General features: G+C 71.1%; 220 protein-coding genes, 3 tRNA genes and 3 pseudogenes (1 of these 226 only partly in view). 122 read left to right on the forward strand and 104 right to left on the reverse strand.

The window, feature by feature from the left end; all coding sequences use genetic code 11:
* The 9 genes from dnaA to AVL59_RS00045 form a co-directional block, all read left to right on the forward strand.
* The coding region (gene dnaA / locus AVL59_RS00005) for a chromosomal replication initiator protein DnaA (RefSeq protein WP_269466058.1) at positions 1-1,998 on the forward strand (1,998 nt) is incomplete at its 5' end.
* Positions 1,999-2,993: 995 nt separating this feature from the next.
* Positions 2,994-4,124: a DNA polymerase III subunit beta gene (gene dnaN / locus AVL59_RS00010; protein WP_067299148.1), complete on the forward strand. Its 1,131-nt coding sequence runs from the start codon at positions 2,994-2,996 to the stop codon at positions 4,122-4,124.
* 288 nt (positions 4,125-4,412) lie between these two features.
* Positions 4,413-5,288 (forward strand): phosphogluconate dehydrogenase (NAD(+)-dependent, decarboxylating), encoded by an 876-nt coding sequence (gene gnd / locus AVL59_RS00015; RefSeq protein ID WP_067299149.1) that lies wholly within the window; start codon positions 4,413-4,415, stop codon positions 5,286-5,288.
* A gap of 53 nt (positions 5,289-5,341) precedes the next feature.
* A complete protein-coding gene (gene recF, locus AVL59_RS00020) occupies positions 5,342-6,463 on the forward strand; it encodes a DNA replication/repair protein RecF (RefSeq protein WP_067299150.1) in 1,122 nt (373 codons plus the stop codon).
* A complete protein-coding gene (locus AVL59_RS00025; RefSeq protein WP_067299151.1) occupies positions 6,460-7,041 on the forward strand; it encodes a DciA family protein in 582 nt (193 codons plus the stop codon). Before recF ends, AVL59_RS00025 begins: the two co-directional genes overlap by 4 nt.
* Before the next feature lie 361 nt (positions 7,042-7,402).
* Positions 7,403-9,484 carry a DNA topoisomerase (ATP-hydrolyzing) subunit B gene (gyrB, locus tag AVL59_RS00030; RefSeq protein ID WP_067299152.1) on the forward strand — a complete coding sequence of 694 codons (2,082 nt, stop codon included), beginning with the start codon at positions 7,403-7,405 and terminating at the stop codon, positions 9,482-9,484.
* Between the two features lie 42 nt (positions 9,485-9,526).
* On the forward strand, positions 9,527-12,124 hold the full coding sequence (gene gyrA / locus AVL59_RS00035) for a DNA gyrase subunit A (protein ID WP_067299153.1): 2,598 nt from the start codon (positions 9,527-9,529) through the stop codon (positions 12,122-12,124).
* Between the two features lie 18 nt (positions 12,125-12,142).
* On the forward strand, positions 12,143-12,871 hold the full coding sequence (locus tag AVL59_RS00040) for a DUF3566 domain-containing protein (protein ID WP_079146446.1): 729 nt from the start codon (positions 12,143-12,145) through the stop codon (positions 12,869-12,871).
* A 112-nt stretch (positions 12,872-12,983) separates the two neighbouring features.
* A tRNA-Ile gene (locus AVL59_RS00045) sits at positions 12,984-13,057 on the forward strand.
* Positions 13,058-13,290: 233 nt separating this feature from the next.
* On the opposite strand, the gene AVL59_RS00050 is transcribed toward AVL59_RS00045, so the two are convergent.
* The gene (locus AVL59_RS00050; RefSeq protein WP_067299155.1) at positions 13,291-17,406 is read right to left on the reverse strand and encodes an nSTAND1 domain-containing NTPase; all 4,116 of its coding nucleotides are present in this window, start codon (positions 17,404-17,406) and stop codon (positions 13,291-13,293) included.
* A gap of 460 nt (positions 17,407-17,866) precedes the next feature.
* Positions 17,867-18,412: a hypothetical protein gene (locus AVL59_RS51145; protein ID WP_067299156.1), complete on the reverse strand. Its 546-nt coding sequence runs from the start codon at positions 18,410-18,412 to the stop codon at positions 17,867-17,869.
* Between the two features lie 143 nt (positions 18,413-18,555).
* On the opposite strand from AVL59_RS51145, the gene AVL59_RS53820 reads away from it, so the two are divergent.
* Both AVL59_RS53820 and AVL59_RS00065 read left to right on the forward strand, forming a co-directional pair.
* On the forward strand, positions 18,556-19,053 hold the full coding sequence (locus AVL59_RS53820; protein WP_067299157.1) for a hypothetical protein: 498 nt from the start codon (positions 18,556-18,558) through the stop codon (positions 19,051-19,053).
* A gap of 72 nt (positions 19,054-19,125) precedes the next feature.
* Positions 19,126-19,314, forward strand: coding sequence for a ferredoxin (locus tag AVL59_RS00065; RefSeq protein WP_067299158.1), 189 nt, complete (start codon positions 19,126-19,128; stop codon positions 19,312-19,314).
* 27 nt (positions 19,315-19,341) lie between these two features.
* Here the strand turns inward: AVL59_RS00065 and AVL59_RS00070 are convergent, their stop codons facing one another.
* On the reverse strand, positions 19,342-19,989 hold the full coding sequence (locus AVL59_RS00070; protein ID WP_067299159.1) for a UTRA domain-containing protein: 648 nt from the start codon (positions 19,987-19,989) through the stop codon (positions 19,342-19,344).
* Positions 19,990-20,167: 178 nt separating this feature from the next.
* The gene (locus tag AVL59_RS00075; protein ID WP_067299160.1) at positions 20,168-20,506 is read right to left on the reverse strand and encodes a DUF6344 domain-containing protein; all 339 of its coding nucleotides are present in this window, start codon (positions 20,504-20,506) and stop codon (positions 20,168-20,170) included.
* Between the two features lie 348 nt (positions 20,507-20,854).
* On the opposite strand from AVL59_RS00075, the gene AVL59_RS53430 reads away from it, so the two are divergent.
* Together AVL59_RS53430 and AVL59_RS00080 are read left to right on the forward strand one after the other, a co-directional pair.
* The gene (locus AVL59_RS53430) at positions 20,855-20,983 is read left to right on the forward strand and encodes a DLW-39 family protein (RefSeq protein ID WP_003999697.1); all 129 of its coding nucleotides are present in this window, start codon (positions 20,855-20,857) and stop codon (positions 20,981-20,983) included.
* A 219-nt stretch (positions 20,984-21,202) separates the two neighbouring features.
* A complete protein-coding gene (locus AVL59_RS00080; RefSeq protein WP_245383423.1) occupies positions 21,203-22,603 on the forward strand; it encodes a hypothetical protein in 1,401 nt (466 codons plus the stop codon).
* On the opposite strand, the gene AVL59_RS00085 is transcribed toward AVL59_RS00080, so the two are convergent.
* Positions 22,567-24,078 carry a serine/threonine-protein kinase gene (locus AVL59_RS00085; protein WP_067299161.1) on the reverse strand — a complete coding sequence of 504 codons (1,512 nt, stop codon included), beginning with the start codon at positions 24,076-24,078 and terminating at the stop codon, positions 22,567-22,569. The genes AVL59_RS00080 and AVL59_RS00085 overlap by 37 nt on opposite strands.
* A 212-nt stretch (positions 24,079-24,290) precedes the next feature.
* Positions 24,291-24,839: a helix-turn-helix domain-containing protein gene (locus tag AVL59_RS00090; protein WP_067299162.1), complete on the reverse strand. Its 549-nt coding sequence runs from the start codon at positions 24,837-24,839 to the stop codon at positions 24,291-24,293.
* A 184-nt stretch (positions 24,840-25,023) separates the two neighbouring features.
* Here AVL59_RS00090 and AVL59_RS00095 point away from each other — a divergent pair.
* Positions 25,024-25,096: transfer RNA gene (locus AVL59_RS00095), tRNA-Ala, on the forward strand.
* A 512-nt stretch (positions 25,097-25,608) separates the two neighbouring features.
* Here AVL59_RS00095 and AVL59_RS00100 read toward each other — a convergent pair.
* Complete coding sequence (locus AVL59_RS00100; protein WP_067299163.1) at positions 25,609-26,466, reverse strand: LysR family transcriptional regulator; 858 nt, start codon at positions 26,464-26,466, stop codon at positions 25,609-25,611.
* Between the two features lie 565 nt (positions 26,467-27,031).
* Between AVL59_RS00100 and AVL59_RS00105 the strand changes: the two genes are divergently transcribed.
* The 10 genes from AVL59_RS00105 (at position 27,032) to AVL59_RS00150 (ending at position 35,802) form a co-directional block, all read left to right on the forward strand.
* A complete protein-coding gene (locus tag AVL59_RS00105; protein WP_067299164.1) occupies positions 27,032-27,814 on the forward strand; it encodes an alpha/beta fold hydrolase in 783 nt (260 codons plus the stop codon).
* Positions 27,811-29,385: an amino acid adenylation domain-containing protein gene (locus AVL59_RS00110; RefSeq protein ID WP_067299165.1), complete on the forward strand. Its 1,575-nt coding sequence runs from the start codon at positions 27,811-27,813 to the stop codon at positions 29,383-29,385. The genes AVL59_RS00105 and AVL59_RS00110 overlap by 4 nt, the downstream gene beginning before the upstream one ends.
* The gene (locus tag AVL59_RS00115) at positions 29,382-29,645 is read left to right on the forward strand and encodes an acyl carrier protein (RefSeq protein ID WP_067299166.1); all 264 of its coding nucleotides are present in this window, start codon (positions 29,382-29,384) and stop codon (positions 29,643-29,645) included. Before AVL59_RS00110 ends, AVL59_RS00115 begins: the two co-directional genes overlap by 4 nt.
* The gene (locus AVL59_RS00120; RefSeq protein WP_067299167.1) at positions 29,642-30,802 is read left to right on the forward strand and encodes an acyl-CoA dehydrogenase family protein; all 1,161 of its coding nucleotides are present in this window, start codon (positions 29,642-29,644) and stop codon (positions 30,800-30,802) included. Before AVL59_RS00115 ends, AVL59_RS00120 begins: the two co-directional genes overlap by 4 nt.
* A 44-nt stretch (positions 30,803-30,846) precedes the next feature.
* Complete coding sequence (locus AVL59_RS00125; protein ID WP_067299168.1) at positions 30,847-32,037, forward strand: acyl-CoA dehydrogenase family protein; 1,191 nt, start codon at positions 30,847-30,849, stop codon at positions 32,035-32,037.
* Positions 32,031-32,549 (forward strand): flavin reductase family protein, encoded by a 519-nt coding sequence (locus tag AVL59_RS00130; protein ID WP_067299169.1) that lies wholly within the window; start codon positions 32,031-32,033, stop codon positions 32,547-32,549. Before AVL59_RS00125 ends, AVL59_RS00130 begins: the two co-directional genes overlap by 7 nt.
* An 80-nt stretch (positions 32,550-32,629) precedes the next feature.
* Positions 32,630-33,046: an aspartate 1-decarboxylase gene (gene panD, locus AVL59_RS00135; protein WP_067299170.1), complete on the forward strand. Its 417-nt coding sequence runs from the start codon at positions 32,630-32,632 to the stop codon at positions 33,044-33,046.
* A gap of 31 nt (positions 33,047-33,077) precedes the next feature.
* Positions 33,078-33,812, forward strand: a complete 735-nt coding sequence (locus AVL59_RS00140) for an SDR family NAD(P)-dependent oxidoreductase (protein WP_067299171.1) — start codon at positions 33,078-33,080, stop codon at positions 33,810-33,812.
* Positions 33,813-33,886: 74 nt separating this feature from the next.
* Positions 33,887-34,699, forward strand: coding sequence for a phytanoyl-CoA dioxygenase family protein (locus AVL59_RS00145; protein WP_067299172.1), 813 nt, complete (start codon positions 33,887-33,889; stop codon positions 34,697-34,699).
* Positions 34,696-35,802, forward strand: coding sequence for a zinc-binding dehydrogenase (locus tag AVL59_RS00150; protein ID WP_067299173.1), 1,107 nt, complete (start codon positions 34,696-34,698; stop codon positions 35,800-35,802). Before AVL59_RS00145 ends, AVL59_RS00150 begins: the two co-directional genes overlap by 4 nt.
* Positions 35,803-35,955: 153 nt before the next feature.
* Here AVL59_RS00150 and AVL59_RS00155 read toward each other — a convergent pair whose 3' ends face one another.
* A complete protein-coding gene (locus AVL59_RS00155; RefSeq protein WP_067299174.1) occupies positions 35,956-36,777 on the reverse strand; it encodes a helix-turn-helix domain-containing protein in 822 nt (273 codons plus the stop codon).
* Between the two features lie 159 nt (positions 36,778-36,936).
* Here AVL59_RS00155 and AVL59_RS00160 point away from each other — a divergent pair, with 159 nt between their 5' ends.
* Together AVL59_RS00160 and AVL59_RS00165 are read left to right on the forward strand one after the other, a co-directional pair.
* Positions 36,937-38,151 (forward strand): MFS transporter, encoded by a 1,215-nt coding sequence (locus tag AVL59_RS00160; protein ID WP_067299175.1) that lies wholly within the window; start codon positions 36,937-36,939, stop codon positions 38,149-38,151.
* A gap of 370 nt (positions 38,152-38,521) precedes the next feature.
* Complete coding sequence (locus tag AVL59_RS00165; RefSeq protein WP_257785118.1) at positions 38,522-39,292, forward strand: helix-turn-helix transcriptional regulator; 771 nt, start codon at positions 38,522-38,524, stop codon at positions 39,290-39,292.
* Positions 39,293-39,364: 72 nt separating this feature from the next.
* Here AVL59_RS00165 and nudC read toward each other — a convergent pair whose 3' ends face one another.
* The 5 genes from nudC to fabG (AVL59_RS00190) all read right to left on the reverse strand — a co-directional run bounded on the left by nudC (position 39,365) and on the right by fabG (AVL59_RS00190) (position 43,635).
* Entirely contained in the window at positions 39,365-40,297 is a 933-nt protein-coding gene (gene nudC, locus AVL59_RS00170) for an NAD(+) diphosphatase (RefSeq protein ID WP_237281402.1), read from the reverse strand.
* The gene (locus AVL59_RS00175; RefSeq protein WP_067299177.1) at positions 40,297-41,013 is read right to left on the reverse strand and encodes a type 1 glutamine amidotransferase domain-containing protein; all 717 of its coding nucleotides are present in this window, start codon (positions 41,011-41,013) and stop codon (positions 40,297-40,299) included. Before AVL59_RS00175 ends, nudC begins: the two co-directional genes overlap by 1 nt.
* A 21-nt stretch (positions 41,014-41,034) precedes the next feature.
* The gene (locus AVL59_RS50230) at positions 41,035-41,649 is read right to left on the reverse strand and encodes a methylglyoxal synthase (RefSeq protein WP_067299178.1); all 615 of its coding nucleotides are present in this window, start codon (positions 41,647-41,649) and stop codon (positions 41,035-41,037) included.
* Positions 41,650-41,768: 119 nt separating this feature from the next.
* On the reverse strand, positions 41,769-42,863 hold the full coding sequence (locus tag AVL59_RS00185; RefSeq protein WP_067299179.1) for an NADH:flavin oxidoreductase/NADH oxidase: 1,095 nt from the start codon (positions 42,861-42,863) through the stop codon (positions 41,769-41,771).
* A gap of 67 nt (positions 42,864-42,930) precedes the next feature.
* Entirely contained in the window at positions 42,931-43,635 is a 705-nt protein-coding gene (gene fabG, locus AVL59_RS00190; RefSeq protein ID WP_067299180.1) for a 3-oxoacyl-ACP reductase FabG, read from the reverse strand.
* A 264-nt stretch (positions 43,636-43,899) separates the two neighbouring features.
* Here fabG (AVL59_RS00190) and galE point away from each other — a divergent pair, with 264 nt between their 5' ends.
* Complete coding sequence (galE, locus tag AVL59_RS00195) at positions 43,900-44,886, forward strand: UDP-glucose 4-epimerase GalE (RefSeq protein WP_067299181.1); 987 nt, start codon at positions 43,900-43,902, stop codon at positions 44,884-44,886.
* Between the two features lie 247 nt (positions 44,887-45,133).
* On the opposite strand, the gene AVL59_RS00200 is transcribed toward galE, so the two are convergent.
* A complete protein-coding gene (locus tag AVL59_RS00200) occupies positions 45,134-45,832 on the reverse strand; it encodes a DUF5324 family protein (protein WP_067299182.1) in 699 nt (232 codons plus the stop codon).
* 240 nt (positions 45,833-46,072) lie between these two features.
* Between AVL59_RS00200 and AVL59_RS00205 the strand changes: the two genes are divergently transcribed.
* The gene (locus AVL59_RS00205) at positions 46,073-46,606 is read left to right on the forward strand and encodes a peptidylprolyl isomerase (RefSeq protein WP_067299183.1); all 534 of its coding nucleotides are present in this window, start codon (positions 46,073-46,075) and stop codon (positions 46,604-46,606) included.
* 113 nt (positions 46,607-46,719) lie between these two features.
* The gene (locus tag AVL59_RS00210; RefSeq protein WP_067299184.1) at positions 46,720-47,607 is read left to right on the forward strand and encodes a rhomboid family intramembrane serine protease; all 888 of its coding nucleotides are present in this window, start codon (positions 46,720-46,722) and stop codon (positions 47,605-47,607) included.
* Positions 47,608-47,868: 261 nt separating this feature from the next.
* Here the strand turns inward: AVL59_RS00210 and crgA are convergent, their stop codons facing one another.
* Positions 47,869-48,123 (reverse strand): cell division protein CrgA, encoded by a 255-nt coding sequence (gene crgA, locus AVL59_RS00215; protein ID WP_067299185.1) that lies wholly within the window; start codon positions 48,121-48,123, stop codon positions 47,869-47,871.
* Between the two features lie 140 nt (positions 48,124-48,263).
* Here crgA and AVL59_RS00220 point away from each other — a divergent pair, with 140 nt between their 5' ends.
* Genes AVL59_RS00220 through AVL59_RS00240 form a run of 6 tightly spaced genes read left to right on the forward strand, consistent with a single transcriptional unit; the run spans position 48,264 to position 52,490 of the window.
* A complete protein-coding gene (locus AVL59_RS00220; RefSeq protein ID WP_067299186.1) occupies positions 48,264-49,052 on the forward strand; it encodes a DUF881 domain-containing protein in 789 nt (262 codons plus the stop codon).
* A 21-nt stretch (positions 49,053-49,073) separates the two neighbouring features.
* A complete protein-coding gene (locus tag AVL59_RS00225) occupies positions 49,074-49,763 on the forward strand; it encodes a class E sortase (protein ID WP_067299187.1) in 690 nt (229 codons plus the stop codon).
* 52 nt (positions 49,764-49,815) lie between these two features.
* Positions 49,816-49,977 carry a hypothetical protein gene (locus tag AVL59_RS47275; protein ID WP_208870278.1) on the forward strand — a complete coding sequence of 54 codons (162 nt, stop codon included), beginning with the start codon at positions 49,816-49,818 and terminating at the stop codon, positions 49,975-49,977.
* Complete coding sequence (locus AVL59_RS00230) at positions 49,974-50,612, forward strand: aminodeoxychorismate/anthranilate synthase component II (protein ID WP_067299188.1); 639 nt, start codon at positions 49,974-49,976, stop codon at positions 50,610-50,612. Before AVL59_RS47275 ends, AVL59_RS00230 begins: the two co-directional genes overlap by 4 nt.
* Positions 50,609-51,724 (forward strand): class E sortase, encoded by a 1,116-nt coding sequence (locus AVL59_RS00235; RefSeq protein ID WP_067299189.1) that lies wholly within the window; start codon positions 50,609-50,611, stop codon positions 51,722-51,724. The genes AVL59_RS00230 and AVL59_RS00235 overlap by 4 nt, the downstream gene beginning before the upstream one ends.
* Positions 51,725-51,737: 13 nt before the next feature.
* Positions 51,738-52,490, forward strand: coding sequence for a class E sortase (locus tag AVL59_RS00240; RefSeq protein WP_067299190.1), 753 nt, complete (start codon positions 51,738-51,740; stop codon positions 52,488-52,490).
* A gap of 72 nt (positions 52,491-52,562) precedes the next feature.
* On the opposite strand, the gene pknB is transcribed toward AVL59_RS00240, so the two are convergent.
* From pknB to AVL59_RS00270, 6 genes are all read right to left on the reverse strand, one after another.
* Positions 52,563-54,554 (reverse strand): Stk1 family PASTA domain-containing Ser/Thr kinase, encoded by a 1,992-nt coding sequence (gene pknB / locus AVL59_RS00245; protein ID WP_067299191.1) that lies wholly within the window; start codon positions 54,552-54,554, stop codon positions 52,563-52,565.
* A 169-nt stretch (positions 54,555-54,723) separates the two neighbouring features.
* Complete coding sequence (locus tag AVL59_RS00250; protein WP_067299192.1) at positions 54,724-56,205, reverse strand: penicillin-binding transpeptidase domain-containing protein; 1,482 nt, start codon at positions 56,203-56,205, stop codon at positions 54,724-54,726.
* Positions 56,202-57,650 carry an FtsW/RodA/SpoVE family cell cycle protein gene (locus AVL59_RS00255; protein WP_067299193.1) on the reverse strand — a complete coding sequence of 483 codons (1,449 nt, stop codon included), beginning with the start codon at positions 57,648-57,650 and terminating at the stop codon, positions 56,202-56,204. The genes AVL59_RS00250 and AVL59_RS00255 overlap by 4 nt, the downstream gene beginning before the upstream one ends.
* A 27-nt stretch (positions 57,651-57,677) precedes the next feature.
* Positions 57,678-59,216: a Stp1/IreP family PP2C-type Ser/Thr phosphatase gene (locus AVL59_RS00260; protein WP_208870279.1), complete on the reverse strand. Its 1,539-nt coding sequence runs from the start codon at positions 59,214-59,216 to the stop codon at positions 57,678-57,680.
* A 132-nt stretch (positions 59,217-59,348) separates the two neighbouring features.
* Positions 59,349-59,864: an FHA domain-containing protein FhaB/FipA gene (locus AVL59_RS00265; RefSeq protein WP_067299194.1), complete on the reverse strand. Its 516-nt coding sequence runs from the start codon at positions 59,862-59,864 to the stop codon at positions 59,349-59,351.
* A gap of 10 nt (positions 59,865-59,874) precedes the next feature.
* Positions 59,875-60,732 carry an FhaA domain-containing protein gene (locus AVL59_RS00270; protein ID WP_067299195.1) on the reverse strand — a complete coding sequence of 286 codons (858 nt, stop codon included), beginning with the start codon at positions 60,730-60,732 and terminating at the stop codon, positions 59,875-59,877.
* A gap of 388 nt (positions 60,733-61,120) precedes the next feature.
* On the opposite strand from AVL59_RS00270, the gene AVL59_RS00275 reads away from it, so the two are divergent.
* Positions 61,121-61,204, forward strand: a tRNA-Leu gene (locus AVL59_RS00275).
* Between the two features lie 132 nt (positions 61,205-61,336).
* On the opposite strand, the gene AVL59_RS51930 is transcribed toward AVL59_RS00275, so the two are convergent.
* Positions 61,337-61,939 carry a hypothetical protein gene (locus AVL59_RS51930; protein ID WP_159399837.1) on the reverse strand — a complete coding sequence of 201 codons (603 nt, stop codon included), beginning with the start codon at positions 61,937-61,939 and terminating at the stop codon, positions 61,337-61,339.
* Between the two features lie 386 nt (positions 61,940-62,325).
* Here AVL59_RS51930 and AVL59_RS00285 point away from each other — a divergent pair, with 386 nt between their 5' ends.
* From AVL59_RS00285 to AVL59_RS00320, 8 genes are all read left to right on the forward strand, one after another.
* Positions 62,326-62,994, forward strand: a complete 669-nt coding sequence (locus tag AVL59_RS00285) for a response regulator (RefSeq protein ID WP_067299197.1) — start codon at positions 62,326-62,328, stop codon at positions 62,992-62,994.
* Positions 62,991-64,103, forward strand: a complete 1,113-nt coding sequence (locus AVL59_RS00290) for a sensor histidine kinase (RefSeq protein WP_067299198.1) — start codon at positions 62,991-62,993, stop codon at positions 64,101-64,103. Before AVL59_RS00285 ends, AVL59_RS00290 begins: the two co-directional genes overlap by 4 nt.
* A gap of 226 nt (positions 64,104-64,329) precedes the next feature.
* Complete coding sequence (locus AVL59_RS00295; RefSeq protein WP_067299199.1) at positions 64,330-65,031, forward strand: histidine phosphatase family protein; 702 nt, start codon at positions 64,330-64,332, stop codon at positions 65,029-65,031.
* Between the two features lie 434 nt (positions 65,032-65,465).
* Positions 65,466-66,515, forward strand: a complete 1,050-nt coding sequence (locus AVL59_RS53435) for an LAETG motif-containing sortase-dependent surface protein (protein ID WP_208870280.1) — start codon at positions 65,466-65,468, stop codon at positions 66,513-66,515.
* Between the two features lie 227 nt (positions 66,516-66,742).
* Positions 66,743-68,167: a DUF2252 domain-containing protein gene (locus tag AVL59_RS00305; protein ID WP_067299200.1), complete on the forward strand. Its 1,425-nt coding sequence runs from the start codon at positions 66,743-66,745 to the stop codon at positions 68,165-68,167.
* Positions 68,168-68,207: 40 nt separating this feature from the next.
* On the forward strand, positions 68,208-68,684 hold the full coding sequence (locus AVL59_RS00310) for a hypothetical protein (protein ID WP_067299201.1): 477 nt from the start codon (positions 68,208-68,210) through the stop codon (positions 68,682-68,684).
* A 49-nt stretch (positions 68,685-68,733) separates the two neighbouring features.
* Positions 68,734-69,546, forward strand: a complete 813-nt coding sequence (locus tag AVL59_RS00315) for a hypothetical protein (RefSeq protein WP_067316722.1) — start codon at positions 68,734-68,736, stop codon at positions 69,544-69,546.
* Positions 69,547-69,595: 49 nt separating this feature from the next.
* The gene (locus AVL59_RS00320) at positions 69,596-69,925 is read left to right on the forward strand and encodes a rhodanese-like domain-containing protein (RefSeq protein ID WP_067299202.1); all 330 of its coding nucleotides are present in this window, start codon (positions 69,596-69,598) and stop codon (positions 69,923-69,925) included.
* Between the two features lie 17 nt (positions 69,926-69,942).
* Here AVL59_RS00320 and AVL59_RS00325 read toward each other — a convergent pair whose 3' ends face one another.
* From AVL59_RS00325 to paaA, 7 genes are all read right to left on the reverse strand, one after another.
* On the reverse strand, positions 69,943-71,076 hold the full coding sequence (locus tag AVL59_RS00325; protein WP_067299203.1) for an acyl-CoA dehydrogenase family protein: 1,134 nt from the start codon (positions 71,074-71,076) through the stop codon (positions 69,943-69,945).
* Between the two features lie 224 nt (positions 71,077-71,300).
* Positions 71,301-71,789, reverse strand: a complete 489-nt coding sequence (locus tag AVL59_RS00330; RefSeq protein WP_067299204.1) for a hypothetical protein — start codon at positions 71,787-71,789, stop codon at positions 71,301-71,303.
* A gap of 106 nt (positions 71,790-71,895) precedes the next feature.
* Positions 71,896-72,960 (reverse strand): 2Fe-2S iron-sulfur cluster-binding protein, encoded by a 1,065-nt coding sequence (locus AVL59_RS00335; RefSeq protein ID WP_067299205.1) that lies wholly within the window; start codon positions 72,958-72,960, stop codon positions 71,896-71,898.
* Positions 72,960-73,487, reverse strand: coding sequence for a 1,2-phenylacetyl-CoA epoxidase subunit PaaD (gene paaD / locus AVL59_RS00340; RefSeq protein ID WP_067299206.1), 528 nt, complete (start codon positions 73,485-73,487; stop codon positions 72,960-72,962). The genes AVL59_RS00335 and paaD overlap by 1 nt, the downstream gene beginning before the upstream one ends.
* The gene (gene paaC / locus AVL59_RS00345) at positions 73,481-74,200 is read right to left on the reverse strand and encodes a 1,2-phenylacetyl-CoA epoxidase subunit PaaC (RefSeq protein ID WP_067299207.1); all 720 of its coding nucleotides are present in this window, start codon (positions 74,198-74,200) and stop codon (positions 73,481-73,483) included. The genes paaD and paaC overlap by 7 nt, the downstream gene beginning before the upstream one ends.
* The gene (paaB, locus tag AVL59_RS00350) at positions 74,197-74,484 is read right to left on the reverse strand and encodes a 1,2-phenylacetyl-CoA epoxidase subunit PaaB (RefSeq protein WP_067299208.1); all 288 of its coding nucleotides are present in this window, start codon (positions 74,482-74,484) and stop codon (positions 74,197-74,199) included. Before paaB ends, paaC begins: the two co-directional genes overlap by 4 nt.
* A complete protein-coding gene (gene paaA / locus AVL59_RS00355; protein WP_067299209.1) occupies positions 74,481-75,500 on the reverse strand; it encodes a 1,2-phenylacetyl-CoA epoxidase subunit PaaA in 1,020 nt (339 codons plus the stop codon). Before paaA ends, paaB begins: the two co-directional genes overlap by 4 nt.
* Positions 75,501-76,340: 840 nt before the next feature.
* Here paaA and AVL59_RS56250 point away from each other — a divergent pair.
* From AVL59_RS56250 to AVL59_RS00370, 3 genes are read left to right on the forward strand one after another with little or no spacing between them, the layout of a single operon-like run.
* Positions 76,341-76,895 (forward strand): DUF5819 family protein, encoded by a 555-nt coding sequence (locus AVL59_RS56250; protein WP_372450373.1) that lies wholly within the window; start codon positions 76,341-76,343, stop codon positions 76,893-76,895.
* Positions 76,892-78,109, forward strand: a complete 1,218-nt coding sequence (locus AVL59_RS00365; RefSeq protein WP_067299211.1) for an HTTM domain-containing protein — start codon at positions 76,892-76,894, stop codon at positions 78,107-78,109. Before AVL59_RS56250 ends, AVL59_RS00365 begins: the two co-directional genes overlap by 4 nt.
* The gene (locus AVL59_RS00370) at positions 78,106-78,846 is read left to right on the forward strand and encodes a TrmH family RNA methyltransferase (RefSeq protein ID WP_067299212.1); all 741 of its coding nucleotides are present in this window, start codon (positions 78,106-78,108) and stop codon (positions 78,844-78,846) included. The genes AVL59_RS00365 and AVL59_RS00370 overlap by 4 nt, the downstream gene beginning before the upstream one ends.
* A 123-nt stretch (positions 78,847-78,969) precedes the next feature.
* Here the strand turns inward: AVL59_RS00370 and paaN are convergent, their stop codons facing one another.
* A complete protein-coding gene (gene paaN / locus AVL59_RS00375) occupies positions 78,970-80,679 on the reverse strand; it encodes a phenylacetic acid degradation protein PaaN (protein ID WP_067299213.1) in 1,710 nt (569 codons plus the stop codon).
* A 158-nt stretch (positions 80,680-80,837) separates the two neighbouring features.
* Between paaN and AVL59_RS00380 the strand changes: the two genes are divergently transcribed.
* Both AVL59_RS00380 and AVL59_RS00385 read left to right on the forward strand, forming a co-directional pair.
* Positions 80,838-82,352 carry a 3-hydroxyacyl-CoA dehydrogenase gene (locus AVL59_RS00380; protein WP_067299214.1) on the forward strand — a complete coding sequence of 505 codons (1,515 nt, stop codon included), beginning with the start codon at positions 80,838-80,840 and terminating at the stop codon, positions 82,350-82,352.
* Positions 82,349-82,936, forward strand: coding sequence for a TetR/AcrR family transcriptional regulator (locus AVL59_RS00385; RefSeq protein WP_067299215.1), 588 nt, complete (start codon positions 82,349-82,351; stop codon positions 82,934-82,936). Before AVL59_RS00380 ends, AVL59_RS00385 begins: the two co-directional genes overlap by 4 nt.
* A 14-nt stretch (positions 82,937-82,950) precedes the next feature.
* On the opposite strand, the gene AVL59_RS00390 is transcribed toward AVL59_RS00385, so the two are convergent.
* Positions 82,951-83,451 (reverse strand): Lrp/AsnC family transcriptional regulator, encoded by a 501-nt coding sequence (locus tag AVL59_RS00390; protein WP_372450372.1) that lies wholly within the window; start codon positions 83,449-83,451, stop codon positions 82,951-82,953.
* A gap of 175 nt (positions 83,452-83,626) precedes the next feature.
* On the opposite strand from AVL59_RS00390, the gene pdhA (AVL59_RS00395) reads away from it, so the two are divergent.
* From pdhA (AVL59_RS00395) to AVL59_RS00425, 7 genes are read left to right on the forward strand one after another with little or no spacing between them, the layout of a single operon-like run.
* Entirely contained in the window at positions 83,627-84,772 is a 1,146-nt protein-coding gene (gene pdhA, locus AVL59_RS00395; protein ID WP_067299217.1) for a pyruvate dehydrogenase (acetyl-transferring) E1 component subunit alpha, read from the forward strand.
* On the forward strand, positions 84,769-85,773 hold the full coding sequence (locus tag AVL59_RS00400) for an alpha-ketoacid dehydrogenase subunit beta (RefSeq protein WP_067299218.1): 1,005 nt from the start codon (positions 84,769-84,771) through the stop codon (positions 85,771-85,773). Before pdhA (AVL59_RS00395) ends, AVL59_RS00400 begins: the two co-directional genes overlap by 4 nt.
* Positions 85,773-87,119 carry a dihydrolipoamide acetyltransferase family protein gene (locus AVL59_RS00405; RefSeq protein ID WP_067299219.1) on the forward strand — a complete coding sequence of 449 codons (1,347 nt, stop codon included), beginning with the start codon at positions 85,773-85,775 and terminating at the stop codon, positions 87,117-87,119. The genes AVL59_RS00400 and AVL59_RS00405 overlap by 1 nt, the downstream gene beginning before the upstream one ends.
* 46 nt (positions 87,120-87,165) lie before the next feature.
* Positions 87,166-88,050: an NTP transferase domain-containing protein gene (locus AVL59_RS00410; RefSeq protein ID WP_067299220.1), complete on the forward strand. Its 885-nt coding sequence runs from the start codon at positions 87,166-87,168 to the stop codon at positions 88,048-88,050.
* Positions 88,047-89,390, forward strand: coding sequence for a molybdopterin molybdotransferase MoeA (locus AVL59_RS00415; protein ID WP_067299221.1), 1,344 nt, complete (start codon positions 88,047-88,049; stop codon positions 89,388-89,390). Before AVL59_RS00410 ends, AVL59_RS00415 begins: the two co-directional genes overlap by 4 nt.
* Positions 89,387-90,484 carry a potassium channel family protein gene (locus tag AVL59_RS00420; RefSeq protein WP_237281403.1) on the forward strand — a complete coding sequence of 366 codons (1,098 nt, stop codon included), beginning with the start codon at positions 89,387-89,389 and terminating at the stop codon, positions 90,482-90,484. Before AVL59_RS00415 ends, AVL59_RS00420 begins: the two co-directional genes overlap by 4 nt.
* A gap of 47 nt (positions 90,485-90,531) precedes the next feature.
* Entirely contained in the window at positions 90,532-91,512 is a 981-nt protein-coding gene (locus AVL59_RS00425; RefSeq protein WP_067299223.1) for an NAD(P)H-quinone oxidoreductase, read from the forward strand.
* 23 nt (positions 91,513-91,535) lie between these two features.
* Here the strand turns inward: AVL59_RS00425 and AVL59_RS00430 are convergent, their stop codons facing one another.
* Positions 91,536-92,150: a hypothetical protein gene (locus AVL59_RS00430; protein WP_067299224.1), complete on the reverse strand. Its 615-nt coding sequence runs from the start codon at positions 92,148-92,150 to the stop codon at positions 91,536-91,538.
* A 176-nt stretch (positions 92,151-92,326) separates the two neighbouring features.
* Here AVL59_RS00430 and AVL59_RS00435 point away from each other — a divergent pair, with 176 nt between their 5' ends.
* The gene (locus tag AVL59_RS00435) at positions 92,327-92,872 is read left to right on the forward strand and encodes a bacterial proteasome activator family protein (protein WP_067299225.1); all 546 of its coding nucleotides are present in this window, start codon (positions 92,327-92,329) and stop codon (positions 92,870-92,872) included.
* A 112-nt stretch (positions 92,873-92,984) separates the two neighbouring features.
* Here the strand turns inward: AVL59_RS00435 and AVL59_RS00440 are convergent, their stop codons facing one another.
* Positions 92,985-94,634, reverse strand: a complete 1,650-nt coding sequence (locus tag AVL59_RS00440) for a protein kinase domain-containing protein (protein WP_067299226.1) — start codon at positions 94,632-94,634, stop codon at positions 92,985-92,987.
* Between the two features lie 343 nt (positions 94,635-94,977).
* Between AVL59_RS00440 and AVL59_RS00445 the strand changes: the two genes are divergently transcribed.
* Entirely contained in the window at positions 94,978-96,570 is a 1,593-nt protein-coding gene (locus AVL59_RS00445; RefSeq protein WP_079146454.1) for a protein kinase domain-containing protein, read from the forward strand.
* Between the two features lie 74 nt (positions 96,571-96,644).
* Here AVL59_RS00445 and AVL59_RS00450 read toward each other — a convergent pair whose 3' ends face one another.
* A complete protein-coding gene (locus AVL59_RS00450) occupies positions 96,645-97,661 on the reverse strand; it encodes a phosphotransferase (RefSeq protein ID WP_208870567.1) in 1,017 nt (338 codons plus the stop codon).
* 689 nt (positions 97,662-98,350) lie between these two features.
* Here AVL59_RS00450 and pdhA (AVL59_RS00455) point away from each other — a divergent pair.
* The 3 genes from pdhA (AVL59_RS00455) to AVL59_RS00465 are packed head-to-tail and all read left to right on the forward strand — an operon-like array spanning position 98,351 to position 101,969.
* Positions 98,351-99,553, forward strand: a complete 1,203-nt coding sequence (gene pdhA / locus AVL59_RS00455) for a pyruvate dehydrogenase (acetyl-transferring) E1 component subunit alpha (RefSeq protein ID WP_067299227.1) — start codon at positions 98,351-98,353, stop codon at positions 99,551-99,553.
* Between the two features lie 2 nt (positions 99,554-99,555).
* The gene (locus AVL59_RS00460) at positions 99,556-100,542 is read left to right on the forward strand and encodes an alpha-ketoacid dehydrogenase subunit beta (RefSeq protein WP_067299228.1); all 987 of its coding nucleotides are present in this window, start codon (positions 99,556-99,558) and stop codon (positions 100,540-100,542) included.
* An 11-nt stretch (positions 100,543-100,553) separates the two neighbouring features.
* Complete coding sequence (locus AVL59_RS00465; RefSeq protein ID WP_067299229.1) at positions 100,554-101,969, forward strand: dihydrolipoamide acetyltransferase family protein; 1,416 nt, start codon at positions 100,554-100,556, stop codon at positions 101,967-101,969.
* 86 nt (positions 101,970-102,055) lie between these two features.
* On the opposite strand, the gene AVL59_RS00470 is transcribed toward AVL59_RS00465, so the two are convergent.
* Positions 102,056-103,012, reverse strand: coding sequence for a BRO-N domain-containing protein (locus AVL59_RS00470; protein WP_067299230.1), 957 nt, complete (start codon positions 103,010-103,012; stop codon positions 102,056-102,058).
* A gap of 375 nt (positions 103,013-103,387) precedes the next feature.
* On the opposite strand from AVL59_RS00470, the gene AVL59_RS00475 reads away from it, so the two are divergent.
* Positions 103,388-104,278 carry an alpha/beta fold hydrolase gene (locus tag AVL59_RS00475; protein WP_159399838.1) on the forward strand — a complete coding sequence of 297 codons (891 nt, stop codon included), beginning with the start codon at positions 103,388-103,390 and terminating at the stop codon, positions 104,276-104,278.
* On the opposite strand, the gene AVL59_RS00480 is transcribed toward AVL59_RS00475, so the two are convergent.
* The 12 genes and pseudogenes from AVL59_RS00480 to AVL59_RS00535 all read right to left on the reverse strand — a co-directional run bounded on the left by AVL59_RS00480 (position 104,275) and on the right by AVL59_RS00535 (position 111,789).
* On the reverse strand, positions 104,275-104,727 hold the full coding sequence (locus AVL59_RS00480) for a hypothetical protein (RefSeq protein ID WP_159399839.1): 453 nt from the start codon (positions 104,725-104,727) through the stop codon (positions 104,275-104,277). The genes AVL59_RS00475 and AVL59_RS00480 overlap by 4 nt on opposite strands.
* Positions 104,724-105,266: an RNA polymerase sigma factor gene (locus AVL59_RS00485; RefSeq protein WP_067299232.1), complete on the reverse strand. Its 543-nt coding sequence runs from the start codon at positions 105,264-105,266 to the stop codon at positions 104,724-104,726. Before AVL59_RS00485 ends, AVL59_RS00480 begins: the two co-directional genes overlap by 4 nt.
* 106 nt (positions 105,267-105,372) lie before the next feature.
* A complete protein-coding gene (locus tag AVL59_RS00490; protein ID WP_159399840.1) occupies positions 105,373-105,846 on the reverse strand; it encodes a hypothetical protein in 474 nt (157 codons plus the stop codon).
* A gap of 43 nt (positions 105,847-105,889) precedes the next feature.
* A complete protein-coding gene (locus tag AVL59_RS00495) occupies positions 105,890-106,570 on the reverse strand; it encodes a contact-dependent growth inhibition system immunity protein (protein WP_067299234.1) in 681 nt (226 codons plus the stop codon).
* 22 nt (positions 106,571-106,592) lie between these two features.
* Positions 106,593-106,892 (reverse strand): RNase A-like domain-containing protein, encoded by a 300-nt coding sequence (locus AVL59_RS00500; RefSeq protein ID WP_067299235.1) that lies wholly within the window; start codon positions 106,890-106,892, stop codon positions 106,593-106,595.
* A 1-nt stretch (position 106,893) separates the two neighbouring features.
* Positions 106,894-107,352, reverse strand: a complete 459-nt coding sequence (locus tag AVL59_RS00505) for a hypothetical protein (RefSeq protein WP_067299236.1) — start codon at positions 107,350-107,352, stop codon at positions 106,894-106,896.
* A 434-nt stretch (positions 107,353-107,786) separates the two neighbouring features.
* A pseudogene (locus AVL59_RS00510) lies at positions 107,787-108,182 on the reverse strand (contact-dependent growth inhibition system immunity protein); the annotation flags it as partial.
* Between the two features lie 22 nt (positions 108,183-108,204).
* Entirely contained in the window at positions 108,205-108,504 is a 300-nt protein-coding gene (locus tag AVL59_RS00515) for an RNase A-like domain-containing protein (protein ID WP_067299237.1), read from the reverse strand.
* A gap of 46 nt (positions 108,505-108,550) precedes the next feature.
* Complete coding sequence (locus AVL59_RS00520) at positions 108,551-109,270, reverse strand: hypothetical protein (RefSeq protein WP_067299238.1); 720 nt, start codon at positions 109,268-109,270, stop codon at positions 108,551-108,553.
* Between the two features lie 17 nt (positions 109,271-109,287).
* A complete protein-coding gene (locus AVL59_RS00525; RefSeq protein ID WP_067299239.1) occupies positions 109,288-110,994 on the reverse strand; it encodes an RNase A-like domain-containing protein in 1,707 nt (568 codons plus the stop codon).
* Positions 110,994-111,305, reverse strand: coding sequence for a WXG100 family type VII secretion target (locus tag AVL59_RS00530; RefSeq protein WP_067299240.1), 312 nt, complete (start codon positions 111,303-111,305; stop codon positions 110,994-110,996). The genes AVL59_RS00525 and AVL59_RS00530 overlap by 1 nt, the downstream gene beginning before the upstream one ends.
* A gap of 58 nt (positions 111,306-111,363) precedes the next feature.
* The gene (locus tag AVL59_RS00535) at positions 111,364-111,789 is read right to left on the reverse strand and encodes a WXG100 family type VII secretion target (RefSeq protein WP_067299241.1); all 426 of its coding nucleotides are present in this window, start codon (positions 111,787-111,789) and stop codon (positions 111,364-111,366) included.
* Positions 111,790-112,118: 329 nt separating this feature from the next.
* Between AVL59_RS00535 and AVL59_RS00540 the strand changes: the two are divergent.
* Positions 112,119-112,628 (forward strand): annotated as a pseudogene (locus AVL59_RS00540) (DUF5753 domain-containing protein); the annotation flags it as partial.
* 5 nt (positions 112,629-112,633) lie between these two features.
* Entirely contained in the window at positions 112,634-112,819 is a 186-nt protein-coding gene (locus tag AVL59_RS00545) for a DUF397 domain-containing protein (protein ID WP_067299242.1), read from the forward strand.
* Here the strand turns inward: AVL59_RS00545 and AVL59_RS00550 are convergent.
* The 3 genes from AVL59_RS00550 to AVL59_RS00560 form a co-directional block, all read right to left on the reverse strand.
* Positions 112,794-113,792: a DUF1648 domain-containing protein gene (locus AVL59_RS00550; protein ID WP_067299243.1), complete on the reverse strand. Its 999-nt coding sequence runs from the start codon at positions 113,790-113,792 to the stop codon at positions 112,794-112,796. The two genes, AVL59_RS00545 and AVL59_RS00550, sit on opposite strands and share 26 nt — an antisense overlap.
* Complete coding sequence (locus AVL59_RS00555; RefSeq protein ID WP_067299244.1) at positions 113,789-114,136, reverse strand: GntR family transcriptional regulator; 348 nt, start codon at positions 114,134-114,136, stop codon at positions 113,789-113,791. Before AVL59_RS00555 ends, AVL59_RS00550 begins: the two co-directional genes overlap by 4 nt.
* Positions 114,137-114,257: 121 nt before the next feature.
* Entirely contained in the window at positions 114,258-115,163 is a 906-nt protein-coding gene (locus AVL59_RS00560) for a D-alanyl-D-alanine carboxypeptidase family protein (protein WP_067299245.1), read from the reverse strand.
* Positions 115,164-115,350: 187 nt separating this feature from the next.
* Between AVL59_RS00560 and AVL59_RS00565 the strand changes: the two genes are divergently transcribed.
* Both AVL59_RS00565 and AVL59_RS00570 read left to right on the forward strand, forming a co-directional pair.
* The gene (locus AVL59_RS00565; RefSeq protein WP_067316729.1) at positions 115,351-116,001 is read left to right on the forward strand and encodes a GntR family transcriptional regulator; all 651 of its coding nucleotides are present in this window, start codon (positions 115,351-115,353) and stop codon (positions 115,999-116,001) included.
* The gene (locus AVL59_RS00570; protein ID WP_067299246.1) at positions 115,998-117,296 is read left to right on the forward strand and encodes an MFS transporter; all 1,299 of its coding nucleotides are present in this window, start codon (positions 115,998-116,000) and stop codon (positions 117,294-117,296) included. The genes AVL59_RS00565 and AVL59_RS00570 overlap by 4 nt, the downstream gene beginning before the upstream one ends.
* Before the next feature lie 317 nt (positions 117,297-117,613).
* On the opposite strand, the gene AVL59_RS00575 is transcribed toward AVL59_RS00570, so the two are convergent.
* Positions 117,614-118,438, reverse strand: a complete 825-nt coding sequence (locus AVL59_RS00575; protein WP_067299247.1) for a maleylpyruvate isomerase family mycothiol-dependent enzyme — start codon at positions 118,436-118,438, stop codon at positions 117,614-117,616.
* A gap of 181 nt (positions 118,439-118,619) precedes the next feature.
* Between AVL59_RS00575 and AVL59_RS00580 the strand changes: the two genes are divergently transcribed.
* Positions 118,620-119,438, forward strand: coding sequence for a carbon-nitrogen family hydrolase (locus AVL59_RS00580; RefSeq protein WP_067299248.1), 819 nt, complete (start codon positions 118,620-118,622; stop codon positions 119,436-119,438).
* 69 nt (positions 119,439-119,507) lie between these two features.
* On the opposite strand, the gene AVL59_RS00585 is transcribed toward AVL59_RS00580, so the two are convergent.
* Together AVL59_RS00585 and AVL59_RS00590 are read right to left on the reverse strand one after the other, a co-directional pair.
* On the reverse strand, positions 119,508-120,002 hold the full coding sequence (locus tag AVL59_RS00585; RefSeq protein WP_067299249.1) for an LURP-one-related/scramblase family protein: 495 nt from the start codon (positions 120,000-120,002) through the stop codon (positions 119,508-119,510).
* Entirely contained in the window at positions 119,999-121,054 is a 1,056-nt protein-coding gene (locus AVL59_RS00590; RefSeq protein ID WP_067299250.1) for a GlxA family transcriptional regulator, read from the reverse strand. Before AVL59_RS00590 ends, AVL59_RS00585 begins: the two co-directional genes overlap by 4 nt.
* Positions 121,055-121,106: 52 nt before the next feature.
* Between AVL59_RS00590 and AVL59_RS00595 the strand changes: the two genes are divergently transcribed.
* The 3 genes from AVL59_RS00595 to AVL59_RS00605 all read left to right on the forward strand — a co-directional run bounded on the left by AVL59_RS00595 (position 121,107) and on the right by AVL59_RS00605 (position 124,406).
* Positions 121,107-121,493, forward strand: coding sequence for a cupin domain-containing protein (locus AVL59_RS00595; protein WP_067299251.1), 387 nt, complete (start codon positions 121,107-121,109; stop codon positions 121,491-121,493).
* Between the two features lie 146 nt (positions 121,494-121,639).
* Positions 121,640-122,500, forward strand: a complete 861-nt coding sequence (locus tag AVL59_RS00600) for a calcium-binding protein (RefSeq protein ID WP_067299252.1) — start codon at positions 121,640-121,642, stop codon at positions 122,498-122,500.
* 82 nt (positions 122,501-122,582) lie between these two features.
* Positions 122,583-124,406: a thioredoxin-like domain-containing protein gene (locus AVL59_RS00605; protein WP_067299253.1), complete on the forward strand. Its 1,824-nt coding sequence runs from the start codon at positions 122,583-122,585 to the stop codon at positions 124,404-124,406.
* 66 nt (positions 124,407-124,472) lie between these two features.
* Here AVL59_RS00605 and AVL59_RS00610 read toward each other — a convergent pair whose 3' ends face one another.
* Positions 124,473-125,771: a M18 family aminopeptidase gene (locus AVL59_RS00610; protein WP_067299254.1), complete on the reverse strand. Its 1,299-nt coding sequence runs from the start codon at positions 125,769-125,771 to the stop codon at positions 124,473-124,475.
* A 94-nt stretch (positions 125,772-125,865) separates the two neighbouring features.
* A complete protein-coding gene (locus AVL59_RS00615) occupies positions 125,866-127,692 on the reverse strand; it encodes an acyl-CoA dehydrogenase (protein WP_067299255.1) in 1,827 nt (608 codons plus the stop codon).
* Positions 127,693-128,138: 446 nt separating this feature from the next.
* Between AVL59_RS00615 and AVL59_RS00620 the strand changes: the two genes are divergently transcribed.
* The 9 genes from AVL59_RS00620 to AVL59_RS00660 all read left to right on the forward strand — a co-directional run bounded on the left by AVL59_RS00620 (position 128,139) and on the right by AVL59_RS00660 (position 135,913).
* On the forward strand, positions 128,139-128,621 hold the full coding sequence (locus tag AVL59_RS00620; protein ID WP_067299256.1) for an SseB family protein: 483 nt from the start codon (positions 128,139-128,141) through the stop codon (positions 128,619-128,621).
* Between the two features lie 154 nt (positions 128,622-128,775).
* The gene (locus tag AVL59_RS00625) at positions 128,776-129,747 is read left to right on the forward strand and encodes a pirin family protein (RefSeq protein ID WP_067299257.1); all 972 of its coding nucleotides are present in this window, start codon (positions 128,776-128,778) and stop codon (positions 129,745-129,747) included.
* A 334-nt stretch (positions 129,748-130,081) separates the two neighbouring features.
* Positions 130,082-130,360 carry a hypothetical protein gene (locus tag AVL59_RS00630; protein WP_067299258.1) on the forward strand — a complete coding sequence of 93 codons (279 nt, stop codon included), beginning with the start codon at positions 130,082-130,084 and terminating at the stop codon, positions 130,358-130,360.
* Positions 130,361-130,627: 267 nt separating this feature from the next.
* Complete coding sequence (locus AVL59_RS00635) at positions 130,628-131,233, forward strand: MerR family transcriptional regulator (RefSeq protein ID WP_067299259.1); 606 nt, start codon at positions 130,628-130,630, stop codon at positions 131,231-131,233.
* 208 nt (positions 131,234-131,441) lie between these two features.
* Positions 131,442-132,560, forward strand: coding sequence for a sensor histidine kinase (locus AVL59_RS00640; protein ID WP_067299260.1), 1,119 nt, complete (start codon positions 131,442-131,444; stop codon positions 132,558-132,560).
* Entirely contained in the window at positions 132,544-133,212 is a 669-nt protein-coding gene (locus AVL59_RS00645) for a response regulator (RefSeq protein WP_067299261.1), read from the forward strand. Before AVL59_RS00640 ends, AVL59_RS00645 begins: the two co-directional genes overlap by 17 nt.
* Before the next feature lie 313 nt (positions 133,213-133,525).
* Complete coding sequence (locus AVL59_RS00650; RefSeq protein ID WP_159399841.1) at positions 133,526-134,341, forward strand: UbiA family prenyltransferase; 816 nt, start codon at positions 133,526-133,528, stop codon at positions 134,339-134,341.
* Positions 134,342-134,357: 16 nt separating this feature from the next.
* Positions 134,358-135,185 carry an AfsR/SARP family transcriptional regulator gene (locus tag AVL59_RS00655; protein ID WP_079146458.1) on the forward strand — a complete coding sequence of 276 codons (828 nt, stop codon included), beginning with the start codon at positions 134,358-134,360 and terminating at the stop codon, positions 135,183-135,185.
* Entirely contained in the window at positions 135,182-135,913 is a 732-nt protein-coding gene (locus AVL59_RS00660) for a 4'-phosphopantetheinyl transferase family protein (RefSeq protein WP_067299263.1), read from the forward strand. The genes AVL59_RS00655 and AVL59_RS00660 overlap by 4 nt, the downstream gene beginning before the upstream one ends.
* A gap of 84 nt (positions 135,914-135,997) precedes the next feature.
* Here AVL59_RS00660 and AVL59_RS00665 read toward each other — a convergent pair whose 3' ends face one another.
* The 4 genes from AVL59_RS00665 to AVL59_RS00680 all read right to left on the reverse strand — a co-directional run bounded on the left by AVL59_RS00665 (position 135,998) and on the right by AVL59_RS00680 (position 141,217).
* Positions 135,998-137,242: a lactonase family protein gene (locus tag AVL59_RS00665; RefSeq protein WP_079146459.1), complete on the reverse strand. Its 1,245-nt coding sequence runs from the start codon at positions 137,240-137,242 to the stop codon at positions 135,998-136,000.
* Positions 137,239-138,072 carry a hypothetical protein gene (locus AVL59_RS51935; protein WP_159399842.1) on the reverse strand — a complete coding sequence of 278 codons (834 nt, stop codon included), beginning with the start codon at positions 138,070-138,072 and terminating at the stop codon, positions 137,239-137,241. Before AVL59_RS51935 ends, AVL59_RS00665 begins: the two co-directional genes overlap by 4 nt.
* A gap of 197 nt (positions 138,073-138,269) precedes the next feature.
* Positions 138,270-140,462, reverse strand: coding sequence for an MMPL family transporter (locus AVL59_RS00675; RefSeq protein ID WP_067299265.1), 2,193 nt, complete (start codon positions 140,460-140,462; stop codon positions 138,270-138,272).
* Between the two features lie 119 nt (positions 140,463-140,581).
* Entirely contained in the window at positions 140,582-141,217 is a 636-nt protein-coding gene (locus AVL59_RS00680; protein ID WP_067299266.1) for a DedA family protein, read from the reverse strand.
* A gap of 209 nt (positions 141,218-141,426) precedes the next feature.
* Here AVL59_RS00680 and AVL59_RS00685 point away from each other — a divergent pair, with 209 nt between their 5' ends.
* A complete protein-coding gene (locus AVL59_RS00685; RefSeq protein WP_067299267.1) occupies positions 141,427-142,059 on the forward strand; it encodes a class I SAM-dependent methyltransferase in 633 nt (210 codons plus the stop codon).
* Between the two features lie 38 nt (positions 142,060-142,097).
* On the opposite strand, the gene AVL59_RS00690 is transcribed toward AVL59_RS00685, so the two are convergent.
* Entirely contained in the window at positions 142,098-142,742 is a 645-nt protein-coding gene (locus tag AVL59_RS00690) for a MerR family transcriptional regulator (RefSeq protein WP_067299268.1), read from the reverse strand.
* Positions 142,743-142,961: 219 nt separating this feature from the next.
* On the opposite strand from AVL59_RS00690, the gene AVL59_RS00695 reads away from it, so the two are divergent.
* From AVL59_RS00695 to AVL59_RS00715, 6 genes are all read left to right on the forward strand, one after another.
* The gene (locus tag AVL59_RS00695; protein ID WP_067299269.1) at positions 142,962-143,939 is read left to right on the forward strand and encodes an AfsA-related hotdog domain-containing protein; all 978 of its coding nucleotides are present in this window, start codon (positions 142,962-142,964) and stop codon (positions 143,937-143,939) included.
* Positions 143,936-144,598 carry an HAD-IA family hydrolase gene (locus AVL59_RS00700; protein WP_067299270.1) on the forward strand — a complete coding sequence of 221 codons (663 nt, stop codon included), beginning with the start codon at positions 143,936-143,938 and terminating at the stop codon, positions 144,596-144,598. Before AVL59_RS00695 ends, AVL59_RS00700 begins: the two co-directional genes overlap by 4 nt.
* A gap of 4 nt (positions 144,599-144,602) precedes the next feature.
* On the forward strand, positions 144,603-144,767 hold the full coding sequence (locus AVL59_RS51940) for a hypothetical protein (RefSeq protein WP_159399843.1): 165 nt from the start codon (positions 144,603-144,605) through the stop codon (positions 144,765-144,767).
* Positions 144,768-144,770: 3 nt separating this feature from the next.
* The gene (fabG, locus tag AVL59_RS00705) at positions 144,771-145,475 is read left to right on the forward strand and encodes a 3-oxoacyl-ACP reductase FabG (protein WP_067299271.1); all 705 of its coding nucleotides are present in this window, start codon (positions 144,771-144,773) and stop codon (positions 145,473-145,475) included.
* Between the two features lie 31 nt (positions 145,476-145,506).
* Positions 145,507-145,950, forward strand: coding sequence for an ester cyclase (locus tag AVL59_RS00710; RefSeq protein WP_067299272.1), 444 nt, complete (start codon positions 145,507-145,509; stop codon positions 145,948-145,950).
* 90 nt (positions 145,951-146,040) lie between these two features.
* Positions 146,041-147,441, forward strand: a complete 1,401-nt coding sequence (locus AVL59_RS00715; RefSeq protein WP_067299273.1) for an MFS transporter — start codon at positions 146,041-146,043, stop codon at positions 147,439-147,441.
* On the opposite strand, the gene AVL59_RS47290 is transcribed toward AVL59_RS00715, so the two are convergent.
* From AVL59_RS47290 to AVL59_RS00740, 5 genes are all read right to left on the reverse strand, one after another.
* The gene (locus tag AVL59_RS47290; protein ID WP_208870281.1) at positions 147,344-147,751 is read right to left on the reverse strand and encodes a MaoC family dehydratase; all 408 of its coding nucleotides are present in this window, start codon (positions 147,749-147,751) and stop codon (positions 147,344-147,346) included. The two genes, AVL59_RS00715 and AVL59_RS47290, sit on opposite strands and share 98 nt — an antisense overlap.
* Positions 147,748-148,179, reverse strand: coding sequence for an FAS1-like dehydratase domain-containing protein (locus tag AVL59_RS00725; protein ID WP_067299275.1), 432 nt, complete (start codon positions 148,177-148,179; stop codon positions 147,748-147,750). The genes AVL59_RS47290 and AVL59_RS00725 overlap by 4 nt, the downstream gene beginning before the upstream one ends.
* A gap of 107 nt (positions 148,180-148,286) precedes the next feature.
* Entirely contained in the window at positions 148,287-149,387 is a 1,101-nt protein-coding gene (locus AVL59_RS00730) for a beta-ketoacyl synthase N-terminal-like domain-containing protein (protein WP_067299276.1), read from the reverse strand.
* On the reverse strand, positions 149,384-150,607 hold the full coding sequence (locus AVL59_RS00735) for a beta-ketoacyl-[acyl-carrier-protein] synthase family protein (RefSeq protein WP_208870282.1): 1,224 nt from the start codon (positions 150,605-150,607) through the stop codon (positions 149,384-149,386). The genes AVL59_RS00730 and AVL59_RS00735 overlap by 4 nt, the downstream gene beginning before the upstream one ends.
* On the reverse strand, positions 150,600-150,869 hold the full coding sequence (locus tag AVL59_RS00740) for an acyl carrier protein (protein ID WP_067299278.1): 270 nt from the start codon (positions 150,867-150,869) through the stop codon (positions 150,600-150,602). Before AVL59_RS00740 ends, AVL59_RS00735 begins: the two co-directional genes overlap by 8 nt.
* 187 nt (positions 150,870-151,056) lie before the next feature.
* Here AVL59_RS00740 and AVL59_RS00745 point away from each other — a divergent pair, with 187 nt between their 5' ends.
* From AVL59_RS00745 to AVL59_RS00760, 4 genes are all read left to right on the forward strand, one after another.
* The gene (locus AVL59_RS00745) at positions 151,057-152,013 is read left to right on the forward strand and encodes an ACP S-malonyltransferase (RefSeq protein WP_067299279.1); all 957 of its coding nucleotides are present in this window, start codon (positions 151,057-151,059) and stop codon (positions 152,011-152,013) included.
* Positions 152,010-153,683, forward strand: coding sequence for a phytoene desaturase family protein (locus tag AVL59_RS00750; RefSeq protein WP_067299280.1), 1,674 nt, complete (start codon positions 152,010-152,012; stop codon positions 153,681-153,683). The genes AVL59_RS00745 and AVL59_RS00750 overlap by 4 nt, the downstream gene beginning before the upstream one ends.
* Positions 153,674-154,159 carry a TetR/AcrR family transcriptional regulator gene (locus AVL59_RS53115; RefSeq protein WP_067299281.1) on the forward strand — a complete coding sequence of 162 codons (486 nt, stop codon included), beginning with the start codon at positions 153,674-153,676 and terminating at the stop codon, positions 154,157-154,159. The genes AVL59_RS00750 and AVL59_RS53115 overlap by 10 nt, the downstream gene beginning before the upstream one ends.
* A 64-nt stretch (positions 154,160-154,223) precedes the next feature.
* Entirely contained in the window at positions 154,224-155,270 is a 1,047-nt protein-coding gene (locus AVL59_RS00760) for an AI-2E family transporter (RefSeq protein ID WP_067299282.1), read from the forward strand.
* Positions 155,271-155,351: 81 nt separating this feature from the next.
* Here the strand turns inward: AVL59_RS00760 and AVL59_RS00765 are convergent, their stop codons facing one another.
* A complete protein-coding gene (locus AVL59_RS00765) occupies positions 155,352-157,532 on the reverse strand; it encodes a SpoIIE family protein phosphatase (protein ID WP_067299283.1) in 2,181 nt (726 codons plus the stop codon).
* 220 nt (positions 157,533-157,752) lie between these two features.
* On the opposite strand from AVL59_RS00765, the gene aspS reads away from it, so the two are divergent.
* Positions 157,753-159,516, forward strand: a complete 1,764-nt coding sequence (aspS, locus tag AVL59_RS00770; RefSeq protein WP_067299284.1) for an aspartate--tRNA ligase — start codon at positions 157,753-157,755, stop codon at positions 159,514-159,516.
* 144 nt (positions 159,517-159,660) lie between these two features.
* Here the strand turns inward: aspS and AVL59_RS00775 are convergent, their stop codons facing one another.
* Entirely contained in the window at positions 159,661-160,356 is a 696-nt protein-coding gene (locus AVL59_RS00775) for a hypothetical protein (protein ID WP_067299285.1), read from the reverse strand.
* Between the two features lie 94 nt (positions 160,357-160,450).
* On the opposite strand from AVL59_RS00775, the gene AVL59_RS00780 reads away from it, so the two are divergent.
* A complete protein-coding gene (locus AVL59_RS00780; protein ID WP_067299286.1) occupies positions 160,451-160,798 on the forward strand; it encodes a DoxX family protein in 348 nt (115 codons plus the stop codon).
* Positions 160,799-160,927: 129 nt separating this feature from the next.
* Here AVL59_RS00780 and AVL59_RS55485 read toward each other — a convergent pair whose 3' ends face one another.
* The gene (locus AVL59_RS55485; protein WP_257785073.1) at positions 160,928-161,062 is read right to left on the reverse strand and encodes a hypothetical protein; all 135 of its coding nucleotides are present in this window, start codon (positions 161,060-161,062) and stop codon (positions 160,928-160,930) included.
* 434 nt (positions 161,063-161,496) lie between these two features.
* Between AVL59_RS55485 and AVL59_RS00790 the strand changes: the two genes are divergently transcribed.
* Both AVL59_RS00790 and AVL59_RS51945 read left to right on the forward strand, forming a co-directional pair.
* The gene (locus AVL59_RS00790; RefSeq protein WP_067299288.1) at positions 161,497-162,132 is read left to right on the forward strand and encodes an RNA polymerase sigma factor; all 636 of its coding nucleotides are present in this window, start codon (positions 161,497-161,499) and stop codon (positions 162,130-162,132) included.
* Positions 162,125-162,481 carry a hypothetical protein gene (locus AVL59_RS51945; protein WP_159399844.1) on the forward strand — a complete coding sequence of 119 codons (357 nt, stop codon included), beginning with the start codon at positions 162,125-162,127 and terminating at the stop codon, positions 162,479-162,481. Before AVL59_RS00790 ends, AVL59_RS51945 begins: the two co-directional genes overlap by 8 nt.
* A gap of 84 nt (positions 162,482-162,565) precedes the next feature.
* Here the strand turns inward: AVL59_RS51945 and metG (AVL59_RS00795) are convergent, their stop codons facing one another.
* The 5 genes from metG (AVL59_RS00795) to AVL59_RS00815 form a co-directional block, all read right to left on the reverse strand.
* The gene (gene metG, locus AVL59_RS00795) at positions 162,566-164,158 is read right to left on the reverse strand and encodes a methionine--tRNA ligase (RefSeq protein ID WP_067299289.1); all 1,593 of its coding nucleotides are present in this window, start codon (positions 164,156-164,158) and stop codon (positions 162,566-162,568) included.
* 4 nt (positions 164,159-164,162) lie between these two features.
* Positions 164,163-165,878: a methionine--tRNA ligase gene (metG, locus tag AVL59_RS00800; protein WP_067299290.1), complete on the reverse strand. Its 1,716-nt coding sequence runs from the start codon at positions 165,876-165,878 to the stop codon at positions 164,163-164,165.
* Positions 165,879-166,033: 155 nt separating this feature from the next.
* Positions 166,034-167,872 (reverse strand): VWA domain-containing protein, encoded by a 1,839-nt coding sequence (locus AVL59_RS00805; protein ID WP_079146461.1) that lies wholly within the window; start codon positions 167,870-167,872, stop codon positions 166,034-166,036.
* Positions 167,873-167,973: 101 nt separating this feature from the next.
* Positions 167,974-169,914 (reverse strand): FUSC family protein, encoded by a 1,941-nt coding sequence (locus tag AVL59_RS00810; RefSeq protein ID WP_067299291.1) that lies wholly within the window; start codon positions 169,912-169,914, stop codon positions 167,974-167,976.
* A gap of 142 nt (positions 169,915-170,056) precedes the next feature.
* Complete coding sequence (locus tag AVL59_RS00815) at positions 170,057-170,857, reverse strand: alpha/beta fold hydrolase (RefSeq protein WP_067299292.1); 801 nt, start codon at positions 170,855-170,857, stop codon at positions 170,057-170,059.
* Positions 170,858-170,948: 91 nt separating this feature from the next.
* Here AVL59_RS00815 and AVL59_RS00820 point away from each other — a divergent pair, with 91 nt between their 5' ends.
* Entirely contained in the window at positions 170,949-172,295 is a 1,347-nt protein-coding gene (locus tag AVL59_RS00820) for an aminotransferase-like domain-containing protein (protein WP_067299293.1), read from the forward strand.
* Here the strand turns inward: AVL59_RS00820 and AVL59_RS00825 are convergent.
* Together AVL59_RS00825 and AVL59_RS00830 are read right to left on the reverse strand one after the other, a co-directional pair.
* On the reverse strand, positions 172,195-173,133 hold the full coding sequence (locus AVL59_RS00825) for a hypothetical protein (protein ID WP_067299294.1): 939 nt from the start codon (positions 173,131-173,133) through the stop codon (positions 172,195-172,197). The two genes, AVL59_RS00820 and AVL59_RS00825, sit on opposite strands and share 101 nt — an antisense overlap.
* A gap of 222 nt (positions 173,134-173,355) precedes the next feature.
* Positions 173,356-173,802 carry a hypothetical protein gene (locus AVL59_RS00830; RefSeq protein WP_067299295.1) on the reverse strand — a complete coding sequence of 149 codons (447 nt, stop codon included), beginning with the start codon at positions 173,800-173,802 and terminating at the stop codon, positions 173,356-173,358.
* Positions 173,803-173,928: 126 nt separating this feature from the next.
* Between AVL59_RS00830 and AVL59_RS00835 the strand changes: the two genes are divergently transcribed.
* Together AVL59_RS00835 and AVL59_RS00840 are read left to right on the forward strand one after the other, a co-directional pair.
* On the forward strand, positions 173,929-175,104 hold the full coding sequence (locus AVL59_RS00835) for a PP2C family protein-serine/threonine phosphatase (RefSeq protein ID WP_067299296.1): 1,176 nt from the start codon (positions 173,929-173,931) through the stop codon (positions 175,102-175,104).
* 65 nt (positions 175,105-175,169) lie between these two features.
* The gene (locus AVL59_RS00840) at positions 175,170-176,456 is read left to right on the forward strand and encodes a hypothetical protein (protein ID WP_067299297.1); all 1,287 of its coding nucleotides are present in this window, start codon (positions 175,170-175,172) and stop codon (positions 176,454-176,456) included.
* 291 nt (positions 176,457-176,747) lie between these two features.
* Here AVL59_RS00840 and AVL59_RS00845 read toward each other — a convergent pair whose 3' ends face one another.
* On the reverse strand, positions 176,748-177,305 hold the full coding sequence (locus tag AVL59_RS00845) for a TetR/AcrR family transcriptional regulator (protein WP_067299298.1): 558 nt from the start codon (positions 177,303-177,305) through the stop codon (positions 176,748-176,750).
* 95 nt (positions 177,306-177,400) lie between these two features.
* Between AVL59_RS00845 and AVL59_RS00850 the strand changes: the two genes are divergently transcribed.
* Positions 177,401-178,009: a DUF2867 domain-containing protein gene (locus AVL59_RS00850; RefSeq protein ID WP_067299299.1), complete on the forward strand. Its 609-nt coding sequence runs from the start codon at positions 177,401-177,403 to the stop codon at positions 178,007-178,009.
* A gap of 274 nt (positions 178,010-178,283) precedes the next feature.
* The gene (locus AVL59_RS00855; protein ID WP_067299300.1) at positions 178,284-179,627 is read left to right on the forward strand and encodes a helix-turn-helix domain-containing protein; all 1,344 of its coding nucleotides are present in this window, start codon (positions 178,284-178,286) and stop codon (positions 179,625-179,627) included.
* 23 nt (positions 179,628-179,650) lie between these two features.
* On the opposite strand, the gene AVL59_RS00860 is transcribed toward AVL59_RS00855, so the two are convergent.
* The 3 genes from AVL59_RS00860 to AVL59_RS00870 are packed head-to-tail and all read right to left on the reverse strand — an operon-like array spanning position 179,651 to position 182,357.
* Positions 179,651-181,240, reverse strand: a complete 1,590-nt coding sequence (locus AVL59_RS00860; RefSeq protein ID WP_067299301.1) for a transglycosylase domain-containing protein — start codon at positions 181,238-181,240, stop codon at positions 179,651-179,653.
* The gene (locus AVL59_RS00865; RefSeq protein ID WP_067299302.1) at positions 181,237-181,911 is read right to left on the reverse strand and encodes a hypothetical protein; all 675 of its coding nucleotides are present in this window, start codon (positions 181,909-181,911) and stop codon (positions 181,237-181,239) included. Before AVL59_RS00865 ends, AVL59_RS00860 begins: the two co-directional genes overlap by 4 nt.
* Positions 181,908-182,357 carry a sigma factor-like helix-turn-helix DNA-binding protein gene (locus tag AVL59_RS00870; RefSeq protein ID WP_067299303.1) on the reverse strand — a complete coding sequence of 150 codons (450 nt, stop codon included), beginning with the start codon at positions 182,355-182,357 and terminating at the stop codon, positions 181,908-181,910. Before AVL59_RS00870 ends, AVL59_RS00865 begins: the two co-directional genes overlap by 4 nt.
* Positions 182,358-182,558: 201 nt before the next feature.
* Between AVL59_RS00870 and AVL59_RS00875 the strand changes: the two genes are divergently transcribed.
* Positions 182,559-183,062 (forward strand): SigE family RNA polymerase sigma factor, encoded by a 504-nt coding sequence (locus AVL59_RS00875; RefSeq protein ID WP_067299304.1) that lies wholly within the window; start codon positions 182,559-182,561, stop codon positions 183,060-183,062.
* Positions 183,052-183,825 carry a L,D-transpeptidase gene (locus AVL59_RS00880; RefSeq protein WP_067299305.1) on the forward strand — a complete coding sequence of 258 codons (774 nt, stop codon included), beginning with the start codon at positions 183,052-183,054 and terminating at the stop codon, positions 183,823-183,825. Before AVL59_RS00875 ends, AVL59_RS00880 begins: the two co-directional genes overlap by 11 nt.
* 17 nt (positions 183,826-183,842) lie before the next feature.
* On the opposite strand, the gene AVL59_RS00885 is transcribed toward AVL59_RS00880, so the two are convergent.
* Complete coding sequence (locus AVL59_RS00885; protein ID WP_067299306.1) at positions 183,843-184,625, reverse strand: hypothetical protein; 783 nt, start codon at positions 184,623-184,625, stop codon at positions 183,843-183,845.
* Positions 184,626-184,930: 305 nt separating this feature from the next.
* On the opposite strand from AVL59_RS00885, the gene thrS reads away from it, so the two are divergent.
* Positions 184,931-186,169 carry a threonine--tRNA ligase gene (thrS, locus tag AVL59_RS00890; RefSeq protein WP_308281828.1) on the forward strand — a complete coding sequence of 413 codons (1,239 nt, stop codon included), beginning with the start codon at positions 184,931-184,933 and terminating at the stop codon, positions 186,167-186,169.
* A 32-nt stretch (positions 186,170-186,201) separates the two neighbouring features.
* Positions 186,202-187,167 (forward strand): nucleoside hydrolase, encoded by a 966-nt coding sequence (locus AVL59_RS00895; RefSeq protein WP_067299307.1) that lies wholly within the window; start codon positions 186,202-186,204, stop codon positions 187,165-187,167.
* Here the strand turns inward: AVL59_RS00895 and AVL59_RS00900 are convergent.
* Positions 187,164-187,445: a hypothetical protein gene (locus AVL59_RS00900; RefSeq protein ID WP_237281404.1), complete on the reverse strand. Its 282-nt coding sequence runs from the start codon at positions 187,443-187,445 to the stop codon at positions 187,164-187,166. The genes AVL59_RS00895 and AVL59_RS00900 overlap by 4 nt on opposite strands.
* 105 nt (positions 187,446-187,550) lie before the next feature.
* Between AVL59_RS00900 and AVL59_RS00905 the strand changes: the two genes are divergently transcribed.
* Positions 187,551-189,197 carry a glycoside hydrolase family 13 protein gene (locus AVL59_RS00905; protein ID WP_067299308.1) on the forward strand — a complete coding sequence of 549 codons (1,647 nt, stop codon included), beginning with the start codon at positions 187,551-187,553 and terminating at the stop codon, positions 189,195-189,197.
* Here AVL59_RS00905 and AVL59_RS00910 read toward each other — a convergent pair.
* Positions 189,194-189,946, reverse strand: a complete 753-nt coding sequence (locus AVL59_RS00910; RefSeq protein WP_067299309.1) for a DUF4142 domain-containing protein — start codon at positions 189,944-189,946, stop codon at positions 189,194-189,196. The genes AVL59_RS00905 and AVL59_RS00910 overlap by 4 nt on opposite strands.
* Before the next feature lie 262 nt (positions 189,947-190,208).
* On the opposite strand from AVL59_RS00910, the gene AVL59_RS00915 reads away from it, so the two are divergent.
* Positions 190,209-190,895, forward strand: a complete 687-nt coding sequence (locus AVL59_RS00915) for a DUF6445 family protein (protein WP_067299310.1) — start codon at positions 190,209-190,211, stop codon at positions 190,893-190,895.
* Between the two features lie 4 nt (positions 190,896-190,899).
* On the opposite strand, the gene AVL59_RS00920 is transcribed toward AVL59_RS00915, so the two are convergent.
* Complete coding sequence (locus tag AVL59_RS00920; RefSeq protein WP_067299311.1) at positions 190,900-191,316, reverse strand: DUF2871 domain-containing protein; 417 nt, start codon at positions 191,314-191,316, stop codon at positions 190,900-190,902.
* A 124-nt stretch (positions 191,317-191,440) separates the two neighbouring features.
* Here AVL59_RS00920 and AVL59_RS00925 point away from each other — a divergent pair, with 124 nt between their 5' ends.
* On the forward strand, positions 191,441-192,376 hold the full coding sequence (locus AVL59_RS00925; protein WP_067299312.1) for a LysR family transcriptional regulator: 936 nt from the start codon (positions 191,441-191,443) through the stop codon (positions 192,374-192,376).
* 13 nt (positions 192,377-192,389) lie between these two features.
* Here the strand turns inward: AVL59_RS00925 and AVL59_RS00930 are convergent, their stop codons facing one another.
* Positions 192,390-193,154 (reverse strand): hypothetical protein, encoded by a 765-nt coding sequence (locus AVL59_RS00930; protein WP_067299313.1) that lies wholly within the window; start codon positions 193,152-193,154, stop codon positions 192,390-192,392.
* A 319-nt stretch (positions 193,155-193,473) separates the two neighbouring features.
* Here AVL59_RS00930 and AVL59_RS00935 point away from each other — a divergent pair, with 319 nt between their 5' ends.
* From AVL59_RS00935 to AVL59_RS00945, 3 genes are all read left to right on the forward strand, one after another.
* Positions 193,474-194,190 (forward strand): DUF4328 domain-containing protein, encoded by a 717-nt coding sequence (locus AVL59_RS00935; RefSeq protein ID WP_067299314.1) that lies wholly within the window; start codon positions 193,474-193,476, stop codon positions 194,188-194,190.
* 61 nt (positions 194,191-194,251) lie between these two features.
* A complete protein-coding gene (locus tag AVL59_RS00940; protein ID WP_067299315.1) occupies positions 194,252-194,917 on the forward strand; it encodes an SDR family NAD(P)-dependent oxidoreductase in 666 nt (221 codons plus the stop codon).
* 94 nt (positions 194,918-195,011) lie between these two features.
* On the forward strand, positions 195,012-195,950 hold the full coding sequence (locus AVL59_RS00945) for an MIP/aquaporin family protein (protein WP_067299316.1): 939 nt from the start codon (positions 195,012-195,014) through the stop codon (positions 195,948-195,950).
* A gap of 7 nt (positions 195,951-195,957) precedes the next feature.
* On the opposite strand, the gene AVL59_RS00950 is transcribed toward AVL59_RS00945, so the two are convergent.
* The 6 genes from AVL59_RS00950 to AVL59_RS00975 all read right to left on the reverse strand — a co-directional run bounded on the left by AVL59_RS00950 (position 195,958) and on the right by AVL59_RS00975 (position 200,691).
* The gene (locus AVL59_RS00950; protein ID WP_067299317.1) at positions 195,958-196,290 is read right to left on the reverse strand and encodes a winged helix-turn-helix domain-containing protein; all 333 of its coding nucleotides are present in this window, start codon (positions 196,288-196,290) and stop codon (positions 195,958-195,960) included.
* Entirely contained in the window at positions 196,287-196,811 is a 525-nt protein-coding gene (locus tag AVL59_RS00955) for a hypothetical protein (RefSeq protein ID WP_067299318.1), read from the reverse strand. The genes AVL59_RS00950 and AVL59_RS00955 overlap by 4 nt, the downstream gene beginning before the upstream one ends.
* Positions 196,812-196,847: 36 nt before the next feature.
* Positions 196,848-198,194 (reverse strand): hypothetical protein, encoded by a 1,347-nt coding sequence (locus AVL59_RS00960; RefSeq protein ID WP_067316736.1) that lies wholly within the window; start codon positions 198,192-198,194, stop codon positions 196,848-196,850.
* Positions 198,195-198,465: 271 nt separating this feature from the next.
* The gene (locus AVL59_RS00965; RefSeq protein ID WP_079146463.1) at positions 198,466-199,218 is read right to left on the reverse strand and encodes a class I SAM-dependent methyltransferase; all 753 of its coding nucleotides are present in this window, start codon (positions 199,216-199,218) and stop codon (positions 198,466-198,468) included.
* An 8-nt stretch (positions 199,219-199,226) separates the two neighbouring features.
* Positions 199,227-199,838: a TIGR04282 family arsenosugar biosynthesis glycosyltransferase gene (locus AVL59_RS00970; RefSeq protein ID WP_067299320.1), complete on the reverse strand. Its 612-nt coding sequence runs from the start codon at positions 199,836-199,838 to the stop codon at positions 199,227-199,229.
* Between the two features lie 133 nt (positions 199,839-199,971).
* The gene (locus AVL59_RS00975) at positions 199,972-200,691 is read right to left on the reverse strand and encodes a glycosyltransferase family 2 protein (protein WP_067299321.1); all 720 of its coding nucleotides are present in this window, start codon (positions 200,689-200,691) and stop codon (positions 199,972-199,974) included.
* 105 nt (positions 200,692-200,796) lie between these two features.
* Between AVL59_RS00975 and AVL59_RS00980 the strand changes: the two genes are divergently transcribed.
* Both AVL59_RS00980 and AVL59_RS00985 read left to right on the forward strand, forming a co-directional pair.
* Positions 200,797-201,555 carry a response regulator transcription factor gene (locus AVL59_RS00980; protein ID WP_079146464.1) on the forward strand — a complete coding sequence of 253 codons (759 nt, stop codon included), beginning with the start codon at positions 200,797-200,799 and terminating at the stop codon, positions 201,553-201,555.
* Position 201,556: 1 nt separating this feature from the next.
* Positions 201,557-202,669 carry a sensor histidine kinase gene (locus AVL59_RS00985; protein WP_067299322.1) on the forward strand — a complete coding sequence of 371 codons (1,113 nt, stop codon included), beginning with the start codon at positions 201,557-201,559 and terminating at the stop codon, positions 202,667-202,669.
* Positions 202,670-202,695: 26 nt separating this feature from the next.
* Here the strand turns inward: AVL59_RS00985 and AVL59_RS00990 are convergent, their stop codons facing one another.
* Positions 202,696-202,995 carry a hypothetical protein gene (locus tag AVL59_RS00990; RefSeq protein WP_067299323.1) on the reverse strand — a complete coding sequence of 100 codons (300 nt, stop codon included), beginning with the start codon at positions 202,993-202,995 and terminating at the stop codon, positions 202,696-202,698.
* Positions 202,996-203,141: 146 nt separating this feature from the next.
* Positions 203,142-203,924 carry an aminotransferase class IV family protein gene (locus AVL59_RS00995; RefSeq protein WP_067316739.1) on the reverse strand — a complete coding sequence of 261 codons (783 nt, stop codon included), beginning with the start codon at positions 203,922-203,924 and terminating at the stop codon, positions 203,142-203,144.
* Positions 203,925-204,286: 362 nt separating this feature from the next.
* Between AVL59_RS00995 and AVL59_RS50235 the strand changes: the two genes are divergently transcribed.
* The 3 genes from AVL59_RS50235 (at position 204,287) to AVL59_RS01010 (ending at position 206,557) form a co-directional block, all read left to right on the forward strand.
* On the forward strand, positions 204,287-204,703 hold the full coding sequence (locus AVL59_RS50235) for a hypothetical protein (protein ID WP_067299324.1): 417 nt from the start codon (positions 204,287-204,289) through the stop codon (positions 204,701-204,703).
* Between the two features lie 343 nt (positions 204,704-205,046).
* Positions 205,047-205,988, forward strand: a complete 942-nt coding sequence (locus AVL59_RS01005; RefSeq protein ID WP_067299325.1) for a tetratricopeptide repeat protein — start codon at positions 205,047-205,049, stop codon at positions 205,986-205,988.
* Entirely contained in the window at positions 205,985-206,557 is a 573-nt protein-coding gene (locus AVL59_RS01010) for a hypothetical protein (RefSeq protein ID WP_067299326.1), read from the forward strand. Before AVL59_RS01005 ends, AVL59_RS01010 begins: the two co-directional genes overlap by 4 nt.
* Before the next feature lies 1 nt (position 206,558).
* On the opposite strand, the pseudogene AVL59_RS56255 reads toward AVL59_RS01010, so the two are convergent.
* From AVL59_RS56255 to AVL59_RS01025, 3 genes and pseudogenes are all read right to left on the reverse strand, one after another.
* Positions 206,559-206,768 (reverse strand): annotated as a pseudogene (locus AVL59_RS56255) (AAA family ATPase); the annotation flags it as partial.
* A 99-nt stretch (positions 206,769-206,867) separates the two neighbouring features.
* Positions 206,868-207,938 carry a helix-turn-helix domain-containing protein gene (locus tag AVL59_RS53440; protein ID WP_208870283.1) on the reverse strand — a complete coding sequence of 357 codons (1,071 nt, stop codon included), beginning with the start codon at positions 207,936-207,938 and terminating at the stop codon, positions 206,868-206,870.
* Positions 207,939-208,070: 132 nt separating this feature from the next.
* Positions 208,071-208,547: an NUDIX hydrolase gene (locus AVL59_RS01025; RefSeq protein WP_067299328.1), complete on the reverse strand. Its 477-nt coding sequence runs from the start codon at positions 208,545-208,547 to the stop codon at positions 208,071-208,073.
* A gap of 168 nt (positions 208,548-208,715) precedes the next feature.
* Between AVL59_RS01025 and AVL59_RS01030 the strand changes: the two genes are divergently transcribed.
* Together AVL59_RS01030 and AVL59_RS01035 are read left to right on the forward strand one after the other, a co-directional pair.
* Complete coding sequence (locus tag AVL59_RS01030; RefSeq protein ID WP_067299329.1) at positions 208,716-209,516, forward strand: TauD/TfdA family dioxygenase; 801 nt, start codon at positions 208,716-208,718, stop codon at positions 209,514-209,516.
* Between the two features lie 318 nt (positions 209,517-209,834).
* A complete protein-coding gene (locus AVL59_RS01035) occupies positions 209,835-210,935 on the forward strand; it encodes a methyltransferase domain-containing protein (protein ID WP_067299330.1) in 1,101 nt (366 codons plus the stop codon).
* Positions 210,936-210,939: 4 nt separating this feature from the next.
* On the opposite strand, the gene AVL59_RS01040 is transcribed toward AVL59_RS01035, so the two are convergent.
* Positions 210,940-211,188 (reverse strand): GntR family transcriptional regulator, encoded by a 249-nt coding sequence (locus tag AVL59_RS01040; RefSeq protein ID WP_245384528.1) that lies wholly within the window; start codon positions 211,186-211,188, stop codon positions 210,940-210,942.
* Between the two features lie 170 nt (positions 211,189-211,358).
* Here AVL59_RS01040 and AVL59_RS01045 point away from each other — a divergent pair, with 170 nt between their 5' ends.
* The 3 genes from AVL59_RS01045 to AVL59_RS01055 all read left to right on the forward strand — a co-directional run bounded on the left by AVL59_RS01045 (position 211,359) and on the right by AVL59_RS01055 (position 214,458).
* Positions 211,359-211,637: a hypothetical protein gene (locus AVL59_RS01045; protein WP_067299331.1), complete on the forward strand. Its 279-nt coding sequence runs from the start codon at positions 211,359-211,361 to the stop codon at positions 211,635-211,637.
* 745 nt (positions 211,638-212,382) lie between these two features.
* The gene (locus AVL59_RS01050) at positions 212,383-214,002 is read left to right on the forward strand and encodes a restriction endonuclease fold toxin-2 domain-containing protein (RefSeq protein ID WP_067316743.1); all 1,620 of its coding nucleotides are present in this window, start codon (positions 212,383-212,385) and stop codon (positions 214,000-214,002) included.
* A gap of 18 nt (positions 214,003-214,020) precedes the next feature.
* The gene (locus AVL59_RS01055; protein ID WP_067299332.1) at positions 214,021-214,458 is read left to right on the forward strand and encodes a hypothetical protein; all 438 of its coding nucleotides are present in this window, start codon (positions 214,021-214,023) and stop codon (positions 214,456-214,458) included.
* Positions 214,459-214,745: 287 nt separating this feature from the next.
* Here AVL59_RS01055 and AVL59_RS01060 read toward each other — a convergent pair whose 3' ends face one another.
* A complete protein-coding gene (locus tag AVL59_RS01060; protein ID WP_067299333.1) occupies positions 214,746-215,222 on the reverse strand; it encodes an NUDIX hydrolase in 477 nt (158 codons plus the stop codon).
* Between the two features lie 263 nt (positions 215,223-215,485).
* The gene (locus AVL59_RS53835; RefSeq protein ID WP_167549289.1) at positions 215,486-216,160 is read right to left on the reverse strand and encodes a helix-turn-helix domain-containing protein; all 675 of its coding nucleotides are present in this window, start codon (positions 216,158-216,160) and stop codon (positions 215,486-215,488) included.
* Positions 216,161-216,245: 85 nt separating this feature from the next.
* On the opposite strand from AVL59_RS53835, the gene AVL59_RS01070 reads away from it, so the two are divergent.
* The gene (locus AVL59_RS01070) at positions 216,246-216,617 is read left to right on the forward strand and encodes a DoxX family protein (RefSeq protein ID WP_067299334.1); all 372 of its coding nucleotides are present in this window, start codon (positions 216,246-216,248) and stop codon (positions 216,615-216,617) included.
* Between the two features lie 83 nt (positions 216,618-216,700).
* On the opposite strand, the gene AVL59_RS01075 is transcribed toward AVL59_RS01070, so the two are convergent.
* A complete protein-coding gene (locus AVL59_RS01075; protein WP_067299335.1) occupies positions 216,701-217,075 on the reverse strand; it encodes a hypothetical protein in 375 nt (124 codons plus the stop codon).
* A gap of 100 nt (positions 217,076-217,175) precedes the next feature.
* Here AVL59_RS01075 and sigJ point away from each other — a divergent pair, with 100 nt between their 5' ends.
* A complete protein-coding gene (sigJ, locus tag AVL59_RS01080) occupies positions 217,176-218,093 on the forward strand; it encodes an RNA polymerase sigma factor SigJ (RefSeq protein WP_067299336.1) in 918 nt (305 codons plus the stop codon).
* A 10-nt stretch (positions 218,094-218,103) separates the two neighbouring features.
* Here sigJ and AVL59_RS51955 read toward each other — a convergent pair whose 3' ends face one another.
* The 3 genes from AVL59_RS51955 to AVL59_RS01085 all read right to left on the reverse strand — a co-directional run bounded on the left by AVL59_RS51955 (position 218,104) and on the right by AVL59_RS01085 (position 219,221).
* On the reverse strand, positions 218,104-218,265 hold the full coding sequence (locus tag AVL59_RS51955; protein ID WP_159399846.1) for a hypothetical protein: 162 nt from the start codon (positions 218,263-218,265) through the stop codon (positions 218,104-218,106).
* Entirely contained in the window at positions 218,262-218,414 is a 153-nt protein-coding gene (locus AVL59_RS51960) for a hypothetical protein (RefSeq protein WP_159399847.1), read from the reverse strand. Before AVL59_RS51960 ends, AVL59_RS51955 begins: the two co-directional genes overlap by 4 nt.
* 99 nt (positions 218,415-218,513) lie before the next feature.
* Positions 218,514-219,221 carry an SDR family oxidoreductase gene (locus tag AVL59_RS01085; protein WP_067316747.1) on the reverse strand — a complete coding sequence of 236 codons (708 nt, stop codon included), beginning with the start codon at positions 219,219-219,221 and terminating at the stop codon, positions 218,514-218,516.
* Between the two features lie 103 nt (positions 219,222-219,324).
* Here AVL59_RS01085 and AVL59_RS01090 point away from each other — a divergent pair, with 103 nt between their 5' ends.
* Positions 219,325-220,221: a helix-turn-helix transcriptional regulator gene (locus AVL59_RS01090; RefSeq protein WP_067299337.1), complete on the forward strand. Its 897-nt coding sequence runs from the start codon at positions 219,325-219,327 to the stop codon at positions 220,219-220,221.
* A 228-nt stretch (positions 220,222-220,449) separates the two neighbouring features.
* Here AVL59_RS01090 and AVL59_RS55490 read toward each other — a convergent pair whose 3' ends face one another.
* Both AVL59_RS55490 and AVL59_RS01095 read right to left on the reverse strand, forming a co-directional pair.
* Positions 220,450-220,578, reverse strand: a complete 129-nt coding sequence (locus tag AVL59_RS55490) for a hypothetical protein (RefSeq protein ID WP_257785074.1) — start codon at positions 220,576-220,578, stop codon at positions 220,450-220,452.
* On the reverse strand, positions 220,578-222,786 hold the end of the coding sequence (locus AVL59_RS01095) for a DNA repair ATPase (protein WP_067299338.1). The gene runs 2,630 nt beyond the window's last position; 2,209 of the gene's 4,839 nt are visible here — the last part of the coding sequence; its start codon lies beyond the right edge, outside the window — the gene reads right to left on this strand; the stop codon is at positions 220,578-220,580. The genes AVL59_RS55490 and AVL59_RS01095 overlap by 1 nt, the downstream gene beginning before the upstream one ends.

A 222,786-nucleotide genomic window follows, 5' to 3' on the forward strand; every position in this document is an offset into this window, starting at 1 on the left:
GTGGCTGACGTACCTGCCGATCTTGCCGCAGTGTGGCCACGCGTACTGGAGCAGCTCCTCGGTGAGGGACGCGGCCAGGGTGTCGAGGCAAAAGACGAGCACTGGATCCGACGCTGCCAGCCGCTCGCGCTGGTCGCGGACACCGCCCTGCTCGCCGTACCGAACGAATTCGCGAAGGGCGTACTGGAAGGCCGTCTCGCGCCGATCGTCAGCGACACCCTGAGCCGCGAGTGCGGCCGCCCCATCCGCATCGCGATCACCGTGGACGACTCCGCCGGCGAGCCGCCGGCTCCCTCGGCGCCCGTACAGCAGCCGCAGCCGCGCTACGAGGAGCCGGAACTGCCCTCCGGACCGTACGAGGGCTACGGCCGGCACCGCGCCGGCGACCACCACCCGGGCGGCGAGCCGCCCGCCCGCGGGGATCAGCTGCACACCACCCGTGGGGACCAGCACCCCCCGTCCCGCGCGGATCAGCTCCCCACCGCCCGCCCCGCGTATCCGTCCGAGTACCAGCGCCCCGAGCCCGGCGCCTGGCCCCGGCCCTCGCAGGACGAGTACGGCTGGCAGCAGCCGCGCCTCGGCTTCCCCGAGCGCGACCCGTACGCCTCGCCGCCGCAGGACGCCTACGGCTCCTCCGGGCCGGACGCCTACGGCTCGCCGGCCCAGGACTACCGCCCGCAGGGCATGGAGCGCCCGCCCTACGACCAGCCGCGCTCCGAGTACGACGCACCGCGACCGGACTACGACCGCCCGGACTACGACTCCCCGCGCTCCGAGTACGAGCCGTCCCGGGCCGAGTACGACCAGCGCGACCCCGTCCGCCGCGAGCGGCCCGAGCCGCCCTCCGGTGTCGGCCCGGTGCACCGCGGCGGCCCCGGCCGCCCGGACCTGCCGCCGGCCGCGGGGGGCGGCGCGCCCGGTCCGCAGGCCGCGCCGCCCGCGCCGGCGAGCGGCCCCGGTGAGCCCACCGCCCGGCTGAACCCGAAGTACCTCTTCGACACGTTCGTCATCGGCGCCTCCAACCGGTTCGCGCACGCGGCCGCGGTGGCGGTCGCGGAGGCGCCGGCGAAGGCGTACAACCCCCTGTTCATCTACGGGGAGTCGGGGCTCGGCAAGACGCATCTGCTGCACGCGATCGGGCACTACGCGCGCAGTCTCTACCCGGGCACGCGGGTGCGGTACGTCAGCTCGGAAGAGTTCACCAACGAGTTCATCAACTCCATCCGTGACGGCAAGGGCGACAGCTTCCGCAAGCGCTACCGCGAGATGGACATCCTGCTCGTCGACGACATCCAGTTCCTCGCGGACAAGGAGTCGACGCAGGAGGAGTTCTTCCACACCTTCAACACGCTCCACAACGCCAACAAGCAGATCGTGCTCTCCTCCGACCGGCCGCCCAAGCAGCTGGTCACGCTGGAGGACCGGCTGCGAAACCGTTTCGAGTGGGGTCTGATCACCGACGTCCAGCCGCCCGAGCTGGAGACGCGCATCGCGATCCTGCGCAAGAAGGCGGTGCAGGAACAGCTCAACGCCCCGCCGGAGGTACTGGAGTTCATCGCCTCCCGGATCTCGCGGAACATCCGCGAGCTGGAGGGCGCGCTGATCCGGGTGACCGCGTTCGCCTCGCTCAACCGGCAGCCGGTGGACCTGGGCCTGACCGAGATCGTCCTCAAGGACCTGATTCCCGGCGGCGAGGACTCCGCCCCCGAGATCACGGCGACGGCCATCATGGCGGCGACCGCCGACTACTTCGGGCTGACGGTGGAAGACCTGTGCGGCACCTCGCGCGGGCGCGCGCTGGTCACCGCCCGGCAGATCGCGATGTACCTGTGCCGGGAGCTGACCGACCTGTCGCTGCCGAAGATCGGCGCGCAGTTCGGCGGCCGCGACCACACGACCGTCATGCACGCCGACCGCAAGATCCGGGCGCTGATGGCCGAGCGGCGCTCGATCTACAACCAGGTGACCGAGCTGACGAACCGCATCAAGAACGGCTGACATGCGCTGACACCGGCCGTACGGCAACGCCGAGGGCGCCTTCGGGATACCGCATCCCGGGGGCGCCCTGTCGCTTTCGCGGCACCCACCCGCGCCTCGCCGGCCGCACGGCTGCCCCGGGTACGGGGGGGCACAGCACGGCTCCGACGGCGGTACAGCACGGATCGGGCGGCGGCACGGCACGGGTCCGACGGCGCTCGGCGGGCTGTGGAGCGTTGCTCGTTCGCAACCGGCTGTTCGAATCGCTGCCGGGTTACGGCCACTCTCCACAGATTCGCCGACTTTTTTCCGTCCACATCCTGGGGACTGCCAAGTTGTCCCGAACCGTGTCCACAGGGAGTCTTGGGAAGAGTCGTCCGCCCAGCTCAGCAGCCTGTGGAATCGTGGACGAACGATCTCCACAGGCTGTGGACGAAGCGGAGATCCACAGGCTGTGCATGAAGTTGTCCACTGGTAGCCCACAGGCTGGGGCCGGTTGTCCCCAGCGATCTCCAGCTTCTCCACATGACTGTCCACTGTTCGGCAACGCGACGCGTCCGCTCACCGCCCCGAGTGAAAGCCGTCACACGAAGGTGCCGGATTGGGGTGTGGGAAACGTGGGTAAACCTGGGGACGCAGCTGGGGAGAACTGCCCTCGGGCTGTGGGCGGTGTGTGCAGAACTTTCTGTTCTCCACAGAGACACCGAGTTGTCCACCGCCTCCACCCACAGGCCCAGTGGACAAAATTCCGGCTCTGAGCTGGGCAAACGAGGTTATCCACGGTATCCACAGGCCCTACTACTACTCCCAACTAGAGAGAGCCTGGGAATCGCTTTGAAGCGGGGGCTGTGCACAACTCGCTCTCTCGAGCCCGGCTGCCCCTCGGACCGACTTGACCCCGGCAGGCACCTACTGTCAGTGCGGTGCGTCAGACTGGTCCCCGGTGTCCTTCCCTTCGCAGTGGGCGGTGACACCGAGTCGGAGGACTCAGTAGCAACAGCAGGAGGCGGCTTACGGTGAAGATCCGGGTGGAACGCGACGTACTCGCGGAGGCAGTGGCGTGGGCTGCACGCAGCCTCCCGGCCCGTCCGCCGGCGCCTGTCCTCGCCGGCCTCCTGCTGAAGGCCGAGGACGGCCAGCTGAGCCTGTCGAGCTTCGACTACGAGGTCTCCGCCCGCGTGAGCGTCGAGGCCGAGGTCGACGAGGAGGGCACGGTCCTCGTCTCCGGCCGCCTGCTCGCCGACATCTCCCGCGCCCTCCCCAACCGTCCGGTGGAGATTTCCACAGACGGTGTACGGGCGACCGTGGTCTGCGGTTCCTCGCGGTTCACCCTGCACACCCTGCCTGTGGAGGAGTACCCGGCGCTGCCGCAGATGCCGAACGCCACGGGCACCGTCCCCGGCGAGGTCTTCGCCGCCGCCGTGTCCCAGGTGGCCATCGCGGCCGGCCGTGACGACACGCTGCCCGTCCTCACCGGTGTGCGCATCGAGATCGAGGGCGACACGGTCACCCTGGCCTCCACCGACCGCTACCGCTTCGCGGTCCGCGAGTTCCTGTGGAAGCCGGAGAACCCGGAGGCCTCCGCCGTCGCCCTGGTCCCGGCGAAGACGCTGCTGGACACCGCCAAGTCGCTGGGCGCGGGTGACAGCGTCACGCTGGCGCTCTCCGGCTCCGGCGCCGGCGAGGGCCTGATCGGCTTCGAGGGCGCGGGCCGCCGGACGACCACGCGTCTGCTCGAGGGCGACCTGCCGAAGTACCGCACGCTGTTCCCGACCGAGTTCAACTCCGTCGCCGTGATCGAGACCGCCCCCTTCGTGGAGGCCGTCAAGCGTGTGGCCCTGGTCGCCGAGCGGAACACCCCGGTGCGGCTGAGCTTCGAACAGGGTGTGCTGATCCTGGAGGCCGGCTCCAGCGACGATGCACAGGCTGTGGAAAGGGTTGACGCGCAGCTGGAGGGCGACGACATCTCGATCGCCTTCAACCCGACCTTCCTGCTGGACGGTCTGAGCGCCATCGACTCTCCGGTGGCCCAGCTGTCGTTCACGACGTCCACCAAGCCCGCGCTGCTCAGTGGGAAGCCGGCGCTGGACGCGGAGGCGGACGAGGCCTACAAGTACCTGATCATGCCGGTGCGGCTGAGCGGCTGATTGTTGTCCACAGCGCCGGTTGCCTTTGTGGGTGGCCGGCGCTGTGGCCGGTCCGGGGGCGGGTCGCTCGCCCGCGTTCGCGGGGTGCCACTGCTCCGACCCGTGCCGCCCCAGAGGCACGCTGCCCGCAGCCAGGCGGTCGGCCGTCGGCGCCGTGCGGGATTCCGCAGGTCAGGCCGTACGCATGAGCGCGTATGCCCACAGCTGTGCATGGAGGGCCGGGACTAGGCTCGGCCCCGGGTACGCAAGTGCCCCACACGCCACACAGCAACCTAAGGAACACAACTGATGGAGCTCGGTCTCGTCGGCCTCGGCAAGATGGGCGGCAACATGCGCGAGCGGATCCGCCGCGCGGGCCACACCGTCATCGGATACGACCGCAACGCCGACCTCGCGGATGTCCACAGCCTGGAAGAACTTGTGGGCAAGCTGAGCGGGCCGCGCGTCGTCTGGGTGATGGTCCCGGCCGGCGAGCCCACCCAGACCACCATCGACCGGCTCGCCGAGCTGCTGGAGCCCGGCGACGTGGTCGTGGACGGCGGCAACTCCCGCTGGACGGACGACGAGAAGCACGCCGAGGAGCTCGCCGCCCAGGGCATAGGCTTCGTCGACTGCGGCGTCTCCGGCGGCGTCTGGGGCCTGGAGAACGGGTACGCGCTGATGTACGGCGGCGACGCCGAGAATGTCGCCAAGGTGCAGCCGGTCTTCGACGCGCTCAAGCCGGAGGGCGACTTCGGCGCGGTGCACGCCGGCAAGGTCGGCGCGGGCCACTTCGCGAAAATGGTCCACAACGGCATCGAGTACGCGATGATGCAGGCTTATGCCGAGGGCTGGGAGCTGCTGGAGAAGGTCGACTCCGTCACGGACGTCCGTGAGGTCTTCCGCTCCTGGCAGGAGGGCACGGTCATCCGGTCCTGGCTGCTGGACCTCGCGGTGAACGCGCTGGACGAGGACGAGCACCTGGACGAGCTGCGCGGTTATGCACAGGACTCCGGTGAGGGACGCTGGACTGTGGAAGCCGCCATCGACAACGCGGTGCCGCTTCCCGCGATCACCGCGTCGCTGTTCGCGCGGTTCGCCTCCCGGCAGGAGGACTCGCCGCAGATGAAGATGATCGCCGCGCTGCGCAACCAGTTCGGCGGCCATGCCGTAGAGAAGAAGTAATCCACAGGTTCGCCAAGCGGTCCACAATCCCTGGGGGAGGTCGGCGCACGACCATGCACGTCACGCATCTTTCGCTGGCCGACTTCCGCTCGTACGCCCGGGTCGAGGTCCCGCTCGATCCGGGCGTCACCGCTTTCGTCGGTCCCAACGGGCAGGGCAAGACCAATCTGGTCGAGGCGGTCGGCTATCTCTCCACCCTCGGCAGCCACCGCGTCGCCTCCGACGCTCCCCTGGTCCGTATGGGTGCCGAGCGGGCCGTCATCCGGGCGCAGGTCAGGCAGGGTGAGCGGCAGCAGCTGGTCGAGCTGGAGCTGAATCCAGGCAAGGCCAACCGGGCTCGTATCAACCGGTCCTCGCAGGTCAGGCCGAGGGACGTGCTGGGGATCGTACGGACCGTGCTGTTCGCGCCCGAGGATCTCGCGCTGGTGAAGGGGGATCCGGGTGAGCGGCGCCGGTTCCTGGACGAGCTGATCACCGCGCGCTCCCCGCGCATGGCCGGTGTGCGGTCCGACTACGAGCGCGTCCTCAAGCAGCGCAACACGCTCCTGAAGACAGCCGCGCTGGCCCGCCGTCACGGTGGTCGTTCCATGGACCTGTCCACGCTCGACGTGTGGGACCAGCACCTCGCGCGCGCGGGCGCCGAGGTGCTCGCCCGGCGTCTGGACCTGATCGCCGCGCTTCAGCCGCTGGCCGACAAGGCGTACGAGCAGCTGGCTCCCGGCGGCGGTCCGATCGTGCTGGAGTACAAGCCGTCGGCGCCTGGCGAGGCGCACACGCGCGAGGACCTCTACGCCCAGCTGATGGCGGCCCTGACGGAGGCGCGCAAGCAAGAGATCGAGCGGGGCGTCACCCTGATAGGCCCGCACCGGGACGATGTGCTTCTCAGACTCGGTCAGCTGCCCGCCAAGGGGTACGCGTCTCATGGCGAGTCCTGGTCCTACGCCCTCGCGCTGCGTCTGGCCTCGTACGATCTGCTGCGCGCGGAGGGCAACGAGCCGGTGCTGATCCTGGACGACGTCTTCGCGGAGCTGGACGCCCGCCGCCGTGAGCGGCTGGCCGAGCTCGTCGCGCCCGGTGAGCAGGTGCTGGTCACCGCAGCTGTGGACGACGACGTACCGGGCGTGCTGATCGGCGCGCGTTATGCGGTGGCCGACGGGACGGTGGAGCGCGTATGAGCACCGGTGAATCCGCCTCCGAGAACGCGGAGAACCCAAAGGGCTCGAAGGGCTCGAAGGGCCCGAAGAAGGCTCCGGAGCCCTCCGGTGTCGACCTCGCGCGCGTGGCGTTGCGCGCCGCCAAGGAGCAGGCACGCGCGCGTGGGGACGCGGCGCGGCAGAAGAAGCAGGCGCGGCGCGGCGGCGGTCTGCGTTCCGGTGCGCGCGCCGACGGTCGCGACCCGATGGCGCTCGGCGCGGCGATCAACCGGCTGATCAACGAGCGCGGCTGGGAGACACCGGCCGCGGTGGGCGGTGTCATGGGCCGCTGGCCGCAGATCGTCGGCGAGGATCTGGCCAAGCACTGCGTGCCGCAGAAGTACGACGAGGACGAGCGGGTGCTGTCGGTGCAGTGCGACTCGACGGCGTGGGCGACCCAGCTGCGGCTGCTCGCCCCGACGCTGGTCGCCCGCCTGAACGAGGACCTCGGGCACGGTACGGTCCGGCTGCTCAAGGTCAACGGTCCTGGGGGTCCCGCCCGGCGTTACGGCCCCCTGCGGGCTCCGGGGAGCACGGGTCCCGGCGATACCTACGGGTGACGTACCTCACGTCATGAGGTCGATGCGCGGTGCCGGCGCGCCCCTCGTCGTGCCCTTGTATCCAGGCGTGGATCACAAGCTGACCCCCCAGTAGCCAAGGGTTGACGGCCCGAAGCGCTGAGTGGCGCTGTGAGCCGCTTGGAGCCCCCTTCCGCATATCGGGACCCGGCCGAGTCCGGTTCAGGGCGGCACATGAGGACTCAGGTACCGGCAAACCCCCATCACTGTCGGCGCTACCGGTAGACTGGAAGCCGATCCCGCCCCAATCGTGGGGACCGTCCGGGAAAAGCTGAGCAACGCTGATCAAGGCTGACCAACGCAACATGCCGCAGCCGCTCCGGCAACCCGCCGAGCCCGGCTCGTGCTGTGCCAGAAAGGGCGCTTCGTGGCCGATTCCGGCAACCCCAACGAGAACATCCCGTCCACCGACGCCGGCGTGAACGGGGAGGCCGCAGACTCTGGCGCGGCTTCCGCCTCCTACGACGCCAGCGCCATCACCGTGCTCGAAGGGCTGGACGCGGTCCGCAAGCGGCCCGGCATGTACATCGGTTCCACCGGCGAGCGCGGTCTGCACCACCTGGTGTACGAGGTCGTCGACAACTCCGTCGACGAGGCGCTGGCCGGCTACGCGGACACCATCGATGTGACGATCCTCCCCGACGGCGGCGTGCGCGTCGTCGACAACGGCCGTGGCATCCCGGTGGGCATCGTGCCCTCCGAGGGCAAGCCGGCTCTCGAGGTCGTGCTGACCGTGCTGCACGCGGGCGGCAAGTTCGGCGGCGGCGGCTACGCCGTCTCCGGCGGTCTGCACGGTGTCGGTGTCTCCGTGGTGAACGCCCTGTCCAGCAAGGTGTCGGTCGAGGTGAAGACCGACGGCCACCGCTGGACGCAGGACTACAAGATGGGCGTCCCGACGGCGCCGCTCGCCGAGCACGAGGCGACGGACGAGACGGGTACCTCGGTCACGTTCTGGGCTGACGGCGACATCTTCGAGACCACCGAGTACTCCTTCGAGACGCTTTCGCGGCGCTTCCAGGAGATGGCGTTCCTCAACAAGGGTTTGACGATCAAACTCACTGACGAGCGCGAGTCGGCGAAGGCCACCAGTGGTGCGGACGAGGCGGGTGCGGACGAGAAGGCCGAGGTCAAGGCGGTCACGTACCACTACGAGGGCGGCATCGTCGACTTCGTGAAGTACCTCAACTCCCGCAAGGGAGACGTGGTCCATCCCACCGTGATCGACCTCGACGCCGAGGACAAGGACAAGAGCCTGTCCCTCGAGGTCGCGATGCAGTGGAACAGCGGCTACAGCGAGGGTGTGTACTCGTTCGCCAACATCATCCACACCCACGAGGGCGGTACGCACGAAGAGGGCTTCCGGGCCGCGCTGACGTCGCTGATCAACAAGTACGCGCGCGACAAGAAGCTGCTGCGGGAGAAGGACGACAACCTCACCGGTGACGACATCCGTGAGGGTCTGACCGCGATCATCTCGGTGAAGCTGAGCGAGCCGCAGTTCGAGGGCCAGACGAAGACCAAGCTCGGCAACACGGAGGCCAAGACCTTCGTGCAGAAGGCGGTCTACGAGCACCTCAACGACTGGCTGGACCGCAACCCGGTCGAGGCGGCGGACATCGTCCGCAAGGGCATCCAGGCGGCCACCGCGCGCGTGGCGGCCCGCAAGGCCCGTGACCTGACCCGTCGCAAGGGACTGCTGGAGACGGCGTCGCTGCCGGGCAAGCTCTCGGACTGCCAGTCCAACGACCCCATCAAGTGCGAGATCTTCATCGTCGAGGGTGACTCCGCCGGCGGCTCGGCCAAGTCGGGCCGCAACCCGCAGTACCAGGCGATCCTCCCGATCCGCGGCAAGATCCTCAACGTGGAGAAGGCCAGGATCGACAAGATCCTGCAGAACCAGGAGATCCAGGCGCTGATCTCGGCCTTCGGCACGGGTGTGCACGAGGACTTCGACATCGAGAAGCTCCGCTATCACAAGATCATCCTGATGGCGGACGCCGACGTCGACGGCCAGCACATCAACACCCTGCTGCTGACGTTCCTGTTCCGCTTCATGCGGCCGCTGGTCGAGGCCGGGCACGTGTTCCTGTCCCGTCCGCCGCTGTACAAGATCAAGTGGGGCCGGGACGAGGTCGAGTACGCGTACTCCGACCGTGAGCGCGACGCGCTGCTGGAGATGGGCCGTCAGCGCGGCAAGCGGGTCAAGGAGGACTCGATCCAGCGCTTCAAGGGTCTCGGCGAGATGAACGCCGAGGAGCTGCGCGTGACGACGATGGACCAGGAGCACCGCGTCCTCGGCCAGGTCACCCTGGACGACGCGGCCCAGGCCGACGACCTGTTCTCGGTCCTGATGGGTGAGGACGTCGAGGCCCGGCGCCAGTTCATCCAGCGCAACGCCAAGGACGTCCGCTTCCTCGACATCTGAGTCGGTCTCAGCTGACCGCACCAGGAAGGATCTTCACCAGCAATGGCCGACGAGAACACTCCGCAAACCCCTGAGACCGAGGGCGGCGAGATCGTCCTGCGTGTCGAGCCCGTCGGGCTCGAGACGGAGATGCAGCGCTCGTACCTGGACTACGCGATGTCCGTCATCGTGTCCCGTGCGCTGCCCGACGTCCGGGACGGCCTCAAGCCCGTCCACCGCCGCGTCCTGTACGCGATGTACGACGGCGGCTACCGCCCCGAGCGCGGCTTCTACAAGTGCGCCCGTGTCGTCGGCGACGTCATGGGCAACTACCACCCGCACGGCGACTCCTCGATCTACGACGCCCTGGTGCGCCTCGCCCAGCCGTGGTCGATGCGGATGCCGCTGGTGGACTCCAACGGCAACTTCGGCTCTCCGGGCAACGACCCGGCGGCGGCGATGCGCTACACCGAGTGCAAGATGGCGCCGCTGTCGATGGAGATGGTCCGCGACATCGACGAGGAGACCGTCGACTTCACGGACAACTACGACGGCCGCTCCCAGGAGCCGACCGTCCTGCCCTCTCGCTTCCCGAACCTGCTGATCAACGGCTCGGCCGGTATCGCGGTCGGCATGGCGACCAACATCCCGCCGCACAACCTGCGCGAGGTGGCGGCCGGCGCCCAGTGGTACCTGGAGAACCCGGAGGCGAGCCACGAGGAGCTGCTCGACGCCCTCATCGAGCGCATCAAGGGCCCGGACTTCCCGACCGGCGCGCTGGTCGTCGGCCGCAAGGGCATCGAGGAGGCGTACCGCACCGGCCGCGGCTCCATCACGATGCGCGCGGTGGTCGAGGTCGAGGAGATCCAGAACCGCCAGTGCCTGGTGGTCACCGAGCTGCCGTACCAGGTGAACCCGGACAACCTGGCGCAGAAGATCGCCGACCTGGTGAAGGACGGCAAGATCGGCGGTATCGCGGACGTCCGCGACGAGACGTCGTCCCGCACCGGCCAGCGCCTGGTGATCGTCCTCAAGCGGGACGCGGTCGCCAAGGTCGTCCTGAACAACCTGTACAAGCACACGGACCTGCAGACGAACTTCGGCGCCAACATGCTGGCGCTGGTCGACGGCGTGCCGCGCACGCTCTCGCTCGACGCGTTCATCCGGCACTGGGTGACGCACCAGATCGAGGTCATCGTCCGCCGGACCCGCTTCCGGCTGCGCAAGGCCGAGGAGCGCGCCCACATCCTGCGCGGTCTGCTGAAGGCCCTGGACGCCATCGACGAGGTCATCGCGCTGATCCGGCGCAGTGAGACCGTCGAGATCGCGCGCGGGGGCCTGATGGGCCTCCTGGAGATCGACGAGATCCAGGCGAACGCGATCCTCGAGATGCAGCTGCGCCGCCTGGCCGCTCTGGAGCGCCAGAAGATCGTCCAGGAGCACGACGAGCTGCAGGCGAAGATCACCGAGTACAACGCGATCCTCGCCTCGCCGGTCCGCCAGCGCGGGATCGTCAGCGAGGAGCTGGCCGCGATCGTCGAGAAGTACGGCGACGACCGCAAGACCATGCTGGTGCCCTACGACGGCGACATGTCCATCGAGGACCTGATCGCCGAGGAGGACATCGTCGTCACCGTCTCGCGCGGCGGCTACGTCAAGCGGACGAAGACGGACGACTACCGGGCGCAGAAGCGCGGCGGCAAGGGCGTGCGTGGCACGAAGCTGAAGGAAGACGACATCGTCGACCACTTCTTCGTCTCCACCACCCACCACTGGCTGCTGTTCTTCACGAACAAGGGCCGGGTGTACCGGGCGAAGGCGTACGAGCTTCCGGACGCCGGCCGGGACGCGCGCGGTCAGCACGTGGCGAACCTGCTGGCCTTCCAGCCGGACGAGGCGATCGCCGAGATCCTCGCGATCCGCGACTACGAGGCGGCGCCCTACCTGGTTCTGGCGACCAAGGCCGGTCTGGTCAAGAAGACGCCTCTGAAGGATTACGATTCGCCCCGTTCCGGCGGTGTGATCGCGATCAACCTGCGCGAGCGCGAGGACGGATCCGACGACGAGCTGATCGGTGCCGAGCTGGTCTCGGCCGACGACGATCTCCTTCTGATCAGCAAGAAGGCACAGTCGATCAGGTTCACCGCCTCGGACGACACCCTGCGCCCGATGGGCCGCGCCACCTCCGGCGTCAAGGGGATGAGTTTCCGTGAGGGCGACGAGCTTCTCTCGATGAATGTTGTTCGACCCGGTACGTTCGTGTTCACTGCGACGGACGGCGGGTACGCGAAGCGGACCGCTGTCGACGAGTACCGCGTCCAGGGTCGCGGCGGCCTCGGCATCAAGGCCGCCAAGATCGTGGAGGACCGTGGTTCTCTCGTCGGCGCGCTGGTTGTCGAGGAGAACGACGAGATCCTCGCCATCACCCTGTCCGGCGGTGTGATTCGTACGCGAGTCAACGAGGTCAGGGAGACGGGCCGTGACACCATGGGCGTCCAACTGATCAACCTGGGCAAGCGCGATGCCGTGGTCGGTATCGCACGTAACGCCGAGGCGGGGCGCGAGGCGGAGGAGGTCGACGGCGATGTGGCCGTGGACGAGGCCGCCGAGGGTGCCGCGACCACCGGCACGGACGAGGGTGAGGCGCCCTCGGCCGAGTAGCACGAGGAGTGAGTCATCGTGAGCGGAGCCACGGGCGCTGGATCGGCCGGTACCTCGACGGGTACGGAAACGGACGGCGGCGGCCGTGGCTCCGCCGCGCGTGCGGCGGATCCGCACACCACCCAGCTGCGCAAGATCGACGCAGGCAAGGCCGACTCACCCTCGCCCGATGCTCATGGACCCCAGGGGGGAACTGTGACGGACACCCGCGGCCCGCAGACCCAGCCCGGCCCGGCGGAGGGGCAGGCCTCCCCGCTGCCCGGTGAGCGGCGCCCCGAGCAGCCCGCGGGGCCCTATCACCCGCCGCAGGCCTATCCGGCGCAGGCTCCGACGGGCGCCGTACGCCGGCCGCGCACCGGCGCGAAGACCGCTCCGCGCACCCGCAAGGCCCGGCTCCGCGTCGCCAAGGCCGACCCGTGGTCGGTCATGAAGGTCAGCTTTCTGCTCTCCATCGCGCTCGGCATCTGCACGATCGTCGCCTCGGCGGTGCTGTGGATGGTCATGGACGCGATGGGTGTGTTCTCGACGGTCGGCGGCACCATCTCGGAGGCGACCGGCTCCAACGAGGCGAACGGCTTCGACCTCCAGGCTTTCCTCTCCCTCCCGCACGTTCTGACGTTCACGTCGATCATCGCGGTGATCGACGTGGTCCTCGCGACGGCTCTGGCCACCCTCGGCGCGTTCATCTACAACCTGTCCGCGGGCTTCGTGGGCGGCATCGAGCTGACGCTGGCCGAGGACGAGTGACCCCACCTGCCGCCCCCTGCTGACGGTCCCCCGACAACCGATTTTGGGACTGCCCCCCTCGTGCGCTAATCTTCAGGAGTCAGCGCGCGGGACACACACCGCACAGCGCGGCGGGGCTATAGCTCAGTTGGTTAGAGCGCATCCCTGATAAGGATGAGGCCACAGGTTCAAATCCTGTTAGCCCCACAGTACGAAGACCCCCGGTCCAGATGGACCGGGGGTCTTTCGCGTGTGCGGATGCCTGCATGGTTCCGAGCACACATGCATACGTGGATTCCGCTTCACGACACGAAAAAAGGCCCGATCGCTGGCGACGGGGGATGCACCAGCGATCGGGCTATGGCCAAGGGTAACAAGGTTGTCGGGACTGTGGGAGGCAACGGGACGTAATGGCCAGGTAGTTGGCTGATCTTGATCGGTCAGCGGGGGCACGGGGGGTCGTACGACAGACGGGTCAGGTACTCGTGCCACTTCTGCGGGGTCATGACGCCGCTGGTGACCGCGCAGATGTGGCGGATGGCCTCGTCGGCGTCCAGACGCCACAGCCGGACCGTGTCCGCGCCGCTCGACACCCCGAGCACACGGCTGTTGGGGCTGAAGGACAGGAAATTTCCCGTCTTGGCGTAGGGGCTCATCGACTGGCCGATCGGCCTCGCCGCGGAGGGGCGGGTGACGTTCCAGAGCCGGATCGTGTTGTCGTCGCCGCCGCTCGCCAGGGTCTGGCCGTCCGCGGTGAAGGTCAGCGAGGTGACCGCCTCGGTGTGGCCGGTCAGGGAGGCGCCGAGCGCGGTCGCCGCCCGGGGGTCGGTGACGTCCCAGAGCCGTACGGTGTCGTCGTCGCTGCCGCTGGCGAGGGTGTGCCCGTCCGGGCTGTAGGCGAGCGCGTTGACCGGGGCGGAGTGCTCGGTGAGCGGATGGCCGAGCGGGGTGACGCGGGCGGGGTCGGCGACGTTCCACATCCGGATGGTGCGGTCCGCGCTGCCGCTGGCGAGGGTGTGCCCGTCCGGGCTGAAGACGAGGGCGTTGATGTAGCCCCGGTGCCCGGAGAGCGGCTTGCCGAGCGGGACGGTACGGGCGGGGTCGGTGACGTTCCACAGCTGGATGGTGTGGTCGCCGTAGACGGTGGCCAGGGTCCGTCCGTCCGGGCTGTACGCCAGCGCGTGGGTGCCCGCGAAGCGGGTGCGCAGGCCGAGGAGCGGCCCGGTGAGGACCGGACGGGCCGGGTCGCCCACGTTCCACAGGTACAGCCTCGCCTTGCCGTTCAGCACCGCGAGGGTATGGCCGTCGGGGGAGAAGACGATCGAACGCTGGCCGCCGTCCGCTTCCATGAACGGCCTGCCCAGCGCCACGGGCCGGTCGGGCGCCGCCGCGTTCCACAGCCGGATCCTGCCGTCGCGCGCGGCCGTGGCGAGCACCTTGCCGTCCGGCCGGAACGCCGCGCTGCGGCCGATCATGTCCGACGTCGGGATCGACCAGAGGCGGACCTTGCTGTCACCGCTGCCGGTGGCGAGGGTGTGTCCGTCGGGGCTGAACCCCAGGGCGTACATCTCGCCGCTGCTGCCCACGAGCGGCTGGCCGACCTGGGAGGGGGAGGCGGGGTCGGCGACGTTCCACAGGCTGGCCGTGCTGTCCGCGCTGGCGGCGGCGAGCCGGTCGCCGTCGGGACTGAAGGCCACGGACCAGATGGGGCCGGTGTGGCCGGTCAGCGGTGAGCCGATCGGTGCCGCGCGCTGTGGGTCGGCGACGTTCCACAGCCGGATGGTGTCGTCCGCGCTGCCGCTGGCCAGGGTGCGCCCGTCGGGGCTGAAGGCCACCGAGTGCACGAGGTCCGTGTGGCCGGTCAGCACCGTGCGCAGGGGTTCGGGCCGGCGCGGGTCGGCCGTGTTCCACAGCCGGACGGTGTCGTCGTCGCCGCCCGCCGCGAGGGTGTGTCCGTCGGGGCTGAAGGCCACGCAGCGCACCGGGGCGGTGTGGCCGCCCAGCGTGGCGAGCGGCTTCGGCCGGCGCGGGTCGGCCACGTTCCACAGGCGTACGGTGCGGTCCTCGCTCGCGGAGGCCAGCGTGTGCCCGTCCGGGCTGAAGGCGACCAGGTAGATCGTGCCCTTGTGGCCGGTCAGCGGCGCGCCGAGCGGGGAGGGGCGGGCGGGGTCGGTCACGTCCCACAGCCGGATCGTGCCGTCGTCGCCGGCGCTGGCCAGGGTGTGCCCGTCGGGGCTGAAGACGGCGCTGCTCACCCAGCTGGTGTGTCCGGTGAGGGGCTTGCCCAGGGGCTTGGGGTGGCTGCGGTCGGCCACGTTCCACAGCCGGACGGTCCGGTCGTAGCTGGCCGTGGCCAGGGTCTTGCCGTCGGGGCTGAAGGAGGTGAGGTAGACGGCGCCGGTGTGGCCGAGCAGCGGGGTGGCCAGCGGCGCGTTGACGATCGAGATCAGCCGGCTGTACGCCCCCTTGTCGTCCGGCCGCAGATCGTGGGCCACCAGATCGAGCTGGGCGGCCAGCGACGGGTCCGTGTGCTGGACCCGGTCCGCCTCGGCGAGCACCTGTTCGAACACGGCGTCGTCCCGCTGCTGCCACGCGACCACCGCCGAACCCGCGGCCAGCACGGCGAGCACGACCAGCGCCGTCACCGCGGCGCGGCTGATCAGGACCGTGCGCCTGCGCAGCCTGACCGAGGCGGCCAGGAACTGCACCGCGCTGCGGGTCAGATAGGTGTCCCCGGCGGACTTCGCCCAGCTGCGGGCCTGTTCCAGCCGGGAGCCGCGGTACAGGAGCGAGCTGTCCCGGTCCGAGACCTCCCAGGCCCGCCCGTCCTCCTCCAGCCGCTGGCGCAGCAGATGGTCGCCCCGGTCCTCGTCGATCCAGTGGCGCAGCCGGGGCCAGGCGTGCAGCAGGGCCTCGTGGGTGATCTCCACGGTCTCCGCGTCGAGGGTCACCAGACGGGCGCGTACCAGCGTCTCCAGCGACTCCTCGGTCTTGCCGGGGTCCGCCGACTCCTGGGCCAGCTGGCGGCGGGTGCCCCGTCTGCGGGTGGCCTGGGTGTCCTCGCCCAGCCGGACCAGACGCAGCAGGAGCAGCCGGGCGGCCGTGCGGGCGGCGGGGTCGAGGCTGGTCCAGGCGCGTTCGGCGGTCGCCGCCACCGCGCCCTGGATGCCGCCCGCCGCGCGGTAGCCCGCCAGGGTCAGCCGTCCCCCCTTGCGGCGCTGCCAGGTGGCGAGCAGGGCGTGGGACAGGAGCGGGAGCACTCCGGCGTCGTGGGCCCCGCGCGGGCCGTCGGCGCTCACTTCGCGCACGATCAGCTCGGCCAGCCCGGGTTCCAGCTCCAGGCCCACGGCCTTGGCGGGGCCGGTCACCGCCTCGCGCAGCTCCGCGGTGGTCAGCGGCCCGAGCACCATGTGCCGGTGCTGCAGCGCGTCGGCCAGCTCGGGATAGCCGAGGCAGCGCTCGTAGAAGTCGGCGCGGATGCCGAGGACCACCAGTACGGGGGCGGGGGAGCCCGAGTCGGTGGCCGGTGCGCAAGCCGCGTGCAGGAACTGGAGGAAGGTACGCCGTTCCGCCTCGTCGGCGCAGAGGGTGAAGGTCTCCTCGAACTGGTCCACGATCAGGACCGGCCGGGCGGTCGGGGCGGGGTCGGCGGCCGGTTCGGTGGCCGACGGTGCCTCGATGTCCGTGAGGCCGGTGCCGGGGGACGGCTGCTCGGCCGTGGAGGCCTCCCGCAGCGCCCATGCCGTGACGGCTTCGCGTACCCCCTGGGCGAAGTGCGCCGCGTCGGACCCCGGCACCGCCGGGTTCTCGGCCGCCTCCTTCTCGGCCTCGCACGCGTCGACGGCGAGGGAGGCGAGCTCCGGGATGCGGCGGGTCAGTTCGCCGAGCGGATCGGGGCCCGGCACCAGCTGGAGCACCGAGCTCGGCCGGCTGTTCCCGTCCCCGAGCGCGCCGTCCTGCACCGCGGGCACCAGGCCGGCGTTGAGCAGCGACGACTTTCCGGCGCCCGAGGCGCCGACCAGCATGATCAGCCCGCCCGTCTTCTCCGCGGCGCGCAGCTGGGCGACGAGGGCCCGTGTGCTGCGCTCCCGGCCGAAGAACCAGCGGGCGTCCTCCTCGCGGTAGGAGGCGAGGCCCCGGTAGGGGCACACACCACCGGCGACGGGCGGGGCCTGGGCCTGCGGCCGCCCCTCCTCGGGCGCGGGCTCCGCCGGGCGGTCGCCGGCCGGGTCGGCCAGGGCGCGCTCCCACAGACGCTGCCACTGCGCGAGGTCGTACAGCCCGGCGGAGACCGGAACCGGCCGCGCACGGCGGGCCTCGGGGATCAGGATCTGGAGGACGGCCTGGAGGGCGGCGAACTGGGCCGGCACGTTCTTGGCCCGTCGCCAGTCGCTGATGCGCTGGGCGGAGACCCGCACGGGCCTGCCGCGCTCGTCCGTCCGCTGCAGTCGGACGACCGCCTCGGACACGCTCTTCAGGGGAGGATTTCCGGCCTCCTTGTACAGCAGCGCGAGGCGCTCGGCGAAAGCTGTGCGTGCCCCTGAGTCGGAACCCAAGGTCCCACCACCCTTACTTCCCCCCGCTGTGGACGTCCGGACCGGAAAACTCACCCTATATGGCTGACCTGCGGATAAGCGGTGGACCGGAGACGGGAATCTCCTCGTTGGGGGCGACAGGTGGCAGGATCACGTCCCGGTAGCGAGCCCGTCACCGGCCGTCTCGACAGGCCACCGGCTCGGTGTGCGAAGAGGCTGCGGATGGCGCAGAACGTTCTCGGACAACTTCCGCCGGCGAGATCACGGACATGACATCGCGGGCGCCAGAGACATCACGGATACGAGAGTCATCACGGACATCGGCGACAGGTGACCGGTCCGGCCACGGGCCCGGTCCCCTTCGACGCCCGGCCGCTTCGGCCCGTGCCGATTTGCCGACACGGCACGGGACGAGATCACCTGCCCCGTCCGGTACCGGTCCCCACGAGGGGAGGGACCGGTGCCGGGCGGGCCGGTGACCCTACGCCCCGGTCCCCTGGGAGACCCACCCCGCCGCGCGCGCCGCCGCGGCCGCGCGCCGCTCGGCCTCGTCGGCGGCGGCGTTCAAGGACGCGTCCCTGCCCCGCGCCGTCGCTGTCGCGGCGGCCGCCGCGGCCTGGGAGGCGGCCAGAGCGGCCCGCAGGGCCGAGACGGAGGCGGTGACGGCGCCGGTGTCGGCGGTCGTGGTGCCGGTTTCGGCTTCGGCGTCCCGGGCCGCGGCCACCTGGGCGGCCAGAGCGGCCGCCGCGGCGGCGTTGCGGGCACAGCGGGCGTCCGCCGCGGGATCGGGCTCGTTCGAGGCCAGCGCGGCGATGGACCCGGCCGACAGGCGCAGCGCGCCCGCGGCCCTGCCGACGGGACTCGTCGGCACGAGCTGGGCGTCGCCCTGGGCGACGCCGGCATGCCGGCAGGCGGCGGCGGCACGCTCGTAGGCTCGGCGCGCACGCTCGGCGTGGATCTTTCGCAGCGCCGCCGAAGCCGCCGCCGGCGTCGCGCTCGCTGACACTGCCTCTTCGAGTCCGCTCATCTTCGGTCTCCCTGCGGGGGTGTCCGGGGCCGGGCGCGGGCAGGGTGTCACGCCGGCCGTGAAGAGGCCAGGGCCACCCGCTGGAAAACTGACGGATCGTCAGTTATGGTCTGCTCCCCGGCAGTTCCCGAAGGGGTGAGTGCATGGTGAAGCATCCCGAATGCCCGCAACCGACCGGTGTGCCCCGCTGGGTCGCGATGTTCTACCATCCGGCACAGGCCTCCTGGCGGGTGGGCGCGGAGTCCCCCGACCGGGCCCCCGTGCTGTACGCCGTGGGAGACATGGCCCAGACGGTACGGGCGCGCGGCGACGAGGTGACGGTCGCTCTGTGGGGCCCGCGGGACGGCGCCTGGCAGCGGTTCGACACCGCGGCCGGCCGGCCGGCCGCCCCCGCCCCCTCCCGGCGGTCGTCCCCGCGGCGCCCCGAGGAGCCGGCCAGACTCGCGGAACGGATGTCGGACCGCCGGCACCAGGTGCTCATGGCCGGTCTGGGCAAGGCGGGTCTGTACGACCTCTCACCCGAGGACGAGGACGCGGTGCGCGCCCTGGTCGAACGGCTCGACGAGCCCATGGTCCGCCGCGTCGCCCACTGGCTCTCGACCGCCGGCGGCCGAGAGCCGGGGTCGCCGGCGGACCGCTGACGGCCCCGTCCGGTTCGGCGCTCGGTCCGCCGGGCAGTCACGTCCTGGAAGTCATCGACGACTGGAGGGCGTATGAAGGTCTCGGTCGACCGCGCCGCGTGCTACGGCTCCGCCGAGTGCGCGCACCGGGCCCCGTCCGTGTTCGGGTTCGAGGACGGGTACGGGCTCGTCCGGTCCGGCCAGGAGGGGGCCGGAGACGATCCACAGGTGCGGGAAGCGGCCGAGAAGTGCCCCTCACAGGCCATCGTTCTCACCCGGTGAGCCCGGTTCCCGGCGGGACGGGCCCGCTCACCACCTCTCCAGGCAGGTGGTGAAGAGCAGCTCGGTACGGTCGCCGGGCAGCACGACGTCGCAGACGTCCACGACCCGGCCGTAGGTGTCGTACGACGTCTTGCGGAGCAGGATCACCGCCGACCGCTCCGGCAGCCCCAGTGCCCGTGCCTCCCGCGTGGTGGGCGCCCGCGCGCTGAACCGTTCCTCGATGCGGTCGATCTCCACCCCCACCGTGGAGAGCTGGTGGTGGGTGCCGCCGGGCCAGGGCTCGTGGGAGGCGTCCAGCAGATCGGGGTTGGCCGCCACCATGGCGTACAGGAGATACGAGGTCACGAGGCTGAAGGGGGCCGCCTCCGCGGCGTGCCGTGTCCGGTAGCTGCGCTCCAGGAGCACCGTGCCCACCGGCACACCGAAGGCCTCGGCCAGCGTGGTGGGTGCTTCGACCGTGCGGTACCGGGCGGAGAAGACGAGGTCGGTCGCCGCCAGGCCGGTGTCGTGCTCCGTGGCACCGGTCTCGGCCCGTGTGACCGAGGGCTCGAGGGCCCGGCTCTTCTCCCACTGGTGGCGCCGGCTGTCGCGCACCACCCGGGTGCGGGGACGCCGTAGGAATGTGTCGCGCCCGTGCCGCCCGTCGTCCGCGATCTGCTCGTAGGCCTTGGGCACCTGTCCAGGCTACGACTGGTCGATCCGGGCCGGCGAGTCGGAACGGAGGTGGCCGGCGCGGGTCCCCCCAACAGCGCGAGACCCCCGGCCGAACCCGGCCGGGGGTCTTTCCGTGTCGACTGGTGCGTACGCAAGTCGCCGTGTCGAAACGTCCGCGGTCCTGCGTGCTGCCGCGTGCTCAGCAGTCGAGGGGGGCTGTGGACTGGTGGTGCGTGGCGTCCGTCTCGGCCGGTGTCTCGGCGAGGGGGCGGTGCCGGCAACTGGGGGACTTTCCGTGGGCCTCGGCCCGGATCCGCTGCTTCATCGTGGGGGGCAGAAGGGCTCTGGCATGGGACCAGGTCCTGTGGTTCGTCGCCGGGAAGGCCGCGGCCGTGCGGTGCTCGATGCTCTTGCCCGTGGTCTCGGGCCGGGCGGCGGCGGCCGCGTCGGTCGTGGCGATGAGTCCGAGCGCCGTGAACAGCGCGACGAAGGCGGTGACGATGGCGGTCCACAGCTTCATGACCTTGTTCTGGGTCATGGCCCCTCACTTTCGGGTCGGGCGATTTGCGTACTTTGTTCATGATGTGTATGGGGGTCGCGAAGTGGTGGACCGACGCCCGCGGCGCGTCGATGTTCAGATCAACACCACTCGGATGGGCGCAAGAAGGTCGGAAAAGCACCAAAGCCAGGTGAGCGTGAGCGAAGAGGGAGCAAAGTCACGGTCCGTGGAGGTGTGATCACCCTCCGATCGGAACGGCTCCGACCTGGTCTATCGCGCTGTCGGAGGCCGGAGTTGGGGCCCGACGCAGGTCACCGATCGATATCGGTCGGTGTGTATAGTCGGGCGCCAGAGGTCCCCTACGTCAAGGAAAGACGAGGTCGCGCGGTGAAGAAGCTGCTCCTGGTCGCACTGGCCGCCATCGGCGGGCTCCTCGTGTACCGCCAGATCCAGGCGGATCGCGCCGAGCAGGACCTGTGGACGGAGGCGACTGACTCCGTGCCCACGGGTTCGTGAGTACCGATCCAGAATCTGATTCAGACCCCGACCGCCCAAGCGGTCGGGGTTTTGTGTTCCCCGGACGGCCCCACGGGTCCGTGGCCCCGCGTCGTGTTGCCGGCTTCGGGCGGGTGGTGTACACGCTCCGCGCTGTACCGGTGACATGAGGACGGACGGGACGGGAGTTTCGGACGGCCGTACGGATTCCACGGATGGCTCAGGGGCGCTCGGGGAAGGATGGGCCAAGGCCGGGAGCGCAGCGACAGGGGGCGGCACGTGCGGGGGCGAGGGCGTACGACGTGGTGGTGGCGGATCCGGCGGCCGGCGGACGCCGCGGTCCGGGTCGCGGCCGTGGCCGCCGTGGTGTGCGCCGCCGCAGTCCTGCCGGGCGGGACGGCGGCCGGCATCCAGGACGGGACGTACGACTTCGCGCCGGACGCCCGGCCGGTCACGGGTGCCGCGAGCACCACCGGCGCCGCACGCCTGGAACCCGGCCGTACCTACCGCAGCTCCCTCCCGAGGAACGGCAAGCTCTACTACCGCCTGGACCTCGCCGCCACGACCACGGCGTACGTCCCCGTCACCGCCGTACCCCCGGCCCACGCCACCGTCACCTCCACCGACGGCATCCGCGTCTCGGTCCAGGACGCGCACGGCGGCTCCTGCCCCTACGCCTCCGCACGCTTCGGCGCCGCACTCAGCCCCCGTCCCCTCACCGCCGTCGCGCAGCGCGAGACGGACGGAACGCTGTGCCAGGGGAAGGGGACGTACTACGTCCTGGTGGAACGCCTCGACTCCGGGGGCACCGCCGACTCGGGCGCGGCACAGCCCTGGGACCTGGAGATCGCGCCCGTCACGGAACCGCCCCTGGCCAAGGCCGGGCCCACCACCGCGCCCGGGACCCGGGACTCCGCCTCGCCCGAGCCCCTCGCCGGAGAACCCCGCCGCCGGCCCGGCGGCGCCGGCTTCGCCACGGCCCGCCCGCTGGGCCAAGGGGTCTGGCGGACCGACCTCACCCCCGGCCAGACCGTTTTCTACAAGGTGCCGGTCGACTGGGGCCGCGAGCCGCAGGCCGTCGCCGAACTCGGCGCCGTCGCCCAGGGCCACGGATATGTCGGCGGCGCCCTGAACCTGTCGCTCTACAACCCCGTCCGCGGACTCGTCGACGACGCCTCCCCCGGCTACACCGGCACCCAGAAGTCCGCCGCCCTCGCCCCGCCGCCGCCCGTGGAGTACGCCAACCGGTACGCGGTGCTGGGCGGGCAGCGAGCGGTCCGCTTCGCCGGCGACTACTACCTGGTGGTGCATCTCAGCGAGCGGATGACCCAGACGTTCGGGACCGGGCCGTTCGCGGTGACGCTACGGGTGCGGATCGCCGGGCAGGCGCACGGTGGGCCCGCATACGCCGGGCGGCCCGTGCCGGACGACGTCTTCACGGTCACGGAGCAGGACCGGGCGGCGGCGGTCATCGGGAGCGGCGGGAGCGGCGGGAGCGGCGCGGGCGGTGGCTCCGCGATGGTGGCCCTGGCGGTCGGCGGGATCGGCACCGGGACCGCGCTGCTGCTCGTGCTCGGCGTGTGGACGGTGGCGGGCCGGCGGGCTCAGACGCGGGTCAGCGCCCAGAAGCCCACGGCGTAACAGGCCAGCGCCAGCAGCAGGATCGGGATCGCCGCCTTCGCCGGCGGGCCGGGACGGCGGCTCGCACGACGGGCCCGGCGGCCGTGGGCGGGGCCCGGCCCGGCGGGCCGCGCCGCAGGGCGAACCCGGGGATCCTGAGCCGTGTACGAAGCGGTGGAGGCCTCGGCGCGCGGCAGTGCCTGCGGCACCGGGAGCGGCGGGGCCGCCGGGGCGGGGTGCCAGGCGGCGTACGGCCGCGGATCCGTGGGGGCGTGCGGGGAGAAGACGGCAGGCCCGGTGGCGGGTGTGGGCGGCTGTTCGGCGGGGTGCGCGCCGTGCGGCGCCTGCAGCCCTGCCTCGTGCGCGGAGGCGGGGGTGTACGGCTGCGGGGGCAGAAGGTGAAAGCTCCCGGTGTCCGACATGTCCGGCATGTTCGGCGTGGAGGAAGACGGGTCCGCCGGGGCGGAGGGCGTGGAGTGACGCGCCCCGTCGCCGCCCAGCCGGGGATCGGGGGGTACGGCGGCGGAGGCGGGCTCCGCCGTGTTCCCGGTGCCGCCGGTGCCGGGTTCGCGGGTGCCCGGGGCCGATGGTCCCTCCCGCACTCCGGAAGCGCGCTCAAGGGGACCTTCGGGCCCGAACCCGGGCGGCAGCGGCCCGAGTTGGTCGAAGACCTCGATCAGTTCGTCGTCGGGTCCGGGCTCCGGAAGGAGTTCCGCGGCCGAGGCGAGTGCCTTGCGTGCTCCCGTGGCCGTACGGAACCGGGCCGCCGGATCGGGCTGGAGCAGGGTGGCGACCACTTGCCACAGCGGCTCGGGAACGCCCTTGGGCGGACCGGGTGTTCCGTGCTCCGCGAAGTACTGCACGAGGGCCTTGGCGTCCGGCTTGGCGCCCTCCAGCAGATACAGGGCGACCAGCCCCACGGCGAACAGGTCGGCGGGGAAGTCCGGTTCTGACCCCAGCATCTGCTCGGGTGCCAGATAACCGGGCGTGCCCACCACGAGGTTGGTCTCCGTCAGGCGGGGCTCACCGAACCGCATGGCGATGCCGAAGTCGGACAGCCTGAGCCGCGGCCGCCCGGTGCCGGTGGCTTCGAGCAGCACGTTGGCGGGCTTGATGTCCCGGTGTACGACGCCCTCCGCGTGGACCGCGGCAAGCCCCGACAGGAGCTGGTCGAGCAGGGTGCACACGAACGCCGGCGGCAGCGGCCCGTAGTCGCCGACGAGGTGCACCAGCGAGCCGCCCCCGACCAGGTCCATGGTGAACAGGACCTGGTCATCGTCGGCGGCCCAGCTGGCCGGAGCGAGGACATGGGGGTGATCGATGCGCAGGGCCTGCTCCCGTACGAAGCGCAACAGCGAGTGCGCGTCGCGCTGCTGGAGCACCTTGGCGGCCACATAGCGCCGCCGACGGTGGTCCCAGGCGCGCCATACGGCGCCCACGCCGCCACGCCCGATCGGGTCGGCCAGCTCGTACCGGCCGGCGAAGACCTCACCCATGGCAGTCCGCCGCTCCTCCCCCTAGCCCCTCGTTTCCCGCTGTTCCCCCTGTTCCCCCTGTTCCCCCTTCCCCTTGTTCCCTCTCTTCCCCTGATTCCCCCGCTTCCCCTGGCTTCCCCTGGATGAGTGATACGACCCCGCCCGCCCGCCTCGAACGGGCGGTTCCCCCTCGGCCCGGCCCCCGGACCCCTTCGCGGAACCGGGCCCCGGGGTCAGTTCTGGTGGGACTGGTAGTGCGCGACCGCGTCGGAGGTGCGGCCGGCGCCGTAGACCCGGAGGAACTCTGCCAGCTCGGGGTGGGTCGGGGCGAGAGTGTCGGCAGCGTCGATGATGTCGCCGGCGGCGGCCACCGAGCGCAGCAGCGACTGGATCTCGCGCACCACGCGCTTGACCGTCGGCGCCCCAGAACTGCTCGTCGTCTGCGTGGTGTTGCTGAGCACGGATCCCCCCTGTGACTTCTTGATCTCGTCCATGCGGTCGGTGGCCTCGGCCGCGCTGACGCTGCCGTCCGCGACCTGCGCCGCCAGCTCCTGAAGCAGCTGCACCCGCTGGACCACGGCGGGATTGCCGATCTTGGCTCGCTGGCCGCTCATCAGCTGCGACAGCATCGGAGCGGACAGGCCCAGGACCGCCGCGAGACGGGCCTGGTTGAGCCCGAGATCTTCGATGAGCTTACGGAAGAGCGCCCCCAGCGGCTCCCCGTACCAGTTCCGCTGCAGCTCCCGCGCTCTCGCGGTGGCTTCCTGCTGTGCGGCGTCCATTGCGTCTCCCCATCGCTTCCCCTAAATACCGCGGTTCGCTGTAGCGAACCATGTCGAGCATCTTACGGAGAGTGGTCATCCACGGGGACCCCCAATCTTTTTGCGGGATACGGGGGGTGACCCGGTACTCTGGTCTGCGGCACGAGCCGGAGTACGCGCTACTCACGGCTGCCGCTTCCCTCACGGGGCCTTAGCTCAGTTGGTAGAGCGCCGTCTTTGCATGGCGGATGTCAGGGGTTCGACTCCCCTAGGCTCCACTCTGTGAGACCCCTCTGACCTGCGGAAACGCGGTTGGAGGGGTCTTTTTGCGCCGGTTTTCCGTGTTGGTGTGTCAGCACGGTGGTGCTGACACACGTGTGCGGAGGCCCGTGTTCGTGGGGTTTCGGGGCAGCGCATCTCCCCTGTGGATCCCCTGGTAACGCGGCGTTCGCCGGTGCTCGCGGCCGAGTGCGGCGCCACGATGGACGGTCTCTTGGGGCAGCCGGCCTTCCGGGAGCCGGCCGAGGAGGAGCGTGAGAGTGCGCCCGGGATGCCGTACATCGAGACCGGCCACCAGCGCGGCGGCATTCCTGTGCTGTCGCCATGCGTCCTGGCCGCCGACCGGCTTGCGTGTGCACCGGGCGGGAAACACCTCGTCGCGCTGCCGTGGCCGGCGCGGATCCATGACTGCTGGGACCGTGGAATCGCCCTGGAGCGGGCCCGGCGGGTATCGGTCAGGACATGGAGTCGCGCCAGCCGACGACGGGCCGTTGCACACAGTCGGTGCCTCCTACGCGTGCTGCAGCTCGTCGGCCGCCCGCCAGGTCTGGTCGGCGAAGCGCGCGGCTTGAGGGTGGGCACCGTGCGAGGGGTGGGCGAGATAGGCAGGCACGGTGGGTGCGCCGGTCAGCGGGACAAGGCGGACGCCGGGGTGCATGTAGCGGCGGGCGGCGGAGACCGGAGCAGTGCCCACACCGAGGCCGACGGCCACCTTTTCCAGCCATTCGTCGAAGTTGCGGCATTCGGCGCCGACCACTGGCCGGCTGCCGTCGGGCCACATGTCGGGGAAGGTGGTGCCGCTGACGGTGTTGACGACCAGCGGCAGGCCGGCGAGTTCGGCCCAGTCGAGTTCGGTGCGTTCGGCCAGCTGCCAGCTCGCGGGGACAGCCGCGATACGGGACTCCTCGAAGAGGAGGACGCCGCGCAGTCCCTTCGGCAGGGGCGCGCTGCGCAGCAGGGCCAGATGTGCCTCGCCGGTGTCGAGTCCGGCCTGGGGGGTGTCGCAGCGGATGAATTCGACTCCGACTCCGGTCTCCTCGCCGAACCGGGCGGCGAGTCGCGACAATCCCTCGGGCAGTCCCCAGCTGAACCCGATGCGCAGTTTCTCCCCTTTCTGTAAATCCCCCAGCGTCGAGTCGAGCTGGCGCAACAGCGGGGTGACGGCCTCCCGCAGGATCTTGCCTTTGTCGGTCAGCTCCGTTCTGCGTGTGCTGCGTTCGAAAAGCCTCACGCCCAGGGACTCCTCGAGAGTCCTGATGTTGCGGGTCAGGGTCGGCTGGGTGAGATGCAGGCGGCGGCCGGCAGCCGTGAAGCCTCCTTCCTCGGCCACGGCCAGAAAGCAGCGCAGGTGACGGAGATCGATGTTCATTCGTCGAGTGTATAGGTGGTTCAGCGAAATAATTTCTCCACCCCCTGCCCAGTGTCTAGTGTTCTGGGTATAGCCGAGCGGACGGAGTGCCCGGGAAGCATGGGCCGATAGCCGACGCCGCTGGTGTGCAGTCATGTGTTACGGGGGTAACGTGCAGGGAGCGTTGGTGCGCGCCGTCAATCGGCATAGCGCAGGAATCGGCCAAGGGGAAGGTCAAGGGACCCGTGGTCGGCCGGGCTGCCACAGAGGTGCCCGTGCCTCAATCTGCTTTCTTCACGGCTGCTGAGGACCCTTCGTAGACCAGTTGTCGACCGCGTCGCCCATCGGTGGCGTGGGGTGTGGCACGGGTGATCCGATGTAATGCGATGTGTTGGCCTTGTGTCGATTTTATGTCGATGGCCGCCATCCTCTCGAAAGTTATCTCCTCAACTATTGTCGCCGACGGCTTTCCGGCCTGTCCATCAATTCCGTCCCGCGCCGCGGCAGGCCGTCGCGGGGTGATTCTGGTCGGGCTTTCCGGAAATTCCCGTTCTGCTGCCGTAGATCACTGAGAAGGATTTTTGCTGTGCCTGTAATCAATACGAGCAACGGTCCCCTTGAACATGTCGTCATCGACGGAGACCCGGACCTGGCACCTCTGGTCTTCCTGCACGGCGGACTTGGCTGTCTCGCGGCCTGGGGGCGCTTTCCCGCCCGGCTGGCCGCCGCCACCGGGCGCCGCGCACTGGTCTATTCCCGCCACGGCAACGGCGGCAGCGGTCCCGACCCGCTGCCCCGTACCCCGCGCTACATGCACGAGCACGCCCAGGACGTGCTGCCCGAACTGCTGGCTGCGCTGGGCATGCACCGCCCCGTCCTGGTCGGCCACAGCGACGGCGCCTCCATCGCCCTGCTGTATGCCTCGGCGCACCCCGTCGAAGCGGTCGTCGGGATGGGCCCGCACATGTACTTCGAGGACGAGAACCGCATCGGCATCGAGAATGCCCGCGCCTCCTACGACGCGGGCCCGCTCGCCAAGAAGATGGCCATGGTGCACGACGACCCCCGGGGGGTCTTCGACCGCTGGAGCGGCGTCTGGCTCTCGCCCGCCTTCCGCAGCTGGTCCATCGAGAACGACCTCGACGTCACCGCGCCGGTGCTGGTGATCCAGGGCGACGCGGACGAGTACGGCTCCATGGCCCAGGTCGACGCCGTCGAGCGCGCGGTCAGCGGCCCGTTCGGGCGCCTGGTCCCCGAGGGGTGCGACCACTACCCCTATCTGGTGTGCCCGGATCTGGTCACCGACACCGTCTGCGCCTTTCTCGCCGAGCAGACCGGGCACGCCCGGTCCGTGGAGGCCGCCCGATGACCGCGCAGGCCCCCGTCCGCCTCGACGCCCTGCTGGCCCGCTCCGCGCAGGCGCACCCCGACCGGACCGCCCTGGAGGGGGCCGGTGAGAGCTGGACGTACGCCCGACTCGACCGCGCCGTCGACGCGTTGGCGGACAGGCTGACCGCCGCCGGCGTCGCCCCGGGCGACCGGGTCGGCGTCTATGCCCCCAAGACCCCGGCCACCGTCATCGCCCTGTACGCGGTGCTGCGGGCCGGCGCGGTGACCGCGCCTCTCGACGTGGCCGACCCGCCGGAACGTACTGCCCGCATGATCCGCAACGCGGGGCTGTCCCTGCTGCTGACCTGTGACCGCTCCCTGGCCGGGGCCCACCGCGCCGCCACCCGCGCCCGCGACGGTGCGCCGGCCGATGAGGGCCCCCTGGAGCACGGCCTGCACTGGGTGCGGATCCTCGCCGCCGAGGAACGGCCCGTGCCGCTGCCCGCGCCCACCGACTCCGGCGGCTACATCCTCTTCACCTCCGGCAGCACCGGCTGGCCCAAGGGCGTTCTGCTCTCGCACGAGAACGTCGCGCACTACGCGCTGTGGGCCGCCGGCGAGTTCGGCCTCACTCCGCAGGACCGGATCGGCTCGCAGGCCGCCCTCACCTTCGACCTGACCACCTTCGACCTGTTCAGCGCCGCCGCAGCAGGGGCCTGCACGGTCCTCATGCCGGACGTGCTGCGGGCCTTCCCGCGCGATGTCGTCGGATGGCTGACCGAGCAGCGCATCACCGCCTTCATGGCCGTGCCGTCCCTCTACCACAACATGCTCCAGCAGGGCGGCATCGCCGACGCCCCGCCGCCGGCCCTGCGTATCGCGGCCTTCGGCGGAGAGGCGTTCGCCCCCGAACTGCTGGAACGGTATCTGGGGCTGCTGGACGGGGTGCCCTTCTACAACCTGTACGGGCCCACCGAGACGAACGCCTGCACCTACTACCGGGTGCCGGCCGACTGGACCGCCGACCAGGAGCTGCCCATCGGCCGCGGTATCGGCGGCGTCCACATCGAAGTGCTCGACGGGGACGGCCGGCGCACCGACGGCGAAGGCGAGATCCACATCGCCGGACCCGTCGTCTTCCAGGGCTATCTGCGCGGCGGCGCACTCGACGACCCCACCGTCACGGTCACCTGCCGTGACGGCGTGGCCCGCCGCGCCTACGCCAGCGGCGACCTCGGCCGGATCACGTCCGACGGCCGGGTCTTCCTGCGGGGCCGGCGCGACAACCAGGTCAAGCGGCGGGGCCACCGTATCGACCTGATGGACGTGGAGAACGCCGTCCTGGAGCTGCCGCAGGTGGCCACCGCCGCGGTCGTCGCCAAGGACGGCCCGTACTCCGGCCAGATCTGGGCCTACGCACAGACCGACGCCACCGAGCGGGAGGTCCTGGCCGCCCTGCGCGACGTGCTGCCCAAGCGGATGCTTCCCGACCGGGTCGTTCCGCTCACCACCCTGCCCACCACCACCAGCGGGAAGGTCGACCGCCGCGCCCTGAGCGACACCGACGACCGCACCGCCGGCCCCGCACTTCCGAAGGAGATCACCGTATGAACAGCGTCGAAGAACTCTGCACCCTCATCGGCAGCCGTATCACCTGGGGACGCGGCGAGGACGCCGGCTCCCTCGACGCCGACACCCCGCTGCTCGAGATGGGCCTCGTCGACTCGCTGGCGATCATGGAGATCGTCGCGGCGCTCCACAAGGAAGCCGGTGTCGCCCTGCCCGACACCGAGATCGTCGCCGCCAACTTCCGCAGCCCCAGGGCTCTTTGGGACGCCATCGAGAACCTCTCCGGCGAGGGCCGCAAATGAGCCTGGCGGCCACTGCGGCGCTGCGCACCGGCGCACCGGAGACCGAACAGCTCGTCGACACCTACCGTGACCTCGCCGCACCGGTGGTCGAGCGGATCGCGGACAAGGACTTCACCGCCCAGTGGCAGGCCATGGCCGACCTCGGTGTGCTCCGGCTCGCCTCGCCGGACGCCACGGCACCCGGCCCGGTCACCCGCTCACTCGCCATGATCGAGGGCATCGGTCTGGCCGGCGCCGACCCGGGGCTGTGCTACGCGCTGGCCTCGCAGATCTTCGGGATGCAGTTCCCGCTCCGGGACGCCCTCGGCGCCGACGCCTGGCGCGCGGTGGCCGACGTCCAGCAGGGCCGGGTGCTGCTGTGCCACGCGCTGACCGAACGCGGCGGCGGCAGCGACCCGTTCTCCATGCGGACCCGCGCCCGGCGCGACGGAGACGGCTTCGTGCTCGACGGCGCCAAGACGTTCATCACCGCCGCCCCCGTGGCCGACCGGGCGATCGTCTTCGCCCGTACCGCCGAGGGACGCTCGCCGTTCGCACTGTCCGCGTTCCTCTTCCCGCTCGACCTGCCGGGGATCCGCCGCGGCGAGACCTTCACCAAGACCGCACTGCCCACCGTGCCGATGGGGGAGCTCCTCTTCGAGGGCGCCCGGCTGCCGGGGAGCGCGCTGCTCGGCGAGGAGGGCTCCGGACTTGCGGTGATGGCCTCCACCACCGCCTGGGAACGCTCCGTCATCCTCGGTTACGCCCTCGGCCCGATGCAGCGCCTCGTGACCCGTACCGTCGACTGGGCCGCGGACCGCGACCACTTCGGCCGCCGTATGGGAGCGAGTCACCAGGTCGCGGCCCGGGTCAGCGACATGGCCCTGGCGCTGCACCGCTCCCGCGTCCAGCTCTACGCGATGGCCGCCCGGCTCGACGCCGGCACGCCCGCCCGGCAGCTGGCCGCCGAAGCGGCCCTCACCAAGATCTCCGTCTCCGAGGACTACGTACGGATGACCGAGCACGCCACCGCGCTGTCCGGCGTCCGTGCCTTCCTCCCCGACTCCGAACTCGCCGCCGACCTGGCCGGCCCCATGGCGGCCCTCACCTACGCCGGTCCGAACGACCTGCTGCGTGTGGGTGTCGCACGGCAACTCGGCCTGCCCGTCGAGAACTGACCGGTCGAGACCCGACCGGCCGCCCACCGACTCCAAGGACTTCGATGACGCTGCCGACCCAACTCGACGACCTCCTCAAACTCGCGGCGGAGACGGGCGACCGGCTCGCCCCGCTCGCCGCCGACACCGACGCCGGACGCGACAACGGCCACGAGACCTACCGCATCCTGCGCGAGTCCGGTCTGCTCGCCCTGCTCGTCCCCCAGGAAGCGGGCGGTGCCGGCCTGGGCTTCGGCGACTACTGGCGGGTACTGGCCGAACTCGGCGCGCACAACGGCGCCGCCGCCCTCGGCTTCAACATGCACCACGTCGTCATCGGCGCGCTCGCCGATGCCGCCGGCACCCGGTTGCCCCCGGCCGCCGAGACGTTCCGCGCCTGGATGCTGGACGAGGTCGTGAACGGGCGCAAGCTGTTCGCCTCCGCCACCTCCGAGGCGGGCCGCGGCGCCAAACTCCGCGGGATGCAGACCCGTTACCGGCTCTCCGACGACGGCACGCACTACATCCTGAGCGGCAAGAAGTCCTTCGTGTCGCTGGCCGGCGCCGCCGACTACTACGTCGTCGCGGCCGCCGCCGAGAGCGGCGCCGAGGACACCGGCGAGGCCTCGCACTTCGTCGTCGCCGCCGACGACCCCGGCGTGAGCTTCGGCACCGTGCAGCACATGTCGGCGATGTACGGCACCAGCACCGCCCCGATGACGCTGGACGAGGTCCGGGTGCCCCGCTCCCGCCTCTACCTCGGCGTCGAGGGCATGTCCCTGTTCAAGGTCGTGCGCGAACCGCACTGGATGGTCGCCGGGTACACCGGCGCCTACCTCGGCATCGCCGAGGCCCTCTTCAGGCACACCGTCGACCATGTCACCGCCTCCCCCGCCCGCGCCGACTCGCCTGTGGTGCAGCAGGAGCTGGGCCGGATGTCCGCCCGGCTGCGAGCCGCCCGCGCCCTGGTGCACGAGGCCGGTGACCTCGTCACCGCCGAGCGCGGCAGCCTGGAGGCCAACGCCATGGTGCACGCCGCCAAGTACGTCGTCGGCGAGGCCGGACCGCAGCTCGCCCAGGACGCGCTGAGGCTGTGCGGCTCCGCCGCCGTCAGCCGCAGCCACCCGCTGGAGCGGCTGATCCGCGAGGCCCAGTTCGCCCATGTGATGCCCGCCAAGCCGCAGGAGTGCCTGGAATACCTGGGCAAGGCCGCGGTCGGCGTCAACCTCTATGACGCCAGGGCGTTCGCATGGTGACCCCCGTCCAGGACGAACTCGTGGCGACCCGCGACGCCTTCCGGGCCCTGATGGGCTCCCACCCCAGCGGCGTCGCCGTCATCGCCACCGCCGATGCGCAGGGCACGCCGTACGGTTTCACCTGCACCGCCCTGTGCTCGCTCTCCCTCGACCCGCCGCAGCTGCTGGTGTGCGCGGGCAACAACGGGAGCACCCTCCCGGTCCTGGCCGCCCGCGGGGCCTTCACCGTCAACCTCCTGCACAGTGCCGGGCAGCGCGCCGCCGAGGCGTTCGCCGGGCCGGCCGCCGAACGGTTCGGCACCGTCTCCTGGCAGCCCGCGCCCACCACCGGCCTTCCGGTGCTGACCGAGGACGCGCACGCCACCGCCGAGTGCCGGGTCACCCGGCTCATCCCGGCCGCCGATCACACCATCGTGATCGGCGAGGTGCTGCACACCCGGACCCACGCCCCGGCCGGCGAAGAGCCGCCTCTGCTGTACGGCATGCGCCGCTACGCCACCTGGCCGGCCTGACCGGGCCGCGCCCCGCCGGCCGGCCCCACCCGTGGTCGCGCCCCACCACCACACGCCCCCACCACCTGTGAGGAATCCGCATGTACCGCACCCTGATGAAGTCGAAGATCCACCGCGCCACCGTCACCCAGGCCGAGCTGCACTACGTCGGCTCGGTGACCGTCGACTCCGACCTCATGAAGGCCGCCGACCTGATGGCCGGCGAGAAGGTCGACATCGTCGACATCGACAACGGGGCCCGGCTGTCCACCTACGTCATCGAAGGCCCGGCCGGCTCCGGCGTCATCGGCATCAACGGCGCCGCGGCCCGCCTCATCAGCCCCGGCGACCTCGTCATCCTCATCGCCTACGCCTCCATGACGGACGCCGAGGCCGCCTCCTTCGTCCCCAACGTCGTCTTCGTCGACGAACACAACGCCGTTTCGGGCCTGGGCGGCGACCCGGCCGAGGCACCCGAGGGCTCGGGCCTTCAGCGTGGCGACCTCGTCGCCGGCTGAGCGCCCGGACACGCCATTTCAGGGAGATGCCATGACGATCTCCGTGGTCAGCGGCGGCACCCGCGGCATCGGACGGACACTGAGCCTCAGGCTCGCCGCCCTCGGCCACCAGGTGATCGCCCTCTACCGCGGTGACGACCGGGCCGCACAGGAGACCGCGAAGGCCGGCGACGGCCGGATCGAGACGCTGCGCTGCGACCTCGCCCGGCCCGAGGAGATCCGGGCGGTCTGCGACGAGATCACCGGCGCGTACGGCGCACCGTCCGTGCTGGTCAACAACGCCGGAGTGAACCGCGACCGGCCGTTCCTGTCGATGACCGCCGAGGACTGGGACACCGTGCTCGCCACCAACCTCTCCGGTCCCTTCCACCTCACCCGAGCCCTTGCACCCGCGATGGCGGAGGCGGGCGGCGGCAGCATCGTCAACGTCGCCTCCACCACGGCGATCCGGCCCCGTGCGAACGGCGCCAACTACTGCGCGAGCAAGGCGGGCCTGCTCCAGCTCACCAAGTGCCTGGCCCTCGAACTCGCTCCGCACATCAGGGTGAACGCCCTGCTGCCCGGATTCACCGACACCGAAGAGGTCACCGAGCGCTACCGCCTCGATGACCCGCAGCGGCTGGCCGCCGTCCTGGACACCATCCCCGGCGGCCGGCTCGGCACGGCCGAGGACATGGCCGATGCCCTCGAATTCCTGGTGACCGCGCGCAGCGGCTATGTCACGGGACAACAACTCATCGTCGATGGCGGCCACTTCATGGGATGACCCCCCACCACCGGTCCGCCCACGCCCACCGGTGCGCCCCGACGGATTCCCTCACCTCTCAGGAGAAGAAGCGCATGCGACTGACCCAGCAACAGGCCGACCAGTACCACCAGCAGGGGTTCCTCATGCTCGAATCCCTCCTCGACCCGCAGGAGGTGGAGAGTCTTCGCGCCGCCTTCGAGCGCGACGGGAAGGTCCCCGGCCCACAGGTGGTGACCGAGGACGGCGGCACGGAGGTACGCGCGGTCTACTCCTCACACCAGCGCCAGCCCGAGTTCGCCGGTCTGATCCGCGACCCGCGCATCCTGGAGCCTGTCCAGCAGCTGCTCACCGAGGACGTCTACCTCTACCAGTTCAAGATCAACGCCAAGCCGGCGTTCGGCGGCGACAAGTGGGCCTGGCACCAGGACTTCCTCGCCTGGCGGCTCGCCGACAACCTGCCCGCTCCGCGCCAGGTCAACATCGGCGTCTTCCTCGACGATGTCACCGAGTTCAACGGCCCGGTCATCTTCCTGCCGGGCTCGCACCAGGGCGGACTCGTCCACGAGGGCCGCTCGGCCGCCGCCAGGTCCGAGCAGCACCTCGACCCCGACGACATCTCACTGTCGCCGCAGCACCTCGCCGAACACGTCGACCGGCACGGCATGACCAGCCCCAAGGGCCCGGCCGGCTCCGTCGTGCTGTTCTCCCCGGAGATCGTGCACGGTTCGTCCCCCAACATGTCGCCGTTCGCCCGCCGGCTGCTGATCGCCACCTACAACGACACCGCCAACCTGCCGCGGCCCACGGGCGAACCCCGCCCGGACTACGTGGTGTGCCGCGACACCGAGCCGCTGCGCCCGCTGGCGGCCCCGTTCTCCCAGACCCTGAGCACGGTGACGGCATGACCGAGCGCACCGGACGCGCCGTCGTCCTGGAGGAGTTCGCCGAGCCACTGCGACTGCGGGAGTTCCCGCTGCCCGCGGCCCCCGACGGGGGCATGGTCGTCGCCTGCGGATACGGCGGCGTCTGCGGCACGGACCTGCATCTGCAACAGGGCCACCTGGACATCCCCGTCCCGCTCGTGCTCGGCCACGAAGGGCTCGGTGTCATAGAGGAGCTGGGCGCCGGAACCCACCAGGACGCCGCCGGGACCCCGCTCGCGGTCGGCGACACGGTGATGTGGGCCTCCTCCATCGCCTGCGGCGTCTGCCCGCCCTGCCGGCTGCACCGCGAACCGACCCTGTGCGAGCGGCGCCGCACCTACGGCGTCAACCGCGCCCTCACCGACGGCCCGGAACTCTCGGGGGCCTGGGCCGACCACATCGTGCTGCAACCCGGCACCACCGTGATCAAGGTTCCCGACGGCACCGACCCGCTCGCCGCCATGTCACTGGCCTGCGCCGGGCCCACCGTGGCACACGCGTTGTACGAGAGGCGGCCGGTGCGGTTGGGCGAGACCGTCGTCGTGCAGGGCAGCGGCCCGGTCGGGCTGGCAGCGGCCGCGTTCGCGCAGCTGGCCGGTGCCGCCAAGGTCGTCGTCGTCGGCGGCCCGGCCGGCCGGCTGGACCGGGCCGCCGCGGCCGGCATCGGTGACGTCCACCTGAACATCGCCGACGCCGCCGACCCCACCGAGGTCCTGCGCGAGGTACGGGCCGCCACCGGAGGGGACGGCGCCGACCTGGTGATCGAGTGCGCCGGAGTGCCGGCCGCCGTCGGACAGGGCCTCACCCTGGCCCGCCGGGGCGGCAGCTACCTGATCATCGGCCAGTACACGGATGCCGGGGACACCCTGATCAACCCGCACCAGATCGTCCACCGGCAGCTCGACGTCATCGGCTCCTGGGCCTTCACAGGCGCCCACCTCGTCGAATACGTCCGCCTGTTGCCGGCCCTCACCAGCCGGTTCGACCTGGCGAGCCTGGTGACGCCGTTCCCGCTGGAGCAGCACGCCGACGCGCTCACCGCGGTCGCCGACGGGTCGGTGATGAAGGCGGTGCTCACGTCCTGACACCTCGTCTCCTGATGCTCACCTCCTGACGCACCGACCCCCGCGGTGCGCCGGTGACGGTGAAGGCAGCGGCCCGACAGCAGCCTTCCGGCGCGGTCGGGCCGCTACCGCTGCCCGCTCGCCCGCTCACCCGGCGCCCGGACAGGCACCGGCTCACCCGGCGAGCGCCCCCAGCGCCTCCTCCGTCGCCTTGTCGTCGGGAAGGTAGGCCAGCAGGTGGTGGCCCGGCTCGTCCACGGCGGCGAGCTTGACGTACCGCAGCCGCAGATCACCGGCCACCGGGTGCCGGAAATGGCGTACGGCGGGATGGAACGCCGAGGTCTCCCGGCGGCCGTGCCAGCGGACCGCGTCCGGGTCGGCCAGCAGCTCCTCGGTGATCTCCGCATAGCGGCCGTCCTCCGGATGCCGGGCCGCCTTCGCCCGGAACTGTCCGAGCAGACTCCGCGCCTCCGGCTCCCAACTGGCCAGCAGCGTACGGGCCGGCGGCCAGCGGAACACCAGCCACAGCAGATTGCGCTGCTTGGGTGCCAGCCGCGCCGGGTCGGTGAGCAGTGCCGTGTAGCCCGAGTTCCAGGCCAGCAGATCCCAGTGCGGATCGAGCACCACGGCCGGGTTCGGCGCCAGCGACTCCACGAGCGACAGCAGATTCCGCGACACCCACCCCGGCGGTCGCTCGGCCGGCCCGGCGTGCTCCACGAACGACAGCACATGCGCGGTCTCGTCCGCGTTCAGCCGCAGCGCCCGCGCCACGGACCGCAGCACCTGCTCCGACGTACGGACCCGTCCCTGCTCCAGCCACGCGTACCAGGAACTGCTGACCCCGGCCAGCCCGGCGACTTCCTCGCGCCGCAGCCCTGGGGTACGGCGCCGCCGTGAGCCGGGCAGCCCCACGTCGGCGGGCGCCAGCCGCTCGCGGCGGGAGCGCAGAAACGCGCCCAGTTCGCGGCGCGGGCCACCGGGTTCGCTGCCGCTCACGCCCCCACTCCTCACTGCACCGCCGGCCTGCTCCTGGGGCATCGCACCGTGCCCAGGGTGTGAGCAAGGGTAATCGGCTACGGGGTCACCCCGGTGGGCCGCGGTGATGGGCTGGATCGGCCGGTCCGACAGCACCGCGAGCACGACACAAGGAGCCCCATGGACACCGCCGACTCACCCCGCACCACTCCCGCACCCCCTCCGGCTGCCGCCATCGGCCCGGCCGCCCCGCCGATGCCCGCCGCCTCGCTGCGTCTGCTGCGCGCAGCCGGTTTCGTCAGCAACTTCGACCGCTTCTGCATCACCCCGATGCTGCTGCTCATCGGCAGCCGGCTCGGCGTGCCGCTGACCACGGTGATGCTCGCCGCCAGCGGCTATTTCCTCGCCTACGGGCTGATGCAGCCGGTCTGGGGCCTGGCGAGCGACCGGCTGGGCCGGGTGCGGGTCATGCGGATCTCGCTGACCGGGGCCGCCGTCGCCGCGCTCTGTTCGGTGATCGCGCCCGGCGCGACGGTGCTGATCGTGGCGCGCGTCGCGGCCGGCGCGTTCTTCGCCGCGTCCATCGCCGCATCCATCACGTACGTCGGGGACACCGTGCCCGCCGCGGTCCGCCAGCGCCCCCTCAGCGAGCTGATGACCGCGTTCGCGCTGGGCACCGCCGTGGCCACCGTCGTCGCCGGGGCACTGGCGCACTACATCAGTTGGCGGCTGGTCTTCGCCCTGCCCGGTTTGATCGCCGCCTACCTGGTCGTCGCCCTGCGCCGACTTCCGGAACCGCCGCGCGCGGCACCTGGCGCGCTGCTCGCCCCGTTCAAGGTCGTCCTGAGTTCCCGCTGGCAGTGGTACGTCATGGCCGTCGCGATGCTCGAAGGCGCCGTACTGCTGGGCTTCCTGACCTACATCGCGCCGGCGCTGGAGGCCCAGGGAGCCTCGGCGACGCTGGCCGGTGCGGTGTCCGCGCTGTACGGCGTGGGCTCGATGGCCGCGGCGCAGATGGTCAAGCGGCTGGTCGGGCGCTGGACGCCGGTGCGGCTGATCGTGGTCGGCGGGGCGCAGATGGCGGTGGCGTTCGGCTTCGCTGCGGCCAGCCGGTCCGTGCCCGCGCTGGTGGGGTGCGCTCTGCTGCTCGGTGGTGGCTGGTCGTTCATGCATTCCACGATCCAGTCCTGGGCCACCACGCTGGCTCCGGCCGCCCGCGCCACCGGCGTCGCGATGTTCGGCGTGGCTCTCTACGTCGGCAGCGCCCTGGCCAGTGCCTTCGCCGCCGGGCCCGCGGAACACCACGCTTACCGGGGTATGTTCCTGACGGCCGCGGTCCTCACCGTCCCACTGACCGTGGCCGCCGCTGTGGGCCGCGCCCGTTACCGGAGCTGACCCGCCCGCGTCGTCACCAGTCCGGCGCCCGATCCCTGCGAACAGGCGCTCGGAGTTCGGGAGACCGGCCTGCCGTAAGGATTCCTTGCCGGATTCCGAACCCAGCTACATATTAGGTTCCCTTCTGGGAGCCATTCGAAGTCCTTCTGGAAGAAGGGCCGGGGCGGCAGGGGCGAGTCCGGTGATCGTCCTGGTTCTGCTACAGAGCGACCAGTATCTGTCCCGCCTCTGTCACACTCCCGCTTTCACCCGGCTTCACCGAATCACCGAAAACCCGGGCATTGGTATCCTGGGCCGTTCAAGTTAGGCCGAACGGGGGACATAGCCTGTGACGAATGATCCGGTGTCACCGGACAATCTGTCCACGCTGGTGAGGGGCTGGCGCAGACGCCTCACCCGGGATCAGGTCCCGGAGTTGAGGAGGAGTCGTCAGACCAGGTCAAGGATGGTCAGCCAGGAGGAAATGGCTCAGCTGACCGGTGTCAGCAGCGTCTGGTACGGGAAGTTCGAACGAGGCGGAGCGGCACAATATTCGGAGGATTTCCTGAACCGTGTCTCCTGCGCCCTGAGACTCGACGAGGCCGAACGAAAGCTGCTGTTCCTGCACGCGGTCGGCTGGGAGCCGACGAGCCCCGCGAATTGCCGGGACGCCGGTATCGCCGACGGAGTACGGCGACTTCTGGAACTCCAGCCCTGGCCCGCCTACGCATCCGACACGGCATGGGACGTCATTTACCACAACCGGGCCTTCAGTGAATGGTTCCCGTTCGGGGTCGCCGAGCAGAACATCGCCAAGGAGGTGTTCGCTCCCGACACCGGCAGACGAATTCGCTTCCACAACTGGGAGCAGGACTGGGCCGGGCCGATGCTGGCCCAGATGCGGATGGCGCAGGCCCGACACCCGGAGAACACCCGTCTGAACACGGTCGTCGAAGAGATCCTCGACACCAGCGAATGCGCCCGCCGGCTGTGGCGCCAGCATCGGGTCGCCGAGCACGCGGACGGGAACCGGCGCGATCTGTTCCGGGTGGACCAGGAGACACCGACGACCATCGAGATCGTCATGACCTCCCCGCTGGGCAACGGAGATCTGCGGCTGGTCTCGCTCATCCCGGTGCGGCCGGACGAGGGCTCCAGGTAGCGGCGGGCAAGGACCGGCGTTGCCCCGCAGGGGGCCGGGGCAACGCCGGTCGACGGGGCGGCCGTTCCCGGTTCACCAGGAGGGGGTCCGCGGGAGCGGCCCGCCGTGCCAGTGTTCGATCATCATCCGGGCGATCGACACACCGGAGGGCAGCGCCACCACTCCCTCGGTCATCGCCTCCCGCAGCTCGGCCCGGGAGAACCAGCGCGCCTGGGCGATCTCCTCGCCGTCCACCGTGATCGCCGGATCCGTGGTCCGTCCGAAGAAACCGATCATCAAGCTCGCGGGGAAGGGCCACGCCTGGCTCCCGGCGTACTCGACCGACTCCGCCCGGACGCCCACCTCCTCGACCAGCTCCCGGCGGACCGCCTGCTCCAGGGACTCACCGGGATCCACGAACCCCGCGAGCACGGACCAACGGCCCTCGTCCCACGCCGCGTTCCGGGCCAGCAGGCAGCGGTCCTCACCATCGGTGACCAGCATGATCACCGCCGGGTCCGTACGCGGGAAGTGTTCCGTCCCGCAGGAGGGACAGCGCCTCATGTGCCCGCCGAAGGCGATGTCGGTGGAGTGTGCGCAACGGGGGCAGAACGGGTGGGTCCGGTGCCAGGCGTCCAGGGCCACGGCGTGCACCAGCAGCCCGACGTCCCCGGCGGCCAGGAGCGTCCCGAGCTCGCGGAGTCCGCCCTCGCGGACGCCCGGAGCCCGGTAGGGCTCCAGGCCGGGCACCGAGACGGCGAAGTAGTCCACCCCCGCGGTGTCCGAGCCGAGGAAGTACCGCATGCCGTCGGGTGCCGCCGAGGCCGGCAGCAGGACGATCTCGGCCTGCCCGGTTCCGTCCTCGGCCACCAGGGTGCGGTCCTCGGCCACCAGGACCACCCGGGTGCCCTCCCGGAGCCAGGCCGCACTCAGCCAGGCCTCGTCCGTCCGGTGCTCCCCGGCACGGTCCACCGTGGCCCGGGACAGCGCCGGCTCCGGCATCCCGGCGGCGCCCGCGGTCCGCACTACGCCTCGGTCCCCGAGGCGAGTATCGCCACCGTGAGCTCGGCCACCCGCGCCGCCGAGGCGGGGTTCTGACCGGTCACCAGACGGGCGTCCGCCACCGTGTTCTCGGCCCACATCGGACCGGTGCGGACCGTGGCCCCGCGCTCCGTCAGCCGCGTCTCCAGGAGGAAGGGCACCACCTCGGTCAGCCCCACCGACTCCTCCTCGTCGTTGGTGAAGACCGCGACCTCCTTGCCGTCGACGAGGTGCGTCCCGTCGGAGAGCCGCAGATTCACCAGCGCGGACGGGCCGTGGCAGACCGCCGCCACCACACCACCGTGCTCGTACACCGCCGCCGCGAAGGCGGTCAGGTCGGTGGCATCCGGGAAGTCCCACATCGTCCCGTGCCCGCCGACGAAGTACACGGCGGAGTAGTCCGCGGGATCGAGCCGGTCCGCGGTGGGCGTGTCCGCGAGCTTCGCGGCCACCTCCGGATCGGCGAGGAAGCGGGCCGAGTCCTCGTCGCCGGGTTCGACACCGTCCAGCGGCGACGAACCGCCGCGCACGGAGACGAAGTCGACCTCGTACCCGGCCTTGGTGAAGACCTCGTGCGGGTGCGCCGCCTCGGGCACGTAGAACCCGGTGCCGCGGCCCGTGTCGCCCAGCTCGCCATGGCTGGTGAGGGCGAGAAGGACCTTCAGCGACGACGGGGACGACGGGGACGACGGGGACGACATGGGTGAAGACGAAGTCATGGCCTACCTAGGGGAGGGGGTGGTGGGGGTGCGGTCGGAGCGGCGTGCGCCCCACGGGCCACGCCGTGAAGCCGAAGGGGGCGAGGACGTCTCGGCCCACCGGGAGGCCGGGGACCGCCGCGAGACCGTCGGTCCGGCCGTGGTCCGGGAGGCGGTGGGGCTCCCCGACGGCGTCCGCCGGCCCACGGCACCGGGCCGCACCGACGGTGTCCGCCGTCGGCCGGCGGCGGCATCGGCGCTCTCCGGCAGGGCGTTCGCGGCCAGTGACCGCAGGACGCGGTCCGCGCTGGCCGGGTTCAGCGCCATCGGGATGTCCTGGAGGACCGCCAGCCGCATCAGTGCCTGCACATCGGGGCTGTGCGGGTGCAGTCCCATCGGGTCCCAGAAGAAGATCATCAGATCCACCCGGTGATCGACGATCATCGCGCCGATCTGCTGGTCCCCACCGAGCGGACCGCTGGCCACCCGCTGGACGTCCAGCCCGAACCGCTCCGCCAGCATGGTGCCGGTGGACTCGGTCGCCACCAGCTCGTGCCGGTCGAGCTCGCGGTACTGACGGCCGACCCAGTCGACCATCACATTCTTCATGCCGTCATGCGCGATCAGCGCGATTCGCATGTCACAAACCCCCGTTGGTGAAGTCGGCGCCGTGTCCGCCGCCCGTACCGGGCGGCGGACACGGCCCCGAAAAGTGGTCGCCGTGCTCATCGACCTCTGTCTGCCGCGGCGCGCGCCGCCTAGACCGCGTAGCCGTACGGGTCGGGCCAGTTCGACTCGGCGCCGAGCTTGGCCGCGGCATGCTGCGGCCAGTACGGATTGCGGAGCAGTTCGCGGCCGAGCAGCACGACATCGGCCTTGCCCTCCTCCAGGATCTCCTCGGCCTGCCACGGCTCGGTGATCTTGCCGACGGCGCCGACCAGCATCGAGGTCTCGTTGCGCACCTGCTCCGCCAGCGGAACCTGGTAGCCGGGACCGACCGGGATCCTGGCGTCCGGGGCGATGCCTCCGGTGGACACGTCGAGCAGGTCGATGCCGTGCTCCACCAGTTCCCGGGCCAGCCGCACCGTGTCGTCGCCGGTCCAGCCCTCCCGGTCGTCCCGGGTGTCCTCGCTCAGCCAGTCGGTGGCCGACGTGCGGAAGAACATCGGGAGGTCGTCCGGCCAGACCTCGCCCACCGCGTCCACGACCTCCAGGGCGAGCCGGATGCGGTTCTCGAACGAGCCGCCGTAGCCGTCCGTCCGCTTGTTGCTGTACGGCGAGAGGAACGAGTTGATCAGGAAGCCATGGGCCCCGTGCACTTCGACGGCCTGGAAACCGGCCCGCAGAGCCCGCCTGGCGGCCTGGGCGAAGTCCTTGACGATTCCGGCGATCTCACGTGTCGACAGCTCGTCGGGAGCCGGGTAGTCGCCGAACGGCACCGCGCTCGGGCCCACCGTCTGCCAGCCTCCGTCGGCCGGGAGGACCGGCTTCCCGCCGCGGAAGGGCGCCGCCGTCGAGGCCTTGCGCCCGGCATGGGCCAGCTGGATCGCCGGAACGGTGCCGTGCTCCAGCATCGAGTCGTTGATCTTCCGGAACGCCTCCTGCTGGCGGTCGTTCCACAGCCCGAGGCAGCCGGGAGTGATCCGGCCCTCCGGGTTGACCGCGGTGGCCTCGACCATGATCAGGCCGGCCCCGCCCACCGCGCGGGTGGTCAGGTGCGTGGCGTGCCAGTCGTTGGGTACTCCGAGCTCGGGGCCGCTGGAGGCCGCCGAGTACTGGCACATGGGAGCCATCCACACACGGTTGGGGATGGTCAGATTGCGAAGTCGGATGGGCTCGAAGAGTCTGCTCATGTCTGGCCTCCTTGGAATGGCGCTGGAGCGGCGCTGAACGCGACCTGAAAGTGATCCGGGCCGGGGCTCAATGGCCCATGCCGAGGCCGCCGTCGACGGGAATGACCGCGCCGGTGATGTAGGCGGCTTCCGGTGAGGCGACGAAGCGTACGACCGGGGCGATCTCACCCGGTTCGGCCATCCGCCGCAGCGGGACGTGTCCGCAGATCTCGTCCCTGCGCTCCTTCGAGAGCACGGCCGTCATGTCGGTCGCCACGATGCCCGGCGCCACGATGTTCACGGTGATGCCGCGGCTGCCCAGCTCGCGGGCCAGCGAACGGCCGAAACCGACCAGGCCCGCCTTGGCCGCCGCGTAGTTGCACTGGCCTGCCTCACCCGACATGCCGACCACCGACGAGATCAGCACGATCCGTCCCGACCTGGCCCGCAGCATCCCTCGGCAGGCGCGCTTGACGACCCTGAAGACTCCGCCGAGGTTGGTTTCCAGTACGGCGCCGAAGTCGTCCTCGTCCATCCTCAGCAGCAGCTTGTCCCGGGTGATCCCGGCATTGGCCACCACGACCTCGACCGGTCCGTGTTCCGCCTCGACCTCGGCGAAGGCGCGCTCCACGTCGGCCGCCTTCGTCACATCGCAGCGAACCCCGAAGAGCCCCTCGGGCGGTTCGCCCGAGCGGTACGTGACGGCGACCCGGTCACCGGCCGCGGCGAACTCATGGGCGATCGACAGCCCGATTCCCCGATTCCCGCCGGTGATGAGAACTGAGCGTCCCACACTTTTCTCCCTTGCCTGTCGTACGCGGCCGCCATCCGTCCGGATGGCTCCCCCGCCGCGCCGACAAGACAGACAGTAGAGGAAAAGATCAACAACTCGCACTTTCGAAAGTTCGGGTTGTGAGCGCGATGGTTCATCCGGCTTGCGCGGCCCACAAGTTGACAACCCGTACGGCAGTCTTTTTCACTGGCCACTCGAAGACCGGGGGCGCATGACCGGGCGCGTCGCGGATGACTACACGAACGACCAAAGGAACTGTGCAAGATGAAGTTCTGGCTCGTCGCAGGCGGCGCCGGCTACATAGGCGGACACGTCGTAAAAGCAATGCACGACGCCGGAGAGCACGTGATCGTCGTGGACGATCTCTCCACCGGTGCGAAGTCCAATGTGCCCGACGGAGTTCCCCTCGTCATCGCCGACATTCGCGATGAACAAGCCTTGGACCAGGTTTTCCAGGAATACCGGGTGGAAGGCGTCGTCAACCTGGTCGCCCGGACACAGGTCGGCGAATCCGTCGAACTCCCCTTGGCGCACTACCACCAGAACGTCGAGGGATTCCGCGTTCTGCTGTCCGCGATGAACACCGCCGGGGTGCGGAAGCTGGTGTACTCCTCCAGCGCCTCCGTCTACGGGATGCCCGATGTGGACCTGGTCACCGAGGACACCCCGTGCTCACCGATGAGCCCGTACGGCCAGACCAAGCTGATCGGCGAATGGCTCGGCACGGCGGCCCACCAGGCGCACGGGGTGGACGTGATCAACCTGCGCTACTTCAATGTCGCCGGGGCCGCGGGCCCGGCCATGGCCGACAAGCGCGTGCTGAACCTCGTCCCGATGGTCTTCGAGAAGCTCACCGCGGGTGAGGCACCCCAGATCTTCGGCGACGACTACGCGACCCCGGACGGCACCTGCGTGCGCGACTACATCCATGTGGCCGACATCGCCTCCGCGCACCTGGCCGCCACCCGCTACCTGCGCGGGCACGACGGCGTCGCACACACCTTCAACGTCGGCCGGGGCGAGGGCCTGTCGGTGCGCGAGCTGATCGAGGTCATCACCACCGTGACCGGCTACGGCACCCAGCCGGTCGTGGTCGGCCGCCGCCCGGGAGACCCGGCGAAGGTCGTCGCTGACGCCACTCCGATCGAGCGGCATCTGGGCTGGTCCGCCCGCTACAGCGTGACCGACATGGTCTCCTCCGCCTGGGAAGGCTGGTGCCTGCGCCACCCGGAGGCGCGCAGGACCGCCTGACCGCCCCACGCGCTTCGTCCCCCTGGGCCTTCGGCCCCTGCATGACCCCTCTGACCTGCGGAAACGTGGTTGGAGGGGTCTTCTCTTGCGCGAGGTCTCGTCCATCACGCGCGAAAATCCGGATGGGGGAGCCGAAACTCCGAAGCCGTGTCCGCGCGGCGATCACACCAAAGACCCCTCCGGCCCGCGCGTACGCGATCGGAGGGGCCCTTTCCGGCATACCGGGCGCCGCACGGACGCCGGCGCCTCACTCCCTGTCGTCGCGGTCGGCGGCGTCCTCGTCGGCCTGCTTGGCCTGCACCTCCGGATCAAGCACCGAGCCACTGCCGTCCACCGCGCTCAGCCGGCCCGACTCGGGCACCTCCGTCGCGGCCGGCGGCTCCACCAGCCAGTCGGGGTTCGCCTGCTTGTCCCACCACCTCCAGGCCACGAAGACACCGCCCGCCACCAGACCCAGCAGCGCCAGCACCTTCACGGCACGGCCGCCCCTGGAACGCCGCTCGTTCCTGCGGGCCAGCTTCTGGATCTCCTGCGCCGTGACATGACCGCGCAGTGCCGCCAGCGCGGCGGCACTGCGCTGGGCGGCCTCGTCCGCCACCGGCGCGGCCGCGGCCACCGCCTGCTCGATCCTCGGGCGGGAATACTCGGCCGCCTGCCGGGCCGCCCTACGGGTCAGCTCGGCGGCCTCGTGCGCGGCCAGATCCATCTTCGGCGGCACATGCGCGAGAGCCTGCTCCAGACGTGGGGCGAGCAGGGCGTCGTACTGCTCGCGGGCCTGTTCAGCGGCCTGGGACACCACGGGTGCCAGCCGTACGCGTGCCTCCTGCGCGTAATACGCGGCACGCTCCTTGGCCGTGTCGGCGTAGGGCGCCACCACTTCCGCGGCGTGCAGCACGCTGTCCTTCGCCGAGCCGGTCGCGGCGCGCACGCTGTCGATGCGGGTCACGGGTTCCTCCTCCTCGGTGGCGTACGGTAATTCGACTATCCACCCTTTTACGGATCATGCCTGCCAACAGCCTCCGCGGCATGCGAGAGCGGGCATATGGGTGCAATCAGAGCTTCCTGATGACACTGCCACGAATCACCGCCGCGCGCCCCCTCACGGAGGAACTCACTCCTGCCGGGCGCCGCCCACCCCGGGCCGTGCGAGGATCTGGGGGCACACGAGGACAACGGAAGGCGGAACGTGGCCGAGCAGCTCCACGCCACCCTGAAGACCAACCGGGGCGACATCGACATCCGGCTGTTCCCGAACCACGCGCCCAAGACGGTCAGAAACTTCGTCGAACTCGCCCAGGGCGAGCGCGAGTGGACACACCCGGGCACCGGCGTGGTGAGCACGGACAAGCTCTACGACGGCACGGTCTTCCACCGGGTCATCAGCGGCTTCATGATCCAGGGCGGCGACCCGCTCGGCAACGGCATCGGCGGCCCCGGCTACGAGTTCGCCGACGAGTTCCACCCCGACCTGTCCTTCAACCGGCCGTACCTGCTCGCCATGGCCAACGCCGGCCCGGGCACCAACGGCTCGCAGTTCTTCATCACCGTCTCCCCGACGGTCCACCTGAACCGCAAGCACACCATCTTCGGCGAGGTCACCGACCCGGCCAGCCAGAAGGTCGTGGACACCATCGCCGCCGAGCCCACCACGCTCCCGAACAACCGACCGGTCAACGACGTCGTCATCGACACGATCGTCGTCGAAAAGCGCCAGGGCTGAAGCCCCGCCGAGCCCCGGAATCCTCCCCAGGGAACCAAACGCCCCGCTCGTCCGTAGGGAAGAGCGGGGCCGGGTACTGCCCGGGGACAGCCCACGACCAGCAAGGGGATCTCATGGACCAGGCCGCAGGCAGCGCGCGGGACGCCGCGAGCCTGCCCGTGTGCTACCGGCACCCGGACCGCGAGACCGGTGTGCGCTGCACCCGCTGCGAGCGCCCCATCTGCCCCGAGTGCATGGTGAGCGCCTCGGTCGGCTTCCAGTGCCCCGAGTGCGTGAGCGGCGGCTCCGGCACGGGCCACCCCCCGGCCGCCTCCCGCCCGCGAACGGTCGCGGGCGGCACGGTGGCGGCGGACCCCCGCCTGTTGACCAAGATCCTCATCGGGATCAACCTGGCCGTCTTCCTGCTGCAGCTGTCCCTGGGCGACCGCTTCACCAACCGCTTCGAGCTCATCGGCCACGCCTACACCTACTACCTCCCCGGGGTACAGGGCATCGCCGAGGGCCAGTACTACCGCCTGCTGACCGCGATGTTCCTGCACGGCGGCTACACCCACATCGCGTTCAACATGCTCAGCCTGTGGTGGATCGGCGGCCCCCTGGAAGCCGCCCTCGGCCGCGCCCGCTATCTCACCCTGTACTTCGTCTCCGGCCTGGCCGGCAGCGCGTTCACCTACCTGATCGCCGCGCCCAACCAGCCCTCGCTCGGCGCGTCGGGAGCGATCTTCGGCCTCTTCGGCGCCACCGCCGTCCTGATGCGCCGGCTCAACTACGACATGCGGCCGATCATCGCCCTGCTGGTGATCAACCTGATCATCACCTTCAGCGGGATGAACATCGCCTGGGAAGCCCACGTCGGCGGCCTCGTCGCGGGTGTCGTCACCGGCTATGCCATGGTCCACGCCCCGCGCCGCAACCGGGCGCTGATCCAGTACGGCACCTGTGCGCTCGTCCTGGCCGTGGTGGTGGTCCTGACGCTGGTCAGAACCGCTCAGCTCACCTGATACCGAACCGTTGTCCACAGCGTGTGCCGGATCTTGTGCACGCTGTGCCGGTACAGCTGTGCCCCCTGCCGCTCGGATGTGTTTCCGCAGGTCGGGCAGGGGGCGAACGGGTGTATGGGTGCCGGTAGGGCAGTCACACCGGCGTCAACGGCCGATGAGTTATCCACAGATCGTAGTCTTTTCCCCAGGGGGGTGTGGACGACGTACCGAGGCTGTGGATAACTCAGCGAACAGCCCTGGGCAGAGCTACTGCGCCGGTGGCTACTTCCACTGCGTGGAGACACCGAACCCGGCGGCGATGAAGCCGAAGCCGACCACGATGTTCCAGTTGTCCAGGCTGTCGATCGGCAGCGAGCCGTTGCTCACATAAAAGACGACGATCCAGGCCAGACCGATGAGGAACATGGCCAGCATGACGGGCGCGACCCAGGCGCGGTTGGTCAGCTTGATGGCCTGCGCCTGCTTCGCGGGCGGCGGCGTGTAGTCGGCCTTCTTGCGGATACGTGACTTCGGCACGAGGGTCTCTCCTGTCGATGCGCTGCGTGGCCGCGCAGGTAACTGGGTCGGTCCGGGGCAGCGTACAAGGGGACACTGAGTGCTCCCCCGGGCGTCCGTTAGCGTAGTGCTTCCGCGGCGCCGAAGGAGATAAGGGTACGTTGAGCAATTCTGCCGACTCCCCCGGGACGGGATCAACGGGTCCCGGCCCCGCGCGTGGGCTCCGCTTCCCTCCGGTGCGGATCCTCACGGCGGCCGTCTTCGCCCTGGCGGGGCTCATCTTCTTCACCAGCTTCGACACGGCCAAGGGCACCGACATCCGCAAGGACTCCTCCCTGCTGAAGCTGTCCGACCTGATCCAGGAGCGCAGCCGGAAGAACAAAGGGCTGGACGAGTCCGACGCCGCCCTGCGCGACAGCGTGGAATCGCTCGCGGAGAGCGACGACAGCAGGACCAAGGCCCAGGACGAGAAGCTCACCCGTCTGGAGAAGAGCGCGGGCACCCGCAAGCTCACCGGCAAGGCGATCACCGTCACCCTCAACGACGCCCCGCCGAACGCCACCGCCAAGCTCCCCGGCTACCCGGAGCCGCAGCCCGACTACCTGGTCATCCACCAGCAGGACCTGCAGGCCGTGGTGAACGCCCTGTGGCAGGGCGGCGCCCAGGGCATCAAGGTCATGGACCAGCGGCTGATCTCCACCAGCGCCGTCCGCTGCGTCGGCAACACCCTGATCCTCCAGGGCCGTGTCTACTCGCCTCCGTACAAGATCACCGCGGTGGGGGACCCCGGGAAGCTCCAGGAGGCGCTCGCCGCGAGCAAGGCGATCCAGACCTACATGGTGTACGTCAACGTCTACGGCCTCGGCTGGAAAGTCACCGAGGACGGAGCGGTGACTCTGCCGGGCTACTCGGGCACAGTGGATCTGCACTACGCGAAGCCCGTGCAGTAGCCGTCCGCTCAGGAGCCGCCGGTGCGCGTGATCGTCAGGACCGTCAGCGAACTGTGCATCACCGTCGGCACCCTGATCGTGCTCTTCGTCGCCTACGTGCTGTTCTGGACCGGCGTGCGGGCCGATTCGGTCATGAGCGACCAGATCGACCAGCTGCACCGGCAGTGGTCGAAGGGGAGCGCGCACCCCTCGGCGGGGGCCGGCGGCGCCTCGGCGGGTGGGCCGGGGCCGGTCGCGTACCACTACGGCAGGGCCTTCGCGATCATGTACATCCCGCGGCTCGGTTTCACGTGGAACAAGCCCGTGCTGGAGGGCACCGGCACGGACGTGCTGCGGAAGGGCCTCGCCCACTACGCCGGGACGGCCCGCCTCGGCCAGGAGGGCAATTTCGCGGTCGCCGGCCACCGGCGCACCTACGGCGACCCCTTCAAGGACTTCCCCCGGCTGCGGCGGGGCGACGCTGTGGTGCTCACGGACGGGACCACCTGGTTCACGTATCGGATCGACAAAGGGCCCTACAAAACCGTTCCGACCGACGTTGAGGTGATCGACCCTGTGCCACGTACGTCGGGGTACACGCGCCCGGGGCGGTATCTGACGCTGACCACGTGCGATCCGGAATGGGGGCACAGCCACCGGCTGATCGTCTGGGCGCACTTGGACTCCACACAGCCTGTGGAGTCAGGAGAACCGGAGGCTCTGCGCCGTTAGTCTGGTGCTGTACGGCGTGAGTCAGGTGCCGTGGGGATACGGAAGGAACGGCATGTACGGCTGGATCTGGCGGCATCTGCCGGGCAACGCGTGGATGAAGGCAGTCATCTCACTCGTCTTGATCCTGGCCGTGGTCTACATGCTGTTCCAGTACGTCTTTCCCTGGGCCGAGCCGCTGCTGCCCTTCAACGATGTGACGGTGGACAACCAGTGAGTGCGCGGATTCTCGTCGTCGACAACTACGACAGCTTCGTCTTCAACCTCGTGCAGTACCTGTACCAGCTGGGTGCCGAGTGCGAGGTGCTGCGCAACGACGAGGTGTCGACTGCTCACGCCCAGGACGGTTTCGACGGTGTGCTGCTGTCGCCCGGGCCGGGGACGCCGGAGGAGGCGGGCGTGTGCGTGGACATGGTCCGACACTGTGCCTCGACCGGGGTGCCGGTCTTCGGGGTCTGCCTCGGGATGCAGTCGATGCAGGTGGCGTACGGCGGTGTGGTCGACCGGGCGCCCGAGCTGCTGCACGGCAAGACCTCCTTGGTGGAGCACGAGGGCAGGGGCGTCTTCGCCGGGCTGCCCTCCCCGTTCACGGCGACCCGCTACCACTCGCTGGCCGCCGAGCCGGCCACCGTTCCGGCGGAGCTGGAGGTCACGGCCCGTACGCACGACGGCATCATCATGGGCCTGCGCCACCGTGAACTCCCGGTCGAGGGCGTGCAGTTCCATCCCGAGTCGGTGCTGACCGAGCACGGGCACCGGATGCTGGCCAACTGGCTGGTGCAGTGCGGCGACCAGGGTGCCGTGGCGAGGTCGGCGGGGCTCGCCCCGGTGGTGGGCAGGGCCACGGCGTGACCGCGCTGCGCCCCGAGCGCGAGGACTTGTACGGCGACAGTCCGTACGAGTCCTACGGCCCTGCGCCGTACGCGAGCGCGGGCGATCCCCCCACGGCGCCGATGCCGACGATGGGGGCGGCGGGGCCGGTGGGGCCGGTGGACGAGCAGGCGACCGCGCTGCTGTCCCCGGTGGACGAGGAAACGATGGCGCTGCGGATCCCCGATCCGCTGCTGGGCCCGGAGAGCGAGCCCATACGCGCTTCTGGGGCCTCTTCGGCCTCTTCCGTCAATAGACCTCCGCCGGGCGGCCGTGCGGCCCGCAGAAAGGCCGCCAAGCGGCGTGGTGGCCGTCATGGCGGCGGCCGGGAGTCGGCGGGTCCGCCGAGTCCCTCGGCGGAGTCCGAGCCGCGGCGGCCGCTCTCCCGTGTCGAGGCCCGGCGGCAGGCGCGGCAGCGCAAGCCGAGTCCGGGCGTCCTCGCGAGCCGGGCGATCGGCGAGGTGTTCATCACCACCGGTGTGCTGATGCTGCTGTTCGTCACCTATCAGCTGTGGTGGACGAACGTCCGCGCGCATGCGCAGGCGGGCAAGGAGACACACCAGCTGCAGGACGACTGGGCGAACGGCAAGCGGGCGCCGGGGGTGTTCGAGCCGGGGCAGGGCTTCGCCATCCTGCACATCCCCACGCTGGACGTGGTGGCGCCGATAGCGGAGGGCGTCAGCAACAAGCAGGTGCTCGACAAGGGCATGGTCGGGCACTACGGCGAGGGCGCGCTGAAGACGGCGATGCCGAGCGCCAAGACGGGAAATTTCGGGCTGGCCGCCCACCGCAACACGCACGGCGAGCCGTTCCGGTACATCAACAAGCTCAAGCCCGGCGACGCGGTCGTGGTCGAGACACAGGACACGTACTTCGTGTACAAGGTGACCTCGACGCTGCCGGTGACCTCGCCGGCCAACACCAGCGTGCTCGACCCGATTCCCCGGGGCTCGGGGTTCACCGAGCCGGGCCGCTACATCACCCTCACCACCTGTACGCCGGAGTTCACCAGCAAGTACCGGTTGATCGTGTGGGGCAAGATGGTCGAGGAACGCCCGCGCGACAAGGGCAAACCGGACGCGCTCATCGAGTAGGGGCTAAGAAACAGTGGCAGCGACCGCCGACGACACCGAAGAGCACACGGACGCGTCCGGCGCGGGGCCCGGCCCGCGCCGGCGCCCCGGCAGGATCGCGATGGCGATCAGTGTCTTCGGTGAAATCCTGATCACGGTGGGCCTGTTGCTCGCCCTGTTCGTCGTCTACTCCCTGTGGTGGACGAACGTCATAGCGGACCGCAAGGCACACAGGGAGGCCGACCGGGTCCGCGAGCACTGGGCCCACGCCACCGATTCGGGTCCCGGCGCGCTGGACACCAAGGACGGCATCGGCTTCCTGCATGTGCCGGCGATGAAGAACGGCGAGGTCCTGGTGGAGAAGGGCACGGGCACGGATGTCCTGAACGACGGCGTGGCCGGCTACTACACGGACCCGGTCAAGGCGACCCTGCCGCTCACCGGCAAGGACGGCAACTTCGCTCTCGCCGCCCACCGCGACGGCCATGGCGCGAAGTTCCACAACATCGACAAGGTGAAGACTGGCGACCCGATCGTCTTCGAGACGAAGGACGACTGGTACGTCTACAAGGTGTACTCGATCCTCCCCGAGACGTCGAAGTACAACGTCAAGGTGTTGACGTCGGTCCCCAAGGAGTCCGGCAAGAAGAAGCCGGGCCACTACATCACCCTGACGACCTGCACGCCGGTGTTCACGAGCGAGTACCGGTACGTGGTGTGGGGCGAACTGGTCCGCGTGGAGAAGGTGGACAGCAAGCGGACGCTGCCCGAGGAACTGCGTGGCTGACCCAGGCTCTTCGCACACGAGTGGGCCCCTGCCGGGAAGTCCCGGCAGGGGCCCACTCACAGGGTGCGGGCGTCAGCCGAAGGTGCCACCGAAGAGGGTGCCGCCGTTGTTGTTGCCGCCGTTGTTCCCGTTCCCGCCGACGGTGATCAGGTCGACCGCCGAACCCGGCTGGACCGTGTTGCCCTGCCCCGGGTTCGAGCCCGCGACGATGGCGTTGTCGTCCTGCGAGCCGGTGATGTTGCCGACCTGCAGGCCGGCCTGCTGCAGCATGGTCTTGGCGTCCTTGAGCTTCTGCCCCTGGATGTTCGGGACCTGGACCGGGGCGTTGGTCTGCGCCTTGCCGACGTTGATCGCCACGTTGGTGTTCTTGCCGACCTGCTGACCCGCCTGCGGGTTGGTCGAGATGACCTTGCCGTCCTGGGTGGGGTCGTTCGTCGGTGTGTCGACGCAGTTCGGCGTCAGGCCCAGCTGCGTCAGCTCGGCCTTGGCGTCGTCGCAGGACTTGCCGACGAGGTCGCTGGGGACCGTGACCTTCTCCTCGGCCTTGGCGACCGTGAGGGTGATCGTGGTGCCCTTCTGCTTCTCCGTGCCGCCCGGAGGGTCCTGCTCGGTGACGATACCCGGGGGCTGGGTGGACACCACGGTCTTCTTGTCGACCGTGAAGCCCTTGTCCTCCAGCTGGGACTCGGCCTTGTCGAACTGGATGCCACGGACGTCCGGCACGAGGACCTTGGGGGCGCCCGTCGACACCACCAGGTTGATCGTGTCGCCCTTCTTGACGTCCGATCCCGGCTTGGGGTCCTGGGAGCAGACGTTGCCCTTGGGCTGGTTCGCGCAGGGCTTGCGTGTGGGATCCCCCAGTTTCAGGCCCCGGTTGCCGGCCATCTTCTGGGCGGTGGCGTAGGTGTTGCCGATGAAGTTCGGCGCCCCGAACGTGCTGTCCGTGTTCTTCTCGCTGAAGACCCACTTCCCGATCAGGATCGCGCCGACCAGCACCAGGACGCCGGCGACGACGAGGAGGATCGTGGAGGTGTTGTTCTTCTTCTGCCGGCTGCGCCGGTCGGGGCGGTCGTCGTAGCCGTAGCCGCCGTCGTCCGGGTTCATCGGCGGGAGCATGGTGGTCGCTCCCGCGCCGGCGTCCGGACGCAGTGCCGTCGTCGGCTGGTCGTCGGGGTAGCCGCCGCCGTAGCCCACGGCGCCCATCGCGGCCGTCGCGGCGACCGGCTGGCCGTCGAGGCAGGCCTCGATGTCGGCGCGCATCTCGTCGGCCGACTGGTAGCGATAGTTCGGGTCCTTGACCAGCGCCTTCAGGACGATGGCGTCCATCTCGGGAGTGATCTCGGGGTCGAAGACGCTGGGCGCCTGCGGTTCCTCGCGCACATGCTGGTAGGCCACGGCGACCGGGGAGTCGCCGACGAACGGCGGCCGTACGGTCAGCAGCTCGTAGAGGAGACAGCCCGTCGAATACAGGTCCGAGCGGGCGTCGACCTGCTCGCCCTTCGCCTGCTCCGGGGAGAGGTACTGGGCCGTACCGATCACCGCGGCGGTCTGCGTCATGGTCATGTTGGAGTCGCCCATCGCACGGGCGATACCGAAGTCCATCACCTTGACCTGACCATTGCGGGTCAGCATGACGTTCGCCGGCTTGATGTCGCGGTGGACGATGCCGCTGCGGTGGGCGTACTCCAGGCCCTGGAGGATGCCGATGGTCATCTCCATCGCGCGCTCGGGCAGGAGCTTGCGGCCGGAGTGAAGAAGCTCACGGAGCGTGGAGCCGTCGACGTACTCCATCACGATGTACGGGATCGAGACCCCGTCGATGTAGTCCTCGCCCGTGTCGTAGACCGCGACGATCGCGGGATGGTTGAGCGAGGCGGCCGACTGGGCCTCCCGGCGGAACCGGGCCTGGAAGGACGGATCACGCGCGAGGTCCGCGCGCAGCGTCTTCACAGCCACGGTGCGGCCGAGGCGGGTGTCATGCGCGAGGTAGACCTCCGCCATGCCACCACGGCCGAGCACCTGGCCCAGCTCGTACCGGCCGCCGAGGCGACGCGGCTCTTCCATAGCTACCTACCAGCCCTCTCCGTCGGTCCCGGCCGCCGCGTGTGTGCGGCCGGAGGCTGCCGTCCGGGCCTACCGTACCCGGCTCGCTGTGTGTGACCTGGCCAAGCCCGTAACCCGATACAGGACCGGTATCGCAACGTGCAGCGATGTGAAGGGGACGTGTGCAGGGTCACTTCTTGGAGTTGATGACTGCCTCCATGACGCTCTTCGCGATCGGCGCGGCCAGGCCGCCACCGGAGATGTCGTCGCGGTTCGCGCCCTCGTCCTCGATCACCACGGCCACGGCGACCGGCGAGCTGCCGTCGCCGAGCTTGGCGTAGGAGATGAACCACGCGTACGGGTTCGCGCTGTTCGCCACACCGTGCTGGGCGGTACCGGTCTTGCCGCCGACGGTGACACCGCCGCCGATCTGCGCCTTCTGCCCGGTGCCGCTCTTGACGACGGTCTCCATCATCGACTGGAGGATCTGCGCGTTCGTCGGCGACAGCGGACGGCTCAGCTCCTTCGGCTCGGTCTTGGCGACCGGGTCGACGTTGGAGGACTGCAGTTCGTCGACCATGTACGGCTTCATCAGCTTGCCGTCGTTGGCGACGGCCGAGGCGACCATGGCCATCTGCAGCGGGGTGGCCGCGGTGTTGTACTGGCCGATGGAGGACAGGGCGGTCTGCGACGGATTCATGTTGTCGGAGAAGACCGAGGCGTTCGAGCGGACCGGGGTGAACTGCTCGGCGTCGAAGCCGAACTTCTTCGCCTCGTCCAGCATCTTGTCGTTGCCGAGGTCGGCCCCGATCTTGCCGAAGACGGAGTTGCAGGACACGCGCAGCGCCTCGCGCAGGGTCGCGTTCTTGCAGGGGATGTTCCCCTCGTTCTTCAGCGGGGTCGTGGTGCCCTTCATGATGTAGGGCAGGGGCGAGTCGGTGTTCTCGTCCGCCGACTTGTACAGCCCGTTCTCCAGCGCGGCCGCGGCCGTGACCACCTTGAAGGTGGAGCCCGGCGGGTAGGTCTCGCGCAGCGCCCGGTTCAGCATCGGGTCGGCCGGGTTGTTCTTCTTCTGCAGCGCGTTCCAGGCCTTGGCGTCCGTGGAGGTGGAGTTGCCCGCGAAGGACGAGGGGTCGTACGACGGGAACGAGGCCAGCGCGAGGATCTTGCCGGTGGACGGTTCGAGGGCCACCACGGCGCCCTTGCCGCCGCGTTCCTTGAGGCCGTCGAACGCCGCCTTCTGCGCGGCCGCGTTCAGCGTGGTGACGACGTTGCCGCCCTGCTTCTGCTTGCCCGTGATCATGTCGAGGGTGTTGCGGAAGAAGAGCCGGTCGTCGTTGCCGGTGAGGATGCCGTCGTTGATCTTCTCCAGCTGGCTGCTGTCGAAGGCCTGCGAGGAGTAGCCGGTGACCGGGGCCCACATGGGCCCGTTCTTGTACGTGCGCTTGTACTTGAAGTCGCCGTGCTTGGACTCGACGGAACCGGTTATCGAGTTGCCGTCGACGACGATGTCGCCGCGCGGGTTGGCGTAGCGCTCGATGGTGACCCGGCGGTTGGCCGTGTCGGTGCGCAGCTGGTCGGCCTTGACGTACTGGAGCCAGTTGTCACGGATCAGCAGGGCCAGGACGAGCAGTCCGCAGAAGATCGCGATCCGGCGCAGGGGCTTGTTCATGACGGGCGGACCACCTGGGTCATCTCGGCGTCGGGGTTGCCGGCGGGCGTGGGCGCCGGGCGGCGGGCGGTGTCGCTGATGCGGATCAGGATGCCGATCAGTGCCCAGTTGGCCAGCACGGACGAACCGCCGTACGCGACGAACGGCAGCGTCATACCGGTCAGCGGGATGAGGCCCATCACACCGCCGGCGACGACGAAGACCTGGAGGGCGAAGGCGCCGGACAGGCCGATGGCGAGCAGCTTGCCGAACGGGTCGCGGGCGGCGAGGGCGGTGCGTACGCCGCGCTCCACGATCAGGCCGTAGATCAGCAGGATCGCCATGACGCCGGCCAGGCCCAGCTCCTCGCCGAAGGTGGCGAGGACGAAGTCGGAGTTGGCGGCGAACTTGATCAGGTCCGAGTGGCCCTGGCCGAGGCCGGTGCCGAGGGTGCCGCCGGAGCCGAAGGCCCACAGGGCCTGCTGCAGCTGGTCGGAGTGGAGGATGCCGTCGTGGGTCACCACGCGGCTGAGCTTGTACTCGCGCATCGGGTTGAGCCAGGCCTGCACACGGGTCTGGATGTGCGGCTCGAAGCTCGCCACACCGACGGCGCCGACCGCGGACATCAGCAGACCGAAGACGATCCAGCTGGTCCGCTCGGTGGCGACGTACAGCATGATCACGAACATGCCGAAGAACAGCAGTGAGGTTCCGAGGTCGGTCTCGAAGACCAGGATCAGGATCGAGATCGCCCAGACGACCAGAATGGGGCCGAGGTCGCGGCCGCGCGGCAGGTAGAGGCCCATGAAGCGGCGGCTGGCGAGGGCGAGCGCGTCGCGCTTCACCATCAGGTAGCCGGCGAAGAAGACGGCGAGGACGATCTTCGCGAACTCTCCGGGCTGGAGCGTGCCCAGGCCGGGGACCCGGATCCAGATCTTGGCACCGAAGACGTCGGCGCCGAGGCCCGGCACCAGCGGCAGCAGGAGCAGGACCAGGGCGGCGAACATGGAGATGTACGTGTAGCGCTGCAGGACGCGATGGTCCTTCAGGAAGATCAGCACGGCGACGAACATGGCGATGCCCAGCGCGGTGTAGAGCAGCTGGCGGGGCGCGGCCTGTGCGAAGTGGGGCAGCGACTGGAGCAGCTTCGACTGGTCGAGGCGATAGATGATGACGAGCCCGAGCCCGTTGAGCAGGGTGGCCAGCGGCAGCAGCAGCGGGTCGGCGTACGGCGCGAACTTCCGCACGCCGAGGTGGCCGATGCCGGCCATCAGACCGAGGCCCAGGCCGTAGCTCAGCAGCCCCGCGGGCACCTGGTCGCTGATGGCCAGGCCCACGTTGGCGTAGGCGAACACCGGGATGGCCACGGCGAAGATCAGCAGGGCCAGCTCGGTGTTGCGGCGGCTCGGGGCGCCGATCGCACCGATCGTGGACGTGTGGTGCGTCGAATTCGTAGAACTGCTCATCGTGTGACTGGGCCTCTCACGGCTTGCCTACTGCTTGCCGCACTGATCGACGACCTTCTTCTCATCCTCGGAGAGGCTGGGACCGGGGTGAGGAGTGGCGCTCGCGGACGGGGTCGGGGGCTTCGTGGTGGGAGACGACTTGGAGGCCGACGGGTTCGGCGTCGGTGATGCCTTGGACGTGAAAGAGGAGCGGGTGGTTCCCGTGGTCCCTCCGGCCTCGCCCTGGCCCGTCTTGGCGTTCTTCTCGCTCTCGACGGCCGTGCGCTCCGCCTGCTTCCTGCACGCGGAGGCCTGTACGGCCAGTGCCTCGATCTTCGTCTGGGCCTGCTGCAGGCCACCCGCCGCGATCGTGTTCTTGACCTGCTTCTGCTGGTAGGGCGGCAGGTACTTGAGTTCGATCTCGGGGTGGTCCTTCTCCACCTTCGACAGCGACACCCAGGCCAGGTCCTGGCTGATGCCGCGGTACAGCGCGACGTGCTCGTCGCTGGTGCCGACGTAGTACTGCGTCTGCGTCCAGCGGTATCCGCCGTACAGACCGCCGCCGATCACCGCGAGGGCGAGGGCGCCGTACAGCGTTCCCTTCAGCCACCTGCGGCCCTTGCGCGGCTTGACGAAGTCCTCGTCGCCGTAGTCGCCGAAGCTGCCCGCGGGCACATAGCCGGTGTCGCCGGAGCCGGGCGGGCCGAACTCGCCGCCGCCCCGGTGACCGTGGCGGCCGAGGTGGGAGGCGCGGCCCGCCGGGGTCTGCATGATGCCGTTGTCGTGCAGATGGTGCTGGTTCTCGGCGACGGCGCCGACCACGACCGGGGTGTCGGACAGCTGCGCGGCGAGCGTGTCACCGGTGTCCAGGTCGAGGACGTCGGCGACGATGACGGTGATGTTGTCGGGGCCGCCGCCGCGCAGAGCGAGCTGGATCAGCTCCTGCACGGTCTCCTGCGGGCCCTGGTAGCTGGCGAGCGTCTCCTCCATCGTCTGGTGGGAGACGACGACGGACAGGCCGTCGGAACAGATCAGATAGCGGTCGCCGGCGCGGACCTCGCGGATCGACAGGTCGGGCTCGACGTGGTCGCCGCTGCCCAGCGCGCGCATCAGCAGGGAGCGCTGCGGGTGGGTGGCGGCCTCCTCCTCGGTGATCCGGCCCTCGTCGACGAGCCGCTGCACCCAGGTGTGGTCCTGTGTGATCTGCGTGAGCACCCCGTCACGCAGCAGATACGCGCGCGAGTCGCCGACATGCACGAGACCGAGCCGCTGGCCGGTCCACAGCAGGGCGGTGAGGGTCGTCCCCATGCCCTCCAGCTGGGGGTCCTCCTCGACCATGGCGCGCAGCTGGTCGTTGGCACGCTGCACGGCCGTGTCGAGGGAGGTGAGGATGTCGGAGCCGGGCACGTCGTCGTCGAGCGTGACCAGCGTGGAGATGACCTCGGAGGAGGCGACCTCGCCGGCCGCCTGGCCGCCCATGCCGTCGGCGATCGCGAGCAGACGGGGACCGGCGTAACCGGAGTCCTCGTTGCCCTCGCGGATCATGCCCTTGTGCGATCCGGCGGCAAAGCGCAGTGACAGACTCATGCGCACCTCGCCCGTCGGCTCCGAATGCAGCCGGTCGTGTCGAGCCACACTGCCCACCCTCCGGTCGGGAGCGCGCCGGAGACCGGGGTGCGGCCTGCCGCTGCGTGCTCGCTCCGCTCGCTCATTGTCGTACTACTTCCGCAGCTCGATTACGGTCTTGCCGATGCGGATCGGCGCGCCCGGCTGGATCGGCGTGGGAGTCGTCAGCCGGGAACGGTCCAGGTAGGTGCCGTTGGTGGAGCCGAGATCCTCGACGATCCACTGGCCGTCGCGGTCCGGGTAGATCCTGGCATGCCGGCTGGAGGCGTAGTCGTCGTCCAGCACGATCGTGGAGTCGTGCGCCCGGCCCAGAGTGATGGTCTGGCCCTGCAGCGCGACGGTGGTACCGGTCAGTGTGCCTTCGGTCACGACCAGCTTGGTGGGGGCGTTGCGGCCCCGTCGGCCGCCGCCCTGCTGGCCGCGCTGCTGCGGGGGCGCCGACTGTTGCCGGGCCGCCTGCTGCGGGCGCGCGGCTTCCCTACGCGATCCGCGCTGGGTGACACGCGTACCGAACAGGTCGCTCCGGATGACCTGCACGGCCACGATCACGAACAGCCACAGTACGGCCAGGAAACCCAGCCGCATGACCGTGAGGGTCAGCTCTGACATTGCCCCCGCTTCACCCTTCGGCTTGCCGGTAAATGATGGTGGTGCTGCCCACGACGATCCGCGAGCCGTCGCGGAGCGTAGCGCGAGTGGTGTGCTGCCCGTCCACCACGATGCCGTTGGTGGAGCCGAGATCCTGGATCGTCGAAGGCGTCCCGGTCCGGATCTCGCAGTGCCGGCGTGAGACGCCGGGGTCGTCGATCCGCACGTCGGCCTCGGTGCTGCGGCCCAGTACGAGCGTCGGGCGGGAGATCTGGTGGCGGTTGCCGTTGATCTCGATCCAGTGGCGGGTGCGGCCGCCGCTCGCCGGGGCGGCCGCGGGCCGCTGAGCGGCGGGCTGGGGGTAGCCGTGGCCACCGGAGCGGGCGCCGGAGGGCGGCGCCGAGGGCATCGGGGGCGCTCCGGCGGGAGCGGCGGGCGGGTAGCCGTAGCCGCCCGGGGCGCCCTGGCCGGGCCGGCCGGCGGGCGGTGCCGGAGCGGCGCCCTGCTGGTCGGCGGAGGAGGCGAGGGTGCGCGAGCGCACCCGGTACAGGCCGGTGTCGAGGTCGTCCGCCTTCTCCAGGTTGACCTTGATCGGGCCCATGAAGGTGTAGCGCTGCTGCTTGGCGTAGTCGCGCACCATGCCGGCCAGCTCGTCGCCGAGCTGCCCGGAGTAGGGGCTGAGGCGCTCGAAGTCCGGCGCGCTCAGCTCCACGATGAAGTCGTTGGGGACCACGGTCCGGTCCCGGTTCCAGATGGTCGCGTTGTTGTCGCACTCCCGCTGGAGCGCGCCGGCGATCTCCACCGGCTGGACCTCGGACTTGAAGACCTTGGCGAAGGTGCCGTTGACCAGACCTTCGAGACGCTGCTCGAACTTCTTCAGGACTCCCATGGGGCACCTCCTCCGTCGCTGCCGCTGTGTCTTGCCCTGCTCTAGTGCCGTTGTCTTGCCCGGTACTGCTTACTGATCGTATCTACGCGCCCGGCAATCAGCCGGTTCCCCCAGCGGCTCCCCTTCGAACTCTTCCTGGCATGGATCGTAGAGGCGGCCGGAGACCAGTGTCCCGCACCCGGCTGTGGACCCGGTCCGCCTCCTGGGCAGATCCCCGGGACCGGTACGAGGTTGATACGTGACCAGGCATGCGCTGAGACGTACGCGGGTACGAGGGTGCGGCCGGGCGCCGGGAAAGGGATGTGAACCCACCCCGTACGACGTGCTAATGTTCTGGATGTCGGAAGGGGCCAGCCCACAAGGGCCGAAGCCGGAAGACACACCCAATGCGCGGGTGGCGGAATAGGCAGACGCGCTGGATTCAGGTTCCAGTGCCCGCAAGGGCGTGGGGGTTCAACTCCCCCCTCGCGCACAAGAGAAACCGATGAAACGGGTCTCTGCAGGTGACGAAAGTCACCGCAGGGGCCCTTTTCTCGTTGTGTCCGGGTTTGTGAGGGATCCCACAGCCTGGTGAGGACGCAGCCGGCCCCGTCCGTGAGCTATTTCACGGGCGGGGCCAGCGTTTTGCCGCGGGTGATGTCGAGTTGTTACGCGGGGGCCTGCCCGGCTGGGCGGCGGGTGCGAGGTGGCCGGTCGGGGTCCAGGTCTTCGGTTCTCTTGCCTGACGACGGTGGTGGGTACGCCGTGGTGGGCGTTCGCCCCCGGGGGCAGGGTCTCCAGCGACTTCTTGATCTTGCGGCGGTCGGCGTGAGCCGGTTGGAAGGCGAGCGGGGTTCTTACCGAGGGCCAGGGCGGGGAGGACTTCGACGAGGTGGGCGTCGTAGCCGAAGAGGTACTTCCTCGGAGAGGTCTTCTTGCCGGTCCCGGAAGCCTTGGCTTCGCTCTGCTCGGCGGACGACAGGCGCATGGAGTTGGCGACCGGCGCATCGGTGTCCTCGTGGTCGCCTTCGCGTGCGTACCAGCCGGCGTCCGGGGCCGTGGCGAGCTCCGGCCCGTTCGTACGGTGGCCGTGAGAGAGGGTACGGACCGATGTGGCGTCCGCACCCGAGGAGACCTCCGCCAGGTCGTCGACGTCCGCTGCCGCTGTCAGGTTGTTGGCTTCCGTTCGTGAGAGATGCCCGTTGGACGTCGGCGGTGAGGGGTTCATCGCGTCCTCCATCGCGTGGAAGAGCCGGCGGACGGCGGCGCAGGCCGCCTCGAACCCCCTGCCGTCGTCTTCGTACTCGGAGATGGCCCCACCCCAAGGACCCCCGGAAGCACTGTGGACAGTTACCTCATCGACCTCGAGCCGGTGAAGCCGGGCGCGACCTGCTGACGCCGCGACGCCGCGACGCCGCGGAGCCGTCGATCCGTCAGCTTCTGCCGAAGCCTGTTGCGGAACGACCTCACCAGGTCCGTTTCCCCCGCGGCCAGGGCGCCCCCGGCCGATCGGCTGAGGTACGCCGCCAACCGGCGGGTTCTCCGTTCCGGCCGTCCGGAGAAGGCTCCCGCGGGGGTACGCATGGATCGGGGCATGCGACGAGCGGAGCGCACGTGATCCGGGTACTGGTGGTCGATGACGAAGCCCTGATCCGCATGGGTTTCACACACATCCTCAACACGGCCAACGACATCGAGGTCGTCGCGGCGGTATCCGGTGGCCAGGCCGTGGGCACGGTGCGGGAGCTGCAGCCCGACGTCGTCCTGCTCGACATCCGGATGCCGGACGTGGACGGGCTCACGATTCTGGCCGACCTCCGGCGCATGCCGCAGGCTCCGGTGGTCGCCATGCTCACCACCTTCGACACCGACGAATACGTGGCGGCCGCCCTGCGGTCGGGCGCCGCCGGATTCCTGCTCAAGGACACCGACCCCGAGCAGCTTCCCCACCTTGTGCGCACCCTGGCCGAGGGAGGGACCGTGCTGTCGTCCGGGGTCACCCGCCTGGTGGTGGACGGCTACCTCGACAGCAGCGTTCGTGAGCCCACCGCCGTCCGTCTCACCGCCCGGCTGACCGAGCGCGAGCGTGCCGTGCTCGTCCTCATGGCCGAAGGACTCGCCAACACCGACATCGGCGAACGGCTGCATCTGAGCACCGGCACCATCAAGGGGCATGTCACCAACGTGCTCGGCAAACTGCAGGTCAGCAGCCGCGTCCAGGCGGTTCTGATCGCCGAGCGCGCGGGCCTGCTCACTCCGGCGCCGGACGAGGGAGCCCGGTGAGCCCCCGACGGCCGCCGGCTCTGGTGCTCGACCTCGCCCTCGCCGGGTTCGCGCTGGCGGACGTGTGGTTTCACGTCGACGTCGAGGACCAGCCGGCCGCTGCCTTCGCGTTGCTCGGCGCCCTCGCTCTGATGCTGCGTCGTCGACTGCCCCTGACGACCTTCGTCCTCACGCTCCTCACCGCTCTGGTCACCGACGCGGTGGTCGCCCCCATGGCCGCGCTGTACACGCTCTCCTCGCTCAACCGCCACCGCCTCCTGCTGGCCGGCTGCGCGCTGATCTACGCGATCATCGACTTCCTGCCCTGGCCGTGGTCGTCCCTGGACGCCACCGAACTGTCCCAGACGAACAACCTCTTCCACCTCACTTACACCCTGGCCACCGCGGCCGCCCCCGTCTTCCTCGGCCAACTCGTCCAGGCCCGACGCGAACTGTCCCTGCGGCTCGCCGACATCTTCGAGGCTCGCGAGCACGAACGGCTGCTGACCGCCCAGAGCGTTCTGGCGAAGGAACGCGCCCAGCTCGCCCGGGAGATGCACGATGTGGTCTCCCATCAGGTCAGCCTCATCGCCGTACAGGCAGGAGCGCTTCAAGTGGGCAGCCGGGACGCCGAAACGAGACAGGCTGCCGCCACGATCCGCCGCCTGAGCGTGCAGACCCTCGAAGAATTGCGGCACATGGTCAGCGTTCTGCGGGCTTCCGGCAGCAGGCCCACGGAGCTCACCCCGCAGCCTTCCCTCGCCGACCTGGAGCATCTGGTCGAGGCCAGCGGTATCGAAGCGAAGCTGGAGACCGACCTGCCCGAGGAACTTCCGCCCACGGTCCAGCGCGCTGTGTACCGCACCGTCCAGGAAGCGTTGACCAACGTCCGCAAACACGCCCCCGGCGCCACCGCGACCGTCCGCATCGACCACAGGAACGGTGGCCTCTACGCCACGGTCACCAACACCGCCCCCACCCGACGTGCGGTCGCCCTGCCGAGCGCCCACCATGGCCTGGCCGGCCTGGCCCAACGAGCCGAGCTCCTCGGCGGCAGCGTCACATCCGGCCCCACGGCCCAAGGGGGCTACGAGCTCTGCCTGGAACTGCCCGTCGAGCGGAACCGGTGAACGCCCCCGCCGGCACGGCCGCCCGCAAGCTCGTCACCCGCGACCGACACCGAGCCGGCCGGGCGGCGGGGGCGCGCCGGCCGGTCGGCCGGGTGGTTTCGGACACCTGGCGGATGGTGCGGCGGGCGGGTTTTCCCCGACCGTGGAGGACGTGAGGCACCACCTGGTGTCGGCCGTTCCATCCGTTTCCCTGGAGCCGTGCCGGGCCAAGAAGGAGGTCGGTCCCATGACGATCCACCTGACATTCCTGTGTGCGCCCGGCGGTGATGCCACCCTGGATCCACTCCTCGGTGACGCTCCCCTGAGCGAGCACAGCCTGCGTATGGCAGGCGCCGCGAGAGCAGTGCTCTCTCCCCGTGGGCCGGCCCTCCGGGCGCCCTCGATCCGTTGCGCGCAGACCGCTGACGCCCTCGGCCTCGCGGCAGCGTCCGAGCCTGCGCTGCGCGACCTCGGCCTGGGCACCTGGTGTGGTCGTACCGTCGGCGACGTCATCGCAACCGACCCCGACGGGTTCACCGCCTGGCTCACTGACCCGGATGCCGCGCCCCACGAGGGCGAGTCCGTACGCCAGCTCTGCCGCCGAACAGCGGACTGGCTGAGCGGCGTGGCGCCCGACACGGGCCACGCGGTGGCCATCACCGAAGCAGCCGTTGTCCGGGCCGCGCTCATCCACGCTCTGGCCGTACCGGCACGCGCCTTCTGGCATCTCACCGTGGCCCCCTTGTCCGCGGTCTCGCTCACCCGGAGTGGCGGCTGCTGGGACGTCCGGCTCGGTCACGTCACTTCCCAGGAGGCGGCCCGGCGACGGTTCCTGTCGTGGTCGGCGGCGCTTGTGCGCGCCGATGGCGATCAGTCTTCGGCGGCCCACCTGGGCGGCGGGGAACGATCAGGTTCCTTCCAGGAAGCGATCATCACCAGCTGTGGGTAGGGCCTGATCAGGGCATCCGAGGGTGATGTGCCGCGCTCAGGGGTGTGCCGGCCGGTCGGCGGGCGCCGACCGGCCGGCCGGGGGTCGGGATCCCGGCTCGATCGCTCCGGTGAGGCCGGACGCGGGGCGGCAACCGGTCGCCCGCGTCGTGCCGCGTGGCTGCCGCACTGTGAGATTCCGCAAGGGTGACCGCAGCGGCAGCGGCAGTGGCCCCGGCTCCGGCCGCAGTCGTGGCCCTGGCCCCGGCCGCAGTCGTGGCCCTGGCCGCAGCCGCAGTCGCGGCCCGGCCTGCCGGATGTCCCTTCCGGCCCGGGCCTCCCATCTATCAGAGTGACGTGTGTCACATAAGCATCGTTGAATCTCGGACAACCATTTTCGGCCGCTGCGGGTCGTCTCTGCGTACGTTTTCGGCCACTCACGCCCCTGAGGTACGCATGAAGCTTCGCCGCTCTCTGGCTCTCGCCGCCGCGACGGCCGCCACAGTTCCGGCCGTCCTGCTGGCGGCACCGACCGCCTATGCGACGGATGACGGCAGCGCTGCCCCGGCTGTCAGCGAGACGGCTCCCACCGAAGAGCAGTCCACGCCCGCCGCCGACGACACGACGCCTGCCGCCGAGGACACCACCCCGGCCGCGGACGAGACGACTCCCTCGGCCGACGACACCACCCCGGCGGCCGACGAGAACACCCCCGCAGCCGCCCAGTCCGCCTCTTCCAGCGCGTCCGCGTCGAGCACGGTGTCCGCCACTCCCTCGGCATCCGCGTCCGAGCCGACGGGCCCCGTCGAGTGCAACGAGAACGAGCCCCGGGTCGACAAGAACCTGCACACCAGCCTCTCCGGTCTGCCCTCGAAGATCGTGGCGGGCAGCGGCTTCCACGGCTTCCAGCTGCACGTGAACAACACCAGTGACGGTGCCTACCAGCGCGTCGACCTCGGCGTCTTCGCCGTCCAGATGGACAAGAACGACTACTTCATCGACACCAGCCACCTCACCCTGCAGTACAAGGACCCGTCCTCCGGCAAGTGGACCGGCATCTCCCTGGACGAGAACGACGAGGGCGCCGGCTACCTCGGCTACACCGACGTCAAGGCCCACGAGTCCTTCTCCATCGACCTGCGCCTGGCCGTGGACAAGACCGCCCCGGCCGGCCTCGGCTACGCCATCAGCATCGGCATGTACGCCGATGAAAAGGGCAACTGTGTCGTCTCCGGAGACGACAGCTACTACGAGTTCGACATCCTCAAGGCCGGCGCCGCTCCCGGCACCCCCGGCGACGCCAAGCCGCAGGGCGGCAAGAAGCCGCTGCCGAAGCAGCCGTCCGGCAACACGAAGATCGCTCCCCAGGGCCACCTCGCCCAGACCGGTTCCAGCTCCGCGCTGCCCCTGATCGCCCTGACCGCCGGCGCCGCGGTGACCATCGGCGCGGGCACTGTCTTCGTGGTGCGCCGCCGCAGGACCGCAGGTCCGGGAACCGCAGCCTGACAACGGCGACTCGCCTCCTGCTGATCGCGAGGTCCGCGCGTCCGCTCGTCGGCGGCCGCGCGGACCCGCACCGTGGAGAGCGGCTTCCGTCGAGCGGTGCGGCGTTTTCCACAGGTGCCGAGTTGTCCACAGGGTGTGACGTCCTTCCGCCACCGGCTGTACCGTCTGCACGAGTTGATGTTCGAGTCGATCTTCATGCGAGCGGGTGTTCGGGGGAGGCGGTCGCGGTGACCGAGGCTGGTCTGGAAGCGGCGGAGCGGGAGGCGGCGCCTCGGCTGCCCCGGGTGCGCGGATTCGCCCACTGGCCGCCGCCGGGCTCGCCCAAGGAAGAGGGCAAGGCACTCAGGACGAGCGTGCCGCGCAGCGCGCACAGCGCCCTCGACCTGGACGCCTCCCGCCCCGACGCGATCGGCGCCGTGGAGGAGTCCAACGCCGGCCGCATACCCGAGCTGACACCGATACGGGTGGGCCGGATGGCTGCCACCCCCTTCGCCTTCCTGCGCGGTTCGGCCGGACTCATGGCGTACGACCTGGCACGCACCCCCATGACCAGGATCGGCGCCCAGCTGTGCGGCGACGCGCACGCCGCCAACTTCGGCCTGTACGGCGACGCCCGCGGCGGCCTGGTCATCGACCTCAACGACTTCGACGAGACGGTCCACGGCCCCTGGGAGTGGGACCTGAAGCGGCTCGCGGCCTCGCTGGTACTGGCCGGACGGGAGACGGGCGCCGACGAGGACACCTGCCGCAAGGCCGCCCGGGACGCCGCCGGCGCCTACCGGCGCACCATGCGGCTGCTGGCCAAGCTCTCGGTGCTGGACGCCTGGAACGCCATCGCGGACGAGGAACTGGTCTCCCACACCGACGCCCACGACCTGCTCGGCACGCTGGAGCGGGTCTCGGAGAAGGCCCGGGCCAACACCAGCGGCCGGTTCGCGGCCAAGTCGACCGAGGAGGCGGCGGGCGGCGGGCGGCGCTTCGTCGACGCGCCACCGGTACTGCGGCGGGTCCCGGACGCCGAGGCGGCGGCCGTGGCCGCCTCCCTGGAGTCCTACGTGGCGACACTCTCCGAGGACCGGCTGCCGCTGCTGGCCCGGCACGCGGTGCACGACGTCGCCTTCCGGGTGGTCGGCACCGGCAGCGTCGGCACGCGGTCGTACGTGGTGCTGCTCCTCGACCACCGCGGACAGCCGCTGGTCCTCCAGGTGAAGGAGGCCCGCCCCTCGGCGCTGGTCCCGCACCTGGCCACCGCCGGGTTCGAGGCGGCGCCGGTGGAGCACGAGGGACGCCGGGTCGTCCTCGGCCAGAAGCGGATGCAGGTGGTCAGCGACATTCTGCTGGGCTGGACGACGGTCGACGGACGGCCGTTCCAGGTGCGCCAGTTCCGCAACCGCAAGGGCAGCGTCGACCCGGCCGCGCTCGCCGCCGACCAGGTCGACGACTACGGCCGCATGACCGGCGCCCTGCTGGCCCGCGCCCACGCCCACAGCGCGGACCCCCGCCTGATCGCCGGCTACTGCGGCAAGAGCGAGGAACTCGACGAGGCGATGGCCACCTTCGCCGTCGCCTACGCCGACCGCACCGAAGCGGACCACGCCCACCTGGTGGCGGGAGTGCGCTCCGGCCGGATCGCGGCCGAGGCGGGGGTGTGACCGCGGGTGCGGGCAGGGCGAGGGCCAAGGCGGTGCTGAGGTGAAGTACGTCGAACTGCCCGGGGACGAGGGCGAGGAACGGGTGCTCATCGACCCCCGGCCCTACCTCGCCCGGCTGCCCGAACTCGCACCCCGACTTCCCCCGGGCGCCCGCGCGTTCGCCACCGACCCCGGGCACTACGACTTCGGCGGCAAACGGTGCGTGAAGGACCTGCGGCCCGAGCGGGTGCGCCGCACCGCCGACGGGGACCTCGAGATCCGCTTCCGGCACAACTGCTTCAAGCACGACGAGGACCTGCTCGTCCGCTACACGGGCGTCTCCCGCTTCCAGTCGGACGTCCTGGACGTCTGCGACCCGGCCTCCCTCGGCGACGTGGTCCTCGACGAGATCCTTCCGCACCCCGGCGGCTGCACCCATGAGCTGGCCTGCCGGCCCGGCACCCTCGTGGTCGCCTGCCGGGACCTGGAGGCCGAATGGATACCCGCCGACTGCCCGGACGCGCGGCCGGACGGCTGAGCCGGGCGGCCGCGGGCGCCGGGCCCCGGCTGTGGCCTACGCTGGTCGCGTGACGACCCCGGAAGCCGATCATTCCCAGGCGCCGCGGCCCGAGGAACGGCTGGAGCAGGCCGTACGGGCCGCCGAGCAGGCGCTCATCGAATACGAGATCGCCGTGGAGACCTTCCGCGTCGAGGTCGAGAATTTCTCCCGGCTGCACGAGCGGAAACTCGGCCCGCTCTACGCCCGCATCGAGGAGCTGGACGCCCAGATCGCCGAGGCGCACGCCGCCCGCACCGGCGACCCCGAGGACATCCGCCGTGCCGAGGAGGCCCGCGCCCACGTCCTGCCGATCCCCGGCGTCGAGGAGCTGCTGAACGGCTGGATGGACGGGCACGGCCTGTTCCCGGAAGCCACCGCGATGCTCACCGGCCAGGAGGTGCGGCCCCCCGAGCGGGTGCGGCCCAGTGAGGAGGCCCGCAGGCGCTACCGCGAGCTGGCCCGCAAGGCGCACCCCGACCTCGCGCAGGAGGAGGGCGAGCGCCGGCGCCGCGAGGAGTTCATCACCCGGGTCAACGCGGCCTACGCCCGCGGCGACGAGACGCTGCTCAAGGAGCTGGCCGAGGAATGGGCGGCGGGCCCCGTCCCGCCCGAGCGGCGCCCCAGCCCCGCCGAGGAGCTCTACGCCCGCCTCGAATGGCTCGCCCAGCGCAAGGAACTGCTCACCCTGGTCGCCCGCGAACTGGAGGAGGGCGCGATCGCCGGCATGCTGCGCCTGGCCCCGGACGACCCCGACGCCCTGCTCGAAGAGATCGCCGGCCGGCTGCGCGCCGACATCGAGCAGCGCGAGGCCGAGCTGGCGGGCCTGCTGGGACAGGGGTGAACCGGGCCGCCCGTCGGGTAGCGTCTCAGACATGCAAATCGGATCTGGTGTGCCCACGGTCGAGGTCGCGGACCTCAAGGACGGCGACTTCCTGCTGGACGTCCGCGAGGACGACGAATGGCAGGCGGGTCACGCCGCCGAGGCGCTGCACATCCCCATGAGCGAGTTCGTGGCCCGCTACGGCGAGCTGACCGAGGCCGCCCCGCAGGACGGCCGGGTCAACGTGATCTGCCGCTCCGGCGGCCGCTCGGCCCAGGTCGCGATGTACCTGGTCCAGCAGGGCATCGACGCCGTGAACGTGGCCGGAGGCATGCAGGTCTGGGAGGCCGCCGGCCGGCCCGTGATCGCCGGCGACGGGACGCCCGGCACGGTCGTCTAGGCCACCCGGGGGCGCGGTCAGCCGAGCGGATGCGCCGCCAGCAGGTCACCGAGCCTGTCCTCGTACGCCGCCGCCGGGCCGAGCGCCAGCTCCAGCTGCTTGGCCCAGGCGTGGTACCGGTGCAGCGGGTAGTCGGTGTCCGCGCCGAACCCGCCGTGCAGATGCTGCGCCGTCTGCACGACGCGGCGCACCCCCTCCGCGGCCCAGATCTTCGCCACGGCGACGTCTCCCGCCGCGGGCAGCGCCCCCGGCGCGTCCGAGGCGACCCGCCAGGCCGCCTGCCAGAGCGTGGCCTCCATGGCACGCAGGTCGATGTACCGGTCGGCGGCCTGGACGGCGACCGCCTGGAAGGTCGCGACGGGGTAGCCGAACTGCTCCCGCTTGCCGGTGTACTCGCTGGTCATCCTCAGTACCCGCTCGCCCAGGCCGAGCGCCAGCGCGCAGGTGCCGGTGGCCAGCAGCGCGTGCAGCCATTCCCCGGCGCCCTCGGCCTCGATGACATCGCCCGCCGAGACCCTCGCGGACCGCAGACGCAGCTCGGCCAGCCGCTCCCCGCTGGTGGAGACCTGCTCGGCGAGCTCCAGCCCCTCCTGCTCGCGCGGCACCAGCGCGAGTACGGTCCGGTCGGCGCCGGTGTGCGCGGGGACGAGGATCAGGTCCGCGTCGTACGCCCACGGCACCGCCGTCTGCACCCCGTCCAGCACCCACGCCTGCCCGTCCCGCCGCGCGGTGACGGCGAGTTCGGCCGCGTCGTGACCGGTCCGGCCGTGCGCGGCGACGGTCAGCACCCGCTCGCCCCGGCCCGCCTGGGCCAGCAGCCGCTCGCCCAGCTCCGTGCCGCCGTAGGCCTGTACGGCGGCGATGGCCGCGCTGTGCTCCAGCAGCGGCACCCTGGCGAGCACCCTGGCGGACTCGCGCAGCACCAGGCACAGCGCGATGGCGTCGAGACCGGCCCCGCCGTACTGCTCGTCCAGCAGCAGGCCGGTCAGGTCGGCGCCGGCCAGGCGGGACCACAGCTCCCGGTCGAAGCCCTCGGCCACGGCGCCGGTGGTGAGCGCCGGACTCGGCACGGCGTCCGGCGCCACCCCGGCGAACACTCCCCGCGCCGCCTCGGCCGCCGCCAGCTGTTCCTCGGTGAAGGTGAAGTCCACGGCCTGTCCTCCCGGGGTCCGGTCGCCCGACGGTCCGTCCGGCGGTCCGTCCGACCGTTCGTCTGACGGGCCGTCAAGATAGAACAGGTTCTAGGAGAAGGGAACGGGGAGGAGGGGTGGCGTCTTCGGGGGCGCTTCTCGAAATCGCTTCTCGGGGCCCCTCCCCCCCCGCCCCTCCCCGCCGCTCCGCGACGGCACCCTCCAAAGACCCCGGTCGGCACCGGTCACCTCAGCGGCGGCTCTGCCATCAGCACGACGCGGTCTGCCTCGATGTCGTACCCGAGGGCCGGATGGCTCCCGTCCCCGCCCTCGGTGTCCATCAGCACAGGCTTGCCCAGACGCCGGCCGATCGCCGCGATGAAGCCGCACAGGACATCGAGTCGCTCCTGCCCCTGGACCTCCCGCAGATCGATGTCGAAGTCGATCTCCTCCGCCGCATGGAAGCGGAAGATCGCCAACATGTCCGGCACCGGCCGCACCTCCAGACGAGGCTGCTCGGAGCCGGCCGGACGGGACAGCACGGCCTCGGCCCGCGGCAGCGGCAGCACCGTAGTGCCTTCGGAGTACTGGAACGTCCACCCCCGCTCCACAACCAGATCGGCGACCGACTGCCAGTCGCTCACCGAGGCGCCGGGCACCCGGAGATCCGGCAGCGATCCCATCACCTCGGGGTCGAAGAACCACCTGACGTCATCCCACAACAGATCGGCCACCGTCCCATGCTGCCTCCCTGCCGCCTCTTCACCGACCGGATTTCGCTCCCGACCGTGGAGGGGCCCCTCCCCCTCGGGCCCCTCCAGGTCCTGGTCGAGGCATGCCTCAGCGGTCGAAGTCCAGTTCCACCTGCTCCGTCAGCGGATGCGACTGGCAGGCCAGTACATACCCGGCCTCCGTCTCCTCCGCCTCCAGCGCGAAGTTGCGGTCCATGCGCACCTCGCCCGTGACCAGGAAGGCCCGGCAGGTGCCGCAGACCCCGCCCTTGCAGGCGTAGGGCGCGTCGGGACGGTTGCGCAGCACCGTCTCCAGCAGGGACTCGCCGTCCTGCACCGGCCAGGTGCCGCCGCGTCCGTCGAGGCGGGCGGTGACGGTGCTGTGCGCGGGCGCCGTGACCCCGGCCGCCGGGGCCGCACCCGCGTCCACGTGGAAGATCTCCTCGTGGATGTGGGCCCGGTCCACGCCCAGCTCGCGCAGCGCCTTCTCCGCGCCCTCCACCAGGCCCAGCGGCCCGCACAGGAACCATCCCGCGACCTGCTCCACCGGCAGCAGCGCGGGCAGCAGTCCCGTGAGCCGCTCCCGGTCGAGCCGCCCGGACGGCAGGCCCGCCTGCTGTTCCTCACGGGAGAGCACGGTCACCAGCTGAAGCCGCTCGGGGTAGCGGTCCTTCAGGTCGGCCACGTCCTCCAGGAACATCGTCGAGGCGGCCGTACGATCGCTGCGTATCAGGCAGAACCGGGCCTCGGGCTCACGCGCCAGCAGCGTGGCGACGATCGAGAGCACCGGGGTGATGCCGCTGCCGCCGACGATCGCCGCGTACAGACCCGGCGCCGGTTCGAGGGTGAAACGTCCGGCCGGGGTCATCACGTCCAGCTCGTCCCCGGCGCCGACCTCCTTGAGCGCGTAGGTCGAGAAAGCACCGCCCTCGACCAGCCGCACCCCCACCCGCAGCGTGCCCGGGCCCTCGCCGGCCGGGTCGGGGGCCGGGGAGCAGATCGAGTACGTCCGCCGGATCTCCTCGCCGTCCGCGCGTCGCCGCAGGGCGAGGTGCTGGCCCGGTGCGTGCCGGTACGCCTCGCGCAGAGCGGGCGGGACGGTGAAGGTGAGCGCGACGGAGTCGTCGGTGAGCCGGTCGACCGCGGCCACCGGGAGCGGGTGGAAGCGTGCCATCACAACTCCTTGAAGTGGTCGAACGGTTCACGGCAGGCCAGGCAGCGACGCAGCGCCTTGCACGCGGTGGAGGAGAACCGGCTCAGCAGCTCGGTGTCGGCGGATCCGCAGTGCGGGCAGCGGACCGGGTCGGTGTCCTCGGTGAGGGTGCGGGTCGCACCCAGGGTCAGCGTTACCGGTCCCGTGGCGTGGTGCTCACGCGGGGGAGCGATGCCGAACTCCTGGAGTTTGCGGCGGCCTTCGGAGGTGATGTCGTCGGTCGACCAGGCGGGGGTGAGTACCGTGCGGACGGTGACCTCGCGCATGCCGTGGGCGCGCAGCACCCGCTCGATGTCCAGGCTCATCGCCTCGACGGCGGGGCAGCCGGTGTAGGTCGGGGTCAGGTCGACCTCGACCGCGTCGGCGCCGCTGACGTGGACCGCGCGCAGCACGCCCAGCTCCTGGAGCGTGAGCACCGGCAGTTCGGGGTCGGGCACCGAACCGGCCAGCTCCAGCAGCTCCGCCTCCAGCGCGGTGGCCGTCACCATGACGCCCCCGGGTGGCTGCGGTGCAGGTGCTGCATCTCGGCGAGCATCCGGCCGAACGGCTCGGTGTGCAGGCCCTGCCGGCCGGCGCCCGCCGCCCAGGCACCCGAGCGCGGCCCCTCGGGCACGGCCAGGGTGGCCCGGCCGAGCACGTCCGTCACGGACCGAAGCCAACGGTCCGCCAGGTCCGCCCAGTCGACGTCCAGGCCCTCCACCGGCTGGAACATCTCCCCGGTGAACCGCCACAGCGCGTCGCACGCCCGCTGCATCCGCTCCTGGCTGAGCTCGGTGCCGTCGCCGAGCCGCAGCGTCCACTGCTCGGCATGGTCGCGGTGGTAGGCGACCTCCTTGACCGCTTTCGCGGCCAGCGGTGCGAACGGGCCCTCGCGCGCGGCCAGTTCGGTGTAGAGCAGCTGCTGGTAGGTGGAGAAGTACAGCTGGCGGGCGATGGTGTGGGCGAAGTCGCCGTTCGGCTGCTCGACCAGCTGGAGGTTGCTGAAGGCCCGCTCCTCGCGCAGGTACGCCAGCTCGTCCTCGTCGCCGGCCATGGACAGCAGGATCCGGGCCTGGCCGAGCAGGTCGAGGGCGATGTTGGCGAGGGCGACCTCCTCCTCCAGGACGGGAGCGTGCCCGGCCCATTCGCCGAGGCGGTGGGAGAGCACCAGGGCGTCGTCGCCGAGGGCGAGTGCGGCGGTCGCGGGGACGGTCGCGGTCACAGGTGCTTCACCCCTTCCGGGATCTTGTAGAAGGTGGGGTGCCGGTAGGGCTTGTCGGCGGCCGGTTCGAAGAAGGGGTCCTTCTCGTCGGGCGAGGAGGCGGTGATCGCGGCGGCCGGGACGACCCAGATCGAGACGCCTTCGCCGCGCCGGGTGTACAGATCGCGGGCGTTGCGCAGGGCCAGCTCCGCGTCCGGTGCGTGCAGGCTGCCGGCGTGGGTGTGGGAGAGGCCGCGGCGGGAGCGTACGAAGACCTCCCACAGGGGCCAGTCGGTGGTCGTCATGCTCGTGTCTCTCCCGTCCCACCGGTGGTGCCGGTGTGCTTGGCCGCGTAGGCGGCGGCCGCTTCCCGTACCCATGCGCCCTCGTCGTGGGCGCGCCTGCGCTGAGTGATCCGCTGCTCGTTGCACGGGCCGTTGCCCTTGAGGACGTCCCAGAACTCCGTCCAGTCGATCGCGCCGAAGTCGTGCTGTCCCCGCTCCTCGTTCCACCGCAGGTCCGGGTCGGGGAGGGTCAGGTCCAGAGACTCGGCCTGCGGGACGCAGATGTCGACGAAGCGCTGGCGCAGCTCGTCGTTGGAGTGGCGCTTGATCTTCCACTCCATCGACTGCGCGGAGTGCTGGGACTCGTCGTCGGGCGGGCCGAACATCATCAGGGAGGGCCACCACCAGCGGTTCACCGCGTCCTGGGCCATCGCGTGCTGCTCCGGGGTGCCCTTGCTGAGGGCCAGCAGCAGTTCGTAGCCCTGGCGCTGGTGGAAGGACTCCTCCTTGCAGATCCGCACCATGGCGCGTGCGTAGGGGCCGTAGGAGCAGCGGCACAGCGGCACCTGGTTGGTGATCGCGGCCCCGTCCACCAGCCAGCCGATCGCGCCGACGTCGGCCCAGGTCAGCGTCGGATAGTTGAAGATCGAGGAGTACTTCTGGCGGCCGCTGTGCAGCTTGTCGAGCAGCTCGTCACGGCCGGTGCCGAGGGTCTCGGCCGCGCTGTACAGGTACAGGCCGTGGCCGGCCTCGTCCTGGACCTTGGCCATCAGGATCGCCTTGCGGCGCAGACTCGGCGCGCGGGTGATCCAGTTGGCCTCCGGCTGCATGCCGATGATCTCGGAGTGCGCGTGCTGGGCGATCTGCCTGACCAGCGTCGCGCGGTAGGCGTCGGGCATCCAGTCGCGCGGCTCGATGCGTTCGTCGGCGGCCACGGCCGCGTCGAAGGCACTCTGGTACGCCGCCGTGTCGACGGCGGTGTCCGGCGCGCCGTCCTCCGCTGTGCGGGCCGTGCGGTGCGCGGCTGCTGTGGCCATGCGGTCCCCCTGACCTCGGGCTCTCGTTGAACACGCTCCCGACCGATCGTTCGGTCTATGCGTCATCAATGGTGTGCCGGGGCGCTGCGGGTGTCAACCGCTGTGGAAAACCCCGCGGTCAGTCTGTGGAAAACCGTGGGGCGGGCGGCGCGGCGTGGTGAGGGCCACTGATCCGGGCCGTACCCGGGGCTGCGCCGAGCGGCCGGTGCTGAGTACCGTTCCGTGCGAGTGCCGAGGAGTGGCGCTCGGGAAGAACGAGGCGCCTGTGACGGTGACCGGACGACGGAGCGGAAGCGGGGACGGGGCGGAATGGACGCGTACGACGAGGACTCGCAGGCCCTGCGCGGGCCCGACGGGTCGGCCGGGGCGCGTCGACCGCAGGACCAGGGGGACCACGAGCGTCCTCCTGCCCGGGAGGTCTCCGGCGATCCGCACGGTCCCGTCGCGCAGGAAAGATCCGGCGATCCGCACGGTCCCCTCGCTCCCGAGAGCCCAGGCCGCCCCGAAGGCCCTCCCTCTCAGGACGGCTACGGCGGCCCTTCCTCTCGGGACGGCTCCGACGGCCCTTCCTCTCGGGACGGCTACGGCGGCCCTTCCTCTCGGGACGGCTACGGCGGCCCTTCCTCTCGGGACGGCTACGGCGGCCCTTCCTCTCGGGACGGCTCCGACGGCCCTTCCTCTCAGGACGGCTCCGGCGGCCCTGACGAGCCCCCGGCACCCGAGCCCCCACCCCTCCCCCCGGCACCCCGCACCGGTGTCGCCGCCCTCTCCCCCCGCTACCAGGTCGGCGCGGCCATAGCCCTCGCGGTCATCGCCGTCGGCGCCTGTGTCCATCTGGTGATGGTGTTCCTGAGCCTTGCGCCGGCGAACACGGTGACCAAGCAGCACGGCAAGGCGATCGAGGAGTGGGTGTACCCGGAGTTCGAGCAGAACTGGAAGCTGTTCGCCCCGAACCCGCTGCAGCAGAACATCGCCGTGCAGGTGCGCGCCGAGGTGCGGATGAAGGACGGCGGCGTGCGCACCACCGGCTGGAACGATCTCTCCGCCCGCGACGGCGCCGCCATCGACGGCAGTCTGGTGCCGAGCCACACCCAGCAGAACGAGCTGCGCCGCGCCTGGGACTTCTTCGTCTCCACGCACGGCCCCGACAACCGGCCCGTGGGCATGCGCGGCGCGCTCTCCGAGCAGTACGTGCGCCGGATCGTCGTGATGCGCCTGTACCGGGAGGACGCGACAAGCCGGGAGGGCGTCATCCAGCGCGTGCAGGTCCGCTCCAGAACCACCAATGTGCAGCCGCCCGGGTGGAGCCGGGAGAAGATCTCCGACAAGCCCTTCTACCGTGTGCTGCCCTGGTGGACGGTGGCGGCCGACGAGGCCGCGGGAGGTGTGCGGTGAACCGTCTCTCCCTGACCCTCTCGCGCGGCATCGCCCGTGTCACCGAGTCGGCGCTCGGCCCGTACCAGAGCGCCGTGATCCGCATCGGTTTCGCGGGGACCTGGCTGCTCTTCCTGCTGCGCGAGTTCCCCCACCGCCAGGAGCTCTACGGGCCCGACGGCCCCTGGAGCTGGGACATGGCCCAGCAGCTGACCTCCGACAACCACGCCTTCACGGCCCTCATGTGGTCCGACGGGAAGGGCTGGTTCGAGGCCTTCTACCTGCTGGCGATCCTCTCCAGCGTGGCGCTGCTGCTCGGCTGGCGCACCCGGACCGCCTCCGTGCTGTTCATGGTGGGCGTGCTGTCGCTGCAGAACCGCAGCGTCTTCGTGGGGGACGGCGGCGACAACGTCCTGCACCTGATGTCGTTCTACCTGGTGTTCACGCGCTGTGGCCGGGTGTGGTCCCTGGACGCGCGGCGGGCGGCCCGCGTCGAGGCAGCACGCGCGCGTGGGGAACAGGTGCGAGCCGACCGCGTCGGGCCGGTGCTGTGGGCGGTGCTCGGTCTCGCGCTCGGCGGTGCGACGCTGGCGGGCCGGTTCGACAACGGCTGGCTGGTGCCCGCGCTGCTGTGGACGGTGTGGGCCGTGCTCGGCCTGTGGTGGGCGGTGCAGCGCCGGGCGAGGTCGAGGGAGCCGCTGATCCTGCTGGACGTGATCGCCAACGTCCTGCACAACGGCGCCCTGTTCGTGATCATGGCGGAGGCCTGCCTGATCTACGCCACGGCCGGCTGGTACAAGATCCAGGGCTCGCGCTGGCAGGACGGCACCGCCGTCTACTACCCGCTCCACCTGGACTACTTCTCGCCCTGGCCGGGTCTCGCCGATCTGATGTCCTCCAGCGGCACGATCATGATGATCGTGACCTACGGGACGGTCATGGTGCAGGTCGCCTTCCCGTTCACGCTGTTCAACCGGAGGGTCAAGAACGTCCTGCTGGTGCTGATGATGACCGAGCACGCCGTGATCGCGATCGTCCTCGGCCTGCCGTTCTTCTCGCTCGCGATGATCACCGCGGACGCGGTGTTCCTGCCCACGTCCTTCCTGCTGCTGCTCGGCGCCTGGGCGGCACGCGCGCGCGAACGGCTGCCGCGGCGCGGTGCCGGCGACCGTACGCTGCCGCGACCGCGCTCCGCCGAGGACAGCCGGTCGGGCCGCGTAGGGTTCACCGCATGACCGACCCCGTGACCCGCTGGCGCGAGCATGCCGAGGGTGCCGTGCTGCTGGACGGCTTCCACGCCCTCAAGCACGCGCTGCGCTTCGGCGCCGAGGTCCCGGTGGCGGTCGCCACCGACCGGCGGGCGGCGCTCGCCCTGGCCGCCGAGCTGGCCGGGGACGTCGAGGACGCGCTGGACGCCCTCCTGACGGAGGTGCCCGAGCAGACCTACGCCTCGCTGGTGCCGCGCCCCCACCCGACCGGGGTGGCCGCCCTGGCCGTACGACCGTCCCGCGAGGCCAATCTGCGGGCGCTCGCGCACACGCCCCGCACCGCGCCCGTGGTGGTCCTCGACAACCCGCGCAACCTCGGCAACGCCGGAGCGGTGATCCGGCTGGCCGCCGGATTCGGGGCGACCGGGGTGGTCACCACGGGCACGCTCGACCCCTGGCACCCCACGGTGGTGCGCGGCGGGGCGGGGCTGCACTTCGCGACCGCCGTGGAACGGCTGGACGTCGGGGAGCTGCCCGCCGGGCCGCTGTTCGCCCTGGACCCGGAGGGCGAGGACATCCGGGGCACCAAGCTGCCGGACGACGCCGTACTGGCCTTCGGGTCGGAGCGCAGTGGCCTGTCGGCCGAGCTGCGCGCGCGTGCCGACCATCTGCTCGCGCTGCCGATGCGCCCCCAGGTCTCCAGCTACAACCTCGCCACCAGCGTGGCGATGACGCTGTACCACTGGAGCGCCACCGGGGCATGAGCCCCGGCCCCAGAGGCTCGGTCGTCGGGCCGTCCGAGGTGCCGGGTGCCGCGCTTTGTCAGGGAGGCGGCGGGGATCCGCCGGCCGACTGCGGCCGGCCGGCGGTCCGACGGTTGTCCGCGGTCAGGCGGTGGTCCCCAGCGGGGCCTCCTTGCGGACCTCCACCACCCGGAAGCGGCTGGCCACGAACGCGCCGTCGGTGAGGGCCGCGTTCGCCGCCGGGTTGCCGCCCGAGCCGTGGAAGTCGGAGAAGGCGGCCGTCTGGTTCACATACACCCCGCCGGTCAGGTTGAGCGAGAGCTGGGCGGACTCCTCCAGGCAGACCTCCTCGACCAGCTGTTCGACCTCGGGGTCGGTGGTGTACGCGCCGACCGTCATCGCGCCCTTCTCGCGGACCGTGCGGCGCAGCAGCTCGACCGCGTCGGTCACCGAGTCGACGGCGACGGCGAAGGAGACGGGGCCGAAGCACTCGCTCATGTAGGCGGCCTCGTCGTCCGGCTTGGCACCGTCCAGCTTGACGATCACGGGCGTGCGGACGACCGCGCCCGGGAACTCGGGGTTGCTGATCTCCCGGGAGGCCAGGGCGACCTCGCCGAGACCGGCGGCCGCCTCCAGGCGGGCCTTCACGTCCGGGTTGACGATCGCGCCGAGCAGGGCGTTCGCGCGCGCGTCGTCGCCGAGCAGCCCGTCGACCGCGCGGGCGAGGTCGGCGGTCACCTCGTCGAAGGTCTTGGGGCCCTCGTCGGTGCGGATGCCGTCGCGCGGGACGACCAGGTTCTGCGGGGTGGTGCACATCTGGCCGCTGTACAGGGACAGCGAGAAGGCCAGGTTGGACAGCATGCCCTTGTAGTTGTCGGTCGACTCCACGATGACCGTGTTGACGCCGGCCTTCTCCGTGTAGACCTGCGCCTGGCGGGCGTTGGCCTCCAGCCAGTCGCCGAAGGAGGTCGAGCCGGTGTAGTCGATGATCCTGATCTCGGGGCGGGTGGCGAGGGTCTTGGCGATGCCCTCGCCGGGGCGCTCGGCGGCCAGCGCGACCAGGTTCGCGTCGAAGCCGGCCTCGGCGAGCACGTCCCGGGCGATCTTGACGGTGAGGGCCAGCGGCAGCACCGCGCGCGGGTGCGGCTTGACCAGGACCGCGTTGCCGGTCGCCAGGGAGGCGAACAGGCCCGGGAAGCCGTTCCAGGTCGGGAAGGTGTTGCAGCCGATGACCAGGCCGATGCCGCGCGGGACCGGCGTGAACCGCTTGGCCAGCGCCAGCGGGTCGCGCTTGCCCTGGGGCTTGGTCCACTCCGCCGTCTCGGGCGTGCGGACCTGCTCCGCGTACGCGTACGCCACCGCCTCCAGGCCGCGGTCCTGGGCGTGCGGGCCGCCCGCCTGGAACGCCATCATGAAGGCCTGTCCGCTGGTGTGCATGACCGCGTGCGCGAACTCGTGCGTCCGGTCGCCGATCCGCTTGAGGATCTCCACGCAGACCACCGCACGCATCTCCGCGCCCGCGTCGCGCCAGGCGCGCTGACCCGCCTTCATCGCGGGCAGCAGCACGTCGATGTCCGCGTGCGGGTAGGTCACGCCCAGCTCGATGCCGTACGGCGAGACCTCGCCGCCGACCCAGTCGTCCGTGCCGGGCTGGCCGAGGTCGAGGCGGGTGCCGAGCAGGGCGTCGAAGGCGGCCTTGCCCGCGGCCGCGTCCAGACTGCCGTGCTCGCCGTACGCCTTGGGGTGCTCGGGGTGAGGGGACCAGTACGCGCGGGTGCGGATCGCCTCCAGGGCCTGATCGAGAGTGGGCCGGTGCTTCGCGATCAGCTCGTCGGGCGTCAGTTGGGCGGCCATGCGGGACCAACTCCTCGTCTGGAGAACTCTTCGTCGAGTTCGACCTGGGCGGAAACAGAGGCGGGAACAGGCAGTCAGAGCTAGAGTAACCGAACGATCGGTCGGGACAAGGGGGTCCGCCGTATCTGTGGAAAACGTCGTGCGGGAGGATCGCGCACATGACAGCACTCGACCTCAGCAGCCCCGTGGCCGTCGTCGGCACCGGCACCATGGGCCAGGGCATCGCCCAGGTCGCGCTGGTGGCCGGCCACCCCGTGCGGCTCTACGACGCCGTTCCCGGGCGCGCCCAGGAGGCGGCCGCGGCGATCGGCGCCCGTCTCGACCGGCTCGTGGCGAAGGACCGGCTCGGCGCCGCCGACCGGGACGCGGCCCTCGCCCGGCTCACGCCCGCGGGCGGTCTCGCCGACCTGGCCGACTGCGCGCTGGTCGTCGAGGCGGTCCTGGAGCGGCTGGACGTCAAGCAGCAGCTCTTTCGCGAGCTGGAGGAGATCGTCGCCGAGGACTGCCTGCTCGCCACCAACACCTCGTCGCTGTCCGTGACGGCCATCGGCGGCGCTCTCCGCAACCCCGGCCGCTTCCTGGGCCTGCACTTCTTCAATCCGGCCCCGCTGCTGCCGCTGGTCGAGGTCGTCTCCGGGTTCGCCACCGACGTCACCTCGGCCACGCGCGCGTACGAGACGGCCCGCTCCTGGGGCAAGACGCCCGTGGCCTGCGCGGACACTCCCGGCTTCATCGTCAACCGCATCGCCCGGCCCTTCTACGCCGAGGCTTTCGCCGTCTACGAGGCCCAGGCCGCCGACCCGGCCACCATCGACGCGGTGCTGCGCGAGTCGGGCGGCTTCAAGATGGGCGCGTTCGAGCTGACCGACCTGATCGGGCAGGACGTGAACGAGTCCGTCACGCACTCCGTGTGGCAGTCGTTCTTCCAGGACGTCCGCTTCACGCCCTCGCTGGCCCAGCGCCGGCTGGTCGAGTCCGGGAGGCTCGGCCGCAAGTCCGGGCACGGCTGGTACGACTACGCCGAGGACGCCGAGCGCGCCGAGCCGCACACCGCCGAGAAGGAGCGGCCGCCCGCGTACGTCGTCACCGAGGGCAGCCTCGGCCCCGCGGCCGAACTCCTTCCGCTGATCCACGAGGCGGGCATCCAGATCCGCGAGGAGGACGAGGACCACGGCACCCGGCTGGTGCTGCCGAGCGGCGGCCAGCTGGTCCTCGCCGACGGCCAGACCTCCGTGGAGTTCCGCGACGTGGTCTACTTCGACCTCGCCTTCGACTACCGCAAGGCCACCCGTATCGCCCTGTCCGCCTCGAACGACACCGCGCAGCAGACTCTCGCCGAGGCCATCGGCCTCTTCCAGGCGCTCGGCAAGGACGTCAGCGTCGTCGGCGACGTTCCCGGCATGATCGTCGCCCGTACGGTCGCCCGGATCGTGGACCTCGCGCACGACGCCGTCGCCAAGGGCGTGGCCACCGAGGAGGACATCGACACCGCGATGCGCCTCGGCGTCAACTACCCGCTCGGCCCGTTCGAGTGGAGCCGCAGGCTCGGCCGCGGCTGGGCCTACGACCTGCTGGACGATCTGCACCTGCGCGACCCCTCCGGCCGGTACGCGCCGTCCCTCGCGCTCTACCGTCACGCGTACGCCACCGACCAGCGGGAGGGCACCCCATGACGACCGTCAAGCGCGACACCTACACCCCCGAGACGCTGCTCTCCGTCGCCGTCCAGGTCTTCAACGAGCGTGGCTACGACGGCACTTCCATGGAGCATCTCTCCCGGGCGGCCGGCATCTCCAAGTCGTCCATCTACCACCACGTCAGCGGCAAGGAGGAGCTGCTGCGCCGGGCCGTCAGCCGGGCGCTGGACGGGCTGTTCGCCATCCTGGAGGAGGAGCACGCGCGCGTGGGGCGCGCCGCGGACCGCCTGGAGCACGTGGTGCGGCGCATGGTCGAGGTGCTCATAGCCGAGCTGCCGTACGTGACACTGCTGCTGCGCGTGCGCGGGAACACCGAGACCGAGCGCTGGGCGCTGGAGCGGCGCCGCGACTTCGACCACCGGGTCGCCGAGCTGCTGAAGGCGGCTGCCGCCGACGGCGACATACGCGGCGACGTGGAGGTGCGGCTGGCCACCCGGCTGGTCTTCGGGATGATCAACTCCGTCGTGGAGTGGTACCGGCCCGAGGCGCGCGGCGCCAGCGGTCCCGAGGTGGCCGACGCCGTGGTCCGGCTGGTCTTCTCGGGGCTGCGCCAGAGCTGACGTCCGGCCCGACGTCAGGTCTCCGGTTCCAGGTCCTCCTCCTCGAACACCAGCAGCGTGCGCGTGCTGAGCACCTCGGGGATCGCCTGGAGCCGGGTGAGCACCAGCTCGCGCAGCGACCGGTTGTCGGGCGTGTGCACCAGGAGCAGGACGTCGAAGTCGCCGCCCACCAGGGCGATGTGGGAGGCGCCGGGCAGCTGTCTGAGCTGCTCGCGGACCGTGCGCCAGGTGTTCTGGACGATCTTCAGCGTGACGTACGCGGACGTGCCGTGCCCCGCCCGCTCGTGGTCGACGCGGGCGCTGAAACCCCGGATCACCCCGTCCTCGACGAGACGGTTGATGCGCGCGTAGGCATTCGCCCGCGAGACATGGACGCGTTCGGCGACCGAACGTATCGACGCACGGCCGTCGGCCTGCAAGATCTTCAGGATGTCCTGGTCGATGGCGTCCAGCGGGCGCGCGGGCGGCAGAGGGGTGCCGTCCTGCGGTCCTTCGGCCATTTGTTCAGCTGCCATGTCCCCCCGCTTCATCGCCGTGGACGTCCTGCATTCATTCCAGGCTGTGGAGAACCGTTTGTCCACAGCCTTGCGGGGCCTGTAGCCAAAATGTGCCGACGACCGAACAATCGGTTGGTGAGGCGAGTCACAGCCGACGCGCCTCCCGTAGCCGCTCCCACGAGGAGGTGCCGTCATGACGGTCATGGAGCAGCGGGGCGCGTACCGGCCATCGCCGCCGCCCGCCTGGCAGCCCCGTATGGACCCCGCGCCGCTGCTGCCCGACGCCGAGCCCTACCGCGTCCTCGGCACCGAAGCGGCCGCCAAGGCCGACCCGGACCTGCTGCGCAGGCTCTACGCCCAGCTGGTGCGCGGCCGGCGGTACAACACCCAGGCCACCGCGCTCACCAAGCAGGGCCGACTCGCCGTCTACCCGTCCAGCACCGGCCAGGAGGCCTGCGAGGTCGCCGCCGCGCTGGCCCTCCAGGAGCGCGACTGGCTCTTCCCCAGCTACCGCGACACCCTCGCCGTCGTCGCCCGGGGCGTGGACCCCGTCGAGGCGCTGACCCTGCTGCGCGGCGACTGGCACACCGGCTACGACCCCTACGCGCACCGGGTGGCTCCCCTGAGCACCCCGCTGGCCACGCAGCTCCCGCACGCCGTCGGCCTCGCGCACGCCGCGCGACTCAAGGGCGACGACGTGGTCGCGCTCGCCATGGTCGGCGACGGCGGCACCAGCGAGGGCGACTTCCACGAGGCGCTGAACTTCGCCGCCGTCTGGCAGGCACCGGTCGTCTTCCTCGTGCAGAACAACGGCTTCGCCATCTCGGTCCCGCTCGCCAAGCAGACCGCCGCACCCTCCCTGGCCCACAAGGCCGTCGGGTACGGCATGCCGGGCCGGCTGGTCGACGGCAACGACGCGGCCGCCGTGCACGAGGTCCTCGGCGACGCCGTACGCCACGCGCGCGCAGGCGGCGGCCCGACCCTGGTGGAGGCGGTGACCTACCGCATCGAGGCCCACACCAACGCCGACGACGCCACCCGCTACCGGGGCGACGCCGAGGTCGAGGCCTGGCGTGCCCACGACCCCGTCCAGCTGCTGGAGAGGGAGCTGACCACACGTGGACTGCTCGACGAGGCCGGCATCGAAAGTGCCCGGCAGGACGCCGAGGCGATGGCCGCCGACCTGCGCGAGCGCATGAACCGGGACCCCGAGCTCGACCCGATGGACCTCTTCGACCACGTCTACGCCGAGACCACCGCGCAACTGCGCGAGCAGCGCGCCCTGTTGCGCGCCGAGCTGGAGGCGGAGCAGAACGACCAGGAAGGCGACCTTCGATGACCACCGTCGCCGTCAAGCCCGCCACCATGGCGCAGGCCCTCACGCGCGCGATGCGCGACGCGATGGCCGCCGACCCCGCCGTGCACGTCATGGGCGAGGACGTCGGCACCCTCGGCGGTGTCTTCCGGGTCACCGACGGCCTCGCCAAGGAGTTCGGCGAGGACCGCTGCACCGACACCCCGCTGGCCGAGGCGGGCATCCTCGGCACCGCCGTCGGCATGGCCATGTACGGCCTGCGCCCGGTGGTGGAGATGCAGTTCGACGCCTTCGCCTACCCGGCCTTCGAGCAACTGATCAGCCACGTCTCGCGGATGCGCAACCGCACCCGCGGCCGGATGCCCCTGCCGATCACCGTCCGGGTCCCCTACGGCGGCGGCATCGGCGGCGTCGAGCACCACAGCGACTCCTCCGAGGCCTACTACATGGCCACCCCGGGCCTCCACGTCGTCACGCCCGCCACCGTCGCCGACGCCTACGGGCTGCTGCGCCAGGCCATAGCCTCCGACGACCCGGTCGTCTTCCTGGAGCCCAAGCGGCTCTACTGGGCGAAGGACACCTGGAACCCCGAGCACCCCACCGAGGTCGAGCCCATCGGGCGCGCGGTGGTGCGCCGCCCGGGCAGCAGCGCCACGCTCATCACCTACGGTCCGTCCCTGCCGGTCTGCCTGGAGGCCGCCGAGGCCGCCCGGGCGGAGGGCTGGGACCTGGAGGTCGTCGACCTGCGCTCCCTGGTGCCGTTCGACGACGAGACGGTCTGCGCGGCCGTCCGGCGCACCGGACGCGCGGTCGTCGTGCACGAGTCGACCGGATTCGGCGGGCCGGGCGGCGAGATCGCGGCCCGCATCACCGAGCGCTGCTTCCACCACCTGGAGGCGCCGGTGCTGCGCGTGGCCGGCTTCGACATCCCCTACCCGCCGCCGATGCTGGAGCGGCACCACCTGCCGGGCGTCGACCGCATCCTGGACGCCGTGGCACGCCTGCAGTGGGAGGCCGAGGGCTGATGGCACAGGTGCTGGAGTTCAAGCTTCCCGACCTCGGCGAGGGACTCACCGAGGCGGAGATCGTCCGCTGGCTGGTGCAGGTCGGTGACGTCGTCGCCATCGACCAGCCGGTCGTGGAGGTCGAGACGGCCAAGGCGATGGTCGAGGTCCCCTGCCCCTACGGCGGCGTGGTCACCGCCCGCTTCGGCGAGGAGGGCACGGAACTTCCCGTGGGCGCGCCGCTGTTGACGGTGGCCGTGGGCCCGTCGGCTCCCGGAGGGGAGGGCGAGGGCTCGGGCAACGTGCTGGTCGGGTACGGCACCTCGGACGCGCCGGCGCGCCGGCGCAGGGTGCGGTCGGCACCCGTGGGGCCGGTCACGGCCGACGGGCCCACCGGTGCGCGGCGGCCGGACCGGCCCGTGGTCTCCACCGGGGCCGGCCACGCGCGCGTGACCGCCGCCCGGACCGAGGGCCCCGTGCCCGTGATCTCCCCCCTGGTCCGCCGCCTCGCCCGCGAGGGCGGCGTGGATCTGCGCCACCTGGCGGGCTCGGGGCCGGAAGGACTGATCCTGCGCGCGGACGTGGAGGAAGCGCTCCGCGCCGGGACGGCCCACCCGGCCGGGGCGCCCGTCGCCGCCGTGGCACAGGCACCGGCCGTCCGTATCTCCCCCGACCGCGACGGCATCCGCACCCCCCTCAAGGGCGTGCGCGGCGCCGTCGCCGACAAGCTCTCCCGCAGCCGCCGGGAGATCCCCGACGCGACCTGCTGGGTCGACGCCGACGCGACGGAACTCATGCGCGCACGGGCCGCGATGAACGCCGCGGGAGCACCGAAGATCTCCCTTCTCGCGCTGCTCGCCCGCATCTGCACCGCCGCCCTCGCACGGCACCCCGAGCTGAACTCCTACGTCGACACCGACGCCCGCGAGGTCGTCCAACTCGACCACGTCCACCTCGGGTTCGCCGCACAGACCGAGCGCGGCCTGGTCGTGCCGGTCGTCCGGGACGCCCACGCGCGCGACGCCGAGTCGCTGACCGCGGAGTTCGCCCGGCTCACCGAGGCCGCACGGACCGGGACGCTGACCCCCGGGGAACTCACTGGCGGGACCTTCACGTTGAACAATTACGGGGTCTTCGGCGTCGACGGCTCCACCCCGATCATCAACCACCCCGAGGCGGCCATGCTCGGCGTCGGCCGCATCGTCCCCAAGCCGTGGGTGCACGAGGGCGAGCTGGCCGTGCGCCAGGTCGTCCAGCTCTCGCTCACCTTCGACCACCGCGTCTGCGACGGCGGCACGGCAGGCGGCTTCCTGCGGTACGTGGCGGACTGCGTGGAACAGCCGGCGGTGCTGCTGCGCACTCTGTGACCCACACGAAAGTCTGGATCGCGGGCCGAGAGGACATACTCGGAGGGTGACCGACACCCCGCCCGCAGCCGACGGGACCACCGCGCCGTACGACGCGGTGGTGCTGGCCGGTGGTGCCGCGCGACGGCTCGGCGGGGCCGACAAGCCAGGGCTGCGGGTCGGCGGGCGGGCGCTGCTCGACCGGGTGCTCGCGGCCTGCGCCGGCGCCCGTACGACCGTCGTCGTGGCCGACGTCCGGTCCACCGCCCGCCCGGTGCGCTGGGCGCGCGAGGAGCCGCCCGGCGCCGGACCGGTCGCCGCCCTGGAGGCCGGTCTGCGCCTCACCACGGCCGAGCACACCGTCGTCCTCTCCGCCGACCTGCCGTTCCTCCGCGCGGCCACGCTGGAGCGGTTGTTGACCACCCTGCGGGACACCGGCGCCGACGGCGCGCTGCTCACCGACCCCGGCGGCCGCGACCAGCCGCTCGTCGCCGCCTACCGCACCGCGGCGCTGCGCCGTGCCCTTGCGGCCCTCGGGGCCGCGCCCGACGGCCTCACCGGCCTGCCCCTGCGCCGGCTGACCGGCGCCCTCGAACTCACCCGCGTCCCGGACCCGCTCGCCTCCTTCGACTGCGACACCTGGGACGACATCGCCGACGCCAGGGCACGCATCAGGGAGCATGGGCACGTGTTGGATGAATGGATCTCCGCAGTCAAGGCCGAGCTGGGCATCGACCTGGACGTCGACACCGGCGTCCTGCTCGACCTTGCCCGTGACGCCGCGCACGGCGTGGCCCGGCCCGCCGCACCGCTGACCACCTTCCTGGTCGGCTATGCCGCAGCCCAAGGCGGGGGAGGCCCCGAGGCCGTCGCCGAGGCCGCCCGCAGGGCCGCCGCACTGGCGCTGCGCTGGGAGGAAGAGAACGCGCAGAACGGCCCGGACGCCGGATGACCGCCCCCGGCACCCGCACCGGAGCGATCGACGAGGACAGCGACGACCTGGCCGTCGAGGAGGCTCTGGCCCTCGTGAGGCAACCCAAGGACGACAGCGAGACGCCGGTGTCCTCCCCCGCAGCCCCGGGCGAGCGGCACAGGGCCACCCCCTGGCCCCAGGCGCGTGAGACCGCCGCCCGCGCCGTCCGCTCGGCCGGCCGCCGTGCTCCTGTCTCCGTCTCCCTCGCCGACGCCCTCGGCCTGGTCCTCGCCGCTCCTCTCGACGCCCTCACCGACCTGCCCTCCTTCGACACCTCCGCGATGGACGGCTGGGCCGTCGCCGGACCGGGCCCCTGGGAGGTGCGGGACGAGGGCGTGCTCGCCGGACATGCGCAGCCCGAGCCGCTGACCGACGGCGAGGCGGTCCGTATCGCGACCGGCGCGCGCATCCCGGCCGACACCACCGCCGTCCTGCGCACCGAACACGGCCGCAGCGACGCCCAGGGCCGCCTCCACGCCACCCGGGAGGTGAGCCACGGCCAGGACATCCGCCCGCGCGGCCAGGAGTGCCGCAACGGCGAGCAGCTGCTGCCCGTCGGCACCCTGGTCACCCCCGCCGTCCTCGGCCTCGCCGCGGCCGCCGGATACGACACCGTCACCGTCGTCCCCCGCCCCCGCGCCGAAGTACTCGTCCTCGGCGACGAACTGCTCACCGAGGGACTCCCGCACGACGGACTGATCCGGGACGCGCTCGGCCCCATGCTGCCGCCCTGGCTGCGCGCGATGGGTGCCGAGGTCACCGCCGTACGCCGACTGGGTGATGACGCCAAGGCCCTGCACAAGGCGCTCACCGCCTCCGACGCCGACCTCGTCCTCACCACCGGCGGCACCGCCGCCGGACCCGTCGACCACGTCCACCCCACCCTGGAACGCATCGGCGCCGAACTCCTCGTCGACGGCGTCAAGGTGCGCCCCGGCCACCCCATGCTGCTCGCCCGCATCAACGAGGACCAGCACCTCGTCGGCCTGCCCGGCAACCCCCTCGCGGCCGTCTCCGGCCTGATCACCCTCGCCGAGCCCCTGCTGCGCACCCTCGCCGCCCGCCCCGCGCCCGAGCCGTACACGCTGCCGCTCACGGAGACGGTGCAGGGACATCCGTACGACACCCGGCTCGTCCCCGTGGTGCTGCGCGGCGACCGTGCCGTACCGCTGCACTACAACGGCCCGGCCATGCTGCGCGGCATCGCCGCCGCCGACGCGCTGGCCGTCGTACCGCCGGGCGGGGCCCCGCAGGGGAAGGAGGCCGAGCTGCTGGACCTGCCCTGGGCGGCGGCCGGAATCGGGGTGTGTTTCACGTGAAACCTCCGGGCCATGACGCCCTTGCCCGCCGGGCGGACGAGGATCCGGTGACCCATCGGGTGAAACTCCCGAGGAAAGTGGTGGAGCGGCCCCTCCGCCAGGTCGCCAAACGGCTGCTCATGGCCCTCGCGGTGCTGGTCGCCACCGCCCTGATCGTCTACGTCGACCGCGACGGCTATCGCGACAGCTCCGACGGCCCGGTGGACCTTCTCGACGCCTTCTACTACGCGACCGTCACCCTCTCCACCACCGGGTACGGCGACATCACCCCGGTCAGCGACGGTGCCCGGCTCACCAACATCTTCGTCATCACGCCGCTGAGGGTGCTGTTCCTGATCATCCTGGTCGGTACCACGCTGGAGGTCCTCACCGAACGCACCCGGGAGGAATGGCGCCTGAACCGCTGGAGGTCCGCGTTGCGTGATCACACCGTCGTCATCGGCTTCGGCACGAAGGGCCGGTCGGCCGTCCAGGCCGTCTGCGCGAACGGGCTGAAGAAAGAGCAGGTCGTCGTGGTCGACCCCAGCTCCAAGGTGATCGACGCGGCGACCGCCGACGGCTATGCGGGCGTCATGGGCGACGCCACCCGCAGCGAGGTGCTCAAACGCGCCGAGGTCCACAAGGCACGGCAGATCATCGTCGCCCCGCAGCGCGACGACACCGCCGTCCTCGTCACCCTGACAGCCCGGCAGCTCAACCGGCGGGCGAAGATCGTGGCCGCCGTGCGCGAGGAGGAGAACGCCCCGCTGCTCAAGCAGTCCGGCGCCGACGCCGTCATCACCAGCTCCGGTGCGGCCGGCCGGCTGCTCGGCCTCTCCGTGCTCAGCCCCGCCGCCGGCATGGTCATGGAGGACCTGATCCAGCAGGGCAGCGGCCTGGACCTCGTCGAACGGCCCGTGGTGCGGGCCGAGGCGGGCAAGTCCCCGCGCGAGACGGACGACCTCGTGGTGAGCGTCGTACGGGGCCACCGGGTGCTCGGCTACGACGACCCGTCCGTCGGCACCCTCCAGCTCACGGACCGTCTGATCACGATCGTCCGGGCGACGCCCGGTACCCGGGTCACCCCGCATCCCCGCCCGCTGCCCGGCGACTGAGCGGGTCTGCCCCGAAGGCGCCACCGGCGGAGAGTAGCGTCGCGTGCATGCATGCGATCACGATTGCCGAACCTGGTGGGCCCGAGGCGCTGGTGTGGGACGAGGTCCCCGATCCGGTGCCCGGCGAGGGCGAAGTGCTGGTCGAGGTGGTGGCCAGCGCCGTCAACCGTGCCGACATCCTGCAGCGGCAGGGCTTCTACAACCCGCCGCCCGGCGCGTCCCCGTACCCCGGCCTGGAGTGCTCCGGCAGGATCGCCGCACTCGGCTCCGGGGTCTCCGGCTGGGCCGTCGGAGACGAGGTGTGCGCGCTGCTCGCCGGCGGCGCTTACGCCGAGAAGGCCGTCGTTCCGGCCGGGCAGCTGCTGCCCGTGCCCGACGGCGTGGACCTGAAGCAGGCGGCCGCCCTGCCCGAGGTGGTCTGCACGGTCTGGTCCAACGTCTTCATGGTCGCCCATCTGCGGCCCGGCGAGACGCTGCTGGTGCACGGCGGCTCCAGCGGCATCGGCACGATGGCGATCCAGCTGGCCAAGGCCGTCGGGGCCAGGGTCGCGGTGACCGCCGGGACGAAGGAGAAGCTGGAGTACTGCGCCGAGCTGGGCGCGGACGTGCTGATCAACTACCGCGAACAGGACTTCGTCGCGGAGATCGAGCGGGCCACGGACGGCGCGGGCGCCGACGTCATCCTCGACAACATGGGCGCCAAGTACCTGGACCGCAATGTGCAGGCCCTCGCGGTCAACGGGCGGCTCGCGATCATCGGCATGCAGGGCGGCATCAAGGGTGAGCTGAACATCGCCGCCCTGCTGAACAAGCGGGCCGCCATCAGCGCGACCTCGCTGCGGGCCCGGCCGCTGAGCGAGAAGGCGGCCATCGTGGCGGCCGTACGCGAGCATGTGTGGCCGTTGTTCGCGAGCGGGCAGATCCGCCCGGTCGTCGACCGAGAACTGCCGATGCCGCAGGCGCCCGAGGCGCACCGGGTGGTGGAGGCGAGCGGCCACATGGGCAAGGTGCTGCTGGTCGCGCCCTAGCGGGCCGCGCCGCGGCCGGCGGCTCAGCTCCGGCGTACCCGCAGGCCCAGGAACGCCAGGCCGAGGCCCAGGCCGATCAGGACCAGGCCGCTGCCCAGCGGCAGGATCCGCAGGGTCTCGTCGGAGGCCTCGCCCTGGTGGACGTCTCCGCGGCTCGTCGGCCGCAGCGGGGGCCGGGCGGGGTTCAGACCGGCCTCCTGGGGCGAGCCGGTGGCCGCCGGCGTCCCGGCCGGGGAGTCCGCGGTCTCCGGCTCCTCCGGGTAGGCGTCCTCCGGGGCGGTCTCCCGCGGGTCCCCGGTGACCGGGCCGGTGTCGTCGTCGCCCTCCTCCTCCGAGGCCGGCCCGTCCGGGCGGCCCGGACGCATCCGGCCCTCCCCGGCCCGGCTCCCGGCCCGTGACGGCTCGGCGGGAGAGGCCGAGCGGGAAGCGGCGCCGACGACCGGCACCGGTGCGGCCGCGGAGGCCGGGGCCCGTGCGCCGGGGGAGGCGGACCGGGTGGGCCGGGCCGAGGGCGCGGGCGGGTCGGGCGGGGCGGCCTGCGCGCCGTAGGCGGGGGCCGCGCCGTACACCGGCACAGCCGTCGCGAGGACGAGCAGCAGCCGGACGAAGCGCAGTATGAGTCGCAGCCATGGAGTCACGTCGGGTGACCTCCCGGAAGCCCAGTCGTCATGACCGACGGAATTCGGACGGAATTCAGCCTCACATTTCATGGCCAACCGGGCATTTCCTATTGGGCCGTCGGGTCTAAACGGTGGATCAGCCGCGCGAGGGGGCACCACGGTGATGAGGTGTGGGCGTGCGAGAGAATGGCGGCATGGAGATGCCGAGGAACGAACGGTCGCCGGAGAATCCGCAGATCCTGGTCGTGGGCCAGGACGGCATGGCGCTCAGCGGCGGCAACGGAGACGAGGACTCCCGCGAGACGCCGGTGACGGACCAGGTGGAACAGCCCGCCAAGGTCATGCGCATCGGCAGCATGATCAAGCAGCTCCTGGAGGAGGTGCGTGTCGCTCCTCTGGACGAGGCGAGCCGGGCCCGGCTCAAGGAGATCCACCGCAGTTCGGTGAAGGAGCTGGAGGACGGCCTCGCCCCTGAGCTGGTCGACGAGCTGGAGCGGCTCTCCCTGCCCTTCATGGACGACGTGACCCCCAGCGACGCGGAACTGCGCATCGCGCAGGCCCAGTTGGTGGGGTGGCTGGAGGGCCTGTTCCACGGGATCCAGACGACGCTGTTCGCCCAGCAGATGGCCGCGCGGGCCCAGCTGGAGCAGATGCGCCGCGCGCTCCCGCCGGGTGTGGGGGGCCACGAGGACGGCGACGACCCCCGGGCCGGAGGCCGCTCGGGCGGACCGTATCTGTAAGCCGTGCACGAAGACGGTCACGCGAAGGGCCCGGCGGACGACCGCCGGGCCCTTCGCCTATGAAGTGATATCCGTCACATCGCGATCGCCGGGCGATCGGTCACCGCGCCGGTCACTGCGGGGGAACGCCCGTCGAGACGGTCAGCTCGACCTTGTCCATGTTCTTCGGGTCGACATCGGTGTCCGGGGAGGGGAACTGGTCGAGGACGGTCCCGTCGCCCCAGGTGTTGTTGTCTTGCTTCTTGATCTTGTACTCCCAGCCCGCGGCCTGGAAACACGCCTTCACGGAGTCGATGTTCTTGTACCGGAAGTCGGGCAGCCGGATCTTGCTCGCGTCCTCGTAGGACTCCTGCGGCTCCGAGCACTCGGTCTTGTCGATCGTCTTGGACGTGTCCGGGCCCCGGTAGCCCGACGGACGGGTCGACGCCGAGGGGCTGGCGCCACCGCCGCCGCCCTCGTTGTCGTCGCCGCCGTTGAGCGTCAGCGCGACGATCAGGCCGACCACCGCGACCAGGGACACCACGATCGAGCCGATGATCACAGGCTTGTTGCTCTTGCCGCCGCCCGCGCCCGCGGACTGGACCGAGGTCTGGGGCGTGAGGTTGTACGGCGGCGGCGTCGCGGAAGCCTGCTGTCCGTACCCCACGGGAGGGGTCTGGTAGCCGCCCTGCTGCGGATAGCCGTACGCCGGGGCCGGGGCCGGGGCCGGGGTGGGCGCCGGGGTGCCGTACGGGCCCGGAGCCGGAGTCGGCTGGTACGGCGTCTGCACCGGGCCGGTGGGCGACTGGGGCGACTGGCCGACCGGCGGGAACACCGCGGAGCCGACGCCCGAGCCGCTCTGCGTCGGGCCGGAGCCCGGCACGATGCTCGGCGCCGACCCCTGGAGGGAGGCGGCGACCCGGAGGCACTCGTCGCGCATGGACTCCGAGGTCGGGAAGCGCTCGTTCGGGTTCTTCTTCAGCGCGCGGGCGACCAGTGCGTCCACCGCCGGGGGCAGCGAGCGGTTGATCGAGGAAGGAGCCACCGGCTCCTCCTGTACATGCGCGTACGCGATCGCCAGCGGGGAGTCCGCGTCGAACGGCAGCCGGCCGGTGACCAGCTGGAACAGCATGATGCCGACCGAGTACAGATCGGACCGGGCGTCCACGCCCCGGCCGAGGGCCTGCTCGGGCGAGAGGTACTGCGGGGTGCCGACGACCATGCCGGTCTGGGTCATCGAGGTGACCCCGGACTGCATGGCGCGGGCGATGCCGAAGTCCATGACCTTGACCACGCCGCGCTTGGTCATCATCACGTTGCCCGGCTTGATGTCGCGGTGGACCAGCCCCATCTCGTGGCTGATCTCCAGCGCGGCCAGCACATCCGCGGTGATCTTCAGGGCCTTGTCGGCGGGCATCGCGCCGTACTGCCGGATGTCCTCGTCCAGGACCGAACCCAGCGGGCGGCCCTCGACGTACTCCATGACGATGTACGGCGTCGTCATGCCGCCGAGGTCGTCCTCGCCGGTGTCGAAGACGGAGACGATGTTGGTGTGCGTGAGCTTGGCCACGGCCTGGGCCTCGCGGCGAAAGCGCTCGCGGAAGGCCTGCTCCCGGCCCAGCTCGGTGTGCAGCGTCTTGATCGCGACCTGGCGGTCCAGCACGGCGTCGTACGCCAGGTGCACCGAGGCCATGCCGCCTTCGCCGAGCAAGTCGCGCAGCTGGTAGCGGCCGCCGGCCAGCGACTGCCCCGTGTACCGGCCGTGTGCGCCGTCCTGGCTCATCTTTCCGTGTCCCCCACTGGCCGTCCGGCGCCGTCGCCTGGCGAACATGCCTTGATCGAATGTGTCATTCCCGGCCAAGTCTGCCCCAGGGCACCGACACGTCAAGCGCGGTGCCCGTTCCGTGACCGTACGCGAAAGAAGCGTCGCGGAAGCGTTACAGCGGAAGTACGACGAGCACACAGAATTTGCACGACAGCGCGTGCTACGGGTTTCATGGCCGGTCGTTCCCGGGCCGGTCCAGGTACCGATCCCGGACCGGAGGCTTGCGCGGAGGCTGTAGCGTGGCCGACGGAGACCGTAACAACACCGCGCGCACCGCGGGCAGAAACGACGGCGAGGACCGATGGCACAGACGCACAGCGCCCAGGGCCCGTCCGACCCCGAGGCGACTGGCGGCGGCATGTCAGACACGCCGGAGATGTGGGGCAACGGAGGGCTCGTCGGCGACGGCCGGTACCGGCTCACACACCGGCTGGGCCGGGGCGGCATGGCCGAGGTGTTCGCGGCCGAGGACGTCCGTCTGGGCCGCACCGTCGCGGTCAAGCTGCTCCGTGCCGACCTGGCCGAGGACCCGACGTCCAAGGCCCGCTTCACGCGCGAGGCCCAGTCGGTGGCCGGGCTCAACCACCACGCGATCGTCGCCGTGTACGACTCCGGCGAGGACTACGTGGGCGGCCAGTCCGTGCCGTACATCGTGATGGAGCTGGTCGAGGGCCGCACCATCCGCGACCTGCTGATGAACGCCGAGGCGCCGGGCCCCGAGCAGGCCCTGATCATCGTCTCCGGGGTGCTGGAGGCCCTCGCCTACTCGCACCAGCACGGCATCGTGCACCGCGACATCAAGCCCGCGAACGTGATCATCACGCACAACGGCGCGGTCAAGGTGATGGACTTCGGCATCGCCCGCGCCCTGCACGGCGCGTCGACGACGATGACGCAGACCGGCATGGTCATGGGCACCCCGCAGTACCTCTCCCCGGAGCAGGCGCTCGGCAAGGCCGTCGACCACCGCTCCGACCTGTACGCGACCGGCTGTCTGCTGTACGAACTGCTCGCGCTCAGGCCCCCGTTCACCGGCGAGACCCCGCTGTCGGTGGTCTACCAGCACGTCCAGGACATCCCGACCCCGCCCTCCGAGTTCTCCGACGGCTGCCCGCCGGAGCTGGACGGCATGGTCATGCGCTCGCTCGCCAAGGAACCCGACGACCGGTTCCAGACGGCCGAGGAGATGCGCGGCATGGTCCAGTACAGCCTGCAGATGCTGTACGACCAGGGCGGCCACACCGGCACCTGGAACACCGGTCCGGTGACGGCGCACGACGGCCGGCACACCCCGGCGGGCGGCTTCACGGGGACGACCGCGATGCAGCACCCGGGCGAGTTCGGCGCCGGCACCGCGCAGATCCCGCAGCCGATCCTGCCCGCCGGATACGGCCACGGGGACGACGGCGGCTTCGAGGGACACGGCAACAGGGGCAGCGGCCGCGGCAAGCTGTGGATCCTCGCCGTCTTCGCGGTGATCGCGATCGCGGCGGGCGTCGCGCTCGCGCTCCGGCACCAGGACACCGGCAGCGGCGCCCCCACCACTCCGAAGCCGAGCCATTCGAAGACCCACAAGGACGACAAGCCCTCCGTGACGCCGTCGGACGACACCACCGACCAGCCCACGGACCCCGGCACGGACACCGGGTCGGACACGGGCACCGGCTCCGCCCCGGAGCCGTCGTACTCGCAGCCGTCCACCCCGTCCGAACCGACCAGTTCCGACCCGACCGACGCGCCGACCGACGCGCCGACCTCCGAGGGACCGACGGATCCCGCGACCACCCCGTCGGACCCGACGGACCCGGCGGACGGCGGCACCGACGTGGGGACCACGGTCGGCGGCACGGACGCGGGCACCACGGACGGCACCACCGCCGGCGACGGAACTTGAAGGCCACCGACGCCGACCGCCGCGGCCACGCCCTGAGCCGCCGTGGCCCCGCCTAGGCGGCGCCACGGCCCTGCCTAGGCGACGAACGCGTCGCACACCGCGTCGTACTCCCGCGTCCACCACACCACGAGCGCCGAGGCGGCCGGGAACTGGCAGTCCGCGCGGGTGTCGCCGCGCTCGTAGTGCCAGCGCAGCATCCAGAAGTCGTTCAGGCGCTCCCACCACACCCGGTGCACCGCCGCGGCCAGCTCCGAGGGCGTGGCCCCGGCCGCGCGCCGGTACGCGCGCGCGTACGCCCGCACCTTGGGCAGGTCCAGCGCGCCCGCGGGCCGTACGAAGAAGATCGCGGCGGCGCGTACCGCCTCCTCGGCGCGGGGCTGCACGCCGAGCCGGTCCCAGTCGACGATGGCGGCGGGGGCATCGCCCTTGTAGAGCAGGTTGAACGGGTGGAAGTCGCCGTGCACCCAGCCCACCGAGCCGCCGCGCGGCGGACGCCGTTCGGCGTGCTGCTCCAGCAGGGCACGGCGCTCCAGGAGCCGGTGGCGGGCCAGTTCGTCGAAGGCGTCGGCGGGGCGTCGGCGGCGCACCTGGGCGAGCAGGTCGTCGATGACGGCGAAGGTGGCGGCCGGATCGGCGCTCTTCACGGGATGCGGGCCGGTGGCCGGGCGGGTGCGCCCCTTGGGGGGCATCACGCGCTCCAGGCAGGCGTGCACGGCGCCCAGGAGCGCCCCGAGGCGCGCGCTCTCCCCCCGGGTGAGCTGGCCGCCGTGGCGGTGGCGGCCGTCGATCCAGGGGTGCAGGGCGTAGGCGTGGCCGCCGACGACGGCGACGGTACGGCCCTCGCGGTGCGCGAGCGGCGGGGCGACCGGGACGCCGAGGTCGGCCAGACGCTGGGTGGCCCGGTGCCGGCGCTCGATGGCGGCGGGGTCGGCGGTGTCCGGGTCGAAGTGGTGCTTGAGGAAGTAGCGGCCGCGCGTGGTGCTCAGCCGGTAGCCGCGGTTGAGGAGGCCCTGGTCGACCGGATCGCAGGTGAGGGCGCTACCGGCGGCGTACAGACGCAGCAAGGCGCCCAGAGGGGGCGCGTGGGGCACTAGGGGTGGTACAGATGAGCGCGGCACGCGCCAGATGTTAGGGCACGTAAAGCGCCTGTGAGCTGGGGCTTGTCACAGGCAGTCGCCGACGGTCGCTTTCGGTCATACGGTGTGTCAAAAATTCGGTCAAACCGTCCGGCGGAAATGCCGCCCGCATTAGGGCCGGAGACGTAATTCTTGATCGTTTTCTCGGTGGGGTGCGGTCATGGGTCCGGCGCACCGTCACATCGGGCCCTGTGTCCGGAATACGCACCGGTTCGACGGCCGCCGCACCGGCCTCACCGACGACCTGGATCCCCGGTTCGACCGACGGTGTCTCGCATGGTCGTCGAACAGAAATACCAGGACTTTTCCATCTTCGTGCACGAGGTGAGTGTCACACAAAGGCTCTTCCCGTGTCCCGGGTCGCCGGGATAACGTGCCGTAGCTCCGGCCTCCTGCAAGGCTGTGACCAGCGCTCTTCCGAGCCATGCGGATTTACTTGGAAATCCAAGCAAAAACGCAGGTCAGGAGGGGTTTCACAGAAATGTGGAGCACTGGGTAACGTAAAAGTCGCAGGGCGCTCGCCGGGGCACCTGTCACGCCTGTTCCCGGCCGAGTGGCACCCACCCCGTGCCCGGTGGTCGACAACAGGTGAGCCGCACTGGCCTACCGGCAACCCCGGGGGCCGGAACGACGGAGGAGCACACGTGACCGTGGACAGCAGTGCCGCGCGCAAGCCGCGACGCAGCGCCGCAGGCAAGGCCGGCACCACCGGCAGCAGGACCGGGACCACCGGCACCAAGCGCACCACCAAGAAGAGCACCGACCCGGAGCTCGTGCAGCTTCTGACGCCCGAGGGCAAGCGGGTCAAGAACGCCGAGTACGACGGCTACGTCGCCCAGATCACCGCCGACGAACTGCGCGGCCTGTACCGCGACATGGTGCTCACCCGCCGCTTCGACGCCGAGGCCACCGCCCTGCAGCGCCAGGGCGAGCTGGGCCTGTGGGCCTCGCTGCTCGGCCAGGAGGCCGCCCAGATCGGCTCCGGCCGCGCCCTGCGCGACGACGACTACGTCTTCCCGACCTACCGCGAGCACGGCGTCGCCTGGTGCCGCGGGGTCGACCCGACCAACCTGCTCGGGATGTTCCGCGGCGTGAACAACGGCGGCTGGGACCCCAACAGCAACAACTTCCACCTGTACACGATCGTCATCGGCTCGCAGACGCTGCACGCCACCGGCTACGCGATGGGTATCACCAAGGACGGAGCGGACTCGGCCGTCATCGCCTACTTCGGCGACGGCGCCTCCAGCCAGGGCGACGTGGCGGAGTCGTTCACCTTCTCCGCGGTCTACAACGCCCCCGTGGTGTTCTTCTGCCAGAACAACCAGTGGGCCATCTCCGAGCCCACCGAGAAGCAGAGCCGCGTGCCGCTGTACCAGCGCGCCCAGGGCTTCGGCTTCCCGGGCGTGCGCGTGGACGGCAACGACGTGCTCGCCTGCCTCGCGGTCACCAAGTGGGCGCTGGAGCGTGCCCGCAACGGCGAGGGCCCGACCCTGGTCGAGGCCTACACCTACCGCATGGGTGCCCACACCACCTCCGACGACCCGACCCGCTACCGCGGTGACGAGGAGCGGCTGGCCTGGGAGGCCAAGGACCCGATCCTGCGCCTTCGCCGGTACCTGGAGGTCTCAAACCACGCGGACGAGGGATTCTTCGCGGAACTCGAGAGCGAGTCCGAGGCGTTGGGCAGGCGAGTGCGCGAAGCGGTCCGTGCCATGCCGGACCCGGACCACTTCGCCATCTTCGAGAACGTGTACGCGGACGGGCACGCGCTCGTCGACGAGGAGCGAGCCCAGTTCGCCGCCTACCAGGCGTCGTTCGCGGACGCAGAGGCAGAGGGGGTCTGATCATGGCAGCCGAGACCAAGACCATGGCGCTGGCCAAGGCGATCAACGAGTCGCTGCGCCGCGCCCTGGAGACGGACCCCAAGGTCCTCGTCATGGGCGAGGACGTCGGCAAGCTCGGCGGTGTCTTCCGGGTCACCGACGGTCTGCAGAAGGACTTCGGCGAGAGCCGCGTCATCGACACCCCGCTCGCCGAGTCGGGCATCGTCGGCACCGCGATCGGCCTCGCGCTGCGCGGCTACCGCCCGGTGGTGGAGATCCAGTTCGACGGCTTCGTCTTCCCGGCCTACGACCAGATCGTCACCCAGCTCGCGAAGATGCACGCCCGCGCCCTGGGCAAGGTCAAGATGCCGGTCGTCATCCGCATCCCCTACGGCGGCGGCATCGGCGCGGTCGAGCACCACTCCGAGTCCCCCGAGGCGCTGTTCGCGCACGTGGCCGGCCTGAAGATCGTCAGCCCGTCCAACGCGTCGGACGCCTACTGGATGATGCAGCAGGCCATCCAGAGCGACGACCCGGTGATCTACTTCGAGCCCAAGCGCCGCTACTGGGACAAGGGCGAGGTCAGCACCGACGCCATCCCCGGCCCGCTGCACAAGGCGCGGGTCGTCCGCGAGGGCACGGACCTCACCCTGGCCGCCTACGGACCGATGGTGAAGCTGTGCCAGGAGGTCGCGGACGCGGCGGCCGAGGAGGGCAAGTCCCTGGAGGTCCTGGACCTGCGCTCGGTGTCCCCGCTGGACTTCGACTCGATCCAGGCCTCGGTCGAGAAGACCCGCCGTCTGGTCGTCGTCCACGAGGCGCCGGTGTTCTTCGGCTCCGGTGCGGAGATCGCCGCCCGGATCACGGAGCGCTGCTTCTACCACCTGGAGGCCCCGGTGCTCCGGGTCGGCGGCTACCACGCCCCGTACCCGCCGGCGCGCCTGGAGGAGGAGTACCTGCCGGGTCTGGACCGGGTGCTCGACGCCGTCGATCGTGCCCTGGCGTACTGAGGAGAGGGTTCGTGACGACGATGACGGAAGCTTCCGTACGCGAGTTCAAGATGCCCGACGTGGGCGAGGGACTCACCGAGGCCGAGATCCTCAAGTGGTACGTCCAGCCGGGTGACACGGTCACCGACGGCCAGGTGGTGTGCGAGGTCGAGACCGCCAAGGCGGCCGTCGAACTCCCCATCCCCTACGACGGCGTGGTCCGGGAGCTGCGCTTCCCCGAGGGCACCACGGTGGACGTGGGCACGGCCATCATCGCCGTGGACGTCTCCGGCGGCGCGCCCGCCGGGGCGCCTGCCGAGCAGCCCGTGGCGGAGCAGCCGAAGGCGGCCCCCAAGGAGCCCGAGGCCAAGCCGCAGGGCCGCACGCCGGTCCTGGTCGGCTACGGCGTGGCGGCCTCCTCCACCAAGCGCCGCCCGCGCAAGAGCTCCGGGGCCACCGTCCCGGCGGCCGCCCAGGCGATCCAGACCGAGCTGAACGGCCACGGCGCCCCGGCCGTCCAGGACCGGCCCCGCCCGCTGGCCAAGCCGCCGGTGCGCAAGCTGGCGAAGGACCTCGGCGTCGACCTCGCCACGATCACACCGTCCGGCCCGGACGGCGTGATCACCCGCGAGGACGTCCACGCGGCGGCGGCCCCCCAGGCCGCCACGACCGCCGTTCCGGCCGTCGTGGAAGCCCCCGCCCCCGCCCTCGCCACCGCCCCCGCTCCGGTCGCGTCCTACGACGGCACCCGTGAGACCCGCGTCCCGGTCAAGGGCGTCCGCAAGGCCACCGCCCAGGCCATGATCGGCTCGGCGTTCACGGCCCCGCATGTCACGGAGTTCGTGACGGTGGACGTGACACGCACGATGAAGCTGGTCGAGGAGCTCAAGCAGGACAAGGAGTTCCAGGGCCTGCGGGTGAACCCGCTGCTGCTGATCGCCAAGGCGCTGCTGGTCGCGATCAAGCGCAACCCGGACATCAACGCGTCCTGGGACGAGGCGAGCCAGGAGATCGTGCTCAAGCACTACGTCAACCTGGGCATCGCGGCGGCCACCCCTCGTGGCCTGATCGTCCCGAACATCAAGGACGCCCAGGCCAAGACGCTCCCGCAACTGGCCGAGTCCCTGGGCGAGCTGGTGTCGACGGCCCGCGAGGGCAGGACGTCCCCGGCGGCGATGCAGGGCGGCACGGTGACCATCACCAACGTCGGCGTCTTCGGCGTCGACACCGGTACACCGATCCTCAACCCCGGCGAGTCGGCGATCCTCGCGGTCGGCGCGATCAAGCTCCAGCCGTGGGTCCACAAGGGCAAGGTGAAGCCGCGCCAGGTGACGACGCTCGCGTTGAGCTTCGACCACCGTCTGGTCGACGGCGAGCTGGGCTCCAAGGTCCTCGCCGACGTGGCGGCGATTCTGGAGCAGCCGAAGCGGTTGATCAGCTGGGCCTGACGGCTCTCGCCGGGTAGCCTCTGAGGCTTGAAGGGGGCGGCCGCAAATTCGTCTTGCGGCCGCCCCCTCTCTCAGTAACGGCTGTTTCAGGACTCGTTGAGCACGTACACCGGCGCCCCGTCCTTGGCTCCGCCCCGCGAGCGGATGCAGGCGTGCTTGTGCAGTAGCCGCAGACATTCGTTGACGCGGCGCACCGAAAGACCCGTACGGGCCGCGATCGCTTCGAGCGGCTCGCGCAGCTCGCCCTCCTCGACGAGAACCGGGGCGATGACGACGGCCACTGTCCACACGTCCTCCGTCACGGACAACCGCTGCCGCCAGTCGGCCAGCACGGACTCCGTGGTGGGCAGCACCGTGAGGTGGCTGCAGGGCGTGCGACGTTCGAGGACGAGAGCGTCGAGCCGGTCCGCGATGCGTTCCATCGCCCGGACCATGGCCTGCTGCACGGCGAGTGTGGACTTCTGCGTGGCCAGCATCTCCCTTTGCAGAGTGATGGATTCGCGCTGTCCGTTCGCCAGCTCCTCGTCCAGCTGAAGGTTGTGCGCCTCAAGCCGGACGATGGCCTCGGCGACCTGTTCCGGCATGGCGTACGCGATGGGTGCGCCCGGTTCGGCCGGCTGCACCTCGGCTTCGTCGAGAGTGTAGGAACCATCCCTCTGGACTGTCTCGATGACCTCGGCGGCCCACTGTTTGAAGGGGGCGCAGGCGGGTTTTGTACAGGCTTGGACGAGGATGATCAGACCCTGGAGATCGATGAGTTGTAAGTCTCGGCGCCACTCCCTGCCTGCGGGAACGCTGAGACAGTGACTTCCAGTCACTGTCTCAAGACTCTCTCGATGGTCCTCCGGGACATGATCGGTCAGTGCCTTTCGAGTCGTGGTGTACCCGAGTTCCTTGCAGACATCCACCGCCGGAAACCAGTGGGCCCCGTCCGGCATGGTCAGTCGTCGTACCCGGGCTCCGGTCGCCGCGTACACGAAGTCGCTGATGTCGATCGCCTCGTGCCGCTCGGCAGAGTTGGATCGCCTACGGGGTTCGTTCATCTGAACCACCTCCTCCGCGGAACGTAGAGCGAAGAAAAGCGCATATGCCAACTAGCCCTGGAATATTCACTATTGCGAGGGAAGATCACTGATTCGGCTGGACTGATCTCAACTCCCGTATCTTTACGGCATGGCGACGGCCCTCACCGCATCCGCCGGCCTACTCGCCCTCACCCTGACCCTCCTCACCCTCGCCCGCCTGCTCCGCATCAGCGAACTGCGCCGACTGCCCGGCTTCCGCTGACATCACCCTCGCCTTCTGCGGACAGGTGTCGAGCGTAGGAAAAGTCCGGGGAACCTTTCGCCCCGCCCCCGACTCCTGACCCGGCGATGCGGACCCGACGGGGGACCGCGCCGGCCCGGAAGGGGTCATGCATGGCACCGCACCACACCGAACGGCCGTTGCCCGAGGACGTACACGCCGCGCACCACTGGCTGGACGTCCGGGCCACGCGCCTGCACCTCGCCGAGTACGGCACCGGCGAGCCCGTGCTGATGCTGCACGGCTTCCCGCAGCACTGGTACGCCTGGCACCGGGTCGCCGCCCTGCTCCCGCCGGAGGAGCACCGGCTGCTCTGCCCGGATCTGAGGGGCTTCGGCTGGTCCGGGGCGACCGCACGCGGGTACGACATGGACGCCCTCGCCGAGGACGCCCTCGCGCTGCTGGACGCGCTCGGGCTGGAACGGGTGGGTCTTGTCGGGCACGACTGGGGTGCCCACCTGGGGTTCCGGCTGTGCCTGCGGGCACCGGAGCGCTTCACCGGGTATCTCGCGCTCAACATGTCGCACCCCTGGCCCCGTCACCGGGCCGTGCTGCCGAACCTGTGGCGGCTGTGGTTCACCGCGTTCGTCGAATACCCGGTGCTCGGCCGGGCCGTCCTGCGGCACTGGCCCGGCTTCACCCGCTTCCTGCTGCGCCACCAGGTCGCCGACCCCGCCGTGTGGCCGGACGCCGAACTCGCCGAGTACGCGGCCGCGACCTCCGCGAGCGCGCCCGCCGCGCAGTCCCTGTTCTGGAGTTACGTCCTCCACGACATCCCCGCGCTGGTCCGCGGCACCTGGAAGCGGCACCGGCTGACCGTGCCCACACTGCTGCTCGGCGGGGAACGGGACGTCGTGGTCCGGCCGTCGCTGCTCGCCGGCGCGGAGCCGTACGCCGACGAGCTGACCGTGCGGCTGGTGCCGGGCGCAGGGCACCATCTGCCGCAGGAGCGGCCCGAGGAGGTGGCCCAGAGCCTGCGGACGTTCTTCGGCGGCAGGCGCTAGCGCAGCCGCGCCCGCTCGGTGACCCGGCCCACGAACGCCCGGCCGCGCCGGTCGCCGAGCAGGCGGCCGTAGAACCACTGGACCGGTCGCAGGGCGGTGGGCCGGGTCGCGCCGAGGACCGCGAAGCGGGTTCCGCCGTCCTCCGGCACGGCCGCCATGCCGCCCACGATCAGCCGGGACTGCATCAGGCACCAGCCGGGGGAGAGACGTACCTCGAAGTCCTCGCGCAGCCCCGAGCGGGCCATGGCCCGCGCCTGTTTCCGGTCCGCGTCGCCCGCCGGGACGTGGAACGCGTCCAGGAACGGCACCAGATGGGGCAGCTCGGCCGAGAGGTCGGCGGCGACGGCCCACACCTGCTCGTAGGGCAGGGGGATGCGCTCCTCGCGGTACATCCCGGCGTGCAGGCCGGCCGCCAGCACACGCAGACGTCGTACGGGATCGGTGCTCATCGCGACCACGCCTTACGGAAGGAGGAACGGGCCCGGTGCAGGCGGGACTTGACGGTGCCCGGGGCAACCCCGAGCAGTTCGGCCACGGCGGCCTCGTCCAGGCCCTCCAGCTCACGCAGGACCAGCACGGCGCGGTGCCGGACCGGGAGCCGGGAGAGCGCGTCCCGCACGTCGGCGGGCAGTTCCCCGTCGGCGCCGGTGCTCAGGGGGCCGAGCCGGGCCAGGTCGGCGGGGTCGGCCGGTTCCTCGACCGCGGTGCGCCGCGCGACGCGTACCGCCTCGCGGACGGTCAGGGTGCGCACCCAGCCGTAGAAGGCGAGCGGATCGCGCAGGGTGCGCAGGCCCTTGAAGACCGCCAGCAGTGAGTCCTGTACGGCGTCGGGCACGTCGTGCGGGGCGATCGGCCGGCACAGCCGGGTCACGTACGGCGTCACCAGCGTCAGCAGCTCGTCCATGGCGAGCGCGTCGCCGCTATGCGCGGCGCGGACCAGTGCGGCGGCCGCCTCCCACGGCTTGGCACTGTCCCCCTGGATGTCCATGTCGAGATCACCTTACGGCGCCTGTGACGGCGCTCGGGATCAGGCTGCGGTACCGCCGCCCGGGCGTGAGCCGAGCGGTCCACGCGTTCGACGCCGGGTGCGTGGCTCAGTCCTCGCCGACCTGGATCAGCGCGACGAAGCGGGTGCCGTCGGTGCCGGCGACGAACATGTCGAAGGTGCAGGCGGAGACGCCGCTCCAACAGCTTTCGAGTTCCGGGTCGAGATTGGACCACCACCGGGTGTCAGGCCCGAGGAGCTCCGCCACGCGACGCGCGACGGTGTCCGCTTCGGCCCGCTCCATGAAGCGGGCCCCGGGCCACACAAGGCACTCGGTGGCCAGCCGGCCCATGAGGTCCGCCGCTCTTTCCGCGGTGAAGGGCTCCAGGGCGGCCTCGACCTGCTGGGCGGAGGCTGGGCCCGCCGGGTCGGAGGCGTACTGCTGCCAGTCCTTCCAGAGCTGCCGGAGGAGGATATGCACCTCAGCCGCGACGGCGGCCCGGACCCCAGTCGCGCCACCGGTCGTCGACGGGAGCCGCCCCGAGCGGACGTACACGCGTTGCCGGTGGGCCAGCCTCTTCATCAGTGTCGACAACTCATCATGGGGGAGCGGCACTTCGTCTCCCTCAGACGGCCGGGCCGTAGTCGGCGCGCGGCGTGGCAAGCTGCTCGGCGACCCGCGCCAGCCAGCCGCTCGGCGAGTACGGCGCCGGTGCGTCGACCTCCATGCCCAGCTCGGCGACGGCGAGAGCGTAGTCGGACTCGTCCAGGTCCAGGACGAGCAGCTCATGAAGCTCTCCGACGAGACGGGCGACGAGGTGGGGGTCGGTGGAGGCCCGATAGTCATCGACGGCGGCATCAAGATCATCGAACTCGTCCGGCATGTCCTGCGAGAACCAACCGCCGAGGAACTGCCCCAACTCCGGGAAGCGGGCGTGCCATTCCCAGTGGGTGGCGGGGGTGGCCGGGGGCGGTACCTCGCCGGTCTCGAGGCTGTGTTTGATGTGGTCGGCGAGGCGGAACAGCCATTGCTGGATGTCCGTTTCGGGCAGGCCGACGTCGGGGATGGCGTAGAACTCGCCGAGGCGCAGCCGCAGGCGTCCCGGCGGGTTGTCGGCGTACTCGCGCAGTTGCCGCTCGGCGACGGCGAGGGCCCAGGGGCGGGTGTGCCAGGTGTGACGGAGGTAGGCGGTCAGGGCCTGGCTGGGCTCGTCCGGGGTGTCGTCGGCCGGCTGCCCGGTGTAGGCGCGCATGACCTGATCGAGTTCGCCGTAGCGACGGTCGTGGTCGAGGGGGCTCAGGGGCATGGTGGTCAGCCTCTACGGGTCGCTACAGGTAGATCGGGAACGTGGCGTGGACGGCGAAGCCGTGCGGGCGGGCGGCGTCACGTTTGAGGATGACCCGGCCCGCTCGTACGTCGACGGGTTCGCGTCCCGCCAGCATCATCGCCTGGATCAGCACCCGGCCGACGGGCTCTGGACGGGAGGGCCAGGATGCCTCGACGGTCAGCCGGGCACGGGTCGACTGGGCCAGCCAGCGGTGGATGACCTGCTCGTTGGCGGTGACGACCTGCTGGGTGGCCCATTGTGCAGTCTCGCGGTCGGGGTAGGTGGCGGTGCGGGTGCGCATGCTAGTCAGTCTCTCTCCTGGGCCACCGCCGCTTCGGTTCCCACAGGGGCGAGTGGGCTTCCTTCAAGTGCTCGATGCAACGCTGGGCGAGGAGGGGGAAGAAGTCGAGGAAGTCCTCGCTGCCGGAGCCTCCGCCCATCGCCTCACCGGCGAAGAACCTGTCCATCTGTTCCTCGGTGTGGAACAGGGCGAGAGCTTGGTAGCACTCGGAGACAACACTGGGCAGCTCCCAGGGGCAGCGCGGGTGCGTCTCCTCGATGTACATGCGGATGCCCTCTTCCGTGGTGGCGTCCTGCATGTCGTCGCTGATCGCCACCCCGTCCTGGCCCCAGTAGATCGGGAGGATCTGGTCGAAGCGGGGGAAGCGCAGTCGCAACTCACCTGTGCTCAGCGGGACTCCTTGCCAGGTCTGCCAGTCGACATTCCAGCTTTCCACATGCTCGGCGATTTCCCGCAGCACCTGAGGTGTGCGCTCCTCCGTTTCCGCACGCGGAATCCGATTGAGGGCTTTGTGAGTGGGACAATCCTGGAAGAGGTCCGCAGCCACTCGAAGTTCGGCCGCGATCTCCCGCAGGTTGCGGCCACCGTCGTATGCGGCATTCCGAATTCCGCGGATGAGGGGGAACAGCCGCCTTTGCCATTGGGCGGGGGCGTCAGGGATTCTCGTACTCCACCCGTCGTACGGGGCCAAGAGCACACGGGCACCCTCAAGGGCCCAGTAATCAACAGATCCCGGGTTTGTCATGCGGTCATCCTACTTCTTGCACGTCTTTGGGCATCGAGGTCATCACGGTGAAGGGGGGATCGAGATCCTCGTTGTATATGAGGCGCGTCTCGACGCCCTTCACATACCTTGCCTCCTTGGCCGGGAAAGGGTCATTTTTGAGTGCTGCCTTGTCGATACTCCGGGAAGCGGGCGTGCCATTCCCAGTGGGTGGCGGGGGTGGCCGGGGGCGGTACCTCGCCGGTCTCGAGGCTGTGTTTGATGTGGTCGGCGAGGCGGAACAGCCATTGCTGGATGTCCGTTTCGGGCAGGCCGACGTCGGGGATGGCGTAGAACTCGCCGAGGCGCAGCCGCAGGCGTCCCGGCGGGTTGTCGGCGTACTCGCGCAGTTGCCGCTCGGCGACGGCGAGGGCCCAGGGGCGGGTGTGCCAGGTGTGACGGAGGTAGGCGGTCAGGGCCTGGCTGGGCTCGTCCGGGGTGTCGTCGGCCGGCTGCCCGGTGTAGGCGCGCATGACCTGATCGAGTTCGCCGTAGCGACGGTCGTGGTCGAGGGGGCTCAGGGGCATGGTGGTCAGCCTCTACGGGTCGCTACAGGTAGATCGGGAACGTGGCGTGGACGGCGAAGCCGTGCGGGAGCGACGCGTCCCGCTTCAGGATCACCCGGGCGGCGTGCACATCGACCGGCTCCCGGCCGGCCAGCATCATCGCCTGCAACAACACCCGCCCGACGGGGTCGGACCGCGACGGCCAGGCTGACTCGATGGTCAGGCGGGGACGTGTGGACTGGGCGAGCCAGCGGTGGATGAGTTGTTCGTTCGCCGTGACGACCTGTTGGGTGGCCCATTGGGCCGTCTCACGGTCGGGGTAGGTGGCGGTGCGGGTGCGCACGGTTCTGCTCCTGACACTCAGAGCTGGGGAAGAAAGGCTCCGGGGGCTAAGCGGAGGCCCAGGTCGGTGGATGCTCTGCGCGCATGTGCGCGGTGAAGGTCTCTGCAATGAGAGGCAGCCAATCCGCCCATGTCAGAGTTCCTGACCCCAGGCCGTGTTCATCTTCGAAGAAGCGGCGCAGTGAATTCTCGTTCTGGAAGATGGCTAGAGCCTCTGAGCATTCCGCAACGACAGGTGGGAGCGTCCAGAGGCAGATGGGATGGCGGTGGCATTCCTCAATGAATAGCTGGAGCCCTTCCGCCTCGGTCATCTCATCCTCGGTGGCAATGCCGTCCTGGCCGTAGTAATTCGAGAGAAATTCCCTCAGCTGTGGAAAGCGGTGGGCGAGTTCCTGGCTCGTCGGGATTGCCTGGGACAGCTTGGTCACGAATCCCGACTTCCATGACTCGACATGGGTGGCGACGGCGTGCAGGACGGACCACGGCTCATCAGTGGGCCATCCTGCCACCATCTCTCGCACGTCGTCGGGCAGCACAGCTCCGGTGTCTCGGCCCGGCTGAAGGGTGTCGGCGATCAGCCGCACCTCGGCGGCCACCTCATAAAGCGTCCTTCCTCCGCGTTCGCCGGCGAGCCACAGGGACCGCAGTGCCGGTTCCAGCGCCAGGGTGCGCTCTTCAGGGAGGCCGGGGAGGTGGTGGCGGAACGCGGACAGCAGGAATCGTGCTCCCTCGTACCGGAAGTAGTTGATGGTCTCTTCCTCAAGCATGCCGCTCTGCCACGCTCCTAGTTCTTCGTGGGTGTAGATGTGATGATGGTGAACGGCGGACGCATTCCGGGGGCGGGCTTGACGCGGATCTGTACGCCATGTGATTCGACAACGTTCGGCGACCGGCCGGAGTTGACGGCGCTCTGGTAGTCGGATTTCGAGATGCTCCGACCTGTCACTGGGCCTTTTGGTTCATGGTAGGTGAAGGGCATGTTCGGGGGATGGTACGGCGGCCCGCTGTTCAGGTAGTCCCTGATCTCATCCTGCTTCTTGTCGATGCACAGTTGAGTGTACTTCTGGGCGTCAGCGAGATTATCGAAGGTGGACGCGGCCGGAATGTTGGTCTGATCACGCAGTCGCTGTGCGAGCTGAGCATCAGTCTTTCCCACATGTTTGTCCACGCCGTGGGAGTTTTCCATGTATTCCTGGCCGGCCAGGTCCAGTGGGTATCTGTGGTTGCCGGCCGAGTCGTTCGGCACAGTCCACTGATGTTCCTTCTTGAAATCGTTGAGTGCCCGAGCTCCGAATGCCTCGGCGCGAGCCTCTTCTGCGTTGTAGGTGGGCGCGCTGAGCTTCGCTTCATCCAGATGCGGTTTCAGTGCCTCGAACTTGGGTGTCAGGGCGTTGACCCGTGAGTTGTAGTGCTCAACCACCGCGTTCAGGGCCGCGGTGTCCAGGTTGAGGGTGATCTCCGCGCCGACTTCCGCGCCCCCCTCGAGGATGCCTCCGATGACGCGGCCGACGGTCTTGGTGACGGTCTTGGCTCCCTCTTCGACGTCTTCCAGGTCGAGGCCGTCGCTGAGGTCGATGTTGCCGACCGCCTGTTTCACCGCCTCGAAGTAGATGTCCCAGACCTTGCCGTTGAGTTCGACCGCGGCCTCCGCGAACTCACGGAGCAGGTCACTGATCTTCTTCGCGCTGTCGAAGAGGACCGACATGACCGGGTGTGTGGCGGTGGGACTGGACGCTTTGTCGTGCTTCCACTGGTACGGGGAGCTGGGGTAGTTCTTGCCCCAGGCCGTCGTGCCCCACAGCGCGCTGCAGAACTGGCGCATGGCGTCGTACCACTCGCTGTTGCTCTGCTGCGTGATGCCGCTGACGTAGCCGGTCAGCATGCTCTCCGCCGTGGAGAGCGACATGGTCATGTCCGCCCACGCCTGGGAGAGGGAATTCAGGTAGTGCTGCTGCGGGAAGGGGTAGACATCGGCCACCTTGCCCCAGCGGAAGACATCTTTGAGCAGAGGGCGGATGATGTGCCACACGACGTCGGGTATGCACTCGAGCAGCGAGCGGATGAAGTCGTCGCCGCCGTCGTCGTCACCCCATTTGAGGTCGGGCACCGATCCGTAGTCCGGCGCCTTGTGAATGACCTGGGGCGGCGCCTGTGTCTGGGCCTTCGTCTTGCCGGAAGCGTCGTTGGCCGCCTCGGCCTTCGAGTAGTTGTTGGCGGTCGTGGCGAAGCCGACGGCGGCACCGCCGATGCTCTCCACGGATTTGGCCCATACCTCCAGGAAGAGGTTGGCGACCTCGACGTACGCCTTGGCGAATTTCTCTGCGGCCGTTCCCTTGCCGCCGGCATCCGGGTACTTGTGCAGTTCGGTGAGCAGGTCCTTGGCGGCCTTGTCGAAGGGGGTCTGCTGCCCTGCGAAGCTGCCCGCGACGAAGTGCAGGTTGGACGGCTTGACGTCGATGGTGCCGTTCTGCGCCGGAGTCGGCGTGCCCATCAGGCGGCTCCCCAGCCGCGCAGTACGGCACGGTGCGCCGCCGCGTAGTTGGCGTGTCCGGTGGTGACGTACTGGTGCAGCCACTTCTGGGCTGCCTGCAGATCTTGAGCCGAGCGGTCCCACTCGTCGAGCTTTTGCACGAAGATCTCGCGGGCCTCGCCCTTCCAGGACAGCACGACCGGTTCGACGCGGTCGTGGAGGTCGTCCAGCTTGCCGTTGAGCTGTTTGAGGATGTCCTCCAGTTCGGCGGCGAGTTCGTGGAGCGTGGCGAACGAGACGGTTATGTGGTCGCCGTCGGCACCGGTCGACATGATTCCCCCTTGGTGTCGGTACCCGTGTTTGTCAGACAGACGCGTGGCGCAGCAGGCGTCAGAAGCTGTCCAGGCGGCTGTGCGGGCGAGCCGGCGCGTCGCCGGCTTCCGGAAGCGGAGTCGAGAGCTTGTCGACCTCGCTGTCGACGTCCACGTGGACTCGCCGCATCTGTTCGAGGACGTGCAGGTCATCGGCGCTGAAGCCGTCACGGCTCATCCGTACCGCCTGCTCCAGATCCTTCATCACTTCGCGGATGCGTACGGCGTCCTCGGCCGTCGCGCGGTGGAACTCCCGGTACGCCGTCGCCGCCGGGCCACGCCAGCCGGCCTCGATACGGTCGACGAGTTCATCCATGCGCCGGACCTGCTTGTCGAGGTGGTCCTGCATGTCGTCGAGGTCCGCGGCGAGCTTGGTGAGGTCCTGAGACGACACCCGGAGGTCGGCGTTGTCACCCTGCCGCGAACCTGTCCCCCGAACGCTCATGGTGCCCGTCCCCCCTGTCCGGCTTCCTGTGAGTCCTACCCGTCGGGTCAAGCCTACGGGTGGCACTGCGTCCGACGAGCGTGGACGCATGGTGGTAACACGCGTTCCGGGGCCATGCAGTTCCCTCACGCGCTGAAAGACCACATGGTTGCCCGCCCCCGTCGCGTCGCCCCCCCGTGCCACCTGTAGACGTGAGGCATGGTGGATGCCGGCGCGCAGGAACAGGGCGGTGTGGAGCAGTACTCGGCGGACACGATCGAGGCATGGGCGAAGGAAGGGGATGCGGAGCGGATCTCCGCGCTCGGTGCAGCCTTCGCCGAGCAGCTGAGCAACTGGCCATCGTTCCCGGGCTGTTGCAGACGTCTGACTACGCCCGCGCCCTCGCGATCGGTAACGGTCACTGGGAGGATCCGGACGAGATCGAACCATTCGTCGAGTCGCGGATGGTGCGGCAGGCCCGACTGGAGGGCGAGAGCCCGCTGGAGCTGTGGGCAGTTGTGCACGAGAGTGCTCTGCGCCAACTTGTCGGCGGGCGGGAAGTCATGCGGGCGCAACTCGGGCACCTACTGGACGTGGCGCGCCGACCGAACGTGAAGCTGCAGGTGCTTCCGTATCTCGCCGGTGCGTATCCGGGTATGACCAGTGCCTTCACCATCGTGTCGTTCGCCGAGCCGGGAGCCCTGGATGTGGTGCACGTGGATACCACCTCGTCGGCCGTCTGGCTGGAGAGCAATACTGATGCCGACCACCACAATGCGCTCTTCGACCGCATCACGCGGTTGAGCCTCGCGCAGCGGAACTCCGTCAGACTGATCGACGGGATCCTGAAGGAGATGTAGTCGGCGTGCCCGCATTCGAGTTCGTCAAGTCCAGCTACAGCGGCGGCAACGCGGGCCAGGAGTGCGTCGAAGTCGCCCGCAACATCCCCGGCACCGTCGCCGTCCGTGACTCCAAGGCCGGCGACGGCCCCGTACTCCGGCTCACCCCCACCGCGTGGGCGGCGTTCACCGGGGCGCTGTCAGTGCGTTGAGCAGTGCCGCGCCGCGCTCCGCGTCGTCCACGCTGACGGCGAACTCGCCCCGCCTTCCCCGGATCCGTACGACCAGGCATTCCCCGGCGCGCAGCATGACCGTGGTGCCGAGGCCGCTGAGGCGGTAGCCCCAGCCGCCGACCTGCGCGGGCGTGCGGTTCTCGGCGCGCGCGGACTCGATGTCGGCGGGTGCCCAGCGCCGTACCGGTCGGCCGAGCGGACCGAAGGACACCTCCAGGCCTCGTTCCGACACGCGCGCCTGCACCGAGGAGCAGGCGGTAAGGGCGAGGAAGACGAACGCGAACGGGCTGAACAGGGCCAGCAGCACCCCGGTGCCGGCGAGACCCGCGACGACGGCGACGAGCGTGGCCACGGCCACCAGGCCGGTCACGGCGGCCAGCAGCCGGAACCACGAGTTCGTGGTGCGGGAGAGCCACACGAGGCGCTGCCCTTCGGGTATCTCCAGCAGTGGTTCACTGCCGTCTCGCCCGGCGGTCGGGGAGTCCTTCCGCCGGCGCGCGGTCGCCAGCCATCCGCCGACGCCGGCGGCCGCGGCGGCGGCGAGCGAGGCGACGATCCAGACGGTCGGCTGCCGTGCCTGATGCCAGTCCGTGCGGTCGAGATTGGCCCGTACGATCGAGGCCTGGGCGCCCGCGATGACGATGCCGCTCGTCAGGAGTCCGGCCGCCGTCCACGGGAGCAGCCCGGTGCCGGCCGCCGCCGCGGTACGCCGCTGTATCAGGAGCAGCGCCAGCGCGAGCGCCAGCCAGATCGCGGCCGGGAAGAGGGAAGCGGCCCAGAGGGGCATCGAGCCGTCGGGCCTGTCCCCCAGCCCGTCCCAGTGGGTCGCCAGGTGGTCCGGCAGCCGGTTGCTCACGGTCCACGGCAGCGCCGCGATCACTGCCGTGGTGCCCCCTGTCCACACCGCGGCCGCCCAGCGCGCCCCGCGGCCGAGCCCCTTCCGGTCGTTCACGGCATCCCCCTGATCATTTCTATGAGATCGGTCCGGCTGTAGCCGAGGCGTGCCGCCTCGGTCACCAGCTCGCGCACGCGGATCTGCAGCCCGGAGCGTTGGTCGGCGCTCTCGGCCACGGTCACCCCACGGCCCCTGCGGAACTCCAGCAGTCCCTCGTCCCTGAGGCCGCGCAGGCCGCGCAGGACGGTGTTGACGTTGATGTCCAGCGCCTCGGAGAGGTCGCGTGCGGACGGCAGGCGGTCGCCCGGGCGGCACTCTCCCTCGGCGATGGCACGCCGGACGGCGGCGGCCACCTGTTCGTGCAGGGGCCGGGTGTCTCTGTTGTCCAAGCGCATCAACATGGTGCTAGTGAAGATAGCACCATGTCGTTCATCGGGCGGGCGTCGGGCACAGAAACGGTTGCCGGGCACAGAAAAACGGGCCCGCCGCGGATCGCGGCGGGCCCGTTCGGCCGGGTGGACGTCAGGCGAGCCTGGCGAAGCCGTAGTTGAGGAGCTTCGTGGCGTCCGTGGCGCGCTGGGCGTACGAGGAGGAGGCCAGGACCGTGCCGATGACGGTCTTGCCGCCCCGGGTCGCGGCGAAGACGAGGCAGGCGCCCGCCTCGGGGCCGGAGCCGGTCTTCACGCCGATGGCGCCGCTGTAGCTGCTGAGCAGCGTGTTGGTGTTGCTCCACGTCGGCATGGTGCGGGTGCCGCCGGTCTTGGTGATCGTCTTCGCCGTGTACGACTTCGTCTTGACGATCGTGCGGAACGTCGAGTTCTTCATCGCGCTGCTGGCGATCTTCGTCAGGTCGCGCGGCGTCGAGTAGTTGTTCCCGTTGCCGATGCCGTCGAACGAGTCGAAGTGCGTGTTGCTCAGGTGCAGGCTCTTGGCGGCGGCGTTCATCTTGCCGATGAAGGACGTCACGCGCGCGTCGCGGGTGGAGCCGGAACCGTACGTGTCGGCGAGCGCGTAGGCGGCGTCGCAGCCGGACGGCAGCATCAGGCCGTACAGCAGCTGGCGGACGGTGACCTTGTCGCCGACGATCAGGTGCGCCTGGGAGGCGTTGTTCTTGACGACGTAGTCGCTGTACGCCTTCTGGATCGTCACCTTCTTGTCGAGGTTGAGGTTCGACTGGGCGAGCACGACCTTGGCGGTCATGATCTTGGTGGTGGAGCCGGTGGACCGCTTGGTGTCCGCTGCCTTGGTGTACAGCGTCGAGCCGTTCGCGTTGTTCATCACGTAGCCGCCCTTGGCCACGATCGAGGGCGTCGTGACGGCCTGCGCGGGCGTCGCGGTGAGGGCCCCGGCGGCGACCAGCGCGCCGGAGGTGAGAGCGACGGCGCCTGCTCTACGGATGCGGCGGGTGCCCTTAATGCCGGTAATCAAGTGAAATACCCCGATTATGTTGAATGCCCCTATGGTGCGGCCGAGTTGAGGTGGCGGGAGAGTGGGGCCGCAGGTGTGTGACACGTAAGTAGCACAGAAGGTTGTGTGGCCGCTGCGAGAGTTCTCCGTCACGTCCGCATGCTGGACGAGCCGTTCTATGCGTACGTGTTGTATCTATCCTGTGGGCATGGCCACGCCCACGAAACAACCACCTGCCGCCGACCGCGTCTACACCCATGTCAAGCAGGGCGTCCTCGACCGCCGTTACGAGGGCGGGACCCTGCTCACCGAAGGCGAGCTGGCCGAGGCCGTGGGGGTCTCGCGCACCCCTGTCCGGGAGGCGCTGCTCCGGCTGGAGGTGGAGGGCCTGATCCGGCTCTACCCGAAGAAGGGCGCCCTGGTCCTGCCGGTCTCCGCACAGGAGATCGCCGACGTGGTGGAGACCCGGCTGCTGGTGGAGGAGCACGCGGCCCGCAAGGCCGTACCGGCCCCGCCGGGGCTCCTGGAGCGGCTGGCCGAACTGCTGGAGCAGCAGAAGGCGCAGGCCGCGGCCGGTGATCTGGCCGGCGCGGCGAAGACCGACCGCTGCTTCCACGCCGAGATCGTGCGCAGCGGCGGCAACGCGATCCTCTCGCGCCTCTACGACCAGCTGCGCGACCGTCAGCTGCGGATGGGCGTCGCCGTCATGCACTCGCACCCCGACCGGATCGCCAAGACGCTCGCCGAGCACGAGGAGATCCTTCAGGCGCTGCGCCGCGGGGACGCGGAGGCGGCGGTCGGGATCGTGCACCGGCACGTGAGCTGGTTCTCGCACCTCGCCCGGGGGGAAGTGCGATGAGCAACGCCACTCTGCCGGGTGACGCTCCGGGCGGCCGCCGGGCTCTCGCGGTGTGGTCCGTCGGCGTCTCGGTCTACTTCGTCGCCGTCATCTTCCGTACGTCCCTGGGCGTGGCCGGCCTGGACGCGGCCGACCGCTTCCACGTGGGCGCCTCGGCCCTGTCCACCTTCTCGATCCTCCAGCTGATGGTCTACGCGGGCATGCAGATACCCGTCGGCCTGCTGGTCGACCGGCTCGGCACCAAGAAGGTGCTGAGCATCGGCGCGGTGCTGTTCACGGCGGGCCAGCTCGGCTTCGCCTTCTCGCCCTCCTACGGCACGGCGCTCGCCTCGCGCGCGCTGCTCGGGTGCGGCGACGCGATGACCTTCATCAGCGTGCTGCGCCTCGGCACGCGCTGGTTCCCGGCCCGGCGCGGGCCGCTCGTCGCGCAGCTCGCGGGCCTGGTCGGCATGGCGGGCAACCTGGTCTCCACCCTGGTCCTGGCCCGGCTGCTGCACGGCCTCGGCTGGACCCCGGCGTTCGCGGGCAGCGCGCTGGCCGGTGCAGTCGTCCTCGTGCTGACGCTGCTGTTCCTTAAGGACCACCCCGAGGGGCACGAGCCCGAGCCCTCCCCGCACCAGGGCGCGGCCTACGTCCGCCGGCAGATCTCCGCGGCCTGGCGGGAGCCGGGCACCCGGCTCGGCCTGTGGGTGCACTTCACCACCCAGTTCCCGGCGATGGTGTTCCTGCTGCTGTGGGGCCTGCCGTTCCTGGTCCGGGCGCAGGGACTCAGCCGTGCCACGGCCGGTGAACTGCTGACGCTCGTCGTCCTGTCCAACATGGTGATCGGCCTGGTCTACGGCCAGATCGTGGCCCGGCACCACGCGGCCCGGCTGCCGCTGGCCCTCGGCACGGTCGCGGCGACGGCGTCCCTGTGGGCGCTCACCCTCGCCTGGCCCGGCGAGCACGCTCCGATGGGACTGCTGGCGGCCCTCTGCGCGGTGCTCGGCGCGTGCGGTCCCGCCTCGATGCTCGGCTTCGACTTCGCCCGGCCGGCCAACCCGCCCGAGCGACAGGGCACCGCGTCCGGCATCACCAACATGGGTGGTTTCGTCGCCTCGATGACGACGCTGTTCGCGATCGGGGTGCTGCTGGACGCCACCGGTGACGACTACACGGTGGCCTTCTCGGCGGTGTTCGTCCTGCAGGCGCTGGGTGTGAGCCAGATTCTGCGGCTGCGGGGGCGGGCGGCTCGGCGGGAGCGGGAGCGGTTGGTGGCGAGCCGGGTGGAGACGGTGCATGTGCCTGCGGCTTGAGCCGGGTCTTCTCCCACCCGCGCACCGCCCGTTTCCAGTCGGCTGAGAGGCCGGGCGACCTGTGGGAGTTCTCGCCGTCGGCGGCTTTCCGGCCTTCACGGCTCCCTCTCCCAGGCCCACGCCGCTGACGTCGACACGCCACCGACGCCGACGCCGCGACTGATGCCGGTGCCGGCGCCGGGAGCGTCAGCTTGGCTTGAGCCGGCCCGGCCGCGTGGGACTGGGAGAGGGGCCGTGAAGGCCGGGCCGCCGGGCATGGCGCGCAGGCCCGCCGCGGGAACGGGCCGGTGACACCGAAGGTCCGGGCGGCCGCGGGCCTACGGCGTCACCGTGAAGTTGCGCAGGATCGCCGCCGTCAGGTCCGGGTCGCCCTCCGTCTTCACCCGGTCCGCCACCGCCTCCGGGCTCACGCGGCCGCAGGCCAGCCGGACGTAGGTCTCCCAGTCGAGGGTGAGGGTGGCGGCGGGGCCCAGCGCGGGGGCGGTCTCCAGGGTGCCGCGGCCCTGGATGTCGACGCGGATGGTGCGCAGGAACTCGATGGGTCCGTGCACATCGAAGACGACGGCGGAACTGCGCGGTGCGTTCGCGTCCTTGGCGACGACCTTGGGCAGCGCCTCCAGGAGGACGTCACGGACGATGTGCGAGCCCGGCGAGTCGAGGTTGCCGGGGTGGCCGAGGGCCGTGCGCAGGTCCTGTTCGTGCACCCACACGTCGAAGGCCCGGGTCCGCATCGCCTGTTCGAGGGTGACCTCGGTACCCAGCGCGCCGCGCATCGTGGCGCCGGGCTCGCGGGACTCGTTGCGCAGCTGGCGGTTGCGGCGGATGACCGTGTACTCCAGCTCCGCCGTCATCTCCGGCGCCGTGTGGTGGCGGCGGACGTCGACCTGCATCTCCATGTAGCGCTGGTGCTCGTTGGTGACGTGGAAGAGATCGCGGGGCAGCGTGTGGATGGGGCGCGGGTCGCCGAGCATCTCGCAGTCCAGGCCGATGACGTGCGAGACCACGTCACGGACCGACCAGCCCGGGCATGGAGTCCGCCGGTTCCACTCGCCCTCCGCGAGCGTGCCCACCAATTCGGATATCGCGTCGATGGAGTGGGTCCAGGCGTCGGCGTAGGGCTGGAGGGTGGGATGCAGACTCACGGAACGGGACCCCTCGGCGGTCGGTACACGGGCAGGTGGTGGCGGCTTGCCAGCGGGAGGTGGCTGCACTCGGCGGGTGTCTTGGGTCGCTAAGTTACGCTGCTCCGAGGCACCCCGGCAGTGCTTTCGTGTGACGATCGTAGGCCCGTGTGGACGACTCGAATGCCAGGACGGTGGTAGTGTGCGCGCTTCCCTGATCCAGATCGCCGTAGACGAGGGCGAATCGGTTGCCTCTCGGCGGCGGCGGACGGCCGCGCTGGTCCGCGAGCAGGCCGGAGCCGACCTCGTGGTCCTGCCCGAGCTGTGGACCACCGGAGCCTTCGCCTACGAGGCGTTCGGACCGGAGGCCGAGCCGCTCGAAGGCCCCACGTACGAGGCGATGGCCAAGGCGGCGAGCGACGCGGGCGTGTGGCTGCACGCCGGCTCCATCCCGGAGCGGACGGCATCCGGCAGCGGCTCCGCCGCGGGTGACGGTCCCCTCTACAACACCTCTCTCGTCTTCTCCCCCTCCGGTGATCTGGCCGCGGTCTACCGCAAGATCCATCGCTTCGGTTTCGACCAGGGCGAGGCCGTGCTGATGAGCGCCGGGCGGGACCTGGTGACGGTCCGGCTGCCCGGCACCACGCTCGGCCTGGCCACCTGCTACGACCTCCGTTTCCCCGAACTCTTCCGCTCACTCGTCGACGCGGGCGCCGAGACGCTGGTGATCCCGGCGGGCTGGCCCGAGCGGCGACGGGCGCACTGGACGCTGCTGGCTCAGGCGCGGGCGGTGGAGAACCAGGCGTTCGTGCTCGCGTGTGGAACGGCCGGGACACACGCCGGAGTTCCGCAGGCGGGTCACTCGATCGTGGTCGATCCGTGGGGCGAGGTGCTCGCCGAGGCGGGCGCCGGCGAGGAGGTCCTCACGGTCGACTTCGACCCGGCGAAGGTGGCGGCCACCCGCGAGCAGTTCCCGGCCCTGAAGGACCGGATGCTGGGCCTGGAGCCGCCGCGCCGCTGAACGACGCGGCGAACCCCAGAACCCCAGAACCCCAGAACCCCGGACCCCGGACCTCAGAACTTCGGACCCCTAGTCGTCCTCGCGTTCCTTCTGCGCCAGGTGGATCACGCACACCGCCACCGCGATCAGCAGCGCCGGGTCCGCGTCCTCGCGCACGATGTCGACGCCGTACGTGTCCCGGATGTGCAGCCAGCGGCGGGAGATCACCGCGAGGAGTTCGCCGTCGTACTCGATGGCGAACTCGTGGTCGAGGATCTTGCCGCTGACGTCCAGTTCGGAACCGTCGGCCAGGGCCACCCGGTAGTGGTTGCGCAGCAGGGACAGCCGTTTGCGCTTGATCGTGGCCAGGCCCTCGCCGTCCCGTTCGACCACCATGGTGTCGCGCAGGGCGAACATCTTCTGGTGGATGTCGATCAGGACGCGTCCCTGGGCGTCCTTCAGCTCGAAGGTGTCCCGCAGCCGCATCGCCTTGCCGTCGACGAGGAACACCTTCCGGCCGTGCTCGTCCTCGATCCAGTAGTCGTCACCGATGCCGAGGAGCCGGTCGCGTACGAGGAGTCTCATGCGGATACCGTTCCCCGGCCCGGCGGCATCATCACGGAGCCGGCGGGAACGGAACCGGAAGGCGGGGCGGACACCGGCCCGAAGCGCTTGCGGTAGTCCGAGGGACTCAGCCCCGTCTCGCGCCGCAGCCGCGCCCGCAGATTGGCCGCCGTACCCAGACCGCAGCGCGCCGCCACCACGTCCAGCCGCTCCTCTCCGCGCTCGATCAGCCGGCAGGCGAGCGCGACCCTCTCCCTGGTCAGCCAGGCCAGCGGGGTCGTGCCCAACTGGGCACGGAAGCGACGGTGCAGGGTGGCGGGGGAGACGGCCGCGCGGGCCGCCAGCCCGGCTACGGTCAGCGGCTCGCCGAGCCGTTCCTGGGCCCAGGCCAGCAGCGGGCCGAGCGACTCGTCGGGGACCGTGGGGACCGGCCGTTCCACGAACTGCCGCTGGCCGCCGTCCCGGTGGGCGGCGAAGACCAGGCGCCGGGAGACCGCGTTGGCGATCTCCGCACCGTGGTCCCGGCGCCAGATGTGCAGCCCGAGATCGAGCGCGGCCGCGCTGCCGGCGGCGGTCAGGATGTCGCCCTCGTCCACGAAGAGCACGTCCGGCTCCAGCCGCACCTTCGGGTGCAGCCCGCGGAAGGTGTCGGACCACAGCCAGTGGGTGGTGGCCCGTCTGCCGTCGAGCAGCCCCGCCTCGGCGAGCGCGAAGCTGCCGGTGCAGAAGCTCACGACCCGTGCGCCACGCGCGTGCGTGCGCGCGATCGCGTCCAGCACGTCCGGCCCGCGCGGTACGACGTTGTCCGGGCGGCCGGGCACGACCAGGGTGTCCGCCTCGTCCACCGCCTCCAGACCGGGAACCGCGGTCAGTGTGAAGAAGCCGTGGTTCATCCGCACCTCGGGCGTCGGCGTGCACAGCGTCACCTCGTACAGGGGCCGGGGCAGGCCCAGTTCGGGGCGAGGCAGGCCGAACAGTTCGGTGGCGACGCCCACCTCGAACGGGTTCGTGCCCCCGTCGACGATCACGGCGACCCGGTGGGGCCGCACCGGCTGAGAGGATCCTTGCGGCATATGCGATTTCTAGCACTCGTACGACGGTGACGGCACCCCGGACGATGAACGCATGGAACCGATCTCCCTCGAGGCGGCCCTCGCCTCCTTCACCGAGCGGTGGAGCCCCCGCATCGTGACCACCGTCAACGACTACGACGTACGCGTGGCCAAGGTCGAGGGCGAACACGTCTGGCACGTACACGACCACACCGACGAGTTCTTCCTGGTCCTCGGCGGCGAACTGCACCTCGCCCTCCGGGAGCCGGCCGGCGAGCGCACGGTCGTCCTGCCCAAGGGCTCGGTGTTCACCGTCCCGCGCGGCACCGAGCACAAGCCGTACGCGCCCGTGCCCGCCGAGATCCTGGTCTTCGAGCCCACCGGCACCCTCTCCGTGGGCGACCGGCACGACGAGGTCCCCGCGCACGTGGATACGACGACGGGCCACGCCCTGACCTGACCCAGTCCCGGAATCCACCGGGCCGAGAGGTGTCCCGGAGTTGAACTTCCCGTGCTCGCACGGAAGTTGACCAACCAATGAGGTGGGCCCCGAGTCGGACGTTGGGTAAGGCGCACAGCCGCGCACGTTCCTCTGGGAGGTCCCACATGCTCGCTCGTCCCGCCCGCCGCCGGGTGATACGCGCCGTCTCGGCGGCGACGCTGGTCCTCGGTACGGCCCTGGCCGCGCCGCTCACCCTGGCCGGCGCCGCCGGCGCCGCGCCGTCCTCGGCGACCGCCGAGGTCAACCAGTACGACTGGAAGCTCTTCTACACGGCCGCCCCCGGCCAGACCAACAAGGCCACCGTCACCGCCTCGCTCACCGCGGACCGCACGGGCTTCGTCTACGTGATCGACGACGTCGTCCCGATCACCGCGGGCCACGACTGCGCCTACCCCGACCGCGCGGACCACACGAAGGTCTCCTGCACGGTCACCGGTGTCGAGAGCCAGGACCCGTACCCCGCCCTGGTCATGGACCTCGGTGACCGCGACGACACGGTGGCGTACAAGAACGCCACCGACCAGGTCTACTCCTACGCCCAGATCTCGCTGGGCACCGGCAACGACACGGCGACCGACTCCGGCCGCCTCGACGGTGCCTACGTCTCGGGCAACGCGGGCAACGACACCATCACGGTGGGCAAGGAGGGCCTGGCCTGGGGCGGCGACGGCAACGACACGATCAACGCGGGCGGCGGCGACAACATCGTGCAGGGCGGCAAGGGCGACGACGCACTGCACGGCGGCGGGGCGGACCAGTACCTGTCCGGCGACGACGGCAACGACACGATCTCCGGCGGAACCGGCGACGACACCCTGAACGGCGGCAAGGGCAACGACGTCCTGTACGGCAACAGCGGCGACGACCGGCTGTACGGCAACAGCGGCGACGACCGGCTGTACGGCGGCGCGGGCCGGGACACGCTCTCCGGCGGCCCCGGCACGGATGTGATCCGCCAGAACTGAGGGCAGGGCTGAAGGGCAGTGCGGAAGGCCCCGAGGGCAGGCGCCGGACCGGCTGTCGGTGCCGGATGGCACGCTTGGAGCCATGACCGACTCCGCACGTCGACGCGCCCGCGTCCGCGCCCCCGAGCTGACCGGCAAGGGCGGCTGGCTGAACACGGGAGACAAGCAGTACACCCTGGCCGACCTGCGCGGACGCATCGTCGTCCTGGACTTCTGGACCTTCTGCTGCATCAACTGCCTGCACGTCCTGGACGAGCTGCGCGAGCTGGAGGAGAAGCACCGGGACACGGTGGTGGTCATCGGCGTTCACTCGCCGAAGTTCGTGCACGAGGCCGAGCACCGGGCGGTCGTGGACGCGGTGGAGCGGTACGGCGTGGAGCACCCGGTGCTGGACGACCCGGAGCTGGCCACCTGGAAGCAGTACGCGGTCCGGGCCTGGCCGACCCTCGTCGTCATCGACCCCGAGGGGTACGTGGTCGCCCAGCACGCCGGCGAGGGCCATGCGCACGCCATCGAGAAGCTGGTCGAGGAGCTGGAGACCGAGCACGCGGCGAAGGGCACGCTGCGCCGCGGCGACGGTCCTTACGTGCCGCCGGAGCCCGAGCCGACGGTGCTGCGCTTCCCCGGCAAGGCGCTGCTGCTGCCCGGCGGCACGTTCCTGGTCAGCGACACCACCCGGCACCAGCTGGTGGAGCTGGCCGAGGACGCCGAGACGGTCGTACGGCGCATCGGCGGCGGCGCGCGCGGATTCGCCGACGGCGGCCCCGGGGAGGCCGCCTTCAACGAGCCGCAGGGCCTCGCCCTGTCCGAGGACGGTACGGCGGTGATCGTCGCCGACACCGTCAACCACGCGCTGCGCCGCCTCGACCTCGCCACCGGCGGGGTGACCACCCTGGCCGGCACCGGCAGACAGTGGTGGCGGGGGTCCGCGACCTCCGGTCCGGCCCGTGAGGTGGACCTCTCCTCCCCGTGGGACGTGGCCGTCTTCGGCGCCAAGGTGTGGATCGCCATGGCGGGCGTGCACCAGCTGTGGACGTACGACCCCGCCACCGCGACCGTCGCCGTGGCGGCGGGCACCACCAACGAGGGCCTGGTGGACGGTCCCGGTGCCGAGGCCTGGTTCGCCCAGCCCTCCGGGCTCGCGGCCACCGCCGACCGGCTCTGGCTCGCCGACTCCGAGACCTCCGCGCTGCGCTGGGTGGACCTGGACGGACACGTCCACACCGCCGTCGGCACCGGCCTGTTCGACTTCGGCCACCGGGACGGCCCCGCCGGGCAGGCCCTGTTCCAGCATCCGCTCGGCGTCACCGCCCTGCCGGACGGCTCGGTCGCGGTCGCCGACACCTACAACCACGCCCTGCGCCGCTACGACCCCGCCACCGGCGAGGTCAGTACCCTCGCCGCCGATCTGCGCGAGCCCAGCGACGCCGTCCTCGTCGGCGAGGACATCGTGGTCGTGGAGTCGGCCCGGCACCGCCTGACCCGGCTGCGGCTGCCCGAGGAGGCGGTCCGCGTGGAGGCGGTCGCCCACCGTACGCAACGCGCGGCGACGGAGGTCGCCCCGGGCCGTCTCCGCCTGGACGTGATCTTCCAGGCCCCCGACGGCCAGAAGCTGGACAGCCGGTACGGTCCCTCGACCCGTCTGCTGGTCTCCGCGACCCCGCCCGAGCTGCTGCTCGAGGGTGAGGGGGCGGACACCGACCTCTCACGCGAGCTGGAGCTGAACCCGGCCGTCGCGGAGGGCGTCCTGCACGTCTCGGCGATGGCGGCCTCCTGCGACGACGACCCAGCCAACTTGTACCCGGCCTGCCACGTCCACCAGCAGGACTGGGGCGTGCCGGTCCGCCTCACCGAGGGCGGGGCGGACCGGCTGCCGCTGATCCTGGCCGGGATGGAGGAGCGGTGACGGGTGGTCAGAGGACGTCGGCGTAGTCAAAAACAACGGTTCCGCAGGGGGGCGAGGGGGCGGAACTCAGCCCTCCAGAAACGCCACCAGCGCGTTCGCCAGCAGGAACGGGTCGTCGGCGCCGCACAGCTCGCGCACGCTGTGCATCGACAGGATCGCCACGCCGATGTCGACGGTGCTGATGCCGTGCCGGGCCGCGGTGATCGGGCCGATGGTGGTGCCGCAGGGCATCGAGTTGTTGGAGACGAAGGACTGGAAGGGGACGCCCGCCCTCTCGCAGGCGGCGGCGAACACCGCGCGGCCCGAACCGTCCGTGGCGTAGCGCATGTTGACGTTGACCTTGAGGATCGGGCCGCCGTTGACGCGCGGGTGGTGCGTCGGGTCGTGCCGCTCCGCGTAGTTGGGGTGGACGGCGTGGCCCGTGTCGGAGGACAGGCAGACCGTGCCGGCGAGGGCGCGCGCCCGGTCCTCGTACGACCCGCCGCGCGCGAACACCGAGCGCTCCAGCACCGTGCCGAGCAGCGGGCCGTCCGCGCCGGTGTCGGACTGCGAGCCGTTCTCCTCGTGGTCGAAGGCGGCCAGCACGGGGATGTGGGTGAGCGCGGCGTCTGAGGTCGCGGCGGCGGCGAGGGCGGCCGTGCCCGCGTGCACCGACAGCAGGTTGTCCATCCGGGGCCCGGCGACCAGCTCCCGGTCCCGGCCCAGGTAGGCGGGTGCCTCCACCGGGTGCGTCATCAGGTCCCAGCCGGCCACCGAGCCCGCGGCAAGACCCGACTCCGCCTCCAGGAACGCGATCAGGTCACCCTCGCGCGGGTCGTCGCCGAGGCCCCACACCGGCTGCAGATGGCGCTGCTTGTCGAGCTTGAGGCCCTCCGAGGAGACCGAACGGTCCAGGTGGATGGCGAGTTGGGGCACCCGCAGCAGCGGGCGGTCCACGTTGACGAGGACCGAGGAGCCGTCGCGCAGGGTCAGCCGGCCGGCCAGGCCCAGGTCCCGGTCGAGCCAGGAGTTCAGCAGCGGGCCGCCGTAGATCTCCACCGCGACCTGCCGCCAGCCGTGCGCCCCGGTGTCCGGCCGCGGCTTGACGCGCAGGTTCGGCGAGTCGGTGTGCGCGCCGATGATGCGGAAGGGGGTGTGGGCCGCGGCGCCCTCGGGGACGTACCAGGCCACGATCGCGCCGCCGCGCAGCACATACCTGCCGCCGCTCGACCCGTCCCAGGCATCGGTCTCCGCGACCCTCCTGAAGCCCGCCTTCTCCAGTCGCTCGGCGGCGTTCGTCACGGCGTGGTACGGCGACGGGCTCGCCGCCAGGAAGGACATCAGGTCGTCGGTGTGGCCGCGGTCGAAGCGGGCTGGTGCGCTCATGGGGCTTACCTTAACGACGTGCGTGGGCCCGTCCCCGGTACGGGAACGGGCCCACGCAGGCGATCAGTGGGTGCGGAGCGGGTCCTTCAGCGGCTCAGAAGGCGGCCTCGTCCAGCTCCATCAGGTCGAGGTCGACGTTCTCCGAGATCTTGCGGGCCAGGGTGACACCGGGCAGGACGTTGGCCGCGAAGAACTTCGCCGCCGCGATCTTGCCGGTGTAGAACGCCACGTCCTTGGAGGCGGCCGTCTGCAGCTTCTCGGCGGCGATGGCGGCACCCTTGAGCAGCAGGTAGCCGACGATGACGTCACCGGAGGCCAGCAGCAGGCGGCTGGTGTTCAGGCCCACCTTGTAGATGTTCTTGACGTCCTGCTCGGTGGCCGCGAGGTCGGTCAGCATCAGGCCGACGATCGCCTCCAGCTCCACGGCGGCCTTCGCGAGGTGCTCGCGGGCGCCCGCCAGCTCCTCGCCGCCGGTGCCCAGCGCCAGGAACTTCTTGATGTCCTCGGCGAGGGCGTTCAGCGCGGTGCCCTGGTTGCGGACGATCTTCCGGAAGAAGTAGTCCTGGCCCTGGATGGCGGTCGTGCCCTCGTAGAGGGTGTCGATCTTGGCGTCCCGGATGTACTGCTCGATCGGGTACTCCTGCAGGAAGCCGGAGCCGCCGAAGGTCTGCAGCGACTGGGCGAGCTGCTCGTAGCCCTTCTCGGAGCCGTAGCCCTTGACGATCGGCAGGAGCAGGTCGTTCAGCGCGTGCTCGGCCGAGGCCTCCTCGCCGTTCGCCTCCTTGAGGGCGATCGTGTCCTGGACGGAGGCGGTGTAGAGGACGAGGGCACGCATGCCCTCCGCGTACGCCTTCTGCGTGATCAGCGAGCGGCGCACGTCGGGGTGGTGGGTGATGGTGACCTTCGGCGCGGCCTTGTCCATGAAGTTCGCCAGGTCCGGACCCTGGACGCGCTCCTTGGCGTACTCCAGCGCGTTCAGGTAGCCGGTCGACAGGGTCGAGATCGCCTTCGTGCCGACCATCATCCGGGCGAACTCGATGATGCGGAACATCTGGCGGATGCCGTCGTGCTTGTCACCGATCAGCCAGCCCTTGGCCGGGTGACGGTCGCCGAAGGTCATCTCGCAGGTGTTGGAGGCCTTCAGGCCCATCTTGTGCTCGACGTTGGTGGCGTAGACGCCGTTGCGCTCGCCCAGCTCGCCGGTCTCGAAGTCGAAGAGGTACTTCGGGACGAGGAAGAGGGACAGACCCTTGGTGCCCGGTCCCGCGCCCTCGGGGCGCGCCAGCACGTAGTGAAGGATGTTCTCCTCCATGTCGTGCTCACCGGAGGTGATGAAGCGCTTCACGCCCTCGATGTGCCAGGAGCCGTCCTCCTGCTGGACCGCCTTGGTGCGGCCGGCGCCCACGTCCGAACCGGCGTCCGGCTCGGTGAGCACCATGGTGGAGCCCCAGGTCTTCTCCACGGCGATCGTCGCGAGCTTCTTCTGCTCCTCGGTGCCCTCCTCGAAGAGGATGCGGGCGAACGCCGGGCCGGAGGAGTACATCCACACGGCCGGGTTCGCGCCGAGGATCAGCTCCGCGTAGGCCCAGATCAGGGACGGCGGGGCGGTGGTGCCGCCGATCTCCTCGGGCAGGCCCAGGCGCCAGTACTCGGAGTCCATGAAGGCCTTGTAGCTCTTCTTGAAGGACGCGGGGACCGGCGCGGTGTTCGTCTCGGGGTCGAAGACCGGCGGGTTGCGGTCGGCGTCGGCGAAGGACTCGGCCAGCTCGTTCTCCGCGAGCCGGGTCAGCTCCTCCAGAACGCTCTTGGCGGTGTCCGTGTCCATCTCCTCGAACGGGCCGGTGCCGTACAGCTTGTCGCGGCCGAGCACTTCGAAGAGGTTGAACTCGATGTCGCGGAGATTGGACTTGTAGTGCCCCATGGTGACGGCTCCGTATAGGACTCGGCGAGGCACTGGCTCCTCGCATCTGGTTCACGTACCAACAAGTAGTTCCGATGATGCTACCCGTCGGTAATAAGAAGCAACCCCCGCCGGTCCAAGTGTGAGAAGGGTCTACTCGGCAGCGCCGGAGAGCAGTCTCGCCCGGCGCTCGGGCTGCTCGGCGAACGGCGGGTGACCGCCGGGTATCGCGTGCCCTCGGGTGCCGTCGCTCCCGTCTCCTTCGCCGCCGCCTCCACGTCCTCGGGGCCGAGGGCCTCCAGTGCGGCCGGGCTCAGGGTGTGGGCGACCGGGTACCCCCCGGGGCATGGAGAGAGGGGCCGAATCTGTAGCGGACGATACACAAACTGTAGCAGCGTTCTATAGCGTTCGCTACATAAATTTCCCCGGGCCCCGCCGAACCCTCCCCGCTCGGTACGCTTGCGCCCATGTACGGATACGGCCAGCCCATGGACGGGGGCGCCGCTCAGCAGCAGTACGCCCAGCCGCAGCAGCAGATGCCTGGCGGTGTCGGCGGGTACGGCCAGCAGCCGCCGCTGTACCCGGAGCCGTCCCCGCCCTCGCTCGCGGACGCGGTGCGCGCCTTCACCACCGGGCAGATGTCCGCCGAGGACTTCCAGCAGATCTTCGCGACGTCGAAGGTGTACTGCCCGCGCGGCGACACCCCCGGCTTCCTCGCCCTGCACAACACCCAGCAGCCGGTGATCCCGATGTTCACCTCGCTCAAGGAGCTGCGCCGGTACGCGGGCAAGGAGTCCAAGTACTTCGTGATCACCGGCGCCGAGGTGATCGATCTGCTGCCGACCGGCTACGGCTTCGTCCTGGACATGGAGGGCGAGCACCGGATGGTGTTCGACGCCAAGGCGGTGGAGCAGATGGTCGACTTCGCGATGCGCCGGATGTACGGCTAGCGGCCGTCGTCGCGCGTACGGCGGTCGGGACGCGCGCGAGCGTTCGCGGACACGGAGCACGGAGCCCGGAGGGAATTTCCTCCGGGCTCTCTCTGTTGGGGCTAGCAGAAAGTTCAACGCTCAACTAAAGTGGGCGCACAAGGAGGTACCGAACATGCCTGCAGTGACCGTCGAGAACCCGCTGACGCTGCCCCGGGTGGCCGCTCCCGCCGACGCCGTGGCACGCCCCGTGCTGGCCGTCACGACCGCACCGAGCGGTTTCGAGGGTGAGGGATTCCCGGTGCGCCGGGCGTTCGCCGGGATCAACTACCGCCACCTCGACCCGTTCATCATGATGGACCAGATGGGCGAGGTGGAGTACGCGCCGGGCGAGCCCAAGGGCACCCCGTGGCATCCGCACCGTGGCTTCGAGACCGTCACCTACATCATCGACGGGATCTTCGACCACCAGGACTCCAACGGCGGTGGCGGCACCATCACCAACGGTGACACCCAGTGGATGACCGCGGGCTCGGGTCTGCTGCACATCGAGGCTCCGCCGGAGTCGCTCGTCATGTCCGGCGGTCTCTTCCACGGCCTTCAGTTGTGGGTGAACCTCCCGGCCAAGGACAAGATGATGCCCCCGCGCTACCAGGACATCCGCGGCGGCAACGTCCAGCTGCTGACGTCCCCCGACGGCGGCGCGCTGCTGCGTGTCATCGCGGGCGAGCTGGACGGTCACCAGGGCCCCGGCATCACGCACACGCCGATCACGATGATCCACGCGACCCTCGCTCCGGGCGCCGAGATCACCCTGCCCTGGCGCGAGGACTTCAACGGCCTCGCCTACGTCCTCGCGGGCCGCGGCGGCGTCGGTGCGGAGCGCCGGCCCGTCCGCATGGGCCAGACCGCCGTGTTCGGCGCCGGTTCCGCGCTGACCGTGCGCGCGGACGAGAAGCAGGACGCGCACACGCCGGACCTGGAGATCGTCCTCCTCGGCGGACAGCCCATCCGTGAACCCATGGCGCACTACGGGCCGTTCGTCATGAACACCAAGGAAGAGCTGATGCAGGCCTTCGAGGACTTCCAGAAGGGCCGCCTGGGCACGATCCCGGCCGTTCACGGGATGACCGAGGGCGGGATGTGATCCTTCGCCGAGCGAACGCCCGAGGGTGCCCCGTCCGAGCCCGGACGGGGCACCCTCGGTGTCGTGTGCCCTCAACCAGCCTTGGACACAAGGGACTTCCACTCGTCCCGCCGTCGGCCGCCGCCGTGTGCGTCCCCGGCGCTCCCTGCCCGGGACTCCTGTCTGACAGAGAGTCAGGCTCCCCTGTATGCGCGGCGCTCTCGGAAATGCCGCCGCCGGGATGTTCGTAACACCGGCGTGTCGATGTCCGTTTTGTACGAGCTTCCTATTAAATCTCCTTTCTGTAAGAGATCGATCTGTGGCAGATCGCATCGACTCACTTCATGGAGATGACATGCACCAGCTTCGCAAGGCCGCAGTCCTGGTCGCCGCTCTCGGCAGCGTCGGACTCCTGAGCACCGGTACCGCCTACGCGGGCGGCGACCACGGGGGCCAGAACTTCAGTGCCCTGCAGAGTTCCAACTGCAAGTCGCACGATCTGAACCTCGACGTCCTCGGCGAGGTCGGCATCCTCAACGGCGTGCTGGGCAACGCGCTCAACGGCGAGGGTGACCCGGGCGCGCAGGGCACGCACATCGGCTCGACCATGGGCTGCAGCAACAGCGTCTTCTAAGGGGTCGGGTTCGATCCACGAGGTCGGTTCGATCGCCAGAGCAGACGAGGAAGCCCCCCGCGACGCGGGGGGCTTCTCCGCTTGTCCGTGTCGGCCGGGGGCGGGCGGCGGGTGCGCCCGACGGCTCCTTCTTTCGATACATCTGTGTCCGAACGCCATGTGCGCATCTTGTGACGGCGCGTCACAGTGCCTACAGTCCGGGCGTGTTCTGAGACGACGGCGCAGCTCAGACGGAGTGACGAGAGGCGAGCCGTGCAACTTTCCGATGTGAGCCGCAGGACCGGCGTACCGCTTCACACCCTGCGCACGTACGAGCGCAGGAGGCTGATCCCGGCCCTGCCCGAGCACGGCGAGGCGCAGATACGCCGGGTGGAGCTGGTCCGGGCCCTGCTGGAGGTGGGCGGGCTCGGGGAGTTGGAGGCGCTGCGGATCCTCGGGCTGCTCGACTGTTCGGACACCACGCTGAGCCGGCTGCTCGGCGCTGTGCAGTACTCGCTGCCGACCGCCGGATCGGCGAGCGACGACGGCAACTGGGCCCGCGCCGAGGAGCGGGCCCACGCACTGGCGCGGGCCCGGAACTGGCGGGTGAGCGAGCACAACCCGGCCTGGCGCACGCTCATCCAGTCGTTCGTCGTCATGGAGTGGCTGGGGCAGGAGGATCTGCTCCGTCTGCTGGACGCCTACGCGGAGGCGCTGGAGAAGGTCGCCGAGGCCGAGGTGCGGCTGGTCGTCGAGCGGCCCGATCCGGAGAGCGCGGTCACCCGCATGGTGACCGCGACCGTCATCGGCGACACGGTCATCGCCGCGCTGCGCCGCCTCGTCCACGAGCACGCCGTGAGCCGACTGGAGTGCTCCTCCGCCCCCACCGCCTGACGCGAGGAGTTGGCCGGTCGCCTTCACCTCAATCCATGATGAAAAAGGACAATTGCTGGCGGTAAAAGGCCAGGAACCCACCGGTAACTGACTGATATTTGACGATCACGCGCCGTTTCTAGCAGACTCCGTAGCGATCATGTGATCAAACCGGGCTCGTGTGTGAACAACGTGCGACCCGGGCGCGGACGGGGGAGGCTGCGTGCACATGTCACATTCGTCATGGGGTTCGGCATCCGGAGACGAACCGAAGAGCCAAGCAAGGCAACTCGCCGACCGGCTCGGTGAGATTCGGCCCGACCTGATCAACGCCTATCGGCAGGCGCTGGTGAGGCAGTGCAACCCGCTCGGGGTGAACCAGGAGGCCTGGATCACCTGCCGGGAACAGGCGGAGCAGATCATCGCGGACTGCCTGGGCGTGCTCAGGGAGGAGCGGGAGCCGTTACTGGACGTCGGCGTGTACCTCAAGGCGCGCCGACTCGGCGGGGCCCGCATCTCCCAGGGGATCGGCCCCATCCACTCGGTGCGCGCCGCCTCGGTGCTGTTCCAGATCGTGATGGACCAACTGGGCCGGGTCGCCACCGAGTTCCCCGGTTCCGAGCGTCATCTCATGAAGGCGCTGCTCGCCCTGCAGTCGTCGATCATCCGGCGCCTGGAGCAGGGCGCCATCGGACACGACCTCTTTCTGCTCGACGTCGTACGCGACGCCGCGCAGCAGGGCCGTAACAGCATGGCCCGGGAGATCCACGACCGGATCGGCAGCGCGGCGAGCGTCGCGCTGCGGCAGCTGGAGCTGTACGAGCTGACCCAGAACGGGGACGTGCGCACGGACGTCCGGCTCGCGGCGCTCAAGCAGGCCATCCAGGAGACGCAGTACATCACCCGTGACCTCGTGTCCGAACTGCGCACCCGGCTGGACACCACCCGCTCGCTACAGGTCGCGCTCTCCTCGTTCGTCACCGCGATGGCGCTGGACAAGCCCGTCGTGGAGATCGCGGTGGACGACCCCGACGACCGGCTGCCGCCCCGGATCGCCGACGACCTCTATCTGATGCTGCGCGAGTGTCTGCGCAACGCCTTCGCGCACGCCTCCGCATCCCGCATCGACATCGCACTCGCCTTCGACCACGACCTGGTCAGGGCCTCGGTGCGGGACGACGGCGTCGGTTTCGACCCCGAGCGGCGCACCGGGCACGGGCTCGCCTCGCTGGTCGAGCGCAGCAGGCTGCTCGGCGCCACCCTCACCATCACCAGCGCTTTGGGAGAGGGGACCACGGTCGAGCTGTGCGTCCCGGTCGGCAAGGAGGATCATGGCGGTGCCGAGTAGATCCGAGACGGACGGCGACCCGATCCGCATCATCGCCGTGGACGACCATTCGCTGCTGCGCGACGCGCTGTGCCAGTTGATCGAGGCGGAGGACGATCTGACGGTCGTGGCCGACGCGGACCGCACCCAGGGGCTGGCCGAACTGGTCGAGCGGACCGCCGCGCAGGTCGTGCTGCTGGACGTGGAGATCCCCGGAAGCCACGCGCCCACGGTGGTCGCCGAACTGACGGATCGATTTCCCGCCCTGCACGTGCTGATGCTGAGCATGCACGGGGACACCCAGCTCGTGCAGGAACTGCTGGCGAGGGGAGCGCGCGGATATCTGCACAAGAGCGTGCCGCGGGAATCGTTGCTCGCGGCGATCCGCAACGCGGTCGCCCGTGATCCCCAGCTCACCATCGCTTTGCCCAGCAGTGGAATTCACGGATCCGGATTCGCCGCCCCGGAACAGCAGCGGCTGTCGCCCCGGGAGAGGGAAGTGCTCACCCTTGCGGCGGCGGCCCTGAGTAATCGGCAGATAGCGAACCGGCTGAACGTCGCCGAAGGTACCGTGAAGCGCCACCTGCGGAATATCTTCGAGAAACTCGGTGCGGTATCCCGTATCGACGCCGTGAACAAGGCGCGAGACGCTCAGCTGATACCCAGGCCGTGATCTTCGACCGCGGGGGCGGTGGCGGCGGCCCGGCGCCGAGGGGGTGAGAGGGCGAGGGAGGTGAGAGCAAATTAATCGACTCGTAACGCGCCCCGGGAATATGCCTCTTTCGGGGTAGGCGTGCTGCATCCGGAGGGTATGCTCGTCGCGCGCCCGTTCGCGTAGATTCGCCAGTATGTCGCGAGTGATATTAGGGAAACACTCCGAAGCGGTATCGTCCACCGTCGCGAAAAAACCACTTGAAAAACTTCGGCCGAGCAGATTGCTGAGGTTCGCCGTGCTCTGCCTCCGGGAATCCCGGGGAGCGGTCCTGGTGATTTTTCTGCTGCGTTTTCTGCTGCCCTCGGCGGGCGGCACCGTGCCCGGCACGGCCCGGCCCGCACTGCTCCTCGGGGCGGCCGCCTGGGCCTCGGCCGTCGCCGCCGTCTACCTCTACAACGGCGTCACCGACGTCGGGGAGGACCGCTCCAACGGCTCCGTCCGCCCCGTGGCGAGCGGGCTGCTCCCGCTCGCCACGGCACTGCGCGCCGCCGGGACGCTGGCCGCACTGGCCGTCGTCCTCGGTGCCCTGGTCTCCGCGAAGATGTGCCTGGTCACCGCGGGCTTCCTGCTGCTCGGGTACGGGTACTCCGCCCCCGGCATCGCCCTCAAGCGCACCACCCCCGGAACCATCGCCGTGGTGATCGGCGGCGGGGCGCTCACCTACCTGGCGGGCCTGCTCTGCGCCGGCTTGCCGCTGACGCCCGCCGTGCTGGCCTTCTGCACCGCCATGTGCCTGTGGATGGGGCTGGTCGGCGCGATCGCCAAGGACTTCTCGGACGCGGCGGGCGACGCCCGGCACGGCCGCCGCAACTGGACCGTGCTCCACGGGGCCCGCGCCACGGCCCTGCTGGCCGCCGTCAGCGCCGTGACGATCGGGGCGGGCCTCCTGGTGTGCGCGCTCTCGCCGGCCGGACCCGGCCTGCTGCCTCCCGCCGTGGTGCTGCTCGGCGGTGCGCTGGCGCTCGCCGGGGTCTGTCCCGGTCTGCGGCAGGGCGGCACGCGCGCGGAGCGGAGGCTGCCGTACCGGGCCTTCATGATCACGCAGTACGCGGTGCACCTCGTGGTGCTCGCGCATCCCATCAGCTGAACGGAAAGACGGGGGAATGACGATGATTCCGAGCCAGGGGCACCTCGGGCCGGACGGCAGGACGGCGGGTGCGCGAGACGGCGCCCCGGGCGTGCGGATCCTGGGGCCGCTGGAGGTCGCCGTCGGCGGCGCGGCCTACCGGCCGCGCGGACCGCAGGTGCGCAAGGTGCTCGCCCTGCTGGCGGTGCATCCTCGCGAGATCGTGGACGTGGCCACGCTCGTGGAGGAACTGTGGGACGGGGCGCCGCCGGCGACGGCCGTGAGCACCGTCCGCACGCACGTCTACCACCTGCGCCAGGAACTGGAGCGGGAACTGGGCCCCGTCGCGCGCGACACGGTGGTCACCGAGGGCTCCGGATACCTCCTGGACGTGCCGGCGGGCCGGCTGGACATCGAGGAGTTCACCGCGCTGTGCGGCAACGCGCGGGCCGGGCTGCGGGCCGGGCGCCGGGAGAGCGCGCTGGAGGCGCTGGACGCGGCGCTCGGCATGTGGCGCGGGCGCCCGCTGGCCAACGTGGCCCAGGGCAGGGTGCTCACCGGGCACACCGCCCGCATCGAGGAACTCCGGCTGCGGGCCCAGGAGCTGCGCATCGAGGCGGCCATGGGGCTCGGGCAGCACCGTGAGGTCGTCCCCGAGCTGATCCGGCTCGTCGCCGTGGACCCGCTCAACGAATGGCTGCACGCCCGGCTCATCGACGCCCTGCACCGCAGCGGCCGGCGCAGCGATGCGTTGCGCGCCTTCCACCACGTGCGCAGCGTCCTGGCCGAGGAACTGGGACTGGAACCGTCCGAGGACCTGCGCCGGCTGCAGCACCACATCCTGGCGGGGGAGAGAGCGGTATGAGCGTCCCGACGACCGGCGCGGTGGCCGGCTCCCCGCGCGCGGACGGCACCGGCACCGCTACCCCAGGCATCCGGGTCTGGACGGTCGCCACGGCCCCGGCGGCCGCCGCGGCCCCGTACGAGGAGGCGTACGCCGTCCTGGACGAGGCGGAACGGTCCCGGCTCGCCGGGCTGCGGCGGCCCGGAGACCGGATGCGCTATCTCGCGGTCCACCACGCCTTCCGGTCCGTCCTCGGCCGGGCGCTGGACATCGCGCCCGCGGCGGTCCGCTTCCGCCGGTACTGCGCGGGATGCGGACAGGAGGGACACGGCAAGCCGGTGCCCTCGGCGCCCGACGGCCGGACCCTCGCGGCCAGCCTGTCCCATTCGGGGGCGTACGCGCTGATCGCGGTCGGGGACGGCCCGCACCCGCCGGTCGGGGTCGACATCGAACGGATACGGCCGCACATGGACTGGAGCGGCATCCCCTGTGTCTCCGGGGGCGGCACCACACACGGATTCGAGCAGTGGACGCGCGCGGAGGCGTTGGTGAAGGCGGCCGGGACCGGCCTGACCCGCACCCCGCCGCACTACACCGGGCGGGTGTTCGGCACCTGGCGCGAGGCCCGGGTGCCCGGTTCGGATCCGCGGTGGTACGTGCGCAGCGTGCGCTCTCCCGACGGGTACGCGGCGTCGGTGGCCTGCGGCAGCGCGGACGCGCGTGTGACGACCGTGCGATGGGTGCCGTAGCGGGATCTCATGGGTGAGCGGCACCTCATGGGTGAGGGGGCGGACCGGCCGGTCCGCCCCCTCACGCGTGGGGAGCGCGGTTGTTCAGCGCAGCAGTACGCAGCTGGGGCTGGCCACCCGCAGGGGGGCCGCGGCGGGGGTGAGGCGGCCGGTCGCCCGGTCGAGGCGGAACGCGCTGACCGACTGGCCCGCCTGGTTCGCCGTGTAGACGTAGCGGCCCGAGCCGTCCAGGGCCACGTCCCTGGGCCAGCGGGTGCCGGGCGCCTTCGCGGTGACCGGCTGCGACTCCAGCAGGGTGAGCGTGCGGCCCGAGGGGGACACGCGGAACGACTCGACGGTGTCCAGACCCCGGTCCGCGGTGACCAGGAGCCTGCCGTCCGCGGTGACATGGACGGCGGAGGGGGCGTTGCGCGGATTGATGCCCGGCGGTGCCACGGAGGCGTGCGAGACCGGGGTCAGCCTGCCGGTGGCGGCGTCGTAGGCCAGCACGCTGACGGTGTGGCCGAGTTCGTTGGTCACGTAGGCCAGGTGACCGCGCGGGTGGAAGACGAGATGGCGGGGGCCGACGCGGCTGCCGAGCCGGGTGGCGCCGACCGGGGTGAGGCGCCCGGCGCGGGTGTCGAAGTCGTAGACGTGGACGTGGTCGTCGCCCTTGTCGGGCACGAGCACCCGGGTGCCCCGCGGGTCGAACGCGATCATGTGCGGGTGCGGACCGCGCTGTTCCACCGGGTCCGGGCCACGGCCCCGGTGGCGGATCACCTGGACCGCCTCGCCCAGGCCGCCGTCGCCCGCGACCGGCAGGACGACGATGTGCCCGGAGTCGTAGTTGACCGTGAGCAGGAAGCGGCCCTCGGGGTGGACCGCGAGGTGCACCGGCGCCGCTCCCCCGCTGGAGCGGGGGCGGCCCAGCGGGTGCAGCCGGTCCCCGTCGATCCGGTAGGCGTGGACGGCTCCGGTGGCTCCGTGGGGGAGCTGGCTGACCGCGTACAGGTGGTCTCGGCCGGGCGAGAGCGTGAGGTACGACGGGTTCGCGATGTCCCGTTGCCAGCCGCGCAGACGCAGGCGTCCGGCGGCGTCGACCGTGGCGACACCGATGCCGGGCAGGCCGGGCAGGCCGTACTCGCCGATGGTGAAGCCGCCGATGTAGGCGTGGTGCGCGTGCGGCCGGGGTGTGCCTCCGGCCGCCGCCGTGGTGCCGCTCCAGCCGAGCGCGGCCGCCGCGCCGGCACCGGCGAGGGTGAGGAGGCGGCGGCGGGTGTACGAGGGTCCTTGTCCGCCGGGGTCGGGCAGGGTTCCGCCGGGGTCGGGCTGGGTTCTGTCGGGGTTCATACGTCGGCTCCGAAGACCAGGCCTGGCGCGCACAGGACGGTGAGTCCCGCGACGCACAGGGCGAGGAGGACCTGCCACACGCCGCGCAGGTTCCTGATCCGGCCGGTGCGTCGCGCCACGGCGAGTACGGCGATGGCGGCGGCCCAGGCGGGCAGCATCAGGCGCAGGGCGACCTCGCCGGTGAACAGCAGCTGGGCATGGGGCGTGATGCATCCGGTGGCCGTGCAGGGACTCGGCCGGGCGGAGGAGGACAGGGCCGTGCTCACGCCGAAGTAGAGCAGGGGGCCGAGGGCCGCGACGGCTGTCGTCCACACATAGGGAGCGAGGCCGGTGGGGCGCGGTGCCCGGCGCCGGGTGACGGTGAGGGCGGCGAGGGCCGGCGCCCAGCCGGCGAGGACGCCGAAGAGACCGGCGTGCGCGGCCTCCGACAGCGTGGCCCACAGGCCGTCGGCGTCCAGGGAGGCGTGCGGGAGGGCCAGCAGTGCTGTCGCCGCGGTGAGGGCGCCGGCCGTGTGGGCCCAGGTGCGGGCGAAGGACGGGGCTCCGGCCCAGCCGACGAGTACTCCGGCGAGTGAGACCAGGAGCAGGGGTGGGCCTGCCGTCACCCCCCACGGCAGCGGGAATCCGGGCAGTGCTTCTCCGAGGGGGGCGGACCAGGTGCCCCAGCTGCCGAAGAGGGCGGTGAGTATGGCGGTGACGCAGGCGGCTACGGCGGACGCCTCGGCTTCGCCCCGGGCGAGTCCTTTGCCACCCGCACCACCCGTGCGGCTTGCGTCGCCGGGTGCGGGCGTCCCCGGCGGGGCACCCGCACCGCCGGCGGCTTGCGGCACATCCCGCGACTCCGCTTCCACCAGCGACGCCGCTTGCGCCGACGGCTTCGCTTCCGCGTTCTGGCGGGGGTGCGCCGCGCCCCGGATTCCCGTCGGGGGATTTTCGGGGGCGGGGCGCGGCGCGGTTCGGGGGTGGGCCGGGGGGACCGGCGTCCCGGGCCGGGGTGCCGGGACGCCGGACGGGTGCCGGGCCGTGGTCACCGCAGGGCCTCTGTGCGGGTGGCGGACGAGCGCGCGGAGGTCAGGTCCGGCCCGTCCGACTCGCGCAGGCCGTAGCGGGACCACCAGCGGGCCAGCGGTGCGGGGGCCCACCAGGCCCGCTTGCCGAGCAGGGCCATCGTCGCCGGGACCAGCAGACCGCGCACGACGGTCGCGTCGACGACCACGGCGATGACCAGGCCCACGCCGATCATCTTCATGAAGAGGATGGAGGACGTCATGAAGCCGCCCACCACCACGACCAGCAGCAGCGCGGCGCTGGTGATGATGCGCGCGGTGCGCTGCAGGCCCAGCGCCATCGACTCCACCGGATCACCGCTGACCTCCCACTCCTCGCGGACCCGGGAGAGCAGGAACACCTCGTAGTCCATGGCCAGTCCGAAGGCGATCGCCACGACGAGCACCGGGAAGTTGGCGTCCACCGCGCCGATCGGCTGGAATCCGAGCAGACCGGACAGATGCCCGTCCTGGAAGATCCACTTGATGGCGCCGAACGCGGCGAGCAGCGACAGCAGGTTCAGCACCACCGACTTCAGCGGCAGCAGCAGCGACCCGAAGGCCAGGAAGAGCACCAGGAAGGAGACGGCGGCCACGAACAGCGCCATCCACGGCAGCCGGGAGCCGATCATGCCGACGATGTCGACCCGGGACGCCGGCATGCCGGTGACGAGGGTCTTCGCGCCCTGGGGCGCGGCGGTGCCGCGGATCTCGTGGACCATGTCCGCGGCGGCCCGCGACATCGGCTCGGGGCGGTAGGCGATGGTCACCCGGGCGTCGTGACCGGCGTATGCGGTGGGCGTCGCCGACACCACGCCCTCGGCCTTCTCCAACCGCTTCGCGTACGCGGCGACTTCGCTCTTGTCCGCCGTACCGTCGAAGCGCACCACCGAGGTCATGACGCGGCCGGGGTTGACCGGGAAGTCGGACTCCAGGTGCCGGCTGACGACCTTGGCGTCGCCGTTCGACGGCAGTACCCACTCGCCGGGCCGGGCCCAGTTGACCCCGAGCAGCGGGGCGCCGAGGCCGACCAGGGCCAGCACGATGACGAGCGTGGACAGCAGCGGGCGGCGCATCACGGCGTGAGCCGTGCGGTACCAGCGGCCCTGCGTCTCCGGCTTCGGCTCGCGGCGGCCGCCCGGCAGCGGGACGCGCCACTTGTCGATGCGGTGGCCGGTGTAGCGCAGCAGGGCGGGCAGCAGGGTGAGGGAGCCGATCACCGCGAAGGACACGACCGCCACGGCCGCGTAGCCCATGGAGGACAGGAACCGGGACGGGAAGAGGATCAGGCCCGCGAAGGAGATCGCGACCGCGAGACCGGAGAAGGCCACGGTGCGCCCGGCCGTGGCCGTGGCCCGGACGACCGCCTCGTCGATGCCGGCGCCCCCGCGCAGCTCCTCGCGGTACCGGTTGACCAGGAACAGCGCGTAGTCGATGGCGAGTCCGAGGCCGAGGATCGTGATGACGTTGATGACGGTGCTGGAGATGTCCGTGAACATCGTCAGCACGCGCAGCACCACGAACGAGCCGAGGGCCACGAACGTGCCGACGGCCAGCGGCAGCAGGGCCGCGACGGCGCTGCGGAAGATCAGTACGAGCAGCAGGAGCAGCAGCGGCACCGAGAGCATTTCGGCCCGTCCGATGTCCTTCCCGGTAAGGGAGTTGACCTGCTCGGTCATGGCCGCCACCCCGCCGAAGCGGACCTCGGTGCCGTCGGCGGCGAAGCGGTCCTCGATCTTCTTGAGCAGCTCGACCTGCTTCTGGTCGTCGTCGCTCGTGAACTGCACGGTGACGTAGGTCTGCCGGCGGTCCTTGGAGACGTACGCGTTCTGGCCCTGGCGGCCGGGGTGCCAGTAGGAGTCGAGGCGTTCGATGCCGGAGCGGGGTACGGCGTCGAGGGCCGAGCGGACGGCCGGGCCGAAGTCGTCGACCGTCCGGCCGCCCCGCTTCGACTCGTACAGGACGATCAGATCGTTGGACTCGCGCCCGAGCGGGCCGTCCAGGACCTTGTCGGCGCGCACGGATTCGCTGGACGGGTCGTCGAAACCGGCACCACCGGTGAACGAACCGAATACTCCGGTTCCCCAGATCCCGGCGAACAGTGTGAATACGACGGCGGCGACGACCACCCATTTCCGGCGCCGCGCGGTGAATTCTCCGATGGCGGCAAACATTCCCGTCTCCCTGGCTTGGTCTTGGGGCTTCGTTGTGGCTGGCGATGGACTACCGGACCCCTCGTCACAAGCCTTTCAGGGACCGGAATTTCAAAGGAATGTGCACTTTCGGGTGGGCGTCATGCCTCTTTCGGTGCATCGGCGGCCTCGGGCAGCCGTGGCACGCGCCGCTGCACGGCGGTCGCCACGGCGGCGACGCCCAGCGACAGACCGAGCCCGAGGGCCACGGCGGCCACGGGGTCGTCGCTGACCGAGCCGCCGAAGTAGCCCGCGCCCACCGAGTAGGCGGCCCAGACCGTCTCGGCGATGGCCGCACCGGCCAGGAACCGCCGCGTGGGACAGCCCGTGGCGCCGGCGGCGAGGCCGCCGAGGAGCCGCCCGCTGGGCAGGAAGCGCACCCCGACGACGAACGGCAGACCGCGCCGCCGCATCTGCTGCGACGCCCATGCGAACAACTCGCCGCGCCGCCCGCCGAGCGCCGAACGGCGCAGGCGGTCCCCGGCCGACCGGCCGAGGCGGTGCAGCAGCAGATCGCCGAGCACGGCGCTGCCGGCCACCGACAACAGGATCAGTACGAGGGACATCTCGCCGCGTGCGGCCAGCATCCCGCTGGTGATGAGCAGCAGGTTGTTCGGCAGCAGGGGCGGCAGCGTGGTGAGCGCCAGGACCGCGTACGCCCAGCAGGCCAGCTCCCCGAGCCGGGGGGCCAAAGGCGCGGTCAGGTCGGCCCATGACAGGAGCGACGAGAGGTCCAAGGCTTCCCCCAGTCCGGTCGGTCGGCCGCCTTGAGGCGGCGTCAAGTCAGGCTCCGCAGTGTGTCTTTGGAGGCATGTGTCGGGTCAAAGGTGAGTAATGACCGCAGGTCACAGGGTCGTTAGCGTCGTGTTGGCGTCGAGCGGCCCGACCCTGGGTCCAACAGTAACCTAAAGTATCGATAGTTTCACTACCACTAAGGACGCAGGGCATGACCGAAGTGACGCTGTTCTTCCGGGAGTTCGCCCGGGCCCGGCGTGAGACGGGTGCCATCGCGCCCAGCAGCCCCGCGCTGGCGAGCGCCCTGACCCGCTATGTGATCCCCAGTCCGGGCCGGGCGCGCACCCTGCTGGAGGTGGGACCGGGCACCGGCGCGGTCACCCGCCGGCTGCGCTCGGAGATGGGCCCCCTGGACACCCTCGACCTGGTCGAGGCCAACTCGCGCTTCGCCGCGCTCCTGCGGCGCAGATACGCCCACGACGCGCGGGTGCGGCTGCTGACGGGCCTGGTGCAGGAGCACCGACTGGGCTCTTACGACACGATCGTGTGCACCGTGCCCTTCGCCAACTTCGACGCGGCCACCGTCGAGGACATCTTCGGCCGGCTGCTCGGCGCGCTGCGGCCGGGCGGCACGCTCTCCTTCTTCGCCTACGCCAGGCTGCCCCTCCTGCACCTGGCCCTGGCCGGCGGCAAGGACCGGCTGCGCGCCCGGTCGGCCCGTACGGTCGTCGCGCGCACCCTCGAACGGCACCGCTTCCGCACCGAGACGGTCCTCGGCAATCTGCCCCCGGCCCGGGTGCACCACCTGGCACCGGTGGCCCCGGCGCTCGTCCGCAGCCCGTGAGGTCCGCCTTCGCGGGTGCCGCCGTACGGTTCGGGCGGTTACGCCGAGTGCGTCGTCGGGCCGGCCAGCCGGGAGGAGGCGTCCTCCTGGGCGATGCGGCGCAGGGCCGACATCGCGGCGTCGCCCAGCACCGTGCCCAGCACGACGCCCTCGACCTTCCCGTCCACCGTCGGGACCCGTGCCACGGTGGCCAGTTCGGCCTCGGCGAGCCGGCCCGCCGCCGCGGCGTACTCGTCGAGCAGCGCGAGCAGATCGTCCCGGTCCAGGTCCCGGTAGGTCACGATGAGCTGGACCAGCGCCGCCCAGCCCGGGTTCTCCGGCTTGACGGCCCAGCCGTGCCGGCCCACCAGGACGGCCGCGTCCCGCTCGGCCCGTTCGAGGTCCTCGGCGGTGCCGCGCTCGACCGCGGTGCGGCTGACCGCGGACTGGGCGATGCCGAGCATCCCGTGGACCGTGCGCTTCGGGGCGTCGACCTGGGCGAGCACCTCCCCGACCGTGGCCACGGACATGCCGCCGACCTCCAGCATCGCCCGGATCAGCTTGAGCCTGCGCACGTGCGAGTCGGCGTAGCTCACCTGGTTGGGGCTGGTGCGCTCGCCGGGCGGCAACAGGCCCTCGCGCGTGTAGTACTTGATGGTGGGGACCGGAACTCCCGTGCGCCGCGCCAGCTCTCCGATACGCATTCCATGAGGATACTGCCCTTTCCCGGTATCCGGTCCAGGCCTTGCGACAGGACCGGCAGGACCGCCGCCCGCAATGTCCGTCCCGGCGTTTGTCCCCGCTTTTATCGGGCTTGAATTCGGCCGCGACCGCGCATTCATGCCTGCCTGTCAGGCTCATTCGGCACCGACAACTCCTCTTGGTCAGCAGCCTTCGAGGGAACCCAGCCAAAGGAAGCAGCTATGACCACACACGTGGCCCCGGAGATTGCTTCGGAGCCCGCCGAGCTCAGTTACGCGCGCACGGTGGACCGCGCCCTGGTCCACCGCGCCGCGGTCTTCGAGGTCTTCGTGACCGATGTGCGGCAGCTGGCCGAGCGCCGGGTGCGCGCCGCCGTCCAACTCCCGCTGACCCACGGGTACTACAGCGACCATGTGCAGCGGCCCGCCGTGTACGACGCGCTGCTGCTGCTGGAGTCGGGACGGCAGGCCGCCATCGCCGGCTCGCACGCGTTCATGGGCCTGGCGCCGGGCACGATGATGATCGTCGACCGGTTCCGCTTCGCGCTGCACGGGCTCGACGGGCTGGGCATCGGCCCCGAACCGGGCCGCGTGCGGATCGACACCGACTACTCCGGGAAGATCAACAAGCGCGGCCGGGTCCGCACCGGCAAGGTGGTCCAGCGCTACTTCGACGGTGCCCGTGAGGTCGCCGAGCACGAGATGGACGTGCTCTTCCTCAACCAGCACGAGAACGAGGTGCTCCGGCACGCCCAGCGCGGCACCCCGGCCCCGCTCACCTCGGACTTCCGCGACCACCCCGCCGACGGCGACCCCGGGCAGGTCGAACCCGCCCGGGTCGGCCGCGGCAATGCGCTGAACGTCGTCCTCTCCCGGGCCGAGCGCACCGAGGAGGCCGTGACGGCCGAGGTCACGCCCTGGTTCGACAACCGCGCGCTGTTCGACCACGTCTACGACCACCTGCCGGCCATGACGCTGGTCGAGGCGGCCCGGCAGCTCGCGCTGCTGTCCACCGACCGCCCGCTGACCAGCTACGCCACCGGCTTCGAGGCGGTCTTCGCCCGCTTCGCCGAACTGGACGAGGCCGTCATCGCCGAGGCACCCGCGAACGCGCGCGGCGAGGTGCCGGTGCGCTTCCTGCAGGGCGGCAACGAGATCGCACGGGTGACGGTCACCGTCACCACGAAGGAGGCAACGTGAGCACGCGGCGCATCGCCGTCTGGACCGACTTCGGCGGCGTCCTGACCCCGCCGATCTCCCACACGATGGCCAGCTTCTGCAAGGCCCAGGGCCTCGACCCGCAGGCGCTCGGCCAGGCCCTGGAGAAGGTGACCGCCCGCTACGGCACCCGCGACGTCATGGAGCCCATCGACACCCCGCTGGTGTCGGAGGAGGAGTGGCTCGCCCAGATCTCCGAGGTGCTGGCCGCCGACCACGGCATCACCGGCAAGCGCCTGACCACGCTCGCGGACACCTGGTTCGACGGCCGGGAGACCAACCACGCCTGGGTCAGCGTGCTGCGGGGGGCCCGCGCCGCCGGCGCCTTCGTCGGAATGCTGTCCAACATGGTGCCGACCTGGGACGCGCACTGGCGCCGCATGGTCGACGCGGACGAGCTCTTCGACGACGTCCTGCTGTCGTTCGAGGCCGGCCGGCGCAAGCCCTCACCCGGCATGTTCGCGCTCGCCGCCGAACGGGCGGGCGCCGATCCCGCCGACTGCGTCCTCGTCGACGACCTCGCGCACAACTGCGCGGGCGCCGAGGCCGCCGGCTGGCAGGCGATCCACTTCACCGACACCACCGTGGCGGCCGAGCGCCTCGACGCGCTGCTCAGCGTCGCCGACGGACGAAGGAGTTGATCCGGTGACCGGGACCGTACCGATCAGGCGCGGGGGCCGCGGCAGTGCGGCCGTCGAGTGCGCCGGTGCCGGGCCCGCCGGGAGGCGGGCGATCGGCCTCACCTACACCACCGCTGCGGCCCAGCACCCGGATGTGCTGACCAACGGCGCAGAAACACAGGGGAGTTGAGCGATGAGCCGCACCGTACTCATCACCGGCGGGAACCGCGGCATCGGCCTCGCCACCGCCCGCGCCTTCGCCGCACAGGGCGACAAGGTCGCCGTCACCCACCGCACCGGCGAGCCGCCCGAGGGGCTGTTCGGCGTGCGGTGCGACGTGACCGATCCCGAGTCCGTGCGCCGGGCCGTGGAGCAGGTCCGCATCCAGCACGGCCCGATCGAGGTGCTGGTGTCCAACGCCGGCATCACCCGGGACCAGCTGCTGGTCGCGATGGAGGACACGGACTTCCGCGCCGTCGTGGAGACGAACCTGCTCTCCGCGGTGGGCGTGGTCAAGGAGGTCGTACCGGACATGATCAAGGCCCGCTGGGGCCGGGTCGTGCTGGTCTCCTCGGTCGGCGCGCTGGCCGGAGCGCCGGGCCAGACCAACTACGCGGCCTCCAAGGCCGGTCTGATCGGCTTCGGCCGTTCGCTCGCGCTGGAGGTCGGCCGGCGCAACATCACCGTCAACGTGGTCACGCCCGGCCTCATCGAGACCGACATGGTCAAGGACGTCACCGACGCCCGGCGCGACCACCTGCTGAGCCAGACCTCGCTGTTCAGGGCCGGCCGGCCCGAGGAGGTCGCGGGTGTCATCCGCTTCCTCGCGAGCGACGACGCCTCCTACGTCACCTCCGGCGTCATCCCGGTCACCGGCGGCCTCGGCGTGGGCCACTGACCGCCCCGACCCCTGCCACGAAAGGACACCTATGGCCAACCAGAAGGTGCTGGAGATCGCCCAGCAGATGGGCAAGATCTTCAACGACCTGGACGAGAAGGTCGCCCACGAGCTGGTCGCCCCCGACTTCGTCGACTACGAGGCCCCGCCCGGCACCCCCGGCGGCCCCGACGGCTACCTCGGCACCGCCCGCTGGATGAACTCGGTCTTCTCCGAGGCCAGCTGGGATCACATCTTCTCGTTCGCCGACGGCGACAAGGCCGTGATCCGGGTGCGCTTCACCGGCATCCACACCGGCGACTTCCTCGGCTTCGAGGGCACCGGCAACAAGGTCGACGTGGAGCACATCCACATCTACCGCGTCGGTGACGACGGTCTGGTCCACGAGCACTGGGCCTGCCGCCAGGACCTGTTCCTGCTGGCCCAGATCGGCGCCGTCGAACTGAAGCTGCCGCCGACCGGCACCCAGGCGTAACTCCCCTCGCGCAGGCCGCCGGACCCGCCCCCTCGGGTCCGGCGGCCTTGGCGCACCCCCGGACACATCCCCGGATCAGGAGGAACAGGCATGAAAGGCAAGGCGGTGGCGTGGGCGCTGGTCGCGACCTCGCTGCCCATGTTCATGGTGGCGGTGGACAATCTGGTGGTCACCAACGCGCTGGCGGTGATCGCCCGGGACCTCGACACCGGTCCGGCGGGGCTGCAGTGGGTGATGAGCGGGTACATCCTGGCGTTCGCCGGACTGCTGCTCGCGGGCGCCGCGCTCGGTGACCGGATCGGGCGGCGCCGGGTGTTCGTGGGCGGCACAGCCCTGTTCACGGTGGCCTCGGCGGCGTGCGCGCTCGCGGGCTCCCCGGGCGTGCTGATCGCCGCGCGGGCGGTGCAGGGCGTCGGCGGAGCGGCGATCCTGCCGGTCTCCCTCACCCTCGCGGTCGCCGCCGCGGGTGCCGAACGCCGGGCGCTGGCGGTCGGTGTGTGGGGCGGGGTCAACGGGCTCGGCATCGCGGCGGGACCACTGGTCGGCGGGCTGGTCACCGAGGGTCTGGACTGGCACTGGATCTTCTGGATCAATGTGCCCGTCGGCCTGGTGGCGGTGCCGCTCGCGCTGTGGGCGATCGGCGAGTCCACGGGGGAGCGGCGGCGGCTGGACGTGCCCGGCACCGTCCTGGTGACGGCGGCCGTGGTCGCCGCGGTCTGGGGCATCGTGCGGTTCGCGGAGGGCGGGCTCGCGGCCCTCGGCGGCGGTCTCGCCGTCTCGGCCGCCCTGCTGGCGGGCTTCGGGGCCTGGCAGCGGCGCACCCCCGACCCGCTGGTTCCGCCCCATCTCTACCGGGTGCGGCCGTTCATGCTGAGCAATGTGCTCGCCCTCGCCATGTACTTCGGGGTGTTCGGGTCGATCTTCTTCCTGGCCCAGTTCCTGCAGACCACGATGGGCTACTCCCCCTTCGAGGCGGGGCTGCGCACCCTGCCGTGGACGGCGGCGCCCATGGTGGCCGTGCCCGTGGCCAGCGCTCTGGTCGACCGGATCGGCGGAGGGATCCTGCAGGCCGCCGGCTGCCTCCTGCAGTCCGGCGCTCTCGTCTGGCTGGCGCTGACCGCACGGCCCGGGGTCTCCTACGGCGCGATGGCGGCGGCCATGGTGGTCGCCGGCACCGGCATGGGCCTGGTGTTCGCCGCCAACCCCTCGACGGTGATCGGCTCGGTCGCCGAGCCGGAGCACAATCTCGCCTCCGGCGTGAACAACACGATCCGCGAGTTCGGCGGCGCGCTCGGCATCGCCGTGCTCACCGCCGTATACGTGCACGGCGGCCTCCGCAGCGCGGTGCTGACGGGGGCCGCCGTGGTCTTCGCGGGCGCGTTCGCGGGTTTCGCTATGGGGCGGGGGACAGCACGGCCCGGGTCCGGGCCAGCACCTTCCGGCCGGCACAGCGCACGGTCAGCTCCACCCGCACCGAGCCGTCTTCCCTGACCTCGCCCGCGGTGCCGTCGACGGCGATCTCCACGCCGTCGGCGGTGTCCGGGACGATCACCGGGCGGGAGAACCGGGTGCCGTACTCGACGACGGCGGCGCCCGGCCCCGCCCATTCGGTCAGCGCGGTCGCCGCGAGCCCCATGCTGAGCATGCCGTGCGCGATCACGCCGGGCAGGCCGACCGCCGAGGCGCGCGAGTCGGACCAGTGGATGGGGTTGTGGTCACCGGAGGCGGCGGCGTAGCGCACCAGGTCCTCACGGGTGATGCGGAAGGTACGGGTGGGCAGCTCGTCGCCGGGGCGGATCAACGGTTCTCCTCGGGGGTCGTGGCGCGGGAGACGAGGGTGGAGGTCGTCGTGCACACCAGCGCGCCGGTGTCCGCCTCGCACACCTGTCCGCGCAGGGTCAGCACGTCGTTGCCGTCGATCGTCTCGGCGGACAGCACCTCCACCGACACCGACAGCCGGTCGCCGGCCCGCAGCGCGCGCACCGCCTCGAAACGCTGGTCGCGGTGGAGCACCCGGGAGAAGTCGAAGCCGAGGTCCGGATCGTCGGCGACCTGCCGCTCGGCGCGCATGGCCAGCACGATCGGGAAGGTGGGCGGCGCGACGAGCCCGTCGCCCGGTACACCCCCCACCGCCGCGCTGAACTCCCGGATCTTCTCGCGGCCCACCTCGTAGGGCTCGCTCGGCGGATAGATGCGTCCCGCGCGGGACGTGTCGAAGGCGCCGGGCATGGGACCTCCCTGTCTCAGGTCCTGGCCTCGGCCAGGAAGTCGGCTGTGTGGACGACGACAGCGGCGCCCGCCGGATCGAGCGGGCGCCGCTGTCGTCGGCGGGGGCGTCAGCGGGGGCCGCGGACCACCAGGGCGGCGGCGTTGCCGTCCCAGCTGACGGAGGTGACCAGCGCGGTCACCGGGGTGGCGGGCGGCTTCGTCCGCCACAGGGCGAGGAGGGCGGCGAGCTGCATCGCACCGCTCGCGCTGTACGTCTCGCCGAGCACGTCGGCGACCCGTACCGGGCCCGGCAGCCCGCCGCCCAGCGCGGTCCGCACCCCGCGCTCCTCGATCCGCTCCAGACCGCGCTGGTGGACGGCGCCGAGGGAAACGACGTCCACCTCGTCCGGACGGACTCCACTGCGCCCTAGGGCCCGCCCGATGGCGTCGGCCAGCCCGTCGGCGTACTCCCGCGGGTCCGGCGAGAACCGGGTCTCGCACGCCAGGAGTTCGGCGAGCGCCTCCCGCCCGGGCCGCTCCCGCTGCACCGTGAACACCGCGGCGCCCTCCCCCAGCGCCGCGCCGTCGCGCAGGACGCCGGTGCGGTGCCAGGCCCAGGCCGCCGGAGCGCTCAGCTCCTCCACCCCGCCGACCAGCAGGCGCTCGGCGCGGCCCAGGGCGAGCGCGAGCCGGGCGTGCCGGAAGGCCAGCAGGGACGCGGTCTGGCCGCCGGCGACCGTGGCGTTGAGCCCGCGCAGCCCGTTGCGGATGGCGATCTGGCCCGCGGTGCTGTTCATCACCGTGTTCGGGAACCGCCCCGGGTTCACCAGGTAGGGCTTGTCCAGCGTGAGCGTGTCGTACAACAGCGTGCTGTGCGTGGAGACCGAACCGGTGTTGGTGGCCAGCACCACCCCCGTACGACCCCCCTCGGACCCGCCGTCCTGGGCGCCGGCGAGGACCTCCTTGGTGGAGATCAGGCCGAACGAGGTGAGCCGGTCCAGGTACTTGGTGCCCTTGCGGCCCAGGTGCTCCCTGACGTCCAGGTCCCGCACCGCGCGCACCGGGCGCGGCGGATAGGCCCCGGCGTCCTCGCCGACCGGCCCGTCCTCGGGCCCGCCGCGGCCGAGCAGGGCGTCGGCGAGCGGGGCGAGGCCGAGTCCGGCCGAGGAGACGACTCCGGCCGCGGTCACGTACAGCGGCTCGGCCACGGCCGCGGTGGTGGCGGTCACGACACCCTCCCCAGAATGGTGATGACGTTGTTGCCGCCGAACGCGAACCCGTGGTTCTGCACGATGCCGAGCCGGGCCGCCCGCCCGCTGCCGGGCACGCAGTCGACCCCTTCGCCCAGCTCCGGGTCGGCGTCGGTGACGTTCGCCGTGGGCGGCAGGAAGTCCTGCTCCAGCGCCTTGCAGCAGGCGATGGCGCCGAAGCCGGAGGCGGCGCCCATGGTGTGGCCCAGCATCGACTTGATGGAGCTGATCGGCGGGATCCGCTCGCCGAACACCGCGCGGGCGGCGGCGACTTCGGTGGCGTCGTTGGTGGGTGTGCCGGTGCCGTGGGCGCAGATGTAGTCGATCTGCGACGGCTCGACCCCGGCCGCCTCGTGCGCGGCCCGGATGCACGCGGCGATGCTCGTGGCGTCCGGGTGCACCATGTGGGAGGCGTCGCAGTTGGCGGCGTACCCGAGGATCTCCGCGTAGATGCGCGCCCCCCGGGTCGTCGCGTGCTCGTACGTCTCCAGCACCAGGACGGCGCCGCCCTCGCCGGTGACGATGCCGGAGCGGTCGGCCGCGAACGGCCGCGGCACGTCCTCGGCCATGGCGCCGAGTGCGTAGAACCCGGCGTGGGTCAGCCGGTTCACCGCGTCCGCGCCGCCCGCCAGCATCACCTCGGCCTCGCCGCTGCGGACCAGGTCGAAGGCGTAGCCGAGCGCGTAGTTGGAGGCGGAGCAGGCGGTCGGGATGGTCTGCGTCTCGCCGGTGAGCCGCAGTTCGGTGCTGACGGCGCTCGCGATCCGGGAGGCCGGGGTCTGCCCGGCCAGTTCCCCGTCGATCGTGTCGAGGCCGCCCGCCACCCACTGCGCGGCGAGGTCCTGGACGACCGCGGACTCGCCGCTGGTGGTGCCCATGATCGCGCCGGCCCGGGCCGCGTCCAGCTCGCCCTCGCCGATACCGGCGTCGGCGACGGCCAGCCGGGCGGCCGCGGCGGCCAGCAGACCGCTGCGGCCCCAGCGGGCCGGATCGAGCCGCTTGAGGTGGTCGGACGGTTCGAAGTCGAGCACCTGCCCGGCCTTGCGCCGGGGAAAGGCGCTCGCGTCGAAGCTCTCGATCGGCGTGGTGCCCACCTCGCCCGCCCGGATCGCCGCGGCGAACACATCGGCACCGATACCGACGGGCGACACCGCGCCGAGACCCGTGATGACGACGCGGCGCATTCCCGGATCAGCCATCGGCGCGCTCCTGGGCGTGCTGAACGACCGCGTCCACCAGCAGACGCAGATTCAGGAGTTCCGCGAGCTCGGTCTTCGGAATGGAGACGCCGAGCTCCTTCTCGATTCGGGAGACGACGGTGATGAGCGAGAGCGAGTCGCTGTCGTAGTCGTCGATGAAATGCCCGTTGTCGGTGAGCTCGCCGTCCTCCAGCTCCAGTTCCTCGTTCACGATCTGGCTGACCTGAGCGTGGTAGTCGACGGCCACGGACTGCTGGGTCATGGTGTTCCCTCTTCTCGTCGGCGGGACGGACGGAAAGGAACGTAAACAGTGGGGAGTTGCCCGAACAATGCCCCGAAAGTGGCAGAACTGGATTTCCTTTGCGCTTTTATTCGGGCTCGATCGCGTTTTCAAGAATGAATTCTAGGGTGGCTGCCGCAGAGTCGACGGAAGGTGGGGGAAAGCCGATATGAGCGGTCCGCGATTGGCACTGACGTTTCCCGGGCAGGGTGCGCAGGCGCCCGGCATGGGCCGCCCGTGGGCCGGGCGTCCCGGCTGGTTCCTGGCCGAGCGGGCGGCCGAGGTCACCGGGCGCGATGTGCCCGAGCTGCTGCTGCGCGCCGACGAGACCTGTCTGCGCCGCACCGACAACGCGCAGCTCGCCACGTTCGCGCTGGAGATGGTGATCCTGCACGAACTGCGCGAGGTGCTGCCGGCGGCCCGGCGCCCGCTGGTGTGCGCCGGCCACAGCCTCGGCGAGTACTCCGCGCTGGTGGCCTCCGGCATCCTGGCCTTCGACGCCGCGGTGCGCCTGGTCGCCGAGCGCGGAGCGGCGATGCGGGCGGCCTGCGCGGCCGAGCCCGGCACCATGGCGGTCGTCCTGGGCCTGCCCGCCGACGAGGTGGAGAAGGCGGCCGAGGCGGTGCGCGAGGAGGACGGCCAGGTCTGGGTGGCGAATGTGAACTCGCCCCAGCAGGCGGTCCTTTCGGGCACGGTGGAGGCCGTCGAGCGGTGCTCCGCGCTGCTCGCCGAGTCCGCGACCCGGATCGTCTCCATCCCGGTGGGCGGGGCGTTCCACACGCCCCTGATGGCCGCGGCCGCCACATCGTTCCGGACGACTCTGCTCGGCACCGGCTTCCGGGCCGGCAACGCCCCGGTCGTCGCCAACGTCGACGCCCGCCCGCACCGGGGCGGCGACGACTGGGCCGGGATCCTGGAGCGGCAGCTGACCGCTCCGGTGCGCTGGGCGGACGGGGTGCGCGCGATGGCCGACGACCTGTCCTGTGACCTGTTCGTGGAGATCGGCCCCGGCCGCACCCTGACGGGCCTGGCCCGCCGGATCAGCCCGCGCGTCTCCCGGCTGCGGGTGAGCGAGCCGGAACAGCTGCCGGCGGTGCCGGGCCCGGCGATGCGGAGCGTGGCATGAGCGGGCGGACTCCCGGCCCGGACGACGGGGTGTGGGACGCGGTCGTCATCGGCTCCGGCATCGGCGGGCTGGTGTGCGCCGCCTACCTCGCGGTCGGCGGCAGACGGGTGCTGGTCGCCGAGCAGGCGGCGGTCGCCGGCGGCAACAGCCATGTCTTCCGCAGGCGCCGCTCCTACGAGTTCGACGTGGGCGTCCACTACCTCGGTGACTGCGGCCCGGACGGGGTGCTGCCCGCGATCCTGGACGGACTCGGCCTGCGCGAGCGGATCACCTACCGGCCGATGGACCCGGACGGCTTCGACCGCGTCGAGATCCCCGGTGCCACCCTGGACGTACCGGCCGACTGGGCCGGCTACCGCAAGCGGCTCGCCGAACTGTGCCCCGGGGACGCGGCCGGCATCGACGCCTTCGTCGACGTGATCGCCGGGCTCGGCGGCGAGCGGCGCGAGGCGATCCTGGCCGCCGAGGACGTACCGCTCGCCGAACTCCCCCGGCGGGCCCCGCACTCGGTCGCCTGGGGCCGTCGTACCCTCGCGGAACTGTTCGAGCACTGCGGCCTGTCCGCCCGCGCCCGCACCCTGCTCGCCGCGCAGTCCCCCAACTACGGCATGGCCCCCGACGAGGGCACCGTGGCGCTGCACGCCACCCTGATCGACCACTACATGCGCGGCGCCTCCTACCCGCAGGGCGGCGGGCAGATGCTCGCCGCCGGGCTGCTGGAGGTGCTCGGGGCACACGGCGGAGAGCTGCGTACCGGGGCGCGGGTGCGCCGGATCCTGGTGGACGGCGGCCGCGCCCGGGGTGTGGAGTTCGCCGACGGCACCCGGGCCACCGCCCCGGTCGTCGTCTCCAACGCCGACTACCGGCGCACCATGCTCGACCTGGTCGGGGCCGAGCGGCTGCCGCGCCGGCTCGCCGCCAAGACCCGAGACGCCCGGATGGCCCTGCCCTGGGCCACGGTCTACGTCGCCCTGTCCGAGGACATCGGCCGGCACGCCAATGTGTGGTGGTACCGGCACGACGACATCGAGCGGTACTACCGCACGCTGCGCGAAGGCCCGGCCACGGACACCACCGACTTCCTGTTCGTCTCCTTCGCCTCGGGCAAGGATCCGGTGACGCACCGCATCTGCCCGCCCGGCCACTCCAACTTCCAGCTGATGACGCTGTGCCCGCCCGGCGCCGGACCCTGGGGCGTCGGCGCGGGCCCCGCGGACGGCGAGCGCTACCGCCGCAACCCGGACTACCTCGCCCGCAAGGCGCGGCTGACCGAGTCGGTGCTGGACGCGGCCGAGGAGGTGCTCGGCCCGTTCCGGGACAAGGTGACCCACGTGGAGACCGCGACCCCGCTCACCCAGGAGCGGTACACGCTCTCCACCGGGGGCACCCCCTTCGGCCTGGCCCGGTGGGGCGCCACCGGGGCGCGCCCGGACACCGCGACCCTCATCGAGGGCCTGCACATCGCCGGCGCCAACACCCGCTACGGCAACGGCATCACCGGTGCGGCCGTCAGCGGCATCGCCTGCGCGGGCCAGATCCTCGGCCGCCGTCTGATGCACGAGGTGCACACGGGCGCCGTCCTCGGCGATGCCTCGCTGCTGCCGGAGCGCGGCGCGCACTGGGATCCGCTGGAGGTGTCCTCGGGACGTCCGGGCCCGGCATGCGCCTGACCTTCCACGAGCGGCGCGAGGCCGTCCTCGGGGCGGCCGTGACCGAGTTCGCCAGGGGCGGCCTGCACGGCACCGCGATGGACCGCATCGCGGAGCGGGCGGGCATCTCCCAGCCGTACCTCTTCCGGCTGTTCCCCAACAAGCGGGCGCTGTTCGAGGCGGCCTTCGTACGGTCCTTCCGCCGCTCCGCCGAGCTGTACGCGCAGGCGGCCGGGGACCTGCGCGGCGAGGCCGCCCTCGACGCCATGGCCCGCGCCCGTGAACGCCTCCTGGACGAGGGCGGCTTCCCGCAGCTGCGGCTGCACGCGGTCACGGCGGTCCTGCCGGCCGGGGACCCGGGCCTCACCACGTGCGTGCGGCGGTGCTGGTCCGAGCTGAGGACGACGATCGAGGAGCGCACGGGAGCGGCACCCGAGCGGGTGAGGGCGTTCCTCGCGGAGGAGCTGCTGCTCGTCGTGGAGCGGACGCTGGGGTGAGACCCCCTCACCCGGGCGGGCCCCGCGGCAGGACAGCCGCGGGGCCGCGTGATCCGCTGGAGGCGTGCAGCTGCTGCCCGAGCCCGTCCGCCGCGTCGCCGCCTGGTGCGTCGTGCTGCTGCTCGTCGCCGGGGTCGGCTGGGTCGGGGTGCGGCTGTGCGCGGAGTTCCGTACCGCCGTCACCCCGGTGCTGCTCGCGCTGCTCGGGACCGCGTTGCTCGGCCCGCTGTACCGCAGTCTGGTGACGGCGGGCGTGCGGCGCTCGCTCGCGGCCGGGCTGACCTGTGTGGCCGTCGTGGCCGTCGTCGGCGGTGCCGTCTACATCGTCGTCGCCGCCCTGATCGACACCGGGGACCAGATCACCGCCTCGCTCCGGGACGCCGCCAAGTCCGTCGCCCGGCACTTCGGGGCCGCCGGAACCGGGCTCGACGACCTCGCCGCCAACGCGCGCACGCTGCTGAGCAGGTTCGGCGGGACCGCCGCGTCCAACGTCATCAGCGGGGTCAGCGTGGTCGGCGAGTCGATCGCGATGGCCGTGCTCGCGCTGCTGCTCGTCTTCTTCTTCCTGCGCGATTCCCACCGGGTGGTCGAGAGCCTGCGCGCCGCCGCCCCCGGCAACACCGCCGACACCCTGGAGGCCATGGCACGGCGAGCCTACGAGGCCGTCGAGGGGTTCATGCGCGGTACGACGCTCATCGCCCTCATCGACGCCACCTGCATCGGTCTCGGCCTGCTGATCCTCAGGGTGCCCGGCGCGGTCGGCCTCGCCGCCCTCGTCTTCGTCACCGCCTACATCCCCTACCTCGGCGCCTTCCTGTCCGGCGCGGTGTCCGTGCTGGTCGCCCTCGCCGACCGAGGTTTCGTCATCGCGCTGTGGGCGCTCGGGGTGGTGCTGGCCGTACAGGTGCTGGAGGGGCATGTGCTGCAGCCGGCCATCCAGAGCCGGACGGTGCAGATGCATCCCGCGGTGGTGATGCTGACGATCACCGCCGGGGCGTCCGTCGCGGGCATCCTCGGCATGCTGCTCGCCGTACCGCTGACCGCCGCCGCCTTCGCCGTCGTCCACGAACTGCGGGTGCGCCACGGGGCACCCGCGCCGTCGGACTCATAGCCCGCTCTCCGCCCCCCTTTTCGGCCCCCCTTTTCGCCCCCCTTCCGCCCCCTTTCACGCTCGTCTCGCACTCATCTCGCGCTACGGTCCGGCGCGGGTCCCGTCGCACTCGTAGAGCTCGAACCAGATGCTCTTGCCCTCGCCCCGTGGCTGCACCCCCCACTCGTCCGCGAGCAGCTCGATCAGCACCAGGCCGCGGCCGGAGGAGGCCAGCTCACCGGGGCGGCGCTTGTGCGGGAACTCGTCGCCCGCGTCCGTGACCTCCACCCGCAGCAGACGTCCGCCCGGCTCCCCGGTGACCTCGGCGAGCAGCAGCGCGTCGGCGTCGGTGTGGACGAGGACATTGGTGACCATCTCCGAGACCAGCAGCACCGCCGCGTCCACCTGCTCGGCGCCGGCCCAGTCGTGCAGCAGCTCGCGCAGGTGCCGGCGGGCCTCGGCGATCCGCTCGGGCTCGTCCTGCGCGACCGACAGCAGGGTGCGCCGCACCCGCGGCCGTACCGTCACGGTGCCGCCGGGGCCGCGCTCCTCCCCGGACCGGAACAGCAGCAGGACCGCCATGTCGTCCTCGCGGCGGTCGGCCAGCGGGCCGGTGGTGTGGTGCGAGGACGGCCCGTGCACGCCCTGCACCAGCGCGTCGGCCAGCATCTCCAGGCCGCGCCCGGGATCGGGATCGGCCGCGCGGGCGTCGAAGCCCTCCAGGATCCCGCGCAGGCGCCGCCAGCCGCTCTCCCTGTCGTGGCCGCCGGTCTCGAGCAGGCCGTCGGTGCACAGCACCATGGTCTCGCCGGGCTCCAGCGCGAACCGGGCCGTCGGATAGTCGGCGTCCGGGTCGACGCCCAGCGGCAGCCCGCCCGCGACCGGCCGCGTCAGCACCGTCCCGTCGGCCATGCGGATCGCCGGGTCCGGGTGTCCGGCGCGGGCGATCTCCAGCAGTCCGGTCGCCGGATCCGCCTCCGCGTACAGACAGGTCGCGAAGCGCAGGTCGCTCAGGTGCTCGTCGTGGGTGACGCCGTGCAGGAAGCGGGAGGCCCGGGAGAGCACGGCGTCCGGGCGGTGGCCCTCGCAGGCGTAGGCGCGCAGCGCGATGCGGAGCTGGCCCATCAGGCCCGCCGCGCGTGCGTCGTGACCCTGGACGTCCCCGATGACCAGCGCGAATCTGCCTCCCCCTGACTCCGTCCTGGAGGTGCCCCCGGGCAGCGGTATCAGGTCGTACCAGTCCCCGCCGGTCTGCGGCCCGCCGCCGGTCGGGACGTAGCGGGCGGCCACCCTCATCCCGGGGATCTCCGGGATGGGCGAGGGCGGCATGGAGTGCTGCGGGCCCTCCGCCGGCTCCCGCTGGGAGCCTGCGGCGCCGGCCCGGGACAGGGCCTGGGCGAGCATCCGGGCGACCGTCGTCAGGACCGCGCGTTCGTCGGGGGTGAAGGCCACGGGATGGGTGAAGGCCGCCATCCAGGCGCCCAGCGTGCGCCCGGCCGCCGTCAGCGGCAGGAACGCCCAGGAACGGCGGCCGAAGCGCTCGGCCAGCGGCCAGGTGACCGGGTAGCGGGATTTGTACCCCTCCGGGGAGGAGAGATAGACCGCCTGGCCGGTGCGGACGACCTCGGCGGCCGGATAGTCCGTGGTCAGCGGCATGTGGGAGAAGGGGCCGTCGTCTCCGGGCTGGTGCCCGTGGTGGCCGATGATCGTCAGCCGGTCGCCCCTGACGCCGAACACCGCGAGCCCGTCCGGAGAGAACCCGGGCATGGACAGCCCGGCGGCGACCCGCAGCACCTCCGCGGTCGACCGCGCCTGCGCCAGCGCCCGGCCCGCGTCCAGCAGGAACGCCTCCCGGGAGCGCCGCCAGTCCCCGGTGACCGCGCCGCGGGCCGCCACTGTGTGCGGCGTCGGCTCGGCGATCTCCTGGAGGGTGCCGGTCAGGTCGTACGACTGCCGCTCGGGGTCGTAGGACGGCTTCGAGCGGCTGCGTACGACCCGTACGACGCGCCCCTGCTCGTCCATGATCCGTATGCGCACCTCGGCGAGCGTGCCCTGGGCGACCGCGAGCCGGACGACCCCGGTGATCTCGTTCCAGTCGACCGGATGAATACGGGCGCGGGTCTGTTCCTGGGTGAGGGTGGCCGGCTCGGCGGGCAGCCCGAGCAGACGCGCCGCCTCCGCGTCGACACCGACCAGGCCGGTGGCCGTGTCCCAGTGCCAAAGCCCGGTCGCGAGGGCGGAGAGGACGTCACCCACGGACGGCGGGGGCTCGCCTGTGCGCATTGCCCCAATTTAGGAAGAGCTTTGCGATAAGTGCCATTGTAAGAACGTCCGATTGGCGCGCATCACTTTTGGAGGTGCCACCGAGAGCCGGCGGAGGAAATGGTGGGGAGCCGATCTTGGCCTGCCCGGTACCCTTGATGGGTCCGGGCCCCGTGCCCGGCCCCCGCCGAGGCGGCAGCCCCGGCACTCATCACCCCACCACGAAGGACGATGAACGACGATGCATCGGTACAGGTCCCACACCTGCGGCCAGCTCCGCGCCTCTGACGTCGGCACCGACGTCCGGCTGAGTGGCTGGCTGCACAATCGGCGCGACCTGGGCGGCATCCTCTTCATCGATCTGCGCGACCACTACGGCATCACGCAGCTGGTGGCCCGTCCCGGCACGCCCGCCTACGAGGCCCTGGACAAGATCTCCAAGGAGTCCTCGGTCCGCGTCGACGGCCAGGTTGTTTCACGTGGAACCGAGAACGTGAACCCCGACCTGCCCACGGGTGAGATCGAGGTCGAGGTGAGCGAGGTCGAGCTGCTGGGCGCCGCCGCCCCGCTGCCCTTCACCATCAACGCCGAGGACGGGGTCAACGAGGAGCGGCGTCTGGAGTACCGCTTCCTGGACCTGCGCCGCGAGCGCATGCACCGCAACATCATGCTGCGCACGGCCGTGATCTCCGCGATCCGCCACAAGATGGTGGCGATGGGCTTCAACGAGATGGCGACGCCGATCCTGTCCGCCACCTCCCCGGAGGGCGCCCGCGACTACGTGGTCCCCTCCCGTGTGCACCCGGGCAAGTTCTACGCACTGCCGCAGGCCCCGCAGCAGTTCAAGCAGCTGCTGATGATCTCCGGCTTCGACCGCTACTTCCAGATCGCGCCCTGCTTCCGCGACGAGGACGCCCGCGCGGACCGCTCGCCGGGCGAGTTCTACCAGCTCGACGTGGAGATGTCCTTCGTCGAGCAGGAGGACGTCTTCCAGCCGATCGAGAAGCTCATGACGGAGCTCTTCGAGGAGTTCGGCGGCGGCCGCCACGTCACCTCCCCCTTCCCCCGCATCCCGTTCCGCGAGGCGATGCTCAAGTACGGCTCCGACAAGCCGGACCTGCGCGCCAAGCTGGAACTGGTGGACATCACCGATGTCTTCGAGGGCTCGGAGTTCAAGGCGTTCGCGGGCAAGCACGTGCGTGCCCTGCCGGTGCCGGACGTCTCCGCGCAGCCCCGCAAGTTCTTCGACCAGCTCGGTGACTACGCCGTCGAGCAGGGCGCCAAGGGCCTGGCCTGGGTGCGGGTGGCCGAGGACGGCTCGCTCTCCGGCCCGATCGCCAAGTTCCTGACCGAGGCGAACGTCGCCGAGCTGACCAAGCGTCTCTCCCTGGCCCCCGGCCACGCCGTCTTCTTCGGCGCGGGCGAGTTCGACGAGGTCTCGAAGATCATGGGCGCGGTCCGGGTGGAGGCCGCCAAGCGCGCCGGCCACTTCGAGGAGGGCGTCTTCCGCTTCTGCTGGATCGTCGACTTCCCGATGTACGAGAAGGACGAGGAGACCGGCGGGATCGACTTCTCCCACAACCCCTTCTCGATGCCGCAGGGCGGCCTGGAGGCCCTGGAGACCCAGGACCCGCTGGACATCCTCGGCTGGCAGTACGACATCGTCTGCAACGGCGTCGAGCTGTCCTCCGGCGCGATCCGGAACCACGAGCCGGAGATCATGCTCAAGGCCTTCGAGATCGCGGGCTACGACCGTGACACCGTCGAGGAGAAGTTCGCGGGCATGCTGCGCGCGTTCCGCTTCGGTGCCCCGCCGCACGGCGGCATCGCCCCGGGCGTGGACCGCATCGTCATGCTCCTCGCGGACGAGCCCAACATCCGCGAGACGATCGCCTTCCCGCTCAACGGCAACGCCCAGGACCTGATGATGGGCGCGCCCACCGAGCTGGACGAGACCCGCCTGCGGGAGTTGCACCTGTCCATCCGGAAGCCGCAGCCGAAGTAGGACGACAGTTCGGCCGGAAGGGCTCGAAACCGCCGCCGGTTTCGAGCCCTTCCGCTTGCCCGCCTCGCATCCCGCTCGCGCTCACGCTCAAGGCGGCGGTGGTGGCGGACACCAGGAGCCCGCACCTGCCACGGCTGCTCGGATTCAGTCGTCACCATCCTGTTCGTTCTCCGTGTCCAGGGACGCGCCGTCCTCCAGCAGCCGTTCGGCGATGTCGTCGGACCACCGCTGGGCCCAGGCGCGCAGGGTGGTGACCTCCTCCTCCGTCAGGCCGTACCGCAGGAAGTCCACGTCGGCGTAGAAGTCCGTGCCGGTCAGCCGAGACTGCAGGGTGGGCAGATCGAAGGGGTCGTGGGCGTGCCTGCGGCCCAGTTCCTCCAGGTCGGGCAGGGAGAACCGGGCCGCGGCGGCCCGCGCGTCGATCAGGTCGACGGCCGCGCCCCGGTCGTACAGGGCGCGGATCTTCGTACCGACGGCGTCTTCGAGGGAGAGGGCCGGGCCGTACTCGGTCAGCTCCGGCGGCTGCCAGAAGGCCTCCTTGTGCAACGCCAGTGCGCATGCCTCGCCGGTCGGCGGGTCGCTGACCGTCAGCTGGGCGGTGAGAGCGGTGACGGCGGCGGCCCGCACCTGCCGCCCCCGCGCCTCCAGGGCGGCACCGACGGCACCGGCGATCCGCTCCATGGGCTCGGGACTCTCGGTCGCGAAGTCGAGGTTGCCGTGCGGGCGTTGCGGCAGGCCGTGTGCCTGGAGGGCGTAACCGCCGGCGAGGACCAGGGCGAAAGGGCTGCCGACGGACACGACGTCCGCGAAGAGTCGCTGATGGGGTTCGGGAATGTTCACGGGAAGATTTTTTCCGGCTTCCTGTCACATGCGCGCGACGACGCGTGTCAGAGGGGTGTTCGCAGCTCAGCCGACCGCTCGATGGGAGCCCCTCATGCGTACCGCCCACATCGTCGTCACCCTTCTCGCCGCCCTCATGGCCGGGTTCTCCGGGACCGTGCTGCTCATGCGGGCCGAGTGGATCGTGAAGGCGCTCACCGACTACTCGGTGCCGCGCGCCTGGTGGACCCCGCTCGGGGCGGCCAAGGCCGCCGGGGCCGTCGGGCTGGTGGCCGGGCTGTTCGTGCCGGTCATCGGGGTGCTGGCCGGGATCGGGCTGGTGGTCTACTTCGTGGGCGCCGCCGTCACCGTGGCCCGGGCGCGGTGGTACTCGCACATTCCGTTCCCGCTCGTCTACGCCGTGCCGGTGGTCGGTGCCCTGGTGCTCGGGGCCATGGTCTAGGCGGAAGAAATCGTGTTCGTGCGGCAACTTCCGTGGGAGCGGGTTCGGCCGCCGAGTCGGTGCACAGCGGCCGGGCCTCATCCTCCCCAAAGACGATCCCGGTGGATGAGGTCCGGCAATGTGAGTCAACTAATCGATGATCACGTCGAAGAAGATCACGGCCGTCACGAAGGCCCCGGCGGCTTTCAGCCCCGCCCGGGCCATATCGTCACCCGCTGCGATGCTGAGCAGGCCTGTTCCCGTCGCGGCGAGCAGTCCCAGCATCAAGATCACGGCAGACCTGAGTCCCAGCAGAGGGTCCCGGTCCCGATTTTGACTCACGTTCACTCCTGATCGTCTGTGGCCTTTGACCGATCTTTTAGGGGGGCCGAGTTCGATGCGCCCTCGTGCGACAGCCGATGAAAAAGTGGCGGGAGGGGCGAGGAGGATACGCGAACTGCCCCCCTAGAAGAAGGGAGTAAGCTCGCGTTCCCTACAGGAGTGCTCAGTTGATCCCGCACACGCAAGACTCACCCGGGAAAGCGGATGATCTTCCTCCGCCAAGCCGGTCTGCAACCGCCGATCCGGACGAAGGGCGGGGTCGACATCGCAAGTTCGACTTGTCAACCACGGTGCAGCATCCCCGAGATTCGAACACATCGGGGAGCGGTGTTGACGAGAAGGCGGAAATTGAACAAGCGCACAGCGACGGGGATCGAGTGTACGACGTCGCCCTTGTCGCGGAGATCCAGAAATTCGGATTCGACAGTCCTGTCGGCCGGGCTTTCGAACACCGCGTGGTGTCCCATGGCTTGACCGTCATGAAGAGCTGGATCGCCTCCAGCACGATCTGGGCCCAGACGGTCGCTCATCTGGGATACCGAGGCGAATCCTGTTGGAGCCGGGAAGAGGCCCTGACGCTCGCCTACGACAGCGTCGCCACGGCCTGGCGCCGGTTCAAGAAGAACATCCTGGAGGGAGAGTGGGACCCGGCCAAGTCCAGCCTCCAGACGTCGTTCTTGAACAAGTGCAAGATCGCCTTCGTAGAGGAGTACAAGAAGTGGCGGGAGCGATCCCGCCCTCAGGCTCTTGAGGTTCTTGTACCTACGGGCAGTGAGGGGGACGGCGACTACGGAAGTCCTGTGCGCAGCGCCGAGGAAAGTGTCGTCGAGCGGGAATCGGTTCGGCACGCGGTGGGAAATATGCCACGGCGGACGGCTCAAATTCTCGCTTTGCGGGCAGAGGGATACTCCCGCGAGGAAATAGCTAGTTACATGGGAACGACCGTCAAGGGTGTCGACAGTGTCATCAGTCGTTGGCGGAAGAATCGACGAGGCGGTGAACCCCATGAGTAAGAGCCGGCGTCCGATCGAGACGTGTGAGCTTGCAGCGAGTCCGGATTCGCCACTCAGCCATGAACAGGCACTCGACCTGATCAATAAATCCTCTTTCGGAGGCACTGGCGAAATCGAGGGGACGGAAGGCGTCTCCGAAGAAGCGGTGTACCTGATCCTCACCCGAGTGGCACGGCGTGAGGCGGATGAGCTCAGGAAAGGTGAGGGAACGAGATCGGGGGTGGGCGAGCGGATTCGGGAATATACGCGCGTTGCCAGGGAGGCGGGATGGTTCCTCGAGAACGGTGATGAGCAGCACGCACGGTTTCTCATGAGAATGCATCTGGCCCCGGACATACTGAAGTCCTGAGCGTGTGAGAACCGACGGTCTCCGGGAAGAAAGCCGGGGCCCGGAACCGCGTCCGGTTCCGGGCCCCGGCATGCGCGGGCGGTGCTACGCGCTCGGCTTCTCCTCCAGTCGCGGGAAGAGGATCGCTCCCTTGGTGACCGTCGTACCGGTCGGGAGCTTGCCCCATTCGCCGGCCTCCTGGACGTTCTGGTCCGTGAGGGCGCCGAGGGACGCCTCGGCGCCCAGGGAGCCCCAGAGCCTCTGGGAGGTCTCCGGCATGACCGGGTTCAGGAGCACGGCCACCGCGCGCAGGGACTCCGCGGCCGTGTAGAGGATCGTGGCCAGCCGGGCCCGGCCCTCCGGGGATTCGTCCTTGGCCACCTTCCACGGCTCCTGCTCCGTGAGGTAGCCGTTGACCTGCTTGACGAAGTCGAAGACGGCCAGGATGCCGCCCTGGAAGTCCAGTTCGTCACCGATGCGCCGGTCGGCCTCGGCGACGGCCTTCGCCAGCCCCTCGTGGACCGCCCGCTCCGCCTCCCCGTCGGCGGCGGACCCGGGCAGCTCGCCGCCGAAGTACTTGCCGACCATGGCGGCCACGCGGGAGGCGAGATTGCCGTAGTCGTTCGCCAGCTCGGAGGTGTACCGGGCGGAGAAGTCCTCCCAGGAGAACGAGCCGTCCTGGCCGAAGGCGATCGCGCGCAGGAAGTACCAGCGGTAGGCGTCCACGCCGAAGTGCGAGGTGAGGTCCTGCGGCTTGATGCCGGTCAGGTTCGACTTCGACATCTTCTCGCCGCCGACCATCAGCCAGCCGTTCGCGGCGATCTTTCCGGGCAACGGCAGGCCCTGGGCCATCAGCATCGCCGGCCAGATCACCGCGTGGAAACGGAGGATGTCCTTGCCGACCAGGTGGACGTCGGCCGGGAAGGTGGCGTCGAACTTCTCCTGGTTCTCGTTGTAGCCGACCGCCGTGGCGTAGTTCAGCAGCGCGTCGACCCACACGTAGATCACGTGCTTGTCGTCCCAGGGGACCGGGACGCCCCAGTCGAAGGTCGAGCGGGAGATGGAGAGGTCTTGCAGGCCCTGGCGGACGAAGTTCACGACCTCGTTGCGCGCGGACTCGGGCTGGATGAAGCCGGGGTTCTCCTCGTAGTGGGCGAGGAGCTTGTCGCCGTACTCGCTCAGCCGGAAGAAGTAGTTCTCCTCGCTGAGGATCTCCACCGGCTTCTTGTGGATCGGGCACAGCTTCTGACCCGCGAATTCACCCTCGCCGTCGAGCAGCTCACCCGGGAGCTTGTACTCCTCGCAGCCGACGCAGTACGGGCCCTCGTAGCCGCCCTTGTAGATCTCGCCCTTGTCGTACAGGTCCTGCACGAACTCCTGGACGCGGTCGGTGTGCCGCCGCTGCGTGGTGCGGATGAAATCGTCGTTCGCGATCTCCAGGTGCTCCCACAGCGGCTTCCACGCCTCGGTGACGAGCTTGTCCGCCCAGCTCTGGGGAGTGACCCCGTTCGCCTCGGCCGTGCGCATGATCTTCTGACCGTGCTCGTCCGTGCCGGTGAGGGACCAGACGCGCTCGCCGCGCGCGCGGTGCCAGCGGGCGAGCACGTCCGCGGCGACCGTGGTGTAGGCGTGACCCAGGTGGGGTGCGTCGTTGACGTAGTAGATGGGGGTGGTGACGTAGTACGACCGGGAGGTCACGCCGTCATCCTTCCTGGCCGCCGAAGCGCTCCTTGTAGGTCTCCAGGTCCTCGTCCGTCAGCTTGGCGAAGAGGACCGGCGGGACCGTGAAGGGGGTGCCCGCGGGGACGGCGGTGAGGGACTTCGCCTCCTCCTGGGTCACCCAGGCCGCGGTGTCGTCCGCCAGCGAGAACGCCTGTCGCATGGTCTTCGCCGTCGCCGGGATGAACGGCTCGGAGACCACCGCGTAGAGGTGGATCAGGTTCATCGCGGTGCGCAGGGTGAGGGCCGCGGCGTCCTTGTCGGTCTTGATCTCCAGCCAGGGGGCCTTCTCCTCCAGGTAGGAGTTGCCGGCCGACCACAGGGCGCGCAGGGCGGCGGCCGCCTTGCGGAACTGGAGGGTCTCCATGTGCTCCTCGTACTCCGCGAGGAGGCGGGCGATCTCCGCGCCCAGCTTCGTCTCCGCCTCGCCCGGCACGCCGCCGGCCGGGACGTCGTCGCCGAAGCGCTTCCTGGAGAAGGACAGGACGCGGTTGACGAAGTTGCCGAGGGTGTCGGCCAGGTCCTTGTTGACCGTGGCGGTGAAGTGCTCCCACGTGAAGGAGGAGTCGTCCGACTCGGGGGCGTTGGCGATCAGGAAGTAGCGCCAGTAGTCGGCGGGCAGGATGTCCAGGGCCTGGTCGGTGAAGACGCCCCGCTTCTGGGAGGTGGAGAACTTGCCGCCGTAGTACGTCAGCCAGTTGAAGGCCTTGACGTAGTCGACCTTCTTCCACGGCTCGCGCACGCCCAGCTCGGTGGCCGGGAACATCACGGTGTGGAAGGGGACGTTGTCCTTGGCCATGAACTCCGTGTAGCGGACGTCGTTGTCGACGTCGTACCACCAGGACTTCCAGTCGCGGTTCTCCGTGTCCTGGTCGGACCACTCCTTCGTCGCGCCGATGTACTCGATCGGGGCGTCGAACCAGACGTAGAAGACCTTGCCCTCGGCGGCCAGCTCCGGCCAGGTGTCGGCCGGGACCGGGACGCCCCAGTCCAGGTCACGGGTGATCGCGCGGTCGTGCAGGCCCTCGGTCAGCCACTTGTGCGCGATGGAGGAGGCCAGCTGGGGCCAGTCCTTGTCGTGGCGGGCGACCCATTCGCGGACCTCGTTCTCCAGCTTGGACTGGAGGAGGAAGAGGTGCTTGGTCTCCCTCACCTCGAGGTCCGTGCTGCCCGAGATCGCGGACCGGGGGTTGATCAGGTCGGTCGGGTCCAGGACGCGGGTGCAGTTCTCGCACTGGTCGCCGCGGGCCTTGTCGTAGCCGCAGTGCGGGCAGGTGCCCTCCACGTAGCGGTCCGGGAGGAAGCGGCCGTCGGTGGGCGAGTAGACCTGGCGGATCGCGCGCTCTTCGATGAAGCCGTTCTCGTTCAGCTTGCGGGCGAAGTGCTGGGTGATCTCGCGGTTCTCGGGGGAGGAGCTCCGGCCGAAGTAGTCGAAGGCGAGCGCGAAGCCGTCGTAGACCGCCTTCTGGGCGTCGTGCGCCTGGGCGCAGAACTCGGCGACCGGGAGGCCCAGCTCCTTGGCCGCGAGCTCGGCCGGAGTGCCGTGCTCGTCCGTCGCGCAGATGTAGAGGACGTCGTGGCCGCGCTGGCGGAGGTACCGGGAGTACACGTCCGCCGGGAGCATGGACCCCACCATGTTGCCCAGGTGCTTGATTCCGTTGATGTACGGAAGGGCGCTGGTGATGAGGTGTCGAGCCATCGCGGGCTGCTCCCAGGTCGCTGCGTTTTCTGTGGTTTCGAACCTTGAAATCGTAGCTGACAGGGGTGGGCCGCCCGCTTCCCGTTTTGCAGGGTGGAACAAGGGGGAAGGGGCGGCCCGGGTGACTGCGTTCGGTTATGGGTTGTTACGAATGGTCACGGGCGCCAAACGGCCAGTACACCTTCGTACAGCTCCGCGTCCGTGAGCTCACGGGGGGTGGGGCCCGCGTGGAAGAAGGACGTGTTGTCGGTCTTCAGTTTGCGGAGGTAGTCGAAGGCTTTGTTGTCGTGATCACCGAAGGCGACGAAGGAGAAGAAGACGGAGGGGTGCTTCTCGGCGGCTTCGGTGAGGGACTGGGTGGCCGGGGTCTTGGCGTCGGGGGCGCCGTCCGTCTGGAAGATCACCAGGGCGGGGGTGGCGGGGTCCGTGTTCTGCGCGTGGTTCTTCTCGTAGTGGGTGAGGACGGCTTCCACGGCCGCGTGGTAGCTGGTGCGACCCATGCGGCCGAGGGCTGCGTGGACGTCGTCGATCTTCGTCTCGTGGTCCGGGGTGAGGGTGAGGTCGGTGGTGCCGTCGACCTCCGTGGAGAAGAAGACGACGTGGACCGTGGCCTCGGGGTCGAGGTGGGCCGCGAGGGCGAGGGACTGGTCGGCGAGGGCCTGGGCGGAGCCGTCCTTGTAGTACGGGCGCATGCTCGCGGAGCGGTCGAGGACGAGGTAGAGCTTTGCTCGGGTGCCGGTGAGGTCGGCCTTCTTGAGGGTGGTGGTGGCGGCCTTGTAGGCGGTGGTGAGGGAGGGGGTGCGGGACTTCACGCGGGTGAGGGGGAGGGCGGGTTTGGCCGGCACCGCCTCGGCTTCGCCATCGGCGTCGCTTTCGTTCCCACCCGCACCACCCGTGCGGCTTTCGTCGTCGGCCGCGGGTGTCTCCTGTAGGGCGTCCTCGCCGTCGGCGGCTGCCTGCGGCTCCGGTGCCGCCTCGGCTTCGCCTTCGGCGGTCTCGTTCCCACCCGCACCACCCGTGCGGGCTTCGTCGTCGGCCGCGGGTGTCCCCTGTGGGGCGTCCTCGCCGTCGGCGGCTGCCTGTGCCTCCGGCTCGACGACCGGCTCGGCCGCAACCTCGACGACCGGCTCGGGCTCCGCTGCGGGCTCAACCTCCGCGACCTGCTCGGGCTCTGCTTCCGCCGTGGGCTCGGCTTGTGCCACGGGCTCGGGGTCGGGCTCCGCTGCGGGCTCAACCTCCGCGACCTGCTCGGGCTCCGCTTCCGCTGTGGGCTCAACCTCCGCGACCTGCTCGGGCTCCGCTTCCGCTGTGGGCTCCGATTCCGCCACCGGCTCGGGCTCCTCAGCAACCGGCTCAGGGGCAGGCTGCGCCACAGCCTGCGGCTCCACCTCAGCCACCTGCTCTGCCTCAGCCACCTGCTCGCCTTCGGCCGTCGGCTCAGCCTCGGCCGTCGGCTCGGGCTCCTCCGTGACAGGCTCGGCCTCCGCCACCGGCTCCTCGGTGACGGGCTCGGTCTCCGCCACCGGCTCCTCGGTGACGGGCTCGGTCTCCGCCACCGGCTCCTCGGCGGCAGGCGCGGCCTCCGCCACCGGCTCCGCGGTGACGGGCTCGGCCTCCGCCACCGGCTTCTCGGCGGCAGGCGCGGTCTCCGCCACCGGCTTCTCGGCGGCAGGCGTGGTCTCCGCCACCGGCTTTTCAGCGGCAGGCGTGGTCTCGGCCGTCGGCTGCTCGGGTGTTGTCGGGTCGTGTGGGGGCTCTGTGGCCTGGCGGGGGACCGTTACGTTGTCGAAGGCCGCCGACACCAGGTCGTGTTCCCCGGGGGAGGAGGTGCGGGGCTCGGGGACCTGGGCGGTCTGGGCCGGGGTCTGTTCGGGAGCGGAGGCCGGCTCGGGGGTCCGGGTCGGCGAAGGGCGTCGGTCCGCACCCTCTGCCTCGGCGGTGCGCGTCTTGCGCCCCCGGCCGAATGCGTTCCGCAGGAGAGTGAGAATGCCCATGTGCGCAACCCTTCGCGTGAGTTGATGCCCGTTTAATCCCTGGCCAGGACGGACACGTAAGGTTAGCGGCCCTATATTGCGATTCGGTCGCTGGTCGAGCGTCAGTGGGGTGTCGTGATCGCTCGTGCCGCCGCCACCTCCTGGCGCAGTGGTTCCAGGACGCTACCCGAGGGACCTGCCAGGTGGGTACGGACCGCCGTGAGGGTTTCGGCGCGGCGTACGCCCTCCGACAGTTCGCGCAGTTGCAGGGCCACCTGGTCGATCTCCGCGGCCGACGGTGGCTCGGCGCCGTGGCGGACGCGGACGCGGGCCGCGGTCGTGGCGTCGACGATGCGTTCCACCGCCACCACCAGCGGCCACCAGGCCGCGGCGCGGCGTCCGGTCGGCGGGGGTTCGGTCAGGGCCCGCTGGAACTCCGTGCGGATGGTCGACAGGTCCCGGTAGAGGCGGCGGCGCATGCGGGCGCGGGCGGCGGGGTCGGTGTCCGCGCCGAACGCCGCCTCCACGTACCTCGCCGTGTCCGCCACCGCGTCCGCCAGGCGGTCGCCGACCCGGGTGTGCCAGCTCTCCGGCCAGAGCAGATAGCCCGCGATCAGGGCGATCGCGCAGCCCATGAGGGAGTCCAGGAGGCGGGGGAGCAGGAGGGCGGTGCCCTGGTGGTTCAGGGTGTCCGAGAGGAGGAGGATGGCCGGGGTGATCGCCGCCGTCTGGTAGCCGTAGCCCCGGGGGGTGAGGGCCGGGATCAGCGGGGCCAGGACGAATATCACGGGAACGTCCCACCAGCCCCGGGGCACCTCCGCCAGTACCGCCGCCGCGATCAGCAGGCCCGCCACCGTGCCCAGTGCCCGCAGCAGCGCCCGCGAGAACACCGAGCCGAAGTCGGGCTTGAGGACGAAGGTGATCGTCAGGGCCACCCAGTAGGAGCGGGGGACGGGGATGAGCGAGACCAGGGCTTGCGCGATGCCGATGCACACCGCGAGGCGCAGGCCGTAGCGCCAGGAGTTGGCGGAGAGGACGACGTTGCGGGCCGCGCGGGCCGTGCGGATGCTCAGCGCCGCCGGGCGGCCCAGGCGGTCGTCGATGCCCCGGGGGTCGACGTCGGGGGCCGTGACGACCTCGGCGGCGTGGCGCAGCGCGTGGTCGACGGCCCGAGCGGTCTCGGTGGTGGGGGCGGGGAGGAGCGGCAGGGTTATGGGGGTGGTGCGGCCGGTCTCGATGGCCCGGGCCAGGTGGCGGACCGCCTCGGGGATCTCCGGCGGGAGGGGGCGGCCGGAGAGGTGGACGGCTGGGGCCGCCTCGACCACGGGGGTGATCGCGTTCAACTGGGCCAACAGACGGGTGAGTTCGCGGCTGCGGCCGTGGTGGCGGGCGCGGTGGGCGAGGATGAGGTCGTAGGACTGGTTGAGGGACTGGGTGACGTCGAAGCGGGTGGCGACGTAGGCGTCCGGGTCGCCGCAGGAGGCCAGTAGGGCGGCCACCTCGCGGTAGGCCGCCGCGACGGATGTCCGCTCCGGCACCCCGGCCCGCAGCGGCCAGGCGAGCAGGGCCAGGGCGAGGACGAGGAGGCCGCCGCCGGCCATCAGGGCCGGGGGCAGCCACCAGGGGCCGGGGAGCGGGAGTCCCGCGCCGATCACGGCGTTCAGGAGCAGCAGCAGTCCCGACACCGAGGCGACCGCGCCGATCGTCGAAATCATTCCGGACAGCAGGGCGATGCCGGTGACGGCGGTCACCGCGTACCAGCCGTGGCCGTGGACCAGGGAGCCCAGCGTGACGCCCACCGCGCCGAACAGCTGCGGGACCGCGATGTTGAGGATGCGCATGCGGTAGGCGTCGGCGGTGTCGCTGATGACGCCGGAGAGGGCGCCCATGGAGGCCAGCGCGCCGTAGGCCGGCCGTCCGGCCGCGAGCCCGAGCGCCAGCGGGAGGGCCATCGCGAGCGCGGCCCGGACCATCGCGGGCCAGTTGAGGGGTGCCCGGTGGGGTTGGAGGTTCCGGACCAGCCAGTCGGGAGGGGTGAGGCCGATGGGGAACTCGCGGGACATGCGCCCATTATGACCGCTTCGCCCCGGCGGCCCCGGGCCGTCTTCGCTGGTGGAGCGTGATATCGACGCTGACCCTGGCGAGGGGGAGGGCGGCGGATCGGGAACCGAGTCTGCGTCCAGGGCCATGGGGCACGTCCCGAGACTACGAGCGGGAGTCCACCTCGGTCAGGAATTCCTCCAGTGCCCCGTTGAACTCCGCCGTCCGTTCCAGGTTCGGCATATGGGCCGCCCGCTCGACCACGTGCAGCACGGAGCCGGGGATCGCGGCGTGCATCGCCTCCGCGTCCGCGACCGGTGTGTAGGTGTCGTCGGCGCCGACCACGACCAGGGCGGGGACGGTGACCTTCGCCAGCACGGGGCGGTAGTCGGGGCGTTCGGCGCGGCCGCGCAGGGAGGCCGCGGCGCCCTCGGGGGAGGTGGCCGTCATCATGCGGTGGACATGGGCCTTGACCTCGGGATCGGCGTACGGGGCGACCATCTTGTCGAGGACCTCGTCGGCGTAGCCGGCGAGGCCCTCGGCGAGCAGCCGGTCGGCCATGGCGCGTCGGGCGAGCCTGCCCTCGGGTGTCTCGGGGTCGGGGAAGGTGTCCGCGAGGACCAGGCCCCGGACGCGGTCGCCGAAGCGGTCGTAGCACTCCATGGCGATCTGGCCGCCCATGGACAGGCCGGCCAGTACGAAGGAGTCCACCGACAGGAAGTCCAGCAGCTCCTCGATGTCCTGGGCGTGGCGGGCGAGCGGGACGGTGCCGGGGGTCACGGGGGAGGCGCCGTAGCCGCGCAGATCGGGGGCGATCACCCGGCGGCGGCCGGAGAAGGCGGCCAGCTGCGGGGCCCACATGGTGCGGTCGAAGGGGTGGCCGTGCACGAGGACGAGGGGGACGAGGGGGACGCGGGAGGAGACACCGGGGTCCCCCTTGTCCTCGTATGCGAGGAAGGGGCTCATGTGATCGACCCTAGGCACCACCAACTCCTCGGTGCAATAAGATCTTTGCCCTCGGTGCAATCCGGTGTGCCGGCGGGACGGCGGAGGACATGTGGACGACTACCGGCGGATCGCCGACCGGATCGCCGACGACATCGCAGGCGGGCGGCTCCGGCCCGGCCAGCGGCTGCCGCCGCAGCGGGCGTTCGCCCGGCGGCACCGGATCGCGGCGTCGACGGCGGGGCGGGTGTACGCCGAACTCGTGCGCCGGGGGCTGGTGGTGGGCGAGGTCGGGCGCGGGACGTTCGTACGGGCCACCGAGCCGGACCGGCAGCCGGGGCACGCGCTGACCGAGGCGGCCGGTGCCCCGCCCGTGAACCTGGAGCTCAACTACCCGTCCGCGCCCGGCCAGCCGGAGCTGCTGGCCCCGGCCCTCGCGCCGTTGCTAAGGCCGGACGCGCTGGCCGAGGCGCTGCGGCCCGCCCCGGCCGCCGGCACCGTGGCGGCGAGGGACGCGGTGGCCGGGCTGCTGGCCGCCGACGGCGGGCGGCCGGACCCCGACCGGATCCTCTTCACCGGCAACGCCCGCCAGGCCATCGCGGCCACCCTCGCCTCGCTGGTACGGGCGGGCGGCCGGGTCGGTGTCGAGCCGTTGACGTATCCGCTGGTCAAGGAGATCGCGGGGCGGCTCGGCGTCACCCTCGTACCGCTCGCGGCGGACGAGGAGGGACCGCTTGCCGAGTCCGTCGCCGCGGCCCACCGCACCGCTCCCCTGTCCGCCCTCTACCTCCAGCCGACTCTGCACAACCCGACCTCGCTGACCCTCGGCGCCGAGCGGCGCGCGCGGCTGGCCGACGTCATCCACAGCCTGGGGATACCCGTCGTGGAGGACCGGATCTGGTCCTTCCTGCACGAGGGCGGCGCGCCCGCGCTCGCCGCGCTCGTCCCCGGCCTCGTGCACCTCGTCGACGGGTTGTCCAAGCGGGTCGCGCCGGGGCTCACCGTCGGGTTCGTCCTCGCGCCCGCCGACCGGGCCGAGGCGGTGGCGCGGGCCGTCAGGTCCGGAGGGTGGAACGCGGGGTCCTTCGCGCTGGAGGCGGCCGTGCGGTGGACCGGGGACGGGACCGTGGCGCGGCTGGTCGCCGCCAAGCGGCGGGACGCGGGGCGGCGGCAGCGGCTGGTCGCCGAGGAGCTGGACGGTTTCGCCGTACGGTCCGATCCGGCGGCCTACTTCGCCTGGTGGCAGCTGCCCGCGCCCTGGCGGGCCGACACCTTCACCGCCGCCGCGCGGGCGCACGGGATCGCGGTCACGCCGGGTACGGCCTTCTCGGTCGACCCGAGCCGTACCCCGGACGCCGTCAGACTCGGGCTCGCGTCGGCTCCGGAGCCGGAGCTGGTGCGTGCGCTTCGGACCCTCGCCGGCCTCGCGCGCGGCGGGGCGGCCGCAGCCGGCGGGTGAGCCAGGCGGTCAGGGCCACCGCGAGGCCGAGGCCGAGCAGCAGCCAGGAGACCGTGCGCAAGGTGCCGGTCAGGGCGTCGTAGACCGCGCCCGCGGCCGGGTGGGACACATCGGCGGGCAGACCGGCGAGGGTGAAGCCGCGGCCGATCGTGAGGGCGAGGGCGAGCAGGCCGCCGCCCAGCGCCGTGCCCAGCGCGGTCGCGACGACGGCGCGGCGGCGGTGGACGGCGAGGGCGATCCCGGCGACGGCGAAGACGACGGCCGCGACCGGAAGCCAGAAGCCGGCGACTTCGAGCACCCGGAACCCCTTTCTCAGCTGGGTCACTTCGCCCGCCGGGAGCACCGGGACCACGGTGTGCTGCACCGGGATGCGCGCGGCGAGCGGCACATGGTCCTGGGTGAGCTGGCGTTTGACCTGGTCGGTGACGGGTGCGAGGTCGATGGTGACGGGCCGCGCGCGCTCGTCGTCCGCGTCCTGGTCGCGCAGGGCGCGCAGCACCGCGTCGTGCGTGACCCGGTTGCCGGTGTCCCAGGCCAGCCGGAAGGCGCGGGTCTGGGTGAAGGAGCGCACGGCGTCGTGCACGAACGGGGCGACCGAGCCGCGCATCGGCCGGACGTCCATCCGATGGTCCACCTCGCGCACGATGCCGTCCCCGACCGTGGCCACGACGGCTTCCCGCACGTCCGGGTCGGCGGCGAGCGGGGCCATCGTGGTGACGTAGCGGCCCGTGTCGGCGAGCCCGTACGCCGCCCAGGCCGCCGGCGCGCCGAACGGCACGAGCAGACAGGACAGGGCGATCAGTACGGCCGACAGGGCGCTCCTGAGGCGTGGGGACACGCTTCAAGGCAAGGACGCCGGGGCCCGAGGGGCGACCGGTATGACTGCATCAGGGGGAAAAGTCAAGCCGTACGGCCGTGCCGGCGGGTGGAGCCGGTGATTCCGCTCTCCGGTGGAGGGCTGCGCCGAACGGGTGTTTCCTGGTGCGGGTGAGGTGGGAGCACAGGGGAGTGCGTGGGCCCCGGCCGTTCCCCGGCCGGGGCCCACGCGCGTGCCGCACGCTCAGCGGATGCGGTGTCCCTCCGCGTCCTCGTGCGTGTAGTAGCGGTAGAACAGCACGGCGAACGCGACCACGGCGAACGCCAGGCCCATGCCCGCGGACCCCAGGACGGAGTGGCCGCGGCCGCTCAGGCTGTAAAGGAAGCCGACCGCGATACCCGTGAAGGACGCCCACAGCGCCGCGTGCAGCTCGCGCGGCAGACGCGGGGTCAGTGCCGCCAGACCCATCCAGACGGCCGCGAACACGATCGCCGTCACAAAGCCGAACAGCAGGTTCCAGCCGGTGATGGGCCCGCCGTAGCGGGTGTTGGCCGCGGCCCAGTACCCGTAGACGAGCCCGAGCACGACCGGAACGACGACCTTGGCCGCCGCGTGGGTGCGCTCGCTGAAAACGTCGGGAGTACGGCCGCCCCGGGTCGTGCCGCCGGTGACCGGTGCCGCTTGAGCCATGGCAGCGCTCCTCTCTCCTCGCCCTCGGTTTCCAGGGCACACCCAAGGGGACGGCCTGGCAAGTCGGCCGACAGGGTGACGAGTGCCCGGATGCGGGCGGTATGGTCCCATGCTTGTCTGAGGGGCATGGAGGGCTTGGGCCTGGTCGGCGCGCACGAGGGCGAGGCCCGGCGGCCGGGGCCGCTGCGGGTCGGCGGACACAATGTCGGCTGGGCGCTGCCGTTGCTGCTGCTCGTGGGGATCGCGGTGCTCGACTTCGCCACCAGCGAGCGGTTCCGGGTCGTCTCCTGGGCCGTCCTCGTGCCCGGCACGGCCGCCGCGCTCTGCGGGGTGTGGACGACCGCCGCGTACGCCGTGCTGTCGGTGGTCACCTACGTCGCCGTGGACAGCGCCTGGCCCCGGCAGTACCAGGCCGGGCTGCCCGACTTCATCCTCGTCGCCCTCGGCGGCGTCCTCGCCACCCTGGCCTGCGAGGTACGGCTGCGCGGCGAACGGCGGATGCTGCACATGCAGGACATCGCCGAGACCACGCGGCGCACCGTGCTGCGCCCGCTGCCCCGGGTCTGGGCGGGCCTGGAGCACGCGGCCGTCTACCTCGCCGCCGACACCGAGGCCCGGGTCGGCGGCGACTTCTACGACATCCAGCCCGGCCCGCACGGCACCCGTGTCCTCGTCGGGGACGTGCAGGGCAAGGGCCTGGGCGCGGTGGAGACGGCCGCCGCGCTGCTCGGCACCTTCCGGGAGGCCGGCTACCACGAGGCGGATCTGGGGACCGTCGCCGAGCGTCTGGAGACACGGATGATGCGGCACCGGCGCCACACCACGGTGCTCGGCCGTGACGGCGGGGAACGCTTCGCCACCGCCGTTCTCCTCTCTTTCCCCGAAGACCCGCAGGGCGCCGTGGAGGTCGTCAACTTCGGCCACGAACCCCCGCTCGCCGTCGGCCCGCACGGCGTACGGTCCCTGCCCGGCGGCGGCGGCCTCCCGCTCGGCCTCACCGACCTAGGGGGCGGCCTTCCGCCGGTGCGCCGGGTGCCGGTGGCCGCCGAGGAGACCCTGCTGCTCGTCACCGACGGGGTGACAGAAGCCCGGGACCGGCCCGGGGAGTTCTATCCGCTGGCCCGGGAAGTGGCCCGCGCGGTCGCCGCCGACCCGCATCGCGCGCAGCCCCGGCACCTGGTCGGCGAGGTCCGCGACGGCGTCCTGAGGCACAGCGGCGGCCACCTGGACGACGACACCACGGTCTTCGCCATCCGCCGGGTGGGGGGCGAAGAGCCCGAACGGGGACGTTTGCGGTCCTGAGGCCCGGGTTCGCGGGAGCAGCGGCTACGGTGCTGGCTGGAGAGCGATCTACAGGGGAGGGGACGATGCCCGGAACCGTGCTGCTGCTGGCGGCCTCGCCGCTGGGCAGGGGATGCCTGGTGGACGCGGCCGGTGTACTGCCCGTGCTGGCCGCGGTCGCCCCCGCCGTGCTGTCCGGCACCGACACCGCCAACGTGGTCGAACTCGCCGATCCGCTGGAGCCGCAGGCCGTCCTCACCCGGCTGCGCGCCGCCGCGGCCGCGCCGGGACCGCTCACCGTGTACGTCGTCGGGCAACTGCAGCTGGACCGCCGCCAGCATCTGCCCCACCTCGCGCTGGCCCGCACCACGCCGGCCACCGTCCGCTACACCGCGCTGCCCTGGCACTGGATCCGGGAGGAGCTGAGGCTGCGCTCCGCGAGTGACACCGCGCTCGTGGTCGACCTGCACGCGGACGCGGAGACCTGGCGGCACCTGGCCGAGCGTCCGCTGGACTGCGGGCGTACGGCGGCGGTCTACGGCCGGGTGGCGCCTGGGGCGGGCGGGCGCAGGGGGGTGGCCGAGCCGTCGTACATGAAGGCTGTGGCGACGTTGCTGCGCAGTGGGCACCGGCCGCCTCTCGCTCAGCTGCACGAGCAGGCGCTGGCCCGGATCGCGGAGTCGAGCGCCGGGCGTGATCTGGTGCTGGCCGGACCCGGGGGATACGCCCCCGGACCCCCGTATCGGCCTGAACGGCCTCGTCCTCAAGTACCGGACGGGCTGGGCCATGCGGCGGCAGTTCGTCCTCAAGTGCCGGACGGGATCGGCTATGCGGCGGCAGTTCGTCCTCAAATGCCGGACGGGATCGGCTATGCGGGCGTTTCTGCCCAAGTGCCGGACGGGCTCGGCCATGTGGCCGTTCGTCCCCAAGTGCCGGACGGTCCAGGGGCCGTGGACCCCCATGCCGACATCAGTGCCGCCGTCCAGGCCGGGCGGCACGCCGATGCCGAAGTTCTCGCCGCTCGGCATGAGCAGGCGGCCATGCGTGCCCATGGGGCCGCATCCGGCGAAGCACTGCACTGGGCCGAAGTGCGGGCCGATCTCGCCATGTTCGCGGGGGACTCGGTGCGCAGCTGCCGGGCCTGGCTGGGTGTCGCGGGGGTGCGGCTGACCGCAGGGCAGGCGGTGGACGCGCCTGCCGTGGAGGCGGCCGTGGACCGGGCCCACCACCAGTGGACGTGCATCAAGGACGCGGCGCGGGCCCGTGAACTCGGGCCCGCGCTCGCGGAGTTGCGGCTGAGGGTGCCGGGGCGCCGGCAGGGCGCCCTGGAGGACGTCCAGCGGCAGCTGCGGCAGCTTCAGGCGGCTCGGTAGCGGCTCACCCGGTGAACGTGAGGTACGTCCAGGCGCCGTGCGCGAAGCCCCTGCCCGGAGCGGCGGCGGAACCACCGCCCGGGCAAGGGCCGGCACGCATTGCCTAACCGAGGCCGAGGCCGGCCAGTAGTCCGGCGAGCAGGGCGCCGACGTGGCTGAGCAGGCCGCCAAGAGCGTCCATCGCGAAACTCCCGTCCCATAGTGATCATTGCCCCTTGGGGACGACTGGGCCACCGCCCACGACACGGCCGGGCGGCCTTCATCACCCGCACGGGTACGACCCGGGTCGAGCTAGGCCAGCAACCGTCGCCTGATCAGCTCCATCACTTCCGCGCGGGGCCGCGTGCCGTCGTCGGCGGCGTAGAGGTGGTTGCCGATGCGCACCGAGACGGCGATCAGGCAGCGGATCTCGACCTCGTCCTCGTCGGGGCAGAAGGCGGAGAACAGAGAACGCAGGTAGTCCATGCGGCGGTTGTCGATGCGGCGCAGGCGCTCGGCGACGGTCGCGTCGCGGCGGGCCCAGTCGCGGATCGCCATGTCGGCGGTGGCGCCCCGCACCGGCCCGTCGGCGGCGGCGACGATGTCGAACAGCCGCTCCAGTCTGGCCCTGGCGTCTCCCCCGCCGCTCTCGGCCTGCTCGATCACGCTCTCGGTGACCTCGTACTCCCAGGTGTCGAGCATTTCGGTGAGCAGCGCCTCCCGGTTGCGGAAGTACCCGTAGAAGCCGCCCTTGCTGACGCCCAGCGCCTGCGCCAGCACCTCGATCCGGACCGCTTCGGGGCCGCCCGCGACGAGTGCCCGCAAGCCTTCCTCGATCCACTTGTTCCGTGGCGTGCGGGTCGCGCCCATGGTGTGTGCCTCCTCACGTCCCTACCGAATATACGGGGGCGTATAGATGGTCCTATGCTTTTTCTATACGTCACCGTATAGACAGGGGCCTGCGCATGCGACTTCCCCGGACCGCCCACACCGACCGCCCCTGGCGGATCCACGAGATCGCCGACGACTTCACGGTGGAGGACGTGTGGGCACTGCCCACCCCTGGCGGACCCGACGATCTCGCCCTGCTGGTGCGCCAGATCGCCGACGGAATCAGTGGCGGGGTGAGAGGGGAAGGTCTCGTCTCCCGAGTGCTCTTCGCCGTCCGCTGGAAGCTAGGGGCGCTGCTCGGCTGGGACGAGTCCGGTACCGGCGTCGGCGCCCGGGTGCCTTCCCTGCGCGACCGGTTGCCGGAGGACCTTCGCCGGGGTCCCCGGGGTCCCGACCTCGGCTCGTCCCCGTTCACCTCGCTCTACCAGAGGAGCGACGAGTGGGCCGCCGAGATGGGCAACAAGACCGTGCACGCGGTGATGCACATCGGCTGGGTCCCGGACGGATCCGGCGGCTACCGTGGCCGGATGGCCGTGCTGGTGAAGCCGAACGGGCTGCTCGGAACCCTCTACATGGCCGCCATCAAGCCCTTCCGCTACCTCGGGGTGTATCCGGCGCTCATGCGCTCCATCGGCCGCGAATGGCGGGCGAACGCCGCCGGCCGGAGCGCGCCCCGGCTCTGATGCCCGTCCCGGGCCGCGTGGCCCGCCGGTCTCTCCTGGGCGGCCCGGGCCGGGCCCGCGTTCGCCGCCGTGATCAGGGCCGCTATGGCGAGGACGGCCGCGGCCGCTCCCCTGAAGTACCGTGCGGTGGGGCGTTCGTAGGGGGTGGAATTGCGACCGAGCACGGCTACCTCGCAACAACAGCGACGTGTTAAGCATGCTTAATCCGCCGTTTAACCTAGAACCTGTCGGACCTTAACGGCAAGGGGTGCCAAGGGAGTTGGGGGAGCAGGGGATGCGGGAACGGGACGATCCCGAGGTCATCGGGCGGCGCGTGCAGCAGCTGCGCAACGAACGCGGGTTGACGCAGCGGCAGTTGGCCGAGCCCGCCTACACGCCCGCCTACATCTCCACCCTGGAGGCGGGGCGGGTCCGCGCCTCCGACGAGGCGCTCCGGCACATCGCCGGGCGGCTCGGGGTCGCCTACGAGGAACTGGCCGTGGGCCGGCCGGCGCACCTCGCCACCGACCTCCGGCTGCGTCTCACCGGTGCCCAGCGCACCCTCGCCGACGGCAGGGCCGAGGAGGCGGCCGCGCGGTACGCCGGTCTGCTCGCGGAGGCCGAGACGCACGCGCTCGACGCCGAACAGGCCACCGCCCTGCTCGGGCTCGGCGAATGTGCCATGGAGACCGGTGAGTTGGGGAAGGCGCGGGAATACTTCGAGCGGGCCGAGGCCCGGCTGGCCGGGGAGTCCCTGCCGGCCCGGGTGCCCGCCGTCCGCGGCCGGGCCGTCGCGCACTACCTCGCCGGGGAACTCCGCTATGCCGTCTACCTCCTGGAATCCACCCTCGACGAACTCAACCGGGGCGGACTGCACGACCCCGACGCGCTGCTCCTCCTGTACGCCAGCGTCATCGGCCCCTACATGGACATGGGCGCCCACGCCCGCGCCGCCCAGGCCGCCGAGTTCGCCCTCGCGCTCGCCCCGCAGGCCGAGGACCCGGCGCTGATCGCCCGGATGCACCGCTCCGTCGCCCGCACCCTGCTCGCCGAGGGCCGGGTCGCCGAGGCCGACGCCTCCCTCGCCAAGGCGGCCGAGCTGTACCGCCGGCTGCGACTGCGCACCGAACTCGCCAACTGCCACTGGATGCGTGGTTACGTCTGCGCGCAGGACGGTGAACTGGAGCGTGCGGAAGCCGAGTTGCGGCAGGCCCACGCCATGCTCTCGGAGACCCGGGCCGCGCTCTATCGCAGCCAGGCCGCCGTGGAACTCGCCGACGTCCTGCACCGGCGCGGCAAGTCGGCCGAGGCCGCCGACCTCCTCAACGGCGTCCTCGGCGACCTCTCCTCCGAACGCGGCGCCGTCCACGCGGCCGCCGCGCACCGGCTGCTCGGCATCATCGCCGAGGACGCCCGGGACACCGAGGCCGCCGAGGAGCACTACGTCCGCGCCCTCAGTCTCCTGGAGCGGGCCGGTGCGGCCGGCGACCTCGCCGACCTGTGCCGCCTCCTCGGCGACCTGCTGCGCCGCACCGGCCGGGTGGAGGCCGCCCTGGACGCCTACCGCACGGGCCTGGGCCACCGCACGGCCCCGGGCACCACGACCCTCGGACCGGCGCCGGCCCAGCCGCCGCTGTGACCCCTCGGCGGGGTCCCCGCCGTTCACCCCGCCGACAGGGCCGGCGCAGGGGGCGCGAAGACCTCCGAGCGGACCCCCGTCGCCAGATTCACGACCGAGGCCGGAAGGTGGGCCGGCCTGGCCGGACGGCCCTTGGCCGCCGGATGCTCGCCGAACACGGCGGTGGTCAGGGCGAGCCGTGGGGTGTACACCGACTGCCACAACGTCCGGGTACCGGGACCCGTGCCCGCGCCGCCGGTGTACGTCGGCTGCGGCCCCGCGGAGGCCTGCTTCGCCATGACCGCGGCCATGCCCGGCGCCATGGCCGAGTGTCTGTCCGGGTGGGCCGTGTAGACGGTACGGCCGCCCCGGGTGATCCGGGCCACCGTGTACGGCGTCGCGTACGTGCCGTCCGCCGCCGCCGTCGCGTACGCCGAGGCCACGGCCATCGGCGTCGGCGCCGCGGTGTCCGGCAACCGGGTCAGCGGCGCGCCGAGCCATCTCTTGGCGAACGGCCGCAGCGCCGTACCCGCCTCCACCGCGCCGGACAGCGCGTCGTTGAAGGGCTGGTGGGCGTAGTCCTCACCGCCGTACAGGACGCGGACCGCGCCGTCGCCGGGGACCATGGCGATCACGGCCGCGTGCAGCCGGGTGTCCTTCGGCAGGCCCAGCGCGCGCCCGCGCTCACGCACCTGCTCCGAGACCGCGTACTGCGTGCTCAGATCGAAGGTCGTACGGACCGTGTAGCCGCCGCGCGCCAGCTGGTCCTGTGAGATGCCGAGGCGCCGTGCGGCCTCCGCGGCGGCCGCGTCGATCAGGTACTGGCGCTGGCCGTCCGAGGCGCCGGGCGGGTAGAAGCGGAAGGCCGGGAAGGCGGCCGAGGAGCGCTGCGCGAGCGTGATGCCGCCCGAGGAGCGCATCGCGTCCAGGACCCAGCGCCAGCGCTTCTGCAGCGTCGCGGTGACCTTCGCGTCCGAGCCGGCCCGTTCGTAGTACGTCGGCCGGTTGATGATGGCCGCGAGCGCCGCGCCCTGCGACACCGTGAGGTCCTTGGCGTCCACGCCGAAGTAGTTCCGGGCCGCCGACTCGATGCCCGCCGCGCCCCTGCCGAAGTACACGGTGTTGAGGTAGCCCTCGAGGATCTGGTCCTTGGAGCGGGTGCGGTCCAGCTTGAGGGAGATCAGCGCCTCGCGGGCCTTGCGGGTCAGCGACTGCTCGGGGCTCAGCAGGGCGTTCTTCACGTACTGCTGGGTGATCGTCGAACCGCCCTGGCGCTCCCCGCCGGACACCGTGGCCACGGCCGCTCGGACGATCGCGCTGGGCGAGACGCCCGAGTCCGTGCGGAAGGAACGGTTCTCGGCGGCGATCACCGCGTCCTGGACGTGCCGGGGCACCTGGGAGAGGTCCACGTCCTGCCGGTCCACCGGCCCGCGCCGGCCCAGGTACTCGCCCCCCGCGTCCAGGAAGACCGTGCTCTGGCTGACCGTCTCCGGATGCGGGGCGGGAATCGTCGTGAGCTCGTACGCCACCCAGACCGTGCCGACGAGCGCGAGGAACAGCGCGAGCAGGGCCACGAGGACCCGCCGGACCCAGCGGCCCCGGCGGCGGCGCAGATGCACGAGAAGACGCTTCACGAGCCCACCCCGCCCCGTGCCAGGACCTTGCCGTTCGCGTCGTACACCGTGACCCGGGTGTCCAGCAGCATCCGCTTGTCCTTGGCCACGACGAACCGGGTGGTCGCGTACCAGACGTCCCAGCCCGGGTCGCCCGCCAGCGTGAGCACTTTCCCGGGGACGCGGCCCGAGGGTGTCTCCACCTCGACGCGGGCGGCCGGTCCGCCGCCGTGGTGGACGCCGGACAGCAGCAGCCGCCCGTCCACCACCTCCAGCCGCAGGGTGACGGCCGGGGTGCCCGAGGAGAGCCCCGCGACCGGCAGGAACTCGCCCCCGCCCTTCGGCGCCGACCAGTGAGCCCCGTCCTTGGTCAGCCACAGCTCCGTCCCGGACAGCGGCCGTACGCGTTCCCCGGCCGCCACCACCCGCACGGCCCCGGCGGCCACGGTCTTCCCGGGCGTCGCGGACCCGGACCCGGCCCCGCCCACCAGCCGCCAGGTGACGTAGCCGAGCGGGCCGAGCACCAGCAGACAGCAGGTCAGCAGCGCCGCGATCCGGCGCCGGCGCCGCCGTGTGCGCCCCTCGCGCTCGATGGCGGCGAGCGGGACGGGCGTGCGGGGCGCGTCGTCGGCGGCCGAGACGAAGGCCTCGCTCAAGTCGCCGGGTATCGGCTCCGGTTGTTTGCGTTTCATCCTGCCCCCAGGGCCTTCAGCCCCCGTCGTTCGTACGACTTCACCGCGCCGACCGACCAGCCGAGCATCTCGGCGATCTCCAGCCGGCCCAGGTCCTCGCCCAGGCGCAGGACCAGCACCACTCGCTGGCGGGCGGGCAGCGCGGCGAGGGCGCGGGCGAGCGCGGCCCGTGGGGCGGGCCCCGTGCGGCGCGCCCGGTGGCCGAGATGGCGGCGCACCAGCAGGCGTCGTACGTAGAAGTCGGTGTCGTCGCCCGGGATGCGCCGCCAGTGGGCGTACGCGTCGGACAGGGCGGTGCGCGCCAGGGCGTCGGCCTCGGCCGGGTCGCCGGTCAGCAGGTGGGCCGTGCGCAGCAGACGCGGCCAGGCCGCGGCGGCGTAACCGGCGAACTCGGGGCGGCGGCCGGGGCGGTGGGCGCGATGGCGGGTTCGGTGGCCTCGGTTCACGTCGGCGCGCCGCCCGCCCTGGTGCCGGCCTCTGCGGGGAGCAGGGCACGGGCGGCGGGACGGCGGCGGTCGGCTCTGGTCGTCATCGGGTTCCCCTTGCGATGTGTTTCGATGTGCGGCGTACGGGACCTGTACGCACCGCGAAGCGGTCCGGGTTGCACGGCGGTTCGGGGAAATTGGGGCACCGATGGCAGGGGCGGCATGACCGAGGACGAGTTCGACGCGTTCTACGCCGCCGCGTTCCCCCGGCTGACCGGCCAGCTCTACGCCTTCACCGGGGATCACGGCGAGGCGCAGGACGTTGTGCAGGAGGCGTTCGTACGGGCCTGGGACCGGCGGCGCGACTTCCTCGCGGACGGCGCGCCCGAGGCGTGGGTCAGGACCGTCGCGATGCGGCTCGCCATCAGCCGGTGGCGCCGCGCCCGGCGGTGGCTGGAGCTCGTCCGGCGCACCCCGCCGCCGGAGTCGGTGCCCGGGCCCGACCCCGAGCACGCCGCGCTCGTCTCCGCGCTGCGCACCCTGCCCGAGGCCCAGCGGATGGCCGTCGTCCTGCACCATCTGTGCGACCTGAGCGTGGAGCAAGTAGCCTCGGAAACCGGGGCCCCGGTGGGGACGGTCAAGGCCCGGCTGTCCCGTGGCCGCGCGGCACTGGCGCGGGTGCTGGCCCCGGGCGAGGGGGAGAGGGAGGGCGACCGTGTCCGATGACCGCCGCTACGACGCCGACCTCCCCGGCACCGGCCTCGAAGGCACCGGGCACGCGGGTGAACTCTCCGGTGCGCTGCGCACGCTGGCCCAGGACCACCAGGCCGCCCCGCCCGTCCCCGGCACCGAGATCCGCCGCCTGGCCGTACGGCGCGGCCGTCGCCGGCGTACGACCGCGGCGGTCGCCGGGATCGCCGCCGCGGCGGCCGTCGCCGTCACGCTTTCCGCGGGCCTGCGCCACGACTCCGGCTCCCCCCGCCGCACCGTCCCGGCCACCAGCCCCAGCCTGCGCCCCAGCCCGGCCACCAGCCCCAGCCCCAGCCCGCGCCCCAGCCCGGCCACCAGCACGCCCGTGCCCGCCGACGCCGTCGTCGACCTCACCGGTATGACGATGGCCGTCGACGGGCGGGTCATGCCCGTCTCCTCCGGCGTCGCCAAACTGCCCACGCCCACCGGCCGGTTCACCGTCATCGCCAAGTACCTCAAAGGGGAGCCGAAGACCGACGACGGCGTCGGCGGCAGTGTGTCGGGGCCGAGCGCTCCCTGGACGATCGAACTGCTCTCCGCGGACAGGAAGCGGACCACCTTCATCGACGCCCTCACCTACGACACGAAGGCCCCCGGCCACTACGCCACCACCGGCGGCTGGATCAGCCTGCACGAGGCCGACGCGAAGTGGCTGTTCACGCGGCTGGACAAGGGCTCGGTGGTGCTGGTGACGGGCCGGGCGCCACAGCTGCGGGCCTTCCCGTCGGAGTCGCCCTAGGGGCGGGCCGGGGCGCCTCAGACCTGGGCGCGGCCCTGCCTGCGCACGTCCGCCAGGCGCAGCGCGCCCATCTGGACGGCCGCCTGGGTCGCGTCGTTCGGTACGTCGCCGAGCCCGCCGTTGGTGAGCGCGAAGGCGTCCTCGCCGACGCGGACGGCGGCCACGTCCATCGTCAGCACGGACTCCTGCCCGTCGTCGGTCGTGGTGGCCACGGTGACGCGCAGCCCCTGGCGCACATCCCCGACCTGCGGCAGCGGGGCGTCGGTGACCTGGACGTCCTCGATCAGGCCGGTCTCCGTGTCGGCCGTGAACTCGGCGCACTGGACCGGCATCGTCTGCAGCCAGCTCAGCTCGGCGTCGACGTCCTTCGGCAGGCGCGTCCCGATCTGGTAGCGCAGCTGGGCGTCGGTGTCGGTGTCGTCGAGGCCGACGGCGGCCCGGGCGGGGGCGCCGAGGAGTTCGTCGCTGTAGAGGGCGTCGAGCAGCCGCTGGCACTGCCCGGCCGAGGTGGTGGCCTTCAGCAGGCCGTCCCGCCAGGTCGCCGCCCCGCCCGTCGCGGACCAGGGGGCGCCGAGGTCCGCCTCCGTGAGGAGCGCGGCCCGGGCCTGGGCGTCGGTGAGCGCCGCGCCGTCACCACGGGCCGACTTCTTCGGCTTCGGCGAGGACGAGTCGATCGTCGGGAGGGGCTGCTCGGCGGTCGGCGGGTGCTCCAGGCCGAGGGTCGCGCAGCCGCCCAGGGTGAGGAGGCCGAAGGCAAGAGCGGCGAGCGGGCGGACGCGGGGGCGTATCGCAGCGGTCATCGGGGTGCCTCCTGGGCGGGGCGCGGTAGTGCCTCCTCTCACGGCACCATCGCCCGACCCCGCTCACCAGCGCTCCGGGCCGTCCGGGTGAGGGGCCGCGGGAAAACCCGTGGCCCGCGCGGCGGCAGCGCTGTTACCGTCCCGCCATGCAGCGCGCCCAGCAGTGCCCGAAGAGCACGACGACGCCGGAAACCGTCCCGGCGCGCTGACTCCTGACCCAGCCGAAAGCCCCGGGGCGAACGCCCCGGGGCTTTCCGCACGCACCGCCACCGGGATGTTCGCCTCCCTCACCGAGGAGACGCCCCATGAACACCCCGATGCACGACCGGCTGCCCGACCACCGCCGCCTCGGCCGCGAACTCGGCCTGTTCGACACCGACCCGCTGATGGGGGCGGGCCTGCCCTACTGGCTCCCCGACGGAGCCGTCGTACGCCACACCCTGGAGGAGTACATCCGGGAGGCGGAACGCGCCGCCGGATACCGGCACGTGTACTCCCCCGCGCTCGGCAAACGCGAGCTGTACGAGATCTCCGGGCACTGGGACCACTACAGCGACGACATGTACCCGCCGATGGACCTGGGCGCGGAGGAGGTCGTCCTGCGCCCCAGCCTGTGCCCCCACCACGCCCTGATCTACCGCTCCCGCTCCCACAGCTACCGCGAACTGCCGCTGCGCATCGCCGAGCTGGGCACCATGTACCGGTCCGAACGGTCCGGCGTGCTCGGCGGCCTGACCCGGGTGCGCGCCATCCAGCTCAACGACGCCCATGTCTTCTGCACCCTCGACCAGGCCGTCGGCGAGGCCCGCGCCGCCCTGGAGCTGATCGGGCGCGCCTACGCCGACCTCGGCATCGAGGCCGTACGCCACCGTCTCTCGCTGCCCGGCGAGGGCGGCAAGTACGTGGCCGACCCCGAGCTGTGGCAGCGGGCCACCGCGCTGCTGAAGGAGGTCCTCGCCGAGAGCGGGGTGGAGTACGAGGAGGCGCCGGGCGAGGCCGCCTTCTACGGCCCCAAGATCGATGTGCAGATCGCGGACCCGGCCGGCCGCGAGTCGACCCTGTCCACCGTGCAGATCGACTTCCACCAGCCCGCCCGCTTCGACCTGCACTACATCGGCGCCGACGGCGCACGGCACCGCCCGGTGATGGTGCACCGCAGCATCATCGGCAGCGTGGAGCGGGCCGTGGCCCACCTGATCGAGTCCCACGGCGGGGCCTTCCCGGCCTGGCTCGCGCCCGTGCAGCTGGTCGTGCTGCCGGTCGCCGAGGAGCAGGCGGAACGGGCGGAGGCGGTGGTCCGGGAGGCGCGGGCGCTGGGCCTGCGCGCCGAACTCGCCGCCCCGGAGCAGGGCACCCTCGGCGCCCGGATCCGCGCGGCCCGCCTGGTCCCGTACCAGGCGGTGATCGGCGAGCGCGAGGCCGGGGCCGGGCTCGCGGCCCTGCGCCTCAGGGACGGGCGCCGCCCCGGAGCGCTCCCCGTGCCCGAGCTGCTGCACCGGATCGCCGAACGGGTGGCGGCACGGGGCGCTGTTCTGTGGTCGTGATCTAGGGTCGGTCACGACGGAAGGAGTCCGCCGTGACCGGTCAGCCCATCCCCGTGATCATCGACTGCGACACCGGCGTCGACGACGCCCTGGCCCTGCTGTTCGCCGTGCGCCACCCGGGCCTGGACCTCAGGGCGGTGACCTGTGTGGCCGGGAACACCGACGTCGACGGGGTGGTTCACAACACCCTGACCGTGCTGGAACAGGCGGGCGCCCCCGACATCCCGGTGGCACGGGGCGCCGCCCGCCCGCTGATCGAGCCGGCCCGCTCGGCCCGGCATGTGCACGGCGTGGACGGCATGGGCGACCTCGGCCTGCCCGCGCCCAGACGCGGCCGTGCCGCCGTGGACGCCGTGACGCTCCTGTACCGCGAGATCCTGGGCTCCCCGACCCCGGTCACCTTGATCCCGACCGCACCGCTCACCAACATCGCGCTCCTGCTGCGCACCCATCCGCACGTGACGCGGAACATCGAGCGGATCGTGTTCATGGGCGGCGCGGTCGCCACCGGAAACGCCACGCCCGTGGCCGAGTTCAACGTCTGGCACGACCCGGAGGCGGCGGCCGTCCTGCTCACCGCCGGGGTGCCGATCACCATGTACGGGCTCGACGTGTTCACCCGGGTCGTCGTCCCGGGCGCGGACGTACGGCGGCTGCGCGAGAGCGCGGAGCCGGGCACCCGGCTGGCCGGTGAGCTGCTGGCCCACCGCCCGTCCGCGCCCGACCCCGACGGCGACGACCCGGCCGGCGGCCTCGGCGACGCGGGCGCGGTGTGCGCGGTCGCGGACCCGGCCGGACTCACCACCCGTCTGCTGCCCGTCGAGGTCTCCCTCGCCCCCGGCCCGACCAGGGGTCAGACCGTCGTCGACCGCCGGCCGCGCCCGGGCGAGTCCGAGATCCACGGGGGTGCCCGCGAACAGGCCCTGGTGGACGTGGCGTTGGACGTGGACGTGGACCGGTACGTGAAGCTGTACCTGGAGACGGTGGAGCGGGGCTAGGGCGCGTCGGACGTGCCGGACGGCGGCCCGGAAGGCAGACCGTCGTCCGGCGGAGGCGCCCACCGCGACATGTCGTCCGGCGGGATCGACGGCGCCGGAGTCGGCTCCGGCGGCCTGAAGGGCCCCGCGTGGTTGTGCATGAGGAGGAGCATCACGCCGGCGAAGACCAGGGTCAGCACGATCAGCGTCAGCCCGACGGGGTTGTCCGGGTTGTACTCGTAGCGGTTGGTCCCCAACTCGCTCCGTTTGAAGACCGGTTCGTCGTCGTCGAAGGGCACGAGGGGATTCTCTCCGCAAGGACAGGTGGCCGTACACCGTCGAAGGTTCGCTTTCCGGGCAATGTGGACAGAGTCTGTACAGTCCTCCTTCTGAAGGGAGCCCGTATGGCAGACCTCTCCTCCCGGAACCCCGACTGGTGGCGCCAGGCCGTCATCTACCAGGTCTATCCGCGCAGCTTCGCCGACGCCGACGGCGACGGTCTCGGCGACCTGAGGGGCGTCACCCAGCGCCTGGACCATCTCGCCGTGCTCGGCGTCGACGCCCTGTGGCTCAGCCCCTTCTACCCCTCCGAACTAGCCGACGGCGGCTACGACGTGGCCGACCACCGGGACGTCGACCCGCGTCTCGGGACCCTGGACGACTTCGACACGATGGTCGCCGAGGCCCACCGGCTCGGTCTGAAGATCGTCGTCGACATCGTCCCCAACCACACCTCGCACCGGCACCCCTGGTTCCAGGAGGCCCTGCGGGCCGGCCCCGGATCCGCCGCCCGCGAGCGCTACGTCTTCCGGCCCGGCCGCGGCGCCCACGGCGAACTCCCGCCCACCGACTGGCAGTCGGTCTTCGGCGGCAGCGCCTGGCGGCGCCTGCCCGACGGCGACTGGTACCTGCACCTCTTCGCCGCCGAACAGCCCGACCTGAACTGGGAGAACGAGGAGGTCCGCGCCGACTTCCGCACCACCTTGCGCTTCTGGTCCGACCGGGGCGTGGACGGCTTCCGCATCGACGTCGCCCACGGCTTGGCCAAGGACCTCACCGAGCCGCTCCGGCACGTCGGGGACCTGGACGCGACGGGGGAGGATGCCCTGCGGCGGGTGGAGCCCGGCACGCACCCGTACTGGGACCGCGACGAGGTCCACGAGATCTACCGCGACTGGCGCAAGATCTTCGACGCCTACACCCCGCCGCGGACCGCCGTCGCCGAGGCCTGGGTCCCGGACACCCGGCGCGCCCTGTACGCCCGCCCGGACGAACTCGGCCAGGCCTTCAACTTCGAGTATCTGCAAGCCCATTGGGACGCCGACGAGCTGCGTGAGGTCATCACCGGCTCGCTCGCCACCGCCCGCACCGCCGGAGCCTCGGCCACCTGGGTGCTCTCCAACCACGACGTCGTCCGCCATCCCTCACGGCTGATGCTGCCGCCCGGCACCGACGAGAACGCCTGGCTGCTCTCCGGCGGCCGGGCCCCGGCGATCGACCCGGAGGCCGGCCTCGGCCGGGCCCGGGCCGCGACCCTGCTGATGCTGGCGCTGCCCGGATCGGCGTACGTCTACCAGGGCGAGGAGCTCGGCCTGCCCGAAGCCGCCGATCTGCCCACCGAGGTGCTGAAGGACCCGATCTGGGAGCAGACGGGGCACGTCCGCAAAGGCAGGGACGGCTGCCGGGTGCCGCTGCCGTGGACGACGGCAGGACCGTCCTACGGCTTCGGGCCCGGGGCCGCCTGGCTGCCGCAGCCGGCGTCCTTCGCGTCGTACGCCGTGGAGGCCCAGGCCGGTGCCGAGGGTTCCACCCTGGAGCTGTACCGCACCGCGCTCAGGCTGCGCCGCAAGCTGCTGGAGGGAGAGACGCTGACGTGGACGCCCGGCGCCCCGGCCGGGGTGCTGGACTTCGCCCGCACCGGAGCCTGGCGGTGCGTCACCAACCTCACCGCGGATCCGGTGCCGCTGCCGCCGGGCGAGGTGCTGCTGAGCAGCACGCCGCCGAGTCCGGCGGGAACCCTCCCGCCGGACACCACCGTCTGGCTCGGCTAGCCGACCGTCGGGCTCGGGCTGGGGCCCGGCGAGGCGCCCCCGCCTCCGTTGCCGCCGGCGATGCCGTCGATGTCCACCGGCTTCGACGTCGCGTTCGGCGGCGGTGTGAGCACCACCTGCGGCTGGCCCGCCGGCGGGGGCGGCGGGGTCTGGTCGGAGGCGGGCAGCTTCGGCGGAGTGGTCTGCTGGAAGATGGTCTGGTCGAAGTCGACCAGACCGGTCTTCTCCATCACGGTGATGTGGTCGAGGACGGTGTCGTTGGCCTGGTCGGCGAGGGCGCGCACCAGTGAGTTCTTGGTGGTGGACCGGATCTTCGCCACCGTGTTGAAGATCGAGCCGTGCGTCATCCGCAGGATGTTGGCGAAGTCGCTGTCGAACTTCTTGCCGCTGTCCGACTTCAGCGTCGTGACGAAGCCCTCCTGCTGGGGGCTCGCGATGTTGGGCAGCGTGATGTTCAGCATCGGCGCGATCTTGCGGCACGTGGTGTCCAGCGCCGCGTGCCCGTCGACCAGGTGCTTGCTGGCCTCGATGACGCCCTTGGTGGTGCCCTTCTGCAACCCGATCTGCCCCACCGGGTACTCCCACAGTCCGGCCGCCCGCACCTTGACCACGAAGTCCCGGTCGCCCTCGGTGAGCGGCCCCCACTGGGTCTGGGCGATGACCCGCGACGGCGAGCTGGACACGGTGCTCACACCGAGCATGCTCGGGTAGGCGAGTGCCGCGAGGGTCAGGGCCATCGCACCGCCCACGAAGAGAGTTCCCGTCGCGTTCCGCGAAAAGCGCACCGTGCCTCCTGCCCGGTCGTGGATCCCGCCTGGAGGCGGTGGGGACACAGGGCAGTACGGATGCGGAGGCGATTCGTATCGGTGGTGTCGGTAAAAAATCTTCCGGCACCGGTGGCCGGGGGGCCGCCCGTGTGCGGTTTCACCGCCCGCTCCCCGGCCCGCAGTTGGCGAAAGGTTGACCATTCCTCGGGAGAAGGCAGGGGAAACGCGGGCCTACATTCGCCGCATGCCCCCACAGCCACCCCCCAGAATGCCCGCCGCGCTTCCCGTCCTGCCCTACCGCAAGCCCACCAAGGGCCGCGACTACTGGGTGCTGGACGATGTCCTGCCCGACGTCGACGCCGTGCGCGAGCGGTGTCTGGCCAAGGACGACTGGGTCGAGGGCTATCCGTACACCTCCGAGACCTGGCCGGGGCTGCGTGCCATGCCCGGTCTGGAGCCCGGTGAACTCGGCCGTATCGAGGGGCTGGTGAAGAAGGCGACCGGGGCGAAGGAGCTGTGGGTGCAGCAGGCGCCCGGCGGCGGCACCCTCAACCACAACTGCGTCCAGGTGGTCGGCGAGGGCGAGAGCGAGCCCCGCCCGCACACCGACTCCCGCGCGCTGTGCCGGTACGCGGCCGTGCTGTACCTCAACCCGCGCGTACCCAAGGACTGCGGCACCAGCTTCTTCCGCCAGTCCCTGCCCGGCGGCCGACTCGGCGGCAACGTCGTCCAGGCCCCGCACAACAACCTCGTCGAGGCCCTCGGCACCCGCTTCGTCGCCCCGGACGCCTTCGAGGAGGACGTCCGCGTCCCCCACAAGTACAACCGCCTCCTCCTCTACAACGCCAACCTCGTGCACAGCGCGACCGGGTACGTCGGCAAGGAGCTGGAGGAGAAGCGCATGACGGCGGTGTTCTTCTGGATGGCCTGAGCCGCTAGGCCTTCCGGGAGGCGGCCGGCAGGCACTTGCCCAGGGTGACGAAGAGGAGCACCAGGCCCACGGTCAGCAGGACATGGCCCAGACCGGCGATGCCGGCGACGGCCGCCCCGCCGTCGTGCCCGAGCACCGTCAGGGTTCCGTGCAGGGTCATCATGGCGACGGTCACCGCCAGACCGGCGTTGTAGATCCAGAAGAACCAGCCGAACAACCGGTGGTCGGTCAGCGTGAACTGCTTTTCCAGCGCCAGGACGACGAGGAAGAACAGCATGCCGAGCGCCAGCACATGGGTGTGCACGACGGCGAGCTGGGTGGTGCCGTCGAAGTCCTCGGCCTTGGTGAGTTCGCGGTAGTACAGACCGCTGACCAGCCCGATGATCATGTAGATGTGGGCGGTGTTGAGGATCTTCCGCATCGGCGATTTCCCCCGTGAAGTCGCGTCGGTGTCGCCCCCCACCTTGCGCGCGGCCCGTTCGGGCATCAACGATGAACCCGATAACGAGTCATAACCGTCGGCTAATGGGTCGGAAGAGGCGCGCGTGGAGCTCCGCGACATCGAGACCTTCCTGACTCTCGCCGAGGAGCTGCACTTCAGCCGCACCGCGCACCGGCTTCATGTCACCCAGGCCCGGGTCAGCCAGTCGATCAAGAAGCAGGAGCGGCTGATCGGCGGCCTCCTGTTCGAACGCACCAGCCGTGCGGTGCGGCTCACTCCGCTCGGCGAGCAGCTGCGACGCGAACTCGGCGCCGGCTACCGGCAGATCATGGACGGCGTCGCCGCGGCGAGGACCGCCGCCCGTGGGACCGGCACCCTGACGGTCGGCACCATCGGCCCCCACTCCTGGATGCTGTCCGATGCCGTGGCGCTTCTGCGGACCCGCCTCCCGGCGGTCCAGGTGCGCTTCCGTGAGATCCAGCCGCCCGCCCCGCTGGACCTGCTCCGCTCCGGCGACGTCGACATCGCCGTGCTCTGGCTGCCGGTCGAGGAACCGGACCTCACCGTGGGCCCGGTCATCCACACCTCGCGGACGCTGCTCATGACGGGAGCGTCTCACCCGTACGCCCGGCGGGACGCCGTCCGCCTGGAGGACCTCGCCGACTGCGTGTTCGTGGCCAGTCGCTCGCTGCCCGCCTACATGGAGGAGGCCCTCAACCCCTTCCGCACTCCCTCCGGTCGCCCCGTCCCGCGCGGCCCGCAGATATCCACGTGGCAGGAGGCCCTCACCGCCGTGGCCACCGGGCAGGCCGTCGCCTCGGTGTCGGGCGACATAGCGGACTTCTACCCGTGGCCCAACCTCGCCTTCGTCCCGATCGTCGACGCCCCGCCCGCCCGATGGGCCCCGGTCTGGCGCACGGCCGCGGAGAGCCCGCTCGTCCGCTCCTTCACGCAGGCACTCTCCGACGCGCCGCCGACTACCGGCGAAGACTGCTGGTGCGCGTTGCCGGCGCCGGCCTCGGGTGCCGATGGGGCGTGACTGCCGCTGTCACTCACTTGGACGCGAGTATCACGATGACCACGACGACGATGACCGCGACACAGGCGGCGTTTTCTCCAGCGGATTGACCGCTGTTGATGCTGCAACTGATGGATCCTCCGCCTCCGCCGCCGTCACCCCAGTCGCCGTCCGGGTCCTCGTCGAACCGGCTTCCTCCTATGGGAGTGATTCCAAGGCGCAGGGGAGGCCAATCGGGTGTCGCGGGCCGAGGGCGCCTGAATTCGATGGGCCTGGGCAACTCGTCATCGCTGAAGAGCCTGTGCGCGTCTTTGGCCGCGGCGATGATTCGGCTTCGAAAGAGGTCGGACTCGTCCGCTCGCTGTCCCGCCAGCGCCACCAACGCCGAGAAGAGGTCCGACTCCGAGCGCTCGAGTGCGCCCCTTACCCGCTCGGACAGCCCAGAGGAATCCTGGACCGCCTGTTCCAGCCTTTCGGACATCCCCTCCGCGCGAAGCGCCCCATGGCCGATCAGCCGGGCGGTGGCGTAGGCCCATCCGATCGGCCCCGGCATGGCTTGCACGATCGGATAGCCGCCCTTGCACGCCTCGTCCAGATCATCGGCCGAGACGGCTTGACGCCCGCTCCATTCGCGCACGTACCCGAGCAGCTCGCGGAGCTCCGCATCCTGCCGGGAAGCGCGCGCCAAACAGTGGGCGACTTGAAGGAGGTCGATACGCGTCCGGCGGGGGTCTTCGTCGCCCCTGGTGAATCGGTCGAGTATGGCTTGAGCGTGCTCCAGAGCGGCGTCACTCGCCATGTCCCCTCCAGTGGATTCTGGTTTTCCACGTCCGGAGGACTGTTACATGAGGCCGGTCGGGGGAGGAGGGGAATGGGTAATTCACCTGCCTTTCATTTCCTGGCAGTAGCAGCTAGCAACGCTTGATGAAGTTGTTGGACGATACGTTTCCTTGGTGATGGGCCCGCCCGTTGGTGCCCGATTCGGGCCGCGATCTTCGAGATACGCGCCGAAGTGGGTGCGCAAAGCCGTGGAGTCGGCCGGTCCAACCGCTGCGTACCCCTTCTCACGGGTGGCGTGTCCCTGGTGATCGGCGATCGCCGTGCGTCAGGATGAACCGGTGAACGATCAGATAGCCGAGCCCGCCGCCCAGCCCGCTGCGTCCCTCGATCCGCTGCCCGTCCGGGTGTCGCAGGGCCTGACCATCGGGGCCCTGCTGCTCGCGGCACTCGCCTGGGTCGTGCGGGGTGTGTGGGAGATCCGGCTGGCCGTGGCGGGTGAGCCCGCCTCGGGGCCGCCGGACCAGGGGAACGGGGTGCACCGGCCGCTCAACGGGCTGGAGGACTCGTACCACCTCGTCACCTCCCTCGGGGGCGGTGTCGCCTTCCTGTGCGCGCTGCTCTTCCTCGCCTGGCTCTGGCGGGTGCGGGACAACGCGCGTGCGCTGTCGGGGCAGACGCCGAAGTACGCCGGGATCTGGGTCTGCTTCGGCTGGATCGTGCCCATCGCGAACCTGTGGTTCCCGCGGGGGATCGTCGCCGACGCGTACCGGACCACGGCACCCGGGCGGAAGCTGCCCGTCTCGGTCAACGTGTGGTGGGGCTGCTGGCTGACCGGGATGCTCAGCGGGGTCGGGATCGTCTACCGCGACTCCACCGACGAGATCATCGCGCGGGCCTACGACGAGGTGTGGCCGCTGCTCCTGTCCGACGCCGCCGTCGTCGGCGCGGCCGTGGCCGGCGCGTTCGCCGTACGGGCCGTCACCGCCGTACAGCTGGAGCGGATCGCGCGGGGGCGGGGTGCCGTGACCACGGAGGCCGCGGCCGGCGAGGGCTGAGAGCGGGCCGCCGCGCGCCGTGCGGGTGGTGGTGCCCGGCGGTCCGGGAAAGGATTTCCCCATGACCACCATCGCCATCATCGGCGCCGGGCCCGGGCTCGGGGCAGCGGTCGCCCGGCGGTTCGGACGGGAGGGGTTCGATGTCGCCCTCGTCGCCCGGGACCGGCGGCGGCTGGACGATCTCGTCGAGGAACTCGCGGCCGACGGCGTCACCGCGCGCGGGTTCCCCGCCGACGTGCGCAAGCCGGAGGAACTGGTGGCCGCCCTGGCCGCCGCCGTCGGCGCGCTCGGCACCATCGAGGTGCTGCAGTACAGCCCGGTTCCGCACCGGGACTTCATGCGGCCCGTGCTGGAGACCCGGTACCGGGACCTGCTCGGGCCGATCGAGTTCTCGGTGTACGGGCCGGTCGCGGCGGTGCAGCAGGTGCTGCCGGGCATGCGGGCGCTGGGCCGCGGGACCATCCTGTTCGTGAACGGCGGGAGCGCCGCCGTACCGCATCCGGAGCGGGCCGGCACCTCCATCGCCTTCGCCGCGGAGAGCGCCTACGGGCACCTGCTGCACGACCGGCTCACCCGCGAGGGGATCCATGTCGCGCAGCTGGTGATTCCGGGAGCCATCACCCCCGGGCACGTGCGCAAGGACCCCGCCGTGCTCGCGGACACCCTGTGGGGCATGCACCGCGACCGGCACGGGTTCCGGCACTACGCCGACGACCTGGACAGCTGACCGGGCACGGCGGAGATCGCGTCGCCCTGCGTGAAGAGCGTTTGTAGGCCAATATGGTGCTATTGGCCGCATTGCTCTCTTCAAGGGGGCCTCCATGGCTGTCGAAATACCGTCGCTCATCAAGCCCTCCCGGCTCAGGAGCCGTGGCGGGCTGCTGGGCGAGTGCGTGGCGGAGTTCCTCGGGACCTTCGTCCTCATCTCCTTCGGCTGCGGCGTGGTCGCGATGGCGGTCGCCGCGCTGCCCGGTTCGGGCCGTGCGGCAACCCCGACGACGATCTTCCTCGCGGCCGGCGACTGGCTGCTGATCACCTGGGGCTGGGCGTTCGCCGTCGTCTTCGGCGTGTATGTGGCCGGCGGCGTCAGCGGTGCCCACATCAACCCGGCGGTGACGCTGGCGATGGCCGTGCGCCGCGGGTTCTCCTGGGCCAAGGTCGTGCCGTTCTGGTTCTCGCAGGTCGCCGGCGCGCTCACCGGGGCCGCGCTGGTCTACCTCGTCTACCACGACGCGATCAGCGCCTACGACCACGCCGCGCCGGGGCCGAAGGTGAACGGGCACACCAACGCCACGTTCTCCATTTTCGCGACCTTCCCGGCCCCCTACTTCCACGGCGGCATCTGGGGCCCGCTGATCGACCAGATCGTCGGCACGGCCTTCCTGCTCATGTTCATCGCTGCCATCGTCGACCTGCGCAACCAGGCCGTGAAGGCCAACCTCGGCCCGTTGATGGTGGGCTTCGCGGTCGCCGCCATCGGCATGTCCTACGGCGCCAACGCGGGGTACGCCATCAACCCGGCCCGTGACTTGGGGCCGCGGCTGTTCACCTATGCGGCGGGATGGCAGAGCCTGGCCTTCCCGGGCGCCGTGTCCGGCTCGTACAGCGGCTTCTGGTGGATCCCGATCGTCGGGCCGCTGGTCGGCGCCGTGATCGGGATCCTGGTGTACGACCTGTTCATCGGTGATGTGCTGGTCGTGCGCCAGCAGATGGCCGAGCTGCCCGAGCCCGGCCGTACGCGGGGCGTGGAGGAGGAGTAGCGACGGGCTAGGGGTTGTCCGTCTCCGTCCCCGCCCTGCGGGCCGCCGACGCGATCTCCTCCAGGGCCGCCAGATGGCGCTCGACGGCCCTGCGGCCGGTGAGCGTGAGAGCGGCCCAGGTGCGCGGGCGCTTGCCGAAGTAGCCTTTGCGGACGCTGACGTAGCCCGTCTTCTCCAGGGCGGAGAGCGTCTTGCTCATCGTCGAGTCGGACACCTGGCAGTAGTCCCGCAGCACGGCGAACTCCGCCTCGCCGCACGCCGAGAGGTAGGCGGCCAGTGCCAGCCGGGTGGGGTGGTGGAGTTCGCGGTCCAGGGCCGGGGGCTGAGGCGTCTCGCTCATGCGGAGGTCACCCCGGTCGCGCGCAGCAGGTGCTCCAGACCGCCGGCCAGGCCGAAGGCCACCATCCAGCCGGTCGTGCCGTAGGGGATCGCGGCGAGCATGCTCACGGCGATCGCGACGGTGACGGGCAGCCAGGCCCGCCAGCCCCAGCGGCCGGTCTCGCGGCTCGGCGTGAACCAGCGCGTCACCCCGCCGTGGTGCGCGCCGAGCCAGATCAGGGTGAAGAAGGCGCCGATGCTCAGCACCGCGCCGGTCGTCAGCCATGTCGCCCACTGCCGGTCGTTCTCGGCGAGGCCCAGCGCCGTGAAGCCGGCGGCGAAGGTCAGGGCCTGGCCGACGGCCCAGCCCCGGGGCTTGGTGCGCCGGTCGCTCGCCGTGCGTGCCGCGGCCTGGGCGGCCTGCGCGGCGGTGAGCGCGTCCTTCGCCTGCCGTGCGTCCATCGGTGCCCCCGTGCTGTCCATGTGTGTGCCTCCGGTGTGGAAGGGGCGGCCGGTCATGCCGCGCCCGTACACCGTCATCATGGATACTACTTTCCAAGAATGCAAGTACTTTCCGTGTCACCAGCCGGTGAGCAGCAGGTGGTTGAGGAGCAGGGCGAGGACCGCCTGGGCGGTGAGCCAGGCCCGGGGACGGGGCAGGTACGCGCACGCCGGGAGCAGCCACATCGCGAACGGCAGCCAGATCCGCTCGGTCTCCGCCTTGCTCATCCCGGACAGGTCGGCGATCAGCAGCGCCAGCAGGGCGGCGCAGACCAGCAGGGCCAGACGGGTGCGGGCGGGGTCGGTGCGGTGGGTGAGGGCGGTGGTGGCGCGGTGCAGGCCGGCCGCCGTCGCCAGGCCCGTGATCAGCGCCGTACAGGCCAGGTTGGCCCACACCCAGTAGCCGTAGGGGCGGGTGCCGCCGACGCCCTGGTAGTAGCGGGTCACCAGCAGGTGGTACGCCGTCCACCAGTTGAACCCCGCGAGCGTGAACGCCAGGGGTACGACCGCGAGTCCGGCGAGCAGGGCGAGCAGCAGCACCGGGCGCCGGCGCACCCGGGCCCGGCCCAGGAACAGCACCGCCGCGCCGATCAGCGCGAAGAGCGTGAGGCCGTACGACAGATAGCAGGTCAGGCCGAACAGCAGTCCGGAGGCGGCCGCCCACGGCAGCGAGCCGCGGGTCACCGCGAGGGCGAGCAGGGCCACCGACCAGGCGGCGACCGCCGCGAAGTACGCGTCGGCCGACGTGCCCAGCCAGACCGCCGCCGGGGCCAGGACCAGGAACGGGGCCGCGCGCCGGGCGAGCGCCTCGTCCGCCAGCGCCCGCACGGCGACCAGCACCGCCACACAGGCCGTCGCGCCGACGAGGACGCACCACATCCCGGCCCAGCCGCCGCCCCGCAGCCCCATCCGGTCCAGGAGCACGAAGGTGAGCGTGGCACCCGGCGGGTGACCGGCGACATGGGCCGGCCAGGGGCTCGGGGTGCCGCTGACGATGTGGTGGGTGAAGTCGCGCAGGGTGGCCGGGATGTCGTGGAAGCGGCCGATCACCCGGAGGTACTCCTCGCGGGTGGTGAGGCGGACCGCGATGCCCCGGTGCCAGCCGTCGACGAGGGCGAGGGAGAGGATCCAGGCCGTCGAGGCCGCCCAGGACACCGGGAGCAGGGCGCGCCAGGGCAGCCGGACGGCCAGCGGCGGCCCGTACGCCACGGTGGCCGCCGCGAGGAGCACGGCGGCCGGGGTGCCGGGGCCCACATGCGGGTCCCATTCGGCGAACACCGGCGGCCAGTGCACGAACAGGGTGTGACGGGTGAACTGGATGTGGCGGCCGACCAGTACGGCCACCGTCACCAGCAGCGCGGCGGCCGCGGCGGCGTACAGATCGCCGCGCAGGGCGCGGCGCGCCTCGGGGCAGGAGGGCGGCACGGCGGCCGGGGCGTACGGTGCTTCGGGGCGGGAGCGGATCACACCGGCACGCTAGGCCGCACGGCCCCGCGATGGCCGTCGCACGGGCCTGACGTCAGCGTTTCGTCATGGGTTGCGCACCCTTTCCCGGGTGTTTCGCGCTCGACGCGGCCGGGCGGCGCGCGTGGACGCCGTACGCGCGGGTGCCGGCTGTGCTGTCGGGGCTGCTGCCGCTCGTGTGGTTCCCGCTGGTCCTCGACCTGGTGGGCCCGCGCTACCGCATGGCCACCGGTCAGTCCGCGGACGTCTGCCCCGGCCGCCGGCTGCTGATCACCGCCGTGCTCCTCGGCGGCCCGGCGCTGCCGCTCGCGGTGCGGGCGCCGCGTGTGCGCAGGGCGACGAAATGGCGTTCGCCGGCCGTCCACCGAGCGGCCGTGTGCCATCCGGCCCGGTCCGCGATCCGGAGCAGGGCGGGGGTGCCGATCCGCGCCCACGAGAACGCCTCGCCCGCCCGCGCCCGTCCGTGGGCGACGTCGACGACCTGGACCTCGGCGCGTTCGTCGAGGTCCAGCGGCGCGGTCTCGGCGATCAACAGACCGCCGGGGCACAGCAGTTGACCCATCCGGTGCAGGAGCGCGCGGGGATCGCCGCCGATGCCGATGTTGCCGTCCATGAGCAGGACGGTGCCCCAACGGCCCTCGCCCGGCAGCGGGTCGAAGACCGAGCGGCGCAGCGCCTGGCCGCCGACGGTGACGGTGCGGGTGACGGCGGCCTCGCTGACGTCGACACCGAGGACGGTACGGCCCCGGGCGGCGAGCTCCGCCACCAGCCGGCCCGGACCGCAGCCGACGTCCAGGACCGCGCCCTCGCAGCGGTCCAGCACCGCCCGGTCCACGGCGTCCGCGCCGGCGCACCAGCGCTCCACCTCCAGCGGCAGCAGCCAGCCGTCGGCGCGACGCAGGAACAGCGGGCCGCGGCCGCTGCGCAGGGCGGCGGCGTACGGATCGGAGGCGGCCCAGGCGGGCGGGTCGACGGTGACGGTCATCGGGCGGCTCATCGCGCCGCCGTGCAGTCGGCCAGCCGCGCGGCGAAGCCGCCGTGCGGGGCGAGGGCGGCCACCGCGTGGGCGTCGGCGGCGGTGTCCACGTCCCGCAGCCGGGGCAGGTCCCGCACCCGCAGCCCGGCGGCGACCAGCCGCTCGCGCTGCACGGCCCCGGTCACCGGCGTGGACATCGGTACGCCCCGCAGCAGCGCGGGCTCGGGCCGGGCCAGGCCCAGCGCCCAGAAGCCGCCGTCCTCGGCCGGGCCGAACCAGGCGTCGCAGTCCGCGAAGTCCACGGTGAGCAGGTCCGGGGTGACCTGCGGGGTGTCCATGCCGATGAGCAGGGCCGGGCCGTGGCAGTGGGCGAAGGCGTCGGCGAGGCGGACGTCGAGGCCGCCCGCGCACTGCGGTACGACGTCGAAGCCGGGCGGCAGCCAAGGGCCCGGCCGGCCGTCCAGCACGAGGACCCTGCGCGTGGCCGGGGTGGCGGCCACGGCCCGCAGGGTGTCGACGAGCGAGGCTTCGGCGAGGGCGGCGGCCTGTCCGGGGGAGAAGGGGGGAGTGAGCCGCGTCTTGACCCGCCCGGGTCTCGGCTCCTTGGCGATGACGAGGAGGATGGTCATGGGGGCCTTCCTTGGCTGGTGACCGGAGTTAGGGCTGGGCGCGGCTGCGTACGGAGCGTCTGCGGCCGGCGGTGCCGCAACTCCCCACGGGCGCGGGGCTGTATCGACCTGCGGCTCCGCCGCGCGGGCGCGATCAGCCCCCACCGGCCCGCAGGTGCGGCGGCTCCTTCAGCACGCGGCTCATGTCCCGCACCGCCTGCCACGTCCCCCGCCACGTCCCCGTGACCTTCGACGTGCCGGTGCGGGGCAGGTACGGGACGTCGTGCTCGGCGATGCGCCAGCCCGCGTCGGCGGCGCGCACCACCATCTGCAGGGGGTAGCCGCTGCGCCGGTCCGTGAGGCCGAGGGCCAGCAGGGGTGCGCGGCGGGCCGCCCGCAGGGGACCGAGATCGTGCAGGCGCAGCCCGGTGCGGCGGCGCAGGAGGCGGGCGAGCGCGAGGTTGCCGGCGCGGGCGTGGGCCGGCCACGCCCCGCGGGCCTGTGGGCGGCGCCGGCCCAGTACCAGATCGGCCTCACCGTCCCGGATCTCGCGGACGAACGGGACCAGCCGCGCCGGGTCGAGGGAGGCGTCGCAGTCGCAGAAGCAGACCACGTCGGCGGTGGCGGCCAGCAGCCCGGCGTGGCAGGCGGCGCCGAAGCCCCGCCGCTGTTCGCGTACGACCGTCGCACCGAGGGCGCGGGCGACGTCGGCGGAGCCGTCGGTGGAGCCGTTGTCGACGACGAGGGCGCGCCAGCCGGCCGGAATGCGGGCGAGCACCCAGGGCAGGGCCTCGGCCTCGTTCAGGCAGGGCAGTACGACATCCACGTCGGGAGGGTGCGAGAAGGAGGCTGCGGTGGTCGTCACGGCGTTCACCCTACGAAGCGGAATCGGGGCAAAGGGGGCATCGGCTCCTTACGAAACGCGGACGTCCCAGAGGTGGCCGAGCCATGGCGGCGGCGGGGTGCCAGGGTGGAAGACATGCAGCAGCCGTACGCATCACCGCACGCCGGACCGGACACCGGGCAGCCCCGGGGCACCCGGGGCCGGATCCTCGTCGTCGACGACGACCCGACCGTCGCCGAGGTCGTCAGCGGATACCTGGACCGCGCCGGATTCGCCGTGGACCGTGCCGCCGACGGTCCGGCGGCTCTCGCCCTGGCCGCCGCGCACCGGCCCGACCTGGTGGTGCTGGACCTGATGCTGCCCGGCATGGACGGCCTGGAGGTGTGCAGGCGGCTGCGCGAGAGCGGCCCGGTGCCGGTGGTCATGCTCACCGCGCGCGGCGACGAGGACGACCGCATCCTCGGCCTGGAGGTGGGTGCCGACGACTACGTCACCAAGCCGTTCAGCCCGCGCGAACTGGTGCTGCGGGTGGAGTCCGTGCTGCGTCGCGCCCGGCCCGCCGTGCCGCGCGGCTCGCTCGGCGCGGCCGGTCTGACGCTCGATCCGGGCGCCCGCCGCGCCACCAAGAACGGCTCCGATCTCGCTCTCACCCTGCGCGAGTTCGACCTGCTCGCCTTCTTCCTGCGGCACCCGGGCCGGGCGTTCGGCCGGGAGGACCTGATGCGGGAGGTGTGGGGCTGGGACTTCGGCGACCTGTCCACCGTCACCGTCCATGTCCGCCGGCTGCGCGGCAAGGTCGAGGACGACCCCGCCCGCCCCCGGCTCATCCAGACGGTGTGGGGGGTCGGCTACCGTTTCGACCCCACCGGTGACCACGGGAAAGCGGATGACTGACGTGCGTGACACCCTCCTCATCGCCCTCTACGCCTTTCTCGGCGCCGCCGCCACGGGCGTCGCCGGAGCGGCCGTGCTGCGCCTGGTCCGCCGGCGCTCCCTCATCACGCATCTCGCGGTGGTGGCCGCCGTCGGCGTCGTCGCGATGCTCGCCGGAACCATGGCCGTGGCCCAGGCGATGTTCCTGTCCTCCCACGACCTGAGGGTCGTCACCACCGTCGTGGCCATGGCGGCCGTGGTCTCCCTGGTCACCGCGCTGCTGCTGGGCCGCTGGGTCGTCGCCCGCAGCCGCGAACTCGCGGATGCCGCACGGCACTTCGGCGACGGCGGCGCCTTCGCCGCGCCTGCCGCCCCGGCCACCGCCGAACTGGACGCGGTGAGCCGGGAGCTGGCCGCCACCAGCGCCAGGCTGGCGGCCTCCCGGGAGCGCGAGCGGGCCCTGGAGACGTCGCGGAGGGAGCTCGTCGCCTGGATCTCGCACGACCTGCGCACCCCGCTCGCCGGGCTGCGCGCGATGTCGGAGGCCCTGGAGGACGGTGTCGCCGCCGACCCCGACCGCTACCTCAAGCAGATGCGCACCGAGGTGGAACGCCTCAACGACATGGTCGGCGACCTCTTCGAACTCTCCCGCATCCACGCCGGGACGCTCCCGCTGAGCCCGGCCCGCATCTCCCTCTACGACCTGGTCGGCGACGCCCTCGCGGGAGTCGGTCCGCTCGCGCGTGAGCACGGCGTACGGCTGGTGGGGGACGGGGTGGAGCGGGTGCCGGTGGAGGTCGACGGCAAGGAGATGAGCAGGGTGCTGGCCAATCTGCTGGTCAACGCCATCCGTCGGACCCCCGCCGACGGCACGGTCGCGATCGCCGCCGAACGGGCGCCCGAGGGTGTGGTGCTGTCGGTGACGGACGGCTGCGGCGGCATCCCCGAGGAGGACCTGCCCCGCGTCTTCGACACCGGCTGGCGCGGCACCGACGCGCGCACACCGCCGGCGGGCGCGGGACTCGGCCTGGCGATCGTCCGGGGCATCGTCGAGGCCCACCAGGGCCGGGCCACCGTGCGCAACATCCCCGGCGGCTGCCGCTTCGAGGTGACGCTGCCGGCGGCGAAGGCGTGAGCGAAGGTCCGGTGTGAGGGCAGGGGTTACGTCTGCGGGCGGCAGACGATGGCGGTCTCGGACTGGTCCATACAGGAGATGCCGGGGCCGAGGAAGCGCGAGACGATCGGTGCGATGTCCCGCTCGCAGGACAGGCCCTGGCTCCCCTCGTCGTCCTCGCGCGCGTGCTCGCAGATCCTGTTGAGGACGCCGCTGTTGCCGGACTTCGGGCCGGGCGGCGGCGCGTCCGCGAAAGCCGACGGGGCGAGGAGGCCCACACCGAGTACCGGTGCGGTCAGCAGCGCCGCGATCCGGGCGCGGGTCGGCTTGCGGGTTCGTCGTGACATGGTGGTCCTTTCGACCGTTTTGCACTGATAAATACCAAGATCGCCGACGTCGCGCAGAGGCGGACACGCTCGGTTGGGCCGCACGAAGTCCCGCATTCCCTCCATGGGGCCTGCCTTGGGCTTCCGGCGAACTCCGTGACGCCTTCCTACGGGGACTCGCCGGGGATCGACAGGTAGGTCTCGCCGAGCCGGCGCAACACGGGGTGGTCCACGGGCAGTTCGGTCTCGTCGATCGCGGCGATGGCCCGGACACCGATGCCGGTGTTGGTCGCGAAGGCCGCTCGCATGCCCTTGGCCTGCTCCAGGGTCACGGTGGCGACCCGGTGCGGGGCGTGCTGCCGGAGCAGTGCCATGGTGACGCCGGGCAGCACGGGGGCCTGCGGCCACACCACGGTGCCGTCGCCGTCGACGAAGGCGACGTTCCAGGTGACGCCCTCGCTCACGAGCCCGTCGCGACCGACGAACAGCGCGTCACCGTATCCGGCGAGCTGGGCCGTGCGGCGGGCGCGCAGCGCACCGAACAGGCCCACGTGCTTGACCTCGGGCAGATCACGCTCGTACGCCACACTCATCACCCGCAGCGGCTCGGGAGGAATCCCGCCGGCACCGCGCACGGACACCAGGACGTGCGGCTCGCCGGCCTCCGTCAGGTGCCCGATCTCCACCTTCGGATCGAACACGGTCACGCGGACGACGCGGGGCCCGTCCTGCCCCTCCAGCCCCTGGCGCACGTGGTCCCGCACCAGTGCGGCGTCCAGGTCCGCGCCCCACACCGCCTTGCAGTCCCGCACGAGGCGTTCCATGTGCAGCGACAGGCCGCGGATCGTGCCGTCCTCGCCCACTCGCATGGACGTGAAGTGACCGACGTTGGTCAGGGCCAGGGGCGCCAATTCGGCTGCCGTCACGGGCTGTCCGTCGAGCGTCACCATGCGGTCCAGCATGTCAGGGGACCCCGCGTCGGGAGGCGATGGCCTACTCGGGTCCGATCGTGCCGTCGGTGGACCAGACGGGTGGTTTGGCATCTCTCACTCATCTGCCCTCGGCCGCATGGGAATGATCTTCATATGACCCTATTCCCACTCAGGATCATCGCGGTCGCACTGGGCGCCGTGCTGGCCACAGCCGTTCCCGCATCAGCCGGCAGCCTTGCCGGCTTCCCGCAATCGTCGATCGTCAGTGCACGCCCCGATCCCCAGACGATGGCGCTTCCTGCCACCAGTCAGCTCATTCGCGGGGGAGACGCAGACCAGCCGGTCGGTTCGAAGACCCCGAACGGCAAGGGACCGTGCTCGTGCCAGGGCACCGCCTGCTCGACCACGTGCCCACCGGCGACGTGCGATCCCTCAGGCGCGTACGACGGGACGTGCACGTGTCCACCGGAGCCGTGTCCACCGCCGACGTGCAAGCCCTCAGGCACATACGACGGGACGTGCCCGTGTACAGGCACCGGCTGCTCGGCCACGTGTCCGCCGGCGCCGTGTCCACCGCCGACGTGCAAGCCCTCAGGCACATACGACGGGACGTGCCCGTGTACAGGCACCGGCTGCTCGGCCACGTGTCCGCAGGCACCGTGTCCACCGCCGACGTGCGAGCCCCCGAGTACGTACGGCAGCGGGACGCACACATGCACAAACACCGCCTGCTCGGCCACGTGCCCATCGACCACTGGGGCATGAATCAAGGGCGCGCGAGAGGGCTCGGCGAGTAGTACTGCTGCTCACGAGCCCAGCGCGCCGCCGTACCCAAGGTCGCTGCTCGGCCCGACACTCACACCGACGGCGTGACCCGTCGGACAGACCCTGGTCCGAGCCCCGGAAGCCTTCGGGTCACCCCCGTCCGCCGCTCGCCCCGGTGACGGTTTGCGGTCACAGCACTCGACAAAGGCGACCGTGGGACCCTTCAGCGCGCCGCACCCGTATATGACGTCACCCTTGCCGAATCCCGTGACTTGGAAGTCGTCCTACGGCACGATGGGCGACGGGGGTGAGCGCGTGAGCGAGACGCCGGATGCTGTGCAGAGCGCCAGACGGGCGTTATCCAAGAGTGAACGCGTGTACGGGCTCTTTCACCCGCAGACTCTCGCCGCCCTCGCGCATCTCGCGCGTGAGCTCGCCGCCGACGGCCGCCACGACGAAGCCGCCGAACGCTGGCAGCACCTCCTCGACAGGTACCGCGGCACCACGGGGCCGGGGCACCCCGGCACGATGAGCGCGCTGGCCGAACTCGCGCAGGCCCTCGAAACGGCCGGCCGGCACGCGGAAGCCCTTGAGTGCCTGCAACAGCTCCTCGTCGCATACAAAGGCCATGCCGGTTCCGCTCCGCCGGGCGCTCCTGACGCCCTGCCCCGGCTCTGGCGCACCGCCAGCCGTGCCCTGTTCGAGGCCGACCACGACGACGACACGCGTCAGTACCTGCGGCAACTCGCCGCCAGGTACCGCATCGACCCCGGCCCGGGGGAGCCCGACGCCGACCAGGACTCCTTCGCGGCGGATCCCGAGGTCCACAGGCTGCTCCAGGCCATGACCGCCCACCTCGCCGCCCGTCGCGGTGTCGACGCCTACGGTGCGGCCCGCTTGCTGGTGGAAGAGCTGACCGCCCGCAACACAGACCTCTTCTCGGACGCTGTGCGGAAGCCGGAGACGCCCTGCGCCGGATTTGACCAGTGGGCCGAGGCTCCTTCGGGCGACGACTTGCCGGTGTCGGACGCGGCTGTCCATGAGCACTCGCTCGACGACCTCTTCGCCGCCCATGCGGCCCGTGTCGCGGGAATCCTCGACGATGCCTCGGACGAACTCGAAGAGTGTGGTCCGGGCGCTCCGGGTCACCTCGGTGCGTGTGACCTGGATGAGTCCAAGCGCCTCGCCGAAGAGGCGCGTGAAGCCGTCAACTCCGATCTCATCGCACTGTTCCTGAGGCTGGGGCCGCCTCCTGAAGCCATAGGCAGAGATCACTACGAACCGGTCAACAGTGGTGGTGGGGGGACTCAGGAGTGAACACGGACGACGCGGCATCCCTCCCTGTCCCACAACAGCAGCAATCCGAGCTGATCGAGAACCTCCTGGCGGCCGAGGCACATCGGCTTGCCGCGCAGTGGGCCGATGCGCCGCCGGAGGTCTTCAGGGCCGCACTCGCCGCTGCCAAGGCCGAGCGGGCTCTGCGCTCGCAGGAGACCGTCCTCAGGCTTCGTCTGAGCCACGACCTGGAAAAGGAGCGCATCCAGGCGGAAAAGGCCGAGGGCGAGCGGCTGGCGTGCGCGGAACGCGAGGCGGCGGAGCGAGAAGCCGCAGCCCAGATAGAGCAGCTGCGCCATCGTCGGCACGTCGTGAACGTGACCGTCGGCGCGGTCATCTCCATCGCTCTCCTCGGCGCCGGCGTCGCCGTCGTCGGTTCAGCGCCTTGGCTCTCCGTCATCCTGTGCGGCCCGAGCCTGCTCGCACTCGCGAAGGTCTTCGTGCTGCACCGCAGCGACCCCGACGACATGAAGCTCCTGGCACGAGCCTCGGGCAGTGCGGTGAACGCCGCTGATCCGGCACCGCCACCGCAGCAGCCTCCTGCTCCGTGACTCAGGGCTCTCCTCGCCCGGTCGCCCGGCCGATGGCCGCGTCCACCGCCGCCACCCGGTCGGCGAGCAGGGTGGGGGCGGCCACCGCGCGGGTCAGGGGGTCGTCCTTGGGGCCGGCGAGGGCGAGGGCGCGGGCCTGGGCCGTTTTCAGCTCGGTCCAGCGGGCCGTCTGTTCGGTGGTGAGGGTGCCGCGCAGTTCGGCCAGTTTCAGCGTTGAAAGAAGAGCCGGCGTCGGACCGTGGTAGCGACCGCCGTCACGGCGGTCATCGGTTGCGCTGCGCGTCCGACTACTGGGGAGAGTGCATGTCGGTCAGGCGGCCATCTCGCCTCGTATCCGGTCCAAGAACTGGGAGGCTGTGGCGTGCTGGGTGGGCAGTCGTGTCCCCGCCGTACGCGTGATGCGCTGCAGCTGGTGCGGCAGCCGCTGTGTCACCGCCTCGCGGATGGCGATGTCCAGCGACCGGGCGGCACCCATACGGTCGTCGGCGAGCAACTGGACGTGGGCCACAGTCACCAGCTCGATCACGCGCCATTGGGGAGCCACGACGGTCGTGGGCACCGGGCTGTCTTCCACCAGCTGCATGGCCACCCTGGTGCGGCCTGTGGAGACGAGGCCGCGCAGGCGGATTTCGTGCAGGGAGAAGGGGTTGAACAGGCTGGTGTGGTCGACGCTGTCCAGGAGGCCCTCGGTCTCTCGCATCACGCGGTCGAAGAGAGCACCGTTGCCCAGTGCGCCGGCGGCTCGGGCGAGGAGCGGCAGGGCAGCGGCGCGAGCGGTGTCGTCCGGGGCTGTGGCGGCGGCCCGGCACAGTCGTTGGACGGCTGCGCCCCGCAGGTTAGCTTTGCGTAGCTCGTTGCCGTGCATGCGCAGTACGTACGAGGTCATGCGCGCGTCCTCGAAGTACTCTGCGATCTCCAGGCTCTTGGCCGTCCAGTGCGCGGCAGTGGCGAGGCGTTCCTCCGGCAGTACGTTGCCCAAGGCGACGCCGAGGCCGACGCGGGCTCGGCCAAGCAAATGCACCACATCGCGCTCGGTGTGGCCGTCCGCGATGAGGGACTCGAGGCGGGCGACGACCGGCAATAACTCGGAGACCGCTTCGGAGGCGTGCCCAGACTGGCGGGCGATCTCGGCGAGTCGGACGGTCGACTCGCCGAACTGGATCATGGCCCGGTGGTCGGTGTCGGTCGGGTCGGTGACACCGAGAACATGCGCCGGCAGGCACAGGGCTTCGCAGATCCGGCGGCGGGAGCCGATGTCATCGAGGGACCGCTTCCCCAGCTCCAGGGCCGAGATGTACGTCTTGTCGTAGCCGAGGAGTTCACCGAGCGCTGTCTGGTTCAGTCCATGCACGCGGCGGTAGAAGCGCATGATGTCGGCCAAGTCCCTGGTAGCCAGGACCAACTGGGCCTGTGGCGTTGCCCAGTGCCACTGGGCGTGCCGGGTCGAAGGCCGAGCAAGCGGCGGCCGGTCCTGACCCACTCGTGTCGCCACCTCACCCCCGGCCACGGTCGGCTACATCCGCTCGTACTCGTCCACGGCCGCCGACCCGGTGTTTACCCGGCCGTACCAGGCGGCGATGGCCTGCTTGTAGCCGTCCGGCATGTTCAGGCCAAGCACCTCGTCCGCGCTGAACATACCCAGCTGCTTGTGTTCATGACTGACGACCGGGGACCGGTCGGGAGTCAGCACGGTGCAGCCGTAGGTCACGATCAGTACGCGTCGCCCGGGGATGGGCTGATAGATCCACACACCACTGTCGATGAGCGGGCCGGCCTCGACGTCCCAACCGGTCTCCTCCTGGATCTCACGCTCCAGCGCCCGCTCCGGACTCGTGTCCGGTAGCTGCACGCCATCTCCCGAGCCGATCTCCAGGCGGCCTCCGGGTAGTTCCCACTCGTCACGCTCGTTTCGCAGCAGTAGGACGCGAGCATGCGCGTCGAGCGCAACGCCCTTCACGGAGACGGGCCAGAGCGGCGGCGTGTACGTCATGACGATCCTCGTCCTGCGATGTGCGAGCCGGGCCTTCGGAACGTAGCACGCGTTCTCCAACCAACCGCCCACGCGTCCGTTTTGCCCGAGTCGACAATCAGTCGCTTTACCGCGACCACCCTGCCTTCCCACTCTGATCTCACCGATCCCGATCGAAGGAGTACGGCGATGCTCGACGCCTCCGCAGGCTCCGAGAGGTTCTTCGCTGACCACTACGTCAACCTCCGCGCCCCGCACGCCAGTGACGCCATCGCCGCACAGCTTCGGGACACCGGCCTCGTCACCCTCAATGGACTGACTACACGGCAAGCGGTCCTGGTGTCCGCCTCCCAGCCGATGGAGATCACGCCCCACCCACATGGCGCCCCGGACGGCTTGACGCTGATCCATGACACGGGCGGCCACGCCCACTGCACTGGCTTCGCCGGACTCGGAAACGGAGAACTCCTCGCCCACACCGAGAGGTCAGGCACCCCCAAACCGCCACGCCTGATTCTCCTGGTCTGTCTTCAACCCGCCTCGACGGGCGGCGAGACAATCCTCACCGACGGACTCGATATCCACGCCCGCCTCGCCAGCCAGAACCGAGCAGCAGCGATCGCATTCAGCCAGCCCCGGACCGCCTACTTCGGAACGGGCACCGGCCATGCTTCCCAAGTCTTCACCGTTGAGGCCGACGGCCGGATCTCCATACGGCTGCGCCAGGACGGTCTCGCCCGCTGGAGCCCGTTCGTCCAGCCCTACCTGCCAGCTCTCCGCACCGCCATCGCCGCCAGCCAGCATCGCCTCACGCTCCAGGTCGGACAGGGCTATCTGCTGGACAACCACCGCTGGCTGCACGCGCGCACGCGTTTTACCGGGGACCGCCGCTTGCTGCGCGCCCTGGGAGCGCCACACGTCGTCCTTCCGAACGGCTTCACCCCCTGCCCGACAGCCTCCGTGCTGCCCATGACGAGTGGGGCCGTCTGATGGGCCCTCAACTCCGGCCGAATCCAGCCCATCTACACCGCAAGGAAACTCTCATGAGCAAGGAGAAAAATCCGCCTGCGCCACCGCAGCCGCAACCGTCGGGCCCCTCTAAGCCGCGACCGGCGGACCGGGACGGGTAGTTGCCAGGACGGCGCGGAAAATCCAGCACACCAGCGTCAGGGTGATCCGAAGGAGGAATCTCATGGCGGGCAAGCACGGAGACGGCAAAGGCGGCGCCGACGGCGACAAGAAGCAGTCACCGAAGGAGAGCGACGGCCAGTGGACCAAGCCGATCAGCAATCCGAAGAAGTGAAGCCGATGACATTGCAGAAGCGGCTGGTCGAGATCCTGACCGACAAAGGCGCGCTGCCGCCCGAGTGGCGAGAGGCCGTTGAGTCCGTCGACCGCGGCCTGTTCATCCCCGACCGGTTCGAGGGCGGCGACAAGGAGGCCGACCCGGCACAGTGGGCGCGGCTCGCCTACGGCGACGTACCCGTGGTCACGCAGGTCGATGACGGCGAGGAGGGCGGGCCCGGAAGGCCGACGTCATCCAGTTCGATGCCGTCGATGATGCTCGAAATGCTGTCGCTCCTCGACGTCCACGACGGGCACCGGATCGGGGAAGTCGGCGCCGGTACGGGCCTGAACGCGGCATGGATGGCCCACCGGCTGTGCCGCGAGAACGTCGTCACCATTGAGTACGACCCGGCTGTCGCGGAGCAGGCGCGGGCCAACTTGAAGACGGCCGGACTGCCCGTGGTGGTGATCACCGGCGACGGCATGGCCGGTATTCCGGCCTTCTCTCCGCTGGACCGGCTCATCTGCACTTGCACTGTCCGTACGGTCCCGTACGCGTGGGTCGAGCAGACCCCCGGCGGGAAGATCGTCACCCCCTGGGGCGGGTCGTTCCATTCGTACTCGTTCGCTGTCCTGGACGTGTCCGACGGTACGGCGCAAGGGCGGTTCACCGGCTACCCGGAGTTCATGTGGGCCCGGAACCAGCGGGGTCGACAATGGGCCATCGGTGACGTGTACCACCGGCAGGAGGGAGTGAAGTCAACCACCCCCGTCGACCCCCACGACATCGACAACGACGCCGACGCCCTCTTCGCGATCGGCACCCGGCTCCGTGACGCCTACCCGAAGCTCCACCACGCCGACGACGGCTCCAGGGAAGCCACGTACTGGATCCTCGGTGACGACCGGACCTCATGGGCGACGGTGGAGTACGTACCCGGCCGTACGGAGTTCGAGGTCGAGCAGTACGGTCCCCGGCGGTTGTGGGACGAGACAGCGGCCGCCTGGGAGTGGTGGCTGGCCCAGGGGCGGCCGGCCCGGGACCGGTTCGGGCTGACCGTCGATCGAGACGGCCAACGGGTATGGCTCGATGAGCCTGGCTGGCTGGTGCCCGCCTCCTAGACCGTCAGTCGGCGGACTCGCCTCCCCCGGATGCGTCCGTTACGAACGATCCCATGCCGGGCGTGGTGATGATCAAGCCGTCCTCCCGGAGGGCGGCCGTCGCCTTTCGAACGGTAATGCGCGCCACGCCGAATTCCTGCTCCAGACGGACTTCGGAAATCAGTGTGCGAGGCGCGTACTCGCCGGTCGTGATCCTCTCGCGAAGGACATCGGCGATCTGCGCCCACTTGGGCCGGGTGGGGTCGAACTCCATCACGGCCCGGACTGTACGCACGGACTGACACCCGAACATAGATGCCTACATGAGCACCTGTGCATAGACAGGGGTATACAGGTTGGCTATCGTGGGCGACACAGAGGACCCCCGCGACGGTTGGGAGCCGTCCGGGGGTGTGGCCACCAGCTAATAAGGAGCTGCTGACGGTGAGCATTATCCACGCGTTCTTACGGTGGGTCCTGGGCGTGTGCGCACCCGCCACCGGCAGGCGCCGGGCGGCAGCGCGCCCCACACCGGTACCCGTCGAATGGCCCGAGGTTCCCTCTACGGCCTCCCCGACGCTTCCCGCCCACCGGTCCCCGTACGGGCGTGACGTGCCCCTCGACGGTCGGGCGACGGTGATGGTCCGTCCCTACGTCTTCGCGATGGACTTCGGTATCGACCTGGACCGGCACGTGATCGGCGCCGAGGGGTTGGCCTGTTGAGCCAGACCGCAATGGATGCCGGACGGTCGGCGGAATGCGCGGTCGCGCGTCGCCCGGAGTACCGGGGCCTGCACGTCGACTGTCTGCGCACCAAGGACGTGCCCTTACCGCACAGCATGGGCCTGGTGCTGATGCCACGCTGCACCTGCCCTTGCCACCAGCAGAGCCGAGGGGGTGGGCGCTGAACGCCGGGAGCCCGCCCGAGCCGGGCACGTCCCACCTGACGATCCGCACCTACCGCGTCGGCCCCGGCGGCGAGCGCACCGCGCGGTCGAGGCTGCGCACGTTCCGGGCCACCCCGGACCCGGAACGGGTAGCCGATTCCCTCGCGTGGCCGCCGTGCGGCTGCCCGCGCTGCCGCACCAGTACGGCCCACTGATCGGGCCCCACAGACGGCTGTCCGCCCCCCAGCCCACGCTCTGCAGGCGACGGGGCGGGCGGCCCCCTAACGCGCCTCGGGCTTCGCGAACCCCTCGGCATCCTCGCCCTGTGCGAGTTCTGCGCACCGGACAGGACGCTCGAACAAGCCGACTAGGCGCTGCGCGGCTCCGAGCCCGCTGTGGGCCATGTCGAGGACTGCACGATGATCGAAGGCCCGTCGCATCCGATCCGCGCCTATGAGGCCCGGGTGGCGGGGCCGCCACCACGGTATGGACGCGGATACACCGATCATGCGCCTGCGCCGTCAGACCCATGGGATAGAACAGATGAGCTGATCATGGGGTGACGTACGAGGGGGATGAGCATGGGGATGCCGCCCGACTTGAAGGTTGTGGCGCACGGCATGATCGGAGCGTCCATGGAGATGGTCAAGTCCGTGATGCCCGGCGCTCGCGACACCACCATCGCGCTGTTCCACGAGCTGGACCGGCAGAAGGGCATGGCGGGCGACGACGAGGCGGGGCGTGCCTTCGCGCAGGTCTACAAGTCGGCGGCGGCCACGACGCTCGACAAGATGGGCTTCAGTTCCTATGTGATGGGGGAGACGGGCAAGGGCCTGATGCGTAACGCGCGTGAGTTCGTGGCTCGTGAGAGCCAAATTGCCTCAGGAATCCTCGGGCAGCAGATCGATCTGACGACGAGCATGGGCAACCCCGCCGAAGACTGCACGGAGAGCTTCCTCGGTCTCGGCCAGGAGCTTCCCGAGGTCGTGGGGGACACCGCCTGGTACGACCAATACGCGCCCGCCGGCATCAGTGATCGTTTCCGGGGTTCGCCCGAGAAGTTGCGCGACGTGGCGGGGGCATGGCGACAGGCGGCCAAGTTGGTGGTGCGGTTCCTTGAGGACGCACAGGCGTGCGCGCACACGGCCGACAAGGCGCACTCCGGTGAGGCAGCCGACGCCTTCCGGAAGTACTTCGCCGGCTTCGTTGGGTTCGCGGCTCCCCCGGAGCAGGCGCATGAGAGCGAGACTCTGGTCGCGAACCTGGTAGCCGCCTGCGGGCAGTTGGCCAAGGCCTGTGACCGCTATGCCGATCACGTGGAAGACGCCAAGCAGAAGATAGTGCAGCATCAGGTGGACCCGTTCAGCGTGGACATGCCGTGGGATTCACCGATGTTCGGTGGTAACGGCTACGACGGCGGCCTGAAGGATGCGGTCCTCTCGGACCCTTGGATACACCAGCTGGGCAACGTGGCACACGCCCTCGACAGCTCAGAGAAGCGGGTGAAACTGCCGCACGGCTCGGATGAACGTCCGGGAGCTCCCTTCGGTCCGTTCATCCCGGTGCCGGTGCCGGTGCCGGTTCCCTTGCTCCTGGCCTCCTACCGCGGAGGGATGTCGGGCATCGTGCCGACTGCGTATGTCGACCCTGACCCGAGCATCCCTTACCGGGACCCTATGCCGCCGGCGGCAGGCACGACGCGGCTGCTGACCGACGCTGAACGCAAGGAGTTCGAGAAGTTCGTCGACGGGTTGGAGGCGAAGGGCTTCGGGAGCAACGCCACGAATCCACATACACCCGAGAACGAATACCAGTTGCGGACGGCTGGCTATCCGGAGCGGAAGATACCCCTGGGTCCTGAGGCCAAGAGACCGTTCAAGGCCGCGGACGGCATGCGTCCTGCGGACGGCTACATGATCGACTCGAAGTACGTGAACAACGAGAAGGACTGTTGGCGTAAGCCGGAGACGTTGAACCAGCTGGAGGACACCTTTCGCAAGGACGGGACGAAGAAGTGGAACAAGGAGGCGTTCTTCAAAGGCCTCGATGAGGGTGAGCTCAAGGAGTACGGCAGCGCGATCAAGAAGCACAAGGAGATACGCGGCCTGGAGATCATGACGAACGACAAGGACGCGGCAGCCTACTGGCAGACCCTGATGGCAGAGCAGGGCGTCAAAGGGACCGCCCAATACGTGCCCTAGCTCCACGAAGGACGACTGATGAACATTGAGGAATACACCACCTCCTTCCTGCTGTACGCGCCGGCAAAGAACCCTCATGGCTGGCAGCTCGACCTGAACGCGTTCGGCGAGGCTCTCCGTGAATCCTTCCCCGAGGTCGGCTATCAGCCGGAGGAGGGCCACCCGGCTCGTCTGGGCATCTGGGTACTGACCGCCGACGGGACCGAGTTCGACGGCTTCGCCGACAATGAGACCCGGGACACCATCGCTCTGCGTGGCAACACGATCACCGAGGTGGCGTCCTTCATCGCCTGGCTGCGTGACTCCTACGTTCCTTCGCCCGACCTGATCCGCTTCACCACCGAAGTGGCCTTCGCACGCGGCATCGAGACCGATTGGCGTATCCCGGCCGTCGGCGGGGTCGACCGGATCGAGGAGGAGCTGCGGCAGCATCTGCTGGTTGTGGTCGGCGGATAGAGGACGCTCGCACTTGAGGGACGCCTGGGCGCGACCGCGCCAGCTCGTTCCAGCTCCAGGGCCGAGATGTACGTCTTGTCGTAGCCGAGGAGTTCACCGAGCGCTGTCTGGTTCAGTCCATGCACGCGGCGGTAGAAGCGCATGATGTCGGCCAAGTCCCTGGTAGCCAGGACCAACTGGGCCTGTGGCGTTGCCCAGTGCCACTGGGCGTGCCGGGTCGAAGGCCGAGCAAGCGGCGGCCGGTCCTGACCCACTCGTGTCGCCACCTCACCCCCGGCCACGGTCGGCTACATCCGCTCGTACTCGTCCACGGCCGCCGACCCGGTGTTTACCCGGCCGTACCAGGCGGCGATGGCCTGCTTGTAGCCGTCCGGCATGTTCAGGCCAAGCACCTCGTCCGCGCTGAACATACCCAGCTGCTTGTGTTCATGACTGACGACCGGGGACCGGTCGGGAGTCAGCACGGTGCAGCCGTAGGTCACGATCAGTACGCGTCGCCCGGGGATGGGCTGATAGATCCACACACCACTGTCGATGAGCGGGCCGGCCTCGACGTCCCAACCGGTCTCCTCCTGGATCTCACGCTCCAGCGCCCGCTCCGGACTCGTGTCCGGTGGCTGCACGCCATCTCCCGAGCCGATCTCCAGGCGGCCTCCGGGTAGTTCCCACTCGTCACGCTCGTTTCGCAGCAGTAGGACGCGAGCATGCGCGTCGAGCGCAACGCCCTTCACGGAGACGGGCCAGAGCGGCGGCGTGTACGTCATGACGATCCTCGTCCTGCGATGTGCGGAGCATTCTGCCGAGAGGTCCGCCAGAGCGGAGTCGTCCGGCTGCGAGATGACGTGGGGGCCTGGCGGCTTCGTAGGTGTGAGACCAGAACGGTTGCCGCCGACTGCGGGCAACAGATGTTGACCAAGCAGGGCGAGAAAGCTGCAGAGTTCCGAGAACACCTGGTCGCCGTGCCGGAGCAGGGCCGCTCGCCGTGGCGCCGGAATCGGGTTCGGCCGTCGGCGATCAGGAGGGTCGATCAGGCGGGGGAACGTCCGATCGACGCAGGCGTGCGCCCGAGCAGGCTCCGAGCGGTGCGGGTGAAGTGGGCTTGGTCGGCGAAGCCCGCGACGGCTGCGGCCGAGGCCGCGGACTCGCGCGGCAGGTCGGCGACGGCCACCCGCAGCCGGGCCCATTGCCGCAGCCGTGTGAGCGGGACGCCGACCGAGGCGTGGACGAGCGCGCGCAACCGCGGCGGTGAGAGCCCGACGTCGACGGCGATGGAGCTGATGGGAACGTCGGAGCCGGCCCGTGTGCTTTCCCACACGGCGTGAGCCACCCGGGGATCCAAAGGGCGGCCCGCTCCGGTGAGGGTGAGGAGTTCGGTGCGCGCTGCGGCCAGATCGCTGTCCGGCCCGGGGCCGAGGCTGGTACCGGTGTACCCCGTAGCGGCGAGAACGCGCCGGGCGGCACCGTCCCCGAGCCGTGCCAGGCCCAGGCCGGGGCACAGCACCCAGGGGTCGAAGAAGAGGGCCACGTAGCCGAAGGACGCGGCGCAGGTGTGGGCCAGCTGCGGGGGCACGATCACTCCGCTCGCCGCGACGGTGCGGCCTGCGCCGTATCCGACCTCGACATGGCCGCCGAGGGGCAGCACGACCTTCCATGCCGGGTGGCGGTGGAGAGTGACGTAGAACGGGCCGGACTCGGCGAACATCGTCGCGTCGGGACCGGATGCGAAGTGGAGTCGGCGATCGTTTCGTTCAAGCGCCCACGCGCGGGTTGGGACCACGATCACGTTCATGAACGCTACCGCAGCCATCGCACTGGGCGTCTTCCTGATCGCCGTGGGGATCGGGCACTTCCTGTTTCCCGGATACTTCCGCACTCTGGTGCCGTCCTGGCTGGGCCGGGCCCCACTCCTCGTCGCCGCCAGCGGGGCGGCGGAGGCCGTCGTCGGAGCCGGGATCCTGACACCGGCAGGCCGGGCGGTCGGCGGCTGGGCCGCGGCCGCACTGATCACGGGCTATCTGGTCTGCCATCTGGACGCCCTGTGGCGGGCATCCGGTGATCGGCCGCGCCTGCTGGAACGTCCCGTCGGCGCGGCGGTCCGGCTGGCGGTCAACCTCGTCTACATCGGCTGGGCGGTCGCGGTCGCACGGGCGGCCGCCTGAGAGGCTCGGGCGGGCGTTGCGATGTTCACGCATGTCGCGCCGCTCGGCCCGCCGGCGCCCGGCACAGGGCCCCGTATCGGACCTCAGCGCCGTGCCAGCGCCAGCACACTCAGACCGAACATCAAGACACCCAGGGGGAGATGGACCGACGGGACGTGCGCGATGCCGAGCACGACCTGGACCGAGGCGAGTACGAGGAATCCTGACGCGTGCCAGACGGGCCGGGGCGAGCCGCCGCCCGGCTTCCACGCCAGCACAGCCGCGAGCACATACAGCATCGACGCCCCGTACATCACACGGGCTCCGACACCGTGCAGCGTCTCTCCGTAGGACGAGGTCAGCAGCAATCCGGCGGAGACCGCCTGAAGGAAGATGGTCAGGGTCTGCAGGGCGATCGCGATCCGCAGGAACGAAGAGCTGCGCTGTGCGTTCGCCCTCGCCGTCACCTGAGTGGCCATGTCACAGTCCCCTTTTCCGCCCTCGGGCAGTGGATCGATAAGGTCTCACCAGCCCGACGACGCGGGCCTGCGAAAGGTAAGGCGGGGGGCGGCCAAAAGCATGGGGACTGTCGGGACCAGCCCAGACGGGATAGCCGGCGAGCGACGCCAACTGATCAATATCGCTTACCGGTTGCTCGGTTCGGTGACCGAGGCCGAGGACGCCGTACAGGATGCCTACACACGCTGGTACGGGCTGTCACGGAGCCGACAGGAGGAGATCCTGTCCCCCGGCGCCTGGCTGACGACGGTGACCAGCCGCATCTGCCTGGACCTGCTCGGCTCGGCGCGCGCTCGCCGTGAACGCTATGTCGGCGCGTGGCTGCCCGAGCCGCTGCCCGACCGAACCGAGTGGGACCACGCGGGCGGCGCCGACCCCACCGGCCCTGCAGACCCCGCCGACCAGATCGTCCTGGACGAGTCGGTGGCCATGGCCTTCCTCGTCGTCCTGGAGTCGATGACGCCCGCCGAGCGGGTGGCGTTCGTCCTGCACGACGTCTTCCGGTACCCGTTCGCCGAGATCGCCGACGTTCTCGGCCGGACCCCTGCGGCCTGCAAACAGCTGGCGGCCTCCGCCCGGCAGCGGGTGAGCGTGGCGCGCGCTCCGGTGACGGCGACCGGCCGGGCCGACGTGGTGAGGCACGTCAAAGAGGCATGGGAGACCAAGGACATCGCAGCCCTCGTCGCGCTCCTCAACCCGGCCGCCGTGATGACCGCCGACGGCGGCGGCATGGTCGGCACCGTCCTGCGCCCGGTCGAGGGTGGTGCGCGTATCGCCCAGTACATGGTCGCCATTGCCGATAAGGCTCCGGGGCTCGAACTCCTGGAGCGGTCGGTCAACGGTGTGCCGGGCCTGGTGGCCCAGCGTGCCGGCGTCGTCGTGACCGTAGCCTCGTTCGACATCTCCGACGGGCGCGTCACCCGGATCTGGGTGGTCCGCAACCCGGAGAAGCTGCGGCCGTGGGCCCAGGAGGGCTAGTACTACAGGGCTAGATCTGCATCATCTGGAGTCGCATGCGTCGGCGGAAGTGGTGGCGCCGGGCGTCAGCTTGGTGCCGGCGGCGGAAGGTTGACCAGCGCAAGGCGTTGCGGATCTCGTGGAGGGCGCGGCCGACGAGGTTGAACAGGCGGCGGGTCTCCGCCAGGCTCACCGGCCGCGGCCAGTGGCGGGGCCGTGCGCCCGCGACTCCGGCCGGTAAAACAACGGCTCGATCCGGGCGCACACCGCCTCGAACTCGGCGTCCAGAACGCCAAGATCCTCCGCCGTCACCTCATCGTCGACCTGACCTCGCACGCTCACGGCAGACCATCCTGCCGCAAGGTGACTGAGCGCCCTGTTGGCAGGATGCGCGACGTGAAGAGCTCAGTCACCCTCCCGTAATGGCCAGGGCTCAGGGGCTTACCAGGGCAGGGGTCCCTCCGCGTCGAAGTAGCCTCCGGTGGGGCCGTCGGGGCCCGCCTGCGCCATGCGGACGATGATCTCGGCGCCCTGTTCGACGGTCTGGATGCCGGTATTCCCGTTGAGGTCCGTCTTGGTGTAGCCGGGCTCCACCGCGTTGATCCGCATGTTCGGGAACGCCTTCGCGTACTGCACGGTGATCATGTTGACTGCGGTCTTCGACGCCGGGTACGCGACGCCAGGGTAGGCGTGGGTCGGGGTGCCGGCGGTGGTGACCCGGGTGAGGGAGGCCAGGCCGCTGCTGAGGTTGACCACGACCGGGGAAGCGGACCGCTGCAGCAGCGGCAGGAACGCGTGGGTGACCCGCACCGTGCCGAAGACGTTGGTCTCGAACACCTGCCGCATCATGTCGGCGGTCACGTCCGCGGCGCCGATCGCGTCGTTGTCCTCGTTTCTTCCTTCGATGCCGGCGTTGTTGACCAGCACGTCCAGTCCGCCGTCGGCCTCGATGGTCTTGGCCGCGGCCGCGACGGAGGCGTCGTCGGTGACATCGAGCTGTACGGTCCGCGCGCCCAGCTGCTCGGCGGCCCGGCGGCCGCGCTCGGGGTCCCGGCTGCCCATGTAGACGGTGTGGCCTGCGGCGATGAGGCGGCGTGCGGTCTCGAAGCCGAGCCCCTTGTTCGCTCCGGTGATCAGTGTTGTCGTCATGCCTCCACGGTGCGTCGGGACCATTCGGTCAGCCAGGCGTCCGCGCTTCCTGGGACTGGCAGTACCAGGCGGGCCAGACGGTGGGCGGTGCACACTGGCAGACATGGCGACGACGGAATTCGGGCAGGCGGTGCGTCGCTGGCGCGACCGGATCCCACCCGAGGCGGCCGGGCTGTCCGTCGGCGCGCCTCGGCGCACGGCCGGGCTGCGCCGCGAGGAGTTGGCCATGCTCGCCGGGGTTTCCGTCGACTACGTCACCCGGCTCGAACAGGGCCGCGCCACCCATCCCTCGCCCCAGATCGTCGAGGCACTGGCCAGGGCACTGCGGCTGTCGCGGGACGAGCGTGCCCACCTGTTCCGGCTGGCCGGGCTCGCGCCGCCGGGCCCGCAGACGGTGCCGGCGTTCATCACCCCGGGTGTTCAGCGGCTGCTCGACAGACTGACGGGGACACCCACGGCGGTCTATGACGCGTCCTGGACCCTCCTCATGGCCAACGCGCCGTACGCGACCCTGATGGGGGATCCGTCCGGCTGGCGTGGCAACGAGCGCAACGGCGTGTGGCGCCACTTCCTCGGCCCGGGCACCCGGGCCCGGCACACGCCTCAGTCCCTGCGCGACTTCGAGGCCGCGCTGGTCGCCGACCTGCGCGCGGCGGCCGGCCGTTACCCGGCCGACCGGCGGCTGCAGCGGCTGATTGCGGAACTGCGTACGAACAGCGACCGGTTCACCGCGCTGTGGGATGCCGGCACCGTCGGCCGCCACGAGGCGGCACGCAAGACCATCGACCACCCACACGCAGGACCGTTGACACTGGACTGCGACGTGCTCACCGTGGCGGGCAGCGATCTTCGGATCATGATCTACACGGCCGAACCCGGCACCGCGGACGCCGAACGCCTCGCCCTGCTGACCGTGCTCGGCACCCAGACGCTCGCCGATCCCGCCAGCTCAAACGCTCAGTGCGATCACACGCAACCAAATCAAGATCTATCCCTGTAGTGCTAGCCGGCCCTCGCTCGGCAGAGCGTGCAGGCGCCTCCGACGGATGAGCGCGCATCCGAGGGTGAGGAATGCTTCGTGGATGTCGAGTAGACCCATTTCCTACGTGGCGCACGATCCTGTCGGAACGGACGGGCGGCCGCTCACTGCCGAGCAGATCACCGGCGCCTGATCACTCGGCGCGTGAGCCGCAGCAGTCTTCTGCTCCGTGATGGACATGAGCCGTTTTCAGTCGCCTTGGTGCCGCCCCCGGTCCCGGTAGGTGTGCGCGACGCGTCGGTCCCGGCGGATCAGGGCGTACGTGGTCACGGCCACCAGTGCGAGCGCGGCCGACAGAGGTGCCAGGAAGTACACCATCAGCGCTCTCCCCGCCCGGCCGCCCGGTCGATCGCCGTCTCCACCGCCGCCACCCGCTCGGCGAGCAGGGTGAGGGCGGCCACCGCGCGGGTCAGGGGGTCGTCCTCGGGGCCGCCGAGGGTGCGGGCGCGGGACTGGGCCGTTTTCAGCTCGGTCCAGCGGGCCGTCTGTTCGGGGGTGAGGGTGCCGCGCAGTTCGGCCAGTTTCAGCAGGTTGGCCTCGGCGCCGGTGGTGAGGGTCTGGGCCTCGGCCGTGTAGTGGTCGGTGACGACGGCCTCTCGCTCGGCGGAGTTCATGACCGGGTGCAGGCGCTGGGCCATGCGGTTCATGTCCCGGTAGGAACCCTGGAGGCGGAACGGCGGCTCGGTGCGGGTCGCCTCCGACTGGGCGGCGGAGGCGATGTAGGCCGCGTTGACCTCGAGGATCGTCCCGCGCACGGCGAGCAGGTGGCCAAGGACCGCGAGGACGCGGTCCAGTTCGGCGGGCGGGACGGGGTGGGTGAGGCGGTCGACGCGGGCCGTGGGGTCGGCGGCGGCCAGCCGGACCAGCAGGTCCAGGTCCGCGCGGTCGCGGGCGGCGATCGGGGCGAGGACCGGGTTGGCGGTGAGCGCGTTCTCGACGAAGCTGAGCGCGAAGACGTCGTCCTTGCCGGTGAGGACGTCGCCGAGGTTCCACACGTCCGCCCGGTTGGCGAGCATGTCGGGCACCCGGAAGCGGTCGCCGGACTCGGTGTAGGGGTTGCCGGTCATACAGACCGCGAACCGCTTGCCGCGCAGGTCGAAGGTGCGCGGCTCGCCGTCCCACACGCCGTCGACGCGACGGGTGGCGTCGCACAGCGGGATGAACTTCTGCAGCAGTTCCGGTGAGGTGTGCTGGATGTCGTCCAGGTGGAGCAGCGTGTTGTTGCCGGCCGCCAGCGCGAAGTTGATCTTCTCGATCTCCCGGCGGGCGGTGGCGTTCGGGGCGTCGGCCGGGTCGAGCGAGGTGACGGTGTGGCCGAGCGCCGGGCCGCTGACCTTGACCAGCATCAGGCCGAGCCGGTCGGCGACGTACTCCATGAGCGTCGTCTTGCCGTAGCCCGGCGGGGAGATGAGCAGGAGCAGCCCGCCGGTGTCGGTGCGCTTGGACGCGCCGGTGGTGCCGAGCTGGCGGGCCAGGCTGTCGCCGATCAGGGGGAGATAGACCTCGTCGACGAGGCGGTTGCGGACGAAAGCGGACATCACCCGGGGCCGGTGGTCGTCCAGGCGCAGGCGCTCGCGTTCGGCCGCCACCAGGGCCGTACGGCGGCGCTGGTAGGCGCGGAAGGCGGGGACCTCCCGTTCGGCGAAGCGCGCCGTCCTGGCCAGGAACTCGTCCAGGCGCAGCGACAGCCGGCCGCCCGTCACGCGCGGATGGGCGCCGAGGAGTCCCTCGGCGGTCGCGGTCAGCGGGGCGTCGCCGTCGTAGCGGGGCAGGCCGGGGCAGAGTTCGGCGGCGACCGCCTCGGCCAGCTCGCCGGGCCCGGCCTCGGCGCCGGAGGCGGTGGCGTACGACGACAGCCAGGCCTCGGCGACCTGCCGGCGGGCGGCGAGGCCGGTCAGCGCCTCCAGGTCCCCGGCGTACTCCGCACCCACCGTGTGCCGGAACTTCTCCAGCAGCGTGCGCGCGGTCGCGCCCAGGACGAAGGCTCCTCCGGTCGTCAGCTCGTCGAAGAGGTACGCGGCGGCCGCCGCGGCCCCGGCCTCCGGCTCCCACTCCGCGATCGCCCGGGCCAGCTCCGCCACCAGTTCGGCGATCCCCGCGACCGGACCGTAGGTATCCCGCGCGCGGACCAGCGACACCGCACGCCGCGTCCAGGACTCCCGTGCCTCCCCGGTGGTGGCGTGGGCCCAGAAGAGCTGGGCGACGGCGCGCACGGCGGGCTCGTGGCGCAGGGTGCCTGCGCCGTCGTACAGGGGGAGCAGGGCGGTGAGGATCGCGGTGGCGTCGTGGTCGTGGACCCCGCGCTCATAGCCCTCGTCGTACGACGCCTGCGCCGCCTCCCGGACCAGCGCGGGCAGGTCGGCCGCGGCGAGGGCGGCGGGGCCGTGCTCGGTCAGCAGGCGGGCGGCGAGGTGTTCGGCGCGGCAGACCGAGGGGGACTCGGAAGGGAGATGGCGGTCCCAGTAGGGGCGGGTCTCGGCGAAGGCGGGGTCCGTCACCGGGCGGCGGTAGTCGGTGCCGGTGACC

The organism is Streptomyces griseochromogenes, from assembly GCF_001542625.1.
GTDB classification, from domain to species: Bacteria; Actinomycetota; Actinomycetes; order Streptomycetales; family Streptomycetaceae; genus Streptomyces; species Streptomyces griseochromogenes.

Bases quoted from the DNA above. Each gene is read 5' to 3' on its own strand.
- AVL59_RS00085 (WP_067299161.1), bottom strand. From the start codon at position 24,078: ATGGGTGAGGTCTTCGCCGGCCGGTACGAGCTGGCCGACCCGATCGGG.
- AVL59_RS00265 (WP_067299194.1), bottom strand. From the start codon at position 59,864: ATGTCAGAGCTGACCCTCACGGTCATGCGGCTGGGTTTCCTGGCCGTA.
- AVL59_RS00695 (WP_067299269.1), top strand. From the start codon at position 142,962: ATGACCACACACGTGGCCCCGGAGATTGCTTCGGAGCCCGCCGAGCTC.
- AVL59_RS00945 (WP_067299316.1), top strand. From the start codon at position 195,012: ATGGCTGTCGAAATACCGTCGCTCATCAAGCCCTCCCGGCTCAGGAGC.
- AVL59_RS50230 (WP_067299178.1), bottom strand. From the start codon at position 41,649: ATGCGAATCGCGCTGATCGCGCATGACGGCATGAAGAATGTGATGGTC.
- AVL59_RS00525 (WP_067299239.1), bottom strand. From the start codon at position 110,994: ATGGGCACGCCGACTCCGGCGCAGAACGGCACCATCGACGTCAAGCCG.
- AVL59_RS00415 (WP_067299221.1), top strand. From the start codon at position 88,047: ATGACCGCCCCCGGCACCCGCACCGGAGCGATCGACGAGGACAGCGAC.
- AVL59_RS53820 (WP_067299157.1), top strand. From the start codon at position 18,556: ATGGTGAAGCATCCCGAATGCCCGCAACCGACCGGTGTGCCCCGCTGG.
- AVL59_RS00175 (WP_067299177.1), bottom strand. From the start codon at position 41,013: ATGTCGTCCCCGTCGTCCCCGTCGTCCCCGTCGTCGCTGAAGGTCCTT.
- AVL59_RS00640 (WP_067299260.1), top strand. From the start codon at position 131,442: ATGTCACATTCGTCATGGGGTTCGGCATCCGGAGACGAACCGAAGAGC.
- AVL59_RS51945 (WP_159399844.1), top strand. From the start codon at position 162,125: ATGAGTAAGAGCCGGCGTCCGATCGAGACGTGTGAGCTTGCAGCGAGT.
- AVL59_RS00740 (WP_067299278.1), bottom strand. From the start codon at position 150,869: ATGACCCAGCAGTCCGTGGCCGTCGACTACCACGCTCAGGTCAGCCAG.
- thrS (WP_308281828.1), top strand. From the start codon at position 184,931: ATGAACACCCCGATGCACGACCGGCTGCCCGACCACCGCCGCCTCGGC.
- AVL59_RS00150 (WP_067299173.1), top strand. From the start codon at position 34,696: ATGACCGAGCGCACCGGACGCGCCGTCGTCCTGGAGGAGTTCGCCGAG.
- AVL59_RS00745 (WP_067299279.1), top strand. From the start codon at position 151,057: ATGAGCGGTCCGCGATTGGCACTGACGTTTCCCGGGCAGGGTGCGCAG.
- recF (WP_067299150.1), top strand. From the start codon at position 5,342: ATGCACGTCACGCATCTTTCGCTGGCCGACTTCCGCTCGTACGCCCGG.
- fabG (WP_067299271.1), top strand. From the start codon at position 144,771: ATGAGCCGCACCGTACTCATCACCGGCGGGAACCGCGGCATCGGCCTC.
- AVL59_RS00725 (WP_067299275.1), bottom strand. From the start codon at position 148,179: ATGCCCGGCGCCTTCGACACGTCCCGCGCGGGACGCATCTATCCGCCG.
- AVL59_RS55490 (WP_257785074.1), bottom strand. From the start codon at position 220,578: ATGGTGTACTTCCTGGCACCTCTGTCGGCCGCGCTCGCACTGGTGGCC.
- AVL59_RS00675 (WP_067299265.1), bottom strand. From the start codon at position 140,462: ATGTTTGCCGCCATCGGAGAATTCACCGCGCGGCGCCGGAAATGGGTG.
- AVL59_RS00130 (WP_067299169.1), top strand. From the start codon at position 32,031: ATGGTGACCCCCGTCCAGGACGAACTCGTGGCGACCCGCGACGCCTTC.
- AVL59_RS00585 (WP_067299249.1), bottom strand. From the start codon at position 120,002: ATGAGACTCCTCGTACGCGACCGGCTCCTCGGCATCGGTGACGACTAC.
- AVL59_RS00440 (WP_067299226.1), bottom strand. From the start codon at position 94,634: ATGAGCCAGGACGGCGCACACGGCCGGTACACGGGGCAGTCGCTGGCC.
- AVL59_RS00185 (WP_067299179.1), bottom strand. From the start codon at position 42,863: ATGAGCAGACTCTTCGAGCCCATCCGACTTCGCAATCTGACCATCCCC.
- AVL59_RS00885 (WP_067299306.1), bottom strand. From the start codon at position 184,625: ATGACCGCTGCGATACGCCCCCGCGTCCGCCCGCTCGCCGCTCTTGCC.
- AVL59_RS00685 (WP_067299267.1), top strand. From the start codon at position 141,427: ATGACCGAAGTGACGCTGTTCTTCCGGGAGTTCGCCCGGGCCCGGCGT.
- pdhA (WP_067299217.1), top strand. From the start codon at position 83,627: ATGACGGTCATGGAGCAGCGGGGCGCGTACCGGCCATCGCCGCCGCCC.
- AVL59_RS00090 (WP_067299162.1), bottom strand. From the start codon at position 24,839: ATGGACGCCGCACAGCAGGAAGCCACCGCGAGAGCGCGGGAGCTGCAG.
- AVL59_RS01090 (WP_067299337.1), top strand. From the start codon at position 219,325: ATGGCGACGACGGAATTCGGGCAGGCGGTGCGTCGCTGGCGCGACCGG.
- AVL59_RS00485 (WP_067299232.1), bottom strand. From the start codon at position 105,266: ATGGACATCCAGGGGGACAGTGCCAAGCCGTGGGAGGCGGCCGCCGCA.
- AVL59_RS00665 (WP_079146459.1), bottom strand. From the start codon at position 137,242: ATGAACCCCGACAGAACCCAGCCCGACCCCGGCGGAACCCTGCCCGAC.
- AVL59_RS01055 (WP_067299332.1), top strand. From the start codon at position 214,021: ATGAACATTGAGGAATACACCACCTCCTTCCTGCTGTACGCGCCGGCA.
- AVL59_RS53435 (WP_208870280.1), top strand. From the start codon at position 65,466: ATGAAGCTTCGCCGCTCTCTGGCTCTCGCCGCCGCGACGGCCGCCACA.
- AVL59_RS00595 (WP_067299251.1), top strand. From the start codon at position 121,107: ATGGAACCGATCTCCCTCGAGGCGGCCCTCGCCTCCTTCACCGAGCGG.
- AVL59_RS00425 (WP_067299223.1), top strand. From the start codon at position 90,532: ATGCATGCGATCACGATTGCCGAACCTGGTGGGCCCGAGGCGCTGGTG.
- AVL59_RS00520 (WP_067299238.1), bottom strand. From the start codon at position 109,270: ATGCTTGAGGAAGAGACCATCAACTACTTCCGGTACGAGGGAGCACGA.
- AVL59_RS00620 (WP_067299256.1), top strand. From the start codon at position 128,139: ATGTACGGATACGGCCAGCCCATGGACGGGGGCGCCGCTCAGCAGCAG.
- AVL59_RS00610 (WP_067299254.1), bottom strand. From the start codon at position 125,771: ATGAGCGCACCAGCCCGCTTCGACCGCGGCCACACCGACGACCTGATG.
- AVL59_RS53835 (WP_167549289.1), bottom strand. From the start codon at position 216,160: ATGTTCGCCGAGTCCGGCCCGTTCTACGTCACTCTCCACCGCCACCCG.
- AVL59_RS00600 (WP_067299252.1), top strand. From the start codon at position 121,640: ATGCTCGCTCGTCCCGCCCGCCGCCGGGTGATACGCGCCGTCTCGGCG.
- AVL59_RS00660 (WP_067299263.1), top strand. From the start codon at position 135,182: ATGAGCGTCCCGACGACCGGCGCGGTGGCCGGCTCCCCGCGCGCGGAC.
- AVL59_RS00255 (WP_067299193.1), bottom strand. From the start codon at position 57,650: ATGAGCAGTTCTACGAATTCGACGCACCACACGTCCACGATCGGTGCG.
- AVL59_RS00390 (WP_372450372.1), bottom strand. From the start codon at position 83,451: ATGGCAGCTGAACAAATGGCCGAAGGACCGCAGGACGGCACCCCTCTG.
- AVL59_RS00735 (WP_208870282.1), bottom strand. From the start codon at position 150,607: ATGGCTGATCCGGGAATGCGCCGCGTCGTCATCACGGGTCTCGGCGCG.
- AVL59_RS51930 (WP_159399837.1), bottom strand. From the start codon at position 61,939: ATGAACCCCTCACCGCCGACGTCCAACGGGCATCTCTCACGAACGGAA.
- AVL59_RS00565 (WP_067316729.1), top strand. From the start codon at position 115,351: ATGGCCACGCCCACGAAACAACCACCTGCCGCCGACCGCGTCTACACC.
- AVL59_RS00690 (WP_067299268.1), bottom strand. From the start codon at position 142,742: ATGCGTATCGGAGAGCTGGCGCGGCGCACGGGAGTTCCGGTCCCCACC.
- AVL59_RS00940 (WP_067299315.1), top strand. From the start codon at position 194,252: ATGACCACCATCGCCATCATCGGCGCCGGGCCCGGGCTCGGGGCAGCG.
- AVL59_RS00295 (WP_067299199.1), top strand. From the start codon at position 64,330: ATGACGATCCACCTGACATTCCTGTGTGCGCCCGGCGGTGATGCCACC.
- AVL59_RS00385 (WP_067299215.1), top strand. From the start codon at position 82,349: ATGACGACCGTCAAGCGCGACACCTACACCCCCGAGACGCTGCTCTCC.
- AVL59_RS00970 (WP_067299320.1), bottom strand. From the start codon at position 199,838: ATGACCATCCTCCTCGTCATCGCCAAGGAGCCGAGACCCGGGCGGGTC.
- AVL59_RS01075 (WP_067299335.1), bottom strand. From the start codon at position 217,075: ATGGCCACTCAGGTGACGGCGAGGGCGAACGCACAGCGCAGCTCTTCG.
- AVL59_RS00930 (WP_067299313.1), bottom strand. From the start codon at position 193,154: ATGGCGAGTGACGCCGCTCTGGAGCACGCTCAAGCCATACTCGACCGA.
- AVL59_RS00500 (WP_067299235.1), bottom strand. From the start codon at position 106,892: ATGCGCACCCGCACCGCCACCTACCCCGACCGCGAGACTGCACAATGG.
- panD (WP_067299170.1), top strand. From the start codon at position 32,630: ATGTACCGCACCCTGATGAAGTCGAAGATCCACCGCGCCACCGTCACC.
- AVL59_RS00625 (WP_067299257.1), top strand. From the start codon at position 128,776: ATGCCTGCAGTGACCGTCGAGAACCCGCTGACGCTGCCCCGGGTGGCC.
- AVL59_RS00535 (WP_067299241.1), bottom strand. From the start codon at position 111,789: ATGAGCGTTCGGGGGACAGGTTCGCGGCAGGGTGACAACGCCGACCTC.
- AVL59_RS00115 (WP_067299166.1), top strand. From the start codon at position 29,382: ATGAACAGCGTCGAAGAACTCTGCACCCTCATCGGCAGCCGTATCACC.
- AVL59_RS00965 (WP_079146463.1), bottom strand. From the start codon at position 199,218: ATGACCGTCACCGTCGACCCGCCCGCCTGGGCCGCCTCCGATCCGTAC.
- AVL59_RS00555 (WP_067299244.1), bottom strand. From the start codon at position 114,136: ATGTTGATGCGCTTGGACAACAGAGACACCCGGCCCCTGCACGAACAG.
- AVL59_RS00120 (WP_067299167.1), top strand. From the start codon at position 29,642: ATGAGCCTGGCGGCCACTGCGGCGCTGCGCACCGGCGCACCGGAGACC.
- AVL59_RS00145 (WP_067299172.1), top strand. From the start codon at position 33,887: ATGCGACTGACCCAGCAACAGGCCGACCAGTACCACCAGCAGGGGTTC.
- AVL59_RS00075 (WP_067299160.1), bottom strand. From the start codon at position 20,506: ATGACCCAGAACAAGGTCATGAAGCTGTGGACCGCCATCGTCACCGCC.
- AVL59_RS00750 (WP_067299280.1), top strand. From the start codon at position 152,010: ATGAGCGGGCGGACTCCCGGCCCGGACGACGGGGTGTGGGACGCGGTC.
- AVL59_RS00260 (WP_208870279.1), bottom strand. From the start codon at position 59,216: ATGAGTCTGTCACTGCGCTTTGCCGCCGGATCGCACAAGGGCATGATC.
- AVL59_RS00780 (WP_067299286.1), top strand. From the start codon at position 160,451: ATGCGTACCGCCCACATCGTCGTCACCCTTCTCGCCGCCCTCATGGCC.
- AVL59_RS00995 (WP_067316739.1), bottom strand. From the start codon at position 203,924: ATGGTGACGCTCGACGGACAGCCCGTGACGGCAGCCGAATTGGCGCCC.
- AVL59_RS00865 (WP_067299302.1), bottom strand. From the start codon at position 181,911: ATGAAACGCAAACAACCGGAGCCGATACCCGGCGACTTGAGCGAGGCC.
- AVL59_RS01035 (WP_067299330.1), top strand. From the start codon at position 209,835: ATGACATTGCAGAAGCGGCTGGTCGAGATCCTGACCGACAAAGGCGCG.
- AVL59_RS00445 (WP_079146454.1), top strand. From the start codon at position 94,978: ATGGCACAGACGCACAGCGCCCAGGGCCCGTCCGACCCCGAGGCGACT.
- AVL59_RS00950 (WP_067299317.1), bottom strand. From the start codon at position 196,290: ATGAGCGAGACGCCTCAGCCCCCGGCCCTGGACCGCGAACTCCACCAC.
- AVL59_RS00590 (WP_067299250.1), bottom strand. From the start codon at position 121,054: ATGCCGCAAGGATCCTCTCAGCCGGTGCGGCCCCACCGGGTCGCCGTG.
- AVL59_RS01070 (WP_067299334.1), top strand. From the start codon at position 216,246: ATGAACGCTACCGCAGCCATCGCACTGGGCGTCTTCCTGATCGCCGTG.
- AVL59_RS00715 (WP_067299273.1), top strand. From the start codon at position 146,041: ATGAAAGGCAAGGCGGTGGCGTGGGCGCTGGTCGCGACCTCGCTGCCC.
- AVL59_RS00710 (WP_067299272.1), top strand. From the start codon at position 145,507: ATGGCCAACCAGAAGGTGCTGGAGATCGCCCAGCAGATGGGCAAGATC.
- AVL59_RS01040 (WP_245384528.1), bottom strand. From the start codon at position 211,188: ATGGAGTTCGACCCCACCCGGCCCAAGTGGGCGCAGATCGCCGATGTC.
- AVL59_RS00810 (WP_067299291.1), bottom strand. From the start codon at position 169,914: ATGTCCCGCGAGTTCCCCATCGGCCTCACCCCTCCCGACTGGCTGGTC.
- AVL59_RS00990 (WP_067299323.1), bottom strand. From the start codon at position 202,995: ATGTCACGACGAACCCGCAAGCCGACCCGCGCCCGGATCGCGGCGCTG.
- AVL59_RS00210 (WP_067299184.1), top strand. From the start codon at position 46,720: ATGGACCAGGCCGCAGGCAGCGCGCGGGACGCCGCGAGCCTGCCCGTG.
- AVL59_RS00480 (WP_159399839.1), bottom strand. From the start codon at position 104,727: ATGAGCACCGATCCCGTACGACGTCTGCGTGTGCTGGCGGCCGGCCTG.
- AVL59_RS01030 (WP_067299329.1), top strand. From the start codon at position 208,716: ATGCTCGACGCCTCCGCAGGCTCCGAGAGGTTCTTCGCTGACCACTAC.
- AVL59_RS55485 (WP_257785073.1), bottom strand. From the start codon at position 161,062: ATGCTGGGACTGCTCGCCGCGACGGGAACAGGCCTGCTCAGCATCGCA.
- AVL59_RS00475 (WP_159399838.1), top strand. From the start codon at position 103,388: ATGGCACCGCACCACACCGAACGGCCGTTGCCCGAGGACGTACACGCC.
- AVL59_RS00250 (WP_067299192.1), bottom strand. From the start codon at position 56,205: ATGAACAAGCCCCTGCGCCGGATCGCGATCTTCTGCGGACTGCTCGTC.
- AVL59_RS00400 (WP_067299218.1), top strand. From the start codon at position 84,769: ATGACCACCGTCGCCGTCAAGCCCGCCACCATGGCGCAGGCCCTCACG.
- AVL59_RS00570 (WP_067299246.1), top strand. From the start codon at position 115,998: ATGAGCAACGCCACTCTGCCGGGTGACGCTCCGGGCGGCCGCCGGGCT.
- AVL59_RS00025 (WP_067299151.1), top strand. From the start codon at position 6,460: ATGAGCACCGGTGAATCCGCCTCCGAGAACGCGGAGAACCCAAAGGGC.
- AVL59_RS01025 (WP_067299328.1), bottom strand. From the start codon at position 208,547: ATGACGTACACGCCGCCGCTCTGGCCCGTCTCCGTGAAGGGCGTTGCG.
- AVL59_RS00955 (WP_067299318.1), bottom strand. From the start codon at position 196,811: ATGATGACGGTGTACGGGCGCGGCATGACCGGCCGCCCCTTCCACACC.
- AVL59_RS00495 (WP_067299234.1), bottom strand. From the start codon at position 106,570: ATGCCCCTGAGCCCCCTCGACCACGACCGTCGCTACGGCGAACTCGAT.
- sigJ (WP_067299336.1), top strand. From the start codon at position 217,176: ATGGGGACTGTCGGGACCAGCCCAGACGGGATAGCCGGCGAGCGACGC.
- AVL59_RS47275 (WP_208870278.1), top strand. From the start codon at position 49,816: ATGTACGGCTGGATCTGGCGGCATCTGCCGGGCAACGCGTGGATGAAG.
- AVL59_RS00905 (WP_067299308.1), top strand. From the start codon at position 187,551: ATGGCAGACCTCTCCTCCCGGAACCCCGACTGGTGGCGCCAGGCCGTC.
- AVL59_RS56250 (WP_372450373.1), top strand. From the start codon at position 76,341: ATGGTGTTCCTGAGCCTTGCGCCGGCGAACACGGTGACCAAGCAGCAC.
- AVL59_RS00835 (WP_067299296.1), top strand. From the start codon at position 173,929: ATGGAGGGCTTGGGCCTGGTCGGCGCGCACGAGGGCGAGGCCCGGCGG.
- AVL59_RS00980 (WP_079146464.1), top strand. From the start codon at position 200,797: ATGCAGCAGCCGTACGCATCACCGCACGCCGGACCGGACACCGGGCAG.
- AVL59_RS00110 (WP_067299165.1), top strand. From the start codon at position 27,811: ATGACCGCGCAGGCCCCCGTCCGCCTCGACGCCCTGCTGGCCCGCTCC.
- AVL59_RS51145 (WP_067299156.1), bottom strand. From the start codon at position 18,412: ATGAGCGGACTCGAAGAGGCAGTGTCAGCGAGCGCGACGCCGGCGGCG.
- AVL59_RS00335 (WP_067299205.1), bottom strand. From the start codon at position 72,960: ATGGCACGCTTCCACCCGCTCCCGGTGGCCGCGGTCGACCGGCTCACC.
- AVL59_RS00405 (WP_067299219.1), top strand. From the start codon at position 85,773: ATGGCACAGGTGCTGGAGTTCAAGCTTCCCGACCTCGGCGAGGGACTC.
- gnd (WP_067299149.1), top strand. From the start codon at position 4,413: ATGGAGCTCGGTCTCGTCGGCCTCGGCAAGATGGGCGGCAACATGCGC.
- paaA (WP_067299209.1), bottom strand. From the start codon at position 75,500: ATGGCCACAGCAGCCGCGCACCGCACGGCCCGCACAGCGGAGGACGGC.
- AVL59_RS00490 (WP_159399840.1), bottom strand. From the start codon at position 105,846: ATGAAGAGGCTGGCCCACCGGCAACGCGTGTACGTCCGCTCGGGGCGG.
- AVL59_RS01060 (WP_067299333.1), bottom strand. From the start codon at position 215,222: ATGACGTACACGCCGCCGCTCTGGCCCGTCTCCGTGAAGGGCGTTGCG.
- AVL59_RS00080 (WP_245383423.1), top strand. From the start codon at position 21,203: ATGGGCCAAGGCCGGGAGCGCAGCGACAGGGGGCGGCACGTGCGGGGG.
- paaB (WP_067299208.1), bottom strand. From the start codon at position 74,484: ATGACGACCACCGACTGGCCCCTGTGGGAGGTCTTCGTACGCTCCCGC.
- AVL59_RS00370 (WP_067299212.1), top strand. From the start codon at position 78,106: ATGACCGACCCCGTGACCCGCTGGCGCGAGCATGCCGAGGGTGCCGTG.
- AVL59_RS00065 (WP_067299158.1), top strand. From the start codon at position 19,126: ATGAAGGTCTCGGTCGACCGCGCCGCGTGCTACGGCTCCGCCGAGTGC.
- AVL59_RS00100 (WP_067299163.1), bottom strand. From the start codon at position 26,466: ATGAACATCGATCTCCGTCACCTGCGCTGCTTTCTGGCCGTGGCCGAG.
- pknB (WP_067299191.1), bottom strand. From the start codon at position 54,554: ATGGAAGAGCCGCGTCGCCTCGGCGGCCGGTACGAGCTGGGCCAGGTG.
- AVL59_RS00125 (WP_067299168.1), top strand. From the start codon at position 30,847: ATGACGCTGCCGACCCAACTCGACGACCTCCTCAAACTCGCGGCGGAG.
- AVL59_RS00830 (WP_067299295.1), bottom strand. From the start codon at position 173,802: ATGGCTCAAGCGGCACCGGTCACCGGCGGCACGACCCGGGGCGGCCGT.
- AVL59_RS00270 (WP_067299195.1), bottom strand. From the start codon at position 60,732: ATGGGAGTCCTGAAGAAGTTCGAGCAGCGTCTCGAAGGTCTGGTCAAC.
- AVL59_RS00850 (WP_067299299.1), top strand. From the start codon at position 177,401: ATGCGACTTCCCCGGACCGCCCACACCGACCGCCCCTGGCGGATCCAC.
- AVL59_RS00380 (WP_067299214.1), top strand. From the start codon at position 80,838: ATGACAGCACTCGACCTCAGCAGCCCCGTGGCCGTCGTCGGCACCGGC.
- AVL59_RS00655 (WP_079146458.1), top strand. From the start codon at position 134,358: ATGACGATGATTCCGAGCCAGGGGCACCTCGGGCCGGACGGCAGGACG.
- AVL59_RS00615 (WP_067299255.1), bottom strand. From the start codon at position 127,692: ATGGGGCACTACAAGTCCAATCTCCGCGACATCGAGTTCAACCTCTTC.
- AVL59_RS00845 (WP_067299298.1), bottom strand. From the start codon at position 177,305: ATGGGCGCGACCCGCACGCCACGGAACAAGTGGATCGAGGAAGGCTTG.
- aspS (WP_067299284.1), top strand. From the start codon at position 157,753: ATGCATCGGTACAGGTCCCACACCTGCGGCCAGCTCCGCGCCTCTGAC.
- AVL59_RS00630 (WP_067299258.1), top strand. From the start codon at position 130,082: ATGCACCAGCTTCGCAAGGCCGCAGTCCTGGTCGCCGCTCTCGGCAGC.
- paaN (WP_067299213.1), bottom strand. From the start codon at position 80,679: ATGGCCGCCCAACTGACGCCCGACGAGCTGATCGCGAAGCACCGGCCC.
- AVL59_RS00855 (WP_067299300.1), top strand. From the start codon at position 178,284: ATGCGGGAACGGGACGATCCCGAGGTCATCGGGCGGCGCGTGCAGCAG.
- metG (WP_067299290.1), bottom strand. From the start codon at position 165,878: ATGGCTCGACACCTCATCACCAGCGCCCTTCCGTACATCAACGGAATC.
- AVL59_RS00765 (WP_067299283.1), bottom strand. From the start codon at position 157,532: ATGCGCACAGGCGAGCCCCCGCCGTCCGTGGGTGACGTCCTCTCCGCC.
- AVL59_RS00645 (WP_067299261.1), top strand. From the start codon at position 132,544: ATGGCGGTGCCGAGTAGATCCGAGACGGACGGCGACCCGATCCGCATC.
- AVL59_RS01085 (WP_067316747.1), bottom strand. From the start codon at position 219,221: ATGACGACAACACTGATCACCGGAGCGAACAAGGGGCTCGGCTTCGAG.
- AVL59_RS00470 (WP_067299230.1), bottom strand. From the start codon at position 103,012: ATGAACGAACCCCGTAGGCGATCCAACTCTGCCGAGCGGCACGAGGCG.
- paaD (WP_067299206.1), bottom strand. From the start codon at position 73,487: ATGGTGACGGCCACCGCGCTGGAGGCGGAGCTGCTGGAGCTGGCCGGT.
- AVL59_RS53115 (WP_067299281.1), top strand. From the start codon at position 153,674: ATGCGCCTGACCTTCCACGAGCGGCGCGAGGCCGTCCTCGGGGCGGCC.
- AVL59_RS00140 (WP_067299171.1), top strand. From the start codon at position 33,078: ATGACGATCTCCGTGGTCAGCGGCGGCACCCGCGGCATCGGACGGACA.
- gyrA (WP_067299153.1), top strand. From the start codon at position 9,527: ATGGCCGACGAGAACACTCCGCAAACCCCTGAGACCGAGGGCGGCGAG.
- AVL59_RS00805 (WP_079146461.1), bottom strand. From the start codon at position 167,872: ATGGGCATTCTCACTCTCCTGCGGAACGCATTCGGCCGGGGGCGCAAG.
- AVL59_RS00530 (WP_067299240.1), bottom strand. From the start codon at position 111,305: ATGTCGACCGGTGCCGACGGCGACCACATAACCGTCTCGTTCGCCACG.
- AVL59_RS01050 (WP_067316743.1), top strand. From the start codon at position 212,383: ATGGGGATGCCGCCCGACTTGAAGGTTGTGGCGCACGGCATGATCGGA.
- AVL59_RS00875 (WP_067299304.1), top strand. From the start codon at position 182,559: ATGACCGAGGACGAGTTCGACGCGTTCTACGCCGCCGCGTTCCCCCGG.
- AVL59_RS00815 (WP_067299292.1), bottom strand. From the start codon at position 170,857: ATGAGCCCCTTCCTCGCATACGAGGACAAGGGGGACCCCGGTGTCTCC.
- galE (WP_067299181.1), top strand. From the start codon at position 43,900: ATGAAGTTCTGGCTCGTCGCAGGCGGCGCCGGCTACATAGGCGGACAC.
- AVL59_RS00915 (WP_067299310.1), top strand. From the start codon at position 190,209: ATGCCCCCACAGCCACCCCCCAGAATGCCCGCCGCGCTTCCCGTCCTG.
- AVL59_RS00840 (WP_067299297.1), top strand. From the start codon at position 175,170: ATGCCCGGAACCGTGCTGCTGCTGGCGGCCTCGCCGCTGGGCAGGGGA.
- AVL59_RS00435 (WP_067299225.1), top strand. From the start codon at position 92,327: ATGGAGATGCCGAGGAACGAACGGTCGCCGGAGAATCCGCAGATCCTG.
- AVL59_RS00160 (WP_067299175.1), top strand. From the start codon at position 36,937: ATGGACACCGCCGACTCACCCCGCACCACTCCCGCACCCCCTCCGGCT.
- AVL59_RS00460 (WP_067299228.1), top strand. From the start codon at position 99,556: ATGGCAGCCGAGACCAAGACCATGGCGCTGGCCAAGGCGATCAACGAG.
- AVL59_RS00605 (WP_067299253.1), top strand. From the start codon at position 122,583: ATGACCGACTCCGCACGTCGACGCGCCCGCGTCCGCGCCCCCGAGCTG.
- AVL59_RS00920 (WP_067299311.1), bottom strand. From the start codon at position 191,316: ATGCGGAAGATCCTCAACACCGCCCACATCTACATGATCATCGGGCTG.